165 protein-coding genes, 1 tRNA gene and 2 pseudogenes (1 of these 168 cut by a window edge) are annotated in these 211,019 nt (G+C 72.5%); 72 read left to right on the plus strand and 96 right to left on the minus strand.

Annotated features, from left to right (window positions below; translation table 11 throughout):
- The 5 genes from AB0M79_RS06190 to AB0M79_RS06210 form a co-directional block, all read right to left on the minus strand.
- Nucleotides 1-820: the 5' portion of a cysteine desulfurase family protein gene (locus AB0M79_RS06190; RefSeq protein ID WP_364208349.1), read on the minus strand. 359 nt of this gene lie to the left of the window's left edge; only the first 820 of its 1,179 coding nucleotides appear in the window; its start codon is at nucleotides 818-820; its stop codon lies off the left edge, out of view.
- Nucleotides 821-914: 94 nt separating this feature from the next.
- Complete coding sequence (locus AB0M79_RS06195; protein WP_364208352.1) at nucleotides 915-1,874, minus strand: electron transfer flavoprotein subunit alpha/FixB family protein; 960 nt, start codon at nucleotides 1,872-1,874, stop codon at nucleotides 915-917.
- Nucleotides 1,875-1,886: 12 nt separating this feature from the next.
- The gene (locus tag AB0M79_RS06200) at nucleotides 1,887-2,681 is read right to left on the minus strand and encodes an electron transfer flavoprotein subunit beta/FixA family protein (RefSeq protein WP_364208355.1); all 795 of its coding nucleotides are present in this window, start codon (nucleotides 2,679-2,681) and stop codon (nucleotides 1,887-1,889) included.
- Nucleotides 2,682-2,881: 200 nt separating this feature from the next.
- Entirely contained in the window at nucleotides 2,882-3,289 is a 408-nt protein-coding gene (locus AB0M79_RS06205) for a hypothetical protein (protein ID WP_364208358.1), read from the minus strand.
- Between the two features lie 2 nt (nucleotides 3,290-3,291).
- On the minus strand, nucleotides 3,292-4,089 hold the full coding sequence (locus AB0M79_RS06210; RefSeq protein WP_364208361.1) for a GNAT family N-acetyltransferase: 798 nt from the start codon (nucleotides 4,087-4,089) through the stop codon (nucleotides 3,292-3,294).
- Between the two features lie 41 nt (nucleotides 4,090-4,130).
- Here AB0M79_RS06210 and AB0M79_RS06215 point away from each other — a divergent pair, with 41 nt between their 5' ends.
- From AB0M79_RS06215 to AB0M79_RS06230, 4 genes are all read left to right on the plus strand, one after another.
- Nucleotides 4,131-4,523, plus strand: coding sequence for a DUF202 domain-containing protein (locus AB0M79_RS06215; RefSeq protein ID WP_357532766.1), 393 nt, complete (start codon nucleotides 4,131-4,133; stop codon nucleotides 4,521-4,523).
- A 96-nt stretch (nucleotides 4,524-4,619) separates the two neighbouring features.
- Nucleotides 4,620-4,934: a DUF202 domain-containing protein gene (locus AB0M79_RS06220; protein ID WP_364208364.1), complete on the plus strand. Its 315-nt coding sequence runs from the start codon at nucleotides 4,620-4,622 to the stop codon at nucleotides 4,932-4,934.
- Nucleotides 4,935-4,961: 27 nt separating this feature from the next.
- Entirely contained in the window at nucleotides 4,962-5,384 is a 423-nt protein-coding gene (locus AB0M79_RS06225; protein ID WP_364208367.1) for a PLD nuclease N-terminal domain-containing protein, read from the plus strand.
- A gap of 119 nt (nucleotides 5,385-5,503) precedes the next feature.
- Nucleotides 5,504-7,153 carry a DUF6020 family protein gene (locus AB0M79_RS06230; RefSeq protein WP_364208370.1) on the plus strand — a complete coding sequence of 550 codons (1,650 nt, stop codon included), beginning with the start codon at nucleotides 5,504-5,506 and terminating at the stop codon, nucleotides 7,151-7,153.
- Here AB0M79_RS06230 and AB0M79_RS06235 read toward each other — a convergent pair.
- The 3 genes from AB0M79_RS06235 to AB0M79_RS06245 form a co-directional block, all read right to left on the minus strand.
- Nucleotides 7,126-8,748, minus strand: a complete 1,623-nt coding sequence (locus AB0M79_RS06235) for an acetolactate synthase (protein WP_364208373.1) — start codon at nucleotides 8,746-8,748, stop codon at nucleotides 7,126-7,128. The two genes, AB0M79_RS06230 and AB0M79_RS06235, sit on opposite strands and share 28 nt — an antisense overlap.
- A 74-nt stretch (nucleotides 8,749-8,822) precedes the next feature.
- The gene (locus AB0M79_RS06240) at nucleotides 8,823-10,784 is read right to left on the minus strand and encodes an Hsp70 family protein (RefSeq protein ID WP_364208376.1); all 1,962 of its coding nucleotides are present in this window, start codon (nucleotides 10,782-10,784) and stop codon (nucleotides 8,823-8,825) included.
- Between the two features lie 157 nt (nucleotides 10,785-10,941).
- Nucleotides 10,942-11,715 (minus strand): enoyl-CoA hydratase-related protein, encoded by a 774-nt coding sequence (locus AB0M79_RS06245; protein WP_364208379.1) that lies wholly within the window; start codon nucleotides 11,713-11,715, stop codon nucleotides 10,942-10,944.
- A 149-nt stretch (nucleotides 11,716-11,864) separates the two neighbouring features.
- On the opposite strand from AB0M79_RS06245, the gene AB0M79_RS06250 reads away from it, so the two are divergent.
- The 4 genes from AB0M79_RS06250 (at nucleotide 11,865) to AB0M79_RS06265 (ending at nucleotide 15,210) form a co-directional block, all read left to right on the plus strand.
- Entirely contained in the window at nucleotides 11,865-12,473 is a 609-nt protein-coding gene (locus AB0M79_RS06250) for a DUF6232 family protein (RefSeq protein WP_364208841.1), read from the plus strand.
- A 62-nt stretch (nucleotides 12,474-12,535) separates the two neighbouring features.
- Complete coding sequence (locus AB0M79_RS06255) at nucleotides 12,536-13,015, plus strand: DUF6232 family protein (protein WP_364208382.1); 480 nt, start codon at nucleotides 12,536-12,538, stop codon at nucleotides 13,013-13,015.
- Between the two features lie 225 nt (nucleotides 13,016-13,240).
- Nucleotides 13,241-14,257: a LacI family DNA-binding transcriptional regulator gene (locus tag AB0M79_RS06260; protein ID WP_364208385.1), complete on the plus strand. Its 1,017-nt coding sequence runs from the start codon at nucleotides 13,241-13,243 to the stop codon at nucleotides 14,255-14,257.
- A gap of 140 nt (nucleotides 14,258-14,397) precedes the next feature.
- Nucleotides 14,398-15,210, plus strand: coding sequence for a hypothetical protein (locus AB0M79_RS06265; protein ID WP_364208388.1), 813 nt, complete (start codon nucleotides 14,398-14,400; stop codon nucleotides 15,208-15,210).
- A 42-nt stretch (nucleotides 15,211-15,252) separates the two neighbouring features.
- Here the strand turns inward: AB0M79_RS06265 and AB0M79_RS06270 are convergent, their stop codons facing one another.
- Entirely contained in the window at nucleotides 15,253-15,663 is a 411-nt protein-coding gene (locus tag AB0M79_RS06270) for a YccF domain-containing protein (protein ID WP_357532785.1), read from the minus strand.
- Nucleotides 15,664-15,725: 62 nt separating this feature from the next.
- Complete coding sequence (locus tag AB0M79_RS06275) at nucleotides 15,726-16,616, minus strand: ribokinase (RefSeq protein ID WP_364208391.1); 891 nt, start codon at nucleotides 16,614-16,616, stop codon at nucleotides 15,726-15,728.
- A 95-nt stretch (nucleotides 16,617-16,711) separates the two neighbouring features.
- Here AB0M79_RS06275 and AB0M79_RS06280 point away from each other — a divergent pair, with 95 nt between their 5' ends.
- Complete coding sequence (locus tag AB0M79_RS06280; RefSeq protein WP_364208394.1) at nucleotides 16,712-17,698, plus strand: LLM class flavin-dependent oxidoreductase; 987 nt, start codon at nucleotides 16,712-16,714, stop codon at nucleotides 17,696-17,698.
- Nucleotides 17,699-17,784: 86 nt separating this feature from the next.
- On the opposite strand, the gene AB0M79_RS06285 is transcribed toward AB0M79_RS06280, so the two are convergent.
- From AB0M79_RS06285 to AB0M79_RS06300, 4 genes are all read right to left on the minus strand, one after another.
- Entirely contained in the window at nucleotides 17,785-19,413 is a 1,629-nt protein-coding gene (locus AB0M79_RS06285) for a cellulase family glycosylhydrolase (protein ID WP_364208397.1), read from the minus strand.
- A gap of 117 nt (nucleotides 19,414-19,530) precedes the next feature.
- Nucleotides 19,531-20,331 carry an ABC transporter ATP-binding protein gene (locus AB0M79_RS06290; protein WP_364208400.1) on the minus strand — a complete coding sequence of 267 codons (801 nt, stop codon included), beginning with the start codon at nucleotides 20,329-20,331 and terminating at the stop codon, nucleotides 19,531-19,533.
- 132 nt (nucleotides 20,332-20,463) lie between these two features.
- Nucleotides 20,464-22,023: an N-acetylmuramoyl-L-alanine amidase gene (locus AB0M79_RS06295; protein ID WP_364208403.1), complete on the minus strand. Its 1,560-nt coding sequence runs from the start codon at nucleotides 22,021-22,023 to the stop codon at nucleotides 20,464-20,466.
- A 155-nt stretch (nucleotides 22,024-22,178) separates the two neighbouring features.
- Nucleotides 22,179-23,354 carry an ROK family transcriptional regulator gene (locus AB0M79_RS06300; protein ID WP_357532795.1) on the minus strand — a complete coding sequence of 392 codons (1,176 nt, stop codon included), beginning with the start codon at nucleotides 23,352-23,354 and terminating at the stop codon, nucleotides 22,179-22,181.
- Nucleotides 23,355-23,514: 160 nt separating this feature from the next.
- On the opposite strand from AB0M79_RS06300, the gene AB0M79_RS06305 reads away from it, so the two are divergent.
- The 4 genes from AB0M79_RS06305 to AB0M79_RS06320 all read left to right on the plus strand — a co-directional run bounded on the left by AB0M79_RS06305 (nucleotide 23,515) and on the right by AB0M79_RS06320 (nucleotide 26,763).
- Entirely contained in the window at nucleotides 23,515-24,969 is a 1,455-nt protein-coding gene (locus tag AB0M79_RS06305) for a glycoside hydrolase family 3 N-terminal domain-containing protein (RefSeq protein WP_364208406.1), read from the plus strand.
- Nucleotides 24,970-25,110: 141 nt separating this feature from the next.
- Entirely contained in the window at nucleotides 25,111-25,656 is a 546-nt protein-coding gene (locus AB0M79_RS06310; protein WP_364208409.1) for a hypothetical protein, read from the plus strand.
- Complete coding sequence (locus tag AB0M79_RS06315) at nucleotides 25,653-26,102, plus strand: DUF393 domain-containing protein (RefSeq protein WP_364208412.1); 450 nt, start codon at nucleotides 25,653-25,655, stop codon at nucleotides 26,100-26,102. The genes AB0M79_RS06310 and AB0M79_RS06315 overlap by 4 nt, the downstream gene beginning before the upstream one ends.
- Nucleotides 26,065-26,763, plus strand: coding sequence for a TetR family transcriptional regulator (locus tag AB0M79_RS06320; protein ID WP_364208415.1), 699 nt, complete (start codon nucleotides 26,065-26,067; stop codon nucleotides 26,761-26,763). Before AB0M79_RS06315 ends, AB0M79_RS06320 begins: the two co-directional genes overlap by 38 nt.
- On the opposite strand, the gene AB0M79_RS06325 is transcribed toward AB0M79_RS06320, so the two are convergent.
- On the minus strand, nucleotides 26,764-27,687 hold the full coding sequence (locus AB0M79_RS06325; RefSeq protein ID WP_364208418.1) for an NADP-dependent oxidoreductase: 924 nt from the start codon (nucleotides 27,685-27,687) through the stop codon (nucleotides 26,764-26,766).
- 90 nt (nucleotides 27,688-27,777) lie between these two features.
- Between AB0M79_RS06325 and AB0M79_RS06330 the strand changes: the two genes are divergently transcribed.
- The 3 genes from AB0M79_RS06330 to AB0M79_RS06340 all read left to right on the plus strand — a co-directional run bounded on the left by AB0M79_RS06330 (nucleotide 27,778) and on the right by AB0M79_RS06340 (nucleotide 30,242).
- Complete coding sequence (locus tag AB0M79_RS06330) at nucleotides 27,778-28,701, plus strand: AraC family transcriptional regulator (protein WP_364208420.1); 924 nt, start codon at nucleotides 27,778-27,780, stop codon at nucleotides 28,699-28,701.
- Nucleotides 28,702-29,053: 352 nt separating this feature from the next.
- Entirely contained in the window at nucleotides 29,054-30,091 is a 1,038-nt protein-coding gene (locus tag AB0M79_RS06335; protein WP_364208423.1) for a glycosyltransferase family 2 protein, read from the plus strand.
- 10 nt (nucleotides 30,092-30,101) lie between these two features.
- Nucleotides 30,102-30,242 (plus strand): hypothetical protein, encoded by a 141-nt coding sequence (locus tag AB0M79_RS06340; RefSeq protein WP_364208426.1) that lies wholly within the window; start codon nucleotides 30,102-30,104, stop codon nucleotides 30,240-30,242.
- Nucleotides 30,243-30,365: 123 nt separating this feature from the next.
- On the opposite strand, the gene AB0M79_RS06345 is transcribed toward AB0M79_RS06340, so the two are convergent.
- Entirely contained in the window at nucleotides 30,366-32,588 is a 2,223-nt protein-coding gene (locus AB0M79_RS06345; protein WP_364208429.1) for a heavy metal translocating P-type ATPase, read from the minus strand.
- A gap of 151 nt (nucleotides 32,589-32,739) precedes the next feature.
- Between AB0M79_RS06345 and AB0M79_RS06350 the strand changes: the two genes are divergently transcribed.
- Nucleotides 32,740-33,147, plus strand: a complete 408-nt coding sequence (locus tag AB0M79_RS06350) for a four-helix bundle copper-binding protein (protein ID WP_364208432.1) — start codon at nucleotides 32,740-32,742, stop codon at nucleotides 33,145-33,147.
- 77 nt (nucleotides 33,148-33,224) lie between these two features.
- Here AB0M79_RS06350 and AB0M79_RS06355 read toward each other — a convergent pair whose 3' ends face one another.
- Nucleotides 33,225-38,309 carry an NAD-glutamate dehydrogenase gene (locus AB0M79_RS06355; RefSeq protein WP_364208435.1) on the minus strand — a complete coding sequence of 1,695 codons (5,085 nt, stop codon included), beginning with the start codon at nucleotides 38,307-38,309 and terminating at the stop codon, nucleotides 33,225-33,227.
- Nucleotides 38,310-38,575: 266 nt separating this feature from the next.
- On the opposite strand from AB0M79_RS06355, the gene AB0M79_RS06360 reads away from it, so the two are divergent.
- Nucleotides 38,576-40,531 (plus strand): penicillin-binding transpeptidase domain-containing protein, encoded by a 1,956-nt coding sequence (locus AB0M79_RS06360; RefSeq protein ID WP_364208438.1) that lies wholly within the window; start codon nucleotides 38,576-38,578, stop codon nucleotides 40,529-40,531.
- A gap of 1,001 nt (nucleotides 40,532-41,532) precedes the next feature.
- Here AB0M79_RS06360 and AB0M79_RS06365 read toward each other — a convergent pair.
- The 8 genes and pseudogenes from AB0M79_RS06365 to AB0M79_RS06400 form a co-directional block, all read right to left on the minus strand.
- Nucleotides 41,533-42,429, minus strand: a pseudogene (locus tag AB0M79_RS06365) (arginase family protein); the annotation flags it as partial.
- A 97-nt stretch (nucleotides 42,430-42,526) separates the two neighbouring features.
- Nucleotides 42,527-43,444, minus strand: a complete 918-nt coding sequence (locus tag AB0M79_RS06370) for a tetratricopeptide repeat protein (RefSeq protein ID WP_364208441.1) — start codon at nucleotides 43,442-43,444, stop codon at nucleotides 42,527-42,529.
- Between the two features lie 82 nt (nucleotides 43,445-43,526).
- Nucleotides 43,527-45,215 (minus strand): methylmalonyl-CoA mutase family protein, encoded by a 1,689-nt coding sequence (locus AB0M79_RS06375; protein WP_364208444.1) that lies wholly within the window; start codon nucleotides 45,213-45,215, stop codon nucleotides 43,527-43,529.
- Between the two features lie 83 nt (nucleotides 45,216-45,298).
- The gene (locus AB0M79_RS06380; protein ID WP_364208447.1) at nucleotides 45,299-45,952 is read right to left on the minus strand and encodes an ATP-binding cassette domain-containing protein; all 654 of its coding nucleotides are present in this window, start codon (nucleotides 45,950-45,952) and stop codon (nucleotides 45,299-45,301) included.
- Nucleotides 45,949-46,821, minus strand: coding sequence for an ATP-binding cassette domain-containing protein (locus AB0M79_RS06385; RefSeq protein ID WP_364208450.1), 873 nt, complete (start codon nucleotides 46,819-46,821; stop codon nucleotides 45,949-45,951). Before AB0M79_RS06385 ends, AB0M79_RS06380 begins: the two co-directional genes overlap by 4 nt.
- Nucleotides 46,818-49,913 (minus strand): FtsX-like permease family protein, encoded by a 3,096-nt coding sequence (locus AB0M79_RS06390; RefSeq protein WP_364208453.1) that lies wholly within the window; start codon nucleotides 49,911-49,913, stop codon nucleotides 46,818-46,820. Before AB0M79_RS06390 ends, AB0M79_RS06385 begins: the two co-directional genes overlap by 4 nt.
- Nucleotides 49,914-49,982: 69 nt before the next feature.
- Nucleotides 49,983-50,978, minus strand: coding sequence for a methylmalonyl Co-A mutase-associated GTPase MeaB (gene meaB, locus AB0M79_RS06395; RefSeq protein WP_364208456.1), 996 nt, complete (start codon nucleotides 50,976-50,978; stop codon nucleotides 49,983-49,985).
- Nucleotides 50,979-51,048: 70 nt separating this feature from the next.
- Complete coding sequence (locus AB0M79_RS06400) at nucleotides 51,049-52,233, minus strand: acetyl-CoA C-acetyltransferase (protein WP_364208459.1); 1,185 nt, start codon at nucleotides 52,231-52,233, stop codon at nucleotides 51,049-51,051.
- 64 nt (nucleotides 52,234-52,297) lie between these two features.
- On the opposite strand from AB0M79_RS06400, the gene mce reads away from it, so the two are divergent.
- On the plus strand, nucleotides 52,298-52,771 hold the full coding sequence (gene mce / locus AB0M79_RS06405) for a methylmalonyl-CoA epimerase (protein ID WP_364208462.1): 474 nt from the start codon (nucleotides 52,298-52,300) through the stop codon (nucleotides 52,769-52,771).
- Nucleotides 52,772-52,865: 94 nt separating this feature from the next.
- Here the strand turns inward: mce and AB0M79_RS06410 are convergent, their stop codons facing one another.
- Nucleotides 52,866-53,747, minus strand: coding sequence for a hypothetical protein (locus tag AB0M79_RS06410; RefSeq protein WP_364208465.1), 882 nt, complete (start codon nucleotides 53,745-53,747; stop codon nucleotides 52,866-52,868).
- Nucleotides 53,748-53,775: 28 nt separating this feature from the next.
- On the opposite strand from AB0M79_RS06410, the gene AB0M79_RS06415 reads away from it, so the two are divergent.
- The 5 genes from AB0M79_RS06415 to AB0M79_RS06435 all read left to right on the plus strand — a co-directional run bounded on the left by AB0M79_RS06415 (nucleotide 53,776) and on the right by AB0M79_RS06435 (nucleotide 61,961).
- Nucleotides 53,776-54,879, plus strand: a complete 1,104-nt coding sequence (locus tag AB0M79_RS06415) for a TIGR03621 family F420-dependent LLM class oxidoreductase (RefSeq protein ID WP_364208468.1) — start codon at nucleotides 53,776-53,778, stop codon at nucleotides 54,877-54,879.
- 659 nt (nucleotides 54,880-55,538) lie between these two features.
- Complete coding sequence (locus tag AB0M79_RS06420) at nucleotides 55,539-56,801, plus strand: DivIVA domain-containing protein (RefSeq protein WP_364208471.1); 1,263 nt, start codon at nucleotides 55,539-55,541, stop codon at nucleotides 56,799-56,801.
- Between the two features lie 227 nt (nucleotides 56,802-57,028).
- A complete protein-coding gene (locus tag AB0M79_RS06425; RefSeq protein WP_364208474.1) occupies nucleotides 57,029-58,954 on the plus strand; it encodes a hypothetical protein in 1,926 nt (641 codons plus the stop codon).
- 325 nt (nucleotides 58,955-59,279) lie between these two features.
- Complete coding sequence (locus AB0M79_RS06430; RefSeq protein WP_364208844.1) at nucleotides 59,280-60,356, plus strand: AI-2E family transporter; 1,077 nt, start codon at nucleotides 59,280-59,282, stop codon at nucleotides 60,354-60,356.
- Nucleotides 60,357-60,584: 228 nt separating this feature from the next.
- On the plus strand, nucleotides 60,585-61,961 hold the full coding sequence (locus AB0M79_RS06435) for a right-handed parallel beta-helix repeat-containing protein (protein ID WP_364208477.1): 1,377 nt from the start codon (nucleotides 60,585-60,587) through the stop codon (nucleotides 61,959-61,961).
- Between the two features lie 675 nt (nucleotides 61,962-62,636).
- On the opposite strand, the gene AB0M79_RS06440 is transcribed toward AB0M79_RS06435, so the two are convergent.
- The 5 genes from AB0M79_RS06440 to AB0M79_RS06460 are packed head-to-tail and all read right to left on the minus strand — an operon-like array spanning nucleotide 62,637 to nucleotide 67,953.
- Complete coding sequence (locus AB0M79_RS06440; protein WP_364208480.1) at nucleotides 62,637-63,902, minus strand: Coenzyme F420 hydrogenase/dehydrogenase, beta subunit C-terminal domain; 1,266 nt, start codon at nucleotides 63,900-63,902, stop codon at nucleotides 62,637-62,639.
- A complete protein-coding gene (locus AB0M79_RS06445) occupies nucleotides 63,902-65,218 on the minus strand; it encodes a polysaccharide pyruvyl transferase family protein (RefSeq protein ID WP_364208483.1) in 1,317 nt (438 codons plus the stop codon). Before AB0M79_RS06445 ends, AB0M79_RS06440 begins: the two co-directional genes overlap by 1 nt.
- A 22-nt stretch (nucleotides 65,219-65,240) precedes the next feature.
- Complete coding sequence (locus AB0M79_RS06450; protein ID WP_364208486.1) at nucleotides 65,241-65,879, minus strand: PIG-L family deacetylase; 639 nt, start codon at nucleotides 65,877-65,879, stop codon at nucleotides 65,241-65,243.
- Nucleotides 65,879-66,724 carry a glucose-1-phosphate cytidylyltransferase gene (locus AB0M79_RS06455; RefSeq protein WP_364208489.1) on the minus strand — a complete coding sequence of 282 codons (846 nt, stop codon included), beginning with the start codon at nucleotides 66,722-66,724 and terminating at the stop codon, nucleotides 65,879-65,881. Before AB0M79_RS06455 ends, AB0M79_RS06450 begins: the two co-directional genes overlap by 1 nt.
- Complete coding sequence (locus AB0M79_RS06460) at nucleotides 66,724-67,953, minus strand: class I SAM-dependent methyltransferase (protein WP_364208492.1); 1,230 nt, start codon at nucleotides 67,951-67,953, stop codon at nucleotides 66,724-66,726. The genes AB0M79_RS06455 and AB0M79_RS06460 overlap by 1 nt, the downstream gene beginning before the upstream one ends.
- A 269-nt stretch (nucleotides 67,954-68,222) precedes the next feature.
- On the opposite strand from AB0M79_RS06460, the gene AB0M79_RS06465 reads away from it, so the two are divergent.
- Genes AB0M79_RS06465 through AB0M79_RS06480 form a run of 4 tightly spaced genes read left to right on the plus strand, consistent with a single transcriptional unit; the run spans nucleotide 68,223 to nucleotide 72,903 of the window.
- The gene (locus tag AB0M79_RS06465) at nucleotides 68,223-69,263 is read left to right on the plus strand and encodes an SDR family oxidoreductase (RefSeq protein ID WP_364208495.1); all 1,041 of its coding nucleotides are present in this window, start codon (nucleotides 68,223-68,225) and stop codon (nucleotides 69,261-69,263) included.
- Nucleotides 69,260-70,435, plus strand: coding sequence for a methyltransferase domain-containing protein (locus AB0M79_RS06470; protein WP_364208498.1), 1,176 nt, complete (start codon nucleotides 69,260-69,262; stop codon nucleotides 70,433-70,435). The genes AB0M79_RS06465 and AB0M79_RS06470 overlap by 4 nt, the downstream gene beginning before the upstream one ends.
- Nucleotides 70,436-70,450: 15 nt before the next feature.
- On the plus strand, nucleotides 70,451-71,371 hold the full coding sequence (locus tag AB0M79_RS06475) for a glycosyltransferase family 2 protein (RefSeq protein ID WP_364208501.1): 921 nt from the start codon (nucleotides 70,451-70,453) through the stop codon (nucleotides 71,369-71,371).
- On the plus strand, nucleotides 71,368-72,903 hold the full coding sequence (locus AB0M79_RS06480) for a lipopolysaccharide biosynthesis protein (RefSeq protein ID WP_364208504.1): 1,536 nt from the start codon (nucleotides 71,368-71,370) through the stop codon (nucleotides 72,901-72,903). The genes AB0M79_RS06475 and AB0M79_RS06480 overlap by 4 nt, the downstream gene beginning before the upstream one ends.
- A 216-nt stretch (nucleotides 72,904-73,119) precedes the next feature.
- Here AB0M79_RS06480 and AB0M79_RS06485 read toward each other — a convergent pair whose 3' ends face one another.
- Nucleotides 73,120-77,841: a PQQ-dependent sugar dehydrogenase gene (locus AB0M79_RS06485; RefSeq protein WP_364208507.1), complete on the minus strand. Its 4,722-nt coding sequence runs from the start codon at nucleotides 77,839-77,841 to the stop codon at nucleotides 73,120-73,122.
- A gap of 240 nt (nucleotides 77,842-78,081) precedes the next feature.
- Nucleotides 78,082-81,756, minus strand: a complete 3,675-nt coding sequence (locus tag AB0M79_RS06490; RefSeq protein WP_364208510.1) for a PQQ-dependent sugar dehydrogenase — start codon at nucleotides 81,754-81,756, stop codon at nucleotides 78,082-78,084.
- A gap of 432 nt (nucleotides 81,757-82,188) precedes the next feature.
- Between AB0M79_RS06490 and AB0M79_RS06495 the strand changes: the two genes are divergently transcribed.
- The 6 genes from AB0M79_RS06495 to AB0M79_RS06520 all read left to right on the plus strand — a co-directional run bounded on the left by AB0M79_RS06495 (nucleotide 82,189) and on the right by AB0M79_RS06520 (nucleotide 88,562).
- Entirely contained in the window at nucleotides 82,189-83,538 is a 1,350-nt protein-coding gene (locus AB0M79_RS06495; protein ID WP_364208513.1) for a glycosyltransferase family 4 protein, read from the plus strand.
- A 30-nt stretch (nucleotides 83,539-83,568) separates the two neighbouring features.
- The gene (locus AB0M79_RS06500; RefSeq protein WP_364208516.1) at nucleotides 83,569-84,429 is read left to right on the plus strand and encodes a hypothetical protein; all 861 of its coding nucleotides are present in this window, start codon (nucleotides 83,569-83,571) and stop codon (nucleotides 84,427-84,429) included.
- Nucleotides 84,430-84,462: 33 nt separating this feature from the next.
- The gene (locus AB0M79_RS06505) at nucleotides 84,463-85,815 is read left to right on the plus strand and encodes an O-antigen ligase family protein (protein WP_357532857.1); all 1,353 of its coding nucleotides are present in this window, start codon (nucleotides 84,463-84,465) and stop codon (nucleotides 85,813-85,815) included.
- 70 nt (nucleotides 85,816-85,885) lie between these two features.
- Entirely contained in the window at nucleotides 85,886-86,737 is an 852-nt protein-coding gene (locus tag AB0M79_RS06510; protein ID WP_364208520.1) for a glycosyltransferase, read from the plus strand.
- Entirely contained in the window at nucleotides 86,734-87,570 is an 837-nt protein-coding gene (locus AB0M79_RS06515) for a glycosyltransferase family 2 protein (protein WP_364208523.1), read from the plus strand. Before AB0M79_RS06510 ends, AB0M79_RS06515 begins: the two co-directional genes overlap by 4 nt.
- Complete coding sequence (locus tag AB0M79_RS06520; protein WP_364208526.1) at nucleotides 87,567-88,562, plus strand: glycosyltransferase family 2 protein; 996 nt, start codon at nucleotides 87,567-87,569, stop codon at nucleotides 88,560-88,562. Before AB0M79_RS06515 ends, AB0M79_RS06520 begins: the two co-directional genes overlap by 4 nt.
- 70 nt (nucleotides 88,563-88,632) lie before the next feature.
- On the opposite strand, the gene AB0M79_RS06525 is transcribed toward AB0M79_RS06520, so the two are convergent.
- Nucleotides 88,633-89,448 (minus strand): alpha/beta hydrolase, encoded by an 816-nt coding sequence (locus tag AB0M79_RS06525; protein WP_364208529.1) that lies wholly within the window; start codon nucleotides 89,446-89,448, stop codon nucleotides 88,633-88,635.
- A gap of 199 nt (nucleotides 89,449-89,647) precedes the next feature.
- Nucleotides 89,648-89,974 (minus strand): hypothetical protein, encoded by a 327-nt coding sequence (locus tag AB0M79_RS06530; RefSeq protein ID WP_357532864.1) that lies wholly within the window; start codon nucleotides 89,972-89,974, stop codon nucleotides 89,648-89,650.
- A gap of 39 nt (nucleotides 89,975-90,013) precedes the next feature.
- Between AB0M79_RS06530 and AB0M79_RS06535 the strand changes: the two genes are divergently transcribed.
- The 4 genes from AB0M79_RS06535 to AB0M79_RS06550 all read left to right on the plus strand — a co-directional run bounded on the left by AB0M79_RS06535 (nucleotide 90,014) and on the right by AB0M79_RS06550 (nucleotide 95,918).
- Nucleotides 90,014-91,363 (plus strand): histidine kinase, encoded by a 1,350-nt coding sequence (locus tag AB0M79_RS06535; RefSeq protein ID WP_364208532.1) that lies wholly within the window; start codon nucleotides 90,014-90,016, stop codon nucleotides 91,361-91,363.
- Between the two features lie 45 nt (nucleotides 91,364-91,408).
- Complete coding sequence (locus AB0M79_RS06540; protein WP_357532868.1) at nucleotides 91,409-92,071, plus strand: response regulator transcription factor; 663 nt, start codon at nucleotides 91,409-91,411, stop codon at nucleotides 92,069-92,071.
- Between the two features lie 117 nt (nucleotides 92,072-92,188).
- Nucleotides 92,189-93,289: an FG-GAP-like repeat-containing protein gene (locus AB0M79_RS06545; protein ID WP_364208535.1), complete on the plus strand. Its 1,101-nt coding sequence runs from the start codon at nucleotides 92,189-92,191 to the stop codon at nucleotides 93,287-93,289.
- 127 nt (nucleotides 93,290-93,416) lie between these two features.
- Nucleotides 93,417-95,918, plus strand: coding sequence for an FtsX-like permease family protein (locus tag AB0M79_RS06550; RefSeq protein WP_364208538.1), 2,502 nt, complete (start codon nucleotides 93,417-93,419; stop codon nucleotides 95,916-95,918).
- Nucleotides 95,919-95,947: 29 nt separating this feature from the next.
- Here AB0M79_RS06550 and AB0M79_RS06555 read toward each other — a convergent pair whose 3' ends face one another.
- The 4 genes from AB0M79_RS06555 to AB0M79_RS06570 all read right to left on the minus strand — a co-directional run bounded on the left by AB0M79_RS06555 (nucleotide 95,948) and on the right by AB0M79_RS06570 (nucleotide 100,252).
- Nucleotides 95,948-97,585, minus strand: coding sequence for a 3-hydroxybutyryl-CoA dehydrogenase (locus AB0M79_RS06555; protein WP_364208541.1), 1,638 nt, complete (start codon nucleotides 97,583-97,585; stop codon nucleotides 95,948-95,950).
- Between the two features lie 126 nt (nucleotides 97,586-97,711).
- Nucleotides 97,712-98,599: an alpha/beta hydrolase gene (locus tag AB0M79_RS06560; RefSeq protein WP_364208544.1), complete on the minus strand. Its 888-nt coding sequence runs from the start codon at nucleotides 98,597-98,599 to the stop codon at nucleotides 97,712-97,714.
- Nucleotides 98,596-99,648, minus strand: coding sequence for an alpha/beta fold hydrolase (locus tag AB0M79_RS06565; protein WP_364208547.1), 1,053 nt, complete (start codon nucleotides 99,646-99,648; stop codon nucleotides 98,596-98,598). Before AB0M79_RS06565 ends, AB0M79_RS06560 begins: the two co-directional genes overlap by 4 nt.
- A 103-nt stretch (nucleotides 99,649-99,751) precedes the next feature.
- Nucleotides 99,752-100,252 carry an FHA domain-containing protein gene (locus AB0M79_RS06570; RefSeq protein WP_357532877.1) on the minus strand — a complete coding sequence of 167 codons (501 nt, stop codon included), beginning with the start codon at nucleotides 100,250-100,252 and terminating at the stop codon, nucleotides 99,752-99,754.
- A gap of 348 nt (nucleotides 100,253-100,600) precedes the next feature.
- Between AB0M79_RS06570 and AB0M79_RS06575 the strand changes: the two genes are divergently transcribed.
- Entirely contained in the window at nucleotides 100,601-102,103 is a 1,503-nt protein-coding gene (locus tag AB0M79_RS06575; RefSeq protein ID WP_364208549.1) for an aldehyde dehydrogenase family protein, read from the plus strand.
- Nucleotides 102,104-102,527: 424 nt separating this feature from the next.
- On the opposite strand, the gene nucS is transcribed toward AB0M79_RS06575, so the two are convergent.
- Nucleotides 102,528-103,187: an endonuclease NucS gene (nucS, locus tag AB0M79_RS06580; RefSeq protein ID WP_212827084.1), complete on the minus strand. Its 660-nt coding sequence runs from the start codon at nucleotides 103,185-103,187 to the stop codon at nucleotides 102,528-102,530.
- Nucleotides 103,188-103,257: 70 nt separating this feature from the next.
- Here nucS and AB0M79_RS06585 point away from each other — a divergent pair, with 70 nt between their 5' ends.
- The 6 genes from AB0M79_RS06585 (at nucleotide 103,258) to AB0M79_RS06610 (ending at nucleotide 110,929) form a co-directional block, all read left to right on the plus strand.
- The gene (locus tag AB0M79_RS06585; RefSeq protein WP_357533428.1) at nucleotides 103,258-103,875 is read left to right on the plus strand and encodes a DUF4126 domain-containing protein; all 618 of its coding nucleotides are present in this window, start codon (nucleotides 103,258-103,260) and stop codon (nucleotides 103,873-103,875) included.
- A 100-nt stretch (nucleotides 103,876-103,975) separates the two neighbouring features.
- Entirely contained in the window at nucleotides 103,976-104,878 is a 903-nt protein-coding gene (locus AB0M79_RS06590) for a polysaccharide deacetylase family protein (RefSeq protein ID WP_364208551.1), read from the plus strand.
- A 147-nt stretch (nucleotides 104,879-105,025) separates the two neighbouring features.
- Nucleotides 105,026-107,824, plus strand: a complete 2,799-nt coding sequence (locus AB0M79_RS06595; RefSeq protein WP_364208554.1) for an FtsK/SpoIIIE domain-containing protein — start codon at nucleotides 105,026-105,028, stop codon at nucleotides 107,822-107,824.
- The gene (locus AB0M79_RS06600) at nucleotides 107,821-108,600 is read left to right on the plus strand and encodes a hypothetical protein (protein WP_364208557.1); all 780 of its coding nucleotides are present in this window, start codon (nucleotides 107,821-107,823) and stop codon (nucleotides 108,598-108,600) included. The genes AB0M79_RS06595 and AB0M79_RS06600 overlap by 4 nt, the downstream gene beginning before the upstream one ends.
- Nucleotides 108,601-109,265: 665 nt before the next feature.
- Nucleotides 109,266-110,114, plus strand: coding sequence for an ABC transporter ATP-binding protein (locus AB0M79_RS06605; protein WP_364208560.1), 849 nt, complete (start codon nucleotides 109,266-109,268; stop codon nucleotides 110,112-110,114).
- Nucleotides 110,111-110,929, plus strand: coding sequence for an ABC transporter permease (locus AB0M79_RS06610; protein ID WP_364208563.1), 819 nt, complete (start codon nucleotides 110,111-110,113; stop codon nucleotides 110,927-110,929). Before AB0M79_RS06605 ends, AB0M79_RS06610 begins: the two co-directional genes overlap by 4 nt.
- A 151-nt stretch (nucleotides 110,930-111,080) precedes the next feature.
- Here the strand turns inward: AB0M79_RS06610 and AB0M79_RS06615 are convergent, their stop codons facing one another.
- Together AB0M79_RS06615 and murA are read right to left on the minus strand one after the other, a co-directional pair.
- Complete coding sequence (locus tag AB0M79_RS06615) at nucleotides 111,081-111,929, minus strand: 3-hydroxyacyl-CoA dehydrogenase family protein (RefSeq protein ID WP_364208566.1); 849 nt, start codon at nucleotides 111,927-111,929, stop codon at nucleotides 111,081-111,083.
- A 114-nt stretch (nucleotides 111,930-112,043) separates the two neighbouring features.
- Nucleotides 112,044-113,474 carry a UDP-N-acetylglucosamine 1-carboxyvinyltransferase gene (gene murA / locus AB0M79_RS06620; protein WP_364208569.1) on the minus strand — a complete coding sequence of 477 codons (1,431 nt, stop codon included), beginning with the start codon at nucleotides 113,472-113,474 and terminating at the stop codon, nucleotides 112,044-112,046.
- Here murA and AB0M79_RS06625 point away from each other — a divergent pair.
- Both AB0M79_RS06625 and AB0M79_RS06630 read left to right on the plus strand, forming a co-directional pair.
- Nucleotides 113,473-114,045 carry a cob(I)yrinic acid a,c-diamide adenosyltransferase gene (locus AB0M79_RS06625; protein ID WP_364208572.1) on the plus strand — a complete coding sequence of 191 codons (573 nt, stop codon included), beginning with the start codon at nucleotides 113,473-113,475 and terminating at the stop codon, nucleotides 114,043-114,045. The genes murA and AB0M79_RS06625 overlap by 2 nt on opposite strands.
- Entirely contained in the window at nucleotides 114,042-114,437 is a 396-nt protein-coding gene (locus tag AB0M79_RS06630; protein WP_364208847.1) for a VOC family protein, read from the plus strand. The genes AB0M79_RS06625 and AB0M79_RS06630 overlap by 4 nt, the downstream gene beginning before the upstream one ends.
- A gap of 38 nt (nucleotides 114,438-114,475) precedes the next feature.
- Here AB0M79_RS06630 and AB0M79_RS06635 read toward each other — a convergent pair whose 3' ends face one another.
- The 13 genes from AB0M79_RS06635 to glyA form a co-directional block, all read right to left on the minus strand.
- Complete coding sequence (locus AB0M79_RS06635; RefSeq protein WP_357532892.1) at nucleotides 114,476-114,931, minus strand: DUF2550 domain-containing protein; 456 nt, start codon at nucleotides 114,929-114,931, stop codon at nucleotides 114,476-114,478.
- A gap of 12 nt (nucleotides 114,932-114,943) precedes the next feature.
- Entirely contained in the window at nucleotides 114,944-115,228 is a 285-nt protein-coding gene (locus AB0M79_RS06640; protein WP_357532894.1) for a F0F1 ATP synthase subunit epsilon, read from the minus strand.
- 100 nt (nucleotides 115,229-115,328) lie between these two features.
- The gene (locus tag AB0M79_RS06645) at nucleotides 115,329-116,462 is read right to left on the minus strand and encodes an LCP family protein (RefSeq protein ID WP_364208851.1); all 1,134 of its coding nucleotides are present in this window, start codon (nucleotides 116,460-116,462) and stop codon (nucleotides 115,329-115,331) included.
- Nucleotides 116,463-116,665: 203 nt separating this feature from the next.
- Complete coding sequence (atpD, locus tag AB0M79_RS06650) at nucleotides 116,666-118,102, minus strand: F0F1 ATP synthase subunit beta (protein ID WP_364208576.1); 1,437 nt, start codon at nucleotides 118,100-118,102, stop codon at nucleotides 116,666-116,668.
- The gene (locus AB0M79_RS06655; RefSeq protein WP_364208579.1) at nucleotides 118,102-119,031 is read right to left on the minus strand and encodes a F0F1 ATP synthase subunit gamma; all 930 of its coding nucleotides are present in this window, start codon (nucleotides 119,029-119,031) and stop codon (nucleotides 118,102-118,104) included. The genes atpD and AB0M79_RS06655 overlap by 1 nt, the downstream gene beginning before the upstream one ends.
- A 10-nt stretch (nucleotides 119,032-119,041) precedes the next feature.
- Complete coding sequence (atpA, locus tag AB0M79_RS06660; protein ID WP_364208582.1) at nucleotides 119,042-120,682, minus strand: F0F1 ATP synthase subunit alpha; 1,641 nt, start codon at nucleotides 120,680-120,682, stop codon at nucleotides 119,042-119,044.
- A gap of 55 nt (nucleotides 120,683-120,737) precedes the next feature.
- Nucleotides 120,738-121,559, minus strand: coding sequence for a F0F1 ATP synthase subunit delta (locus tag AB0M79_RS06665; protein WP_364208585.1), 822 nt, complete (start codon nucleotides 121,557-121,559; stop codon nucleotides 120,738-120,740).
- The gene (locus AB0M79_RS06670) at nucleotides 121,559-122,086 is read right to left on the minus strand and encodes a F0F1 ATP synthase subunit B (protein WP_357532903.1); all 528 of its coding nucleotides are present in this window, start codon (nucleotides 122,084-122,086) and stop codon (nucleotides 121,559-121,561) included. The genes AB0M79_RS06665 and AB0M79_RS06670 overlap by 1 nt, the downstream gene beginning before the upstream one ends.
- Before the next feature lie 73 nt (nucleotides 122,087-122,159).
- Nucleotides 122,160-122,390 carry an ATP synthase F0 subunit C gene (atpE, locus tag AB0M79_RS06675; protein ID WP_212827056.1) on the minus strand — a complete coding sequence of 77 codons (231 nt, stop codon included), beginning with the start codon at nucleotides 122,388-122,390 and terminating at the stop codon, nucleotides 122,160-122,162.
- Nucleotides 122,391-122,514: 124 nt separating this feature from the next.
- Nucleotides 122,515-123,315 carry a F0F1 ATP synthase subunit A gene (atpB, locus tag AB0M79_RS06680; RefSeq protein WP_364208589.1) on the minus strand — a complete coding sequence of 267 codons (801 nt, stop codon included), beginning with the start codon at nucleotides 123,313-123,315 and terminating at the stop codon, nucleotides 122,515-122,517.
- A 27-nt stretch (nucleotides 123,316-123,342) separates the two neighbouring features.
- Nucleotides 123,343-123,558: a hypothetical protein gene (locus AB0M79_RS06685; RefSeq protein ID WP_212827054.1), complete on the minus strand. Its 216-nt coding sequence runs from the start codon at nucleotides 123,556-123,558 to the stop codon at nucleotides 123,343-123,345.
- Between the two features lie 182 nt (nucleotides 123,559-123,740).
- On the minus strand, nucleotides 123,741-124,139 hold the full coding sequence (locus AB0M79_RS06690; RefSeq protein WP_364208592.1) for a hypothetical protein: 399 nt from the start codon (nucleotides 124,137-124,139) through the stop codon (nucleotides 123,741-123,743).
- On the minus strand, nucleotides 124,139-125,413 hold the full coding sequence (gene glyA, locus AB0M79_RS06695) for a serine hydroxymethyltransferase (protein ID WP_364208595.1): 1,275 nt from the start codon (nucleotides 125,411-125,413) through the stop codon (nucleotides 124,139-124,141). The genes AB0M79_RS06690 and glyA overlap by 1 nt, the downstream gene beginning before the upstream one ends.
- 73 nt (nucleotides 125,414-125,486) lie before the next feature.
- Here glyA and AB0M79_RS06700 point away from each other — a divergent pair, with 73 nt between their 5' ends.
- Nucleotides 125,487-126,815, plus strand: a complete 1,329-nt coding sequence (locus AB0M79_RS06700; protein WP_364208854.1) for an SDR family oxidoreductase — start codon at nucleotides 125,487-125,489, stop codon at nucleotides 126,813-126,815.
- A gap of 22 nt (nucleotides 126,816-126,837) precedes the next feature.
- Here AB0M79_RS06700 and AB0M79_RS06705 read toward each other — a convergent pair whose 3' ends face one another.
- From AB0M79_RS06705 to prmC, 3 genes are all read right to left on the minus strand, one after another.
- Nucleotides 126,838-127,461 carry a phosphotyrosine protein phosphatase gene (locus AB0M79_RS06705; protein ID WP_364208598.1) on the minus strand — a complete coding sequence of 208 codons (624 nt, stop codon included), beginning with the start codon at nucleotides 127,459-127,461 and terminating at the stop codon, nucleotides 126,838-126,840.
- Nucleotide 127,462: 1 nt separating this feature from the next.
- Nucleotides 127,463-128,107 (minus strand): L-threonylcarbamoyladenylate synthase, encoded by a 645-nt coding sequence (locus AB0M79_RS06710; protein ID WP_357533431.1) that lies wholly within the window; start codon nucleotides 128,105-128,107, stop codon nucleotides 127,463-127,465.
- Nucleotides 128,108-128,179: 72 nt separating this feature from the next.
- On the minus strand, nucleotides 128,180-129,079 hold the full coding sequence (gene prmC, locus AB0M79_RS06715; protein ID WP_364208601.1) for a peptide chain release factor N(5)-glutamine methyltransferase: 900 nt from the start codon (nucleotides 129,077-129,079) through the stop codon (nucleotides 128,180-128,182).
- A gap of 126 nt (nucleotides 129,080-129,205) precedes the next feature.
- Here prmC and AB0M79_RS06720 point away from each other — a divergent pair, with 126 nt between their 5' ends.
- Entirely contained in the window at nucleotides 129,206-130,762 is a 1,557-nt protein-coding gene (locus tag AB0M79_RS06720) for a GGDEF domain-containing protein (RefSeq protein WP_364208604.1), read from the plus strand.
- Between the two features lie 163 nt (nucleotides 130,763-130,925).
- On the opposite strand, the gene AB0M79_RS06725 is transcribed toward AB0M79_RS06720, so the two are convergent.
- The 3 genes from AB0M79_RS06725 to rpmE form a co-directional block, all read right to left on the minus strand.
- Nucleotides 130,926-131,189: a hypothetical protein gene (locus tag AB0M79_RS06725; RefSeq protein ID WP_357532918.1), complete on the minus strand. Its 264-nt coding sequence runs from the start codon at nucleotides 131,187-131,189 to the stop codon at nucleotides 130,926-130,928.
- 130 nt (nucleotides 131,190-131,319) lie between these two features.
- Nucleotides 131,320-132,408, minus strand: coding sequence for a peptide chain release factor 1 (gene prfA / locus AB0M79_RS06730; RefSeq protein ID WP_364208608.1), 1,089 nt, complete (start codon nucleotides 132,406-132,408; stop codon nucleotides 131,320-131,322).
- 103 nt (nucleotides 132,409-132,511) lie between these two features.
- Nucleotides 132,512-132,736, minus strand: coding sequence for a 50S ribosomal protein L31 (gene rpmE / locus AB0M79_RS06735; protein WP_364208611.1), 225 nt, complete (start codon nucleotides 132,734-132,736; stop codon nucleotides 132,512-132,514).
- Between the two features lie 330 nt (nucleotides 132,737-133,066).
- Here rpmE and AB0M79_RS06740 point away from each other — a divergent pair, with 330 nt between their 5' ends.
- From AB0M79_RS06740 to AB0M79_RS06750, 3 genes are all read left to right on the plus strand, one after another.
- Nucleotides 133,067-134,164 carry an RNA ligase gene (locus AB0M79_RS06740; RefSeq protein ID WP_364208614.1) on the plus strand — a complete coding sequence of 366 codons (1,098 nt, stop codon included), beginning with the start codon at nucleotides 133,067-133,069 and terminating at the stop codon, nucleotides 134,162-134,164.
- Nucleotides 134,161-135,057 carry an AAA family ATPase gene (locus AB0M79_RS06745; RefSeq protein WP_357532925.1) on the plus strand — a complete coding sequence of 299 codons (897 nt, stop codon included), beginning with the start codon at nucleotides 134,161-134,163 and terminating at the stop codon, nucleotides 135,055-135,057. Before AB0M79_RS06740 ends, AB0M79_RS06745 begins: the two co-directional genes overlap by 4 nt.
- Nucleotides 135,058-135,621: 564 nt before the next feature.
- Nucleotides 135,622-136,209, plus strand: coding sequence for a DUF559 domain-containing protein (locus AB0M79_RS06750; RefSeq protein ID WP_364208619.1), 588 nt, complete (start codon nucleotides 135,622-135,624; stop codon nucleotides 136,207-136,209).
- Nucleotides 136,210-136,291: 82 nt separating this feature from the next.
- Here AB0M79_RS06750 and AB0M79_RS06755 read toward each other — a convergent pair whose 3' ends face one another.
- The 11 genes from AB0M79_RS06755 to AB0M79_RS06805 form a co-directional block, all read right to left on the minus strand.
- Nucleotides 136,292-136,927 (minus strand): response regulator transcription factor, encoded by a 636-nt coding sequence (locus tag AB0M79_RS06755; RefSeq protein WP_357532928.1) that lies wholly within the window; start codon nucleotides 136,925-136,927, stop codon nucleotides 136,292-136,294.
- Nucleotides 136,899-138,980, minus strand: a complete 2,082-nt coding sequence (locus tag AB0M79_RS06760; protein WP_364208622.1) for a histidine kinase — start codon at nucleotides 138,978-138,980, stop codon at nucleotides 136,899-136,901. Before AB0M79_RS06760 ends, AB0M79_RS06755 begins: the two co-directional genes overlap by 29 nt.
- Nucleotides 138,981-139,123: 143 nt before the next feature.
- The gene (locus tag AB0M79_RS06765; RefSeq protein WP_364208625.1) at nucleotides 139,124-139,822 is read right to left on the minus strand and encodes a hypothetical protein; all 699 of its coding nucleotides are present in this window, start codon (nucleotides 139,820-139,822) and stop codon (nucleotides 139,124-139,126) included.
- A gap of 199 nt (nucleotides 139,823-140,021) precedes the next feature.
- Nucleotides 140,022-143,471 carry a phosphodiester glycosidase family protein gene (locus AB0M79_RS06770; RefSeq protein WP_364208628.1) on the minus strand — a complete coding sequence of 1,150 codons (3,450 nt, stop codon included), beginning with the start codon at nucleotides 143,469-143,471 and terminating at the stop codon, nucleotides 140,022-140,024.
- Nucleotides 143,472-143,554: 83 nt separating this feature from the next.
- Nucleotides 143,555-144,937 (minus strand): nitric oxide synthase oxygenase, encoded by a 1,383-nt coding sequence (locus AB0M79_RS06775; RefSeq protein ID WP_364208631.1) that lies wholly within the window; start codon nucleotides 144,935-144,937, stop codon nucleotides 143,555-143,557.
- Nucleotides 144,938-145,134: 197 nt separating this feature from the next.
- Complete coding sequence (rho, locus tag AB0M79_RS06780; RefSeq protein ID WP_364208634.1) at nucleotides 145,135-147,096, minus strand: transcription termination factor Rho; 1,962 nt, start codon at nucleotides 147,094-147,096, stop codon at nucleotides 145,135-145,137.
- Nucleotides 147,097-147,391: 295 nt separating this feature from the next.
- On the minus strand, nucleotides 147,392-148,339 hold the full coding sequence (thrB, locus tag AB0M79_RS06785) for a homoserine kinase (protein ID WP_364208637.1): 948 nt from the start codon (nucleotides 148,337-148,339) through the stop codon (nucleotides 147,392-147,394).
- Between the two features lie 81 nt (nucleotides 148,340-148,420).
- Nucleotides 148,421-148,639 (minus strand): hypothetical protein, encoded by a 219-nt coding sequence (locus AB0M79_RS06790; protein ID WP_364208638.1) that lies wholly within the window; start codon nucleotides 148,637-148,639, stop codon nucleotides 148,421-148,423.
- Between the two features lie 15 nt (nucleotides 148,640-148,654).
- The gene (locus AB0M79_RS06795) at nucleotides 148,655-149,521 is read right to left on the minus strand and encodes an SPFH domain-containing protein (RefSeq protein ID WP_357532940.1); all 867 of its coding nucleotides are present in this window, start codon (nucleotides 149,519-149,521) and stop codon (nucleotides 148,655-148,657) included.
- A gap of 87 nt (nucleotides 149,522-149,608) precedes the next feature.
- A complete protein-coding gene (locus tag AB0M79_RS06800; protein WP_364208641.1) occupies nucleotides 149,609-150,850 on the minus strand; it encodes an MFS transporter in 1,242 nt (413 codons plus the stop codon).
- A gap of 154 nt (nucleotides 150,851-151,004) precedes the next feature.
- A complete protein-coding gene (locus AB0M79_RS06805; RefSeq protein WP_364208644.1) occupies nucleotides 151,005-154,265 on the minus strand; it encodes an efflux RND transporter permease subunit in 3,261 nt (1,086 codons plus the stop codon).
- A gap of 122 nt (nucleotides 154,266-154,387) precedes the next feature.
- On the opposite strand from AB0M79_RS06805, the gene AB0M79_RS06810 reads away from it, so the two are divergent.
- Nucleotides 154,388-154,852, plus strand: a complete 465-nt coding sequence (locus AB0M79_RS06810) for a MarR family transcriptional regulator (protein WP_364208647.1) — start codon at nucleotides 154,388-154,390, stop codon at nucleotides 154,850-154,852.
- Between the two features lie 14 nt (nucleotides 154,853-154,866).
- Here AB0M79_RS06810 and thrC read toward each other — a convergent pair whose 3' ends face one another.
- The 4 genes from thrC to argS form a co-directional block, all read right to left on the minus strand.
- Nucleotides 154,867-155,916 carry a threonine synthase gene (gene thrC / locus AB0M79_RS06815; protein WP_357532947.1) on the minus strand — a complete coding sequence of 350 codons (1,050 nt, stop codon included), beginning with the start codon at nucleotides 155,914-155,916 and terminating at the stop codon, nucleotides 154,867-154,869.
- A 155-nt stretch (nucleotides 155,917-156,071) separates the two neighbouring features.
- Nucleotides 156,072-157,364, minus strand: a complete 1,293-nt coding sequence (locus tag AB0M79_RS06820; protein WP_364208651.1) for a homoserine dehydrogenase — start codon at nucleotides 157,362-157,364, stop codon at nucleotides 156,072-156,074.
- A gap of 14 nt (nucleotides 157,365-157,378) precedes the next feature.
- Complete coding sequence (gene lysA, locus AB0M79_RS06825; RefSeq protein ID WP_364208654.1) at nucleotides 157,379-158,764, minus strand: diaminopimelate decarboxylase; 1,386 nt, start codon at nucleotides 158,762-158,764, stop codon at nucleotides 157,379-157,381.
- Between the two features lie 77 nt (nucleotides 158,765-158,841).
- Nucleotides 158,842-160,512, minus strand: coding sequence for an arginine--tRNA ligase (gene argS / locus AB0M79_RS06830; RefSeq protein ID WP_364208657.1), 1,671 nt, complete (start codon nucleotides 160,510-160,512; stop codon nucleotides 158,842-158,844).
- A gap of 205 nt (nucleotides 160,513-160,717) precedes the next feature.
- Between argS and AB0M79_RS06835 the strand changes: the two genes are divergently transcribed.
- The 6 genes from AB0M79_RS06835 to AB0M79_RS06860 all read left to right on the plus strand — a co-directional run bounded on the left by AB0M79_RS06835 (nucleotide 160,718) and on the right by AB0M79_RS06860 (nucleotide 165,658).
- Entirely contained in the window at nucleotides 160,718-161,587 is an 870-nt protein-coding gene (locus AB0M79_RS06835) for a DUF3105 domain-containing protein (protein WP_364208660.1), read from the plus strand.
- Nucleotides 161,588-161,630: 43 nt separating this feature from the next.
- On the plus strand, nucleotides 161,631-162,311 hold the full coding sequence (locus tag AB0M79_RS06840) for a DUF305 domain-containing protein (protein WP_364208663.1): 681 nt from the start codon (nucleotides 161,631-161,633) through the stop codon (nucleotides 162,309-162,311).
- Between the two features lie 76 nt (nucleotides 162,312-162,387).
- Entirely contained in the window at nucleotides 162,388-163,128 is a 741-nt protein-coding gene (locus tag AB0M79_RS06845) for a winged helix-turn-helix domain-containing protein (RefSeq protein ID WP_364208665.1), read from the plus strand.
- 20 nt (nucleotides 163,129-163,148) lie between these two features.
- A tRNA-Arg gene (locus tag AB0M79_RS06850) sits at nucleotides 163,149-163,223 on the plus strand.
- Between the two features lie 259 nt (nucleotides 163,224-163,482).
- The gene (locus tag AB0M79_RS06855) at nucleotides 163,483-164,991 is read left to right on the plus strand and encodes an MFS transporter (RefSeq protein ID WP_364208668.1); all 1,509 of its coding nucleotides are present in this window, start codon (nucleotides 163,483-163,485) and stop codon (nucleotides 164,989-164,991) included.
- 37 nt (nucleotides 164,992-165,028) lie between these two features.
- The gene (locus tag AB0M79_RS06860) at nucleotides 165,029-165,658 is read left to right on the plus strand and encodes a GNAT family N-acetyltransferase (protein ID WP_364208671.1); all 630 of its coding nucleotides are present in this window, start codon (nucleotides 165,029-165,031) and stop codon (nucleotides 165,656-165,658) included.
- Nucleotides 165,659-165,680: 22 nt separating this feature from the next.
- On the opposite strand, the gene AB0M79_RS06865 is transcribed toward AB0M79_RS06860, so the two are convergent.
- The 4 genes from AB0M79_RS06865 to AB0M79_RS06880 all read right to left on the minus strand — a co-directional run bounded on the left by AB0M79_RS06865 (nucleotide 165,681) and on the right by AB0M79_RS06880 (nucleotide 171,729).
- The gene (locus tag AB0M79_RS06865; RefSeq protein ID WP_364208674.1) at nucleotides 165,681-166,364 is read right to left on the minus strand and encodes a DUF5825 family protein; all 684 of its coding nucleotides are present in this window, start codon (nucleotides 166,362-166,364) and stop codon (nucleotides 165,681-165,683) included.
- Between the two features lie 11 nt (nucleotides 166,365-166,375).
- Nucleotides 166,376-168,328, minus strand: a complete 1,953-nt coding sequence (locus AB0M79_RS06870; protein ID WP_364208677.1) for a RiPP maturation radical SAM C-methyltransferase — start codon at nucleotides 168,326-168,328, stop codon at nucleotides 166,376-166,378.
- Nucleotides 168,329-168,592: 264 nt separating this feature from the next.
- The gene (locus AB0M79_RS06875; RefSeq protein WP_364208680.1) at nucleotides 168,593-170,407 is read right to left on the minus strand and encodes an alpha/beta fold hydrolase; all 1,815 of its coding nucleotides are present in this window, start codon (nucleotides 170,405-170,407) and stop codon (nucleotides 168,593-168,595) included.
- Nucleotides 170,404-171,729 (minus strand): MFS transporter, encoded by a 1,326-nt coding sequence (locus AB0M79_RS06880; RefSeq protein WP_364208683.1) that lies wholly within the window; start codon nucleotides 171,727-171,729, stop codon nucleotides 170,404-170,406. The genes AB0M79_RS06875 and AB0M79_RS06880 overlap by 4 nt, the downstream gene beginning before the upstream one ends.
- A 710-nt stretch (nucleotides 171,730-172,439) precedes the next feature.
- Between AB0M79_RS06880 and AB0M79_RS06885 the strand changes: the two genes are divergently transcribed.
- Nucleotides 172,440-175,430, plus strand: coding sequence for a carbohydrate binding domain-containing protein (locus AB0M79_RS06885; RefSeq protein ID WP_364208686.1), 2,991 nt, complete (start codon nucleotides 172,440-172,442; stop codon nucleotides 175,428-175,430).
- 47 nt (nucleotides 175,431-175,477) lie between these two features.
- Here AB0M79_RS06885 and AB0M79_RS06890 read toward each other — a convergent pair whose 3' ends face one another.
- The gene (locus AB0M79_RS06890; protein ID WP_364208689.1) at nucleotides 175,478-177,139 is read right to left on the minus strand and encodes an amidase; all 1,662 of its coding nucleotides are present in this window, start codon (nucleotides 177,137-177,139) and stop codon (nucleotides 175,478-175,480) included.
- Complete coding sequence (locus AB0M79_RS06895; protein ID WP_364208692.1) at nucleotides 177,136-177,438, minus strand: hypothetical protein; 303 nt, start codon at nucleotides 177,436-177,438, stop codon at nucleotides 177,136-177,138. Before AB0M79_RS06895 ends, AB0M79_RS06890 begins: the two co-directional genes overlap by 4 nt.
- Before the next feature lie 188 nt (nucleotides 177,439-177,626).
- Here AB0M79_RS06895 and AB0M79_RS06900 point away from each other — a divergent pair, with 188 nt between their 5' ends.
- Nucleotides 177,627-178,151, plus strand: coding sequence for a hypothetical protein (locus AB0M79_RS06900; RefSeq protein WP_364208695.1), 525 nt, complete (start codon nucleotides 177,627-177,629; stop codon nucleotides 178,149-178,151).
- Nucleotides 178,152-178,175: 24 nt separating this feature from the next.
- Here the strand turns inward: AB0M79_RS06900 and AB0M79_RS06905 are convergent, their stop codons facing one another.
- From AB0M79_RS06905 to AB0M79_RS06915, 3 genes are all read right to left on the minus strand, one after another.
- Nucleotides 178,176-181,772, minus strand: coding sequence for a hypothetical protein (locus AB0M79_RS06905; protein WP_364208698.1), 3,597 nt, complete (start codon nucleotides 181,770-181,772; stop codon nucleotides 178,176-178,178).
- Between the two features lie 2 nt (nucleotides 181,773-181,774).
- Nucleotides 181,775-186,394 (minus strand): hypothetical protein, encoded by a 4,620-nt coding sequence (locus AB0M79_RS06910; RefSeq protein ID WP_364208701.1) that lies wholly within the window; start codon nucleotides 186,392-186,394, stop codon nucleotides 181,775-181,777.
- 141 nt (nucleotides 186,395-186,535) lie between these two features.
- On the minus strand, nucleotides 186,536-187,336 hold the full coding sequence (locus AB0M79_RS06915; protein WP_364208704.1) for an AraC family transcriptional regulator: 801 nt from the start codon (nucleotides 187,334-187,336) through the stop codon (nucleotides 186,536-186,538).
- A gap of 133 nt (nucleotides 187,337-187,469) precedes the next feature.
- Between AB0M79_RS06915 and AB0M79_RS06920 the strand changes: the two genes are divergently transcribed.
- From AB0M79_RS06920 to AB0M79_RS06940, 5 genes are read left to right on the plus strand one after another with little or no spacing between them, the layout of a single operon-like run.
- Nucleotides 187,470-188,471 carry an ABC transporter substrate-binding protein gene (locus AB0M79_RS06920; RefSeq protein ID WP_364208707.1) on the plus strand — a complete coding sequence of 334 codons (1,002 nt, stop codon included), beginning with the start codon at nucleotides 187,470-187,472 and terminating at the stop codon, nucleotides 188,469-188,471.
- Entirely contained in the window at nucleotides 188,468-189,286 is an 819-nt protein-coding gene (locus AB0M79_RS06925; RefSeq protein ID WP_364208710.1) for a siderophore-interacting protein, read from the plus strand. Before AB0M79_RS06920 ends, AB0M79_RS06925 begins: the two co-directional genes overlap by 4 nt.
- Nucleotides 189,273-190,265: an iron chelate uptake ABC transporter family permease subunit gene (locus tag AB0M79_RS06930; RefSeq protein ID WP_364208713.1), complete on the plus strand. Its 993-nt coding sequence runs from the start codon at nucleotides 189,273-189,275 to the stop codon at nucleotides 190,263-190,265. Before AB0M79_RS06925 ends, AB0M79_RS06930 begins: the two co-directional genes overlap by 14 nt.
- Nucleotides 190,262-191,293 carry an iron chelate uptake ABC transporter family permease subunit gene (locus AB0M79_RS06935; protein ID WP_364208716.1) on the plus strand — a complete coding sequence of 344 codons (1,032 nt, stop codon included), beginning with the start codon at nucleotides 190,262-190,264 and terminating at the stop codon, nucleotides 191,291-191,293. The genes AB0M79_RS06930 and AB0M79_RS06935 overlap by 4 nt, the downstream gene beginning before the upstream one ends.
- Nucleotides 191,290-192,066, plus strand: a complete 777-nt coding sequence (locus AB0M79_RS06940) for an ABC transporter ATP-binding protein (protein ID WP_364208719.1) — start codon at nucleotides 191,290-191,292, stop codon at nucleotides 192,064-192,066. Before AB0M79_RS06935 ends, AB0M79_RS06940 begins: the two co-directional genes overlap by 4 nt.
- 16 nt (nucleotides 192,067-192,082) lie before the next feature.
- On the opposite strand, the gene AB0M79_RS06945 is transcribed toward AB0M79_RS06940, so the two are convergent.
- The 3 genes from AB0M79_RS06945 to AB0M79_RS06955 form a co-directional block, all read right to left on the minus strand.
- Nucleotides 192,083-192,778 carry a class I SAM-dependent methyltransferase gene (locus tag AB0M79_RS06945; RefSeq protein ID WP_364208722.1) on the minus strand — a complete coding sequence of 232 codons (696 nt, stop codon included), beginning with the start codon at nucleotides 192,776-192,778 and terminating at the stop codon, nucleotides 192,083-192,085.
- Nucleotides 192,779-192,865: 87 nt separating this feature from the next.
- Nucleotides 192,866-194,401 (minus strand): MFS transporter, encoded by a 1,536-nt coding sequence (locus AB0M79_RS06950; RefSeq protein ID WP_364208724.1) that lies wholly within the window; start codon nucleotides 194,399-194,401, stop codon nucleotides 192,866-192,868.
- Between the two features lie 189 nt (nucleotides 194,402-194,590).
- On the minus strand, nucleotides 194,591-195,847 hold the full coding sequence (locus tag AB0M79_RS06955; protein WP_364208727.1) for a cytochrome P450: 1,257 nt from the start codon (nucleotides 195,845-195,847) through the stop codon (nucleotides 194,591-194,593).
- Between the two features lie 232 nt (nucleotides 195,848-196,079).
- Here AB0M79_RS06955 and AB0M79_RS06960 point away from each other — a divergent pair, with 232 nt between their 5' ends.
- Together AB0M79_RS06960 and AB0M79_RS06965 are read left to right on the plus strand one after the other, a co-directional pair.
- Nucleotides 196,080-197,291: a serine hydrolase domain-containing protein gene (locus AB0M79_RS06960; RefSeq protein WP_364208730.1), complete on the plus strand. Its 1,212-nt coding sequence runs from the start codon at nucleotides 196,080-196,082 to the stop codon at nucleotides 197,289-197,291.
- 47 nt (nucleotides 197,292-197,338) lie between these two features.
- A complete protein-coding gene (locus tag AB0M79_RS06965; RefSeq protein ID WP_364208733.1) occupies nucleotides 197,339-197,866 on the plus strand; it encodes a class I SAM-dependent methyltransferase in 528 nt (175 codons plus the stop codon).
- Between the two features lie 56 nt (nucleotides 197,867-197,922).
- Here the strand turns inward: AB0M79_RS06965 and AB0M79_RS06970 are convergent, their stop codons facing one another.
- Nucleotides 197,923-200,181 carry a hypothetical protein gene (locus tag AB0M79_RS06970; protein ID WP_364208736.1) on the minus strand — a complete coding sequence of 753 codons (2,259 nt, stop codon included), beginning with the start codon at nucleotides 200,179-200,181 and terminating at the stop codon, nucleotides 197,923-197,925.
- Between the two features lie 185 nt (nucleotides 200,182-200,366).
- On the opposite strand from AB0M79_RS06970, the gene AB0M79_RS06975 reads away from it, so the two are divergent.
- Complete coding sequence (locus AB0M79_RS06975) at nucleotides 200,367-201,287, plus strand: homocysteine S-methyltransferase family protein (protein WP_364208739.1); 921 nt, start codon at nucleotides 200,367-200,369, stop codon at nucleotides 201,285-201,287.
- Here AB0M79_RS06975 and add read toward each other — a convergent pair.
- Nucleotides 201,274-202,326: an adenosine deaminase gene (gene add, locus AB0M79_RS06980; RefSeq protein WP_364208742.1), complete on the minus strand. Its 1,053-nt coding sequence runs from the start codon at nucleotides 202,324-202,326 to the stop codon at nucleotides 201,274-201,276. The genes AB0M79_RS06975 and add overlap by 14 nt on opposite strands.
- A 121-nt stretch (nucleotides 202,327-202,447) precedes the next feature.
- On the opposite strand from add, the gene AB0M79_RS06985 reads away from it, so the two are divergent.
- The 3 genes from AB0M79_RS06985 to AB0M79_RS06995 all read left to right on the plus strand — a co-directional run bounded on the left by AB0M79_RS06985 (nucleotide 202,448) and on the right by AB0M79_RS06995 (nucleotide 204,683).
- Nucleotides 202,448-203,029: a hypothetical protein gene (locus AB0M79_RS06985; RefSeq protein WP_364208745.1), complete on the plus strand. Its 582-nt coding sequence runs from the start codon at nucleotides 202,448-202,450 to the stop codon at nucleotides 203,027-203,029.
- Entirely contained in the window at nucleotides 203,026-203,553 is a 528-nt protein-coding gene (locus AB0M79_RS06990; protein WP_364208748.1) for a copper resistance CopC family protein, read from the plus strand. Before AB0M79_RS06985 ends, AB0M79_RS06990 begins: the two co-directional genes overlap by 4 nt.
- 377 nt (nucleotides 203,554-203,930) lie before the next feature.
- On the plus strand, nucleotides 203,931-204,683 hold the full coding sequence (locus tag AB0M79_RS06995; protein ID WP_364208751.1) for a winged helix-turn-helix transcriptional regulator: 753 nt from the start codon (nucleotides 203,931-203,933) through the stop codon (nucleotides 204,681-204,683).
- A 1-nt stretch (nucleotide 204,684) separates the two neighbouring features.
- Here AB0M79_RS06995 and AB0M79_RS07000 read toward each other — a convergent pair whose 3' ends face one another.
- The 6 genes and pseudogenes from AB0M79_RS07000 to AB0M79_RS07025 all read right to left on the minus strand — a co-directional run.
- Nucleotides 204,685-205,746: an alpha-hydroxy acid oxidase gene (locus AB0M79_RS07000; protein ID WP_364208857.1), complete on the minus strand. Its 1,062-nt coding sequence runs from the start codon at nucleotides 205,744-205,746 to the stop codon at nucleotides 204,685-204,687.
- A gap of 47 nt (nucleotides 205,747-205,793) precedes the next feature.
- Nucleotides 205,794-207,512 (minus strand): alpha/beta fold hydrolase, encoded by a 1,719-nt coding sequence (locus AB0M79_RS07005; protein ID WP_364208754.1) that lies wholly within the window; start codon nucleotides 207,510-207,512, stop codon nucleotides 205,794-205,796.
- 40 nt (nucleotides 207,513-207,552) lie between these two features.
- Nucleotides 207,553-207,924, minus strand: a complete 372-nt coding sequence (locus AB0M79_RS07010) for a VOC family protein (RefSeq protein ID WP_357533011.1) — start codon at nucleotides 207,922-207,924, stop codon at nucleotides 207,553-207,555.
- A 60-nt stretch (nucleotides 207,925-207,984) separates the two neighbouring features.
- Complete coding sequence (locus tag AB0M79_RS07015) at nucleotides 207,985-209,445, minus strand: FAD-dependent oxidoreductase (protein ID WP_364208757.1); 1,461 nt, start codon at nucleotides 209,443-209,445, stop codon at nucleotides 207,985-207,987.
- A gap of 94 nt (nucleotides 209,446-209,539) precedes the next feature.
- Nucleotides 209,540-210,790, minus strand: a complete 1,251-nt coding sequence (locus tag AB0M79_RS07020; protein WP_364208760.1) for a nitric oxide synthase oxygenase — start codon at nucleotides 210,788-210,790, stop codon at nucleotides 209,540-209,542.
- A 37-nt stretch (nucleotides 210,791-210,827) separates the two neighbouring features.
- Nucleotides 210,828-211,019 (minus strand): annotated as a pseudogene (locus tag AB0M79_RS07025) (hypothetical protein); the annotation flags it as partial.

The raw sequence follows: 211,019 nt of genomic DNA on the forward strand, positions 1-211,019 counted from the left end.
CGTCGCGTAGCGCGCCGACCTGCTCGGCGTACCGGCGCTGGTCGCGGACGGCCATCTCGACGGCGACGGCGAACGCCACGATGCCGGCGGTGTCCAGGGTTCCGGAGCGTACGTCGCGTTCCTGCCCGCCGCCGTGCAGCAGCGGTGTGCAGGCCACCTCGCGGGCCAGCAGCAGCGCCCCCACCCCGGCCGGCCCGCCGAGCTTGTGGCCGGTGACGGTGAGGGCGGCGGCCCCGCTGGCGGCGAAGTCGACCGGCACCTGGCCGACGGCCTGGATCGCGTCGGTGTGGAACGGGACGTCCCGCTCGGCGGCGACCGCCGCGATCTTCTCGACCGGTTGCAGGGTGCCGACCTCGTTGTTGGCCCACATCGCGGTGACCAGGGCGACCTGCCCGTCCTGGGCGGCGAGCACGGCGCGCAGCCCGTCGGGGTCGAGCCGGCCGGCGGCGTCGACCGGCAGCCAGGTCACGCCGGCGCCCTCGTGCCGTTCCAGCCATTCGACGGTGTCGAGCACGGCGTGGTGCTCGACCGCGCTGGCGACGACGTGCGTACGGCCCGGGTCGGCGGCCCGGCGGGCCCAGAAGATGCCCTTGACCGCGAGGTTGTCGCTCTCGGTGCCGCCGCCGGTGAAGATGACCTCGGACGGGCGGGCGCCGAGGGCCGCCGCGACGCGTTCGCGCGACTCCTCGATCCGGCGGCGGGCGGACCGGCCGGCGGCATGCAGCGACGACGCGTTGCCCACCTCGCGGGCGGTGGCGACGTATGCCTCGATCACCTCGTCGAGCATCGGCGTGGTGGCGGCGTGATCCAGATAGGCCATCGCTCTCCAGCCTATCCGTCGGGGCCGGGCACACCTGCGGCCAGCGTCGACAATGCGGCGGCCCGGTGACCTGGCGGTCACCGGGCCGCTCGTTTCACTTGCGCTTGCGGATCTCCTCGATGGCCTGTGGTACGACCTCCTCGAGCTTGCCGACGACGCCGAAGTCGGCCAGTTCCCAGATGGGGGCGTCGTCGGCCTTGTTGACCGCGACGATCGTCTTCGAGGTCTGCATGCCGGCCCGGTGCTGGATCGCGCCGGAGATGCCGAGCGCGATGTAGAGCTGCGGGGTGACGGTCTTGCCGGTCTGCCCGACCTGGAACTGGTGCGGGTAGTAGCCGGCGTCGACGGCCGCGCGGGAGGCGCCGACGGCGCCACCGAGCGCGTCGGCGAGATCCTCGACGAGCTTGAAGCCGTCGGCGCTGCCGACGCCGCGACCGCCGGAGACGACCACGGACGCCTCGGTCAGCTCGGGCCGGGCACCCTTCTGCTCGGCGACCCGCTCGACCACGCGGGTGAGCTTGTCGGCGGCACCGAGCTGCACCTCGACCTGCTCGACGGCCGGGGTGGCCGGGGCGGGCGCCGGGGCGAGCGAGTTGGGTCGCAGGGTAGCCAGCGGCAGGCCGCGGGTCACCTTGGACTTGACGATCGTCGATCCGGCGAACGCGACCTGGGTGGCGGTGCCGTCGGCGGCGAGGTCGACGATGTCGGACAGGACGCCGTTGTCGAGCTTGACGGCGAGCCGGCCGGCGATCTCCTTGCCCTCCTGGCTGGCGGCGAGCAGGACGGCGGCGGGCTGGACCCGCTTGACGAGTTCGGCGACGACGGTGGCCTTGGGCGCCACCAGGTAGCCGTCGATCTCCTCGCTCTCGGCCGCGTAGATCTTCTCGGCGCCGTACTCGGCGAGCTTGTCGGACAACCGCTCCACGGCGCCCGGTCCGCCGAGTACGACGGCGGAGGGGCTGCCGAGCTGACGGGCGAGGGTGAGCAGTTCGAGCGTTACCTTCTTGACGCCGAATTCCCGGGTGGCCTCGACGACGATGAGTACCTCAGCCATGACCGCTACCTCTCACACGAACTTCTCGGAAGCGAGGAACTCGACCAGCTTGACGCCGCCCTCGCCCTCGTTGGTGATTCGGGTGCCGCCGGTGCGCGGCGGCCGCTTGGCGTGTTCGACGACCGCGCTGGTGGCTCCGTCGAAGCCGACGTCGCCGGCGGCGACCCCGAGGTCGGCCAGCGACAGGGTCTGCACCGGCTTCTTCTTGGCGGCCATGATGCCCTTGAAGGAGGGGTAGCCGGGCTCGTTGATGGTGTCCCAGACCGAGACGACCGCCGGGGTGCTGGCCGTGATGACCTCGTATCCCTCTTCGGTCTGCCGCTCGACGGTGAGGGTGCCGCCGTCGATGGTGAGCTTCCGCGCGCCGGTGAGGGCGGCGATGCCGAGCCGCTCGGCGAGCATGTGCGGGAGCACCTGGACCCGGCCGTCGGTGGACTCCGCGCCGCACAGGACCAGGTCGGCGTTGAGGGTGCCGAGTGCGGCGGCGAGCACCTTGGAGGTGGCGACGGCGCAGGACCCGTGCAGGGCGGGGTCGACGACGTGTACGGCCCGGTCGATGAAGACGCTGCCGCGGCTCATCGACAGCGCCTTACGGATGGTGTCGGTGGCCTTGTCGGGGCCCATGGTCAGGATGGTGATGTCGCCGCCGGACGCTTCCTTGATCTTCAGCGCCTCTTCGATGGCGTATTCGTCCATCTCGTTGATGACGTTGTTTGCCGACTCCCGGTCGACGGTGTTGTCGTCTGTGCGCAGGCTCCGTTCCGAGCCGGAGTCTGGCACCTGCTTGACGAGTACGACGATGTTCATCGTGTTTCGACGACCCTCCTGTAGGTGTTACAAACGCTCACCCGGTCCCGGGCGCAGCCTCTCGCCTACCTGAACGTTCGGTCAACAAGGGGCGGCTGTGGAGTTTCCCACGACCGATGTTACCCACAAGTAGCTTAGGTCGACCCGACACCTGACGTGACACAACTCACCACAGACGCCGAGGGCGTGTCGCGGAAGGATCAGCCGGTCACGCCGAGCGCGGCCCGGATCCGGTCCAGCATCTCCGCCTCGGCGGGGCTGACCCCGGACACCGCGGCGGCGGCCTGCTCGGCCGTCTTGATGACCGCCGTACGGAAGTTCGCCAACTCGTCCGGCGCCCGGTCGGCCAGCAGCGCCACCGACTCCTCCAGCGCCGGCAACACGGCCGTCGCGAGTTCGGTGGGTGACTCGCCCCGCAGATCGGGCAGGCCGCCGGTGGTCAGCGCCTCACGCACCAGCCCACCGGTCTCGACGATCACCCCGGACGCGGCGTAACTCTCCCTGACCAGGGCACGCAGCCCCGGGTCGGCGTTGGAAACCAGGAAGACCGCCCCGAACGCGGCGGTCTTCAAGGTCATCTTCTCGTCCGCGCTCAGTGCCTCACCCACGGTCAGGGAGTGTAGACGTACGGGGTGGTGGTGGTGACCGCCACGAACCCGAGCCGCTCCAGGATCGGCCGGCTGTCGTCGGAGGCGTCGACCTGCAACATCGTGTGGCCACGGACGCCCGCCAGCCGGGCCCGGTAGGTGACCAGCGCCCGGTAGATCCCCCGCCGCCGCCAACTCTCCAGCGTCGAACCGCCCCACAGCGTGGCGAACGGCGTACCGGTCACGTAGCGCACCCAGCCCGCGCTGACCACCTCACCGTCGGCCTCCGCGACCACGACCGTCACCGAGTGCGGGTCGGCGGCGATCTCCCGTTCCAGCCCGTCGGCCAGCCAGCCCCGCGAATCGTTCCAGACCTGCTCCTCCATCCGCGCGATCCGGTCCAGGTCGGCCCGGGCGGTCACCTCACGCAGCTCGACCCCCTCCGGCGGCACCGGCAGCATCGCCGCCAGCGGGGCGAGCGGGCCGATCACCACCGTCTCCTGCTCCTGCGGTTCGAAGCCCGCGGCCCGCAGCCGGTCGCCGAGGTCCGCCGGTTCGTCGTGGCCGTGCAGCTTCCACTCGACCTCCCGGCCGAGCGTCTTGAACAGGTCCCGCTGCCTGGCGATCAGGTCGTCGAGCCCGGCGTCGGTGAGCCCGCCCAGGTCGCGGTAGGTGACAAAGCCGCCCTCGCCGGCGTAGAGCATCCGGACCAGCGGGCCGTCGTGCTCGACCACCGTCCCCTCCGGCAGCGGATCGGGCACCCGGGCCCGGAGCTGGTTGTCGTACGTCCGGCGCAGCGCGTCAATGTCAAGATCGGTCACTTGACCAGCCTATGGGTCCAGTCCACCGGATAATCCGTTTCATGCTCCGACAGTGGTTCGACCCCGAGGAAACCAGACGGGTCGGCAACACGCCGGACTACCGGTTCTCGCTGGCCAACGAACGGACGTTCCTGGCCTGGATCCGCACCGGCCTCGCGCTGGTCGCCGGTGGGCTGGCCGCCGCCCAGTTCCTGCCGCCGCTGCCGCTGCCGTACCTGCGGGAGGTGATCGCCGTGGGACTGCTCGCGCTGGGCGCGGCCGTGGCGGTACGGGCGGTCGCGCACTGGACCCGTACCGAGCGGGCCATGCGGCTCGGCACCGACCTGCCGACCTCACGCTTCCCGCTCGTGCTCGCCGCCGTCATCGGTGCCGGCGCCACGCTGCTGATCGTGGCCGTCCTGATCCAGGCCGCCCGGGGCGAGCCGGCACCGTGAGCGAGCGAAGCGCGGGCACGCCGTGAGCGAGCGCAGCGAGCGAACCAGACAGCTCAGGGCCACTCACGACGGGCCGGAGCGAAGCGCAGGCCCGTCGTGAGTGATCCGGGGCTGCAGCCCGAGCGGACCACTCTCGCCTGGCGGCGTACCTCGATCGGGGCGCTCGCGGTCGCCGTGCTCGCCGCCCGGGCCGTGCTCACCGCGCCGGGGGTCGGCCCGGTCCCGGGTGCGCTGCTCGCCACGGCGGCACTGCTCGGCTGGGTCGGGCTGCTCGTCCTGGGCCGGCGCCGGGCCGCCGCGCTGCGGGCCGGTCGGCCGCCCGTTGCCGGCCGTACCCTGCCGCTGGCCGCCCTGATCATCGTGGGCTATGCCGTACTCGGGACCGTACTTGTTCTGGTCTGCCTGGGCTAAGCCGTTCCGGCGGGGCATCATTGCGGGATGGCCCGCCTGTTCCTATTCCTTTTCGTGGCACACGTCGCACTCGCGGCGGCCGCGCTGATCAGTTGCCTGACGCCGGAGAAGACCGAGATCCGCGCCCTGCCCCGCGCCGTGTGGATCCTTCTCATCCTTTTCGTTCCGCTGCTCGGCCCGGCCGCGTACTTCTGGGCCGGCCGGCCGGCCCGCCCGGATGCCCGGCCGGTCGTCGAGCGGCCGCGCCCGCTCGCGCCCGAGGACGATCCGGAGTTCCTGCGGTCGCTGGAGGCCGAGCAGGCCCGGCAGGACCGCGAGATGTTCCAACGCTGGGAGGAGGACCTGCGTCGCCGCGAGGGTGACCTGCGCCGGCAGGCCGGTGAACAGGAGAGCGACGTACGCCGGCCGGCCGGCGAGCAGCCGCGCGGGGACGCCACGCCGGAAAACTAGCGACGCCACGCCGGAACTGAACTCGGCGGGGCGGTGCCGTTTCCGACAAGCCGTAGAATCGGGCGTCCACCAAGCCCGCGACCGTCCCCGACCGGTGCGCGACCCGAGAAACGGCTTCCATGAACGACGGCACGCCACCGAACGTCGCCGGAACCGCAGTCGCCACCGGCCGCCGGCCCAGCCCCGCGGCGGGTCTCCGGGTGCCCGGTCCGGTTCTGGTCACGTACGCCCTCACCCAGCTCGTGCTGCTCTTCTGGTGGGCGGTCCATCATCCCGGGCTGTTCAGTCCCGACTCTCTGGTCTACATCACCCAGTCGACGACCGGCACCTGGAACACCCACCATCCGGTCACGTACACGGGCCTGGTCTGGTTGTCGTTGCAGGTCTTCGGCGGGCTCGGTGCGCTCACCTTCCTGCAGACCGTGGCCATGGCGGTCGGGCTGGCGTACGCCGTCGGCGGGCTGCGCCGGCTCGGCGTACCCGGCTGGTTGGCGGCCGGCGCCGCGGTCGTCGTGGTGGCCCTGCCGCCGGTCGGCGGATTCGTCATCGCCGTCTGGAAAGACGTTCCGTTCGTCATCTGCCACGTCTTCCTGCTCGGCACCCTGGCCCGGGCGGTGGCCCGGCGCCGGGACGGGTTACGGCCGGTCCTGCCGGCCGGGCTGCTCGTCGCCGCCGCCGTGGAGATGACGCTGATCTGCCTCTTCCGGCAGAACGGTTTCATCGTCGTGGGTATCGTCGCGGTCGCTGGCGTGCTGCTGCTGCGGCCCGCCGGGCGGCTGCTGCTCGCGGCGGTCGCCGCCGTGACGGCCGCACTGCTGACCAACTGGGCGCTGCTGCCGGCACTCGGGGTACGGGACAGCGAATCGATCGTCGCGTACGAGGCGATGTTCGCCGACATCTCGGTCGCGTACGCCGCCAACCCGGCCGCCTTCCCGGCCGAGCACACCGAGGTGATGGCCCGGGTCGCTCCCCTGTCGCACTGGCGCGACTCCGCCGACTGCTACCACGCCGACACCCTCACCTACGCCCGGCCGTTCGACCGGCGGGCGGCCTCGGTCCACGGTGACGCCCTCGTCGACGTCTGGGTCGCCGCGCTGCGGCGGGCGCCCGGCACGATCGTGGACGCCCGGATCTGCCGTAGCTCGATCGGTTGGAACCCGCTGCCGGCCGGCACCATCAGCCGCAATCCCTCGGCGTGGGGTCTGCCGATCTTCATCGAGCGGGACCCCGCCTTCCAGCAGAGCCCGTTCAGCCACACCGTACGGACGCGGCCGCTGAGCGAACGGGCGCACCGGATCGGCATGGAACTCACCCGGCTGGCCAACGAACCCGGCGTGGAGTGGCTGCTGTGGCGGGGAGCCACGTGGACGTACGTGGCCTACGCGGTGATCGGGTTCGCCGCCTGGCGGCGGCGGGAGCCGGCGCTGCTCGCCCTCGCCGCGCTGTCGGCCGGCAACCAGATCTCGGTGATGATCGTCAACAACGTGCAGGCGGCACGCTACATGGCGGCGCCATACGTGCTCGGCGTCCTGCTGCTGCCGTTGCTGGCGGTCCGCCGGAACACCCCGGCCACCGCCCCGGCCCAGCGCTCGGGTGTCGACGGCGCGGCGAGCCCGGTCGGGTCGACCGGCACCGACAAGGCGACCGTCCCCGCCGCCGAGCAGGCGCTGGTCGGACCCGGCGGCGACGATGCCGGCCCCGCGCTGCCGCTGCAGCGCGGGGACCACGACGGACCGACGGCTCAGGCCAGAGTGGACGAACGCGGGTAGGCGTCGGCGGGGTCGGTGAGGACGTTCACCAGGTACGGCACTCCGGCGTCGAACGCGCGGTTGAGTGCCGGGCCGAGGTCGGCGGCCTTCGCCACCGTCTCCCCGGCGCCGCCCAGCGCCCGGACCACCTCGTCGTAGCGCAGCTCCGGCTGCAGGTCGGCGGCGACGTCGTAGCCGTACATGGCGCGCATCGGGTGCTTCTCCAGCCCCCAGATGCCGTTGTTGCCGACCACGATCACGACCGGCAGCTTCTGCCGTACCAGCGACTCGACGTCCATCAGCGAGAACCCGGCGGCACCGTCGCCCATCAGGACACAGATCTGCCGGTCGGGGTACGTCACCCGGGCGCCCATCGCGTAGCCCATGCCGGTGCCGAGGCAGCCGTACGGCCCCGGGTCGAGCCAGGTGCCGGGCACCGACGGTTCGAGGTAGCGGCCGGCGTACGACACGAAGTCGCCACCGTCGCCGATGGTGACCGCGTCGGCGGCGAGGACGCGGCGCAGTTCGCCGTAGATCCGGGCGGGCCGGATCGGGTCGGTCTCGGCGGCCATCTCCTCGGCGTCGCGGGCCCGGGCGGCGTCCTCGGCGGCCCGCAGGTCGGCGACCCATCCACTGTGGTCCTCGCGGTCGCCCCGGTGGTCGGCCAGGGCGGACAGGATCAGCCGCAGGTCGCCGGCGGGCGAGACGGTCGCCTCGACATGCGTGGCCCGCTGTCCCGGCGCGTCGACGATGTGCACCACCTGGGCGCCGTCGAAGTCGCCGAAGCTGAGCCGGAAGTCCAGCGGGGTGCCGATGACCACGATCACGTCGGCGCCGCGCAGCGCCGTACGGCGGGCCTTGGCGAAGGCGAGCGGGTGCTGCGGCGGCAGTGCCCCCCGGCCCATGCCGTTGGTGAAGACCGGCACCTGCAACGCCTCGGCCGCCTCGCGCAGCGCGGCGACCGCGTCGGCGGCGTAGACGTCGGAGCCGGCGATGATGACCGGGCGGACGGCACCGGCGATCAGGGTCGCGGCCCGCGCCACCTCCTCGGGGTCGTACTCGACGACCGGGACGTCAGGGGCGGCCGGGGCGTCGGCCTCACCGGTGGAGAAGAACACCTCCAGCGGCAGGTCGAGGAAGACCGGGCCGCGGTGCGGGGTGAGGGCGGTGGTGAGCGCGTCGCGTACGGCGGCCGGGATCTCGTCGGTGGCGAAGACGGTCGCCGCCTTCTTGGTGACCGGGCTGACCAGCGGCAGGTGGTCGATCTCCTGGAGGCTGCCGGAGCCCCACCGGAAGGCCGGCGCCCGGCCGCCGATGACCAGCACCGGCGAGGCGTTGAAGTGGGCGCTCGTCAGGCCGGAGATCCCGTTGGTGACACCGGGGCCGGCGGTGAGTACGGCGAGGCCGGGGCGACGCTGGAGCTTGGCGACCGCCTCGGCGGCGAAAACCGCGGACTGCTCGTGGCGTACGTCGTAGATCGGGAATTCGGTCTTGTACGCCGCGTCGTAGAGCGGGAAGACGTGGCCGCCGGAGAGGGTGAACATCTCGTTGACCCCGGCCGCCCGCAGGGCCGCGAGGGCCAGTTCCCCGCCGTGTCCCTCGATCTGCTCCGTCATGCGCCATCCACTCCCATCGTGTCGTCGATCCACGGTGCAGGTTACCGGCCAGTTTCACAGAACATGAACAGGACTCACCTAAGGCTGATGCCGATCCTGCCGAGCAGGTCGGTCACCACCTCGCCGAAGGACTCCCCCTCGCCGACCCGGAAGGCGATCACGCCGGCCAGCACCGGGGTACCCACCAGCACCGTGAGCACGAACAGGGTGCGCAGGGTCCGGCGGACCGGTCCCGGCCGCCGGCGGGCCGGCGCCGGCGGGTACGCCGGAGGCGGCGCGGGTGGCGACACCGGCCGGGGTACGGAGACCTGGCGCGGGGGCGGCGACACCGGCCGGAGCGGGACGCCCGCCGGGCGGGGCGGCTCGGCGGCGAACCGGGGCGGGTCGGGGTCGAGGCGGGTGGGCGCGGTCCGGGATGCCGGTCGCGGAGGCGACGGGAGCGGCCCGGCGGGGGGCGGCACCGGCTCGATCCGGGTCGGGTCGATCCGGCCCGGCCCGGCCGATGGCGGGGCGACCGGCGGCTGACCGGGGACCCGGGGCAGTTGCCGGGTGGGTGCCACCGGCGGGCCGGCCGGACCGGTGGCTGGCCGGCCGGGCGGCGGTACGGCGTCGGGCACGATGACCCGCCCGACGGTGCGTGGCGGCTGGCCGGCGACCGGTGAGACCGGTACGGGCGGCCCGGAGACGGGCGCACCCGACACCGGTGACCCGGAGACGGGCGCGCCGGACGTCGGCGCCGGATGTCCGGCCGGTGGCCCGAAGACGGGTGGCGCGGGAACCGGCGACCCGGAGACCGGTGGCGCGGGAACCGGCGACCCGGAGACCGGTGGCGCGGGAACCGGCGGCCCGGAGACCGGCACCGCCGGGCCGGGGATCGGTGGTGGAGACAGCGGGCCGGGGATCGGCGGCGGGGGTGGCTCGGCGCCTGACGGGCGGCTGGCCAGCAGGGCCGTGCCGGCCAGGACGCTTCCCTCGGCCACCACCAGTTCCGGCTGTTCGATCACGACCGGGGCGGTGCCCAGCGCCCGGTGCAGCATCGTGGCCAGCAACGGGATACGGCTGGAACCGCCGACCAGGAAGACGCCGGCGACCTGACCGTCGGCCAGGTTGGCCCGGCCCATCACGCCCCGGGTCACCCGGATGGTCTGCTCCAGCAACGGCCGGGCCAGCCCCTCCAGTTCCTCCCGCGTCAGGTGCACCTCCAGGTCGAGCAGCGGGATCACCAGGTCGGCCGCCGGCCGCCTCGACAACCGCTCCTTGGCCACCCGTACGTCGTCCCACAGCTGCCGCTTGGCCCGCCGTTCCTCCACCGTGGACGGATTCGCGAGCCGCTCCCACTCCCGGCTGCCGCGGTCGGCGTAGGTGGTGCGCAGGTGGGCCAGCAGTGCGGCGTCGATGTCGAGCCCGCCGACGTCGTCGCACCCGTCGACGGCGAGCACCTCGAACCCGGTTGCCCGGCGGGCGACGACGCTGGCGTCGAACGTGCCGGCGCCGAAGTCGTGCACCACCACGACCGACCCGATCGGCACGTCCCGGCCGAGCACCTCGGCGAAGTAGGTGGCGGCGGCGACCGGCTCGGCCACCAGGCGGGCCTGCCCCAGCCCGGCGCGGCCGGCCGCGTCGGCAAGCTGGCCGCGCCGGGTGGCACCCCAGGTCGCCGGGCAGGTGAGGGTCAGTCGCGGGGTGACCTGACCGACGGTACGCCGCCATTCCTCGGCCACCCGCCCGAGCACCGCCGCCATGAGGTCGACCACCGGCACCTCGCGGTCGCCGAGCAGCACCGTGCCCTCGTCGATGCGGCGCTTCGGGTTGGGCTCGAACCGGGACGGGTCGAGCCGGGCGCTGTGCACGGCGTCGCGGCCGACCGAAATGCCCCCGCCCGGTTCGGCGTAGACCGCCGACGGCAGCAGGGGCGAGCCGTCGACCAGCAGCGGGCGGGCCCGGCCGTCCGGCCATCGGACCACCGCGACGGTGTGCGAGGTGCCGAAATCGACGCCGAGGGCGTGCCCGGATGGCGGCGCCGGGTTGGCTGGCATGACGCCGAGTGTACGGCCGGCGGGCCGCCGCGCTGTCGATCGAGGACACTGCCGTCGGACACCCGACGGGCCGGCCCGGCACCCCCGGGGCGACCGGGCCGGCGGTGGTCCGCCGGCCCGGCGCGGCTCATCTCCGGAGCCGGCCCGGCGGTCCTGGTCAGCGGCCGGTGAAGTCCGGCTTGCGCTTCTCCACGAAGGCGGCCATGCCCTCCCGCCGGTCGTCGGTGGCGAACAGCGCCGCGAAGAGCTGGCTCTCCCAGGCCAGACCGGAGGCCAGATCCATTTCCAGGCCGCCGTCGATGGCGAGCTTCGCGGCGCGTACCGCCTGGGTCGGTCCGTCGACGTACGGGGTGACCAGCGCGACCGCCTCCGCGTAGACCCGGTCGGCCGGGACCACCCGGTCGGCGAGCCCGATCCGCAGCGCCTCCTGGGCGTCGACCATCCGGCCGGAGAGGATGATGTCCTTGGCCCGGGCCGGGCCGACCAGGCGGGCCAGCCGCTGGGTGCCGCCGGCGCCGGGGATGACGCCGAGCTTGATCTCCGGCTGGCCGAGCTTCGCGTCGTCGGCGACGACCCGCCAGTCACAGGCCAGCGCCAGCTCGCAGCCGCCGCCGAGGGCGTAGCCGGTGATCGCGGCGACGACCGGCTTGGGGATGCGGGCGATGGCACCGAGCGCGCCGGACAGTTCGACGGCGCGGTCGGCCATGTCGGCGTACGACATCCCGGCCATCTCCTTGATGTCGGCGCCGGCCGCGAAGACCTTCTCGCCGCCGTACACGATCACCGCCTTGACGCCGGGATCGGCGGTGGTGGCCTGGGCCGCGGCCCGCAACTCCTCCTGTACGACGCTGTTCAGGGCGTTCATCGGCGGCCGCTCCAGCCGGATCGTGCCGATGCCGTCGTTGATCTCCACGCGTACGAATTCGCCCACGGTGCCGCCTTCCTCTTGGTTCCGGCCGTCCGGTCCGTATCAGGTCTACGTCATCCGGTTGGCCGCACGGCCGGATCACGGTCGTGCGGGCGCCACAGCCGCTCGTCCTGGGTAGGTTACGTGGAGACGGACTCGACATGGGCACTGTGATGATCACCTATTACCGCGACCGGGCCGTGCAGGTCACCTCGGAGGCCATCCGGGTGGGACCGCGCGCCTACCCGCTGGACTCGCTGACCCGGGTCTGGCACCAGCGGGGCACCCGCAACTGGCGGATGCTGGCCGGGCGGGGCGCCATCGGCGTCGCCATGGCCGGCCCGCTGGTCGCCGCCGCGTTCGGCATCGCCGTGGCGGTGCAGCTCCGTGCCTCGGTGACCGTGACGATCGCGGTCGTCGCCGCCTCGGTGCTGGTCGGGCTGGCCGTCGGCCCGCTCGCCGACCTGCTGCTCGGCCGCCTCGACCGGTCGTACGAGCGGGGCGTGCACGACCTGGAGATCTGGGCCGAGGTGCGGGGCGCGCCGGTGCTGCTGGTGCACACTCCCGACGCCGCCCGGTTCGGCCGGATCTACCGGGCGTTGCAGCGGGCGCTGGAGGCCCCGCCGGGTCCCCGGCCGAGTCCCGGCCGGGCCGGGCCACCGGTGCGGCGCGCGCCGGGTCCCGCGTCAGTGGTTCCGCCGGCGTCCGGCGCGGCACCGGCCCGGCGCCCTACCCCGGCGGGTGGGCGCATCCCGCGCCCGGCCGGTCCACGATCGACGTAACTGTCGTCGGGTGATCGACAGAAGGTCTGTCCGTCTTCCGGCCGACGCGCTTTGCTGGAAGGGTGACGCTCTTCTATCGGGACGATTCGGTGCAGGTGACCTCGACCTCGATCCACGTCGAGGGGCGCAGCTACCGGATGGCCGACCTGACGTACGTCTGGCACCAGCGCGGACGCGGGTCGGCGCGGACCTGGACCCGGGTTGCCGTACGCGGCCTGCTGATCTTTCTGCTCTCGGCCCCGCCGCTGGTCGCGGTCGTCTGCCTGCTCTCGCTCGCCTACTCCGCGGTCGACCGGGCCAACTGGAGCCTGGCCCTGATCATCGTCGCCGTCTGCGCCGTCGGGGCGTTCGCGCTCGCACCGTTCCTGGAGGTGCCGCTCGGCTGGCTCGACCGTTCGTACTCGCGGGGTGGAGCCGTGAACGAGATCTGGGTGCAGTGTGCCGGCGAGGAGGTCCTGCTGCTGCGCACCTCCGACGCGCACCGGTTCGGGCAGATCTACCGGGCCGTGCAGCGTGCCGTCGAACACGGTGAGCCGCGATGACGGCGGGTCCGGCCGGGCACCGCGTCACCGATCCGGGGTGGCCGGGTCGGCGCGTCGCGCCGACCCGATCGGCCCCTAGCTAAGAGAGCGCTCTCTCACCTACTCTGACACCCTGACCTGCCTCACAGTGTGGGGATCAGCACCTGATTCAGCATAAGTGCGACCAAGTCGCGAGAGCGCTCTCTAGATGAGTTGAACCGCACCGGCCGGAGGGAGGCCGTCGACATGCAGGACCGGAGACCGACGATCGAGGACGTCGCCCGGGTGGCCGGCGTCTCCCGCGCCACCGCCTCCCGAGTGATCAACAATGGCCGGGGCACGTCCGCCGAGGCACGCTCGCGCGTCCACCAGGCCGTCGACCGCCTCGGCTACCGGCCCAACCCGGCGGCCCGCATGCTGGCCCTCGGCCGGACCGACGTCATCGACCTCGTCGCCGTCGGCTTCGAGGCGGACTCGGCCCGGTTCGGCACCAACCCGTACCTCAGCCGGGTGGTCGCCGGCGCCCTGGCGGCGCTCGCCGGCACCGACACCCACCTGCGGGTACGCCTCCTCGCCGAGGGCGCCGCACACCGGTCGATCGACGAGATCGCGCGGACAACGACCCAGGGCGCGATCCTCGTCAACGTCCCGCCCCCGCTGGCCACCCGGTTCCACGACCGGTGCGAACGGGTCGTGTCCCTCGGCGCGACGGCGGACCGGGTGCCCGCGGTGGAGGCCCGGAACGCGCAGGGCGCCCATGCCGCGGTCACCCACCTGCACGACCTCGGCCGGCGCCGGATCGCCGCCGTCCACGGTCCGGCCGGCAACACCTGCGCGGCCAGCCGCCGGGTCGGGCACCTCGACGCGATCCGCGCCACCGGCCTGCCCGACATCACCGGCGACGGCCAGTTCCGCCGGGAGGCGGGCTACCGGGCGACCGCCCGCCTGATCGCGACCCGGCCGGACATCGACGCGGTCTTCGCGGCCAGCGACCTGATGGCGGCCGGCGCCATCCAGGCCCTCACCGCCGCCGGTCGCCGGGTGCCGGACGACGTCAGCGTGGTGGGCTTCGACGACAGCGTCATCGCGACGGCCGTCAACCCGCCGATGACGACCGTACGTCTGCCGGTCGAGGAGATGGCCGCCGCCGCGACCAGGACGTTGCTCGACGGCGGGGCCGCCGCCCGCTGGCGCCTGGTCTTCCCCGTCGACCTCGTCGTGCGGGCGAGCGCGGCCGGCGCCGCGCCGGCCGGCACCACGTGACCGGACCGACCGGGCGGGCGCGGGCGGGATCGACCGGGCCGGCTCGACCGGGCCGGCGTGGGCGGCTCGACCGGGCCGGCGTGGGCGGCTCGACCGGGCCGGCGTGGGCGACGGTGGTCCCGCCGACGCACAATGTGGGGATGCCGCTGCCGCTCCCCCGCCCCTCCGCCGTGTTCGACCTGACCAGGGCCGCCGTCGGCCAGGCGGTGGACACCGCCGGGACGCTGGCCGCCGTACCGGCCCGCGCGTTCGCCGTGCTCGACAGCGTCGAGGCGCTGGTCAACCGGATCAACCGGGTCGTCGACCGGGTCGAGACGGTCCTCGACCGGGCCGAGAGCGCGGTCGGTGCCGCCGAGCGGGCGGTCGGGCAGGTCGGCGAGATCACCGATGCCGCGAAACGGGCCGTCGGCAACGTCGACGAGATCACCACCGCCGCGAAGGCGGCCGTCGGTCAGGTCGACACGATCACCGACGCCGCGTCGGCCACGATCACCGAGGTGACCCGGATCGCCACCGCCGCCGGCACGGTGCTCGCCGACGTCGAGAAGGTCGCCGGCTCGGCCGGCGTCGTGGTCGGCGCGGCCGAGGCGGTCGCCGGCAAGGCCGCCGGGGTGGTCGGTCGGGTGGAGGGCACGGCGGGCAAGGCCGACGAGCTGCTCACGACGTACGCGCCGACGCTGCAGAAGGCCGCGCCGATGGCCGTCCGCTTCGTCGAGCAGCTGTCCCCGGAGGAGGTCGACGCGGCGATCCGGCTGGTCGACGAGCTGCCCCGGTTGACCGAACACCTCACTTCCGACGTGCTGCCGATCCTGGGCACCCTCGACCGGGTCGGCCCGGACATCCACGACCTGCTGGAGGTGACCCGCGACCTGAAGCTCGCCGTCGCCGGCATCCCCGGCCTGCGGATGCTGCGCCGGCGCGGCGAGGAGCGGCTGGCCGACGACAACGACTGACCGCGGGTCCCGCCCGGCCGGTCCGGCCGGGCGGGGCCGCCGTCACGCCGTGACGGTGCCCGGCCGGCGCAGGTCGTCGATCTCGACCACCTCGCGGCCGAGCGGCCAGAACGCCGCGGGCACCAGCTTGAAGTTCGCGATCCCGAACGGAATGCCGACGATCGACACGCACAGCCCGATCCCGGCGACGATGTGCATGAGCGCCAGCCACCAGCCGGCGAGCACCACCCACAGGATGTTGGCGATGCCCGACCCGACGCCGGCCCCCGGCTTGGGCACCAGGGTGCGGCCGAAGGGCCACAGCGAGTAGTAGGCCAGCCGCAGCGACGCCACCCCGAACGGGATGGTCACCACGAGCACGAAACAGATGAGCGCCGCGATGCCGTAGCCGATCGCGAGCACGATACCGCTGCCGAAGACGAGCCAGAGCAGGTTCAGGATGAAGCGGATCATGTACCAATGGTGCCCGATCGGGGCAACGGTGCCGGTTCGGCCCGGCACCCCCACCGGGCCGGTCAGCCGAAGAGGGCGTCGATGTCCGCGCGGTGCGGCAGCGAGACCGAGGCGCCGACCCGGCGTACGCACGCCGCCCCGGCCGCGCACGCCCAGCGGGTCGCCTCGACCAGGTCCCGTCCCTCGGCCCAGGCGACGGCGAGCGCCCCGGTGAAGGCGTCACCGGCGGCGGTCGAGTCCACCGCCCGCACCGGATACGCCGGGACGTGCGCGGCGGTGCCGTCGCGGTCGACGTACCAGGCGCCGGCGTCGCCGAGGGTCAGCACCGCGCGCGGCACGACCGACAGCAACGCCGCCGGCTCCTCGCGGCCCCGGCCGGTGAGCGCCTGCGCCTCGACCTCGTTGACCACCAGCAGGTCCACCGCGTCGAGCAACTCGGTGGGCAGGGTCCGGGCCGGCGCGGCGTTGAGCACCACCCGGGTGCCCGCCGCACGGGCGGCCAGCGCCGCCTCGGTCACCGTCTCGACCGGGATCTCCAGTTGGGCGATCATGATGTCGGCGTCCCGTACGATGTCCAACTCCGGCCCGGTCAGCGCGGTGAACGCACCGTTGGCGCCCGGGGTGACCACGATGGTGTTCTCGCCGGCGGCGTTCACCACCACCAGCGCGACACCGGACGCGCCGTAGACGACCCGCAACTGCGACACGTCGACACCGGCGCCGGCGATGCGGGCCTTCAGCGTGACGCCGAAGGAGTCGGAGCCGATCGCGCCGAGCATCACGCACGAGCCGCCGGCCCGGCTGACCGCGACCGCCTGGTTGGCCCCCTTGCCGCCGGACACCATCACGAAGTCGGTGCCGAGCACCGTCTCGCCCGGTCGGGGCAGCGACGGCGCCACCGCCACCAGGTCCATGTTGGCGCTGCCGACGACGGCGATCCGGACACGCTGCACGACCCACCTCCCGATCCGGCCGCCAGTCTATGGACCGGTGCGCCCGGCGGTGGCCGGGGCGCGGGCGGGCGTCCGGTCTGGCAGGCTTGCCAGGCATGGGACGGATGCCGATCGGGTTCTTGTACCGCTGCGAGAACGCGCCGGAGAACCTGCCGGCCTACGCGCGGCTGGTCGAACGCGCCGGATACGACGAGTTGTGGGTCGTCGAGGACTGCTTCTTCACCGGTGCGGTGTCGGCGGCGGCGGTCGCCCTCGCGTGCACCGAACGGCTTCGGGTCGGGATCGGCATCCTGCCGGCGGCGTTCCGCAACCCCGCCCTGGCCGCGATGGAACTGGCCAACCTCTGCCGGCTGTTCCCCGGCCGGGTGCTGCCCGGTTTCGGCCACGGCGTCGGCGGGTGGCTCGAACAGGTCGGGGCCGCCCACCCGTCGCCGCTTGCGGTGCTCGGCGAGACCGTCCAGGCCGTACGCGCGCTACTCGCCGGCGAGACGGTCACAGTGGATGGTCGGTACGCCCGGCTGACCGACGTGGCGCTGGAGTTCCCGCCGGCCCAGGTGCCGCCGCTGTCCCTCGGCGTACGCGCCGAACGGTCGATGCGGCTGTCCGGGCGGGTCGCCGACGGCACGATCCTGGCCGAGGGGGCGAGCCCGGCCTACATCGGCTGGGCCCGGGAGATGATCGACGAAGGCCGGCGGGAGGCGGGCCGCAGCGACGACCATCGGCTGACCGTCTACGTCGACTTCGAGTTCGACCCCGACCGGCGGACCGCCCGACGCGAGATCGCGATCCGGCTGGCCGGCGGGCGCCTGCAGCCCGGCGACGCCGAACTCGCCGACGAGCTGGCCGTCCTGACCGCCGCGACGTCCGATGTGGACGGGCTGGCGGCGGCGCTGCCGGAGGCGTGGGTGGACCGGTTCGCGATGGCCGGTACGGCCGAACAGTGCCTCGCGGCGTACGACCGGATCGGGGCGGCCGGGGCCGACGCGATCGTGCTCCGCCCGCCGACCGATCCGCAGCTCGCCGTCGCCCAGATCACCCTCGCCGCCGACGAACTGCTCCCCACCCTGCGCACCCGGTCCTGAGGGTCGTACCCCTGCCGCCGGGCGTGGGCCCGGGACAGACGGACGGGGCGGGACGGCCATGGCCGTCCCGCCCCGCCGCGGAACCGTCAGCTGGTCGGGAAGTTGTCCGGGGTACGGATGCGGTCGCGGATCCAGACACCGGCCGGCTTGAGCACCGCGGTGCCGGTGTACGAGCTGCCGTTGCAGGTGCCGGTGTTGAATACGGCGCCGCTGCGGAAGTCGTCGGAGAAGTTCCAGTTGACCCAACTGATCTTCTTCGTCGCCATCAGGTCGAGGTACTGCTGGGCACGGGTGAAGTCGTTCGCCCCGTCGCCGGAGGCGGTCTGGGTGCCGAACTCGGTGACGAAGATCGGCAGCCGGTCGGCGGCCCGGGACAGCGCGTTGAGGTACGTCGTGCCGTGCGACGCGGCGTAGAAGTGGAACGTGTACATGATGTTCGTCGCGTTGACCGGGTTGTTGATGATCTCGGTTTCCGACGAGCTCTCGGAGAGGCCGAGCGAGGACCAGGCACGGGTGCCGACCAGCACGACGCCGTCCGGGTCCTGGGCCCGGATGACCGGGATGATCTGCTCGGCGTAGCTCTTGATCGACGACCAGCTCACGCCGTTCGGCTCGTTGGCGATCTCGTACAGGATGTTGGTCTTGTCCTTGTGGCGCTGCGCGATCTCGGTGAAGAAGGTGCGGGCGCGGGCCAGGTTGTGGTTGGGGTCGCCCGGGGTGAGCATGTGCCAGTCGACGATGGCGTACATGCCGCGCGCGGTGGCCCGCTCGATGTAGTCGTGCACCCGGTCGGTGAACAGCCGCGGGTTGGTCTCGTAGCCACCCTCCTGGATGTACATGGAGATGCGCAGCACGTCGGCGTTCCAGTCGGTGGCGAGCGCGTCGAGCGAGGCGTTGTTGACGCACTGGGCGTACCACTGGATGCCGTGGGTGCTCATGCCGCGCAACTGGATCGGGCGGTTGTACCGGTTGCAGAGCTGCACGCCGCAGACCCGGAGCTGGCCGTTGATCGCGGCGGGGGTGCCCCCGGTCCCGGGACCGGACGCGGTGGTGACGTTGAGCGCGCCGGTCTGCGCGGAGGTGTTGCCGGCGGCGTCGCGGGCGCGCACCGAGAAGGCGTACGAGGTCGACGGGTTCAGGCCGCTGATCGTGGCGCTGGTGCCGGTGACGGTGGTGGCGATGGTGCCGCCGCGGTAGACGTCGTAGCCGGTCACGCCGACGTTGTCGGTCGACGCGTTCCAGGCCAGCGACACGCTCGACGAGGTGGTGCCGGTGGACCGCAGGTTGCCGGGCACGGTCGGGGCCTGGGTGTCGCCGCTCCCGCCGCCGGTGCAGGAGCCGCCGTTGACCGTGCAGTTGGCCGGGGTCCCGGTGCCGTTGACGATGAAGCCGAAGGTGGCGGTGGCACCGGCGGTCAGGGTGCCGTTCCAGGACCGGTTGGTGAAGCTGTGCCGGTTGCCGCTGCTGGTGAGCAGGGCGTCCCAGTAGCTGCCGAGGGTCGAGCCGGACGGCAGGTCGAAGTCGACCCGCCAGCTCGTGATCGTGCTGCTGGTGTCGTTACGGACGGTGAAGCGGGCCTCGTAGCCACTGCCCCAGTCCTGGACCTTGGCGAAGCTGGCGGTCGCGGCGTGTGCGCCGGGGGCGGCCACCAGGACGCCGGCGAGGGCGAGCGCGGCGGCGGAGACCCCGGCCGCAATCAAGCGCAGTCTGGACATTTCACTGCCTCTACTGTCGTGGGGGTGCTGCCGACACGCGTCGAAACAGAACTGTAAAGATGACTTACAGTCAGGTCAACCCATCGACAGTAATCCACACGGCGGTGGCAGCGGGATTCAGGCCGCCCGGGCGGTGAACCGGTCGCCGTGCCGGTCGACGGTCAGCGACACGCCGAACGTCTTGGACAACAGCTCACCGGTCAGCGTCCGGCCGATCAGCCCCTGCGCCACGATTTCGCCGTCACGCACGAGCAGGGCGTGGGTGAAGCCCGGCGGGATCTCCTCGACGTGGTGGGTGACCAGCACGATCGCCGGGGCGTCGGGGTCCATCGCCAGCTCACCCAGCCGGGCGACCAGGTCCTCCCGGCCGCCCAGGTCGAGTCCGGCCGCCGGCTCGTCGAGCAGCAGCAGCTCCGGGTCGGTCATCAGCGCCCGGGCCACCTGCACCCGCTTGCGCTCCCCCTCCGACAGGGTGCCGTAGTCCCGCTCGGCCAGCCCGGCGACCCCGAGCTGGGCGAGCAGCCCGCGGGCGCGGGCCTCGTCGGCCGGGTCGTAGCTCTCCCGGAACCGGCCCACCACCGACCACGCCGCGGTCACGACCACGTCGACGACCCGCTCCCGCGCCGGGATCCGCTCGGCGAGCGCCGCCGTCGACAGGCCGATCCGGGTACGCAGCTCGTTGACGTCGGTGCGGCCGATCCGTTCGCCGAGGATCCGGGCCGTGCCGGTGGTCGGGTGCAGCCGACCGGCGGCGAGGTTGAGCATGGTGGTCTTGCCGGCCCCGTTGGGCCCGAGCACCACCCACCGCTCGTCGAGTTCGACCTGCCACGTCACGTCGCGCAGCAGGTGGTTGCCGGATCGTTGCACGCCGACCCCGTCGAGGTCGATCACCAGGTCCTCGTCCGCCACGATGCCCATCCAACCACGCACCACCTCGACGTTCCCCGCCCCCCGCCCCCGCGATCTTGCACTCGTCGCCCGACATAAGCCGTGAAAGGGGGAGATAAGTGCAAGATCGCGGGGCGTGGGTGGGGCGCGTGGCGCGCCGGGTCAGACCCGGGTGATGCGGATCGCGTCGGCGATGACCAGACCGGTGCCGTTCGTCCAGCGGCTCACCGCGACCTTGTTGGCGTCACCGGCGGTCAGGGTGTAGGTGCCGAGCACCCGCCACTGGCCGCCGGTCAGCCGTTGGTTGACGTTGACCGTCTGGTTCCCGCCGGAGGTGACGATGACGTACGGGGTCGAGTTGTTGTATCCCGCGTCGGCCGGCCACCAGGCGTCGACCCGGTACGTCGCCGTCGCCGGGATGTTGAACTTGTACCAGGCCGAGTCGCTGGCCAGGACCGGGTCGGCGAACCGGTAGTTGGCGCCGTGCCGCTGACTGGAGTATGCCGACGAGCCCCAGTTGCCGCTGGCGGTGAACCGGCCCGCGGTGTCGTTGTCGACGGTGGACGTCCAGCTCGGCGGCGGGGTGGTGCCGCCACCGTTGACCAGCTCCATGAAGCGGGTCCAGTTCCAGTTCGGCCCCGGGTCGGTGTGCGTGGCACCCGGAACCTGGTTGTGCCCGAGGATGTACGAACGGGTCTTCGGGATGTTGTACCGGTTGGCCAGGTGCCGGGTGAGCGCGGCCGACGAGCGGTACATCGCGTCGGTGAACCACGAGGCGTTGTTGACGAAGCCCTCGTGCTCGATGCCGATCGACTGGGTGTTGTAGGTCCAGTTGCCGGCGTGCCAGGCGACGTCCTTGTCCCGTACGGACTGGGTGACCGCGCCGTCCGACGAGCGGATCGTGTAGTGGGCACTGACCCCGGCACCGGGGTTCTGGAACCAGCTCACGGTGCCGGCGTACGAGCCCTGCGCCACGTGGATGATCACGTAGCGGATGTCGTACGTCGACTCCCGGCTGGACACGGTGTAGTTGTTGCTGTGCGCGGGCGCCCAGGCGGCCGGGCCGTAGTCGGCGCTCAGCGTGCCGACGCCGGGGTCGGCGGCACCGACCGGGGCGACCGAGGCGAGCGCGCCGCGCTGCGGGGCGACCGGGCGGCCGGGGATCCGGAGCGCGCCGCCGGCGGCGAAGCCGGTGCCGAGCAGGTCGTAGACGGCGTCGGCGTAGAGGCGGGTGGTCGCCGGGGTGGAGCCGCCGCCGTAGCGGGCCACCACGCCGTACCAGCGGTCGACGTCGTCGCGCTGGGCGGCGGTCAGCCCGGCCGCGTCGGCGTACGACCGGAGCACGGCGGCGGCCCCGGTGATGTTGGCGGCGGTGTCGGTGCGCAGTTCGGTGGCGGGCAGCCTGGTGAGGGCGGCCGCCTCGTCGAGGGTACGGACGTTCGGGTTGCTGGTCAGGTGCATGACGCCGTAGCCGTTCGAGGCGCTCGGCTCACCGTTGTGCCCGTCGAGACGGGTCTCGGCGTAGCCGAGCGCCGCGAGCAGGTCGCGCGGCACGTCGTAGCGGTCGGCCGCGGCCTCGAAGGCGGCGGCGAGCGGATCGGCGGCGCCCGACCGGTCGGCCGGCGCGGCCTGGGCCGGTTGGGCGGACAGGCCGACGGCCAGGGCGAGGGCGCCGCCGCCGATCAGGCGGGCGGCTCGACGCAGGGGGTTTCGTACGGTCACCGTCACTCCTCCCGAAGTGATGGACGCCCCCGGTCGCCGGGGACGTCGGGTGACCGAACGGTATAGCCAGATATCCATCTATGTCGAGAGCTTGCAGTACTGTTTACTTTATTGAAGAATTCCTTCACATGACGGGATGTGGCGTGGGCACCGGCTCAGCCCACCGTCGACCCGAAGACCTCGTCCCGGACCGCGTCCAGCGCGGTGCGCAACGCGCCCTGGAGCACCGGCTCCTCGGTCAGCTCGGTCACCTGCACCCGGGGCGACACCAGCGTGATCGCGGCCACCTCGTGCTGCACCCGCTCGGCGAGCGCGCTCCCGCCGGCCTGACCGACCTCGCCGGTCAGCACGACCAGCGGCGGGTCGAGCACCACACAGGTGCCGGCCACGCCGAGGGCCAGCCGGCGGGCCAGCTCGTCGAGGAACGGGCCACCCTCGGTCCCGGCCGCGATCGCCGCGCGCACGGCCTCGGCGGCGGTGGCCGCCCGGAAGCCGTGCTCGCGGGCCACCGCCCGGATCGCGTCGGCGCCGGCGACCTGCTGGAAGGCGGGCTTGGCCCGGCGCGACACGTCGCGCGGGATGGGCGCGCCGGGCACCGGGAGATAGCCGATCTCGCCGGCCGCGCCGGTGCTGCCGTGGTGCATCCGCCCGTTGATCATGATGGCGAGACCGATACCGACGCCGGCCCAGACCAGCACGAAGTTGTCGACACCACGGGCCGCCCCGGTGTGCGCCTCGGCGACCGCCGCCAGGTTGACGTCGTTCTCGAACACGACCGGGATGCGCAGGTCCTCGCGCAGCGCGGCGAGCAGCCCGCGGTGCCAGCGCGGCAGGTTGAACGCGAACGTGATGTCGCCGGTGGCGGGGTCGACCAGACCGGGGGTGCCGAGCACCACCCGGCGCACGCTGGCGAGCTGGGCGTGCGCCTCGCCGGCCGCCTGGACGACCGCGTTGTGCACCACGCCGACCGGGTCGTCGGTGTCGCGGGTGGACTGCTCGACCCGGCCGATCACCCCGCCGGTGATGTCGGCGCAGGCGGCGACCACCCGGTCCGGGCCGACGTCGACGCCGACGACGTACGCGCTGCCCGGGGTGACCGCGTAGAGCTGGGCGTTGGGGCCGCGGCCGCCGGCCTGCTCGCCGACCCGGGTGACCAGGCCGCGCTCCTCCAGGCGTTCGACGAGCTGGGAGGCGGTGACCTTGGACAGGCCGGTCAGCTCGCCGAGCTGGGCGCGGGTGAGCGGGCCCCGGTCGAGCAGCAGTTCCAGGGCGGCGCGGTCGTTGAGCGCGCGGAGGAGGCGGGGTGTGCCGGGCAGACGGGTGGAAGCCATGGAGACGTCCTCTATATTTAGTAAAGTTTCTTATCGATAACTGGGCCTTACCGGTAGCCGTAGCGTAATCGCAGATCATGACAACGGCCGGCACCCACCGGCGACAGGATGACCCCTGCCGGCACGTGACGCGCACCGGCGGGGACAAGAGGGAGACCAGGTGACGATCGACCCAGGACTTCGGCGGCTCGTGCTGCGCACCCTGCTCGCGGCCTTCCCGGGGACCGCACCCCCGCGATGGGCGGTCGAACTGGTCGCCGACGGGCTCGCCGGGCACACCCTCTTCGGCCGCAACGTCGTCGACCCCGCCCAGGTCGCCGCGACCACCGCCGCGCTGCGCCAGGCCCGCCCCGACGTCGTCGTCGCCATCGACGAGGAGGGCGGCGACGTCACCCGGCTCGCGCACGCCACCGGCAGCCCGTACCCGGGCAACGCCGCCCTCGGCGCGGTCGGCGACGTCGGCCTCACCCGGCGCGTCTACCAGGCCATCGGCACCGAACTCGCGGCCGCCGGCGTCACCCTCAACCTCGCGCCGACCGTCGACGTCAACTCACACGACGACAACCCGATCATCGGCACCCGCTCGTTCGGCGCCGACCCGGTCCGGGTCGCCGCCCACGCCGCCGCCGCGGTCACCGGGCTCCAGGCCGCCGGGGTCGCCGCCTGCGCGAAGCACTTTCCCGGCCACGGCGCCACGGTCGCCGACTCGCACCACGAACTGCCGACCGTCGACGTACCGCTGTCCGTGCTGCGGGCCCGCGACCTGCCGCCCTTCGCGGCGGTCATCGCCGCCGACGCCAAGGCCGTCATGACCGCACACATCCGGGTGCCGGCCCTGACCGGTCCCGCGCCGGCCACCTTCACCAGCGCCGTACTGGTCGACCTGCTCCGCCACGAATACGGCTTCACCGGCGCGGTCGTCACCGACGCCCTGGAGATGAAGGGGGCCGCGCTCGCCGCCGGTGGCGTCGCCCCGGCGGCCGTACGCGCCCTGGCGGCCGGCGCCGACCTGCTCTGCATCGGCGCCGACATCGACGAGCCGGCCCTGGTCGAAGAGGTGGTGGCGCACGTCGTCGCGGCCCTCGGCGACGGCCGGCTCGACCTCGCCCGGGTCGAGCAGGCCGCCGGCCGCGCCGCCGAACTCGCCGCCTGGACCCGGGCCGCCGCGCCGGACGAGACCGTGGCGACCGACCTCGGGTACGCCGCCGCCCGGCGCGCGGTCCGCGTCGAGGGCACCCTCACCGACCTCGGTACGCCCCTCGTGGTGCAGCTCGTGTCGTCGTCGACGATCGCCGAGGGGCGGGTGCCGTGGGGCCTCGGCCCGCACGTCGGCGGCGCCGAGCAACTGCGCGTGGTGGCCACCGAGACCGACGTACCCGACCTGGTGGAACGGGCCGGCGGCCGGCCGATCGTGCTGGTCGGGCGGCACGTGCACCGGCTGGCCGAGGCGCCGGCGCTGGTCGAGGCGCTGGCCGCCGCCCACCCGGTGGTCCTGGTCGAGATGGGCTGGCCGTCGCCCTGGCGGCCGGCGGGCGTACGCGCCTTCGTGACGACGTACGGCGCCAGCCACGCCAACGGCCGCGCGGCGGCGGAAACCCTCGGCCTGGCCGGCTGACCGGTCACGCTCCGGCGGCGCCGCACCCGACCCCGGGTGCGGCGCCGTTCCGGGTGAGCGGCGTCTCGCTTGAACGCGTTCAAAAGCAGTCGTACGCTCAGGGCGACCAAAACTTGAACACGTTCGAGAAAGGGGTCGACGGTGGACCTGAAGGTCTGGATGTACCTGAGCTACCTCGTGATCAGCATCGGGTTGGTCGTCTGGGTGGCCGGCGTGCTGTCGCGCAACGGGCTCGTCTTCCTCGTCGAGGTCTTCGACGACAGCAAGCTGGCAAAGGCGATCAACAGCCTGCTCGTGGTCGGCTTCTACCTGCTCAACCTCGGCTTCGCCATGTTCAACCTGCGCTACGGCGGCCGGATCACCTCGATGGCCCACGCGATGGAGGAACTGTCGCTGAAGATCGGCCTGATGCTCCTGGTACTGGGCATCCTGCACTTCTTCAACGTCTTCGCCCTCAACCGCTACCGGCGCGGGCGGCTGCGGCAACAGGCCCCCCGGCCGCCGGTGCCGCCCGCCGGCCGGCTCGCCATGGCCGGCCCGTACGCCGGTGGCCCGGTCGGGTTCCCGCCGGGCCGGCCGCCCGTACCGCCGCAGCATCCCGGCGCCGCCCGCCCCGGCGCGTCGCCCGAGGCCGCTCCCCCGGCCGGGCCGCCCATGCCGCCGCACCAGCCGCCGGCGCAGCCGTGACCGGTGCCCGGCCCGGCGATCCCACCGCACACGGGGGCGGTGGGATCGCCGGGTTCACCGTCCTCTACGACGGGCAGTGCCCGGTCTGCCGTACGGCGCGCGCCTGGCTGGCGGCGCGCGACCAGCTCGTACCGCTGTCGTTCGTGCCGGCCGGGTCGCCCCAGGCCCGGCTGCTGTTCCCCGACCTCGACCACGCCGCGACGCTGCGGGACATCACCGTGATCGCCGACACCGGCGAGGTGTACGTCGGCGACGGTGCCTGGCTGGCCTGCCTGTGGGCGCTCGCCGACTACCGGGCACTGGCCGACCGGCTCGCCCGGCCGGACCTGCTGCCGGTGGCGAGGCGGGTCGTGAAGACCGCGTCGGCGCTGCGGGAACGCTACCGGGAGCCGTACTACGGTGGTGACGATGAGCGAAGCGAGTGTGCCGACGACCGCTGCGGCTGAGCCGGCGACCGCCAAGGGCGAGCAGACCCGCCGGCTCATCCTCGACACCGCGATGCGACTCTTCCGCGAGCGCGGCTACACCCAGACGACGATGCGCGCGATCGCGAAGGAGGCGGGCGTCGCGGTCGGCAACGCCTACTACTACTTCGGTTCGAAGGAACACCTGATCCAGGAGTTCTACGCCGGCACGCAGGTCGAACACCGGGCCGCGGCGACACCCGTGCTGCGCCGCGAGTCGGACTTCGCGGCCCGGCTGCGCGGGGTGCTGCACGCCGGCATCGACGCGAACGCGCCCTACCACGCGTTCGCGGCGACGTTCTTCAAGACGGCCGCCGAGCCGACCTCGCCGCTGAGCCCGTTCTCGACCGAGTCGTCGGGGGCACGGGAGGCGTCGATCGCACTGTTCCGCGAGGTGGTCGAGGGGTCGACGGCGAAGGTGGACCCGGAACTGCGCGCCGACCTGCCGGAGTTGCTGTGGCTGGCGTACATGGGGGTGGTCCTCTACTGGGTGCACGACCGGTCGCCGGAGCAGGCCAAGACCCGGCGGTTGATCGACGGGGCCACCCCGTTGATCGACCGGCTGGTCGGCCTGTCCCGGCTGCGGGTGCTGCGCCCCGTGACCCGCGAGGTCATGCAGCTGATCCGCAGCCTGCGCCAGTAGTCACGGGACGAGGACGACCTTGCCCCGGGTCAGGCCGGCCTCGGCGGCGCGGTGCACGGCGGCCAGGTCGGCCAGCGGGCGGAACGCGGCGACGTCGACCCGGACCACGCCGGCGTCGACCAGCTTCACCAACTCGGCGAGCTGGGCCGGGTCGTTGCGCGCGACGAACCGGCTCGCCGTCACCGGTACGCCCGCGGGCACCTCGACCCCGACGGTGATGCTGACCAGCACGCCGCCCGGCCGGACCAGCGGCAGCAGGGCCGCCACCTGTTCCGGACCGGCCGCGACCAGGTTGAGCACGGCGTCGACCGGCCCGGGGAGCGCGTCGTCGAGTGGCGTGGTGGTGTAGTCGACGACCCGGTCGGCGCCGAGTCGGCGTACGGCGTCGGCGCTGCGCGGGCCGGCGGTGGCGACGACCCGTGCTCCGGCGTACCGGGCGAGTTGGACGGCGAACCCGCCGACACCGCCGCCCCCGCCGTTGACGAGCACCCACTGCCCGGGCGCGACGCGGGCGTGCTCGAACACCGCCTGCCACGCGGTGAGACCGGCGACCGGGATGGCCGCGGCGTCGGCGAGCGGGACGGCGGCGGGCGCCCGGACGAGACGGTCGGCCGTGGCCGTCACGTACTCGGCCGCGGCTCCGCCGCTGTCGACCCGGCCGACGACCCGGTCACCCACGGCGAAGGTGGACCCGCCGTCGCCGACCGCGACGACCGTGCCGGCGACGTCCCAGCCGAGCGTGTACGGCAGGTCCAGCGGGAAGACGGAGCTGAGCAGGCCGGACCGCAGTCCGATCTCGGACGGGTTGGACGAGGTCCCCGCGACGCGGATCAGCACCTCGTCGTGGCCCGGCACCGGGCGGGGGACGATGTCCTGGCGGATGACCGACACGTCGCCGTACCCGTGGATTCGCATGGCTCGCATGTCTCCGAACCTATGAACGACGGCGGTACCGGACCATGCGTACGGCTCCTCGGTCCATACCCGATCGTCTCGCGTCGGATACTGGCCGGGATGGACGTGCTCAGCGACGTGCTCGCGGTGCTGCGGACCGGCCGGCCACGGGCCGCGCTGGTGACCTGGCCCGCACCGTGGGCGCAACGGTTCGCCGCCGTACCCGGTTCGGCCGGCTTCCAGATGGTCCTGGCGGGACCGTGCTGGCTGATCCGGCCGGACACCGACCCGGTGTCGCTGGCCGTCGGTGACGTGGTGTTCCGTCCGCACGGGCCGGGGCACGTGCTGGCCGACAGCCCGTCGGCCCCGGTCACCGGACCGGACTGCGATCCGGACTCCGTCGGGCGTTACACCACCGTCGACCCGCCCGCCGGAAGCGGCGTGCCGGCCACCGTCACGCTCTGCGGCGCCTACGAGCTCGAACCGGCCCGTACCCATCCCCTGCTGCACGACCTGCCCGAACTCGTCCACCTTCCGGCGCACCTCGACCGGTATCCCGTGCTGCGGGCGACCGTGGAACTGCTCACCACCGAGCTGCGACAGCCCCGGCCCGGCACCGACGCCATCGTTCCCGCCCTGCTCGACACCCTGCTGCTCCACATCCTGCGGGCGTGGTTGGAGGAGCGGTCGACATCCGGCCCCGCCACCGGCTGGCCGGTGGCCCTCGCCGACCGGGCGGTCGGCGCCGCGCTGCGGGCGATGCACCGGGACCCGGCCCGCTCCTGGACGGTCGCGACCCTGGCCGCCGAGGCGGGGCTGTCCCGGGCGGCGTTCGCCCGCCGTTTCACGGCACTCGTCGGCCAGCCGCCGCTGGGCTACCTGACGTGGTGGCGGATGACCCTCGCGGCCCGCCGGCTCCGCGGGTCCGACGCGCCGCTGAGTTCGATCGCGGCCCGGGTCGGCTACGCCTCGGAGTTCGCGTTCGCCCATGCGTTCAAGCGCCGGTTCGGCGTCGCTCCCGGCAGATATCGACACTCTGAGTAATCAAAGTAGGACCAAGCGCCGACCAGTTCCCCTCCCGATGTAAGCCGCAAATGCGAGCCAAGTTGGCCGAACGGCCAATTCGGACGCGCCACCCTTGGCGTCCTAGAGAACGCTACGTAGCGTTACCGGCAGCCGCGCCGGTGCGGCACTTCGCCACGCCCGCCACCTGCGCAAAGGCACACAAATGCTGCGGTTCTTCCTGATCTCATCCGTCATCTTCAGCGCACTGCTACTACTCTCGGTAGTCGCTGCGTTTGGCTACGGATTCGCCCGGCCAGACCGTGCCGCGCACCGGCGCCGCCCACCGGCCTACCCCCGGTACGGCCCGGTCCGCGCCGATCAGGTGGCCATCATGATCGCCTGCCGTAACGGTGCGTCAACGATCGCGTCGGCCGTCGCGGCCGCCCGGGCCACCGGCGTCCCCGTCTACGTCGTCTCCGACGCATCGACCGACGACACCGCCCGGATCGCCGGCGAGGCCGGCGCCCACGTCCTCACCCTCCCCGTCAACGTCGGCAAGCCCGCCGCACTGCACGCCGGGTACGTACGGTTCGGGCTCGGCACCAGGTTCCGCGCGGTCGCGATCCTCGACGACGACGTGCTCGTCGACGCCGGCTTCGTCAGCGCCGCCCTGGCCCACCTGGAGGACCAGACCGCCATCGTCGTCGGCCACAACGTGACCTGGTGGCCGAAGGAGCGCCGGTGGAACCCGTGGCTGGCCAAGCGGGCCTACAGCTACTGGAGCTACCAGGTGCTCACCCGCCGGATCCAGAGCCACTTCAACGTCATGAACTGCATCTCCGGCAGCAACTCGCTCTACCGCACCGAACTGCTCGACGCCGTCCTGCCGCAGCGGCCGCCGTACATCGTGGACGACACGTACTGGGTGCTGGAGACGCACCGGCGGCGCCTCGGCCGGGTCGTCTACGCTCCGCGCGCCGTGGCCCACCTGCAGGATCCGACCAGCATGCGGGACTGGTACCGGCAGAACCTGCGCTGGATGTGGGGCACCTTCCAGGGCGTCATCGGCCACCGGGTCGGCCGCCGGGCCACCCGCTTCGACTACGCGTACGTGCTGCTGATGCTGCACTGGGCGCTGTACGTCGTCGGCGCGCCGCTGACCGTGTGGGTGCTGGCCACCGCCGGCCTCGGCGTCGGCACCGGACTACTTCTCCTCCTGGCCGGCCAGTCGGTCTGGCTGCTGCTGGCCGCCTGGCGGCTGCGCCGGCCCCGGCTGGTCCTCTTCCTGCCCCTGATCACCCTGACCGACCTGCTCTACCGGGTCGTCATGGTGCACGCGCTGGTGAAGGCCATCCGCCAGCCGACCGTCGACCGCTGCGTGTGGGCGTCGCCCGCCCGTATCGGCACCCCGCAACCCACCCGAGTATGAGGAGTACGGCATGTCAGCCAACCAGGAACTGCCCCTGACCGGCGCTTCGGCGGCCGCCGTGGGCGTGCTCGGCGCGATCACGCTGGCGGTCGGCGCGCTGCTGGTGACCGTGGCCCAGTGGGGCGCGAAGGCCCGCCGCCGGATCGGCTGAGCAGGCCCGCCCCGGCGCCCGGTGCCCGGCCCCGGGGCCGGCCCCGGCCATGATCCCCGTGATCAGGGGAAATGCGGCCCGCCGCGCCGACGACACGCGGGGCGTACTCCCTGATCACGGGGATCATGAGGGGCGGGTCGGGTGGAAGCGGCGCAGGCGGAGGCTGTTGGTCACCACGAAGACCGACGACAACGCCATCGCGGCACCGGCGACCATGGGGCTGAGCACCCCGGCGGCGGCCAGCGGGATCGCCGCCACGTTGTAGGCGAACGCCCAGAACAGATTGCTCTTGATCACCCGCAGCGTGTGCCGGGACATCCGGATCGCGTCGACCGCCGCCGTCAGGTCGCCCCGGACGAGGGTCAGGTCGCTGGCCTCGATCGCCACGTCGGTGCCGCTGCCCATCGCCAGTCCGAGGTCGGCCTGGGCGAGGGCGGCCGCGTCGTTGACCCCGTCGCCGACCATCGCCACCGCCGCACCCCGCTCCTGGAGCCGGCGTACGACGTCGACCTTGCCGGCCGGCATGACCCCGGCGAACACCTCGTCGATCCCGACCTCGTCGGCGACGGCCCGGGCCGCAGCGGCGTTGTCGCCGGTGAGCAGCACCGGGGTCAGGCCGAGCCCGCGCAGCGCGGTGACCGCCTGGCGGCTGGTCGGCCGGACCGTGTCGGCGACCACCAGCAGGCCACGGACCCGCTGGTCCCAGCCGACGGTGACCACCGTGCGGCCGACCGACTCGGCCTCGGCCGCCGCGGCGGCGAGCGCTCCGAGCAGCTCGCCGGCGAAGGCGGCCCGGCCGGCGACGACCTCGTGCCCCTCGACGGTGCCGCGTACGCCGAGTCCCTCGACGGCGGCGAACCCGGTGACCGGCGGCAGCGGCCCGGGTACGGCGGCCGCCACGGCCCGGCCGATCGGGTGTTCGGAGGCGGCCTCGACCGCGGCGGCGAGCCGCCGGACGCGCTCCGGGTCCTCGCCGTCGGCGGCGACGGTGTCGACCAGGGTCATCCGCCCGGCGGTGACAGTGCCGGTCTTGTCGAGCACGACGGTGTCGACGCGGCGGGTCGACTCCAGCGCCTCCGGTCCCTTGATCAGGATGCCGAGCTGGGCGGCCCGGCCGGTGCCGACCAGCAGCGCGGTCGGGGTGGCCAGGCCGAGGGCGCACGGGCAGGCGATGATCAGCACGGCGACCGCGGCGGTGAACGCCGTGACGGTTCCGGCGCCGGTACCCAGCCAGTAGCCGAGCGTCCCGGCGGCCAGCGCGATGACCACGGGTACGAAGACTCCGCTGATCCGGTCGGCGAGCCGCTGCACCCGCGCCTTTCCGCTCTGCGCCTGCTCGACCAGCCGGGCCATCTGGGCGAGCTGGGTGTCGCCGCCGACCCGGTTGGCGGTGACCAGCAGCCGGCCGCCGGCGTTCACGGTGCCGCCGACCACCTGGTCGCCGGGGCCGACCTCGACCGGCACCGACTCGCCGGTGACCATGCTCAGGTCGACGGCGGAGGTGCCGTCGTCGACCACGCCGTCGGTGGCGATCTTCTCGCCGGGCCGTACGACGAAGGTGTCGCCGACCGCGAGTTCGGCGATCGGGACGCGGGTCTCGACGCCGCCCCGCAGCAGCGCGACGTCCTTGGCGCCGAGGTCGAGCAGGGCGCGCAGCGCGGCGCCGGCCCGACGCTTGGCGCGCGCCTCGAAATAGCGGCCGGCGAGGATGAACATGGTCACCCCGGCGGCCGTCTCCAGGTAGATGGTGCCGTCACCGGCACCGCGCGGCACGGTCCACTCGAAGCCGTGGGCCATGCCGGGATGGCCGGCGGTGCCGAGGAACAGCGCCCAGAGCGACCAGCCGAAGGCGGCGAGGGTGCCGAGCGAGACGAGGGTGTCCATGGTCGCCGCGCCGTGCCGCAGGTTGGTCCAGGCGGCCCGGTGGAACGGCAGGCCGGCCCAGAGCACGACCGGGGCGGCGAGGGTGAGCGAGAGCCACTGCCAGTTGGTGAACTGCAGCGGCGGGACCATGGCCAGGGCGATCACCGGTACGGCGAGCACGACCGAGACCAGCAGCCGGTCGCGCAGCAGGCGCGGCTCGACATCCTGGGCGGTCTCGGCGCCGTCGCCGTCGGCCGGGGCGGCGGGCGGGGCCGGCAGCGCGGCGGTGTAGCCGGTCTGCTCGACGACCGCGATGAGGTCGGCGGGGGTGACCGGCGGCGCGGCGGTGACGGTGGCCTTCTCGGTGGCGTAGTTGACGGTCGCGGTGACGCCGTCGATCCGGTTGAGCTTCCTCTCGATCCTGGACGCACAGGACGCGCAGGTCATCCCGCCGATGGTGAGCTCGATCAGGTTGGTGGCCACCCCGCTCCTCCCGCCGGCCCGGTTCTCCGCTCCACCGAGCCTACCCCTACCCCCCAGCGGTATAGGACGGGCCGTTTGGGTCACCGGGGGCGGGGTACCCCACCGGCTGCCGTGGGCACGGTTCAGCAGACGCGAACGGGGAGTGGTCCTGATGTCCTACGCCAGCTCGATACTCGGAAGCCACCCGGGGGAGTTCGGCGGGCTCGACCGGGCCCTGCTCAACACGGCCGTCGACGCCTCCGTCGCCTGCGCCCAGGCGTGCACCGCCTGCGCCGACGCCTGCCTCAGCGAGGAACAGGTCGCCGCGCTGACCGTCTGCATCCGGATCAACCTCGACTGCGCCGACCTGTGCGAGACGACCAGCCGGGTGCTGTCCCGGCACACCGGCTACGACCGCAACGTGACCCGCGCCATGCTGGTCGCCTGCGTCGCGGCGTGCCGGAGCTGCGCCGAGGAGTGCGACCGGCACGCGGCCATGCACGAACACTGCCGGGTCTGCGCCGAAGCCTGCCGCCGCTGCGAGCGGGCCTGCCAGGAACTGCTGGACGGGCTCACCTGACCCCACGGACACCTGACCCCCACGGACACCGATGCCGCCGCCCGATCCCGGGCGGCGGCATCCGTTCGGCGCCGGCGTCAGCCCTTGCCGCTCGTACGCACCAGAGTCCGGATCTGGCGCAGCAGCACCGACAGCGCCGCCAGGTCGGCCCGCGACTCGTCGAACTCACCCATCGCCTTGTAGGCACGGGTGATCGAGGTGGCGTTACCCGCCTCCCACTGGGCCACCCGCTCCGACGCGTCGTCGGCCGCCGACGTCGAGTTGAGCACCTCGACGGTCAGCGCGGCGAGGGCGGCGTAGAGGTCGTAGCGCAACGCCATCCGGGCCAGCGTCTGCCACCGGTCCTCCCGCGGCAGCAGCGAGATCTTCGACAGCAGCGCGTCGACCCGGAACCGCTCGGACAGCGCGAAGTAGACCCCGGCGACCTCGTCGACGTCCCGCCCGGTCTCGGCAGCCGTCTCGACCACGTCGAGCAGACCGAAGCTGTACATGATCCGGGTCGCCCGCTCGGCCACCTCGCGGGGCAGCCCACGGCCCATGTTGACCGCGACGTGCCCCTGGAGTGCCTCCCGCTCGGCGCCGGCGAACAGCTCGTCCAACCGGGTGAGCAACCGGGACACCCCGGCCCGCAACCGATCGATCTCGGCCGGCACGTCGAGCGGCGAGCGGCGGTTGGTCACCAGCCACCGCACCGCCCGGTCGAGCAGCCGCCGGGCCTCCAGGTGGACCGAGGTCTGCGCCTCGGTGGGCACCTGGTTGTCCAGCCGCTCGACCGCCGCCCACAACTCGTCGAGGGCGAAGACCTCACGGACCACCACGTACGCCCGGATCACGTCGGCCGCCGACGCGCCGGTCTCCTCGACCGCCCGGAAGACGAACGAGATACCGCCCCGGTTGATCACCTCGTTGACCAGCGCGGTGGAGACGATCTCCCGGCGCAGCCGGTGACCGGGCATCCGGTGGGCGAACCGGTCCCGCAGCGGCGTCGGGAAGTAGTCGGTCAGCACCCGCGCCGTCCACGGCTCGTCGACGAGGGCGTCGCCGAGGATCTCCCGCTCCAGCACGATCTTGACGTAGGCCATCAGCACGGCGAACTCGGGCAGGGTCAGGCCGGTGTCGGCCCGGGCGGCGAGTTCCTCGTCGGAGGGCAGCGCCTCCAGCGCCCGGTCGAGGTGGCCGGCGCGTTCCAGCTCGGTCAGCATCCGCCGGTGCACCGGCAGCAGCGACTGCGCGCCGGCCCGGGCGCTGCCCAGCGCCCTGGCCTGCTCGTAGTTGTCGCGCAGCACCAGCTCGGCGACCTCGTCGGTCATCTCCGCCAGCAGCTCGTCGCGCTCCGGGCGGGTCAGCTCGCCGTCGGTGATCGCACCGCCGAGCAGGATCTTGATGTTGACCTCGTGGTCGGAGCAGTCGACCCCGGCCGAGTTGTCGATGAAGTCGGTGTAGATGCGCCCACCGGTGCCACCCGGCCCGGCGGTGTTCCCGCCCCGGCCACCGGCCATCGCGTACTCGATCCGGCCGAGCTGGGTGAAGCCCAGGTTCCCGCCCTCGCCGACCACCCGGGCCCGCAGCTGGCGCCCGTTGACCCGGATCGCGTCGTTGGACTTGTCGCCCACCTCGGCGTTGGACTCGGTCGCCGCCTTCACGTACGTGCCGATGCCGCCGTTCCACACCAGGTCCACCGGTGCCTGGAGGATCGCCTTCATCAGATCCTGCGGCGACATCGAGGTGACCTGCGCGTCGAGGTCGAGCGCCGCGCGGACCTGCGGCGAGATCGGCACCGACTTGGCCGTACGGGGGAAGACGCCGCCGCCGTCGGAGATCAACTGTGTGTCGTAGTCGGTCCACGAGGAGCGCGGCAGGTCGAACAGCCGGCGGCGCTCGGCGTACGAGCGGGCCGCGTCCGGGTCGGGGTCGAGGAAGATGTGCCGGTGGTCGAACGCGGCCACCAGCCGGATGTGCTCCGACAGCAGCATGCCGTTGCCGAACACGTCACCCGACATGTCACCGACGCCGACCACCGTGAAGTCCTCGGTCTGGGTGTCCAGCCCCATGTCCCGGAAGTGCCGCTTGACCGACTCCCAGGCACCGCGCGCGGTGATGCCCATCCTCTTGTGGTCGTAGCCGGCGGAACCGCCGGACGCGAACGCGTCACCGAGCCAGAACCGGTGCGCCTTCGAGATCTCGTTGGCGATGTCGGAGAACGTCGCCGTGCCCTTGTCGGCCGCCACCACCAGGTAGGGGTCGTCGCCGTCGTGGCGTACGACCTCGGCCGGCGGGACGATCTCGCCGCTGACGATGTTGTCGGTCACGTCGAGCAGCGCCGAGATGAACAGCTTGTAGCAGGCGACCGCCTCGTCCCGGTCGCCCGGCAACTGCTTGAGCACGAAGCCGCCCTTCGCGCCGACCGGCACGATCACGGCGTTCTTCACCATCTGCGCCTTGACCAGGCCCAGCACCTCCGTACGGAAGTCCTCGCGCCGGTCGGACCAGCGCAGCCCGCCCCGGGCCACCGGCCCGAACCGCAGGTGTACGCCCTCCAGCCGGGGCGAGTAGACGAAGATCTCGTACTTCGGCCGGGGCGCCGGCAGGTCCGGGATCGCCTGCGGGTCGAGCTTGAACGCCACGTACGACTTCGGGCGCCCGTCGTCGCCACGCTGGTAGAAGCTGGTCCGCAGGGTGGCCTGGATCAGCGTCAGGTAGGAGCGCAGGATGCGGTCCTGGTCGAGGCTGGCCACGTCGTCGAGCTGCTGCCCGACCGCGGTCAGCAGCTCCTTGCTCTCCAGGTTGCGTTCCTCGGCCGACAGCCCACGCCTTGGGTCGAACCGGATCTCGAAGAGCCGCACCAGCAGCGCCGCGATCGCCGGGTAGGCGATGAACGTCGCCTCCATGTATTCCTGCGAGAAGATCGTGCCGGCCTGGCGCAGGTATTTCGCGTAGGCCCGCAGCACCACCACCTGCCGCCAGGTCAGCCCGGCCCGCAGCACCAGCTCGTTGAACCCGTCGACCTCGGCCTCGCCGCGCCAGGTCGCCGAGAACGCGTTCTCCACGTGCGGGCGTACGCCGGTCAGCTCCCGCGCGTCCGGCGGCAACTCCAGCCCGAAGTCGTAGAGGAAGATCCGCCCGTCGGAGCGGGTGATCTCGTACGGCCGCTCGTCGACGACGCTGACCCCGAGCGAGTGCAGCACCGGCAGTACGGCGGACAGCACCATCGGCTCGCCGTACCGGTAGACCTTGAACCGCACCGTCCGGTCGCCCGGCTCGATCGGTTCACCGGCCGGTTTGTGCTTGCGGAACATGTGCATCTCGAGCTGGCCCGGTTCCTCGAGCAGTTCGAGTTTCGCCAGGTCCTTCAACGCCTCGTACGGCGTCTGGTCGTCGCGGTAGCCGTCGGGGAAGGCGTCGGCGTAGCGGGCGTGCAGCACCTTGGCCTGCTCGTCGCCGAGCTTGCGCTCCAGCACCAGCCGGAAGTCGTCGCCCCACAGCCGGGTCGCGTCGGCGAGGTGCTCGGCGAGCGCGTCGGCGTCGAACTGGCCCGGCGGGTCGGCCGGGTCGGTACGCACGATGAAGTGCACCCGGGCGAGCACCGACTCGGTGACCCGGGTGGTGTAGTCGACCCCGATCCCGTTCAGCTCGGCGAGCAGGATCTCCTGCATCCGCAGCCGGTTCTGGGTGGTGAACCGGTCGCGGGGCAGGTAGATCAGGCACGAGATGAACCGGCCGTAGCCGTCCCGGCGCAGGAAGAGACGCAACTGCCGGCGGCCCGCCATCCGCAGCACGCCGATCACCGCGTGGTAGAGGTCGTCGGTCTTGATCTGGAACAGCTCGTCGCGCGGATAGGTCTCCAGGATCTGCATCAGATCCTTGCCGGAGTGGCTGCGCGGGCTCAGCCCGGACCGCTCCATCACCTCGGCGACCTTGCGGCTGACCACCGGCAGGTCACGGACGCTGGCCCGGTAGGCGGCGCTGGAGAACAGCCCCAGGAACCGCTTCTCGCCGACCACCTCGCCGTGCTCGTCGAACGTCTTGAAGCCGATGTAGTCCAGGTAGGCCGACCGGTGCACGGTCGCCCGCGAGTTGGCCTTGGTGATGATCAGCAGACGCTTCTCCAGCACCTTGTCGGCCGCCTCCGGCGTCATCGACGCCAGCGCCCGGGGCGCGTGCTGGCCGGCCCCGGCGGGCTGCCCCACCGGGTCCTGGCGCAGGATGCCCAGCCCGGTGCCGGGCACCGCCTCCAGCGTCCGGTTCTCCCCGTCCGGGCGGCCGGTGGCCCCGGCCAGCCGGTATTCGCGGTAGCCGAGGAACGTGAAGTGCTCGTGCGCCATCCAGCGCAGCAGCTCCACCGAGTCGGTGATGTCCTTCTCCGGCACCGGCAGCCGGGTCTCCGGGACCCGTACCGTGTCCAGCTCGTCGGCCAGCGCGAGAGCGCGCTCGCGCATCGACTGCCAGTCCTCGACCGCCTCGCGCACGTCGGTGAGCACCCGGGTCAGGTCGGCACGCAGCCGCTCCCGGTCCTCGGCGTCGCGGACCGGGTCGATCTCCAGCCGCATCCAGCTCTCGACCTGGTCGCCGTCGATCGCGTCGTCCGGCTCCACCTCGGCGGCGACCTCGGTCAGCCGGCCGCCGGCCTCCCGGCGTACGACCACGAGCGGGTGCACCAGCAGGTGCAGGTCCAACTGGCGGGTGTTGAGCAGCGCGGTCACCGAACTCACCAGGAACGGCATGTCGTCGGTGACGATCTGGATCACGGTGTGCTGCTGGTCACCGACCGGCTGGCTGATCTGGAGCTTCAGCTCGCCCGGCAGCCGCTGCTCGGCGAGCTGGCGGTGGGCCAGGGCGGCCTCGACCATCTCCTCCGGCGTACACCCGACCAGTTCCTCGTCGGCGGCGAACCGCCAGAAGCGGTCGGTCAGGGCTGCCGCGTCCTGGTCCCGCCCGGCGAGCGCCACCGCCTGGGCGACCAGCCGCTCGGCGCTGGGAACCTGCTCGTCAAGGTCGACATCCTCGATGTCGTCCGCGGTCGGATTGATCGCTAGACCCTCTTCGTAGAGAGTGTCCAAGCTCACCCCGATGTCCGCCTCGACCATTGAAGTGTGGAACTCGTCGATCCGGCTGTCATCCTGCCGGAGGGCGGGTTCCGGTCTGGTCACCGGCCGCCGGTCCATCCGTGCACTCCCCTCGGCCCACTACGCTGTGGGTCACTCCGCCCCAGCCTAGGCCCTGCCGTCCGGATCGCCGTCCGGTGGATCGGTGTGCCCAGCGTCTGGAACCCGACGTGGCACCGGCGAGTAGTACCCATCGGCCCGCCGTCATCACCTCGGTCGCCGCACCACCGGTGTCCGCGCCGGTCAGTGCCCGGATACCCGGACACCACGAATCGGCCAGCCGTACTACGGTCGATGGTCGACACCGGTCGGGAGGGGGAGCTGACATGCGGGGGTCGAGCAACAGGGTCGGGGCCGGGCGGCGGATCGTGGCGGCGCTGGCGGGCCTGACGATGGCCGCCGGCCTGCTCACCGGATGCGGCGCCGACGACGGGCCGGACCAGGCCGTCGACGCGCTGCTCGGCGGCTGGTCGACCGGCGAGCTCGCCGCCGTCGCGTTCGTCGACCCGGCCGGTCGCAAGCTGCCGGCGGCCGACGTCGCCGGGCAGATCAAGCACCTCAGCGGCGACCTCGCCGCCAGCCCGCCGGCCCTGAAGCGCAGCGGCCGGGCCGAGGTCACCAACGACGTGGCGGTCGCCACCGTCACCGTCGACTGGACGCTGCCCGGCGGCACCCACTGGACCTACCCGACCCAGGTACGGCTCACCCGTGGCGCCGACGACGCCTGGCAGGTGATCTGGGAGCCGAAGGTGGTGCAGGAGCAGCTCACCGACGGCGACCAGCTGAGCCTCGCCCGGCTGCCCGCCCCGCGCGGCGGCATCCTCGACGGCGCCGGCCAGCCGGTCTTCGCCGCCCGGCCGGTGGTCACCGTCGGGGTGCAGCCCAGCGAGGTCGACGACGCACCGGCCCTGGTCAAGGCACTGGACACCGCCTTCAAGGCGATCCGGCCGGCGATCCCGGCGATCGACCTCAGCGGGCTGCCGGACCGGCTCGCCCAGGCCAAACCCGACGCGTTCGTCGAGGTCGTCACCCTGCGCCGGGAGGCGTACGACCAGATCCGGGACCGGATCCGCGACCTGCCCGGCACCAAGTTCCAGGAGTCGACCCGCGACCTCGCGCCGACCCGGGACTTCGCCCGCGCCCTGCTCGGCACCGTCGACGCGGTGACCAAGGAGGACATGGAGCGCGACCCCGACGCCTACGTCCTCGGCGACCTGGTCGGCCACGGCGGCCTGCAGGGGCGCTACGAGCAGCGGCTGCGCGGCACCGGCGGGGTCGCCGTCACCATCGTGCGCAAGGGGCCGGACGGCACCGTCGCCCAGACCGGCACCGAGGTCTTCCGCGGCGAGCCGAAGCCCGGCGAGCCGGTCCGCACCACGATCGACGTACGCACCCAGAACGCCGCCGACGCCGCCCTCGCCGGCGAGACCCGCCGGGCCGCCCTGGTCGCCGTACGGGTCACCGACGGCGCGATCCTGGCCGCCGCGAACGGTCCGGGCGGTGGCCAGGAGAACCTGGCGTTCACCGCCCAGGTGCCGCCCGGCTCCGGCTTCAAGATGGTCAGCGCACTCGGCCTGCTCGACGCCGGCGCGGTCACCCTCGACCAGGTGGTCGCCTGCCCGCGCAACACCACCGTGGACGGCCGTACCTTCAAGAACTCCGACAACTTCGAACTCGGCCCGGTGCCGTTCCGGGTCGACTTCGCCCGATCCTGCAACACCGCGTTCGCCGACCTGGCCCCGAAGCTCGGCCCGGACGGGCTGGCCGCCGCCGGCCGTACCCTCGGCCTGGAGGGCGCCTGGGACCTCGGGATCGACGCGTTCAGCGGCAAGGTGTCGACCGGCGGCCCGGCGGCCGAGCGGGCGGCGGCCGCGTTCGGGCAGGGCACCACGCTGGTCAGCCCGCTGGCGATGGCGTCGGCGACCGCGGCGGTCGCCCGTGGCCAGTGGCAGCAGCCGACCCTGCTGCTCGATCCGGCGCCGGCCACGCCCGCGCCGCCCGGGCCGCAGCTCAAGCCGACCTCGGTCGAGCCGCTGCGCACGATGATGCGCGAGGTGGTCACCACCGGCACGGCCACCGCGCTGCGGGACGTACCCGGCGGTCCGGTGCACGGCAAGACCGGCACCGCCGAGTACGACGACAACCCGGCCAACACCCACGCCTGGTTCATCGGCTGGCAGGGCGACGTGGCGTTCGCGGTGTTCGTGGAGAAGGGCGGTTCGAGCACGACCAGCGCGGTTCCGCTGACCGAACGCTTCCTCCGCGAACTCGCCCGCTCCTGACCACCCCGGACGCGACCCGGCACGGCAGTAGCGCCCGGCAACGCTAGCCCCGCCTGCCACACCGTTGATCTGGGCGCCAGCGACCCTATCCGGGCTCCGTAAGGTCGCTGGCGCCCAGATCGACAAGCCCACACTGTGGCGCGCGCCCGGACCTTCATGATCGTCTGTGGTTCAGACGGTGTCCGACCGGCGGATCGGCTGCTGCGACGTCGACGCGGACGGCGTCAGGTGGGGTCGGCGTCCGCGCCCTGATCGCTGGCGGGCTGCCGCTGCCCAGGTGCCAGGCCGGGACGACCGGTCAAAATGTCGGCGGCCGAGATACGCCTGGGACGGCCGGAATCGGCCGGAGCCGGGGGTCCGTTCGGGGGTCCGGCCGGCTCTGCCGGCGCCACCTGCCTCGGTGCCGCCCGGGTCAGCACGGACCAGCCCGACGCCACCTGCTCCGGCGCCACCTCGGCCGGCCGGGACTGCTCCGGCGGCACCGTCTCCGACGCCGCCCCGTCCGACGCCGGATCGGTCAACGCCGGCCCGGCCGGCCCAGCCACCTCCGGTGTCGCCCCGGCGGCGGTCGCCGACGCCGTCGCCTCGGTCACGGCTGGTTCGGCTGCCGGCAGGCCCGGCTCGGGCGCACCCGCCGCCGCGTCGGCCGGGTCCGCGGTGCGGACGGTGAATCGCGGTTCGGGGGTACGGCCGGCCCGCCAGGCGGTGTCGCGGGCGGCGGCACCGGCGGCGGCCACCTGCTCGGCCAGCCCGATCACCGAGTCCGCCCGGTGGGCAGGGCCGGCCACCGGGTCGGGACGGTCCGGAGGCGGGATCACCACGGCCGGGGCATCCGTCGGCGGGTGCTCGACCGGCGCCACACCCGGGACACCCACCGGGGTCGCCGCACCCGGGGCACCCACCGGGGTCGGCGCACCCGGGGCCACCCCGGCCGGCCCGTCCGCACCGTCCCGGACCGGGGCGGCCGGCTCCGGCGCCGGCTCCGGCCGGCGCACCGCGGACAGTCCGGCGACGAGGGTGGAGACGATCTCGGCGGCGTACGAGCCGTCCGGGTCGTAGTCGGGGTCGAAGACGGTGATCTCGATGCCGAGGCAGTGTGGCGTGTCGACCAGGCCGGCGATCAGCAGCTCCAGCTCGGCGAAGGCGATGCCGCCCGGGTCGGGGGCGTCGACCGCCGGCATCACCGCCGGGTCGAGGACGTCGACGTCGACGTGCACCCAGTAGCCGGCGCAGTCGGCGAGCTGGTCGTGGGCCCACTGCGCGGTCCGGGCCGCGCCCTCGGTGCGCAGCAGCGGCACCGGCCGGGTGACGATCCCGGCGGCCTGGAGGTCGAGCCGGTATTCGTCCTGGGTGCGGATGCCCAGCACGACGACGTCGATGTCCCGGAAGTAGGGTCGCCGCCCCTCGATGGCGGCCAGGTCGGCCTGGCCCCGGCCGGTCACCAGGGCGAGGTCCTCGCCGGCGGCGGCGCCGACGTACGAGGCGTTGCCCGGGTGCCGGAAGTCGGAGTGCCCGTCGACGAAGACCAGCCCGATCCGCCCGCCGACCGCCTCGCCGAGGCGGTGCATGGCCAGTGCCGAGCCGAGCAGGATCGAGCAGTCACCGCCGAGGACGACCGGGAACTCGTCGGCGTCGATGATCGCGCCGATCCGTTCGGCGAGCGCGGTCGAGTAGCGGGCGATGGCCGGTGCGTGGCAGACCCCGTCGCCGGGGCGCCAGTCGGCGGGGTCGTACCGGGGTGGGGTGAGGCAGCCGGCGTCGCGGGCGCCGAGCCGTTCGACCAGGCCGTGATCGCGCAGCGCGCCGGGGGCCTTGGCGCAGCCGGGCACCGAGGTGGTGGTCGGCGGGCGCAGGCCGAGGTTGGACGGGGCGTCGAGGATCGCGATCCGGCGATTCATGGGCTCCCCGTCCTGGTCGGCGGCTCCGCGGGGGTGCGGAGACCGGTTGGCCGCCGGGTGGGTGCGGGGAGCGTGTGCTCCCCGCTCCCGCGACGGATCAGAACAACGCGTTGGCGAGCGCCCGGCGGGCGCTGCCCACGGCCGGGTCGTCGGGCCCGGCGACGGTGAACAACGACAGCAGGTGCTTGCGGATCGTCTCCCGGTCGTCGCCGGCGGTGCGCCGGACGAGGTCGACCAGCCGCTGGTAGGCCAGTTCGGCCTGGCCGCTGAGCACCTCGACGTCGGCCGCGAGCAACTGGGCGGCGACGTCGTCGGGGCCGGCCTGCGCGGCGGCGAGGGCCTGGGCCGGGTTGACGCCGGCGACCCGGCGGGCGAGCGAGACGTGGGCGAGCCCGGCCTCGGCCGAGGCGTCGGCCGGCGACTCGGCGAGGATCTTGCGGTATGCCTGCTCGGCGGCGTCGAGGTCGCCGGTGATCAGTGCCTCGTCGGCCTCGGTGAGGCGCGGGTCCTCGGGCGTCTCCACGGTGACCCCGCCGGCCTGGAGGACGGCGCCGATCCACTGGCGGATCTGCGATTCCGGCTGGAGCCCGGCGAATCCGGGTGCCATCTGGCCGCCGATGACGGCGTAGACGGTCGGGATGCTCTGGACCCGGAACATCTGGGCGAGGCGCTGGTTGGCGTCGACATCGATCTTGGCGAGGACCCAGCTTCCGCCGCCCTCGGCGGCCAGCCGTTCGAGCAGCGGGGAGAGCTGCTTGCAGGGCTGGCACCACTCGGCCCAGAAGTCGAGCACCACCGGGGTGGTCATCGAGCGTTCGAGCACCTCGGTCTGGAACGTGGCTTCGGTGACATCGATCACGGTGACCGCGCCGGGCGCGACGCCACCGGGGACGGGGTGGCCCCCGGCGGGTGTGGTGGTCGCGGGCCGGGCGGGGGTGGGTGCGGCGCTGCGCAGCGCGCCGAGGTCTACCGCGCCGCGGGTGAAGATCGACGGGGTGGTCCGTGGGTCGCTCATGGTTGTCTAGTCTCGCACGTGGTCAGCCCTCCGCGGCCGGACCACCACGCCCCGCGCACCACCGCCGTCCGTCGCCGTGACTTCAGAACCGGGCCGGTTCGCGGTAGACGCCCCACTCGTCGCGCAGGGCATCGCAGATCTCGCCGAGGGTGGCCTCGGCGCGTACCGCGTCGAGCATCGCCGGGATCATGTTCTCGCCGCCGCGGGCCGCGGTGAGCATCCGGTGCAGGGCGGCCTTGACGGCCGCGTCGTCCCGGCCGGTCTTGCGGTCGGCGAGCAGCCGCTTCTGCTCGACCTCGACCTCGTGCGAGATGCGCAGGATCTCGAGATCCTTGGCGATCGTGGCGGTGTGGCAGTTGACCCCGACGATCTTCTTGTCGCCCTTCTCGAGCGCCTGCTGGTAGGTGAAGGCGGAGTCGGCGATGTGGCTGGTGAACCAGCCGTCCTCGATGCCGCGCAGGATGCCGGCGGTCATCGGGCCGATCGGGTGCTCCCCCTTGCCGCCGAGTTCCCTGATCCGCGCGAAGATCGCCTCGGCCTCCGCCTCGATCGAGTCGGTCAGCGCCTCGACGTACCAGGAGCCGCCGAGCGGGTCGGCGACGTTGGTCACGCCGATCTCCTCCATCAGCACCTGCTGGGTACGCAGCGCGATCTCGGCGGACTCGTCGGTCGGCAGCGCGAGGGTCTCGTCGAGCGCGTTGGTGTGCAGCGAGTTGGTGCCGCCCAGGATGGCCGCGAGCGCCTCCACCGCGGTGCGTACGACGTTGTTCACCGGCTGCTGCGCGGTCAGCGACACCCCCGCGGTCTGGGTGTGGAACCGCAGCCAGAGCGCCTTCTCGCTGGTGGCGCCGTACTCGTCGCGCAGCCAGCGGGCCCAGATCCGGCGGGCGGCCCGGAACTTGGCGATCTCCTCGAAGAAGTCGACGTGGGAGTCGAAGAAGAAGCTCAGCCCGGGCGCGAAGGTGTTGACGTCGAGGCCCCGGGAAAGCCCGAGTTCGACGTACCCGAAGCCGTCGGCCAGGGTGTACGCCAGCTCCTGCGCGGCGGTCGCGCCGGCCTCGCGGATGTGGTAGCCGGAGACCGACAGCGGCTTGTAGCGCGGGATCTCGGCCGCGCAGTACTCCATCAGGTCGCCGATCAGCCGCAGGTGCGGTTCCGGGGCGAAGAGCCACTCCTTCTGGGCGATGTACTCCTTGAAGATGTCGGTCTGGAGCGTGCCGTCCAACTTGGACAGGTCGGCGCCCTGGCGCTCGGCGGCGACCAGGTACATGCAGAAGACCGGGACGGCCGGTCCGGAGATGGTCATCGAGGTGGTGACGGCGGCCAGGTCGATGCCGTCGAACAGCACCTCCATGTCGGCGGCCGAGTCGACCGCGACCCCGCAGTGGCCGACCTCGCCGAGCGACTGCGGGTCGTCGGAGTCGCGCCCCATCAGGGTCGGCATGTCGAAGGCCACCGACAGTCCGCCGCCGCCGGCGCCGAGGATCATCTTGTAGCGCTCGTTGGTCTGGCGGGCGTTGCCGAAGCCGGCGAACTGCCGGATGGTCCAGGTCCGCCCGCGGTAGCCGGTCGGGTGCAGGCCCCGGGTGTACGGGTACTCGCCCGGCCAGCCGATGCGTTCGAAGCCGGGCACGTCGGTGCCGGGCGGCGGGCCGTACACCGGCTCGACGGGCGTGCCGGACAGGGTGGTGAAGTCGGCGTCCCGCTTGCGGGCGGCGTCGTAACGGGCCTGCCAGCGGGCGCGTCCGGCGGCGATCTCGTGGGCGTCCATCCGGGGGGCTCCTCCTTGAGTCCTCGACCTGGATCGAGTGTAGGCGCTATCCCTGAACGATCGCTAAGTCTCTCCCGATGTCGTCAGCGCCGGACCGTCTCAGCCCGGCCGTCGAGCAGGTGGAGTTCGGCGTCGCAGCTCGCCGCCGCCTCCGGGTCGTGGGTCGCGAAGACCACGGCCGCGCCCCGCCGCGCCTCCTCGTGCAGCAGGTCGAGGACCCGCCGCCGGTTCGCCGCGTCGAGTTCGCTGGTCACCTCGTCGGCGAGCAGCACGTCGCCGTGCATCGCCAGCCCCCGGGCGATGGCGGTCCGCTGCTGCTGCCCGCCGGACAACTCCTCGACGAGCTGGTCCGCCTGGCCGGCAAGGCCGAGCCGGTCGAGCGCCGTCGTGGTCCGCCGGCCGGCCTCGTCGGCCGCCACACCACCGGCCAGCAGCGCGACCCGCACGTTCTCGGCGGCGGTGAGGATCGCCGCCAGGCCGTTGTCCTGCGGCACCAGCACGATCTTCTCGGCGACGGCGTGGTCCAGGTCGCGCAGCGGGTGCCCCGCGACGCTCACCTCACCCTCGACCGGCCGCAGCAGGCCGGCCAGCGTCCACAGCAGGGTCGTCTTGCCCGCCCCGGACGGACCCGTCACCGCCAGCACCCGCCCCGGTACGGCCATCGCCGACACCTCGCGTAGCACCGGCTCGCCGCCGTACCCGACCGTGACCCGGCTGGCCACCACCGTCCTGCTCACCGCTGATCCTCCCGACCCAGCCCAGCCCCGGCGTGCGGTACCGCCTCGCTCGGGGTCAGCAACACGGTCCCGTCCGGTTGGACGGTGACCCGCAGCAGGGTGCCCGGCGCCATCACGTCGAGCACCTCCGTCGGCAGGTGCACCGACCCGTCCCGGCCGATCACCGAATAGTCCACGCCGCTTCGCCCCTCGGCGCCCACCCGACCGTCCCGGATGGTCACCGTACGGTTCATCCGGGCCCCGATCTCCGGATCGTGGGTCACCACCACCACGGTCGTACCGGCGGCCCGGACCGCCTCGACGGCCGCCAGCACCTCGTCGCGCGCATCGGTGTCGAGCTGGCTGGTCGGCTCGTCGGCCAGCAGCAGCCCCGGATTGTTGGCCAGCGCGACCGCGAGCGCCGCCCGCTGGCGTTCGCCGGGGCTCAGCTCACCCGGTGTCCGCCTCAGCCGGGCCGGATCGGCCAGGCCGACCAGGGCCAGGATCTCGCGTGCCGGGGGCAGTTCGTCACGGGCGACCGCGCCGTTCCGGGCGAACCGCACGTTCTGCTCCACCGACAGGTACGGCAGCAGGTTGCGGGCGGCGCCCTGGAGCATCACCCCGACGTCGACCGCCCGCATCGCCTGCAACTCGGCGGCGGTGGCCTTGGCCAGGTCGTGCTCGCCGACGAAGAGCCGCCCCGCCGACGGGCTGAGCAGCCCGGCCATCAGCGACAGCAGCGTCGACTTGCCGGCCCCGGACGGCCCGACCAGCGCCACCGACTGACCGGCCTCGATGTCGAGGTCGACGCCGGCCAGCGCGACGACGTCGTAGCCCTCCAGCCGGTAGATGAAGACCAGCCCCCGGCAGGTCACGCCGATCGCCTTCACCGGGCCTCCTCTCGCAGCAGCCGGGGATCGGCCCGGTCCGCCGTACGCAGCACGCTCGCGGCAGCCAACAGCAGGGCGACGAGCAGCGCCGCGACCGCGCTCGGTATCCACACCGCCCCGACGCGGTAGACCGGTTCGAGCGCGGCGGCCCCGACCTCGGCCAGCGGGATCGCCGGCAGCAGCAGCGCGGCGCCGCCCAGCCCGGCGACCAGCCCGACCACCAGCGGCACGGCGACGACCACTGTGTACTCGCGGCGCAGAGCCCTGCGCAGCGCCGGCCGGGACACCCCGACGAGCCGCAGTGCGGCCATCTCCCGCAGCCGGGCGCGGGCACCGACCCGGATGTTCAGCAGCAGTACGCCGATCCCGAGCAGCGCGGCGACGACCCCGGCCAGCAGGTAGAGCCGCAGGGCGAGGGCGGGGGCCAGCCGGCCGAGTTCCTCGTGCCGCTGCTCGGCGAAGCGCGTACCGATCACCCGGACATCGGCGTCGGCGAGCGCGGCGACCAGCTCCGGGCCGGCGTCAGCGGTGGTCCACACCTGGTATTCCCAGCCTCTGAGGTCGCCCAGGCCGTCCCGTTGGGCCTGGCGCAGCACGGTCGACAGGTCGAGCATCAGCGCCGGCCGCCCGACACCCGGCAGCGCCTGCGACCGGTCGACGACCCGCATCCGGGTGATCTCGTCGCCGAAGGTCATGAAGCTGAACTCCTGCGCGGCCCCGTCCGCCGACAGCGGCGAACCGGCGACGACCGCCGGGGCGGCCACCGGATCGTCGGCGTACTCGGCGACCAGGTCGGCCGACGAACTGGTACCGGTCAGCCGCAGCCCGCCGGCCCCGGGCCGTACGGTCAGCCGCAGCCCGCTGGGCGGTTCGGCCGGGGCGCGCCAGGCTCCGTCGCCGGTCAGTCCGGCGTCGAGCGGCCGGCCGCCGTCGCGTAGCGCGGTCACGGTCAGGTCCACGGTGGACTCGGTGGAGTCGGTCGGATAGCGCCGCACCGACAGTCCGAGCAGCCGGCAGCCGTCGGAACAGCCGTCGAGTTGCCCCTGGTAGGTGTGCTGACCGGGGCGCAGCGGGCCGAGGTTGATCACCTGCGGCTCGGTGCCGCGGGCGACCAGCAGCACGAGCCTCGTCGGCTCGGTCTGGGTGAGCTGGCCGACCTCGACGTCGGCCTCGACCACCGGGCCACGTACCGGGATCGGGGCGGGACCGTCCGTCCCGGCCGGCGCCAGCAGTTCGCCGACCGCGGCCGTCTGGGCGGCGTCGCGGCCCGGCCAGTCCGCGACCGCGCCGAGCCGGGGCGCGTCGACGGTCGCGATGCGCAGGTTCTCGTCGGCGTACCGCTGGCTGCCCCACGCCACCGCCATCGCCCGCCGCCCGTCGGGGTCGGCGGCGCGTACGGCGGCCAGCAGGGCGGCCGGATCGGCGGCGGTGACGGTGTGCACGACCGGCGCACCGACCTCGACGCGGGCGGCGATCATCCGGTTGATCGCGGCGACGTCCCAGATGGTGACCGCGAAGGAGAGCAGGGCGACGGCGACGGTCATCAGCACCACGACCCGCGCCGTCGCGGGCCGGCGGGCGAGCTGGGCGGTGGCCAGCAGCAGCGGTACGTCGCCACGCTGGGCCGCCGTACGCCCGCGCAGCCGGGCCCAGCCGGTGAGCAGCCGGGCGGCGACCAGTCCGGCGACCACCGCCAGCAGCGCCGGCGCGAGATAGGCCAGCGGCGAGGTGCGGTCACCGGAGGTGAGGATCTGGAAGAGCCCGACGAGCGCGAGGGCGCCGACCGCGCTCTCCACGACGACCGCCCGCCACGGCGCCCGCGGCGGAATCCGGCGCAGCAGCGACAGCACGCTGGCCCGCACCGTACGGCGGGTGGCGAGCGCCGCGGCGACACCCGCCCCGGCGAACGCGGCCGCCGCCGCCAGCAGCACCGGTCCCCGGAGTTCGACGTGTCCACCGTCGGCGAGGAAGGCCCGCGCGCCGGCCTCGGTCAGGCCGAGGCCCAGGGCGACGCCGAGCGGGGTGGCGAACGCGATGAGCAGCATCGGTTCGGCGACGGCGAAGAGCGCGACCTGTCCGAGCCGTAGCCCGCGCAGCTTGCCGAGCGCGAGTTCCGGGCCGCGTTCCTCGGTCAACGCGGCGACCACCAGGAAGAGCACGAACCAGCAGAGCAGCACCAGCGGTACGGCGATCAGCGGCACGCTTCGTGCCAGCACGGCCTGGTGTTCGGCGGCCTCGTCGAGCGACGCCGGCAGCCCCGACGAGACGGCACCGGCGGTCACGTCGCGGCTCAGCTTGTCGAGGTCGGCCCGGACCACCGGCACCTGGTCCAGCCGCAGCCCGGCGGCGTCGCGCAGGTGGTATTCGACCGCGAACCGCGGTTCCGGCGTGCCGGGAACGCCGAGCAGGTCGGACTCGACGCCGACGAAGATCGTGTCGGCGGCGTAGTTGTCGTTTTCATCGAGTCGACCACCGTCGAGATACAGCGTGCTGCCCCAGTACGCGGCCTGCTCGTCGGCGATCTGGTAGAGGCCGGTGATGGTGAACGGGATCGTCGGCCGCGTGCCGGTGTCGCGGAAGCCGGGCAACCCGGGCGGCTGGATGTCGATCCGCTGGCCGACCTGCCAGCCGGTGTCGGCCACCGACCGGGCGCTCACCAGCACCTCGCCCCGCTGTCGCGGGCAGCCGCCGGCGGTCAGCACGAGATGGTCGCAGACGCCGGTGCGGAAGACCACGTCCGCGGTCGTCCGGTGGCGGGCCGGGGCGACCAGGGACTCCCCCTGCCACCACACCGCCCCGATCGGCGGGTCGAGAAACCCGGCGACGGTGGTGCCGGGCAGCGCCGCGTCCGTCGACGCCTGGACGGCCGCGAGGTCGGGGGCGGCAGCCCCCGTCCGGCCGCTGACGGTGACGCCGACGGTGGCCGGCCGGGTGGCGGTGACGGTGTCGGTGAGCACCGACTGCTGGGCCGCCCGGGTGTAGGCGGGGATGACGACGGCGGCCGCGGTGGCGATCGCGGCAAGCAGTACGACGATCAGCGACCGGCCCCGGCGGTGCCGGATTCCTCGTAACGTGACGGACAGGTTGTGCACGCCGCGGGCTCCATAGGTGAAGAAACTTCGGATCTTGCGGCGCACCCTAACCCGGCGACACAAGCGCCGTCAGCCCCGTTCGAGTCCAATCAGGAGTTCGTCGGCGGCCGCGTACGGATCGACGGCGCCGTCGGCCACCCGGGCCGCGAGCGCACCGAGGGTCGTACCCGAACGAAGTGACCCGATCCGGGCACGCAGCGTGCCGAGCGCGATCGCCTCGACCTCGGCGGCGGCCCGGGCCTCCCGGCGGCGGCGCAGTTCGCCGTGCTCGACCAGCCAGTTCCGGTGCTTCTCCAGGGCGGCGACGATGTCGTCGATCCCCTCGGCCCGCGAAGCCACCGCGCGGACCACCTGGGGCCGCCACTCGCCGGGCCCGCGCTCGCCGAGCGCGATCATGCCCTGGATGTCGCGGTGGGTGGCGTCGGCGCCGTCCCGGTCGGCCTTGTTGACCACGAAGACGTCGGCGATCTCCAGGATGCCGGCCTTGACCGCCTGGATCGCGTCGCCCATGCCCGGGGCGAGCAGCACCAGGGTCGTGTCGGCCAGCGAGGCCACCTCGACCTCGGCCTGCCCGACACCGACCGTCTCGACCAGGACCACGTCGCAGCCGGCCCCCTCGAGCACCCGGACCGCCTGCGGGGTGGTCGCCGCGAGCCCGCCGAGATGACCCCGGCTGGACATCGACCGGATGTAGACACCGGGATCGGTGGCGTGGTCCTGCATGCGTACCCGGTCACCGAGGATCGCGCCGCCGGTGAACGGGCTGGACGGATCGACGGCGAGCACACCGACCCGGTGCCCCTGGGAGCGCAGCGCCCGGACCAGCTCGTTGGTGGTGGTCGACTTGCCCACGCCGGGCGAGCCGGTGAGGCCGATGACCTGGGCCTGCCCGGTGTGCGGAGCGAGCGCCGCCGCGATCTCGGGCAGCAGCGGGTCGCCCGACTCGACCAGGGTGATCAGCCGGGCCACCGCCCGCGCGTCACCGTCCCGGGCCCGGTCGACCAGCAGCGGTACGTCCCGGCTACGCCGTACGGTGGGTCGGCTTCCCTCGCTCCGCTCGGTCATGCGGCACCTCGCTGCGCTCGGCGACCGCACGACTTCCGACTGAGCCGACCGATTCCCTCGCTCCGCTCGGTCATGCCTTCGGGACGCGGATGATCAGGGCGTCGCCCTGACCGCCGCCGCCGCACAGGGCCGCCGCGCCGGTGCCGCCGCCGCGCCGCCGGAGTTCCATGGCGAGGGTCAGCACCAGCCGCGCCCCGGACATGCCGATGGGGTGGCCGAGCGCGATCGCGCCGCCGTTCACGTTGACGATGTCGGGGCTGACCCCGAGGTCGCGCGTCGACTGGATGCCGACCTGCGCGAACGCCTCGTTGATCTCGATCAGGTCGAGGTCCTCGACGCCGAGGCCGGCCTTGCTGAGCGCCTGCTTGATGGCGTTCGACGGCTGGGAGTGCAGCGAGTTGTCCGGGCCGGCGACGTTACCGTGCGCGCCGATCTCGGCCAGCCAGGGCAGGCCGAGCTGCTGGGCCCGGGTCCGGCTCATCACGACCACGGCGGCGGCGCCGTCGGAGATCGGCGAGGAGCTGCCGGCGGTGATGGTGCCGTCCTTGGTGAACGCGGGACGCAGCCGGGCCAGCGACTCGACCGTGGTGTCGGGGCGGATGCCCTCGTCCTCGGTGACCTGCACCGGGTCGCCCTTGCGCTGCGGAACCTCGACCGGCGTGATCTCCTCGGCGAAGTGGCCGTTCTTCTGCGCGGCGGCCGCCCGCTGGTGGCTGGTGGCGGCGAAGGCGTCCTGCTCGGCGCGGCTGATGCCGTGGCGGTCGCCGTGCCGTTCGGTGGACTCACCCATCGCGCAGCAGTCCCACGCGTCGGTCAGCCCGTCGAGCGCCATGTGGTCCTTGATCACCACGTCGCCGTACTTGTAGCCCTGCCGCTGCCCCATGAGCAGGTGCGGGGCGTTGGTCATCGACTCCATGCCGCCGGCGACCACGATGTCGAACTCGCCGGCCCGGACCAGTTGGTCGGCCAGGGCGATCGCGTCGAGCCCGGACAGACAGACCTTGTTGATGCTCAGGGCCGGCACGGACAGCGGGATGCCCGCCTCGACGGCCGCCTGGCGGGCCGGGATCTGGCCGGCACCGGCCTGGAGGACCTGTCCCATGATGACGTATTCGACCTGGTCAGGGGCGACGCCGGAGCGTTCCAGCGCGGCCTTGATGGCGACCCCGCCAAGCTTGGTGGCCGGGAAGTCCCGAAGGTTGCCGAGCAGCCGCCCCATCGGGGTACGTGCACCACTCACGATCACCGAAGCCATGCCCATCGCCTCCAGAGGGGAACCCGCGCGCGAACCTTAACGATAGTTCGGCCAGACTAGCGCCATGGCTGACCACTCCCCCGCCGAGCCCGCTGCGGACTTTGTCACAGGCATCGGACTGCTACGTATCGATCATGTCGGGGTCGCCGTCGCCGATCTCGACGCGGCCATCGAGTTCTACGAGCGTGTCTTCGGGATGCGCTGCGCGCACCGCGAGGTCAACGAGGAACAGGGGGTGAGCGAGGCGATGATGGCCGTCGGCCCGTCGCCCGAGGGCGGCTTCGTGCAACTCCTCGCCCCCCTGTCGGAGTCGTCGACGATCGCGAAGTTCCTCGACCGCAACGGGCCGGGCGTGCAGCAGGTGGCGTACACGGTCAGCGACGTGGAGGCCGCCGGCGCGGCCCTGCGCGAGCGCGGCGTACGCCTGCTCTACGACGCCCCCCGCCGCGGTACGGCGGGATCGCGGATCAACTTCGTGCACCCGAAGGACGCCGGCGGCGTGCTGATCGAACTCGTCGAGCCGCCGACCACCCCCTGACTCCCGCGATCTTGCAGCTATCTCCCCCTTTTGTCGCGTTTGTCGGGCGACAACTGCAAGATCGCGGGGAGGTGGGGCGGAAGCGTGACGGACGTCAGGCGGGGACGGTGTCGTAGGAACTGATCAGCTCCGGTGGGAGCTGGGTCAGGTCGGTCGCCCGCAGGAAGTCGCCGAGGGTCGTACCGGTGCACCCGGAGTCGACGTTGGCCGCACCCGCCCGTTCCTCGACGTCACGCCGGTTGACGGCCCGGAAGTCGATCGAGAACCGGGTCTTGCCCGACGTGTTGGGCACCGTGGTGTGCAACTGGGCGCCGGAGAAGATCAAAATGCCGCCGGGCGGGGTGATGACCCGGATGTCCGGCTCGCGCTGGATCTCCTCCTCGGCCTCCGGCTGCTTGCGGGTCTCCGTGTCGATCTGCTGCGCCGCCGCGGTGCGCCCGTGGGCCACCCACTCGCCGTAGTTGTAGTCCCGCGAGGAGTTGCGCACCCCGTTGGCGAAGTACGGCGGGTGGAAGGCCATCACGTTGGCCTCCTCGACGTCGTACACCGGCATCCAGAAGTTGATCTGCGACATCGGGGCGGAGAACCAGGTGTCGCGGTGCGACTCGAACTGCAGCGTCAGCCCGGCGTTGAGGTATTCGCTGGTCATGGTGCGCAGGCGGGGCACGTCGAAGTAGGTCTGGGCCAGGTCGGCGCCGAGGTCGGCGAGCATCCCGGCCACCAGCTCCTTGCTGCGCGGGTGGTTGATGAAGGCGGGCTTGAGGCCGGCGAGCACGTCGACGTAGGCGCGGCCGGCCAGGTGGTGCTGGGCGTCCGGCGGGAAGTGCGGGGCGAACGCCTCTTCGGCCATCTCCCGGGCGAAGGCGACCAGCTCCAGCGAGTGCCGCGTCGGCGAGTAGACGAACAGGTCCCCGCCGAACAGCTTCCGGCGACGGTCGTCGTCGGACATCGGGGAGTCGAAGTACACCACCGTCATCGGGGCCTCCTGCCTTCTTGTGTAAACGGTGGCCACGGTATGCCGCCGTCCGGCGTCCCGGAAGGGCAGTTCGGCCCCTGACCACGGGGCCTGTCGCCAATCCGACTGCCTGCGCCCGCGCAGGCGCCGCACCGCTGGCCTAGAGTCGGCCTCTACCGCCGCCACCTGGGAGGACGCGATCGCCGCCCCGCTTCCGTTCCGTTTCACCGCCTCGATGCCCGGGCTGAACCGGCCGGCGTCCCGGTGGCGCGACGAGATCCGCCGGATCGAGGACCTGGGCTTCAGCTCGGTGTCCGTCTCCGACCACTTCACCGGCGGCTGGGCGATGGATCCGCTGGTCGCGATGACCGTCGCCGCCGAGGCCACCAGCCACCTGCGGGTGCTGGGGATGGTCTTCTGCAACGACTTCCGCCACCCGGTGCTGCTGCACAAGTCGATGGCCAACCTCGACGTCTTCTCCGGCGGCCGGGTCGAGATCGGGCTCGGTGCCGGCTGGATGCGCGACGACCACGACGCGGCCGGCCTGCCGTTCGACCCGCCCGGCGTACGTGTCGACCGGCTGGCCGAGGCGATCGAGGTGATCACCGCCCTGTTCGGCGCGGAGCCGGTCGACTTCGCCGGCAAGCACTACCGGATCACCGGTCTCGACGGGCTGCCCAAGCCGGTGCAGCGCCCGCATCCCCCGCTGCTGGTCGGCGGCGGCAGCCGCCGGGTGCTCGAACTCGCCGGGCGCACCGCCGACATCATCGGGATCAACCCCCGGCTGGCCCCCGATGTCGACCCGCTGTCGGCGGTCGCCGAGATGAGCCCGGAGCGGATGGACCGCAAGGTGGACTGGGCCCGGGCGGCGGCCGTCGCGGCCGGCCGCGACCCGGCCGGCCTGGAGTTCCAGTTGCGGATGTTCGACGTACGGGTCACCCACCGCGGGCAGGAGCACCGTTCCACGTCCAGCCATGCCGCCCTGGCCCCGCCGGAGGCGCTGGCCGCGTCGCCCTCGGTGCTGCACGGCAGTGTCGACGAGTGCGTCGACCGGCTGCTGGCGATCCGGGAGCGGTACGGCATCAACTATCTGCACCTGGGCGGCAATCTCGACGCGGCGGCGCCGATCGTCGCGCGGCTGGCCGGGCGCTGACCGGCGCCGTCCGGCCGGGCGGCGCATTGTCGGCGACCACTGGCGCCGGCCGGTGCCGGGCCGGGCGCCGCCGTACGACGGCGGCCTCGATCGATCACCCGATCGGGTAGCCGTGCGGCCGGTTCACGGGCGATTGCCCACGGCGCGCGCCACCACCACCGCGGCGACCGCCGACCGGCGACCGGCGGGCAGGTCGGCGACCTCGCACAGTAACCGATAGTAACGATCTCGGCACGAGCCGACGGGGCCGGCGCGCCGTCTTCCGCCCCCCGCCGCCGGTCCCCCCGAAGTCCTTTCCGGACAGACCGGAAGACCGTCCACACCGTCCAACCGGCGGATCCGGCGAGCCGAACAACGGCGCGCCGGAACATTCAGGCAATGACGTTCCCCACTCCGTTGAGATCAACACGCATGGTCACTGTACGTTGTCAACGTTCGTACGATTATCAATCGAGCCCGGGATTTTCCGATTCACTTCCGGCGGGTCGACAACATGATGGGGAAGGCGCTGGCCAACGCACTGATCAGGGCGAAAGCGCGACACGCCGGGCCTACCTCGGCATTGGCGCCTTTGGCATAAGTTGACCAAGCGATGGTCGCGGCGACATGGCCGGGTCCGCTCTTGCGAAGCCCCCCGGGGCGTCTGCCAGTATGTCCCAATGCCCCAGCAGCAGCCATCCTCCCTTGCGTTCTTCGAGAACGCGACCTCGCAGCACGACTTCACCGTCGTCCTGCGTGGATACGACCGTGGGCAGGTCGACGACTTCGTCGGCCGCCTAAGCGCCGCGCTCACCCAGGCTCAGCAGGCTCAGGGCGAGGCCGAGCAGCGGATGAACGACGCCCAGCGCCGGCTCCGCCAGGCCGAGCAACGGCTCAACTCGGTCGAGCAGAAGCTCACCGACACCAACAAGCAACTCGAAGAGAACAACCGTCCGACCCTGTCCGGTCTCGGCACCCGGGTCGAGCAGATCCTGCGGTTGGCCGAAGAACAGGCCAACGACCACCGCGGCGAGGCCAAGCGCGAGTCGGAGGGCATCCTCTCGGCCGCCCGCCTCGAGGCCCGCGAGATCACCGACAAGGCCCGCGCCGAGGCCGCCGCGATGAAGGCCACCGCCGAACGCGAGGCGGGCAGCGTGCGCACGGCCGCCGAGCGGGAAGCCGCCGAGGTGCGGGTGCAGGCCCGCCGGGAAGCCGACACCCTGCGCGCCGACGCCGACCGGGAGACCAAGCAGCTCCGTACGGTGACCGCCCACGAGGTCGCCGAACTGAAGTCGACGGTCGAGCGCGAGGTCGCCACCCTGCGGGCCACCGCGGAGCGGGAGATCACCCAGCAACGCGCCAAGGCGGCCCGCGAGGCCGAGGAGAAGCGCGCCGAGGCGACCAAGCTGCTCACCGACGCCCGCGACAAGCGGGACAAGGACCTGCAGGCCCTGGAGCTGCAACTCGCCGAGCGGCGGGAGAAGGCCGAGCGCGAGGAGTCGGAGCGGCACGCCGCCCAGGTCGCGCAGACCCAGAAGATGGTGGCCGAGGCCGAGGAGCGGGCCCGCGCGGCCCAGGACCGGGCCAAGGAGATCGAGCAGCGGGCGGAGGCCCGCCGGATCGAGTCCGAGCGCAGCGCCGCCGAGACCGTCGAGAAGGCGAAGGCCCTGGCCGACAAGACCCTCAGCGAGGCGCGGGCGGAGTCGACCCGCCTGCTCAACGAGGCGCGCACCGAGGCCGAGCTGACCACCCAGGCGGCCCGTCGCGAGGTCGAGGACCTCACCCGGCAGAAGGACGCGGTGACCGCGCAGCTCGGCCAGATGCTCTCCGGCCTGGCCGGCATCGTGCCGACCGTGCAGCCGCCGGGCGACGCCAAGGCGGCCGACGCCAAAGCGGACAAGGAAGACGCGACCGACCGCGTGGCGGCCAAAACGGCCGGCTGATCACCGTATGGCACCCCTCCGAGCAGGCCAACCGCCCGGGCGGGCGCCAGGCGCCAAGGGGCATGGCTGAGCGTTGACGGGCCGCGCCGGGATTCTCCGGCGCGGCCCGTCATTGCGCAAGCCGTTGGAAATACATCACATTCGGCCATTTCAGAAGGAGTTACCTGTGCCACCTCGGGACGGTGTGTATCGCCGCACGGCTGAAGCTCGCGTGTGAGGATGGGTGCATGGCGCACGGCGGAGAACTGTTCAACCTTGGCGGAGATGTGACTACGGAGCCGAGCTTCGAATCGGCCCTGCGGGGCTACGACAAACGGCAGGTCGATCGATACGTAGTCCGCGCGGAGAACGAGATCACCACCCTCGCCGCCGAACGTGAACAGGCGTATACCCAGATCCACACCCTGGCCGGGCAGGTCGAACAGCTACAGCGTGACCTGGCCACGGTCCGTAATCAGGTCGGTGTGGTCGACAAGGTGTCGTTCCGGCACCTCGGCCCGCTCGTCGAGCAGATCATGACCCTCGCCGAGCAACAGGCCGAGCAGATCCAGGTCGACGCCGCCCAGGAGATCGAGGGGCGTCGGGCCGAGGCCGAACAGGTGCTCAACGACGCCCGTACCCAGGCGGCCGACGCGATCCGCGACTTCGAGCTCGCCCTCGCCGCCCGGCGGGAGGAGGAAGAGCGGACCGACGAGGCCCGCCGCCTGGAGATCGAGGCGTCGATCGCGGCCGCCCGCGAGGAGGCGGTCCGGCTCACCACCGCCAACGAGGAGGCCCGCGCCAAGACCGAGCGCGAGGCCCGCGAGGCGGCCGAGGAGACCGCGCACTACGTCGCGCAGCAGCGCGGTGAGATCGACACGTACGTGGCGCAGCAGCGGGCCGAACTCGAGGCGCACGTCGAGCGCACCCGGGCGGAGACCCACCAGTACGTCGAGCGCACCCGCGCCGAGACCGACGCGTACGTCCAGCAGGTCCGCACCCAGACCCAGCAGGAGCTGGGCATCTGGCGGGCCAGCGTGGAGCAGGAGATCGCCCAGCGGCAGGCCGTCGGCGACCAGGAGCTGGCTGCCCGGCGGGCCACCGCCGAGCAGGAACTCACGCAGTGGCGGACGGCCACCGAGCAGGAGATCGCGGCGATGCGGGCCGACGCCGAACGGCACGTCGCGCAACTGCACCGGCAGGCCGACGAGCACGTGGCCAACGCGCGGCGACAGGCGGAGGAATACGCCACCGCCGTCCGCCGGGAGGCCGACGAGCAGGCCACCCTCGTCCGTCGCCAGTCCGAGGAGCACGCCGCGACCGCGCAGCAGCACCTGGCCACGACGCAGCAACTGCTCGCCACGACCCAGCACGAGGCGGCCGTCGCCCGACAGCACCTCGCCGATGTGTCGATGGAGGTGGCGCAGGCCCAGCAGGCGCTCGCCGACATGCGCTCCGCGACGGTGAAGACCCGCCAGGAGTCCGACCAGATGCAGCGCCGGCTGGCCGAGGTGCAGCAGCAGTTGACGGTCGAGCAGGAGCGCCTGCTCGACGCGCAGCGCTCGGCGGGCAAGGCCGAACGCGGCACCGTCGAGGCACAGGCCGAACTCGACCTGGCCCAGGCCCCGAGCGACGGTTCCGCCATCTCGGACCAGACCGTCCTGCTCAAGACGCTGGCGGCCGCCGACGGCACCGAGGCGAACGCCAACGGTGCCCGGCCCGACGGGGCGACGAGCGACGCCGGGGGCCGGGCCGACACCGCTCCGGCCGACGAGGTGACCGACGCCGAGGCGACCCAGGTCATCACGACCGCGAAGAGCCGGGCCAAGACCGACGACACGGCCACCGACCGGGCGATCGCGCAGACCGCGGCCGAGGACAACGCGGCGGCGGACCGCGCCGAGGCCGAGAAGGCGACGGGCGACCGGGCGAAGAGCAACGGGACGCCCAACGGCAGCCGGCCCACGGCCGAACCGACCGCCAACGGCGCGGGGACGCCGGCCGGCGAGGTCGAGGGGGCGGACGACACCGCCCCGCCGGCCACGGAGTCCGACGCCGAGGACACCCAGGTCATCACGGCCACCGTCGCGAGCGGCGGCGACCAGGCCAAGCCGGCGACGAAGGCGGCCGGGAGCACCGACGGCAGGTCGCGGAAGGTGGCGGCCGACAAGTAGCGCCTTGCTGGCCCAGGCCGGCCCGGCCGGTTAGTCTGCGGACCGGGGTGCCCGAAGTGTCCGACCAGCCGGTCGGCCGGGGCGCCCCGGTTCGGGCTTTCGGCATCCTGCCGGGGCGAGACGTCGGGAGGTCCCGGTGCCGGACGACAACCCGGGGCAGACGCCGCCGTCCACACCCGGCGAACCCGCCGGTCCGGCCGACGCCGGTGCCCGCGGGCCGGCCGCCGACAGCGGCCGGCCCGGCGACGCCGCCCGGCCCGGCGACGCCGGCCGCTCCGCCGAGACCGGCCAGTCGGCCGACGCCGCCCGGTCCGCCGAGGCCCGGGTGGCGGATGCCCTGGCGGGCGGGATCGAGAGCCGGTTCGGCAAGCCCGGCCCGCCGCTGCGCCGCAACGCGTTCCTCATCGGGTTCACCGGTGGCCTCGGCCTCATGCTGGCGTACGCGGCGTTCCTCGCCCTGCGCAACGCGGCGTCCATGCTGGTCCTGGTCTTCATCGCGCTGTTCCTGGCCATCGGCCTCAACCCCGCGGTCGTACGGCTGCGCAGGTGGGGACTGCCGCACGGGCTCGCGGTGACCGTGGTCGGACTGACCGTCGTACTGCTGCTCTGCGGCGGGGTCTTCGCCCTCGTGCCACCGGTCGTCACCCAGTCCAGCCAGTTCATCGAGCAGCTGCCGTCCTATGTGGAGCAGTTGCGGCGCAACGACACCGTCAACGAACTCGTCGAGCGCTACGACGTGATCGAGAAGGTCCAGGCCGCCGCGAACGCCGACACCATCGGCCGGGCCCTCGGCGGCGTCTTCGGCGGCGCCCGGTTCATCTTCGGCACCGCGTTCAACGTGCTGACCGTGCTGGTGCTGACCATCTACTTCATGGCCACCTTCGAGCGGCTGAAGCGGTTGGCGTACGCGCTGGTGCCGGCCTCCCGGCGGGAGCGGGTGCAACTCATCGGCGACGAGATCCTGACCAAGGTCGGGGCCTACCTGGTGGGCGCCCTGTCGATCGCGGTTCTCGCCGGCGTCAGCGCGTACGTCTTCGCCACCATCGTCGGTCTGGCGTACCCGTTCGCGCTGGCCGTCGTGGTCGCGGTCTGCGACCTGATCCCGCAGATCGGCGCCACCCTCGGCGCGGTCATCGTCAGCCTGGTCGGCTTCGCCATGTCGCTGCCGGTCGGCATCGCCTGCGTCGTCTTCTTCGTCGTCTACCAGCAGATCGAGAACTACCTCATCTATCCGAAGGTGATGCGCCGGTCGGTGAAGGTCAGCGACGTGGCCGCCATCGTCGCCGCCCTGCTCGGTGTCGCCCTTGTCGGCGTCATCGGTGCGCTGATCGCGATTCCGGCGGTCGCCGCGGTGCAACTCGTCCTGCGTGAAGTCGTCCTGCCCCGGCAGGAGTCCCGCTGATTTTGGCCCATAGTTCAACCGCCGCGGGGTTGTGAGCCGTCGTAGCGGACTTGTATGGTTCAGCGGGTTTGGGCAGCACAGCGTCCGTCGGGAGGCCCGGCGGCAGACCTGCCCGACCGCTCGACTGGTCGGCGCCGGGCGACCCGGTGCCACGGCAGCCCGGCGGGGCCCCGGCCCGCCCACCGAGCCACACGTCGAGCGGCGCCGATCGCGACCTCAGGGAGAATCGTGACCCACACCGCCGCGATGCCCGTCGAGGTCAGGCAGCCGGCCCCGGGCCGACGGCCACGCCGGCACCGGGCCAAACGGCCGCCGTTGCTCGTCGTCATCGGACTGTGCGTGGCCGTCGTGGCCGCGGCCGGCTACACGGCCTGGACCTTCCTCGCTCCCGAAGACCGCGGCGCACCGCTCGTCATCACCGAGCCGGGCAAGCTGGTCGCCGACCAGACCATCGAACGGCCGATCGAGGTCGCCGCCGACAACGTCACCATCCGCGCCGTCGTGCTGAACGCGGGTGGTTCGGCCGCCCTGCGCATCCGCGACGGCGTGCGGGGCACCGTGATCGAGGACACCGAGATCCGGTGCACCACCCGGGACACCGACGGCATCGTCCCCGGTGGCTACACGGCGCTGCGGGTCAGCACCTACGGCTGCCGGGAGCCGTACGCCCAGACGCCGGAGGCACCCGCGGTCATCGCCGACTCCCGGCACGACGGCCAGCCGTACGGGGCCGAGGCCGCACCGCCCACCGCCGGCCCGACCCCGAGTGGCCCCGGCGGCGCGGGATTCCTCGGCGCCGCCCCGAGCGCCTCCCCTTCCCCGTCGGCCAGCCGGTCCGCCGGCTCCGGCGCGGTCACGCTGCCGTCGTCGTGGCCGAACGAGCGCAACACCGGCGTGCCCGCCGGCACCCGGCTCACCAACTCCGGCTCGCTGGAACTGAAGAAGGACGGGCAGGTCGTCTCCGGCCTGAACATCAACGGCTGCGTCGACGTACGCGCCAAGAACGTCACCATCCGCAAGTCCAAAATCAACTGCGACCGCAGCACGTACTCGATCCGCACCTACGACACGACCGTCAACCTCGTCGTCGAGGACGTCGAGATCAACGGCGGCGGCCAGAACTCGGCCGCGGTCTGCTGCGGCAACTACACCCTGCGCCGGGTCAACATCCACAACGTGATCGACGGCCCCCGGCTCGGCTCCCGGGTGACCATCGTCGACTCCTGGATCCACGACCTGGCCCGGGCCAGCGGCTCGCACAACGATGCGTTGCAGACCACCGGCGCCAGCAACATCGTCGTCCGGCACAACCGCCTGGACACCTACCGGGCGAGCACCGGCGACCCGTTCAACGCCTGCCTTATGGTCGGCTCTACGACGGGGCCGCAGGTCAGCAACCTGACCTTCGAGGACAACTACTGCAACGGCGGCAACTACTCGATCAACATCCGCGACGACACGAACGCGTCCAACGTGGTGTTCCGCCGCAACGTCTTCGGCCGCGACTTCCGCTACGGCGTGGTCGCCCGGCACAACCATCCGGGCGTCACCTGGGAGTCCAGCAACGTCTACCTGGACAACAAGCAGCCGGTCGTCACCGACTGACCACGCCCGCGCCCGGTGACCGGCGCCCGGGCCAACGGTGGGGGCCGCCGGCCCAGGCCGCGGTTCGAACCGACGCCCGGGCCGACGGTTCGGGCCGGCGGTTCGGCGACGGTGCGGCCACGGTCGGCGGCCGGCTCGTACTCAGGGGCCGGCCGTGGTCGGGACGTGACGTGACGGTCAAGGTCGCGCTTCCCGCCGCCTGCACGGGGCGCAGCATTCCGGCCCGGCGGGACGGCCGGTGATACCCGGCGCGCTCGGTCCCTCGTTCGCGCCGCCACTCGTCGGGACCCGGCGGGTACATCACTGTTCGGCTCCACAGCGAATTCGGCGTATCCACAGCGAATTCGCTGTGGCCAGTGAAAGCAGTACCCCGACGCCGCCGAGCCCGGTGGTCAGCCGCGCCCCGGTCAGGTCCGAGCCGTCGCTCTCCGCAGGCCGACCCCGTCGACCTTGGACAAATCACGCGACAATCCAGACAGAAGACCCACGACGAGCCCTTGATCGGCCCAGTGGGGGAACCCCGCGCCCACGGCCCGCGCCCCACGGCCACGGCCCGCGCCCCACGGCCCGCGACCCGCCGGCCACGGCCCACGACCCGCCGGCCACGGCCCGCGACCCGCCGGCCACAGGCGGGCGGGCCCTGCGGACGGGGCTGTGGGTGGGGGTACGGGGCGGTCAGTCCATGGGGGTGAGGGTGGCGCGGGTGCGCAACTGCTTGCGGCGGACGCGGCGCAGCGTGCCGACCGTCGACTGCAACTTTTCCTTCGTCGACAGGTTGTGCCGCCACATGGTCGCCATCGGCAGGTGCTTCAGGCGTGGGGTCATCAGACCCGCCGCCCGCAACGTCACCAGGCGGCCCCAGACGGCTCCCCGGGCCCGCAGCAGGTTCGGCTGCGAGGCGGGCAGGATGCGCGGCTCGACCGGCTCCAGGACGAGGGCACCGGCGGCGATGGCGGCCTCGACGAGACGTACGCCCCGCTCGGTGCGGGCCAGGACCAGTGAGCGACCCGGGTCTCCGTCGGTCGGGCGGTACCAGGGGTCACCGACGGCGACGTCGGCGAACTCGCCGGTGTGGTCGGCACACAGGTAGCAGCGCCACTGCCGGTGCTTCTGCAGGATGTCGCCCCACGACTGCTCGTAGGTGAGCTTGCGCTCCTGCCCCGGCGGGTCGTCGACCAGGCGGGTCCGGGCGTGCCCGGGCCAACCGTTGCCCCGGTAGTGCACCGACTCGATCTGCCCGGGGTCGTCCACGCCGAGCGCCTTGAGCATCTCCAGGGTGCCCTGCGTCGTCGGGGTGCCCGCGCAGAAGATCGCGATGGTCAGCCCGACCTTGGCGTCCAGGGCCGGCCGGACCTGCCGGGCCATCCGTACGGCGGCGACGTCGCAGGGCTTGCCGATGAAGACGCTCGGCGCGGGGGCCGACTCGATCAGGTCGAGCCGGTCGCAGGGGCTGGCCGGGGCGTACCGGGAGCCGGCGTTGGCGAGCAGGTCGTCGCGGCCCAGCGAGTATTTGGTCTCGTTGAGGTAGGGCACGTCCTTGCGGGCGCCGATGTGCAGCGCGCCGGCCATGCCCTGCCGCTCGATGCAGAAGGCGGCCAGCGCGGTCGCCACTCCCCCGCTGGAGCCGGCGAACCTGATCTGCGGGTCGGCGGCGTACCCCTCCCAGATGGCCCGGACCGGCCCCCATGCCGCGCGCAGTTCGGCGATCTCGCCGGGCGCGGCCCGCTCGGTGTCGTGCTCCAGCCGTACGCCGGGGCAGCAGGCGACCGCGGCGGCGGCACCGGCGCCGTCGCGGGCGACCGGGGTGATCGGCAGCGGGCGGCGGCCGTACTCGAGCACGTCGACCATGCGTACCTCGTCGGGCGCGAGGTAGGCGCAGACACCGCAGCCGGTGCAGAGCTTGTGGTCGGCGACGTCGTGGACGGTCTGCGGCTGGGGCATCAACGGGCTCCGGCGGTGCTGCGGTTGGCGTGTTCGGTGCGGGCCAGGGCGACGATCTCGTCCATCTGCTCACCGGCGCGGCGGATCGCGACCGGGGTACGTTCGGCGAGTTCGGCGGCTGTCTCGGCCCGGCTCGTCCAGGATCGCCACAGGGCGTCGAGCAGGTCGTCGTCGCCGAGTTCGCGGGCGTCGGCGACGTGGCGCTGCTGACCGACGCTGGCGAAGACGCCGCGGGCCTTGAGGCTGTAGGCGAGGATCGCCGCTGGTACGGCCGACGACAGCGCGGCGATGGTCGCGTGCATCCGCATGCCGCAGAACCAGGTGGTCTGCCGGATGACCCACTTCGCCTGGTGCGGGTCGAGACCGGGCGGCGTGATCATCACCCGGTCGCCGTGCCGGGCGCTGAGGGCGGCGTGCAGGCGCTCGCTGGCGGCGGTGTCGTCGTCGGTGCCGCCGGGGGTCCGCACGTGCGGCACGATGACGATCCGGGCGTCCGACTCGTCGAGGAGGCGTTCGCAGAGGCGCTGGGCGACCAGTCCGCTGTCGGCGGCGAGCCCGAACTGGGCGGCGCCCTCGGCGCGCACCATCAGCCCGCTGACGTTGATGCCGACGACCGGCCCGGGTACGGCCGCGAACCAGGTCGCCAACTGCTCGTGGGCCGGCTCGTCGGGTTCGCGGGGTTCGAGGCCGAACGCCACGTCGACGCCCTCGCGGTGGCGGGCCGGGTCGAGGTCGGCGCCGAGCAGCTCGCCGAGCGCGGCGTAGCTCTCCGGGTCGCGGGCCCAGGCCATCGCCGCCCCGCGGACGAGGCTGACCGCCTCGGCGCGGACCCGGGTCGACTTGAACGGCCCGTACGTCTGCGGCAGGAAGACCAGCGGGCGCCGGCGCAGCAGGGTGAGCCGCTTGGGCCAGGCGACGGTCCGGAAGCGGTGCTCGCCGTAGATGTCGCTGAAGCTGTCGCCGCCGCTGACGTCGAGCACCACGTCCGCGGCGTCGATCTTGGCGATGCCGCTGTTGCCGAGCCCGCCGAGGGCGGCACTGACCCGCATGTTGAGGTAGGACTCGGGCCGGTGGTAGCGGCGCGAGTGCCGGGCGCCGGCCAGGCCGATCGGCACCGGCCGCCCGCCGACGTACGCCCGCCCGGTCCGCTGCCCCCAGCCGTCGTCGAAGACGGTGACCTCCGCGGCCGGTTCCCGGGTCAGCAGCCCGCCCAGGGTGGCGGCGCGCAGCGCGCCGACGCCGAGGTTGAGATGTGATCCGGGTACGCCGAACAGGCAGGCCGACAGCGGGCTCCCACCGTCGATTCGCTCGCTCATCCCGCCGCCACGCTCCGCTCGCTCACAGCTCGATCACCGCTTTCTCGCACCGGAACGCCTCGGCGTACCGGGATCTGCATTCGATGCCGCGCAGTCGGGCCAGTCCGAGGAAGACCTCGTCGTCCCACCAGTCCCGGTCCTTCTGCGACGGGAAACTGGAGTGCAGCAGTTCAACCTTGCGGCGGGCCCGCTCTTCGCTGAGCGGCAGGTAAAAGTTACGCCGTCCGAGGTCGCCGTCCCACTTCGGGATCTCGTAGTGCAGCACCGGCGCGGCCCGGAACGACGTCGTCACGAGTTCGGCCAGCGTGCGGTGGTCCTGGTGGGCGTCGTCGGTGCCGGGGGCGACGACGAGGTCGGCGCCGAACGTCCGCGCGGTCTCGTCGACGATCCGTTTCGCGTCGCCCCACCGGGCGGGTACCCGGCCGTCCGGCAGGTCGTGCAGGGCGAAGCTCAGCTCGGCACCGGCCAGGAAGGCGGTGGCCGCCGCCCGCGCCTCGGCCTGGCGGTCGGGGCTGCCGGTGAGCAGTACGTAGTGCACCCGCAACCGCGGATTGGCGGCGGCGAGGCCGAGCAGCAGCCCGCCGGCGCCGATCTCGATGTCGTCGGGGTGTGCGCCAAGCAGCACCACCCGGCGTATCCCGGTCAGGCGCAGGCCCGGCATCAACGGCTCAACGCGGGGGCGCCGGGCGACGAGAGCAGGGCGCTGGCGGCGCCGCCGCCACCGTTGCGGTTGCCGTCCCAGAGCATCCATGGGCAGCGGCCGGCGTGGTAGAGCTCCTCGAGTTCGGCCCGGTCCTTGAACGTGTCGGCGGCCCGCCAGAACCCGGTGAACCGCTGGGCGAGCAGCCGGCGCTCGGGCAGCAGCCGCTCGAACGCGTGCGGCACCATGTCCTCGCCCTCGCGCAGCGCGGAGAAGATCTCCGGGCGCAGGACGAAGTAGCCGCCGTTCTCCCACTGCATCAGCTCGCGGATCGGCCGTACCCGGGTGACCTGGTCGTCGTCGGTGATGTCGATGACGTGGTGGGTCGACTGCACCGGTACGGCGAGCAGGCTGGCGGTGGCCGTCGAGGCCCGGAACCGCTCGATCATCTCCGGTAGCGGCGCGTCGGTGAGGGTGTCGGCGTAGTTGGCGAGGAACATCGGCTCGTTCTCGACGTGCTTGCGGACCCGCATCAGCCGCTCGCCGATGGTGGAGTTGAGCCCGGTGTCGATGAAGGTGATGTTCCAGTCGGTGATGTCGGAGGAGAAGAGCCGTACGTCGCGACCGCCGCGGGCCAGCGTGAAGTCGTTGGAGAGGGTCTCGTCGTAGTGCAGGAAGTAGTCCTTGACGGCGGCGGCGCCGTAGCCGAGGCAGAGCACGAAGTCGGTGTGGCCGAAGTGCGCGTAGTAGCGCATGACGTGCCAGAGCAGCGGCCGGTCGCCGATCATCGCCATCGGCTTGGGCGCCGACGCGGCACCCTCCCGCATCCGCATGCCGAGGCCACCACAGAACAGGACGACCTTCATCACACCACCTCGAGGGCCGGGATCGGGAAGACCAGCCGGCCGCCCCATTCCCGTACGTACGAGAGTTGCTGGGAGATCTCGGTGCGCAGGTTCCAGGGCAGCACGAGCACGTAGTCGGGCCGGTCCTGTGCGATGCGCTCCGGCGCGTGGATCGGGATGTGTGTGCCCGGCAGGAACAGGCCCTGCTTGTAGGTGCTCCGGTCGACGGTGTATTCGAGCAGGTCGGACCGGATGCCGCAGTGGTTGAGCAGGGTGTTGCCCTTGCCCGGGGCCCCGTAGCCGACCACCCGCTTGCCCTCGGCACGGGCGTTGAGCAGGAACTCGACGAGATCGCGCTTGATGTCGAAGACCGCCTCGGCGAAACCGCGGTGCCCGTCGACGGTGTGCAGCCCCGCCTCGGCCTCGGCCTCCAGCACCGACTTGACGTTGCTGGACGGTTCACCGGCCGCCGCCGCGTGCCGGGCGTGCACCCGCAGCGACCCGCCGTGTGTCGACAGTTCCTCGACGTCGACGGCGACCAGGTCGGCGGTGGCCAGCGCCCGCTGCGCGGTGAGCAGCGAGAGGTACTGGTAGTGCTCGTGGTAGATGGTGTCGTACTGGCGGCGCTCGATGAGCCGCAGCAGGTGCGGGAACTCCAGGGTGATCAGCCCGTCCGGCTTGACCAGGGCGGCCAGCCCGGCGGTGAAGCCGACCAGGTCGGGCACGTGGGCGTAGACGTTGTTGCCGGCCACCAGGTCGGCGCGGCCGTACTCGGCGGCGAGCGCGGCGCCGGTCTCCGCCCCCAGGAAGTGCACCCGGGTCCGTACGCCCTTGGCGTTGGCGACCTCGGCGATGTTGGCGGCCGGCTCGACGCCGAGCACCGGTACGCCCCGGGCGACGAAGTGCTGGAGGAGGTAGCCGTCGTTGCTGGCGACCTCGGTCACCAGGCTGTCCGGGCCGAGGCCGAGCGTGTCGGCCATCGTGTCGGCGTAGCGCTTGGCGTGTGCCACCCACGAGTCGGAGAAGGACGAGAAGTAGGCGTAGTCGGAGAAGATGTCCTCCCCGGGCACGTATGCCGGGAGCTGAACGAGCAGGCAGCTCGGGCAGATCCGGACGTGCAGCGGGTAGAAGGTCTCCGCGGAGTCGAGCCGTTCGGCCGGCAGGTAGCTCTCGCAGAGGGGCGACATGCCCAGGTCGACGAAGGTCTCGGTCAGCGCCGTGGCGCACAGCCGACATTCGGCAACGGTCATTGAGCTTCCCCCACGCGTATGCGGATGTCGGTCGAGGCGTTCCGTGGTGTGGGCGCACCCGACGCTGCCGTCGGGTGCGGGCCCAGGGGCACCGCCGGCTCCCGGGCGCGGGACGCCGGCGCGCCGTCCCCGACGTGCGTCTGGCAAACGCTAGCCAGAGCGCCTCCCACCAGGGCACTTGAGTAAGAAGTCTGACACTCTTCGGCCCGGTCACCGCACCCCTCATAGACTCGGCCTCCCACACCCGAAGACACTGCGGGGGCTTTGCCATGCGCGTTCTCGTGACCGGTCACCACGGCTACATCGGCAGTGTGCTGACGCCGATGCTCACCGCCGCCGGCCACGAGGTCGCCGGGCTCGACATCGACCTGTTCGCCGACTGCCTGATCGGTCCCGCCCCGGCGGAGGTGCCGGCCGTACGGGTGGATCTGCGCGACGTCACGGCGGAACACCTGGCCGGTTTCGACGCGGTGCTGCACCTGGCGGCGCTGTGCAACGACCCGATCGGCAACCTCAACCCCGAGTTGACGTACGACATCAACCACCGGGCCACGGTGCGGCTGGCCGAAGCGGCGAAGGCCGCCGGGGTGACCCGCTTCCTGTTCTCCTCGTCGTGCAGCCTCTACGGCGCCGGCCTGGACGACCGGCCGCTGGACGAGAACGCCGGCTTCGCCCCGGTGACGCCGTACGGCGAGTCGAAGATCCTGTCCGAGCAGGGGCTGGCCGGCCTCGCCGACGACGACTTCTCCCCGGTGTCGCTGCGCAACGCGACCGCGTACGGCTTCTCGCCCCGGCTGCGCGGCGACCTGGTCGTCAACGACCTGGCCGCACACGCGCTGCTGACCGGCGAGGTACGCCTGCTCTCCGACGGGTCGGCGTGGCGGCCGCTGGTGCACATCGAGGACATCTCGGCGGCGTTCCTGGCGCTGCTGGAGGCGCCCCGCGAGGTGGTGCACGGCAAGGCGTACAACATCGGGCAGACCAGTGAGAACTACCTGATCCGGGACGTCGCCGAGGTGGTGGCCGAGGTGGTCCCGGGCTCGACCGTGACGTTCGCCGGCGGGGCGTCGGCCGACGCCCGCAACTACCGGGTGAGCTGCGACCTGGTCGCCGCCGAGGTGCCCGGTTTCCAGCCGGGCTGGACGGTCCGCAAGGGCGTCGAGGAACTGGTCGAGGCCTACCGGCGGCACGGGCTGACGATCGAGGACTTCCGCGGCGAGCGGCACCAGCGGCTGCGCCGGATCCAGTCGCTGCAGGGTGCCGGTCGGCTCGACGGCGAACTGCGCTGGACCGCCGGCGGGGCGGCATGACCGGCCAGGCCTGTCACGCCTGCGGGGCCGCCGAACTGGTCCCGTTCGCCGACCTGGGGACGATCCCGGTCTTCTGCGGGGTGCACTGGGCCAGCCGCGACGAGGCGCTGGCGTCGCCGCTCGGCGAGATGCGGCTGGCCTACTGCCCGTCCTGCGCGTACGTGCGCAACGTGGCGTTCGACCCAGCCGCACTGGTCTACGACACCACGATGGACACCAACCTGCACCACTCACCGGCGTTCCAGGCGTTCTCCGCCGAACTGGTCCGGCATCTCGCCGACCGCTACCCGCTCAAGGGCGCGACCGTGCTCGACGTCGGCTGCGGGCAGGGCGAGTTCCTGCGTGAGCTGTGCCACGTCTCCGGCGCCCGCGGGCACGGCTACGACGCGATGTACGCCGGCCCGGTCGGCGAGGACCCGTCGGGCGCGGTGTTCCACTCGACCCACGCCCCGCTCGACGACTCGACTCCGGCGTTCGACTTCGTCACCTCGCGGCACTGGTTCGAGCACCTCGACGACCCGTACGGCTTCCTGGTCCGGCTCCGCGAACTCGCCGGCGACCGCACCGTCCACGGCTACATCGAGGTTCCCGACGCCTGCTACGACCTGGCCACCGCCGGCTGGGAGGTGATCTACCCGCACGTGTCGTACTTCGACGCGTACGCGCTGCGGTCGATCGTCGAGCGGGCCGGCTGGCGGGTCGAGGCGACCGGGCCGCTGTTCTCCGGGATGTTCCGGTTCGTGGAGTTCTCCGTGAACGCCGACGGGCCGCCCCGGTCCGACGCGCCGCTGCCCGACACCGCCGACCGGGACCGGCAACTCACGTCCATCGCCGGCTTCGCCGACCGCCACCACGCCGAGCGCGACCACTGGCGCACCACCATCGACCGACTGATCGCCGAGGGTGACCGGCCGGTGCTGTGGGGTGCCGGCTCCCGCGGCGTACAGTTCCTGCACCTCGCCGACCCCGACCACCGGCTCGCCGCCGTCGTCGACGTCAACCCGCGCAAGTGGGGGCGCTACCTGCCGGTCACCGGGCACGAGGTCACCGATCCGGCGACGCTCGCGGAACTGGGCACCGGGTCAGTGATCATTACGAATCCGGCATACCGTAAGGAGATCACCGCCACCTTGCGCCAGCTCGGCGTGACCGCCCAACTGCTGGTCGCCTGAGACCGGAGGAAGACGATGCCCGGCACCCCTCGCGTCACCATCGGTGTCCCCGTCTACAACGCCGAGCGTTACCTCATCGGCTGCCTCGACGCGCTGCTCGCCCAGGACTACCACGACTTCGAGGTCGTGATCAGTGACAACGCCTCGACCGACCGCACCTGGGAGATCTGCCAGCGCTACGCCGCGATCGATCCGCGCATCCGGGTCTACCGCAACCCGCAGAACCTCGGCGGTCACGCCAACTTCGCCCGGGTCGCCGAACTGGCCCGTGGCGAACTGTTCAAGTGGGCGGCGTACGACGACGTGTGCCTGCCGGGACACCTCGGCGCCTGCGTCGCCGCCCTCGACGCGGCCGGGCCGGAGACGGTGCTCGCCTATCCCCGGACGCTTCTCATCGACGAAGAAGGCGAAACAATCGGCCCGTACGCTGACCTCATGGACCTGCGCCACCACCGCCCCTGGCGGCGGGTCGCCGCGGTGGCGTCGCACATCAGCCTCTGCCACGCCCACTTCGGCGTCTTCCGGCTCGAAGCGTTGCGCCGCACCGGCATGATCCGCCCCTACCTGTCGTCGGACTACACGCTGATGGCCGAGGTGGCCGCCCTGGGTGAGATCCACGAGGTCGACCAGCCGCTGTTCATGCGCCGGGTGCACGGCGCCTCGACGCGGCAGGCCAAGGACAGCAACGCGACGGACGCCAGCGCCTGGTTCGCCCCCCAGGGTGGGCGCACCTCCGGCGCGCCCCGGATGCGGATGCTGGGCGAGACCCTGCGCGTGCTCGCCACCGCCGACGCGCCGCGTTCGACCCGGCTGGCCAACGCCAGCGCGTTCCTCACCGCCTGGTCGGTGCGCCGGGTCCGGGTACGGTTCGGACGGTGGCGCCGCCAGCTGGTCCGGCACCCCGCTCCCGCGACAGCACGCGGCAGCGTCTGGTGACCAACGCGAGTCCGTCCGGCACCGTCGAGGCGGCGCCGGTCCAGTCCGGTCCACCGCCGAAGTCCAAGGTAGGGTCCGCGATCGGCTGGTCGTACGTCCTGACCGCCGGTCGGGTCGGCTCCTCGGTGGTCGTCACGTTCCTGCTGGCGATGCTGCTCGGCCCCGACGAGTTCGGCATCCTGGCGATGGCACTGGTCTTCGTGACCATCGCCCAGACGATCCTCCAGCAGGGGCTGGTGTCGGCGATCGTCCAGCGCGACAAGCTGACCGGCGCCCACCTCGACGCCGCGTTCGGGGTGCTGGCCATCGCCGGCTTCGGCGTCGCCGCCCTCGCCGCCGCCCTGAGTCCGGTCTGGTCCCTGATCAACCGGGAGCCTCGGCTCACCGTGGTCTGCGTCGCGCTCGCCCCGCTCGTCGTCATACAGGGGCTGGCCATCGTGCCGGAGGCGGTGCTCCGCCGCGAGCTGCAGTTCCGGGCCGTCGCGATCCGTACCCTGGTCGCCGCGCTCGTCAGCGGCGTGGTCGGGATCGCGCTCGCCCTCGCCGGTGCCGGCATCTGGGCGCTGGTCGCCCAGCAGTTGGTCAACGCCCTCATCGGTCTGGTCGTGCTCTGGGTCGTCTGCCCCTGGCGACCGAGCCGGCGCATCCGGTTCGGTGCCATCCGCGAGTTGTGGACGTTCTCGCTGCACTCCGCCAACGCCGGGCTGGGCGTCATGCTCAGCAACCGCGCCGACCTCATCTTCACCGGGATCTTCTTCGGCCCGATCGCCACCGGCATCTACCGGCTGGCCGCCCGGCTGCCCGACATGCTGGTCGACGTGACGGTCCGATCGCTTCAGCAGGTGGCGTTGCCGTCGCTGTCCCGGCTGCAGAACGACCGGGCCGCCTTCGCCGCCCACCTCACCCAGCTCCAGCATCTCGGCGCCATCGTCGGGCTGCCCGTACTCGGGGTCCTGGCCGCCACCGCCGGGCCGCTGGTCGGCTTCCTCGGCCCGCAGTGGGCCGGCACCGAGGTCCCGTTGCAGGTGCTCTGCCTGTTCGGCGCGGTCAACGTCTACGGGGTGCTGCTCGGTCCCGCGTTGCAGGCGATCGGCCAGCCGGGCAAGCTCGCCGCGATCTCGTGGACCCGGGGCCTGCTCGGGGTGGCCACCTTCGCCGTGCTGGGCACCCTGTTCACCAGCGGCAACCCGGCGGCGCAGGCCACCGCGATCGGCATTGCCGGGGTGGGCCTCCAGGTCGTGGTCAACGCGGTGTCGATCTGGGTCACCGTACGTCGGGCAGCCGGTGCCTCGGTGCTGCGGTTCCTGCTGCCGACGCTGCCGGCGGTGGTCGCCGCGACGGCTGCCGCGCTGGTCCCGTACGCCGTCAACCGGCTCGGTGTCGACGAGCTGCCCCCGCTGGCGGGTGTGGTGGTGATGGGCGCGGTCGGCGGCCTGACCGCCGCGGCGATCCTGTGGACCACCGACCGGCGCGTACGCGCCCTGGTCCGTAAACGCCTCCCCCGCCGCCGCCCCCTGGCCCCCGCCCAGTAGCCCTTCTTCCCTCTCCCCTTCTCCCGCCCCACCCCACCCCCCAAGATCCGCGTGATCAGGGAGTAAGCCGGGCGTGTTGTCGGCGTGGCGGACGAAATACTCCCTGATCACGCGGATCTTGCGCGGGCGGGGTGGGTGGGCGGGGGACGGGGAGAGCGAGGAAGACGGTGGCCCCCAGCCCGGAGGGCTGGGGGCCACCGTCTGGGGTGGTGCGGGTCAGGACTGGGGGCGGAAGATGATCGCGGTGTTGTCGGCGAGGGCCGGCTCGTTGAACGAGTGCTGCACCGCCTGCGTACCCGCGTGGTTCTCGATCCCGACCGTGGCACTGTCACCACGCTCACGCGTCTTGCTCGGCGCCAGACTCTCGTAGTTGAACACGATCTCACCAGACACCGACAACGACACCTGAATCGTCACCCGAGCCGACGACGAACCGTACTGACCATGGTTGAACCACTCCAACACGAACCTACGGTCCGCGCCGCTACCGACCACCGCACTACGCACCACCGTGTCCGCCCGCACCACGAGGTCGTCCCAGAACGGATAGACCCCGGTGTTCGGCGCGGTGGTGTCCGGAATCGGGCCGTTGATCGGCTGCGCCCCGCCCGGGTCCTCGAAGCTGAGGAACCCGTTGCTGGACACCCACGCCGACGTGTACGTCTGCCCGTAGAACGGGAACGCGAACGGCAGGTCGATCCGCTCCACCGAGTCGTCACCGGTCAACGGAATCGGGGTACCACCCGACACCGGCGTGTACGGCCGGGACTCCGTCGACCTGGTGTACGAACCACCGCCGCTGGCCGGCGGCGGGGTGGTGGCCGGCGGTGGCTCGCTGGTGGGTGGTGCCGTCGTCGGTGCGGTCAGCGCCAGGTTGGTGGTGTGGGCACCGGCGGCGGCAACCGTCACCGTGGCCGAGGCGGTGCGCCCGCCGTCCGCCGCGGCGGCGACGGTGTACGTCCCGGGCGGCACCGAACCGATCGTGTAGCTGCCGGTGGCCGTGGTCGTCGCGGCCCGCCCGCCGGGGTTCAGCGTCACCGCGGCCCCCGCGACCGGCGTACCGCCGCTGGTGACCACGCCGGAAACCGTGCCGGTGGTGGCCGGCGTCGGGTCGACCGGCGGCTGGTTCGTCGGCCCCTGGCCGCCGCTGGACGGGGTGAAGATGATCGCGGTGTTGTCGGCGAGGGCCGGCTCGTTGAACGAGTGCTGCACCGCCTGCGTACCCGCGTGGTTCTCGATCCCGACCGTGGCACTGTCACCACGCTCACGCGTCTTGCTCGGCGCCAGACTCTCGTAGTTGAACACGATCTCACCCGACACCGACAACGACACCTGAATCGTCACCCGAGCCGACGACGAACCGTACTGACCATGGTTGAACCACTCCAACACGAACCTACGGTCCGCGCCGCTACCGACCACCGCACTACGCACCACCGTGTCCGCCCGGACGACCAGGTCGTCCCAGAACGGGTAGACGGCGGCGTTGGGTGCCGACGCGTCGGGGATCGGCCCGTTGATCGGCTGGCCGTTGCCCGGGTCCTCGAAGCTGAGGAACCCGTTGGCGGAGATCCACGCCGAGTTGTAGCTGTGCCCGTAGAACGGGAACGCGAACGGCAGGTCGATCCGCTCCACCGAGTCGTCACCGGTCAACGGAATCGGCGTACCACCCGACACCGGCGTGTACGGCCGGGACTCCGTCGACCTGGTGTACGAACCACCACCGCTGCCCGGCGGCGGAGTGGTGGGCGGCGGAGTGGTGGGCGGCGGCGTGGTCGCCGGCGGGGTGGTGGGCGGCGGGGTCGGCGTCGGGGTCGGGTTGGTCGGCCCGGCCAACGTGAGGTTGGCCGTGTGCGTGCCGCCGGCGGTGACCGTGACCGAGCCCGAGCCGGTCAGTCCGCCCGGCCCGGTGCCGGTGACGGTGTACGACCCGGCCGGGACCGAGCCCAGGGTGTAGCTGCCACCCGCGGCCGTGGTCGCGGTGAGGTTGCCGGGGTTCAGTGTCACGGTCGCGCCGACCACCGGTGCGCCGTTGCTGGTGACCACGCCGTTGACGGTGCCGGTGACCGGCGGCGGGTCGGTCGGGCCGCCACCACCGGGCGGGGTGATGACGATCGCGGTGTTGTTGGCGAGGACCGCCTCGTTGATCGAGTACTGCAAGGCGATCGTGCCGGTGCCGTTCTCGATCCCGACGGTGGCGGAGTTGCCCAGTTCACGGGCGCCGCCGAGGTCGGCGTAGTTGAAGGTGATCCGGCCGGACTCCTCCATCAGCACCTGGAACGTCAACCGGGCCGACGAGGAGCCGTAGAGGCCGATGTTGCGCCACTCGACGTTGAAGCGGCGGTTGGGGGCGGTGCCGGTCACCGCCGTACGGACGGTCGAGTTGTCCCGGGCCCACAGGTCGTCCCAGAACGGGTAGATGGCGGCGTTGGGCGCTGACACGTCCGGGATCGGGGTGTTGACGCCCCACGAGCCGTTCGGGTCGAGGAACGACAGCTTGCCGTTGACGTCGATCCAGGCGGCGTCGTACGTCTCGCCGTAGAACGGGAAGGCGAACGGCAGGTCGACCCGGGTGATGGCGTCGTCGCCGGCCAGCGGCAGCACGGTGTCGTCGGCGGGCACGATCGCCCGCCCGGTCACCGTGTCGCAGGTGTAGCCGAAGGTGTCGGCGCACGAGCCGGAGCCGCTGTAGGTGGCCGTGTAGGTGGTGGGGACGGCCGGCGCGGTGATGACGTGGGTCTGTGCCCCGCCGTCCGACCACTCCTCGAAGGTGAACGTCGAACTGCCGGCGGTCTGCGGCGTGGGCGCGCTGATCGTGTTGGTCGAGCCGACGATGACCTCACGGACCACCGGCGTGCTGAACGGTGCGCCGTTGTGGTTCAACTCCAGCCCGCCGGGGGTGGTGGCCAGGGTCAGGTTGACCGTCTTCGGGTCGATCCGGGTGGTGGTGCTGGAGGTCAGGCCGCTGCTGTCGGTCGCGGTCAGCGTCAGTTCGAGGTGCGACGGGTATTCGTGGTCCGGCGCGACGAACGTGCCGGAGTCGACGCCCTCCGCGCTCTGCACGTGGTGGGTGTGGCAGTCGTCGGCGGAGTAGCAGTGCCGGTTGATCAGCTGCCAGGACAGCGACGACGCGGGCAGCGTGCCGTCCTGCGGGTCGGTCGCGTGGCCGGAGAAGGAGACCGTCTCGCCGACCTCCCAGCGCAGCGCGGTGGTCGGCGAGTCGATGACCGGTACCGGCGCGTCGGTGCCGACGAAGATCTGCAGGGTCTCGGTGTCGACCGCCCCGGCCATGTCGGACACCCGCAGCCGGGCGGTGTGGGTGCCGGTCGTGGTGTAGGTGTGGGTCGCGGTCGGACCGCTGGCGTCGAACGTGCCGTCGTCGGTGAAGTCCCACTGGTAGGTGAGGATGTCGCCGGCGTCGGGGTCGGTGGTGTTGCTGGCGTCGAACGAGACCGTGAGCGGCGCGTTGCCCGAGGTCGGGTTCGCGGTGAACGCGGCCTGCGGGGGCAGGTTGCCGGAGCTGTAGTGGAACCGGCGCACCGTGCCGCCGGTCAGGTCGGCGTAGTACAGGTTGTTGTCCGGGCCGATGACCAGGTCGACCGGCGCGGAGGCGGTCGAGGTGAACGGCATGATGTCGGACGGGTCCGGTACGCCGTCCGGTCCGGCCCGCATGGCCCAGATGCAGCCACGCGAGTAGTCGGCGAAGAACAGCGCGCCGGCGTACGGCGCCGGGTAGTTGCCGCCCTCGGTCGGGTAGAACGTGATGCCGGTCGGGGCCGAGCCGCCGGTCCGGCAGCCGTCGCCGGGCGCGACGACGTCGTTGTGGTGGTAGGTGTAGTGCGGCCCGGTGGCCGTGCCGGCGGGGGCGGCGTAGAGGCTGCGGCACAGGTCGAGCTGGGCCGCGCGGTAGCCGCTCTGCACGCTGTTGCCCTCGTAGCAGGGCCAGCCGTAGTTGCGTACCGGTCCGTCGGCCGGGTCGACGATCCGGTTGATCTCTTCCCAGTTGCGCCAGCCGACGTCGGCGACCCAGACCTCGTCGGTGCCCGGGCGGAACGCCCAGCGGTAGGGGTTGCGCAGGCCGTACGCGACGATGCGGCGGGTGTTGGCGTCGGCGCTGGCGGCCATCGGGTTGTCCGGCATGGCCGCCGCGGTCTGCGGGTCGACCCGGATCAGGGTGCCGGACAGGCCGGTCGGGTCGCCGCCGGTGCGCAGGTCCTGGGCGCGCAGGGCGCCACCCTCGGCGGTCGGCGGGGTCATCGCGCCGCCGACCGGCGACGGCGGGTCGCCGCACGGGTTGGTCGGGTTGCCGGCCTGGCCGTAGTCGACGAAGGTGCCGGAGGCGCCGTCGCCGCCGGTGACGTAGAGCGCGCCGTCCGGGCCGAAGCGGAGTTCGCCGATGGAGTGGCTCTCGATCTGCTGGCACCAGTCGTGCAGCAGCACCTCTTCGGGGCCGGTCATCACGTCGCCGTCGAGCCGCAGCCGGGAGACCCGGCTGCTGGCCGCGCAACTGCTCCGCTCGTGGCAGGTGTCGTTGTAGGTGGGTGCGGTGCCGCCGATCAGCCCGTCGTAGGTGTAGCTGACGTAGAGGTAGGGGTCGGCCGGGAAGCTCGGGGGGACCGCCATCCCGATCATCCCGAGGTCCTCGTAGTTGTAGACGTTGGTGCGCAGGTCGGCCACGACGGTCGCGGTGGTGTCCGACAGGCTGTCGAACACCTTGATGACGCCGTCCTTCTGGGCGACGAACACCCGGCCGTCGGGCGCGAAGACCACCTTGGTCGGCAGGTGGAGTCCGGACAGGACGATCTGCTCGGTGAAGCCGACCGGTGGACCGGCCGCCTCCGCCGGCGCGGCCGAGCCGGGCACCAGGCCCAGGCCGACGGGCACGCTCAGTGCGAGGGCCAGCGCCGAGGACAGTGCGCGCCGTATCGCTCGCGACACCCGGGTCTCCCATCTCACGGCAGGGCCGTGGCACAAACAGGTCGATGCGGCTGTTGCCGGCAGAGAGTACGCGGCCACAGCATCGCGCATGATCCAACCGAATGGCTTCGGTAGCCCGACCGGACTACCCGGCCGTACGGCTCGACTTCGGCCGGCCGATCGGTGCTGAGTGATCACTTGGTCACGGAACGGCGTTCCGGGCCCGGCGGAGACCGCCGGGCCCGGAACGCGACGTCGCCGTCAGGGTACGGGATGGAACACGATCGCCGTTCCGTTGGCCAGCACCGCCTGGTTGAACGAATGCTGTACGGCGGCGGCACCGGAGACGTCCTCGACGCCGACCGTGGCACTGTCCCCGAGCTCTCTCGGCTTCGATGTGGTCAGATCGGCATAGTTGAAGATGATTTCGCCATTTTCGGCGAGGATCGCCTCGACGGTGATCCGGGCCGAGGTCGAGCCGTAGTGGCCGATGTTGCGCCACTCGACGACGAACTGGCGGTTGGGTGCGGTGCCGACGACCTCGGTACGGATCGTCGAGTCGGCGCGTACCACCAGGTCGTCCCAGAACGGATAGACCGCGCCGTTGGGTGCCGCCGGATCGGGCAGGGCGGCGTTGGTGGGCTGCGCCGACCCCGGATCGGAGAACGACAGGAAGCCGTTGGTGGAGACCCACGCACTCGACCGCGGCTGGCCGTAGAACGGGAACGCGAACGGCAGGCTGACCTGGGTCACCCCCTCGTCGCCGGTCAACGGCAGCACCGTGCCGTTCGCGGGCACGAACGGGCGCGGCCCGGTGGTGACCGTGTAGTCGCCCTCGCCGCCGCCGGGCGCGGCGAGTGCCAGGTCGACGGTGTGCGACCCGCCGGGCGCGACGCTCACCGACCGGCTGCCGGCCAGGCCGCCGGGTGCGGTGCCGGTGACGGTGTACGCGCCGACCGGGACCGACGGCAGCGTGTAGGAGCCGTTGCCGGCCGTGGTCGTCGTGTGGTTGCCCGGCGACAGCGTCACCGTCGCCCCGGCGACGGCCAGTCCGGTCGCCGCGCTGGTGACCACACCGGACACCGCGCCGGTGGTCGGCGGTGCGCCGCCGGGCGGGGTGAACACCACCGACGTCCCGTTACGCAGGTCGGGCGTGTTCGTCGAGTAGCTCAGCGCCACCGCGCCGGTGCCGTCCTCGATCCCGACCGTCGCCGAGTCACCGCGTTCGCGGCCGGCCGTGGACAGGTCGGCATAGCTGTAGACGATCTCGCCGGACTCCGACAGGACGGCCTGGAACGTGACCCGGGCCGACGTCGAGCCGTACAGGCCGATGTTGCGCCACTCGACGACGTACCTGCGGTTCGGGGCGGTGCCGGTGGTCGCCGTACGGATGCTGGAGTCGGCCCGGACGAACAGGTCGTCCCAGAAGGGGTAGAGGGCGGCGTTCGGCAGCCCCGGGTCGGGCAGTGCGGTGTTGGTGCCCAGTGGTGAGCCCGGGTCGGTGAACGACAGGAATCCGTTCGTCGACACCCAGGCGGTGCTGTGCGACCCGCCGTAGAACGGGAACGCGAACGGCAGGCTCACCGAGGTGTACGCGTCGTCGCCGGTCAGCGGCAGGACCGTGGTCTCGGCGGGCAGGAACGGCCGGTCGGTGCTGGTGGTGCAGGTGTAGCCGTAGCTGTCGGCGCAGCCCGGGGCACTGGTGTAGGTCGCGGTCCAGGTGCCGGCGGTGGCCGGGGCGATCAGCACGTGGGTCGCCGCGCCCCCGTCCGACCAGCTGCCGAAGGTGTGCACGAGCGAGTTGCCGCTCTGCGGGCTCGGCGCGCTGACCGTGTTGGTCGAGCCGACGATCACCGTACGGGTGAACGGCGCGGTGCCGGAGAAGTTGCCGACGCTGAGTTGCAGTCCGGGCGGACTGGTCGCGAAGGTCAGGTCGACGGTTCGCGGGTCGAGCCGGCGTACGGTCGTGCTGGTCAGCCCGTCGGCGTCGGTCGCGGTGAGTTCCAGTTCGAGGTACGACGGGTATTCGTGGTCCGGCGCGATGAACGACCCGGACCCGACTCCGGCCCACTCCTGCAGATGGTGGGTGTGGCAGTTGCCGACCGACTCGCAGTGTTCCATCCGCAGCCGCCAGTGCAGCCCGGACGCCGGGATGGTGCCCTGCTGCGGGTCGGTGGCGTGGCCGCCGAAGGCGAGGGTGTCACCGACCTGCCAGGTGGTGCCGGTGGTGGGGGTGGTGATGAAGGCGGTCGGCGCGCTGTTTCCGGGCTGGATGCGGACCGTGGTGCTGTTCGACGCGCCGAGGGTGTCGGTGACGGTCAGCGTCGCGGTGAAGGTGCCGCTGGCCGGATAGGTGTGCGTGGCGGTCGGTGTGGTCGCGTCGACGGTGCCGTCGCTGGTGAAGTCCCACCGGTACGTGAGCCGCCCGGCGTCGGCGGGGTCGGGGTCGGTGGAGCCGGTGCCGTCGAAGGTGACGGTCAGCGGGGCGGTGCCGGACGTGGGGGTGGCGGAGATCGCGGCGACCGGCGGCTGGTTGCCGGGGAAGTAGCGGATCCGCCGGACCGTGCCGCCCAGGTCGGCGTAGTAGACCTCGCCGCCGGGGCCGACGGCCAGGTCGGCGGGGCTGGCGGCGGCCTGGGCGAACAGGGTGATGTTCGTCGGGCTGGGCAGCCCGCCCGGGCTGCCCGGGCGCATCGCCCAGATGCAGTTCCGGGAATAGTCGCTGAAGAACAGCGCACCGGCGTACGCCGCCGGATAGCTGCCGCCGCTGCCGGGGTAGAAGGCCAGGCCGCCGACGGCGTCACCGCCGGCGCCACAGTTCTCGCCGGGTACGACGTCGGCGTTGTGGTGGTAGGCGTAGTAGGGCGCGGTCTGGCCCGCTCCACTGTAGAGCGACTCGCAGAGGTTCAGGTTCGCGTTGTCGTAGCTGGCCATCCGGGCGTTGCCCTCGTAGCAGGGCCAGCCGAAGTTGGTGACGCCGCTGGTGGGCGCGGCGACCCGGTCGATCTCCTCCCAGAGGTTCCAGCCGACGTCGCCGAGCCAGACCTCGCTGGTCCCGGGTCGGACGGTCGCCCGGAACGGGTTGCGCAGGCCGGTGGCGACGATCCGCCGGGCGTTGGGGTCGGCGGAGGCGATCAGCGGGTTGCCGGGGGCGGCGGCGCCGGTCGCCGGGTCGATCCGGATGACGGTGCCGTCGAGGCCGGTCGGGTCGCCGAGGGTGCGTACGTCCTGCGAGCGCAGCGCACCACCCTCGGCGGTCGGCGGGGTCATGGTGCCGCCCGGCGGGTCGCCGCAGGGGTTGCGCGGGTTGCCGAGCTGCCCGTAGTCGGTGGCGCTGAAGCTCGCGCCGTCGCCGGCCGTGGCGTAGAGCATGCCGTCGGCGCCGAACGCCAGGTCGCCGACGGAGTGGCTCGGGTATTGCTGGCACCAGTCGTGGATGAGGACCTGCTCGGGGCCGCTGACGACGTTTCCGGCCGCCCGCAGCCGGGAGAGCCGGCCGGTGACGACGCACTGGCCGTTGTTGGCGTCCCCGCAGTTGTCGTTCCACACCGGAGCGGTCCGGCCCGGCGGGGCGTCGTAGGTGTAGAGCACGTAGACGTACGGGTCGGCCGGGAAGCCGGGGGCCAGTGCCAGGCCGATCAGCCCGCGGTCCCAGACGTTGTGCACGTTCGTGGACAGGTCGGCGAAAAGGGTCGGGGTGGGGTCGGCAAGGTCGTCGAAGACCTTGATCCGGCCATTCTTCTCGGCGACGAAGACCCGCCCGTCGGCAGCGAACTCGATGTTCGTCGGCTGGCTCAGCCCGCTGAAGACGACCTGCTCCTGGAAGCCGGTCGGCAGCACGACGGCGGCCGCCGGGGCACCCGGCAACGGCGCGAGGAGTCCGGCCAGCAGGGCGGACGTGAGGCCGATTCCCAACCCGCGTCGAAGGCGCGTCATCGCACCCCTCCCGGAAGACACGTGCGCGGGTGGCGCGCACCAGCCACGACCGTCGATACGAGGGATCGTGCGCACAGAGTAGCCAGGCGGTGAATGTTGAGTGGTGTCCTGTTCCTGACCGAAGAATCAGGACGAAGATCGACAAAAAGGGATCTCGGCGACGTTCCACCCCGGCGGAATCATCAGTTCAGTGCCGCAAAGCGACCAAAAGTATGATCGACATTGACCGATTCGATGACCAAGGAAGCAGGCACTTGGTCCGACTCATGTTAGAAAGACGACATCGTCCGAGAATGCGAGTCACTTGCCCGCACCGGACCGCATAGAGCAGGCTCTGCAATAGCTTCTTTCCCTTCCGGTCGCAGCCCGACGAGGCGCTGCGACCGTTCGTCGATGCCATCCTTTCCAGTTCTGGGCGGATACGAGGTAGACATGGCCGACCGGCGTCCGCACGTCGTCATCGTGGTGGTGAACCTGCCCGTTGAACGCGACCGGCGGGTCATCCGCGAGTGCCGGGCGCTGGAGGCCGCCGGCTACCGCGTGACGGTCATCTGCCCGCGCGGCCCGCAGAAGCTGCGGGTGCTGCCCGGCACCGAGACGCAGATCCGATCCTTCCCCCAGCCGCTCGCCGGCTCGGGGGTGCTCTCCTTCGCCGCCGAGTTCGCCTGGGCGCTGATCGCCGTCACCACCCGCCTGCTGGGCGTTATGGCGCGCACCCGGGTCGACGCGGTGCAGGCCTGCAACCCGCCCGACGTCTTCTGGACCATCGCCCTGCTCATGCGGCTGCTCCGCCGGCCGTTCGTCTTCGACCACCACGACCTGAGCCCGGAACTCTACGAGTGCAAGACCGACAACCCGCGTCCGGTCGTACTGCGCATCCTCAAGCTCATGGAACGGCTGTCCTGGCGCTGCGCGTCGGCGGTGGTGTCGACCAACGAGTCCTACCGGGAACTGGCGATCAGCCGCGGCGGCTGCGACCCCGACGACGTCGTGGTCGTCCGCAACGGGCCGACGCTGGCCGAGGTCGGCGCGGCCGGAATCCCGGCGCAGCGCACCGGTGAGCCGGCCACGGCGCCGGGCGACGACGACCGCCAGGTGGTCGTCTACCTCGGCGTCATCAATCCGCAGGACCACGTCGACGCCGCGGTGCTCGCGGCCGAACGGCTGGTGGACCTGCGCGGTCGCGGCGACTGGCGGCTGGTCGTGGCCGGCGACGGCGACAGCCTGCCCGGACTGCGACAACTCGTCACCGAGCGCGGCCTCGACGACGTGGTGCGGTTCACCGGCTGGCTGGAAGCCGACGAGGTCGACGCGTTGCTGCGCTCCGCTTCGATCGCCATCCAGCCGGACCCGCCGACCCGGATGGCCGACTTGTCGACAATGGCGAAGACCGTGGAGTATGTGGCACGAGGGCTGCCGGTCGTAGCCGTCGACCTACTGGAAACGCGGCGCACCGCCGAGGGGGCGGCGACCTACGTGCCGACCGGCTCCCCGGACGAACTGGCCAAAGCACTCGACCAGCTCCTCAGTGACGAGGAGGCCCGGTCGGCGATGCGGACCGTGGCCCGGCGGCGCTTCACCGAGCTGCTCGCCTGGGACCATCAGGCCAGGGCGTACATCCGGCTGTGGGACCGGCTTCTGCGCCCACGGCCAACGGGCTCGTCCCCGGCTCCACCGATGGACCCGGCCCACGCCGAACAAGGCGTGAACGACGCCGCATGGTACGAAACTGGCGGCGGCAAGGCCCCTGGCCGGGCCTCGCAGACCAACCTCACGACCTGACGACCCGCGCTACCCGAAGGGGCCGACGCTGTGGACCTTCTCGACCTCCTGAGACTGATGGTCCGGCGGTGGTACGTCGCCGCCCCGGTCGTCGTACTCACCCTCGGCGCGGCGCTGGTCGTCGGCTCGTCGATCCAGCCGGAATACAAGACCTCGGCGGCCGTACTGCTCGTGCCCCCGACCACCAACCCGCCCGCGCCGGCACCCAACGCCAGCCCGCAGCCCGGCAACCCCTGGCTGAAGGTCGGTGAGGTCGCGATGGCCCAGGCGGTGCAGATCTCCGTCTCCGCCGCCGACGCGCGGCAGAAGGTCCAGGCGGCCGGCGGCGACCCCGGCTACGAGATCGGACTGGTGAACCGCAGCTCGATCGTGACCGTCGACGTCACCGCGACCACCCACGAGGCCGCGCTGGCCACGGTGGTCGCGGTCACCAAGCTGATCAGCGACGAGGTGTCGGAGAGCCAGACGGCCTACAAGCCCAAGGCCGGCGAGGAGATCACCACCGAGATCCTCGACCCGGGCACCGAGATCACGCCGTCGCGCTCCAACGTCCTGCGCGCGCAGATCGTGGTGATCGCGATCGGCCTGCTGTTCACCGCGGTCGTCGCCGTCGTCTACGACGCCATCCAGCGCCGGCGGGCCAACGCCCGACTGGCCAGCCGGCAGTCCGGCCGCCGCCCGGTGGCCGGCGACGCGGGCCAGGCGAGCGTCGCGGGCGGCCATGGAGGCGCCCCCCACCAGCAGGGCCGGTCCGCGGAGGTCACCCAGGCGCTCGGCGGCAACGGCCGTGGCGGCCCGCAGATCTCGGCCGACTTCATCCGGGCGCCGCAGTCCGACGACACCATCCTCCTCACCGCGGTCCGCACGCCGACCGACGATTCAAGGCGATAAGTACGCCGACGACGTACTGACGGAACGAGTCCCGTGCAGACCTACCTCTCCGCCCGACGCTCAGCGACGGTGTACGACGGGCTCACCCCCCGGACCCGGCACTTCCCGGACGCGACGGCGGGTGTCGTCGCCGCGGTGATGCTGGCCTACCTGCTGCCGGCCCGGCTGATCTTCCCGCCGCTGACCACCCTCGGCCGGCCGGCCGTCATGGTCGGCCTCGGCCTGCTGGTGTGGTGGGCACTGACCCGCCTGCACCCCAACCTCGTGACCCGCGGGCAGCAGCCGATGCGCTGGGCGCTCGCCGGCTACCTGGTGACGATCGGGGTGTCCTACATCGCCGGACAGGCCCGGGGCATGCAGGTGCTGGAAGCCAACAGCGCCGATCGGACCATCCTGATGGCGCTCGCGGCCGGCGGCGTACTGCTGGCCGCCGCCGACGGGGTGCTCACCCGGGACCGCATCGACCACCTGCTGCGGTGGTTCTGCTGGGGCTCGGCCGTCATGGCGCTGTTCGCGCTGGCGCAGTTCATCCTGCGGATCGACTTCACCAACTACCTCAAGCTGCCGCCGGTCCTGATGTTCCAGAAGGACCTGGTCGGCTTCGACGCGCGCGGCGGTGGCGGGCTGGTCCGGGTGGCCGGCACCGCCGGCCACTACATCGAGTTCAGCGTCCTGATGGTGATCGGCCTCATCGTCGCCATCCACTTCGCCCGCTTCTCCACCAGCCGGCGCAACCGGCAGATCTACGCCACGCTGGCCATCATCCAGGCCGGCGTCATCCCGATCTCGCTGTCCCGCACCGGGGTGCTGGCGCTGGCCGCCGCGATCCTGCTCTTCATCCTGGTCTGGCCGCTGCGCACCACCTTCAACGTGCTGGTGATCGGCGTCTTCCTGATGGCCTTCATCCAGGTCGGCAAACCCGGGCTGCTGGCGACGCTGCGCGCCCTGCTGCTCGCCGGTGACAACGATCCGAGCGTGCAGGGCCGGCTGGAGGACTACGCGTTCGTCGCCCCGTTCATCAAGGAACGGATGTGGCTCGGGCGCGGTGTCGGCACCTGGTTGCCGGAGATGTACCAACTCCTCGACAACCAGTGGCTGGTCACCCTGGTCACGGGTGGCGTCCTCGGGGTCGTCGGGCTCGCGGGGCTCTTCGTCGTCGGCATCGTCACCGCCGGCCGGGTACGCCGGTTCGCCACCAACGAGCGGGACCGGGACCTGGCCGCCGTACTCGCGGTGGGGATCGGGGTCGCGGCGGTGACCGCGTTCACCTTCGACGCGCTGTACTTCTCGACCTACCTGATCACCGTGCACCTCTTCCTCGGGCTCGCCGGCGCGATGTGGCGGGTGACCCGGGCCGAACGCGTCAACCACATCGGAGCACAATGACCGAGCACCGCGAGGGCATCAAGCCGCACAGCCTGAAGTCATGCGACCGCCGAGCGAAGCGAGGTGTCGCATGACCGAGCACCGCGGCATCGACATCTTGATGATCACGTACGACCGGCCGGAGTACGTACGGCTCTCCCTGCCGCACCTGCTGGCCACCGCCACCGCCGACACCCGGATCTGGCTGTGGCACAACGGCACCGACCAGCCGACCCTCGAAGCGGTGGAGGAGTTCCGGCACCACCCGCGGGTGCACCGGTTCCACCACAGCCCGACCAACGCGGGTCTGCGCGAGCCGACCAACTGGCTGTGGGCAGAGTCGGACGGCGCGTACGTCAGCAAGGTCGACGACGACTGCCTGCCCGACAAGGACTGGCTGGAGACGCTGCGCCGGGCGCACGAGGACGTACCCGAGTTCGGGGTGATCGGCACCTGGCGGTTCCCCGACGAGGACGTCGACGACGCGCTCGTCGCGAAGAAGCTCGCCGACTATCCGGGTGGCCACCGGCTGATGCGCAACCACTGGGTGCAGGGCAGCGGCTATCTGCTCAAGCGGGCCGCCGTCGCGCAGACCGGGCCGATCGGGCCGACCGAGTCGTTCACCGCGTGGTGCCTCCGTTCGGCCCGGCTCGGCTGGGTCAACGGCTGGTACCACCCGTTCCTGCCCGAGGACCACATGGACGATCCGCGCAGCCCGCACACGATCTACCACACCGACGCGGACTTCATGGCCCGGCGGCCGCTGTCGGCGAAGAACACCGGGGTGACCACGGTCGCGCAGTGGACCGAGCAGATGCGGCACTCGGCCCGGGTGGTCCAGGCCGCCTCCCTCGACCTGCGCGAGTACGGCGGCTGGCGGGCCCGCCGCCGGGGCGCCGTACGCCGGATCCGGCGCGCGCTGACCGGGCGGGCGCCGTGGTGACCAGCGTGGTGATCGCCGCCCACAACGAGGCCGCGGTGATCGACCGGTGCCTGCGCCGGATGCTCGCCAACGCGACCCCGGGCGAGTTCGAGGTGATCGTGGTCGCCAACGGGTGCACCGACGCGACCGCCAAGGTGGCCCGCGCCGTGCCCGGGGTGACCGTCGTCGAGTTGGCCGAGGCGTCGAAGTCGGCGGCGCTCAACGCCGGTGACCGGGCGGCGACCGGCCTGCCCCGGATCTATCTCGACGCCGACATCGCCCTGTCGACCGCCGACCTGCGTACGCTCTCCCGCGCGGTCGACGACAGCGCGCTGGCCGCCGCGCCCCGCCGGGTCCTCGACACGAGCGGTCGGCCGCTGCTGGTCAAGGCGTACTTCGCGATCAACGGCCGGCTGCCGGCGTTCCGTAACGCGCTCTTCGGCCGGGGCGTGATCGTGCTGTCGCGGGCCGGCCGGGCCCGGTTCGAGCGGTTTCCGGACGTGATCGCCGACGACCTGTTCCTCGACTCGCTCTTCACCGACGCCGAGAAGCGCGAGGTCAAGGGGGTCGCCTCGGTGGTGGCCACGCCACGGCGCACCGCCGACCTGCTGCGCCGGCTCGGCCGGGTCCGGGCCGGCAACGCCGCGCTGCGGGCCGCCGCCACCGACACCGAGGTGCGCCCGTCCCGCAAGATGTCGTGGCTGGTCGACGTGGTGCTGCCCCGACCGTGGCTGCTGCCGGCGGGGGTCTGCTACCTGGCGCTGACCGTCATCGCCGGGATCAAAGCCCGCCGCACCGGCCCCGGCGCGGCGTGGGGCCGCGACGAGTCGAGCCGAACTCCGGTGGCCCGATGAACCCGACGGTGAGCCTGGTCATGGTCTCGTACCAGACCCGGGACCTGATCGTGCGGGCGCTGACCGCGTTGCGGGACACCGGCACCGGGGTCGACTACGAGGTGATCGTGGTCGACAACGCCTCCGCCGACGGTTCGGCCGACGCGATCGCGGCGGCCCTGCCCGAGGTACGGGTGGTGCGGCTGGCGCACAACGTCGGCTTCGGCCGGGCGGTCAACGTCGGCGCCGAGCTGGCCCGTGGCGACTACGTGCTGCTGATGAACCCGGACACCGAGCCCGTCGGCGACGTGCTCGGCGAGTTCGTCGCGTTCGCCCGGGCCAACCCCGCGCATCGCGTCTACACCGGCCGTACCCTGCGCCAGGACGGCACCGACGACGGCCGGTCGGTGTTCGCGCTGCCGAGCCTGTGGGGCTACTTCTGCTTCGCCGCCGGGCTGTCGACGGTGTTCCGCGGCTCCCGGCTGTTCAATCCGGAGGAGTTGCCGGGCCTCGACCGGAACCGGCCGACTCCGGTGCCGGCCGCGTCCGGCTGCCTGCTGCTGGTCGAGCGGGCGCTGTTCGCCGAACTTCGCGGCTTCGCGCCCGACTACTTCATGTACAGCGAGGACATCGACCTGTGCCACCGGGCGACCGGACTGGGGGCGACCCCGGTGCTGGTGCCGACGGCCCGGGTGCTGCACATCGGCGGTGCGTCGTCGACCAGTGTCGGCAAGCGGGTGATGGTGCTGCGCGGCAAGACGACGTACGTACGGCTGCGCTGGTCGGGGTCGCGGGCGGCGGTTGGCCGGGCGCTGCTGGCGGCCGGCATCGCGGTACGGGCGGCGGGTGCCCGGCTCACCGGCCGGGCCGGCTACTGGCGGGAGGTGTGGGCCCAGCGCCGCACCTGGCTCGCCGGCTGGCCACCGCTCGCCGAACTGCCGCCCGTGGTCCCGGTCCCGCCCGATCCGTCCGTTCCGCCCGCCCGTTCCGCCCGCTCCGGGCCGCCTGGCTAGGGAAGCTGCGACTCCACGAGTCCTCGATCGGCGTCCCGCGCCGCCGGGTGGCGGCGCGGGCACGGCGGGGTCACGAGGTGGGGCCGCCGCCTGGGCGGGGGCCGGCCACGGGTACGTCGGCGAAGGCGGCCACCGTGCGGTCGGCGTACGCGCTCGCGTCGCCGACCTCCATCGGCCCGTCCCATTCCCGGGGCAGCGGCACCGGCGTATCCGGGGCGACCCGGCGGACGATCTCGTCGAGCACGGTCTCCGCGTCGCCGACCCACAGGTGCTTGGCGCCGGGCACCCCGACCACCTCGGCCTGCGGGATCGCCGCGAACCGCTCGCGGGCCTCGTCCGGGCGCAGGTAGTCGTCGAACTCCGGGACCAGGGCGGTGACCGGCTTGCCCGACCGGGCCCAGGTGCGCAGGTCGTCCGGGGTCGAGAAGCGCAGCGGCGGGGAGAGCAGGACGGTGCCGGACACCTGCGGGTCGCAGCCGTGCTTGAGGGCGAGGTCGGTGCCGAACGACCAGCCGACCAGCCAGATGTCGGGCAGTTCGGCGAACTCGGCGTACTCGATCGCGGCGGCCACGTCGAACCGCTCGCTGTCGGCGGCGTCGAAGGTGCCCTCGCTGGTGCCCCGCACGCTGCTGGTCCCCCGGGTGTTGAAGCGCAGCACGGCGAGGCCGGCGAGGGCCGGCAGCCGCCAGGCGGCCTTGCGGAAGACGTGGCTGTCCATCATTCCGCCGTGGGTGGGCAGCGGGTGCAGGCAGACCAGGGTGGCGACCGGGTCACGGTCCAGCGGCCGGGCGAGTTCGCCGACCAGGCGTAGGCCGTCGGCGGTGTGCAGCTCGATGTCCTCGCGGTGGGCGGGCAGGATCGAGGTCGCGCGGATTGGTTCGCTCACCGGTCCAGTCTCGCGCGGCCGTACCGCTCCGTCAGCCCGTGCCGCCCGCCACGTGACGTATATCCCGCGCCCACGCCCGCACGCCCCGTCCGCGCCCCGCCCCCGGCCCGCGCCGACCCGCCGATCGAGGGGTTGTTGAGCGACAAAGCCAACGTATCCCCCACGGCTTCTCCTTGATCAACGCAGGGAAGTGCGCGCGTCAGCCGTAGCGGGGGGCGCTGCGGGAACGCTGGATGCCGGGCGAGCGCCGGTCGCGGGCCCGCCAGCAGCCGGAGTGCCAGTGTCGCCGGTCGGTGAGGTCGCCACGCCCGTCGGCCGGCCACACCACCAGGTGCGCCACGCCGGGCCGGATCTCCTGGTCGCAACCGGGACACCGGTACGTCTTGACCGCCGCGCCGCCGGGGATGGCGCGTACCTGCCACTCACCGTCGCTCCAGGTCTGGACCGCGTCGACACCACGGCGCACCCGGTCGTCGTCGAGCGGCGGACCGGCCTCGGGGCGCGGGCGGTTGCGACGGGGGCTCACGTCGACCAACAGTAACGGTGAGATGCGTACCCTCGACAGGTGAACCGGCTCCACCTGTGGCTCCAGCGGCACCGGGTCGTCGTCGACCTGATGATCGCCGCGCCGATCATCCTGCTGACCCTGATGTCGGCGACCGGTACCGCCCGCCATCCGGTCGCCGTCGTCTTCGACGGCCTCCTGATCCTCGCCGTCGTGGTCCGCCGGGTCTGGTTCACCGCCGCCTACCTGCTGGTGATCACCGTCGGCCTGGCCACCGTGGCGTCCGGCCAGCTGGGCATGCTGGTGCCGGCCCACCTCGCGATGCCGATCCTGCTCTACACGGCCGCCGCGATCGGCCCGGAGTGGGCCCGCCGGCTGGGCGTCTTCTGGATTCCGGTCGCCCCGGTCCTCGCCGTCCTGGCCATGGACACGTACGGCAGCATGCGCCGGGCCGGCACCCCGTGGCCGCTGACCGAGATGGTGGTGTTCACCGGCCTGCTCGCCGCCCCGCTGGTCGCCGCCTGGGTCTGGGGCAACTCGGTACGGATCCGGCGCCGCTTCTACGCCCAACTCGCCGACCGGGCCGACCGGCTGGAACGCGAACGCGACGCGCTGGACCGGGTCGCGGTGGCCGAGGAACGGGCCCGGATCGCCCGGGAGCTGCACGACGTGGTGGCGCACCACGTGTCGGTGATGGTGGTGCAGGCCGACGGCGCCGGGTACGCGCTGGCCGGCGACCCGGACCGGGCCCGCGAGGCGCTGGGCACCATCTCCCGTACGGGCCGGGAGGCGCTGACCGAGATGCGCCGGCTGCTCGGCGTGCTGCGTACGGCGGACGGCGAGGCCGCCGACCGGGCCCCGCAACCCGGCCTGGACTCGATCGCGGAGCTGGTCGGTCAACTGCGTGGCACCGGGCTGGCGGTGGAACACACGGTCGCCGGCCGCCCCCGGCCGGTCGGGGCCGGCACGGCGCTGACCGCCTACCGGGTGGTGCAGGAGTCGTTGACCAACACGCTCAAGCACGGCGGTCCGGGGGTCCGGGCCACCGTGCGGCTGGCCTGGGCACGCGACCACCTGCGGGTGGAGGTCCTCGACGACGGCAGCCGCCCCGACGGCGACGCGCCCGGCCCCGACCGCGACGGGCACCGCCAGCGGTCGGGCACCGACGACCGGCCGCCGGCCGGTGCCTGGCCGCACCCCCGGCGCGGCGACACCGGCGCCGCCGGGCCGGCCGAGACCGGCGGTGGCGGGCACGGCATCATCGGAATGCGCGAGCGGGTCCTCGCCGCCGGCGGCCGGCTCATGGTCGGGGCCCGTCCCGAGGGTGGCTTCCAGGTGGCGGCCACCCTGCCGCTCGACCGTGACGGCGGCCCGACCGATGGGACCCGACCGCGACGGCGGTCCGACTGATGGGACCCGACCGTGACGGCGGCCATACCGATGGGAGATGATCCGGTGATCCGCGTGGTGCTCGTCGACGACCAGCAACTGGTCCGCACCGGCTTCCGGATGATGCTCGACGCCCAGCCCGACATGACGGTCGTCGCCGAGGCCGGCGACGGCGCGGCCGCCATCGAGGTGTTGCGTGCCCACCAGGCCGACGTCGTGCTGATGGACGTACGGATGCCACGGATGGACGGCGTCGAGGCGACCCGGCGGATCTGTGCCGTCCCGGCCGCGCCCCGGGTGCTCGTGTTGACCACCTTCGACCTGGACGAGTACGCCTTCGTCGCGCTGCGCGCGGGGGCCGCCGGATTCCTGCTGAAGGACGTACCGCCGGAGGAGCTGCTGGCCGCGATCCGGGTGGTGCACGCCGGGGACGCGGTGGTGGCCCCGTCGACCACCCGGCGGCTGATCGACCGGTTCGCCGCCTACCTGCCCGATCCGGCGCAGGCGCCGGACGACCGGGCGACCCGGTCGCTGACCGAGCGCGAGCGCGAGGTGCTGCTGCTGGTGGCGGCCGGGCGGTCGAACGCCGAGATCGCGGCCGAGCTGTTCGTGGCCGAGACGACGGTGAAGACCCACGTCGGCCGCATCCTCACCAAGCTCGACCTGCGCGACCGGGTGCAGGCGGTGGTGTACGCGTACGAGCACGGGCTGGTCCGCGCCGGCCGCTGACGTGTCCACGGTGGACGATGTCGGATCACGGTCAGCGTCCACTGGGGATACCGCCGGTCACGTAGCGTCCGGGTTGCGGGCCGGCCACGGGGCCGGCCGCATCGGGGAGGTCCGACCATGCGTGGTGGACGTGTTCTGGGCGGCGTACTGGCGGCTGCGGTCGCCGGTGCCGTCATGGTGGCGGCACCGGCCGCCCATGCCGGTTTCCAGGGTGATCCGCTCTTCGGCGACGTCGACGGCGACCACGTCACCGACCGGGTGACCCTGGTCGGTGGCGGCCCGGACGAGTGCGGGGTCACCGTCGAACTCGGCACCGGCGGGGGCGGGTACGGCCCGGGAACGGTGCACGGCTATCCCGACCCGAGCGGTGGCACCGGCCACTGCCCGGACATGGGCGTCGTGGTCGACCTCGGCGGCGACGGCACCGTCGAACTGGTGCTGGCCTGGTTCGACGGCCGGCCGCCCGGCGTCACCCACGATCTGCTGGTGCTGCGCGACTACGCCCCGGCCGGCGGCTTCGACGCCATCTTCCAGCCGAGCTACATCGGCCTGGCCGACTTCAACGGCGACGGCCGGCAGGACGTCTACGAGTGGACCGACCAGGGCGACGGGTTCCGCACGTTCCTGAACACCGAGGCCGGCACGCTGGTGCCCGGCCCGGTCGAATACTGCGGCGGCCAGCCGGACTTCGAACTCGCCGACTTCGACGGCAACGGCGCGACCGACGTCGTCATCGCCTTTTACGAGGGCTGGTGCGGCCCGTTCAGTGGCGTCGTCGTGGTCTTCGACGACGGCAGCACCCTCTATCTCGAGCAGGACGAGTGGGGCGACGACGGGTGGGAGGTCGACCTCGTCGACCTCGACGGCAACGGCCGCCCCGACGTGCAGACCACGAACTGGTCCGGCACCGTCCGGCTGTTCGTCAACAACGGCGACGGCACCTTCACGCCGGGCATCCGGGCCGTCGAGGACCGGGTGACCGTCGGCCCGACCAACCGCAAGCGGATCAAGGTGCTGGACAACGACGTCGTCGTCCCCGGCACGGTGCTGACCTTCACCACCCCGCCGAAGTACGGCACCGCGACGGTGACCGCGCAGAACACGATCGCGTACGTCCGCACCGACACCAGCCACGACAAGCGCGACATCTTCGGCTACCGGATCACCTCCGGGGCACAGACGTCCGACGCGACGATCATCGTCCGGGTCAAGAAGTAGGGGTCGCCCGGGTACGGCGTACGACCCGGGTCGTACGCCGTACCCGGAACGGACCGTGCCTGAGACGGAGCCGGGCGCGACCCGGGGCCGACGCCGCGACGCCCGCCGCGCCATAGCGTCGACCGACATGCGCCACGTGATCCTGGCCGGGCTGCGGGCCCGGCGTACCCGCCTGCTGCTGACCTCCGCCGCCGTCGCGCTCGGGGTGGCATTCGTGGTCGCCACGGTCGCGATGACCGACACGCTCGCGGCCCAGCTCTACGACAGCACCGCCCGGCAGGCCAGGGACGTGGCGGTACGGGTCACCGCCGACGGGTCCGGGCGGCTGACCGACGCCGACCTGGCCGCCGTACGGGGTGTGCCGGGGGTGGCGGCGGCGGCCGGGCGGGCCGGGGCGACCGGTGTGCTGCTCGGTGCCGACGGGCGGGTGGTGACCAGCCTGGGCAACCCGGACTCGACGTTGCGGGCCCTCGCCGACGACCCCCGGCTCGCCGGCTTCGACCTGGCCGCCGGGGCATACCCGGCCGGGCCGGGCGAGATCGTCGTCGACCGCGACACGGCAGCCGCCCAGGGCTGGCCGCCGGGGGCGACGGTCCGGCTGGTCACGACGGCGGGTGAGACGGTCACGTTCCGGCTCGCCGGGACCGCCGACACGACCGAGTCGTGGCCGGTCGTGCACCTGTCCGCCGCCGATCTGACGGCGGTCACCGGGGAGTCGGGCTGGGGCGCCGTCGACGTCCTGGCCGGCCCGGGCGTGGCACAGAACGACCTGCGGGACGCGGTGGCCGGGGCGCTGGCCGGCCGACCGGTGGAGGTCGTCACCGGCGCCCGGTACGCCGACGCGCTGGCCTCGGCCGCGGTCGGCGACGTCGCCCAGATCCGCCTCGCGCTCGGCGCCTTCGCGCTGGTCGCCCTGCTCGTGGCGGCACTGGTCATCCACAACACGTTCGCGATCCTGGTGGCCCAGCGGCAACGGGAACTCGCCCTGCTGCGCTGCGTCGGCGCCGGTCGCGGCCAGGTGTTCGGTTCGGTGCTGGCCGAGGCGGCGGTGCTCGGCGTGCTGGCGGCGCTGATCGGCTTCGGTCTCGGGCTGGGCCTCGGCTGGCTGGGCGCAGCCGCTCTCGGCCGGACCAGCGGGGTCGGGCTCGACGTACCGCTCCAGGTCGGGGCGAACACCGTCGCCGTGGCGCTACTCGTCGGGGTCGGGATCACCGTCGGGTCGGCGGCTCTGCCGGCCCGGGGTGCCACCCGGGTCGCCCCGGTCGCGGCGCTGGCCAACCAGCCGGACCTGGCACCCACCGGTGGCGCCGGGGTGCTGCGGGTGGCCGTCGGGATCGCCGCACTGCTGCTCGGTACGGCGCTCGTGGCGGTCGGCGCGGCCACCGGCGCGATCATGCCGACCGTCGCCGGCGGGTTGCCGGTCGCCCTCGGCGTGCTGGCGCTCGGGCCGGTCGTGGTGGGTCCGCTGGCCCGGCTCGTCGGCCGGATTCCGGCGCTGTTCGGGGTCGCCGGTCGCCTCGCCGCCGCGAGCGGCGACCGGAGCCCGCGCCGGGCCGCCGCGACCGCGCTGTCGCTGACCGTCGGCATCACGCTGGTGACGGCGTTCCTGGTCAGCGCCGAGACGCTGAAACACAGCCTCGACGACCAGATGCGCAAGCGGTACCCGCTGGACTACCTGGTGACCGCGCCGGACGGACACCGGCTGCCCGGCGACCTGGCCGCCCGGCTCGCCGCGGTGCCCGAGGTCGAGCGTGCGGTGCCGCTGGCCGCCACCGGCAGCGAACTGCGGGCCGGCACCCGGACCGGGTCGGCCGAGGTCGGCGGCTTCGACCCCGATCTCCTGCGCCGCGAGTTCGCGCTGCCGGCCGGGTCCGGCAGGGTCGAGGACTTCGCCGCCGGCGGCGCGGTGCTCGACCCGGACACCGCACGGGCGCTGGCGGTCCGGGCCGGCGACCGGTTCACCGTCGAGGGGCCGGACGGCACCGTCGAGGTGGTGGTGTCGGCGGTGCTCTCCGTCCCGTCGGCGCCACTGCCGGAGGTGCTTCTCACCCCGGCCGAGGCGGCGGTGGTCGTCGGCACCCCGGCCCCGCACGGCGTGCTGGTCTGGATGGCGGACGGCGTCCCACCGCCGGCCGCCCGGATCGCCGTCGCGTCGGTGACCGACACCGAGCCGCTGGCGGTCGTGGCCGACGTGCAGAGCAGCGGCGAGCAGACCGGGGCGCTCATCGACGGGCTGCTGGCGGTGGTCGGCGCGCTGGTGGTGCTGTCGGTGGTGATCGCCGTCGCCGGGATCGCCAACACGCTGACCCTGTCGGTGCTCGAACGGACCCGGGAGTTCGGGCTGCTGCGGGCGGTCGGCCTGGCCCGCCGGCAGTTGCGGGTGATGCTGCTCGCCGAGGGCGTGGTGCTGGCCACCGTCGCCGGTGTGGTCGGGGTCGCCCTCGGTGTCGGGTTCGGGGTCGCGGCCGCCTACGCGGCGATCCCCCGCGACTGGCTGGTGCTCGCCCTGCCGTACGGCCGGATCGCCCTGGTGGTGGTCGGTGCGGCGGTGGTCGGGCTGCTGGCCGGGGTGGTACCGGCGCGGCGGGCCGCCAGGGTTCCCCCGGTGGCGGCTCTCGCGGCGGAGTGACGCCGGGCGGAACCCCCGTCCCGCCCGGCTCAGTTCCCCGGGTGGACGCGGAAGCCGCGGCCGGCGGTCACCAGTTGTTCGAGCAGCGGCGCCGGTGCCAGGCCCGGCTCCCGCGACTGCCGGTAGAGGTCACGCAGCGTCGCCAGCGCCGCGTCGAGCCCGATCCGGTCGAGCAGTTCGAACGGCCCCACCGGGTAACCGCAGCCGAGCCTCATCGCGTGGTCGATGTCGTCGGCGGTCGAGTACGACGCCTCCAGCATCCGCACCGCGTCGTTGAGGTACGGCAGCAGCAGCGCGTCGACCACGTAGCCGGCCCGGTCGGCGCAGACCACGGCGGCCCGGCCGAGCCGCGCGCAGACGGCGCGGGCGGTGGCGGTCGTCGCGGGCGCGGTCCGTACGGTGTGGACGATCTCGACCAGGGCCCGGTCCGGTGCCGGGTCGAGGAAGTGCAGCCCGAGCACGTCGGCGGGCCGTCCGGTCGCCATGGCCAGGTCGATCACCGGCAGCCGGGTGGTCGACGCGGCGAGCACGGCACCCGGTTTGCAGATCCCGTCGAGGGCGGTGAACAGCGCCCGGTCGGCGTCGGGGTCGCCGGGGCCGGCGGTGACAACGAGATCGGCGCCGGCGAGCCGGTCGAGTTCGCCGGTCACCGCGACGACGTCGTACCCGGCACCGGCGAAGAGTCCGGCGAGCCGGTCGGCCGGTTCGCCGGAGCCGACGACGCCGACCGTGCCGACCTGCGCGGCGGTGCCGGCCGGCGCCGGCGCCGGCGTCCACCCGTCGGGTACGACCACCGCCGAGCCCGGCTTCTCGTAGCTGTAGAAGCCCCGTCCGCTCTTGCGGCCGAGCCAGCCGGCGGTGACCATCTGCCGCAGCAGCGGTACGGGCGCGTGCCGCCGGTCCCGGCCGCCGCGGCGGTACATGGTCTCGAGGATCTCGTACGCGGTGTCGAGGCCGATCAGGTCCAGCAGGGCGAGCGGCCCCATCGGCAGGCCGCCGCCGAGCCGCATGGCGGTGTCGACGTCCTCACGGCCGACGTGGCCCGACTCCAGCATCCCGGCCGCCTGGTTGAGATAGGTCAGCAGCAGGGCGTTGACGATGAAGCCGGCCCGGTCGTCGACGGTGACACCGGTCTTGCCGAGCCGGGCGCACAGTGCCTCGACGTCGGCGACGACCTCGGGTGCGGTGACCACCGTACGGATCACCTCGACCAGCCGCATGACCGGCGCCGGGTTGAAGAAGTGCATCCCGACGACCTGCTCGGGCCGGCCGGTGGCGGCCGCGATCTCGGTGACCGAGAGCGAGGAGGTGTTGGTGGCCAGGATCGTCGCCGGCTTGCAGGTGCGGTCGAGGTCGGCGAAGAGCCGCCGCTTGATGTCGAGCCGCTCCGGCACCGCCTCGACGACCAGGTCGGCCTCGCGCAGCGCGTCGAGCCCGACGGCGAAGGCCACCCGGGACAGCAGCGCGTCGCGGTCGGCGGGGGCGAGTTTGCCCCGGGCCACCGCCCGGTCGGTGGAGCCGGTGAGGTTGTCCCGGCCCCGGTCCAGCGCGGCCTCGGTGATCTCGACGGCGACGACGTCGATCCCGTTGCGGGCGAAGACCTCCACGATGCCGGCGCCCATGGTGCCGAGCCCGACCACCCCGACGGTGTGGATTTCGCGTGCCACGCTGCCCTCCTCACCGGCCGGCGAACCGGCCGGCCGCGACCTGAACACCCACAGGCTACTTAACGAGAACTCAGGCCACCGGACCGCGTCCACTCCCCCGCTCCAACCGGCGGGCGCCGTGCGCGGTCAGCCGCGTGCCGCCGCGACCACCGCCGCCGCGCCGGCCGGGCCGAGCGTGATCGTGTAGTGGTTGACGCCGGGCACGGTGACCTCGGTCGTCCCGGGTAGCCAGTGCGCGGCGTGCCCCTCGGCGTAGAACGGCTGGTCGGGCTGGTCGAGCATGCCGCGCTCGGCACGCAGGAAGACCGCGGGCACCCCCACCGGCGCCGGGACGACGCCGGGCAGGGCGTAGGTGTCCCGGGCGTCGCGGACGGCCGCCTCCGGCCGGCACGCCGGGCGCAGCTCGGGCGGCTCGCCGACCAGGTCGTAGTCGACGTACGCGGTGACCGCGTCGGTCCAGTCCACGAAGGACGGATGGGCCCGCCACAGGTCCCGGTACGCCTCCCGGTCCGGAAACGTCATCGCCAGCCGGGCGAACGCCGGGCCGATGGTCTGCCGGACGGCGTCCGCGATCGTCGCCTCGTCGGCGACGGCGTCGATCCCGGCCGGTGCCGGCAGCGGCGGCCCGCCGTCGACCAGCACCAGCCGCTCGACCAGCCGCGGGTGGCGGCGGGCCAGCGCGACCGCGACGAAGCCGCCCATCGAGTGGCCGAGCACCACGACCGGCCCGCCGCCGTACGCCCCGATCACGGCCGCCAGGTCGTCGGCGTGCCGCTCCATCCCGTACGGGCCGGGCAGGTCGCGGCTGCGCCCCCGGCCACGCAGGTCGGCGGCGACCAGCCGGTGGTCGACACCGAGCCGCTCACCGACCAGGGTCCAGGCCACGTGCGACGAGGTGATGCCGTGCGCGGCGACCAGCAGCGGGCCGTGGTCGCCCCACACACCGACGGTCAGGTCACCGCCGTCGACCGGCACCGTCCCGACGGCGTACGGCACCCCGCCCGGGCCGGTCACGGCAGCAGCTCCAGCAGCGCGGCGGCGAAGTCGGCGGGCCGCTCGACGTGCGGCGAGTGGCCGCAGCCCTCGTACACCACCTCGCGGTAGCGTCCCCCGGCGGCGGCGTAGCGGTCCAGCACGGCCCGGGTCTGGCCGACCATCGGCTGCGGCGGGTAGGCGTCGGCGCCCGGCCAGCCCGGCACCAGACCGAGGGCGCCGAGCTGCCCGAACTCGAGCATCGAGGTGTCCGAGACGATGACGTCGCGGTCGCCCCGGATCCAGGTGACTGGCGGCTTGACGGCGACCGCGACCAACTCGTCGGCGATCCGGAAGTGCCGGGGCGACATCGTGTTGAGCACACCCCGGTCGCCGGGGGCGACGCCGGGCCAGGTGTCCACCACGGACGCCGTACCCGGGTAGTTGTCGTCGCCGGTGGCGGTCGACAGCACGGTGTCGAGCAGTGCTTCCTCGTCGGCGCCGAGCGCGGCGGGGTCGGCGACGTACGTCGCCCGCATGACGTTGCGCGGGCTGGCCGGCCCGTCGGCGCCCCGGTCGCCGGCGGCCAGCCGCTTGACGAAGTCGGGGTTGGCCGAGCCGCCGCCGGTGCCGGCGAAGTCGGCCGTGGTCGGCGTGCCGGCGAGGTCGCGGGTGCCGCCGAAGCCGTACGGCGACACCGGCGACTCGAGCAGCAGGCCGGCGACCCGGTCGGGATGGTCGACCAGCAGTTGCATCGCGACCCCGCCGCCCATCGAGTGACCGGCGACGGCCGGCCGGGCGCCGGAAGTGCCGAAGAGGGCCGGGTGGTCGAGCAGGGCCGCCACGTCGTCGGCGAAGTCGCGCAGCCCGCGGGTCGCGTCGACCGGGGCGGTGTCGGTCGCGCCGTAGCCGCGCAGGTCCGGCGCGACGATCCGCAGCGGGTCCGGAAGGTGGCGCAGCAGCGGATACCAGAAGGCCCCGGAGGAGCAGTTGCCGTGGATCAACAGCACCGGCGTGCCGTCGGCCGGCCCGGCGACGTGCACGTGCTGGGTGATCCCGCGTGCTTCGACGCGTACCGTCTCGGTCTCCATGCGCCGGATCATCGCACCGGGCCGGGCCGGTCACCATGTGGGGCGGACCCACATGGTCCGACCCCGACCTGTGTGGCCGGCCCCGCCCGGTGACCGGACCGGCTCAGCGGGTGACCATCAGCACCCAGGCCACCCAGCCGGCCAGCATCACCACGCCGCCGACGACCAGGACGAGCCGGCCGGACCGGCGCGCGGTCTGCATCGCCTGCGTCGGCTCGGCCAGCACCCCGACGGCGGACCGCTGCTCGGCGGACGCCCCGATCGCGCGCTGCGCCGGGATGGACCCCACCAGGCGTACGGAGCCGACCGGGTCGGTCAGCGCGGCCGACGGGTCGAAGAACCGAAGCTCGACGCCGCCGAACCGGACCCGGTCACCGTCCCGCAACTCCACCGCGACGCCTTCGATCCGCCGATCGTTGAGAAAGGTGCCGTTGGTCGAGCCCACGTCGGACAACGTCGCCCGGCCGTCCGTCAGCTCGACGGCGGCGTGCCGGCGGCTCACCCGGGAGTCCTCGACGACGATGTCGACGCCGTCCTCCCGCCCGATCGTCCGGATGCCGGGGCGTAGCCGGAAGCTCGCACCGCGCAGTGGCCCGCTCGTCACCGTCAATTGCGGAAGCAGGGGCAGATCATCGGACATGTGTGTCGACAACGCCTTTCCGGTCGGTGGGAACGACCCCCCCGGTCGCTCCCCCGGTCAGCTTTTCAAGCCCGGCCAAGGTAATCACCGCACCGGTGGACCGGATTACGCAGTCCCCCGGCCAGACCTCACTCACCGGTTCGGTCGTATCGGCCGGCCACGATCGCCGTACGTCCACCACGGACGAACGGCGTCCCTGGCCCGGTACTGTTTTCCATCGATGACCACCGAGCGGCTTCCCATCGATCACGACCGGGCTGCAATGAGTATTTCTCAGGTTTAGACTCGGCACAAACATCTCGAGGAGCGCCGATGACCACTTTCCGCGTGCCCGGCGTACCGGTGATCGCCGACGGCGAACTGATCTCCACCAACCCGGCCACCGGCGACGAGGCCGGCCGCCTGCCGGTGGCCACCGCCGACGACGTCGCCCGCGCGGTCGAGCGGGCCCGGACCGCCGGCAACTGGTGGATCGGACTCGGCGACGCCGGCCGCCGCGAACGGCTGCTCCGCTTCCGGGCGGTGCTCGCCAACCGGATCACCGAACTGGCCGAACTCGTCAACGCCGAGGGCGGCAAACCGGTCGCCGAGGCGATCGTCGAGATCGTGTCGGCGATCGAACACCTGGACTGGGCCACCCGCAACGCCCGCCGGGTCCTCGGCGCCCGCCAACTGCGGTCCCGGCTCATCCTCGCCGAGTTCGCCGCCCACCTCGAATACCAGCCGTACGGCGTGGTCGGGGTGATCGGCCCCTGGAACTACCCGGTACTCACGCCGCTCGGCTCGATCGGGTACGCCCTCGCCGCCGGCAACGCGGTCGTGTTCAAGCCGAGCGAATACACCCCCGTCGCCGGCCAGTGGTACGTCGACGCGTTCGCCGAGGTGGTGCCCGAACAGCCGGTGCTGCAGGCCGTACACGGGCTCGGCGACGTCGGGGCGGCGCTGTGCCGGTCCGGTGTCGACAAGGTGGCGTTCACCGGCTCCACCGCCACCGCCCGCAAGGTGATGGCCGCCTGCGCCGAGACACTGACCCCGGTGCTGCTGGAGTCCGGCGGCAAGGACGCCATGATCGTCGACGCGGACGCCGACCTGGACGCCGCCGCCGAGGCCGCCGTCTGGGGCGGGATGACCAACGCCGGCCAGACCTGCATCGGCATCGAACGGATCTACGCCGTCGCACCGGTCTACGACGCCTTCGTGGCCAAGGTGGTCGAGCGGGCCGGCCGGCTGACCGTGGGAGCGGCGGGCGACGCCGACCTCGGCCCGATCACCATGCCGGCGCAGATCGACATCATCCGGCGGCACATCGACGACGCGCTGGCCCGGGGCGGCCGCGCCGTGCTGGGCGGCCCCGACGCGGTCCAGCCGCCGTACGTCCGGCCGACGATCCTGGTCGACGTGCCCGAGGACTCGGCCGCCGTACGGGAGGAGACCTTCGGACCGACCCTGACGATCAAGAAGGTACGCGACGCGCAGGAGGCGCTGACCCTCGCCAACGCGCTGCCGTACGGCCTGGGCGGTTCGGTGTTCGGCCAGCGGCAGGCGATCCCGATCGCCCGGCGGCTGCGCTCCGGAATGGCCGCGATCAACTCGGTGATCACCTTCGTCGGCATGTCCACGCTGCCCTTCGGCGGCGTCGGCGACTCCGGCTTCGGCCGCATCCACGGCGACGACGGGCTGCGCGAGTTCGCCCGCGCCAAGGCGATCACCCGCCGCCGCGGCCCGTCCATGCTGCCCGCGATGACCTTCGACCGTACGCCGGCCCAGGTCGCCCGGATCGTCAAGCTGGTCAAGACCCTCTACGGGCGGAACTGACCGGCCTCGCCCCTGTTTCTTTGGCCTCGCCCCTGTTTCTTTGGCCTCGCCTTCGGCGAGGCTGGCTCGCTCCGCTTCGCGCCGCCTGAGTGCACCGTCTTCGCCCTGCGGGCCGCGACCGCTTCGCGGCGCGGTCCTCGGGCTCCAGACGGTGCGGCGGCGCTCGGTCGACTCGCGACCTTGTTGCGGTCAACCCCCGTCCGTCGTTCGCTTCGCCGAACGGTGCGGGTTCCGGGTGGCATCGGTCAGCGGGCGGGGTGGTGCTGTCGGCGGCCACAGCGAATTCGGCGTATCCACAGCGAATTCGCTGTGGGCCGCGACAGCGACCTCGCCCGGCACGGCACGCGCGACGAAGCTCCGGTCGGCACGCGACGAAGCCCCGGCCGGCACGCGCGACGAAGCCTGAGCCGCCGTGGCGAGGCGGTCAGAAGAGGGTGAGTTCGTCGCGCTTCATGCCGCGCATCGCGTTGTAGTCGAGTACGACGCAGCGGATGCCGCGGTCCTCGGCCAGCACCCGGGCCTGTGGCTTGATCTCCTGGGCCGCGAAGATGCCGGCGACCGGGGCGAGCAGCGGGTCGCGGTTGAGCAGTTCGAGGTAGCGGGTGAGCTGCTCGACGCCGTCGATCTCGCCCCGCCGCTTGATCTCGACCGCCACCGCCGCGCCGGCCGCGTCCCGGCAGAGCAGGTCGACCGGCCCGATGGCGGTCATGTACTCCCGGCGGACCAGCGTGTAGCCGTCCCCGAAGACGGTCGGCGACGCCGCGCACAACTCCTGCAGGTGCGCCTCGACACCGTCCTTGACCAGGCCCGGGTCGACGCCCAGGTCGTACGAGGTGTCCTGGAACACCTCCTCCAGGGTGATCCGCAGCTCCTCGCCGGCCTTGTTGACCACCCGCCACACGCCCGGTGCCTCTTCCAGCTTGCACGGCGGGCTCATCCAGTTGAGCGGCTTGTAGGCGCGGTCATCGGCGTGAATCGACACCGACCCGTCCGCCTTGACCATCAGCAACCGGGTGGCCGCCGGCAGGTGGGCCGAGAGCCGTCCGACATAGTTGACTTCGCATCGCGCAATCACCAACCGCACCCGACGAGGGTAGCGGAGGCGACCGCCGACGCCGCGACGGCGCTGGCGCGGCGGTGCGATGCTGGTTGACGTGCTGGAAGCGTTGACGGGGACCGGTCTTGCCGCATCGGCCGGGTTGAACGCCTACATTCCCCTGCTCACGATGGGGCTGCTCGGCAGATACACCGATGTCATCGACCTGCCGGCCGGCTGGCAGTGGCTGTCCAACGGCTGGGTGCTCGCCATCCTCGCCGTGCTGCTGGTCGTGGAGGTGGTCGCCGACAAGGTGCCGGTGGTCGACCACGTCAACGACGTGATCCAGACGGCGGTCCGGCCGACCGCGGGCGGCCTGGCGTTCGGTGCCGGGTCGAGTTCGGAGACCGTGACGGTCACCGATCCGGGGCAGTTCTTCTCGTCCAACCAGTGGGTGCCGATCGTGGCCGGGGTGCTCATCGCGCTCGGTGTGCACGGCGCCAAGTCGGCCGCCCGGCCGGTGATCAACGCGATGACGGCGGGGATCGGCGCACCGGTGGCGAGCACGGCCGAAGACGCCACGAGCGTGGTGATGTCGGTGGTCGCCATCCTGCTGCCGGTGCTGGTGATCCTGTTCCTGCTGCTCCTGGTGGTCTTCTGGTTCTGGCTGCGCCGGCGCCGGCGGGACCGGCGGGCGGAACGTGAGGCGGCCCGGGCTGCCGGGTTCCGGGTCTAGGACGCTCTCCCGCACGGGAGAACGACCGGGCCTACGCGGCACTGCCGGGATCCACGGGTACCCGCCACCGCCGCCGGCCTGGGCTGGAATGATCCGCCTCGTGCTGAAGTCGCTGTCCACCCGCCTCGTCACCGTCGCCGCCGTACTGGCCACGCTGGGCGGCGCCACCGCGCTGGTCGTCGGCCTCACCGGCGGGGACCGGGACACCGGCACGCGGCCCACGTTCGGCAGTGCGTCGACCCCGACGGCCACCGCACCCGGCCTACCGGCGCCGACGTCGGCCTCGCCGACCGTCGCGCCGCCGCTGCCCGGCGCCACCCGGCCCGGCACCCGGCCGCCGGTGGTCGACAACGGTCCGCGTACGGGCAACCGGGTCGCGCTCACCTTCGACGCCGACATGACCGACGGGATGCTCCACAGCCTGCGTACGGGCCAGGTGAAGTCGTACGCGAACCTGAAGATCCTGGACCTGCTGGAGCGCGAGGAGCTGGCGGCGACGTTCTTCCTGACCGGCAAGTGGGTGGAGCGGTATCCGGAGGTGACCCGCCGGATCGCCGGCAACGAGCGGTTCGAACTGGCCAACCACACCTACGGCCACGAGGCGTTCACCGCCGACTGCTACGGCCTGCCCCGCCTGCCGACGGCGCGGATGACCGCCGACGTGGCCAAGACCTTCGAGGTCATCGAGGCGTACGGCGGCCGGCAGACCCGCTACTTCCGGTTCCCCGGCCTCTGCCACGACGGTACGGCGCTGTCGGCGCTGGCCCCGCTCGGCCTGACGGTGGTGGACGGCGACGTGGTCAGCGGCGATCCCTTCGCGACCGCGTGGGAGCCGATCGTGTCGGCGGTGCTGTCGAAGGTCAGGCCCGGTTCGGTGATCATCATGCACGTCACGGAGGCGAACGCCGCGATGACCGACGAGGCGCTGCCACACATCCTGGCCGGGCTGCGGGAGCGCGGGCTGGAGCCGGCGGCGCTGTCGGAGGTCCTGGCGACGACCTGACGGCGGGGCAACACGCGGCGGAACGCAGAGAAACGAGACCGACAAAAGGGATAAAGTAGACGCGATTCCGATTGTCGGGGGGTCCGTTGGCGAACGTCGCCGGAACGACAGCGGCGGTCCACGTCGGCCCGCCGCACGGGTGCACCGGTGGCTAGCCGCTGGGCCGGACTGCTCGCCGCCGTCGGCCGGGACATCGCCGCCGCGCGCGGGCTCGCCCGGTCGGCAGCCGCCTCGGCCGGGTCGGCCCGGTCACGCACCGCCGCCAGGCACGCGGTCGTACGCGCCGCACACGCCGCCTGTCTGCACCAGTTGACCGAGGCGCGAGACGCCACCCGGCGCGAGATCACCCGCCACTACCTGCGCGAGTCCACCCGGCTCGCCGGCGACATCGCCCGGCTGGCGGCCGTACGGGCACCCGGCGCGGCCGGCGCGCCGTGGCGGGACTGGGCACCCGCCGAGCCGCCGCCCGGCCATGGCGGCGACCTGCTCCGGATCGGCACCATCGGCTCCGACCGGCCCGGCGAGTGCGGCCCCCCGGTGCCGGCCCTGCTGCCACTGCTCGACCGGGCCCACCTCACCTTGCACGGCGACCAGTCCGTCGTGGACGGAATCATCACCGGCCTGCTGCTGCGGGTGCTGGGCTCGACCCGGCCGGGCGACGTACGGATCACCGTCTACGACCCCGAGCACCTCGGCGGCGGCCTCGCCGGATTCGCCCCGCTGGGCGCCGCCGGGCTGCTCACCTCCGTCGGCCCGGGCGGGCTCACCGGGACCCTCGACGACCTCGTGGAGCAGATCCGCCGGATCAACGAGAGCGTGCTGGCGGGCGAGTACGCGACCCTCGCCGACGCCACCACCGCCGCGCGGCGACCCGAGCCGTGGCGGCTGCTGGTGCTGCTCGGCGACGCGGCGACCGCCGCCGAACTGACCGCCGCCCAGCGGGCCCAGCTCGACCGGATCGTACGCACCGGGATCGCCTGCGGGGTGCACGTCGTCAGCCGGGGCCTACCGGTGCGGCCCGGACCGGCGGTGGAGACGGTCACCGTCGAAGGCGGCCGGGTCCGCTGCGCGAGCCTCGCCGCGCTACCGGTACGCCCCGACCCCGCACCGCCGGCCGGCCGGATCGCCGCGTTCTGCCGGGAACTCGCCGAACGCCTGGTCGCCGGCCCGCCCCCGGTCCGGTTCACCGACCTCGCCCCGGAGAAACTGTGGACCCAGAGCTCGGCGGCCGGGCTCGGCGCCCCCGTCGGCACCGGGCCGGGCGGCGAACTCGTCGAGGTGGCGCTCGGTGACGACCCGCCGCACGCCCTGGTCGGCGGCCCGTCCGGCGCCGGCAAGACCAACCTGCTCTACGCCTGGCTGGGCGCGCTGACCACCCGCTACTCCCCCGACGAGTTGGCGCTGTACCTGCTCGACTTCAAGGAAGGGGTGTCGTTCGCCAGGTTCGCCCCGAGCCCGCGCGACCCGAGCTGGCTGCCCCAGGTCCGCCTGGTCGGCGTCAACATCAACTCCGACCGCGAGTTCGGGCTGGCGATGCTGCGCCACCTCGCCGACGAGCTGCGCCGCCGGGCCCGCGCGGCCAAGAGGTACGACGCCAGCAAGCTCGCCGAACTCCGGGCCGAGGACCCGGGCGGCCACTGGCCCCGGATCGTCGCCGTGATCGACGAGTTCCAGGTGCTGGTGACCGGGCGGGACACGGTCGCCACCGAGGCGGTGAACCTGCTGGAGGACCTGGCCCGCCGGGGCCGCTCGCAGGGCATCCACCTGGTGCTCGCCTCGCAGGACGTGTCCGGCATCGAGGCGCTGTGGGGGCGGTCGGGCCTCATCGCCCAGTTCACGCTCCGGATCGCCCTGCCCAAGGCCCGCCGGATCCTGGCCGAGACCAACCCCGCCGCCGATGTGGTCCCCCGGTTCCACGCGGTGGTGAACACCGACTCCGGGGTGCCCGACGCCAACCGGATCGTCCGACTGCCGGAGGCCGGCGACCGGGCCGGCTGGCGGGTGCTGCAGGACGAGCAGTGGCGGGCCCGGCCGGACGGCCTGCCACCGCCGCGCCTCTTCGACGGCGACGCCATACCGGTCTTCCCGGCCACCGGCCACTTCCCCGACCTGGCCGGGCCGGCGTCCGGGTCGACGGTTGGTTCGACCGTCGGCGGGGCGGCGGCCGGCGAGCCGGACGGGGCGGTGGTCGACGCGTTGACGGCCGGCGGGGCGGTGGCCGGCGGGGCGGCCGGGGGTGCCGGGCCGCCCGGCGCCGTCGTCGGCGAGACGATCGACGTACGGGGCCGGCCGGCGGTCGTACGGCTCGGCCGGGTGCCCAGCCGCAACTTCGCCGTACTCGGGTCCCGGACCGGGGAGGCGTGCGCCGTGCTCGGATCGGCGGCCCGGTCGCTCGCGGCCCAGGTGCCGGCCGCCCGGTTCAGCATCGCCTGCCTCGACGGCGACGCCGACCGGTCCGCCCGGCTCCTGCACGCCGCGCTGCCCGACGCCGCCTGGTACGACCCGGACAGCATCGACGAACTCCTCGCCGAACTGACCGACGGGCTGACCGGGGCGGTACCGGACCAGCCGCACTACGTCGTCGGTTACGCCTTCGACGCGGTCGCCGGCAGGCTGGCCAGCAAACCGGCGGGTGGCGGCCCGACCGGTCACGAGCGGTTGCGCGCGGTGCTCGCCCGGGGACCCGAGCACCGCGTGCACCTGCTCGGCTGGTGGCGTACCGTCCCCCGGTTACGCGACGACCTCGGTGGGATCGGGGCGCGGTTCGACGCGATCGGCGCCTGGGTCGCGCTCGACGTACACGGCGGCGAGTTGGCGCCGCTCTGCCCTCAGCCGGGCGGGCCGGACTGGTACCCCCGCCCGCACCGGGGCCTCTTCTTCGACCGGGCGGTGCACCGTACGCCGGAGCTCGTCATCCCGTACGAACTGCCGGAGGACCCCCGGTGACCGGGTACGGCCGGCTCGTCGCCGAACTCGGGGCGGCCGCGGCCCGGCGGGACACCGCCCTCGCCGCCGCCGACCGGGCGTACCGAGAGGGTGCGGCGACCGCCTCGGCGGAACTGGCCCGGGCCGCCGCCGACGCCGAGGCGGCCGAGCGGCGGGCCGCCGCCGACGCCGAGGCCGTCCACCTGGTCGACCGGGAAGCGGCCCGGCTGTGGGAAGAGCTACGGGCACTGCGCCGCTGGCCCGGACGGCCGGTCGGCGACCTGCCCGAGCCCGACCGGGCGGCGGATACGACCACATCCGCGGCAGCCACGGCAGGGGCAGCCACGACTCCGGCGGCGACAGTGGAGGCGGCCACCTCCGCGGCGGCCCGGGCGGCCACGGTTTGGCAGGAGTCGGGCGGGTCGGGCGTCGGGCTGTCGCCGGCGGCCCAGGCACTGGAGCGGGCCAGGCAGCGCATCGCCGCCGCCCGCCCCGACGCGCCCCGCAAACCCGTACCCCGGTTGGTCCTGCCCTTCCTGCCGCTGGTCGGGGCGGCGCTGGCCGCGCTCACCGGGCTGGTCGCGGCCGGGCTGGTCGCGATCGCACCGGACGGCGCGGCGTCGGTACCACGCGTGCTGGGCTGGCTGGTGTTCCTGGTCGCGCCGTTCACCGCGATTCCACCGGTGGCCTGGTGGCTACGGCGCACCGGGAGCCGGCTCGACGTGGGCGCGATCGGCCTGCTGCTGCTCGGCGGTATGGCCGCCGGCACCATCCTCTCCCTGACTCTCACCCACTGATCCCCCGCCGCTCCCCGCACCCGCGCTCCGCGTCCGCGCCGCGTCCGGGTCTACGCGTCGATCAAGGACAAACCGTGCCCGCTCTGCGGTGGTTCGTCGCGCAACAACTCCTTGATCAAGGCAAACACCGGGGAGTCGTCGTGATCGTCTGCGGCTCAGGCACTCGACACGCCGGGACCGGAACGCCTGAACCGCAGACGATCAAGACCACGGACGCCGGCCACCCGAGACGAGGTAATACCGCGCCGTCCACAGCGAATCCGGCGTACTCACATCGAATTCGCCGTGGACGGCAACAGCACCCTTCCCGACGTCGCCCCCGGCCACGGTGGCGGCCGACCCCGATCGGACCCCGTGGACCACGAACCACGCGGCGACCGGGAACCTACGCGTGACCAAGGATGTCGCAGGACAAGCCGGGCGCAATACCCCACGACTTCTCCTTGATCGACGCAAGCAGCCGGACGCAAGCAGTCGCCCGCACCCAAGCCCGACACGGGCAAGCCCGACGCGAGCAGAACCGGAGAGGCGGCGCGGGCTCGACGGGAACGGCGGGCGGCGGGCGGCACGAGCTGCGATCGGGACACCGACCGGGCGGGTGATCCAGGGCCCGGTCGCCGACCCCGCCTGCCAGCGGGCATCGCCGGACCCGGATAGTTGACGCCATGACTGACGGTCTCGCGATCTCCGCGCGGGGGATACGCAAGTCGTACGGCGCCAACACCGCGGTCGACGGCGTCGACCTCGACGTACGTCGCGGCGAGATCTTCGCGCTGCTCGGCCCCAACGGCGCGGGCAAGACGACCACCGTGGAGATCCTGGAGGGCTACCGGCAGCGCGACGCGGGCGACGTGACGGTGCTCGGCGTCGATCCGGCCCGCGCCGACCAGCGGTGGCGGGCCCGGGTCGGGATCGTCCTGCAGGGTACGGGCGAGTTCGACGAGCTGACCGTCGGTGAGGTCGTACGCCATTTCACCGCCTTCTATCCGGCGCCGGACGACCCGGACCGGGTGATCGAACGGGTCGGCCTGACGGCGAAGGCGAAGGCCCGTACCCACTCGCTTTCCGGCGGGCAGAAGCGCCGGCTCGACGTGGCGCTGGGCATCATCGGCCGCCCCGAACTGCTCTTCCTCGACGAGCCGACCACCGGGTTCGACCCGGAGGCGCGGCGGGAGTTCTGGGAGCTGATCCGGGATCTGTCCGCGAGCGGCACCACGATCGTGCTGACCACGCACTATCTGGACGAGGCGGAGGCGCTCGCCGACCGGGTCGGGGTGATCGCCGCCGGCCGGGTGGTCGAGGTGGCGCCGCCGGCCCGGCTCGGCAACCGGGAGCAGGCGCTGGCGACGGTGAGCTGGCGTACGGCGGACGGCGCGGTGGAGCGTGCCGAGACGGCGACGCCGACGGCGCTGGTCGGCGAGTTGGCCGCACGGTACGGCGGTGAGGTGCCCGGGCTGTCCGTCACCCGGCCGACGTTGGAAGACATCTACCTCACGATGATCGGACACCGATGACCACGGTCGACACTCCGCTCCGGGTCGGTCCGGTCCGGCTGGCCCTGCGCCAGGGCGGGCTGGAGTTGCGCCAGTTCCTGCGCAGCCGCGAGTCGGTGGTCTTCACCATGGGCTTCCCGGTGATCATGATCCTGATCTTCGCGGCGATCTTCAACGACGAGATCGCGCCCGGGGTCAGCTACACGCAGTACTTCATCACCGGGATGATCGCGACCGGTCTGATGACGGTCAGCTTCCAGAACCTGGGCATCTGGATCCCGATCGAGCGGGATCGGGGTGTGCTCAAGCGGCTGCGTGGTACGCCGATGCCGAAGTGGGTCTACTTCGCCGGCAAGGTGATCATGGTCGTGGTGATCGGACTCGCCGAGACGGCGCTGCTGCTCGCCGTGTCGGTCGCCCTCTTCGACCTGCGTCTGCCCGGCACCCTCGGCAAGTGGCTCACCTTCGGCTGGGTGTCGGTGCTCGGGATCGCGGCGTGCACCCTGTGCGGGATCGCCTTCTCGTCACTGGCCCGTACGGCCCGCAGCGGCTCGGCGGTGGTGACGCCGGTGGCGCTGGTGTTGCAGTTCATCTCCGGGGTGTTCTTCGTCTTCACCAGCCTGCCGGGCTGGATGCAGCAGGTGGCGGCGATCTTCCCGCTCAAGTGGATGTGTCAGGGGCTGCGGTCGGTCTTCCTGCCCGAGTCGTTCGGCACCCAGGAACCCGGCGGCTCCTTCGAACTGGGCCGGGTCGCCCTGGTCCTGGTCGCGTGGTGCGTGATCGGCCTGGTCCTCTGCCTGACCACCTTCCGCTGGACCACCAAACGCGACGGCTGACCCCGTCGGTGCGGCGCCCTGATGATCCGCGTGATCAGGGACCACGTACGTCGACCCGCCGACAACACGCCCGCCCCGGTCCCTGATCACGGGGATCAGGGGCGGGGCGGGCGGGCAGGCAGGCAGGCAGGGCAAGTGGGGCGTCGGGGGCTCAGTACTCGTAGAAGCCCTGGCCCGACTTGCGGCCGAGGGCGCCGGCCGTGACCATCCGCTGGAGCAGTTCCGGCGGGAAGAACTTCGGGTCGCCGGTGTCGGTGTAGATGTTCTTCGCGGCGTGCATCAGCACGTCGACGCCGGTCAGGTCGGTGGTCGCCAGCGGCCCCATCGCGTGGCCGAAGCCCAGCTTGCAGGCGGTGTCGAGGTCCTCGGCCGACACCACGCCGGACTCGACGAGCTTGACGGCCTCGACCACCAGCGCGGCGATCAGCCGGGTGGTGACGAAGCCGGCGATGTCCCGGTTGACCACCACGACGGTCTTGCCGATCTCCTCGGCGAAGGACCGCACGGTCGCCAGCGTCTCGTCGGAGGTCTGGTAGCCGCGTACGAGTTCGCAGAGCTTCATCATCGGCACCGGCGAGAAGAAGTGGGTGCCGACCACCGACTCGGGCCGGTCGGTGACCGCCGCGATCTGGGTGACCGGGATGGCCGAGGTGTTGGTGGCCAGCACCGCGTCGGCCTTGCAGATCTTGTCGAGCGCCCGGAAGACCTCGTGCTTGATCTCGATCTTCTCGAAGACCGCCTCGACGACGATGTCGGCGTCGGCCGCCGCCTCCAACTCGGTGGTCGGGCTGATCCGGGCCAGCGTCGCCTCGACGTCGTCGGTGGCGATGGTCCCCTTGCTGGCGAACTTCTCCAGCGACCGGCGGATGCCGGCGAGCCCGCGCCCGGTCGCCGCGTCGTCCAGGTCGCGCAGCGTCACCTGCCAGCCGGCCTGCGCCGCCACCTGTGCGATTCCCGAACCCATCAGACCGGCCCCGATGACCGCCAGTCGACCCGCCATCTGCATCTCCCTCGCCGTGGGCTGACCGCGGGCGGGCGCCCGCGCCGCTCTCGCGGATGCGGACACCTCCGCACCGCTATCCGAGCACCCTAACCGGCAATCCTTAACGATGCCTCAGAGGGTGAAGGTCGCCTCTTCGGGGGCGAGGGCCCGCTCGACCTCCACGCCCAGGGCGCGCAGGTCGGTGACGAAGTCGGGATAGCCGCGGTCGATGTGGTGGACGTGGGAGATCTCGGTGGTGCCGTCCGCGCAGAGCCCGGCGATCACCAGACCGGCGCCGGCGCGGATGTCGGTGGCGCGTACGGGTGCGCTGGACAGCCGCTCCCGGCCGCGTACGACGGCGTGGTGCCCGTCGGTCTTGACGTCGGCGCCCAGCCGGGCCATCTCGTTGACGAACATGAACCGCCCGTCGAAGATGTTCTCGGTGATCAGCGAGGCCCCCTCGCTGACCGCGGCCAGCCCGATCGCCATCGGCAGGAGGTCGGTCGCGAACCCGGGAAACGGCAGGGTGACCACGTCGACGGCGGTGGGCCGGCGGTCCATCTGCACCCGGAAGGCGTCGGCCCGGGTCTCGACCAGCCCACCGGCCGAAATGATCTTGTCAAGGGCGACCTCGAGGAAGGCCGGACTGGCACCGGTCACGGTGACGTCGCCACGGGTCATCGCGGCGGCGAAACCCCAGGTGCCGGCGACGATCCGGTCGCCGACCGTGGCGTGCCGGACCGGCCGCAGCTCGGTCACGCCCTCGATGCGCAGCGTCGACGTGCCGGCTCCGGAGATGTCGGCGCCCATCTGCGTCAGCATCGCGCACAGGTCGACGATCTCCGGCTCGCGGGCCGCGTTGTCGATCTCGGTGACGCCCCTGGCCAGCACCGCCGCCATGAGAAGGTTCTCGGTCGCTCCCACGCTGGGGAAGTCGAGCCAGATGTTCGCCCCGTGCAGGCCGGACGGGGCCGAGGCGATCACGAAGCCGTGCTCGCCGGAGATGTCGGCGCCCATCCGGGCCAGGCCGGCCACGTGCATGTCCAGGCCGCGGGAACCGATCGCGTCGCCGCCGGGATGTGCCACCCGTACGTAGCCACGCCGGGCGAGCAGCGGCCCGAGGACGCAGATCGAGGCGCGCAGCCGGCGTACGAGGTCGTAGTCGGCCTCGGTGCCCGGCTCGGCCGGCGCGTCGATGGTGACCGAGGCGCAGCGTGGCACCCCGCTCCCGGCGCGTGACGGCTCGTCGTCGTCGATCGACACCACGCAGCCGAGCCGGCGCAGCACCTCGGCCATGATCGCGATGTCGGTGATCCGGGGTACGTTGGTGATCACGCTCGGTCCGGGGGCGAGCAGCGCCGCGGCCATCAGCTTGAGCGCCGAGTTCTTGGCGCCGACGACGTGCACCTCCCCCGCCAGCCGGGCGCCGCCGTTCACCCTGATCACGTCCATGTCGGCCATCGTAGGGGCGTCGGGCAGGTGCGGCCCACCAGCCGTTTTCCAGCCGTCGGGCGGGGCGGGGTCGGTTCCCGGCGGGGCGGGCATCCGTAGGCTGTACGTCATGGCCGTCCACCTCACGCGCATCTATACCAAGGCCGGCGACACCGGCTCGACAAGGTTGGTCAACAACGAGAAGGTCGCGAAGACGCACCCCCGGATCGGGGGATACGCCGACGTCGACGAGTGCAACGCCGCCATCGGTGTCGCGCTGGCGCTCGGGCAGCTCGACGAAGAGGTCCGCGACGTGCTGGCCGCGGTCCAGAACGACCTCTTCGACGTGGGCGCCGACCTCGCGACCCCGGTGGAGCCGGATCCCGAATACCCGCCGCTGCGGGTCACCGAGGAGTACGTCACCCGGCTCGAGGGTTGGTGCGACGAGTTCAACGACCGGCTGACCAAGCTCGACTCCTTCATCCTGCCCGGCGGCACCCCCGGTGCCGCCCTGCTGCACGTCGCGCGCACGGTGGCGCGACGCGCCGAACGAGGCGCCTGGGCATTGGTCAGTCACGAACCGGACCGAACCAGCCCCCTCCCGGCAAAGTATCTCAATCGCCTGTCGGATCTGTTGTTCATTCTGGCGAGAATCGCGAACCCGGACGGCGATGTGCTCTGGGTTCCAGGGGGCCGACGCTGACCACGGGAAGCCTGCACCACGTCGAGCTCTGGGTGCCGGACCTGGCCGGCGCCCGGCGCTCGTGGGGCTGGCTGCTCGCGGAGCTCGGCTGGGAGCCGTTCCAGGACTGGCCGGACGGCCACTCCTGGCGGCTCGGCGGCACCTATCTGGTGCTGGAGGAGTCGCCGGCGCTCTCGTCCCGGGTCCACGACCGGCACGCGCCGGGCCTGAACCATCTCGCCTTCCACGCCGGCCCGCGCCACGCCGTGGACCGGCTGGTCACCCGGGCGCCGGAGCACGGCTGGTCACTGCTTTTCGCAGACCGGCATCCGTACGCCGGCGGGCCGGACACGTACGCCGCCTACCTGGCCGACGGCTACGGCTACGAGGTCGAACTGGTCGCCGACGGCTAGCGCCGCGCCGCGCCGCGCGTCGTACGGGCGGCTGCCGCTTACGCGGCCGGCCAGTCCTGGGCCGTCAAGCGCGGAAAGGCCGCCCCGGGCGGGGCGGCCTCAAGCCAGGAGAGGAATCCGGTCACCGTCGACTCCGCCATGGCGATCTCGATCGGTGCCTGGTAGCCGGTACACCGCAGGATCACCCAGTCGGCCGGCATGGCCAGGCACTCCTGACCCTCGGGTTGGCGACGGCGCTCGACGGCCAACCCCTCGCGGTAGAGCACCCGTTTGGGGCGCAGGGCAAAACTGAACATCCGGTACCACCGCAGCTCGTCGCCGGCGAACCGGCCGAAACCCGGTGACCAGCCCCGGCCGTCGACCATCGTCGAGACCCGGACACTGAGCCGAATCGTGCCGCCGGCACGCGCGACGAAGGCCCGGCGCACGAAGAGCACCAGGACGGCAGCGCACAGGATGAGGACGCCGATGCCGATCCATTCCAAGATCATCATCGACGTCGCCGATCAGTGCGCGTTCGCGGGAGTGGCGACCGTGGCGCTCTCGGCGAGGATCGTGACACCGCGCTCGGTCACCGAGACGAAACCGCCGTCGACGTCGTAGGCGACCTGCTCGCCGCCGGCCAGCTTGATCCGCACCTGGCCGGGCTCGGCGAGCTGGCCGAGCAGCGGCGCGTGGCCGGGGAGCACACCGAGCTCGCCTTCGGTCGTACGCGCGACGAGCATCTCGGCCTCGCCGGTCCAGATCTTTTCCTCGACGGCTACGAGCTCGACGTGCAGCAGCTTTGCCACGCTGTCTCCTTGTGCGGGACGACCCGGTGCGGGGACGGATGCGCCGAGTCTAATCCCGCCGTCCACCGCTGCCCACGGCGGGTGGCGCAGGTAACCCGGACTACTTGTTGATCAGCTCCGGATGGCCGATCACGAAGTCGTCGACCGTACCGGCCTTGAGCGCGGCGAAGAACTCGTCGGCGACCGGCTCCAACCGCTCGCCCTGGTAGTTGTCACCCGTGCCGACACCACCGCCGGGCAGCTTCATCATCGTGATCGAGTTGGAACGGAGGTTACGCAACGCGAGGCCGAAGTCGACGACGCTGTTGCCCCGGCCGTTGAAGATGACCGACTCGCCGGCCGCGCGCAGGACCGCGTCGAGCTTGACCGGGTTGGTCACCACGTCGGCGCTGAACGCCTGGTCGACCATGGCCCGGATGAACTGCTGCTGGTGGCGCTGGCGACCGTAGTCGCCGTCGGGCAGGGTGTAGCGCTGGCGTACGTAGTCCAGGGCCTGCCAGCCCTTCAGGTGCATGGTGCCCTTCTTGTACTCCGCCTGCGGCCCGATGTAGCCCTCGCCGTTCGGGTTGCCCTTGCGATGCTTGCCGTCCGGCTCGAGGTGCTCCGACTTGACGTCGGTGTCGATGTACATCTCGACACCGCCCATCGCGTCGACGATCTTCTGGAAGCCGGTGAAGTTGATGATCGCTCCGGCGTCGAAGCGGGTGATGCCGGTCCGGGCGCTGATGGTCTGGGAGAGCAGCTCGAAGCCCTGGATCGCGCTGGGCACCTCCTGGCCGGGCACCCGGCTGCCGCGTTCCATCGCCGAGTTGAGCCGGCCCTGACCACCGCGGTAGCCGGCCTTCTCGAACCGGGGGATGTCGACGATGAGGTCACGTGGCATGGAGAACAGGTAGGCGCCGTCGAGGGCCTCGTTGACGTGCAGGATCAGGATCGAGTCGGCCAGCGGTGGCCGGTTGGGATCGCTGGGGCGTGGGTCGATGCCGACCAGCAACAGGTTGAGCGGGCCCTTGATGTCGGACCGACGCTCCTGCGCGCCGGCCGCCTGGTCGCCGAAGAGATCGCCGCTGCCGACCGCGCCCTCGTAACGGGCGAGCAGGACCTCGGTGGTGACCAGCACGCCACCGCTGAGCAGCATCAGAACCGCGCCGAAGAAGGTGCAGAGCCGGGCCCACCGGGGAATCAACGACCGCGACCTGCGCGCCGTCCGGCCGCCTTCCGGATGCCTGCCCACCCTGTTCACCACGTTCCTCCGTTCGCTCCGCCCCTTATCACAGACAGACGCGCGGGTCCGGGCGTTGGGCCGACAGTAACTTTCCCCTCCCCAAGAGCGCCACCGCTGGGCCGGTGATCCCCTCGACTGCCAGGAAACACCCAGCAAAAAAAGGGGGCCGCGCCGGCGGACAGCCGGTGCGACCCCCTTCTCAGGGCCGATGCTCAGCCCTTCATCAGTTCCTTCGCCTTGCGCTCGAGGTCGTCGAGCCCGCCGCACATGAAGAAGGCCTGCTCGGGGAAGTGGTCGTACTCGCCCTCGCTGATCTTCTTGAACGCCTCGACGGTGTCCTTCACGGGGACGTACGAGCCCTTGATGCCGGTGAAGACCTCGGCCGCGTAGGTGTTCTGCGACAGGAAGCGCTCGATCCGGCGGGCCCGCGAGACGGTGATCTTGTCGTCCTCGGAGAGCTCCTCCATACCGAGGATGGCGATGATGTCCTGCAGGTCCTTGTAGCGCTGCAGGATCCGCTTCACCTCGGAGGCGACCGTGTAGTGCTCTTGGCCGACGAACTCCGGGGCGAGGATCCGCGACGAGGACGCCAGCGGGTCCACCGCCGGGTAGATGCCCTTGTCGGAGATCGACCGCTCCAGGTTGGTGGTCGCGTCCAGGTGCGCGAAGGTGGTCGCCGGCGCCGGGTCGGTGTAGTCGTCGGCCGGCACGTAGATGGCCTGCATCGAGGTGATGGCCTGGCCCCGGACCGAGGTGATCCGCTCCTGCAGTTCACCCATCTCGTCGGCGAGCGTCGGCTGGTAACCCACGGCGCTCGGCATCCGGCCGAGCAGGGTGGAGACCTCGGAACCGGCCTGCGTGAAGCGGAAGATGTTGTCGATGAAGAGCAGCACCTCCTGCTTCTGCACGTCGCGGAAGTATTCCGCCATCGTCAGCGCGGAGAGGGCGACCCGCAGCCGGGTGCCCGGCGGCTCGTCCATCTGGCCGTAGACCAGCGCCGTCTTGTCGATGACGCCGGACTCGGTCATTTCGGCGATGAGGTCGTTGCCCTCACGGGTGCGCTCACCGACACCGGCGAACACCGAGGTGCCACCGAAGTTGTTGGCGACCCGGGTGATCATCTCCTGGATGAGCACCGTCTTGCCCACGCCGGCACCACCGAACAGGCCGATCTTGCCACCCTTGACGTACGGGGCGAGCAGGTCGAGGACCTTGATGCCGGTCTCCAGCATCTCGGTCTTCGGCTCGAGGTCGGCGAACGCCGGGGCCTTGCGGTGGATCCCCCAGCGGTCCTTGATCTCGAGCCGCTCGCCCTCCTTGAGGTTGAGGCACTCGCCGATCGCGTTGAAGACGTGCCCCTTGGTCCCGTCACCGACCGGCACGGTGATGGCCGAGCCGGTGTCGCGCACCTCGGCGCCCCGGACCAGACCGTCGGTCGGCTGCATCGAGATCGCCCGGATCAGGTTGCCGCCCAGGTGCTGGGCGACCTCCAGGGTCAGCGTCTTCTCACCCCCGGAGAGGGAGACGTCCACATGCAGGGCGTTGAAGATGTCCGGCATCGCGTCGCGCGGGAACTCGGCGTCGACGACCGGGCCGATGACCCGGACGACGCGGCCCGTCGCCGTCTTGGTTTCCACAGCAGCAGTCATCACACTTCACTTCCCGCCGCGGCCAGCGCGTTGGCGCCGCCGACGATCTCACTGATCTCCTGGGTGATCCCGGCCTGGCGGGCCGAGTTCATCTCACGCGTGTACTTCTCGATCGCTTCCCCGGCGTTGTCGGTCGCGCTCTTCATGGCGCGCCGCCGGGCCGCCGACTCGCTCGCCGCCGACTCGATCAACGCCGCGTAGATCCGGGTGTTGATGTACTTCGGCAGCAGGGCGTCGAGCAACGCCTCGGCGTTGGGCTCGAACTCGTACGCCGGCAGGATGCCCTCCGACCGCGGCCGGTCCTCGACCTCCATCGGACCGATGATCCGCGGCACCGGGGTCTGGGTCATCAGCGACTTGAACTCGGTGTAGACGATGTGCAACTCGTCCACGCCCAGCACGCCGTCCGGCCCCGGGTCGTCACCCTCGTCGTCGGCGCCGTGGGTGAACGCCTGGATGAGGGTCTCGCCGACCAGACGGGCGTCGGCGAACGACGGCTGCTCGGAGAAGCCGGTCCAGTTGGCCGCGATCGGCCGGTTGCGGAACCGGTAGTACGCCACGCCCTTGCGGCCGATGACGTACAGCACCGGGTCCTTGCCGTCGGCCTTGAGCCGCTCGATCAGCGACTCGGCCGTCTTGATCGCGTTGGAGCTGTAACCACCGGCCAGACCGCGGTCGCTGGTGACGAGCAGTACGCCGGCCCGCCGCACCTTCGGGCGCGGGGTGAGCAGCGGATGGTCGACCGTCGCGTTCGAGGCCAGCGCCGACAGCACCCCGGTGATGGCCTGGGAGTACGGCAGGGACGCCGCCACCCGGGCCTGGGCCTTGGCGATCCGGCTCGTCGCCACGAGCTCCATCGCCTTGGTGATCTTCTTCATGCCCTTCGCCGAACGGATCCGTTGGCGAAGAACGCGAACCTGGGCCGCCATACGCTGCGCCCTACTGCTTCTTGGCCGGCTGGTCGGTGTAGCGGGTCACCGACTCACGGTCCTGCTCGCCCGCGAGCGGCTCGGCCGGCGCCTCGTTGATCGGCGCCCCCTCCCCGGCGAGGAACGACGGCTTGAACTTGTTGATCGCCTCGTCGAGGCTGGCGACGATGTCGTCGTTCCACTCGTTGTTCGCGATCGAGGACAGCGTCGAGGCGTAGCGGTGCCGCAGGAACTCCAGGAACTCCGACTCGAAGCGGGACACGTCGCCGACGGCGACGTCGTCGAGCTTGCCCTCGGTGCCGGCCCACACCGACACCACCTGCTCCTCGACCGGGAACGGGGTGTAGTTCGACTGCTTGAGCAGCTCGACCAGGCGGGCACCGCGGTCCAGCTGGTTACGCGACGCCTTGTCCAGGTCGGAGGCGAAGGCGGCGAACGCCTCCAGCTCGCGGTACTGGGCCAGGTCGAGGCGGAGCCGGCCGGCGACCTTCTTCATCGGCTTGGCCTGGGCGGCACCACCGACCCGGGACACCGAGGTACCCACGTTGATCGCCGGGCGGACACCCTGGTTGAACAGGTCGGTCTCGAGGAAGACCTGGCCGTCGGTGATCGAGATGACGTTGGTCGGGATGAAGGCGGAGATGTCGCCACCGCGGGTCTCGATGATCGGCAGACCGGTCATCGAGCCGCCGCCCATCTCGTCGGAGAGCTTGGCGCAGCGCTCCAGGAGGCGGGAGTGCAGGTAGAAGACGTCACCCGGGTAGGCCTCACGACCCGGCGGGCGGCGCAGCAGCAGCGACACGGCCCGGTACGCCTCGGCCTGCTTGCTCAGGTCGTCGAAGACGATCAGGACGTGCTTGCCGCCGTACATCCAGTGCTGGCCGATCGACGAGCCGGCGTACGGGGCGATGTACTTGAAGCCGGCCGGGTCGGAGGCGGGCGACGCCACGATGGTGGTGTATTCCATCGCGCCGTGCGCCTCGAGGGTGCCCTTGACCGAGGCGATGGTCGACGCCTTCTGCCCGATGGCCACGTAGATGCAGCGCACCTGCTTGGTCGGGTCGCCGGACTCCCAGTTGGCCCGCTGGTTGAGGATCGTGTCGATCGCGACCGTGGTCTTACCGGTCTTGCGGTCGCCGATGATGAGCTGGCGCTGGCCCCGGCCGATGGCGGTCATCGCGTCGATGGCCTTGATGCCGGTCTGCAGGGCCTCGTGGACACCCTGCCGGGCCATCACGTTCGGCGCCTGGAGCTCGAGCTCCCGGTAGCCCTCGGCCTCGATCTCGCCCAGGCCGTCGATCGGCTGGCCGAGCGCGTTGACCACGCGACCCAGGAACTTGTCGCCGACCGGCACGGAGAGCACCCGGCCGGTGCGCTTGACCCGCTGGCCTTCCTCGATGCCGGAGTAGTCGCCGAGGATCACGGCGCCGATCTCGCGGACGTCGAGGTTCAGGGCCACGCCGAGCGTGCCGTCCTCGAACTCCAGCAGTTCGTTGGCCATCGTCGAGGGCAGACCCTCGACGTGGGCGATGCCGTCACCGGCGTCGGAGACGGTACCGACCTCCTCGCGGGAGATGTCGGGAGTGTAGGAGGAGACGTAGCGCTCCAGGGCGCCGCGGATCTCCTCCGACGAGATGGTCAGCTCGGCCATCCTCTGCTTCCTCTATTCAGGGCCCGGGTTTGCCGGAGCGGCGTCGATTTGGGTTCTAGCGCTTCGCGAGCGCGTTACGGGTGTCGGTGAGCCGGCGCAGGACGGTGCCGTCGTAGAGATCGGAACCGACCTGGACGCTCATGCCGCCCAGGACCGCCGGGTCGACCGTCTGCTTCACGGTGACCACTCGACCGTACAGTTCGCCCAGCTTTGCACCCAACCGACGCTCTTCTTCGTCGGAAAGGGGCGCGGCGACCGTGACGTAGGCGACCTGGCGGTCGCGGCGGTCCGCGGTCAGCTCGACGAGCCGGGTCAGCGCCCCGGCGAACGACCGCCCGCCGAAGCCGTCGAGCGCGACCTCGACGAGGCGCAGGGTCACCGGCTTGACCTTGCCCTTGAGCAGGGTGGCGGCCAACTCGGCCCGCTGCGCCGCCGAGGCGCTCGTGTCGCCGAGCAGGCTGGCGAGCGCCGGGTCACCGGTCACGACCTGCCCGAAACGGAACAGCTCGTCCTCGACCTCGCTGAGGTCGCCGGCCCGGTCGGCGCTGGCCAGCAGCGCCTCCACACCGAGCCGCTCGGCGCCGTCCAGCAGCTCGGACGGGACCGACCAGCGGCCCGACACCAGGGTGCCGAGCAGCCCGACCGCGTCGTCGCCGAGCTTGCCGCCGAGCAGGTTGGTCAGCAGCGCGGCCCGGTCCTCGCCGCTGCGGGCCGGGTCGGACAGCGCCCGGCGCAGCCGCAGTTCGCGGCGCAGCAGCGCCGCGAAGGCGAGCAGGTCGTCGCCGGTCGCGGCGACCGCGGGCGGCGGCGCCGCCTGGGCGTACGCCTCGAGGCGCTCCGCCGCGACGGCGTACGACTCCCGGCTGGCGGCCTGCATCAGCGGGCTCCCGTGCTCTCGAGGTTGCTCAGGAACCGGTCGACGGTGCCCTTGCGGCGGGCCTCGTCGGCCAGCGACTCGCCAACGATCTTGCTGGCCAGGTCGACGGCGATGGTGCCGACCTCGGCACGCAGCTCCCGGACGATGGTCTGGCGCTCGGCGGCGAGCTGCTCCTTGCCGGCCGCGATGATGCGGTCGGACTCTTCGCGCGCCTTGGCCAGGACGTCCTGCCGGATGCCCTCGGCGTCGGCACGCGCGTCGTCGCGGATCTTCGCGGCGTCGGTACGGGCCTCGGCGAGCTGAGCCTTGTACTGCTCGAGGAGCTGGTTGGCCTCGGCCTGGGCAGCCTCGGCGCGCTTGATCCCGCCCTCGATCGCGTCGACCCGAGCCTGGTACATCGCCTCCATACGGGGGAAGACGAACTTGACCAGGATGAACAGGACGACACCGAAGGCGACGAGACCGACGATGATCTCAGACAGCGGTGGGAGCAGGATGTTCCCGCCCTCTTCCGCGGCTATGTACATGGACACTCCCCTCCAGCGGTGACCGGCCGTCGAGGGCCGGGCACCAAGTCAGCTCCGAGTGGGTCCGAGCCCGTCAGGACCCACCCTGCAGCGCGAACGCGAGCACCAGACCGAGCAGGGCGAGCGCCTCGACCACGGCGAAGCCCATGAACATGTAGACGCGGGTCAGACCGGCGCTCTCCGGCTGGCGGGCGGTCGCCTGGATGTAGGCGGCGAACACCAGGCCCACGCCGATGCCCGGGCCGAGGGCGGCGATGCCGTAGCCGATGACGTTGACGTTGCCCGAGATCTCGGCCAGCAACATGGTTGGATTCCTCCTGCGTTGAACGCGTGACCATCACGCGCACGTTTAGGGTGAGATTTTCAGTTGTCGATCGGTGGAGCGCAGGCGCGTACGGTGCCCGGAGGCACGGGTGCGTGTCGGTGGATCAGTGCGCCTCGGCGAGCGAGCTCTGCAGGTAGGTGGCGGTCAGCAGGGTGAAGACGTATGCCTGCAGCGCCAGGATGCCGAGCTCGAAGAGCGTCATGACGATGGCCATGCCCCAGCTCAGGAACGCGATCGGCTTGATGAGCAGCGTCTCGGCCTGGAAGAGCGCCACGCCGCCGAGCGTGAAGACCAGCAGGATCATGTGGCCGGCGAACATGTTGGCGAAAAGACGGACGGAGAGCGTGACCGGCCGCAGGATCAGGTTGGAGACGAACTCGATCGGCACCAGGATCGGCTGCACCCAAAGCGGGGCGCCGGACACCCAACAGCTCGCCTTGATGTATCCGAAGAAGCCGTGCTTCTGGATACCTACGGCGACGTAGACCAGCCAGCTCATGACCGCCAGCACGATCGGGAAGGCGATGTGCGAGTTCGGCGAGATCTGCGCGAACGGGACGATGCCCCAGAGGTTGTTCAGCAGGATGAAGACGAACAGCGTGGTCAGGTAGGGGGCGAAGCGCACGCCCTGCTGTCCGATGATGTCGCGGGCGATGTTGTCCCGGACCAGGCCGTAGACCGACTCGGCGAGCCACTGGCCCTTGGTCGGGACCAGCTTGGGGTTGCGGTAGGTCACCAGGAAGAAGACCAGGATGATCGCGACACTGATCCAGATCAGCAGTGCGATCTTGGTGAAGGCCCCCGCCCACATCGTGTCTTCGAACGAGGGGATCAGGCTTTTGTAGTTGAAGCTGTCAACGCCGGGGGGAAACTCCGCAGCGAGGTAGGTCGGCAGCTCAGCCAATTCGAACCCTCCGTCGGTCGGGCGGTGTCAGACGCCCAGCCTCTTCATGGTCAGATAGACCCCGGCGGCCGTGCCCCCGATCAACCCGATCAGCAGCCCGACGTTTGGCAGGTCCAGCCAACGGTCGACGAGCCATCCGATGCCGCCCCAGATGCCCATGCCGCTGAGGAGGTAACCGACGGCTGCCCAACCCGCATCGGCGCCGGAAGGACCGGTGCCGTTGGTGGGTTGGTCGTCAGCCATGACGCGGCGAACGCTATCAGCCGGAAACATGAGGCTGTGAGTCACCCCCCGCACAACCGAGTTGTGTGGGCGCAGAGGGGCGTGTCGCGGCTTCCGGACACGCTACTCCCGTCACGCCAGTACGGAAGACCGGCCACCCTGACTCGTCCCCGATTGACGGAAACGCGACAGTTGGCCGGTGGTTACTTCGAGGGAATCTCGACGTACGGGATCTTGGCCTTGAAGGTCCACCAGACCTGTGCCGTGACCCACGCGACGGTGGCGCAGATCATGGCCACGGCCATCATCCGCAGGCCGTCCCAGCCCGTCGCCGCCACCGCGAACATGACCATGCCGAAGATGCTGAACTTCAGCACGTAGGTGGCCAGTCCGACGGTCAGCACGAGTTTGGGCAGCACGGAGTCGGCCCAGGCCACCGCCAGGCTCGACAGCAGGTAGCTGAACGTGACCACGGCCACCCCGGCCGCCGCGCCGGCCGCGCCCGCGGCACCGTCGACCAGCCAGCCGACCGGCACCGCGACGACCAGGAGCACGGCCGAGACGATCAGCGGCACCCGCAGGTGCCGGAGCCGGGGCGCCATCACCGCGGGTACGCCGGAAAGAGGCGGGCCAGCTCCGCGACCTCGGCGGCGACCTCGGCAAGGGTCTCCACCCCGCCCGGCAGCCCCGGATCGGTACTTATCGCGCGGGCGATGAGAGTGGCGATCTGGCGCATCTCGGCCTCCCGCATGCCCTGGGTGGTGACGCTCGGCGTGCCGACCCGGATGCCGGAGGCGACCATCGGCGGCTGCGGGTCGTACGGGATCGCGTTCTTGTTCAGGGTGATCGTCGCGAGGTCACAGCGCGCCTCGGCATCGCGCCCGGTCACCCCGACATCGCGCAGGTCGACCAGGGCGAGGTGGGTGTCGGTGCCACCGGACACCGGGCGCATCCCCTCGGCGGCGAGCCCCGCCGCGAGGGCCCTGGCGTTCTCGACCACCTGGCTCGCGTACGACTGGAACTCCGGCAGCGCCGCCTCGCGCAGCGCGACCGCCTTCGCCGCCACGGCGTGCATCAGCGGCCCGCCCTGGGTGAACGGGAAGACCGCCTTGTCGATCCGGGCGGCCAGTTCGGCCCGGCACAGGATCATGCCGCCCCGGGGGCCGCGCAGCACCTTGTGGGTGGTGGCGCAGACCACGTCGGCGTACGGCACCGGCGACGGTACGGCCCGGCCGGCGACCAGGCCGATGAAGTGTGCCGCGTCGACCATCAGGTAGGCGCCGACCTCGTCGGCGATCTCCCGGAAGACGGCGAAGTCGATCAGTCGCGGGTAGGCGGTGGCACCACAGATGATCATCTTGGGCCGGTGTTCGAGGGCGAGTTCGCGTACCTCGTCGTAGTCGATCAGCTCGGTGTCCTCCCGGACCCGGTAGCCGACCGTACGGAACCACCGCCCGGAGAAGTTGACCCGGCTGCCGTGCGTCAGGTGGCCGCCGTGCGGCAGTTCCATCGCCAGCACCGGGTCGCCCGGTTCGAGCAGCGCCGCGTACGCCGCCAGGTTGGCGCTCGCCCCGGAGTGCGGCTGCAGGTTGGCGTGCTCGGCGCCGAACAGCTCCCGCGCCCGGGCGACGCCGATCTCCTCGGCCCGGTCGACCTGCGCGCAGCCGCCGTAGTAGCGCCGGCCCGGGTAGCCCTCGGCGTACTTGTTGGTCAGCGTCGAACCGAGGGCGGCGAGCACCGCCGGCGAGGTCAGGTTTTCGCTCGCGATGAGTTGCAGGCCCTGGCGCAGCCGGTCGAGTTCGCCCACGACGACCGACGCGATCTCCGGATCGGTCGCCTCCAGCTGGGCGAAATCGGGCCCCCAGAATGTCTCCACCCGCAGCAGTCTAGGCGGGCGGGCCCGCGCGCCCGGCGGGCGGTGCGGCCGGGCCGGACACATGATGGAGATCATGCGATGCCTGGTCACCGGCGCCACCGGCTACATCGGCGGCCGGCTCGTGCCCCGGCTGCTCGCCGAGGGTCACCGGGTGCGCTGCCTGACCCGGCGGGCGGCACGGCTGCGCGACGTGCCCTGGGCCGCCGACGTCGAGATCGCCGAGGGCGACCTGGCCGACCCGGAATCGCTCACCGCCGCCCTCGCCGGGGTCGACGTCGCCTACTACCTCGTGCACTCCCTCGGCCGGCGCGGCTTCGCGGCCATCGACCGGCGGGCGGCCGAGAACTTCGCGGCCGCGGCGAAGGCCGCCGGCGTACGACGGATCGTCTACCTCGGCGGCCCGCGCCCCGCCCCCGGCGACCCCGCCTCGGCCCACCTGCGTTCGCGTGAGGAGGTCGGCAACCGGATCCAGCCCATCGCCGTCCGCGACGTGCTCCGCCACCTGGTCGGTGCCGCCACCCTGCCCGCCGACGTGAACCGGGGCTTCGACGTCGCCGGGCCGGACGTGCTGACGTACCTGGACATGATGCGCCGGTACGCGGCCGTCGCCGGGCTGCGCCGCCGGATCGTCCTGCCGGCACGGGCCCTGAGCCCTGGCCTGTCGTCGTACTGGGTCGGCCTGGTCACCCCGGTCCCCGGCTCGATCGCCCGGCCACTGGTCGACAGCCTGGTCCACGAGGCGGTCGCCCACGAGCACGACATCGCCCGGTACGTGCCGGACCCGCCGGGCGGCCCGATCGGCTTCGACGAGGCGGTCCGGCTGGCCCTGGCGAAGATCCGTGACGCCGAGGTGGAGACCCGCTGGTCCACCGCCACCTGGCCGACCGCGCCCGCCGAGCCGCTGCCGACCGACCCGGGCTGGTCCGGCGGCTCGCTCTACACCGACGTACGCGAACGCGAGGTGGCCGCCGCACCCGCCACGCTGTGGCGGGTCATCGAGGGGGTCGGTGGTGAGCACGGCTGGTACTCGTTCCCGCTCGCCTGGTCGGTCCGCGGCTGGCTGGACCGGCTGGTGGGCGGGGTGGGCCTGCGGCGCGGCCGGCGGCACCCGGACCGGTTGTACGTCGGCGAGGCGCTCGACTTCTGGCGGGTCGAGGAGATCGTGCCGGGCGAACTGCTGCGGCTGCGGGCCGAGATGCGGCTGCCGGGGCTGGCCTGGCTGGAGTTGCGGGCCGAGCCGGCCGGGACCGGCCGCAGCCGGTACCGCCAGCGGGCCGGCTTCGCCCCGCGCGGGCTGGCCGGGCACGCCTACTGGGCGGCGGTCAGCCCGTTCCACGCGATCGTCTTCGGCGGGATGGCCCGCAACATCGCGCGCGGCGCGGAGACGACGGTCTCCCGCTGAGACCGCTGCCGGCGGCCGCCGGTCAGGGCAGCAGGACCCCGGCCAGCGGGACCACGGTCTCCTCGATCTCGTCGGCGACCCGGCCGAACGACTGGTCGCCGCGCCCCCACGGGTCGTCGAGATCGTCGCCGGGCAGCGGCTGGGCGTCGCGCCGGGCCGCGTCGACCGCGGCGACCAGCGCCACCCCACGGGCGAGGACGCCGGCCGGCGTCGCCTCGGCCGGCGGCAGCGCGGCGGCGTCGACCTGGGCGAGCAGCCGGCCGAACTCGCCCAGCACGAACGTGCGGCCGCTCGCGTCGGGACGCAGCGCGGTGACGTACTCCTGCTGGTCGGCGGTCGCGGTGAGCACCAGGTCGGCGGCGTCGATGTGCTCCGAAAGCAGCTTGCGGGACTGGAAACCATCGACGTCGCCGCCCCGGGCCCGGACCTGGCGGGCGGCCGGCGGGTTCATCTCCTCGCCCGCGTGCCAGCCGCCGGTGCCGGCGCTGTGGCTGTGCACCAACTCGTCGGCGAAGCCGGTCGGCAACGGCGCGGCGACCGCCAGCCGGGCCAGCCGCTCCCGTACGGCCAGCGCCAGCAACCGCTCGGCCATCGGCGACCGGCAGATGTTGCCGAGGCAGACGTGCAGGACGGTGAACGGCGGCACCTCAGCCCTCCCGACCCACGAGGTCGGGCAGCACTTCGCGCAGCTTCGCCAGCGGCACCGCGCCCTCCCGCAGCAGCCGGGGCACCTCGCCGGTGACGTCGACGATCGTGCTCGGCACCGGGTCGGGGCACTGCCCCGCCTCCAGGTAGGCGCGCACCGCGTAGCCGAGCTGGTCCCGGGCCTGCTCGGCGGTCTCGGCGGGCGGCTGGCCGGACTTGTTCGCCGACGAGACCGCCATCGGCCCGGTCTCGCGCAGCACCTCCAGCGCCACCGGGTGCAGCGGCATCCGCACCGCGACCGTGCCGCCGGTCTCGCCGAGGTCCCACTGCAGGCTCGGCGAGTGCTCGACCACGATGGTCAGCGCACCCGGCCAGAACGCGTCGGCCAGGTCCCGGGCCGCCTGGGGCAGCAGGTAGACCAGGCCGTCGAGGGTGTGCCGGGAGCCGACCAGGACCGGGGGCGGCACGTCGCGCCCGCGCCCCTTCGCGTCCAGCAGGGCCTTCACCGCGTACGGCGTGAACGCGTCGGCCCCGACGCCGTAGACGGTGTCGGTGGGCAGTACGACCAGTTCGCCGTTCTTGACCGCCTCGATCGCCGCGGCGATGCCTCGGTCGCGGTCGGCGAGCGACCGGCAGTCATAGAGCATCACGGGGACAAAGTCTGCCACGCGCCCGCGCCCGTGGGACGTCGGCGGTGCCGGTCGGGTTCCGGGTCGGGCTCAGGCCACCCGTCGCGCGGTGCTGAACCGGGGCCGGCCAGCCAGATCGGGATGGCAGGTCACGTCGGCGTACCGGCCGTCGGCGGTGAACACGGCGGGCACCGCCACCGGGTGTGTGTCGTCGTGTTCGATCCCGACGACCCCGCCGGGCGCCAGCAGTTCGGCGGCCCGGCGGACCACCGGCCGGATCACCCCGAGGCCGTCCGCCCCGGCGAAGACCGCCTCCGCCGGGTCGTGGTCGGCCACCTCCGGCGGTACGTCGGTGCCGGCCGGCACGTACGGCGGGTTGCACAGCAGCACGTCGACCCGGCCGGTCAGTTCGGCCAGCAGGTCGGGGTCGGTGACGTCGGCGGCGACCACCCGCACCGGTGGGTCACCGGCGGCGACCCGGCTGGCGGCGTTGCGCCGCAACCACTCCAGCGCCCCCGCCGAGCGTTCGACGGCGTACACGGTCGCGGCCGGCACCTCGTGCGCGACCGACAGCGCGATCGCCCCGGAGCCGCTGCACAGGTCGACGACGAGCGGGGCGGCCAGCTTGCGGGCCCGCGCGATCCCCCACTCGGCGAGCAGTTCGGTCTCCGGCCGGGGCACGAAGACGCCCGGACCGACCGCCAGCTCCAGATAGCGGAACGCCGCCGAGCCCAGCAGGTGCTGCAACGGCTCCCGGCCGGCCCGCCGCGCCACCAGCCGCCGGTAGCGGGCCAGCTCGTCCGGGGTGAACCCGGCCACGAGCGGCAGCCGGCTCCGGTCGACCCCGAGCACGTACGTCGCCAGCCACTCCGCGTCGGCCCGCGGCGACCCGACACCCGCGGCCGACAGCGCGGCGGTGGCCGTGGCCAGCACCGGACCGGGTCGCGTCCGTTCGGTCCCTTCGGGGGGGTGTTCACGAGACGATGTCACGCCATAATCATGAATCGTCGGCCGCGCTGATCCGTCACGCGGTAACCCGTGGCCGTGTCCTGCGCGGGCTCGACGCCGCGTCCGCACGGCAGCGCGCTGCCACCACGTTCCGCAAGGGGGTCCGGCGTGGGTTGGCTCGACCAGGTCACCGACCAGGTTGAGGAACTGACGCGCGCGCGGGAGCTGATGGAGCGCGACCGGTCCGCCGAGGCGGTTGGTCAGCTCGACCTGGTGCTCGCCCGCACCACCGACCCGTACGCGCGGGCCGACGCCCTGGTGCAGCGGCTGTCGGCGCTGATCAACCTGGGCCGTACCGCCGAATACGCCCGGGCGGCCGAGGTGGCGCTGGCCGCGGCCGAGGACCTCGCCGAGCCCTACCTCAAGGGGCACCTGCACGCGCTGGCGGCGCTGGCCGCGCAGGACCTGGGCGCCCTGGACCGGTGCGTGACCCATCTGGTGCGCAGCGTCCGGGCGCTGGAGTCGGTCACCGACCCCGACCAGGAGACCGCGTGGGCCTGGCACGACCTCGCGATGGCCTACTCCTACCTGGGTTTCCACGGCTACGCCCTCGGCGCCATCGAGCAGGCCCGGGTCCTGGGCACCCGGGCCGGCATCGCCGAGGAGATGTTCGCCGCGCCCGGCATCCGGCTGCGCAACGCGGTGGCGCTGGACCACAACGGCGACAGCGACGGCTGTCTCCGGGTGCTGCGCGACATCGGGGCCGACCTCGACCGGATCCTGGCCGGCGGCGACCCGTCCCGGCTGCGGCCGAGCAGCCTGGCCGCATACGGCTACGCGCTGGCCCGCCGGGGTGCCCTCGGCGAGCAGGTGGGCCCGCGGGCCCGCGGCCACGACGCGGCCGCCCTGCTGGCCCGGGGCGGCTACGGTGCGCGCAGCCACGACCTGCGCCGGCTCGGCGACGTCTGCCTGGCGATCACCGCCGGCCGGCTGATCGAGGCGGCGGCGCGGCTCGACACGGCGGCGGTCGCGACCGAGACCCTGGGGGCGGCCGAGCCGGCCCGGCTGCGCAGCCTCATGTACGCGCACAGCGGTGACCACGCGGCGGCGCACCGGGCCGACCGGCACGCGTTCCGGCTGGCCGTCCAGCGCACCGACCGGCTGCGGGACATGTACGTCGACGGCATCGCGACCCGCATCGACCACGAGGAGTTGCGCCGCACCGCCGAGCAGTACGCGGGCGAGGCGATGACCGACCCGCTGACCGGTCTGGCCAACCGCCGCCAGCTCGACAAGTACGTCGAGACGATGATCTCACTGGGTCGTCCGGCGGTGATCGGCATCTGTGATCTCGACGGGTTCAAGGCGGTCAACACCGCGCACGGCCACCACGCGGGTGACCTGGTGCTGCAACGGGTGGCCGGGGTGATCAACCGGGTGATGCGGCGGGGCGACTTCGTGGCCCGCTACGGCGGTGACGAGTTCGTGGTCGTGCTGACCGGGGCGGGCCTGGCCGAGGCGGGCGAGGTCGCCCGGCGGATCGGCCAGGCGGTGGCCGCCGAGGACTGGGAGTCGCTGGTGCCGGGCACGCCGGTCGAGGTGAGCATCGGCTTCGCCGAGGTGACCGGTTCGGGCGCCGCCCTGCGGGAGGCGCTGGCCAGCGCCTTCGACGTCGCCGACCGGGAGATGATGCGGGCCCGGTCCCGGGCCCGCGCCGCGACCTGACCGGCGGGACCGCCGCTACGACCTGTATCGCCGCGGCGGGACCGCTACGACGTGTATTGCTGCGGCGGGACCGCTACGACGTGTATTGCTGCGGCGGGACCGCTACGACGTGTATTGCTGCGGCGGGACCGCCGCTACGACCTGTATTGGCGCGGCGGGACCGCTACGACATGTACAGGTACCAGTACGACTGCTGGTCGTACGGGTGCCACTGGTAGACGCAGTTGTACGAGCCCCACGCCCCGCCCTGTACGAGACTCTCGCCGAAGTAGCGGCACGCGTCGAGCGTGTAGTAGTAGCCGAACAGGTAGGTGGCGGTCACCGCCGAACGTTGGGCCGGCGCCGCCGCGTGGGCCGGGGCGGCGGCGCCGATCAGCAGCGCTCCACCGACGCAGGCGAGCGCGACGAACCTCCGGACTCCACGCATGACGTCTCCTCGGGCCGGACTCCGGTTCCACCGACAAGATAGTCAAGCATCGATCAATGGGACCTGTTGCCGCGCAAGGTTCTCGTCATCCGCGCAACCCGTCGAACCCGCCGCCGGGCGATGGCGCGGGTCAGCGCCGGGCGAGGTCCGTGTCGCCGGCCAATCGGGCGGCACGGTCGGCCTCGGCGAGCGCGTCCAGCACGCCGTCCATGTCTCCGCCGAGCACCAGGTCCAGGTTGTACGCCGTGTAGCCGATCCGGTGATCGGTGATCCGGTTCTGCGGGAAGTTGTAGGTGCGGATCCGCTCCGAGCGGTCCACCGTACGGACCTGGGCCTTGCGGGCGTCGGACGCCGCCGCGTCGGCCTGCTCCTGGGCGACGGCGAGCAGCCGGGCCCGCAGGATCCGCATCGCCTGCTCGCGGTTCTGCAGCTGGCTCTTCTCGTTCTGGCAGGAGACCACGATGCCGGTCGGCACGTGGGTGATCCGGACCGCCGAATCGGTCGTGTTGACCGACTGACCACCCGGGCCGGACGAGCGAAAGACGTCGATGCGCAGGTCGTTCGGGTCGATCGAGACGTCGACGTCCTCGGCCTCGGGCAGCACCAGGACACCGGCGGCGCTGGTGTGGATGCGGCCCTGCGACTCGGTCACCGGCACCCGCTGCACCCGGTGCACGCCGCCCTCCCACTTCAGCCGCGACCAGACGCCGTTGCCGCCGTCGGGCACCCCCTTGGTCTTGACCGCGAGCGAGACGTCCTTGACCCCGCCGAGGTCGGAGTCCTGCGCGTCGATGACCTCGGTGACCCAGCCGTGCCGCTCGGCGTACCGGGTGAACATCCGCAGCAGGTCGCCCGCGAACAGCGCCGACTCCTCGCCGCCCTCGCCCGCCTTGATCTCCAGGATCACGTCCTTGGCGTCGTGCGGATCACGCGGGATCAGCAGCTCGGCCAGCCGCTCCTCCAGCCCGGGCAGGGTGGCGGAGATCGCGTCCACCTCGGTGGCGAACGACGGGTCCTCGGCGGCGAGTTCGCGGGCCGCCGACAGGTCGGCGCGGGCCTGCTCCAGCTCGCCGGCCGCCTTGTGCAGCGGGGCGAGTTCGGCGAACCGGCGGCCGACCCGCCGCGCCGTGTTCTGGTCGGCGTGGATCGCCGGGTCGGCCAGCCGCTTCTCCAGCTCCGCGTATTCGTCGAGAAGCCCGGCGAGACGCTCGTTGCTCATGCTCGTACCTCAATCAGACGACACGGAATGGGATCGGCCGACACGGACATGCGAACGGCGCCCGCCACCCGGACTGGCCGGGTGGCGGGCGCCGTTTTCGTCGCTACTTGGCCTTCTTGGCCTGGACCTTGGCGTACTTCTGCTGGAACTTGGCGACGCGGCCGGCGGTGTCGAGCACGCGCTGCTTGCCGGTGTAGAACGGGTGGCAGGCGCTGCAGGTCTCGACGTGGATCGAACCGCCCTTGGCGGTGCTGCGCGTCGTGAACTTCTCACCGCAGGAGCAGGTGACCTCGGTCACGCCGTACTCGGGGTGGATGTTGGGCTTCATGCTGCCTCGGTCCTTTCTTCGTGGGTCGCCGGGTCGCCGTCTGCGTCTTCCGCGGCGGGCGCGGTTGACTCGGGCGTGAACCGGAACCGTGGCCGGTTGACCAGTTTGCCATGCCGCTCCCGATGGCTCGATATCGGGACCGGCCTTCGTTCCGCGCTGCGGGGCTCCGCTTCGCTTCACTCCTCGCACGAAACCGAACCAACCTTCGTTCCGTGCTGCGGGGCTCCGCTTCGCTTCACTCCTCGCACGAAACCGGGATGCTCGGCACTGGCCACCCTCGATAACGTGAGCCCTCCTCGATCCATTCCCGTTATCCCGGAAGGCATTCCCGTGACCAGCACCCTCGGGCATCCGGCGATCCCGCTCGCCGACGTCGTCGACACCGCCGCCCTCGCCGCCGCGGTCGCCGAGGGATTCGTCCGGATCCAGCGACACCCCGAACTCGCCCTGTCGATCTACAACTACACGGAGGCGTGCCAGTACACCGGCAACTGGACACCGGTGACGCTCGCCTGCCGGGGGCTGATCGTGGACGACGCGACCGGCAACGTGCTGGCGCGGCCGTACCGGAAGTTCTTCAACCACGACCAGCCCGGGGCACCCGTCGTCGCACTCGACGCGGAGGTGACGGTGACCGACAAAGCGGACGGCTCGCTCGGCATCGTCTACCCCGACGGCACCGGCTGGGCGGTCGCCACCCGCGGCTCGTTCGCCTCCGACCAGGCCCGGCACGCGACCGCACTGCTGCGGACCCGGTACGCCGGCTTCACCCCGCCGCCCGGACTCACCGTGCTCGTCGAGATCATCTACCCGGCCAACCGGATCGTGCTCGACTACGCCGGCCTCGACGACCTCGTGCTGCTCGGCGCGGTCGACATCGCCACCGGGCGCAGCCACGGCCCGCAGGCGGTCCCGGACTGGCCGGGCCCGGTCGTCGAGACGTTCGCCTACGACACCCTCGGCGCCGCCCTCGCCGCCGCTCCCCGCCCCGACCGGGAGGGGCTGGTCGTGCACGTACCGGCGACCGACGAGCGGGTGAAGATCAAGTACGCCGACTACGTACGGCTGCACAAGCTCGTCACCGGCCTCAACGCCCGCGTCGTCTGGGAGGTCCTGGCCACCGGCGGCGACCTGGCGGCCGTCATCGCGCCGCTGCCCGACGAGTTCCACGCCTGGGCGCGGGCGGTCGCCACCGCACTGACCGGTACGGTCGACGCCCGCGCCGCCGCCGTCGAGTCCGCGTACGGTGAGATCGTGGCCGGCCTGCCCGACGGCTGGGGCCGGCGCGAGTTCGCCGCGCACGCGGTGCGGCACCCCGACCGTGGTTCCCTTTTCCTCCGCCTCGACGGCAGGGACTACCGTCCGCTGCTGTGGCAGCAGGTCCGGCCCGCCGCGGACTGGACCCCGCACAACCGGAGCGCCGAATGACCCGACTGATCGTCACCCGTGGGCTGCCCGCCTCCGGCAAGACCACCTTCGCCCGCAAGCTCCAGCCGTCCGTGGTCCGGGTCAACCGCGACGACCTGCGCCGGATGCTGCACGGCACCCGGCTGTTCACCCAGTGGGCCGAGGCCCAGGTGACCACCGCCCAGCGGGCCCAGGTCGAGGCACTGCTGCGGGCCCGCGCCGACGTCTGCGTCGACGACACCAACCTGCGGTCGAAGACCGTACGGGAGTGGGCCGAACTCGCCGCCCGCTTCGGCGCCACCTTCGAGGTGCACGACTTCACCGACGTGCCACTCGACGAGTGCCTGCGGCGCGACGCCGAACGGCCCGAGGAGGACCGGGTCGGCGAGGACGCCATCCGGCGGATGCACGAGCGCTACCTCGCCGGCCGCAACCTGCCGCTGCCCGTCCCGTACGTCGAGACCGGTGGCCCGGCGGTGGTCTACACCCCGCCGACCGGGGCACCGGAGGTGGTCCTCGTCGACATCGACGGCACCGTGGCGCTGATGGCCGGCCGCAGCCCGTACGACATGACCCGGGTCGGTGAGGACCTGCCGAACCGGGCGGTCATCTCGGCCGTACGCGCCATGCACGCCGCCGGGTACGGCGTCGTCTACTGCTCCGGGCGCGACGAGTCGGCCCGGCCCGACACGGAGGCGTGGCTCGACCTGCACGTGGAGGTGCCGTACCTGGGGCTGTACATGCGCCCTGTCGGCGACTCCCGCAAGGACTCGGTGGTCAAGAAGGAGATCTTCGAACGGGAGATCAAGGACCGGTACGCCGTCGTCGGCGTCTTCGACGACCGGATGCAGGTCGTCCGGATGTGGCGCGAACTGGGCCTGACCGTCTTCCAGGTGGCCGAGGGCGACTTCTGATCCGCCCCACCCGATCGCCATGATCGTCTGCAGTTGAGGTTCTCGACACGCCGAGTCGGCAACGCCTGAACTGCAGATGATCACCCATAGCACCTCCAGCGCAAGATCGTCACGTCGTCCACAGGTCTCCTCGTCGTCCACAGACTTCCATGGCCGGGCGGCGGCCGGGACGCGATGGTGGCACCTTCGACGGCATGAATCCGACGCTTAGGTCTCTTGTGGACGCCAGTGGCGGGGTGGTGACCCGTGGCCAGACCTGCGAGGTGGTACCACGGTGGGTGCTGGCCGCAGCCCGACGTAACGGTCAGTTGTGCCGGGTGCTACCCGAGGTCTACGTTGACCGCCGCCGCATGCGGCCCGGCGGCGAGGAAGCGCCCCCGTGCCCCCCATTGGCCGCCCTCGACCGAACCCTGACACCGTGCCGCACTGGCCTACCTCGCCGGGAACGGCGGCCTCAGTCACACGACCGCCCTCGACGTCTGGGGTCTACGTCCGCAGCCGCCCGGCGAGCCGATCCACGCCAGCGTTCCGGTCGGCTCCGGTCTGCGCACCCAGCCCGGCCTGGTGATCCACCACCGGCGTGCATCCGTAGTCCGGACCTGGCGCGGGACATGCGTCACCAGGGTCGAGAACTCGCTGGTCGACGCCTGGCCGGTGCTGCCGGTGGCCGAGCGGCCGGGGCCGGTCATCAAAGCCGTCAACGGCCGGCGGACCACCCCGCAGCGCGTCTGCACCGCTCTGTCCACCGCGCCGAGACTCGGCGGCCGGGCCGAGTTGCGCGTCCTTCTGGACCGGCTCGCCGACGGCTGCCTGAGTGCGCTGGAGATCTGGGGACACGACCACGTCTTCACCGGCCCAGGAATGCCGTCGTTCGCGCGGCAGGTCCGCATCGTGGTCGGCCAGCGCACCACCTATCTCGACGTCTACGCGGAACGGGAGCGGGTCGACATCGAACTCGATGGTGCCGCTTCGCACGGCGACGCCCGGCAGCGCGAGACAGATCTCCGCCGCGACGCCCTCCTGGCCACCGTGGGGATACTCGTCGTGCGGTTCTCACACGCTCGACTGACAGGGCAGCCCGATGAGGTCCGAAAGGAGGTCCTGACGATTCTGGCCGACCGTCGCGGCGTAAGTAGACGTGTCAGCGGGTGATCGTCTGCGGCTCAGGCGTTGGCCGAACGGCGTGTCGAGCGCCTGAAGCGCAGACGATCATGAAGGGCGAGAGGAGTCGGAGTTAGAGGCCCTGTTCGCGGGCCATGATGATGGCCTGGGCGCGGTCGGCGACCTGGAGCTTGGTGAAGATGTTGGAGACGTGGTTGCGGACCGTCTTCTGGCTCAGGCCGAGGCGCAGCGCGATCTGCGGGTTCGTCAGGTGCTGGGCGATCAGCGCCAGGATCTCCCGCTCCCGCGAGGTCAGTTCCGGAAATGCCGGTTCGGCCCGGTTGAGCCCGGCGAAGTAGCCCATCAGCCGGGTGGCGATGGCCGGGCCGAAGATCGCTTCGCCGTCGGCGACCACCCGTACCGATCGGATGATCTCCAGCCGGCGGGCGCCCTTGAGGACGTAGCCGCGGGCGCCGGCGCGCAGCGCGGCGAAGATCGAGTCGTCGTCGTCGGCCATGCTGAGGATCAGCACCCGGACGTGCGGGCTCATCCGCACCATCCGCTCGGTGGCCGCGATGCCGCCCATGCCGGGCATTGTCAGGTCGAGCAGCACCACGTCGGGCTGGAGCCGGTCCAGGGCGACCAGTGCCTCCTCGCCGCTGGCGGCCTCGCCGCAGACGTCGATCTCGGGACTGGTGGCGAGCAGGGCGCGCAGCCCGGCCCGAAACGGGGCGTGGTCGTCAACCAGCAGCACCCGGATCTGGTCCATCGGTCTCCTCTGTGGTGGTGGGCAGGATCGCGGTCACCCGGGTGCCCGTACCCGGGGCCGAGGTGACGGTGCACTCGCCGCCGAGTTCGTCGGCGCGCTCGCGCATCGAGTGCATGCCGACGCCGTCCGGCTGGCCGGGCTGGCGGCCCCGGCCGTCGTCGTGGACGTCGAGGCGCAGTTGCTGCCCGGTGATGGTCAGCCGTACCTCGACGGTGTCCGCTCGGGCGTGCTTGCGCGCGTTGTTCAGCGCTTCGACGGCGATCCGGTAGGCGGCGACCTCGGTGGCGGCGGGCAGTGCGGGCAGTGCCTCGGGAGCTTCGAAGACGACCCGGGGGCCGGCGGCCGGCCAGGCGGCGATGTGCGACCGGAGCGCCCCGGCCAGCCCCATCGTGTCCAGCGCCGGTGGCCGCAGCCCGTCGACGAGCCGCCGTACGTCGGCGACGGCGGTACGCGCGTCGACGACGATCTCCTCCAGCATGCGGTTGGCCTGCTCCCCCGGCCCGATCTCCTGGGCCACCTCGGCCCGCATGGTCAGCCCGGCCAGCGTCGGCCCGAGACCGTCGTGCAGGTCGCGGCGCAGCCGCCGGCGCTCCTCCTCTCGGGCCACGACCAGGTGTTCGCGGGAGCGTTGCAGGTCGGCGGCGAGCGACTGGGCCCGGTCGAGGGCCCGGACCGCCTGTACGGCGACGCCGATGTGCCGGGCGAGGTCGGCGAGCAGGCGCAGTTCGCGGTCACCGAGCGACACCTCCCCGCTGCGGGGGCCGAGCAGCAGGTCGCCGACCGGCTCGCCGGCGACCAGCGGGATCCGGACCGGGTCGGCGGGCGGGCTGCCCAGCCGGTACGACCGCCCGTCGACGGTCTGTATTTCCACGTAGGACAGTTGCAGCGCCTCGCGTACGGTCGCCGTGCTGGTGGACAGGACGGCGCTGGAGTCCTGGGTCTGCTCCAGCCGCTGCCCGAGCCGGGCCAGCACGGCGTACGGGTCGTCGCGTTCGCCGTACACCAGGATGTTGACCCGGCGTTGCAGCCAGTGCCGCAGCGGGGCGAAGATCAGCGCGGCGACGGCCGCCCCGGCGAACGAGACCGGCAGGCTGGCCGAGGTGTCGAATCCAGCCCCGAGCAGGCCGACGACCAGCACGTACGCGCCGCCGACGCAGGCTGACAGGGTGACGAACACCGCGGTACGGCTGATCAGCAGGTCGATGTCGAAGAGCTGGTGTTTCAGGATGGCGATGCCGAGCGCGACCAGGACCAGCGACACGCTGGCACCGCCGGCGAAGTCCCAGACGGCGTTCTCGTACGGGAAGAGGCCCGGGTGGCCGTCGGTCAGGCCGACGACGAGTCGACCGGCCACCACGAGTACGGATAGGCCGACCGCGTACCCGAGCCACTTGACCTGCTGGCGGCGGGCGCCGCGGGCCTTGCGGGCCTGCCAGACGACGGTGCCGCCGGCGGCGAAGAGGAACACCGCGCTGGCCAGGATGGCGAGGGTGCCGGTGGTGTCGGCGAGCGGCTGCCAGCCGGTGACGCCCAACGGGTTGGGCGCGCTGACCGGGTAGATCTGCTCGTTGTCGCCGGGCCGCACCGCGTTGGTGACCACGGCGAGCGCGGTGAGGGCCACGACCGTCCAGATCACCGGCCGCCACCGGGGGGAGAGCAGCCGGCCGTCGGGGAAGAACGCCGGGATCAGTGCGATGGCGGCGTTGCCGGGAATCCAGAGCCAGTTCTGCGGCCAGGCCAGCGCGGCGGCGAACGGCAGCGATCCGGGGTCGACGACGACGCCGTGGGCGGCGTACTGGCCGCAGGCCTCCTGGAGGGCGAAGCACAGGCCGCTGGTGAGGGCGAGCCAGCCGACCGGGTTGCCCGGCCGGTGTGCGGCGATCAGCCCGCCGACGACCGCGCTGGCGACCACCAGGAGGTGGTGGCTCAGGTCGCTGGCCGGCGCCCCGTTCAGCACCGCCAGCCAGATGGCGGCGGCGGTCAGCAGCAGCGTCAGTCCGCACAGCGGCCAGGCGGCCTGCCGCGCCCACCTGGCCGTACGGTCGGTCGTCATCTCGTCGCCGACACTAGTGATCGTCGTGTCCCGTTGTCATGGGACAACCGTCCCGGCGCGCCGGGCGCCAGGGGTGGTGCCCGGCGCCCGGACGGTCGGCCCGGCCCAGTGCGAACCGGTCGGTCCCGGTCGGGGACGCATCGTCACCGCCGCTCGGCGACCGGGCGCGGGCCGGCGAACGCCAGGACGAGACCGGCGACGATCACCCAGAGCCCGGCCGGGACCAGCGAGATGTACTGCACCGGCGCGAGCTGGGTCGCGGCGACCAGCAGGGCCATGACCGCGCTGAAGACGGCGAACCAGCGGCTGACCGAGCCGTGCCGGAACCCGCCGACCGCGACCGCGCCGGCGGTCAGGCCGATGCCGCCCCAGAGCCAGGACATCGTGGCGAAGATCGTCGTTCCGGCGGCGATGGTGTCGGGGTCGACCTCGCCGGCCGCGCCGAGGTCGAAGAACAGCTGGGTCGAGATGCCGCCGCCGATGAGCAGGCCGACCAGCACCAGGCCGACACCGGTCGCGGCGAGGGTCGGCACGAGGCTGCCGGCCGGCTCCTGCGCGCCGAGGTGCCGGCGCAGCCCCGCCGCGAAGATCGCCAGGCAGACGATGGCGAGCGAGCACACCACCTGGTGCGCCCAGACGTAGGCGGCGCCGTCGGCGATGGCGGCGACGTAGCCCGCGTTGTCGGCCCGCTGCTCCTCACCGCCGAGGCTTGCGGTGGCGAAGATGCCGACGAGACCGATCAGGCCGCCGGCCGTACCGGCCAGGGCCCAGCCCCGCCGGGGGCGCGCGGGGGCCGGGGTCGTGGCGGCGTTCGTGGTCTCGCGGAACATGGTGGGGTGCATCGGATCCTCCCTGGTGTCGGCGTTCACCAGGAAGGATGGCGGGGGACTGACTCGGGCCGCATGAGGCGGCTGTCCCGACCGGCCCGGGAAATCCACCGGGACAACCGCCCGCCGACGGTGCCCGGCCCCAGGGGCCAGGGGGGTCGGGCAGGCGTGTCCCGGCCCGGGGGACCACCGGGCCGGGGCACGCGATCGGGGCTCAGGCCGCCCGGCGGGCCGCCGGGCGCAGGGTCAGCGTCGTCTCGGCCCGGACCCCGTTCACGGTCACCGCGAGCACGACCGACCCGCTGGCGCGCAGCGCCCTGAGCTGTCCGCTGTCCGGGTCGAACCAGGCCACGTGCCAGGGCCGCAGACCCGGCACGCCCCCGATGTGGACGTTCGGGGAGGCACTCCAGTCGGCGCTGAGCGGCGCGGCCACCGGCACCTGCCGCCCGCCGGCCTGGCCGACCGTGGCGGTCACCGGCACCGGGGTGCCGGGTGCGACGGTGGCCGGCGCGGTCACGGTGAGCGAGTCGACGTGCGCCCGGGTCTGCGCGCTGATCCACCGCGGCCCCTCGGCCAGCGGGTTGCGGCGGGCCCGTTCGGCGTCGCGTTCGCTGACCCGGTCGACACCGAACATCGTCCAGCCGGTGAAGCCGCCCAGGTGCGGCGGGGTCGACGGGCTCTTGCCGGCGTTGCCGTTGATGACGTACGGGACCCCGTCGACCCGGTCGGCGTGGAACGTGCCGACGTGGCCGCCGACGAACGCCGCGCCCTTGCCGGTGCGGTGCTGGAACTCGGCCAGCCACTGCTCCAGCAGCGCCGCCTCCTTGCGGTCGCCGAGCTGGCTCGCCTTCGCCGGCAGCGGGTCGCGCGGCGGGTGGTGGTGTAGCACCACCACCGATCCGACCGCCGGGTCGGTGGCCGCGCCGTCAAGGGCGGCCCGCAGGGCGCGGATCTGGTCGAAGCCGCCGCCGCGCAGCGTGCCGGTCGCCGAGTTCAGCGTCACGAAGCGGGTGCCCTTGTGGTCGAAGACCCGCGACGGGGCGCCGAAGACCGCCTGGAAGTTGGCGATCGGGGCACCCATGATCTCGTGGTTGCCCGGTACGTAGAAGTACGGCAACTCGCCGCCCAACTCCTCGTCGAGGATCCGCTTGGCGAGCGCGAAGTCGGCCGGGTAGGCGGTGTCGACGAAGTCGCCGTTGATGACCAGGAAGTCCGGCCGGGCCGCCTTCACCTCGCGCAGCGTACGGCGGGCCTGGGCGACCAGGTCGCTGTCCGGGGCGGCGGCGACGAACTGGACGTCGGACAGGACCGCGAACCGCCAGTCGGCGCCGTCGACGGTGCCGTCGCGGACCACCACCCGGTCGGTACGGGCCGGCTCGGCCGGCGCCTCCACCGTCGGCGGCACCTTCGCCACGATGTCGTCGATGACGATCTCGTTGGTGTACGCCGCCGCCCCGTCGGTCTCCGCGACGTAGAAGCGCCGGATCCGGACCGGGTACTGCACGCCGGCCGGGACCGCCATCTCGACGTACCGCCAGCCGGTCCAGTCCAGGTAGGGGCCGCGCAGCACGTGCTGCTGGTCGAGCGCGTCGTGCAGGTGCAGGCTGGGCCACTCCCCCTTGCCGGTGCTGTGGATCCACATCCCGAACGCCTGCGGCTGGCCGTCGACCTCGATCCAGGCCGGCGGGTCGGCGTACGCGGCCCGGGTGCCGGTCGAGGTGCTGAAGTCGTACGTCAGCTTGAGCCCGGTGCCGGTGTGCCCGGGTGCCGGGGCGGCCGAGCCGGTGGCCCGGGCGGCGCTGAACCGCCAGTTGGCGGCGTCGTCGAAGGTGGCGACCGGCACCTCTTCGAGCCCGACGGTGACCGGTACGGCGGTGGTCGCCGTGCCGACCCGGGCGGTCAGCAGCCCGCCGCCGGTGCCGGCCTTCGCGGTCACCCGCAGGAAGCCGTCGTCGGTCGGGGTGACCGCGAGCAGGTCGCGGTCGTAGTCCAGGCGTACGTCGGCGGGCTCGATCGGCGCCGTGTTGCCCTCGGCGTCGTAGCCGACGATGCCGACCAGGGCCGACGCGTCGGCGCCGGCCAGCCCGACCTTGTCGGCGGTGGCGTCGATGCGGGCCAGCGGTCCGAGCACGGTCAGCTTCAGCTCGCCCTTCGCCGCGCCCCGGAACGCGGTGACCGTGGTCGGGCCGGGTACCAGGGCGCGGAAGACACCGTCCCGGGACACCACGCCGTGTACGGCCGGGTTGGCCCGCCAGTTCGGGGCGCCGGCCGCCGGGCCGTACGTCTCGTCGTGGCCGGCGGCGGTCAGCCGGCGGGTCAGGCCGGGGAAGACCCGGTCCGGCCGGCCGCCACGGACCGGGCCGAGGCCGGGCGCGGCGGACGGGTCGGTCGCCGTCTCCACCCAGTACGCCGTCAGCCGGCCGCTGCCGCGCGGCGCGAAGATGGCCAGCCCGTTCGGTACGGCCCGCTCGGAGCCGTCGGACGGGCTGTTCTCGACCTGTACGGCGGCCGCCCCGGGTTCGCGGGCCAGCAGCGTGGACGAGCCGCCGCCGTCGAGGTTGAGCGCGTGGTGGGCGCCGAGTTCGGTCATCATCCGGCCGAGTTCGGTCAGCGTCACGCCCCGGCTGTCGGCCTGCCGGCCGTCGACGGTCAGCAGGATCATCCGGCGGCCGTCGGCGGAGAAGCCGACCGCCGTACGCGGTTCGGGGTTGACGTCGCCGATGTCCTGGGCGACGCCGTCGCGGACCAGGACGTGGTTGCCGCCGACGGCGGCGTGCAGTTCGCTGCCGTCGGACGGCTTCGGCCGGTAGGCGACGGTGACCGGGTCGCCGGGGCGCAGCGCGGCGAGCGCGTCGGCGCCGGCGTCGCGGCCGAGCAGGATCGTCGTACCGGCCGGGATGGCGCCCTCACCGGCGGCGCCGACCGTGGCGACCCGCCCGTCGACGACCATGACCTCGGTCACCCGGGTCGCGCCGGACACCGCCCGGGCGCGCGGGTACGTCCCCCACAGCGCGGTGAAGACGCCGATGCCGCCCGTCTGGACCAGGTTGTTGAACTGGGTGAGTGCCACCGGGCCGGTGGGCAGGGTGGCGGTGCCGTCGAAGTGCACCTGGATCACCCGGCCGAGCCCGCCGGTGGTGATCGCGGCGGCGTTGTGGTGCCCGGCGATCGGTGACTGGACCAGCTCGCCGTCGCGGATGCCGATGCCCTGGGCGGCACCGGAGTTGTTGATGTCGAAGAAGTCGCCGTTGACGGCGGCGACCGCGCCGGCCGCGTCGACGGCCCTACGCAGCGGCTCGGCCCGGGCGACCGCGCCGGAGTTCACGTAGTCGACGGTCAGGCCGCCGGACAGGTCGGCGGTGAGCGCGTCGGCGCGCAGCCAGCCCGCCGGGTCGAAGCGGTCGAACGAGGTCAGGGTGAGGCCGGGGGCGACCGGGCGGGTCCGGGTCGCGGTCTCGATGCCGCCGGCCGGCTCGACCGACAGCGGCGACGTGCCGGCCGCCGGGTAGGACGAGGCGGCGGGCGCGTCCTCGACGGCCGTGCCGGCCGGGCCGGTGAGGCCCGGCCGGGGTTCGGCGTACGCCGGCAGCGGGCCGGCGAGCGTCAGCAGCGGCGCCAGGACGAGGACGCCGACGAGGCGGAGTGATCGGCTGCGGGTACGCATGTCCGGTAGTCAACCCGAGCCCGAATAGAACTTTCAATAGCTACCGGGTTACTTGAAGAAAAACTCCAAAGAGTCGATCCTCCTCAGTGGGCCACCGGGCAGGCCGGCCGGATCACCGGTGCCGACTGCCGGGGCGCCCCGCCGGCCGGCAGCGGGGTCCGGGCGCCGGGCACGGCACGGGAGGCGGGGGCGGCGGTGTGGCCGGCGGACTCCCCGGCAACCGGGGCACGCTCCCCCGCGACCGGGGCGCCCTCCGGGGTGTCCTCGGGGGCGGCGTGCCGGGGCGACGGACCGAGGTGCCCGTACCGGCCCAGGTCGCGGGCCGCACTGTCGAGATAGAAGTTCGGCCGCTGGTCGGCCTCGTGGTAGTAGCGGTGGAAGACCCGGGTCGCCCCGCCCGAGATCGGCGGCACGATCCAGGTCCAGTCCGCCGGCACCTCCCGGCCGGCCCGCCGCTCGTTGCCCAGGTGGGTGACGAACCGGTCCGATTCGGTGTGGTGGTCGCTGATCCGCACGCCGGCCCGCTCGAACGACCAGAGCACCGCCCGGTTCAACTCCACCAGCGCCCGGTCCCGCCACAGCGTGCTGGCCCGCGACGTGTCCAGTTCCATCGCCCGGGCCACGACCGGGACGAGGTCGTAGCGGTCGGGGTCGGCGAGGTTGCGGGCCCCGATCTCGGTGCCCATGTACCAGCCGTTGAACGGCGCGAGTGGATAGTCCACGCCGCCGATGCTGAGCCGCATGTTCGCGATCGCCGGTACGGCGTGCCAGCGCAGGTCGAGGCCGGCGAACCAGTCGTACTCGGGGTGTTCGAGCGGCACCTCCAGCACCGCGTCGGCCGGCAGGTCGAAGAGGCGTACGCCGTCCTGCGGCGTCTGGATCACCAGCGGCAGTACGTCGAACGCCCCGCCCGCGCCCTTCCAGCCCAGGTCCTGTACGGCCCGGGTGAAGTCGACGTACCGGGGATCACCGACCACCTCGCCGGCCGGGGTGCGGTAGCCGGCGTACCGGATCAGTTGCTCGTTCCACACCCGGGGGTGCGGGCGGCCGGGCTCGGCCGGCGCGAACACCGTGATGACCGGCCGGATCGCCCCCGCAGCCCGGTCGGCGCGGCCGGTGCCGCCGGCAAGGTTGAGGTGGCGGACCATCCGGGTGAAGATCTCGTCCGCGCCGCGGGCCTTCCGCTCGTCGAGCACCACCAGGCTGCGCCAGTAGAGCCGGCCGATGCACCGGCTCGCGTTGCGCCACGCCACCTTCGCCCCGTACGTCAGCTCCTCGGTGCTGTGCGTGTAGGTGCCGGTGGCGTCGATCTGGGCGCGTACCTCGTCGAGCCGGGGTCCGAGATCGCCGAAGCGGGGGTTCTCCGCGTAGCACATCCGCAGGAAGTCCTCGGCCTCCGCGACGTCGACCGGTGCCGACGGGTCCCGGTCCGGCGACGGCTCGTCTCGATAACCCGGTATCGCCATCTGTGTCTCCTCGCGACGGATTTCCGCGGGATCGCCGTACCGGAGCCGGTCTCGCCGAGGCACTACCGGGCGATCTCACCGCGCAGTGTGAGGACGGTTTCACGTGCCGTCATCCGAACGGCGGACACGATGTGCGACACCGGACACAGAGAGGGGCCCGGCCGATACCCGGCCGGGCCCCTCCTCGTTTGCGCGGGTTACTCGCCCGGCGCCGACTTCGCGATCTGCATCAGGAACTCGATGTTGGTACGGCTCTGCTTGAGCCGGTCCAGCAGCAGGTCCAGCGCGGCCGGCGAGTCCAGCGAGTGCAGCACCTTGCGCAGCTTGTGCGTGATCGCCAGCTCCTCCGGCGCGAGCAGGATCTCCTCCTTACGCGTGCCGGACGGGTGGATGTCGATCGCCGGGAAGACCCGCTTGTCGGCGATCTTCCGGTCGAGCTTCAGCTCGGCGTTACCCGTGCCCTTGAACTCCTCGAAGATGACCGTGTCCATCATGGAGCCGGTCTCCACCAGTGCGGTGGCGAGGATGGTCAGCGACCCACCGTTCTCGATGTTGCGGGCCGCGCCCAGGAAGCGCTTGGGCGGGTAGAGCGCGGTCGAGTCGATACCACCGGACATGATCCGGCCGCTGGCCGGCGCGGCCAGGTTGTACGACCGGCCGAGCCGGGTCACCGAGTCGAGCAGCACGACCACGTCGTGGCCCAGCTCGACGAGGCGCTTGGCCCGCTCGATCGCCAGCTCCGCGACCGTGGTGTGGTCCTGCGGCGGACGGTCGAACGTGGCCGCGATGACCTCGCCCTTGACCGACCGCTGCATGTCGGTGACCTCTTCGGGCCGCTCGTCGACCAGCACCACCATCAGGTGGCACTCCGGGTTGTTGTGGGTGATCGCGTTGGCGATCGCCTGGAGCACCATGGTCTTACCGGCCTTCGGCGGCGAGACGATGAGCGCCCGCTGCCCCTTGCCGATCGGCATGACCAGGTCGATGACCCGGGTGGTGAGGATGTGCGGCTCGGTCTCCAGCCGCAACCGCTCCTGTGGATAGAGCGGGGTGAGCTTGTAGAACTCGGGGCGCCGCTTGGCCTCGTCCGGGTCCATCCCGTTGATGGTGTCCAGGCGGACCATCGGGTTGTACTTGTCGCGCCGCTGCTCGCCCTCACGCGCCGCGCGCACCGCGCCGGTCACCGCGTCGCCACGCCGCAGGCCGTACTTCTTGACCTGGGACATCGAGACGTAGACGTCGTTCGGACCGGAGAGGTAGCCGGTCGTGCGGACGAAGGCGTAGTTGTCGAGCACGTCGATGATGCCGGCGACCGGGACGAGCACGTCGTCCTCGGCGACCTGCGGCTCGCGGCCGCCGGTGTCGCCCTCGCCACGCTCACCACGACCCCGGCGACGGTCCCGGAAGCGGCTGCGCCGACTGCGCCGGCCACCGCTCTCGTCGTCATCGTCGTTGTCCCGGTTGTCGCGGTTGTCGCGCTCGTTGTTGCGGCTGTCGCGCTCGGCGCCCCGGTCCCGGTCACTGTTGCGCGGGCCCCGGTCCGACCGCTCGGTGCGCTCGCCGCGCTCCGACCGCTCGGAACGCTCGGTGCGCTCGGACCGCTCACCACGGTCGGTGCGCTCACCGCGCTCGGAACGCTCGCGTCCGCCGCGCGGCTCGGCACGCTCGACCCGCTCGGCCGGCGCCGGCTCCTCGGTGCGGGGCTCGGCGGTGGCCGGCGGGGCCGCGGCGGCCGTCGCGGCCGTCGTCGCCCGGGTACGGCGCGGGGCGCGCTGGCGCCCCTCGGTGGCGGGCGGCGCCGAAGTCTCGACCACCGCCGCGTCGGCGCCACGACGCTCGCCGTCGGCCTCGCGGACCTCGGCGCGCACCTCCTCACGGGCCGGTGCGGTGGCGGCCGCGACCTCGGCCCTGGGCCGGGGCGGGTTCGCCGGCGCGGCGGCGGCCGCACCGCCGCCCTGCCGCTCGGTGATCGCCGAGATCAGCTCGCCCTTACGCATCCGGGCGGTGCCGGAGATGCCGAGTGACGCGGCCAGGCTCTGGAGCTCCGGCAACAGCATCGCCGACAGACCGGTGCCGGACCGACGGCGGCGGACCGGACCGGTGGTGGCGTCAGCAGCGACGTTGGAAACGTCCGACGTCACGTCGGTGGTGTCGCTCAATGGATTCCTTCCCTCGATAAGGCCGGGGCTGCCCGGATCGGAGAAACTGGTGGCCGGGCGGCCTCGGTGCACCCGCCTCGCGTGACGCGTCGCGGGAGTCTGTGGCACAACAGCACGGCGGATTCCGGCTCACCATGGCTCGGTGTGCGCGTCTCGCCGTCTGCGGCGATCTGTGGAAACTGCGGTGCGGCGTATGCCTAGGCAGAGGTAAGACGGCTGACCGCCGAAAGCTTTCGGGGTGCGCCGTTCCGCAGGAGATCGCGTGCTTCGCGGCTGTGCTTGGCCTAGAGCGTAATCAACTCTTCCGACCTGCGGCAACAGGGTCCCGCTCGGCGTGTCCCAGTGTACCCCTGTCAACCTGGGCACCGGCTACATCCACCAGCAACCGTAGAACGGCCCAGCCCATTCCCGGGTCGAAACCCTCCGGCGGTTCGGAAAGTGCCAGCACGGTCGGTCCGGCCCCACTGACCACGGCAGCCACACCCGCCGCACGCAGCGCGGCGACCAGGGCGGCGGTGGCCGGCATGCCGGGCGCCCGGTAGTCCTGGTGCAGCCGGTCCTCGGTGGCCGGCAGCAGCAGGGCGGGATCGTGGGTCAGCGCGTGGACCAGCAGCGCCGCCCGGCCGGCGGCGAACGCGGCGTCGCCGTGCGGGACGGTCGCCGGCAGCGCCGCCCGGGCCTGCGCGGTCAGCCCGCGCTCCTCGGGTACGAAGACGACCGGCCGGATCTGGTCGGCGGGGGCCAGCGTCACCGCCCGCGCCCCGGGGGCGGCCCCGGACCAGGCGATGGTGAACCCGCCGAGCAGGCAGGGCGCGACGTTGTCCGGGTGGCCTTCGAGCGCGGCGGCCAGGTCGAGGGCGGCGGCGGCGTCGAGCCGGTCCGGGCCGTCCACGACCAGCGCCCGGGCGAGCTGTACGCCGGCGACGATCGCCGCCGACGAGGATCCCAGCCCGCGGGCCTGCGGAATCCGGTTCAGACACTCGACGGCGAGCCCGGGCGGGCGCCCGCCGAGGGCGTCGAAGGCGGCGAACATGGCGCGTACGACCAGGTGGGTCTCGTCGGTGGGAAGCTCGCCGGCCCCCTGCCCGGTCACCGTCACCCGGCAGCCGCCCGCGGTCACCTCGGCGCTGACGTCGTCGTACAGCGCGAGGGCGAGGCCCAGCGAGTCGAAGCCCGGCCCCAGGTTGGCGCTGGTGGCCGGTACCCGCACGCGGACCGGCCCGGAAACGAATTCGACGCCCATCGGCTCATGCTATTTGAGCCCGGCCGGACCCCGATCAGCGGCGGGCGACCGGCCGGCGCGGTGCCGACCGGTCGCCCGGTTTCAGTCGTCGTCCGGCTCGGCCTGCTCGGACCCTCGTGGCGGTGGAGCCGGATCCGCGGGCCGAGGGGGTTTCGGGGAACGGCCGGCGGTCCGCAGCGCCATCCGTAGGGCATATTCGATCTGCGCGTTCACGCTACGCAGGTCGTCGGCCGCCCACTTGGCGATCGCGTCGTAAACCTGCTGGTCGAGGCGGAGCAACAGCTTCTTGCGTTCGACCATGAGCCCAGCGCCGTCCTAGCTGTAGAGGGAGCCGGCGTTCACCACCGGCTGGGCCGCCCGGTCGCCGCAGAGCACGACGAGCAGGTTGGACACCATCTGGGCCTTGCGCTCCTCGTCCAGTTCGACGACGTGCTCCTCGCGGAGGCGGTCGAGGGCGTTGGAGACCATACCCACCGCGCCTTCGACAATCTTGAAGCGGGCGCCGACGATGGCGCTGGCCTGCTGCCGGGCCAGCATCGCGTGCGCGATCTCCGGCGCGTACGCGAGGTGGGTGGTGCGGGACTCCAGCACCTCGACGCCGGCCAGCTCGACCCGTTCGCGCAGTTCGTTGGTCAGCTCCTCGTTGACCACGGCCCCGTCCCGCAGGCTGGCCCGACCGCTGTCGTGCGCCTCGTACGGGTAGCTCGCGGCCAGGTGCCGGACGGCGGACTCGGCCTGGACGGAGACGTACTCGACGTGGTCGTCGACGGAGAAGACGGCCCGGGCCGAGTCGATCACCCGCCACACGACGACGGCCGCGATCTCGACCGGGTTGCCGTCGGCGTCGGAGACCTTGAGCCGGGCCGTCTCGAAGTTGCGTACCCGCAGGGTGACCCGGCTGCGGGCGGACAGCGGCCAGGTCCAGTGCAGGCCGGGCTCACGGATGGTGCCGACGTAGCGGCCGAAGAACTGCACCACCTGGGCGTCGTTGGGGTTGACGACGATGAATCCGGTCGCCGCCAGCACGGCGATCAGGGCCCAGACCACCACGACGACGGGGATCAGTGGGTGGACTCCGGGCTCGCCGAGCAGCGGAACGACCACCAGGAGCGCGGCCGCGGTCAGCACCAGCAGGCCGGCGATGGCAAGGAACCCGGAAAACCGGAAGGCGCGTCTCTCCATGACATCCCCTTGGTATTGAAGTGATATCACCATGCTAGCCCAAAGGGCGGCCCGAAGGGAAGTGGGATACCGGCGGGGCCGGTGCGGCTAGGCCGGCGGCTCGGAGCCGGCCGGGACCGGGTCGGCCAGCGACAGCTTGCGGGTCGCCAGCCGCCAGACGATCGCGTAGAGGACCGTGACGAGGCCGCAGCCGGCGAGCACCACCCGCTCGTCGACGTGGTCGATCACCGCGGCGACGCCGAGCTGGCTGATCGAGATCGCCAGGGTGGCCACCATCAGGTCGACGGCGAAAACCCGGCCGCGCAGCCGGTCGGGCACCACCCGCTGCAGGGCGTAGTTGGACATCACCCAGTTGCCGCCACCGGCGAAATGGGCCAGGAAGACGAGGACCAGCACCAGCGGGAACCAGGTCGTCACCGCCACGCCCACGTAGGACAGGCCGTACACGACCATCGACAGCGCCACGCCCGGCAGCAGCCAGGACCGCCGGGTCAGCACCGGGCGCATCAGCATCGGACCGAGCAGGGCACCCACACCGCGCACCGCGAACAGCAGGCCGGCACCCAGCGCCCCCACCCCGTAGACCCCGGCCAGCAGCGGAAACACGGTCAGCACCCCGTTGCCGAGACCGACCCCCGACTTCACCGTCACCAGGGCACGCAGCCTCGGTCGTCGTACGACGTACTGCACCGCCTCGCGCAGCGCCGCCACCGGGTGCTGGACGTGCTGCGCACCGTCGCGCGGCGCCTGCAACGGGCGGCGGATCAGGCCGGCCAGCACGATCGCCACGGCCAGGGCGCCGGCCGCGATCCAGAAGCAGGCGTACGGGCCGACGGCGCTGCTCAGCACCCCGCCGAGCGAGGCGCCGACGATCGCCATCGTTCCCCAGGCCGCGCCGGCGACGGCGGTGGCACCGGCCAGTTCGGCCGGCTCGACCACGTTCGGCAGTGCCGCCTGGGCGGCCGGGGAGTAGAACGCCTTGCCCGCCGCGACACCGACGATCGCCAGCACCGCCAGCCAGGCCGTACCCGCGCTGCGTACACCGAGCAGTAGCAGGAGCGCGACCAGGGCGACCGCGTTCGCGATCATCATGACCTTGCGGCGGTCGAACCGGTCGGCGACGGTCCCGGTGTACGGCAGCAGCAGCGCGACGATGCCGGTGTCGACGGCCAGCACCAGCGCGCCCCACACACCGCTGCCGGTCAGCTCGGGAAGCAGCACCAGCAGCGGCACCATGACGAACCAGTCGGCACCGAAGACCACGAGTTGCGCGCCGAACAGGTTGCGGAAGTCGCGGTTTCCGGTAAGGAGCGACAGAGGGGATGCCACGTACCGGCACCCTACCCGCCGGCCGCCCGGCGTCGCCCCAGCGGAGGGTGTGAACCGACGCGAGGCGCCCGCACGCGGCCGACGCGAGGCGCCCGCACGCGGTCGACACCGGGTGCGGACGCCTCGGTCACGGACAGCGGACCGTCGGGTCCGGCTACTCCTTGGGCGGCAGCGGGGACCGGTTGGAGCGGGGCAGGCGCAGCACCTCGAACTGGTCGGTGCCGTCGACCAGCGCGCCCGACGGGGCCGGCCCCGGCTCCGGCTCGGTGACCCGGTGCTGGGCCGGCGCGGCGTGCCGGCCCTCGGCGGCCGCACCCGCACCGACCAGGGCCGGTTCCGGAGCCTCCGCGACCGGCTCGTCGTCGGCCGGCGGTTCGGCCGGCGCACCTGCCCGCCGGGCCCGGAACCGCTCCCTGGTGTTCTCCACCATCGTGTAGAGCGTCGGCACCAGCACCAGGGTGAGCAGGGTCGAGCTGAGCAGGCCGCCGATGACGACGATGGCCAGCGGTTGCGAGATGAAACCGCCCTCGCCGGTGAGGCCGAGCGCCATCGGGGTCAGCGCGAAGATGGTCGCGATTGCGGTCATCAGGATCGGCCGCAGCCGGCGCCGGCCACCCTCCACCACCGCCTCCTGCACGCCCATGCCCTGGTCCCGGTACTGGTTGATCAGGTCCATCAGCACGATCGCGTTGGTGACCACGATGCCGACCAGCATCAGTACGCCGATCAGGGCGGGTACGCCGAGCGGGGTGCCGGTGACCAGCAGCAGCCCGATCGCGCCGGTGGCGGCGAACGGCACCGAGACGAGCAGGATCAGCGGCTGGATCAGGCTGCGGAACGTCGCCACCATGATCACGAAGACGATGGCGATGGCGGCGAGCACGGCCAGCCCGAGGTCGGCGAACGCCTCGGCCTGGTCGGCGCTGACCCCGCCGACGGTGACGCTGGCGCCTGGCGGCAGGTCGAGCGCGTCCAGCCGCTCGTTGAGCGCGCTGGTGATCGCGCCGAGGTTGGAGCCGGTACCGGTGCCGGTGACGGTGACGCTGCGCTCGCCGTCGATCCGGGTGACCGACAGCGGCCCCTCGACCTGCTCGACCCGGGCGAGGTCGCCGAGGGTCACCGGCCCGATCGGCAGGGAACGCAGTTGCTCGATGGTGGCCGGGGCCGTACCGCCGCCGATGACGACGCTCTGCCGGCCGCCGTCAAGGGTGACCTGGCCGACCGGGCTGCCCCGGAACGCCTGCCCGACGATCTGGCCGATCGCCGCCTCGGAGAGCCCGGCCTGGGCGGCGACCGCCCGGTTGACGGTGATGTCGATACGCGGGGCCCGCTCGCCGAGGCTGCTGGAGACGTCGGTCACGTTCGGCGTCCCGGCCATCGCCTGGCGCACCTGCTCGGCGGCGGTGGTCAGCGCGTCGGCGTCGGCGGCCTGCACGATCACCGCGAGCTGGTTGGCCGAGGCACCGCCCGGGCCGCCCGCGGCGCTGAACGACAGCTCGCCGACGCCGGTCAGCGCGTCGAACCGCTCGCGCAGTGCCTCGCGGACCTGCTCCGGCTCGGTCTCGCCGTCGAGGGCCACCGAGTACGACGCGGTCGCCGCACCGCCGCCCCCGCCGAACAGCCCTCCGCTGTCACCGGCACTGACCTGGTAGGACTCGACGCCGTCGGTGTCGGCGAGGACCGCCTCGACCTGCCGGGCGGCGGCGTCGGTGGCGGCCAGGCTGGTGCCGACCGGCATCTCCTGCGAGATACTCAGGGTGTCCTGGCCGGAGTCGTCGAGGAAGTTCGTCTCCAGCCGGGTGGACAGCGCGAACGTACCCAGCAGGACCACCAGGCCGAGGGCGAGCGTGGTCCAGCGACGGTGGGTGGCGAAACGGATCACCGGCAGGTAGCTGCGCTGCAGGCGGCTGCGCAGCTCCTTCTCCTCGGCGGCCAGCCGCGCCTTCTCGCCGCCGGCGTCCGGCTTCAGGAACCAGTAGGCGAGCACCGGGATGATGGTCAGCGAGACCAGCAGCGAGGCGAGCAGGGCCACCGTGACGGTGATCGCGAACGGGGCGAAGATCTGGCCGACGAAGCCGCCGACGAGGGCGATCGGCGCGAAGACCGCGACGGTGGTCAGGGTCGACGCGGTCACCGCGCCGGCGACCTCGCGTACGCCGGTGAGGATCGCCCGGCGCTTGTCCTCGCCGTAGCTCATGTGTCTCTTGATGTTCTCCAGGACCACGATCGAGTCGTCGACGACCCGGCCGACCGCGATCGTCAGCGCGCCGAGGGTGAGCAGGTTGAGCGAGTAGTCGCCGATCCACAGGGCGATCAGCGCGACCAGCACCGACAGCGGGATGGAGACCGCGGTGACCACGGTCGAGCGCACCGACATCAGGAAGACCAGGATCACGAGTACGGCCATCACGAGGCCGAGCAGGCCCTCGGTGGTCAGCGTCTCGATCGACTTCTCGACGTACGGCGCCTGGTCGAAGATGATCGTCAGTTCGCCGCCGATGCCGGCGCCGAGCGATTCGAGCTGGTCGCGGATCTCGTGGGAGATCTGCACGGCGTTGCCGTCCGGCGTGGCCGTGACCATGATGCCGAGGCTGTCCGCGCCGTTGGTACGGGTGAACGAGGTCGGCGGGGCGGCCTGCGACTCCACGGTCGCGATGTCGCCGAGCCGGACGGCCGAGCCGGCCGGGCCGAGCCAGATGCCGCGCAGGTCCTCGATGGTGGCGATCCTGGTGCCGACCTGGACGGACAGCGTCCGGTCGCCCTCGGTCAGCGCGCCGGCCGGCATGGCGATGCCGTTGGCCTGCAGTGCGCCGGCGATCGCGGTGGGCTGGACGCCGGCGGCGGCGAACTTCGCCGGGTCCGGGGTGATCAGCACGACCTGGTCGCGGGCGCCGCTGACCTCGACGGCGCGAACACCGTCGATGGCCTCGATCTCGGGTACGACGTTGTCGGCGAGCTTCCGGGCGAGTTCCTGCTGGTCCCCGGTGCCGGTCGCGGCGAGCACCACGGCGGGCAGGTCGGCGGTGCTGCCGGCGATGACGGTCGGCTCGACGTCGGCGGGCAGCGGGGCCCGGTTGATCGCGGTCTGCATCTTGTTGACCGCGTCGGCGAGGTCGGTGCCGAACTCGTACTCGACCTGGACGGTCGCCATGCCCTCGCTGGAGGTCGAGGTGACCTTGCTCAGTCCGGCGATGCCCTGGACGCTGTTCTCGATCGGCTCGGCGACCTGCGCCTCGACGATCTCGGGCGAGGCACCCGGGTAGGCGGCGATGATGAAGGCCGCCGGGAACTCCATCGACGGCAGGAGCTGCTGCTTGAGGTTGGGGATGCTGAACGCACCGAAGGCGGTGATCACCACCGCGACGAGTGCGACGAGCCCCCGGTTGGCAAGACTGAGTCTGGCGAGCAACGACATGAGCGGGCTGACTCCTGACGGCTTAGGTTAGCTCGACCCAAACAGTTTGCCCGAGGCGTACGATTCGCTTCCCGGCAGGGTCGCTGATAGCGTCCGATCAGGGAACGGCCAGCGGAGGTGCGATGATCGACAAGGCGCGGATCATCGCCCGGATCATCGATTCCCAGCGGCAGCTACAGCACCAGCTCGCCTACGACCGGTCGCACCCGCTCTTCGACTCCAACCTCACCGTGCCGCAGTTGAAGGTGCTGCTCGTGCTCTCGCTCGAGGGCAGTGCCTCCGGCCAGGACCTGGGCCGGATCATGGGGGTCAGCCTGGCGACCGTGACCGGGATCGTCGACCGGCTGGTCGGCCACGACCTGGTCGCCCGCCGCGAGGACCCGAACGACCGGCGGGTCCGGCGGATCGAGCTGACCGCGGCCGGCACCAGGCTGATCGACGGCATCATCACCGCCGGGATCGAACGGCTGCAACGGATGCTCGAACAGCTCACCGTCGACGAACTGGACACCATCGACCGGGCCGCGACCCTGCTGGCCCGGGCGGCCATCGCCGACGCCGGCGAGCACGGCGTGCTGCCGGCCTGACGCCGGGGCCGGAGTCAGGCCAGGTCGAGCGCCGCGGCGGCGGCCAGCACGTCGTTCGCGATGGTGATCGGGGCCGGCGCGGTGGAGATCGCCCACTCCGGGTCCTTGAGGCCGTGCCCGGTCACCGTGCACACCACCGTCGACCCCGCCGGCACCCGCCCGGCCGCCGCCTGCTGGAGCAGCCCGGCCACGCTGGCGGCGCTGCCCAACTCGACGAACACGCCCACCTCGCGGGCGAGCAGCCGGTAGGCGGCGAGGATCTCGCGGTCGGTGACCGCCTCGATCAGTCCCTCGGACGCGTCGCGCGCGTCGAGCGCCTTGGTCCAGCTCGCCGGGTTTCCGATCCGGATCGCGGTCGCGATCGTCGACGGCTCACGGACCGCCTGGCCGGTCACGATCGGGGCGGCGCCGGCCGCCTGGAAGCCGTACATCCTCGGCCGGACCTTGGTGTTGCCGGCGTCGGCGTCCTCCTGGTAACCCATCCAGTACGCGGTGATGTTGCCGGCGTTGCCGACCGGCAGGCAGTGGATGTCGGGGGCGGTGCCGAGCGCCTCGACGATCTCGAAGGCGGCGGTCTTCTGGCCGTGCAGCCGGTCCGGGTTGACCGAGTTGACCAGCGCCACCGGGAAGTCCTGGGACAGCTTCGACGCCAGCGAGAGGCAGTCGTCGAAGTTGCCGCTGACCTGGAGCAGGGTGGCGCCGTGCACCAGCGCCTGGGCCAGCTTGCCGAGCGCGATCTTGCCCTGCGGCACCAGCACCGCGCAGGTGATCCCGGCCCGGGCGGCGTACGCGGCCGCGGAGGCGCTGGTGTTGCCGGTGGAGGCGCAGATGATCGCCTTGTTGCCGGCCTCGACCGCCTTGGACACGGCCATGGTCATGCCGCGGTCCTTGAAGGAACCGGTCGGGTTGGCACCCTCGATCTTGAGATAGACGTCACAGTCGAGCCGGCGGGACAGCACCGGGGCCGGCAGCAGCGGCGTGTTGCCCTCGTGCAGCGTGACGACCGGCGTGGAGTCGGTGACCGGCAGCCGGTCCCGGTAGGTCTCGATCAAACCCCGCCACATGTCGCTCTCCTCGCGCAACTCGACCCGTCCGTCCCACCCGGGCCGTGGTCAGCCCAGGGTCCCCCAGTCCACCCGGTGCCGGAAAGTCGCACCGCCGGTTACCCACCTGGCGGGACGGCGGCCCGGCGCGGCCCGCCGGCCGCCGGCCGGCACCGTCAGGCGCCGCCCTCGACCCGCAGCACGCTCGCGATCGACCGGACGATGTCGAGCCCGCGCAACTCCTCGACCGTCGCGGCCAGCGCCGCCTCCGGCGCGCCGTGGGTGACCACGACCAGGCTGGCGTCGTCGGCGCGGCCGGACTGCCGGACCGTCGCGATCGACACGTCCCGCTTGGCGAAGACACCGGCCACCGTGGCCAGCACACCCGCGCGGTCGGCCACGTCGAGACTGATGTGGTAGCGGGTGACCGCCTCCCCCATCGGCCGCACCGGCAGGTCGGCGTAGACCGACTCGCTCGGTGCCCGTACGCCGGCGAGCCGGTTGCGGGCCACCGCCACGATGTCGCCGAGCACCGCGCTCGCGGTCGGCGAGCCGCCGGCGCCCCGGCCGTAGAACATCAACTGGCCGGCCGCCTCCGCCTCGACGAAGACCGCGTTGAAGGCGTCGCCGACGCTGGCCAGCGGATGCGTACGCGGGATCATCGCCGGGTGCACGCGCACGCTGACCGAGTCGGCGCCGGTCGAGTCCGGTCCCCGGGACGCGATGCAGAGCAGCTTGATCGTGCAGCCCATCGCCTTGGCGCTGGCCACGTCCGCCGCGGTGACCCCGGTGATCCCCTCGCGGTGCACGTCGGCCGCGGTGACCCGGCTGTGGAAGGCCAGCGAGGCCAGGATCGCCGCCTTCGCCGCCGCGTCGAAACCCTCGACGTCGGCGGTCGGGTCGGCTTCGGCGTACCCGAGTTCGGTCGCCTCCTCCAGCGCCTCGGTGAAGCCGGCGCCGGTGGCGTCCATGGCGGACAGGATGAAGTTGGTGGTGCCGTTGACGATGCCGGTGACCCGGGTGATCCGGTCGCCGTGCAGCGACTCGCGCAGCGGGCGCAGCAGCGGGATCGCCCCGGCGACCGCCGCCTCGTAGTAGAGGTCGGCCTGGCCCTCGGCGGCGGCGTCGTGCAGTGAGCCGCCGTCCTCGGCCAGCAGCGCCTTGTTCGCGGTCACCGCGCTCTTGCCGGACCGCAGCGCCTCGACCAGCCAGGTGCGGGCCGGTTCGATGCCGCCGACGACCTCGACGACCACGTCGACGTCGTCGCGCTTGACCAGGCCGAGCGCGTCGGTGGTGAACAGCGCCGGGTCGACCGGCAGCGGACCCCGGTCGCGGCCCATCCGGCGTACGGCGATGCCGGCGATCTCGATCGGTGCCCCGACCCGTGCCGTCAGGTCGGCGGCCTGCTCGTGCAGCAGGCGCACCACCTCGGCGCCGACGGTTCCGCACCCCAGCAGCGCCAGGCGCACCGGCTTAACCATGATCACCCCACATCGAGTGCCAGCAGATCGTCCTCGGTCTCCCGGCGAACGATCACACGTGCCTTACCGTCACGGACAGCGACGACCGGGGGCCTCGGGACATGGTTGTAGTTGCTGGCCATGCTCCGGCAGTAGGCACCCGTGCCGGGCACGGCGAGAAGATCTCCGGGCTGCACGTCGGCGGGCAGGAATTCATCCTTCACCACGATGTCCCCGGACTCACAATGCTTTCCCACCACGCGGGCGAGGATCGGCGTCGCGTCTGACGATCGTGACGCGATCGTCGCCGAATATGACGCATCGTAAAGGGCCGTGCGGATGTTGTCGCTCATCCCGCCGTCGACGCTGACATAGGTGCGGATGCCGTCGACGTCCTTGACCGTGCCCACCTCGTAGAGGGTGAACACCGCCGGCCCGATGATCGCCCGGCCCGGCTCGACCGACAGGTGCGGCACCGCCAGCGAGAGCGCGGCGCACTCGCTGTCGACGATCTTGTTGAGCCGCTTGCTGAGGTCCTGCGGCGTCGCCGGGTCGTCCTGGGTCGTGTACGCGATGCCGAACCCGCCACCGAGGTCGAGTTCGGGCAGCTCCACCCCGCGCGCGTCACGGATCTGGGCCTGGAGGCCGAGCACCCGGCGGGCCGACACCTCGAAGCCGCTGGCGTCGAAGATCTGCGAACCGATGTGCGAGTGCAGGCCGCGCAGGTCCAGCACGTCCTCGTCGATGATCCGGAACGCCGCCTCCGCCGCCGCCCCGCCGGCCAGCGAGAAGCCGAACTTCTGGTCCTCGTGGGCGGTGGCGATGAACTCGTGCGTGTGCGCCTCGACCCCGACCGTCACCCGGACCAGCACCTTGGGGCGTACGCCCCGCTCGCGGGCGATCCCGGTCAGCCGGTCGATCTCGTCGAACGAGTCGACGATGATCCGGCCCACCCCGGCGTCGACCGCCCGGGTCAGCTCGGCGACCGACTTGTTGTTGCCGTGGAAACCGATCCGCTCGGCCGGCATCCCGGCCGCGAGCGCCGTCCGCAGTTCGCCGCCGGTGCAGACGTCGAGGTGCAGCCCCTCCTCGGCGATGACCCGGACCACCGCCCGGCACAGGAACGCCTTGCCGGCGTAGTAGACGTCCTGGTCGGGGAAGGCCGCCCGGAAGTCCCGGCAGCGCGACCGCAGGTCGCCCTCGTCCAGCACGTACGCCGGGGTGCCGAACTCCTCGGCGAGCGCCCCGGCGGTGAGCCCGCCGACGGCGAGCGTGCCGGTCGCGTCGCGCGCCACGTTGCGCGGCCAGAGTTGCGGCACCAGGTGGTTGACGTCGTCCGGGGTACGCAGCCAGGCCGGCCCCCGGCTGCCGAGGTCGCCGTGCAGCGCCCCCGCTTCGTGTGCGCGCATGTGTTCCTACTCTCCTACGGCTCGCGGCCGGCGGGTCACGGCACGACGCCGGGCCGTGACGCGCCGCCGCGCTCGCACTACATCCGTTCCGGCGCGGATACGCCCAACAGGCCCAGGCCGGCGGCGATCACGGTCCGGGTGGCGTCGTTGAGCCACAGCCGGGCGCGGTGCCGGTCGGTGATCTCCTCGTCGCCGCGCGGCAGGATCCGGCACTTCGGCTCGTCGTAGAACCGGTGGTAGGTGCCGGCCAGCTCCTCCAGGTAGCGGGCCACCCGGTGCGGTTCACGCAACTCGGCCGAGGCCGCCACCACCGCCGGGTATTCGCCCAGCGCCTTGAGCAGTTCGTGCTCCTTGTCGTGGTCCAGCAGTTCGGGGTGGAAGTCCGCGGCGTCGCCCCGGCTCAGCCCCGCGTCGGCGGCGTTGCGGGACACGCTCGCCGTCCGCGCCGCGACGTACTGCACGTAGTAGACCGGGTTGTCCCGGCTCGCCCGGGTCCACAGCTCCACGTCGATGTCGATCGGCGAGTCGCTGGAGTAGCGGGCCAGGGCGTACCGGGAGGCGTCGACGCCGATCGCGTCGACCAGGTCCTCGAGCGTGACGACCGTGCCGGCCCGCTTGCTCATCCGCATCGGCTGGCCGTCGCGGACCAGGTTGACCAGCTGCCCGATCAGGACCTCCAGCGCCCGGTCGGGGTCGTCGCCGAAGCAGGCCGACATCGCCCGCAGCCGGCCGACGTAGCCGTGGTGGTCGGCGCCCAGCATCATCACGACCCGGTCGAAGCCGCGTTCGCGCTTGTCGAGGTAGTAGGCGCAGTCGGCGGCGAAGTAGGTCCAGTCGCCGTCGGACTTGCGCAGCACCCGGTCCTTGTCGTCGCCGAAGTCGGTGGTGCGCAGCCAGGTCGCCCCGTCGGCCTCGAAGACCCGGCCCTGGTCGCGCAGCCGGGCCAGGGCGAGGTCCAGCTCACCCCGGTCGTGCAGGTCCTTCTCGTTGAAGTACGTGTCGAAGTGCACCCCGAACTGGGTCAGCGACGACTTGATCTCGTCGAACATCAGCGCGACACCCTCGGCCCGGAAGATTTCCTGGGCGGCGTCGTCGTCGAGGTCGAGCACGTCGGGGCGGCGGGCCCGGACCTCGGTGGCGATCTCGGCGATGTACGCCCCGCCGTAGCCGTCCTCGGGCGTCGGCTCGCCCCGGGCCGCGGCGAGCAGCGAGCGGGCGAACCGGTCGATCTGGGCGCCGGCGTCGTTGAAGTAGTACTCGGTGCCGACCTCGGCGCCGGTGGCGCGCAGCAGCCGGCCGAGCGCGTCGCCGACCGCCGCCCACCGCACGCCGCCGATGTGCACCGGGCCGGTCGGGTTGGCGGAGACGAACTCAAGATTGATCTTCTGGCCGGCGAGCCGGTCGCTGTGCCCGTACGTCGGGCCGGCCTCGACCACCTCGCGGGCCAACTGGCCGGCGGCGGCCGCTTCGAGACGCAGGTTGAGGAAGCCGGGGCCGGCGATCTCGACCGACTTGATACCGGGCGTCCGGTTCAACTGCTCGGCGAGGCTGGCGGCCAGATCGCGTGGCGGCACACCGACCCGCTTGGCGAGTTGCATCGCCAGCGTCGACGCGTAGTCGCCGTGCTCGGGATTACGCGGTCGCTCCACCGTCGTTACGTCCGGCAGCACGGACGGGTCGAGCCCGCGCTGGTCGAAGACGGCGTGGGCAGCGGCGAGCACGACCTCGGCGAGTTTGGCGGGAGTCACCGATGCATGTTACCGGGGGTAGACTCGGTCACTCGGCGGCGACCCTGCGCGTTCTCGGGAGCCGCCGGCCCCGTGCAACAGACCGTGCCGCGGACGCGGTACGGATCTCAGCACGGATCGCAACACGCGCAGTGACGAGCACCACAGCACCAAGATCCGCGTACGACACGTCCCCCCGTGACCGATCCCGATATGGCGAGGCCCCATGAGCATCAGCACCCCGGGTGGCAACCAACGCCGTCCCTCCGTGGTCAGCACCGGTAAGAAGGCCCCGGCCAGCAAGGCCACCGCCGACGGCAAGCCGGACACGGACGACAAGAACGCCACGACCGGCGGCAAGGCCGGCACCGCCACGAAGAGCGGACCGAAGACAGGCTCCGGCCGCCCCGGCGGGCGCCCGGCCGGCGGCGGCAAGGGCGGCGGCAAGGGCCGCAAGCCCATCGCGCCGGTCAAGGTGAGCCAGGGCCGGGCCTGGGGCCCGATCGCCATGTTCGTCGCGGTCGGCGTGCTGGCCGCCGGCATCATCGGCTACGGCGCCTTCGCCGCCTTCCAGGGCTCGAAGCCGTGGGAGGACCGGGCCGCCGACATCTCCGGCATCACCAACTTCCGGGAGACCGACCCCGAACTCGTCGCGGGCAGCCAGCACACCCCCGACCCGGTGCAATACACGATCACCCCGCCGGTCGCCGGCCCGCACAACGCCGCCTGGCAGAACTGCTCCGGTGACGTCTACGACGCGCCGATCGCCAACGAGCACGCGGTGCACAGCCTCGAGCACGGCGCGATCTGGATCACCTACCGCCCCGACCTGCCGCAGGACCAGGTCGCCCGGCTGGCCGAGCGGGTGCAGGGCACCGACAAGACGCTGATGAGCCCCTACGAGGGCCTCGACTCCGCGATCTCGCTCCAGGCCTGGGGCTACCAGCTCAAGGTCGACGACGCCGACGACAGCCGGATCGACGACTTCATCCGCGCGCTGCGGATCAACGCGTCGATCGAGGGTCCGAACGCGCTCTGCGCCCAGGGCATCACCGCCACCGGCACCACCCCGCGCAACATCGGTGGCGGCCAGTAACCAGCCGTCCGGCAGCCCGCACCCCAACCGGTAAGGAACGCAGATGGCCACATCCGTGGAAGCCGAGGTGCCGACGAACACCGGCACCTCGGCTCCCGGCGACTCGACCGAGCGCCGGCCCGCCCCGCGCTACGGCCTGGCGGTGGTGGCGATCGCCCTCGTCGTCGGCCTGCTCGCCGGCTACGCGGGCGGTTGGCTCACGCCGACCCTGACCCGTCCCGGCGAGAGTTCGCCCGAGGTCGGGTTCGCCCGGGACATGTCCGCGCACCACGCGCAGGCGGTCGAGATGGGCCTCATCGCCTTCCGTAACGCCACCGACCCGGACACCCAGCAGATCGGCATCGACATCGCCGCCGCCCAGCAGGGCGAGATCGGCACGATGCAGACCTGGCTGCGGCTCTGGGGCGTCGACCCGTCCGGCAGCCAGGCGCCGATGGCGTGGATGCCGGACGGGGTCGAGGCGATGCGTGACCGGGGCAACCTGATGCCCGGGATGGCCACCCCCGAGCAGATGGCCGCGCTCCGTGCCGCCACCGGGCCACAGGTCGACCTGCTCTTCATCCAACTGATGCGCGACCACCACCTGGGCGGCATCCACATGGCCGACGCGATCATCGAGATGACCGACGACTCCGAGGTCATCAAGGTCGCGACCACGATGAAGAACACCCAGCAGACCGAGCTCGCCAACTTCGACATCCTCGAGAAGCGACTTACCTCCTGAAATGTCCGACCATGCTGTTTGCGTAGTTTCCCTGCGCCAACGGCCACCCCGCCCGTCCCGGGCTCGTTGTCCGGACGTGCGGGCTGTATTGAGAGACACCAGGCGGTCGGTCGCCAGCTGGTGCCGGCGGCACACGATCGGCGGTGACGGCGCGGTCGTCACCCGCCGCACGGACGGGCCGGAGCAGGCGGACCCGCTCACCCGTGAGCAGGAACTCGACCTCATCGACGTGCTCCGCGGCCGGCTGCCCGACCAGGTCGGCTTCGACGAGGAACTGTGGACCCGGCAGAGCGTCGCCGAACTCGTCGAGCACCTCTACGACATCCCGATGACCCCGCGGATCATCGGCCGCTACCTGCGCGGCTGGGGCCTCGGCCCGCGCGAGCCCGTGGAACGCGCCTGTGGCCTGTGCGCCGGCGCGGTCGCCCACTGGGTCGACACCGAATACCCCGCCATCGTCCGCAGCGCGCTGGACCACCACGCCGAGCTGTACTGGGTCGGCCGTACCCGGCTGCACGGCGTGGCACCGACCGCCGACGTACTGTCGGCCGTCTCCGCCCGGGGCCGGATCCGTTTCATGATCACCACACCGTGGGCAGACCGGTCGGTACCCCGCGACTTCCTGCTCCGGCTCAGCGGCGCCGACCACCGTACGGTCCACGTCGTCGTCGACGGATCGTGGGCCTCGGTCGACAGTCCCCGCCGTACGCCGGCCCGGATCGTGCTGCACCCGCTGCCGAGCTGCGGACGCGGCACCGCGACCCGGCCGGGCGCCAACACGGGCGATACCGGTTGGGCGGGACAGCAGGGCTCCTGATACTCTTCCGTGGTCGCTGAGCCCCCGTAGCTCAGGGGATAGAGCACCGCCCTCCGGAGGCGGGGGCGCAGGTTCGAATCCTGCCGGGGGCACCACGGATGATCTTCACCTAGGCCGCTGATCGGGGCAACCCGTCGGCGGCCTTCATCGCATCCAGCCGCCTTTGCCGGCGCCCATCGGGTCCGCCTCGTCGCGCAACCGAATCCTGAGCCCGGAACACGGTTCCCGCTCGCACTCTCTCCGCCGCAACGCGTTCACCGTCGGAATTCCGTCGCGTTCCGCCACGGCTCGCTCGTATCGTGGGTCCGTAAGTTAACGTTGGTAAGTTAGATGATCGATGTTCAGGAGACTTCGATGACGACCTCCGCCCGGCACTGGTGGGTGCTCGCGACAGCGGGATCGGCGCAGTTGATGGTGGTGCTGGATTCGACGGTCGTCACCATCGCGCTGCCCTCGGTCCAGCAGGACTTGGCGATGAGCGACGCCTCCCGGGGCTGGGTGGTCGCCGCCTACGCCCTGGCGTTCGGGGGGTTGCTGCTGCCGGGCGGGCGTCTCAGCGACACCCTCGGAGCCCGGCGAACCTTCGTGGTCGGGCTGGTCGGGTTCGCGCTGGCGTCCGCGCTCGCCGGCCTGACCCCCACCGCGGGGCTGTTGTTCGCCGGGCGGGCCGCGCAGGGCGTGTTCGCCGCCCTGCTCGCTCCCGCCGCGTTGGCGATCATCTCGGCGGCGTTCACCGATCACCGGGCGCGGGGCATCGCGTTCGGTGTCTACGGGGCGCTCACCGGGGCGGGCGCGGTCATCGGACTGCTTCTGGGTGGTGCGCTCACGCAGTATCTCGACTGGCGCTGGTGCCTTCTGATCAACATTCCGATCGCGGGCATCGCACTGGTCGGGGCCCTTACGGTGACCGCTGACCGGCCCACCCGCCGGATGCGACCCGATCTCGTGGGCGCCGGCAGCAGCGCGGCCGGCATGGCCGCCCTGGTGTTCGCACTCGCCGAGGTCGCGAACCGGGGCTGGGCCGACCCGCTCGTCGTCGTCCCGTTGGTGACCGGGGTGCTGCTGCTGGTCGTGTTCGTCATCGCGCAGCGGACGGCCGCCCACCCCCTCCTGCCGCTCGGCGTGCTCCTGGACCGGACCCGGGGCGGCGCGCTGCTCGCAATCGGGCTGCCGCAACTCGCACTGTTCGGGTTCTTCCTCGTGCTCACCTACTGGTTCCAGCAACTGCTCGGCTATCCACCGATCCGTGCCGGGTTGGCGTTCCTTCCGCTCGCGCTGGCGATCGCCGTCGGATCGACGCTGATCGCCGGCCTGCTCGCGCCGCGCCTGGCGGCCCGGCGCCTGATCGTCCCCGCGCTCGTCGTGATGGCCGCCGGGATGGCGCTGCTGGTCGGGCTCACGCCCGACGCACAGGGGCTCTACCTGACCCGGTTCCTGCCCGCCGAGATCCTGATCGGGCTGGGGCTCGGTTGCGCGATCAATCCCGCGGTCGCCGCCGCGACCAGCGGCGTGGACGGCGCCGACACGGGCGCGGCGTCGGCCGCCGTGAACGCGGTGACCCAGCTCGGCGGCTCGATCGGCACCGCGCTGCTCAACACCGTCGCGGCCACCGCCGCCGCGGCGGCGCTGCGGACGGCACCGGGCCCGGACGCGATCGTGGCGGGGTTCGACGCCGCCCTGCTGACCGCCACGGCGATCCTCCTGCTGGCGGCCCTCATCGTGGCACTCGTCATGCCCCGTGGTCGCCCACGCCGGCCGGCACCGGCGGCTGGACGGGAAGGCCCGGGAAGCACCCCGGACAGCGACGCGTGTGGTACGACCGGCACGTCGGGAGGGGCGAAGGGCGCATCACCGGTAGCGTGACGGGTCGGGCACGCTGCGCCGGTGGAGGTTGTTCGAGATGGCAGACGCGACCAGGACGGACGCGGGCGGCAAGATCTCCGTCGTACCGGCCAACGAGGCGAGTGGCGACGACCTGCGGGCCGTCTTCGGGACCCGCGGCGAGGCCGCCAACTGCCAGTGCCAGCACTTCCGGCACGCCGACTCGTCGTGGCGGTCGGCTCCGGTCGAGGAACGGGCCCGCCGGCTGCGCGAGCAGACCAACTGCGGTGATCCCGACGCGAAGACGACGACCGGCCTCGTCGCCTACCTGGACGGCGAACCGGCCGGCTGGTGCGCGGTCGAGCCGCGCACCGAGTACGTACGCCTGCTGCGGGCCCGGGTCCCGTGGAGCGGGCGCACCGAGGACCCGGGCGACCCCGGCGTCTGGGCCGTGACCTGCTTCGTCACCCGGGTGGGGTTCCGTCGCCGAGGGGTGAGCCGGGCGCTCGCCCGGGCCGCCGTCGACTTCGCCCGCGAGCGCGGCGCCCGGGCCGTCGAGGGCTATCCGATGATCACGGAGGCGGGACAGGACCTGGTCTGGGGCGAGCTGTACGTCGGCAGCCGCAGCATCTTCGCCACCGCCGGCTACACCGAGGTCAGCCGGCCCACCCGGCGGCGGGTCGTGATGCGGGTCGACTTCCAGCCCTGACCCGGGCGGTGGCCCACCCGGGTCAGACCACCATGGACGGCAGCGGCCAGCGGCGCAGCCGGTACGGCAGCCACACCAGGAGGTCGCCGACCTTGGTGACCAGCCACTCCTCGCCGAAGTCGCGGGCGATGTCGAGGTCGACGTCGGTCAGCTCGGCACCGTCCATCAGTTGGTCGAGCACCGCCAGGTAGGCCGGGTCGTCGATGGTGATCAGGTTGAGCCGGCCGGACCGGCGGTCCCTGACCTGGACGAAGCCGGGGCCGCGCCGGTACGTACACCTGTCGAAGTAGAACATTTCCCGCCACTCGGCGAGCTGGCCCGCCGGGTCCCCGCCCTCCGTCCCGGGCGGGGGCAGCAGTTCCAGCGGTGGCCGCAGGTGGCCGTACGGCAGCCACTCCTGCTCCTCCTCGCCCGGCAGCCGCAGCCGCCAGTCGACCGCGATGCCGTGGCTGGTCAGTTCACGGACCAGGACCAGGCGCCGTACGGTGTCGACGGCATCCTCGCCGCCGGCCACGGTCAGGTCGACGGGGTCCGGCAGAACCACCTTGCGTACGCCGTCGCGGACCCATCGCACGACGGCGTCGGCGGCCGGGCCGCGCAGCTCGGCGGGGCCGATGTCGATGCCGGGGACGGTGATGACCTCGGGGTCGTGGTCGCGGGCGAGCCCCACCGGGATGGGCCGCGGTTCGGTGTCGGTGCTGGGCACGTTCGGTCCCCTCAGACGGCGGTCAGTACGGCGGGCTCCTGCGCGGCGGCGGCCTGCCGGGCCGCCTCCCGTTCCTGGTGCAGGTGGTCGATCCGGAGCAGGTCCTGGTTCATCGCCTTGGGCGCGATCTGGATGAACTGGCCGGCGTCCTCGAAGACGATGCCCAGTTCGCGCCACCGTCGCAGCAGCGCCGCCACGGCCGGCTCGGGGCGGGACAGCCGGCGGGCGAGTGCGCCGACGGTGTGCGGCTGGTCGAGTTGCCGGAAGGCGGCGACCTCGACCGGGTCGGTCAGCCGCAGGACGTGCCAGTCGAAGTGGCGCCGACGGCTGACCAGCACGATCTGGTCGCCGAGGTCGTGGTGGGAGAGCCGGCTGCGGGCGTACTCGTGCTGCCATTCGGTGACCGCCCGTTCCAGCCGGCCGGCCGTCTCCTCGCCGATGCCCCGCGGCGGTACGTCGAAGAGGTAGGCCAGGTCCATCAGCTCGGACTCGGGCAGGTCGTAGATCAGCCGGTACTGGGCGGCCGGGCGCAGGTCGGTGAAGCCGAGTTCGGGCTTGACGAAGAACGGGCTGAACCGTTCGATGGCGATGCGGGTGCTGCCGTCGGCCGGGCACAGGTGGTGCAGGGCCGGCATCTGCTCGATGACGGACAGGTAGTCGTCGTCGGTCTCGCCCGGGAAGCCGTAGAGGTAGTTCCAGGCGATGGTGATCCCGCTCGTCTCGGCGTCGCGGAGCATCCGGATGTTGAGGCAGCCGGTGACGCCCTTGTCCATGAGCTTCAGCACCCGGCTGTTCAGGTTCTCGATCCCGGGTTGCACGCTGACCAGGCCGGCGTCGGCGAGGGCCTGCACCTGGGCACTCTTCATGTTGGACTTGATCTCGTATTGCAGCCGCAGGTCGTAGCCGGACTCGGCGAGCCGGGGCAGCAGCGAGGTCACGTACGACATGTCGAGGATGTTGTCGACCACGAACATGTCCAGGACCTGGTGCCGCTCGGCCAGGCCGATGATCTCGTCGTAAAAGCGGCCCGGGTGCTTGCTGCGGAACTGCATGAACGACCCGTTCAGGCCGCAGAACGTGCAGTGGTGCTTCTCGCCCCACCAGCAGCCCCGGGCGCCTTCGACGACGAGCCGGGGCTCGACCCAGTGCCGGGCCCGGGAGGCGGCCAGCCGCTCGAAGTATCCCGAGTAGTCGGGGCTGACGATCTCGGCCGGCGGCAGCGGTGTGGTGCTCATCTTGTTGGCGACGGACCGGCCGCCGGAATCGGCCCAGCACAGACCCTCGATGCCGGCGAGCGCGTCCGCCAGGCCGGCGGCACCGGGCCGGTCCGTGGCACCGGCCGCGCGGTCGGCACCGAGGGCGGCGAGCAGCCGGGGAAACGCCGTCTCGCCCTCGCCGCGGACCACGTAGTCCATGAAGGCGAAGTTGCGGTGGATGGCCGCGCCCTGCTCGCCGTCGCAGTTGGCGCCGCCCATCACCGTCCGGATGCCCGGCGCCAGGCGCTTGATCGCCTTGGCGGTGGCCAGGGCGGCGGTGTTCTGCTGGAAGGTCGAGGTGAAGCCGACCACGTCCGGGGCCTGCCCGACGATCCGGGCGGCGAGTTCGGCGACGAATTCGGGGGCGATCCGGTGCAGTTCGAGGTTGAGTGCCAGCTCCCGCTCGGTCATCTGGTCCCGGACCCGGCTGGTGAACTCCTCCACCCGCCACTGCGGATCGTCGTAGAGCGCCGACGAGAAGACCCAGTCGCCGCATCCGGCGAAATAGGTGAACAGCGAATAGTAGTAGTAGTCGCTCAATCCGAACTCGGTCCGGTCGACCACCCAGTCGACGAAATCAAGGTTGGCGTGGATGACCTCGACCTCAGCATCCGGCAGCTTTTGACAGACACTGTTGGTGAGGATTCCAAGCGCTAGCGAAGGGACGTCGATAGAAGTCCATGGCATGTTGACCAGCAGAATCCGCACGTAACCTCTCCTCTCGTTTTCTGTCAAAGCCGGACGACTGGACACGGGGTGGGGCCGCCGCGCCGCGTCGGATGCCCGCCGGCCCGGCGACCCGCACCCCGCACGGGGGGACCTAGAACTTGACCCCGACCGTGACCGTGACCGTGACGTTCGAGGCCCGCAACTGGTCGCGGTTGCCGTTGATCGGGTCGTTCTCGACGACGTTCTTCCGCATGTCGTTCACCTCCTTTCCGCATCGTGGGGACGGGTCGCGTGTCGACGAGGTCAGCCCGCCGGTCGCGCCATCGCGAGCGCGACCGGCGTGCCTTCCTCCCGCACGCCGTCGAAGTGGCGCTGCATGAACAGCAGAACCGTCTGCATCAGGGCCAGGTGGCTCTGCGCGTCGAAGTCCTCGTGCCCGGCCTGCCGGCGGACCACCTGGTGGGGAACCCGGCGGGCGGCCAGCAGCCGCGCGTACGCCTCGACCGGCGCCGGCGGGCAGCGCACGTCACCGGCGGAGATCGCGAGCAGGACCGGGGCCCGGACCTGTTCGACGTAGGTGACCGGCGAGGCGCGGGCGTACCGCTGCGGCACCTCGTCGGGGGTGCCGCCGAACAGCAGGACGTCCAGTTCCCGTAGGGCCGGGGTGGCCGCCTCGAACGCCGCGACGTAGTCGGCGACCGGGCTGATCGCCACCCCGAGCCGCCACAGGTCGGGCTGCCGGCCGAGCGCGAGCAGGGTCAGGTAGCCGCCCCACGACGTGCCCCACAGGGCGACCCGGCGCTCCTCGACGGCGCCCTGGGCGACCAGGTGGGCGCGGACCGCGGCGAGGTCTTCCAGTTGGGTGACACCGACCCCGGCGCTGAAGTCGTTGCGCCAGGCCGAGCCGTAGCCGCTGGAGCCCCGGTAGTTGACCCGGACCACCGTGCAGCCGGTGCTGACCAGGATCTCGACCAGCGGGTCGTAGGCGTCGCGGGCGTGCTGGAAGGGGCCGCCGTGGACCAGGAAGACGGCCGGCCGCGGCAGTTCCCGGTCGGTGGGGGTGGCGACCAGTGCGTGGACCGGGCCGCCCGGTCCGGGCACCCAGATCTCGTCGCGGCGGCAGTCGGTCGTCGCCGTTTCGTCCGGTGCGCTCGGACCCTCCGGCCCGGTCGGCCCGTACGGCAGCTCCACGCCACGCAGGGAGCGCAGTTGTGGCGGGGTGACCGAGTCGCTCCAGATGTAGGCGATGTCGCCGTCCGGCCAGACCGCCGCGTCGAGGATGCTGCCGGGAGGGGTGTCGACGACCGTCCGGGTGCGCCCGTCGAGGTCCACCTCGTACAGCAGGCTGCGGGCGTGCCGGTCCTGCCGGACCAGGATCCGCCGCCCGTCCGCGAACCAGCCGGCGGTGACCTCGGTGTCGAACCGGCACCAGTCGTGGCGGGTCAGCCCGTCCGTCTCGGTCCAGGTCGCCGGCAGGTAGCCGCCGCCGTCCTCGACGACCAGCAGCAGCCGGGCCGGGCCCGGTCCGGGGGCGAAGCCGAGGGCCCACACCCGCCGCTCGGGCCGGCCGGCGATCCCGGCCACCCGCTCGCCGTCGGCGGTCAGCACGGTGACCGCCGTGCCGGCGGAGGCGTCGGCGCCGACCGCGACCAGCCGGCCGGCGGGGTCCAGGTCGACCAGGTACGCGTATCCGGGGATCCGGGCGGCCTCGGTGACCCGCCCGTCGGCGGTGCGCAGGTGCAGGACGAGCCCGTCGTCGCCGGAGAGCCCGACCAGGGTGGTGCCGTCGGTCGCCGTCGCGATGCCGCCGTGCCGGGCTGGGGCGCGCCCGGGCAGCGCCTCGACGGACCGGTCGGGCTGGTCGAAGTCGCAGATCCGCCACCGGCCGACGCCGGCAAGGTCGTCGTCGAACCACCACACGGTGCTCCCGGTGGGGTCGAGAGCCGCGCGGATGGTGCCGGTGGCCCGGTCGGTGACCTGCCGGGCGGTTGCGTCGCGCCGGTCCCAGGCCAGGATCTCGCACCGGCCGTCGACGTCGCCGACGTAGACGGCCCGGTGCGGGGCGTGCTCGGCCAGCACCGGTAGTGCCGGGTAGAAGAGCCGGTAGCCGCGACTCATCCGCGGACCTCCTCGGTCGCCTGGTTTTCCCGGCCGGCCCCGCCGGCATCCTGCTCGGTTCCACGGCCGGCCTGGTCGGTTCCGGGGCCGGTCCCGGTGTCGACGTGGGCGGCGAGCCGGCGCAGGTTGGCGGTGGTGTACGCGGCCAGCACCGCCAGCGCGGCGGCGAAGACCAGGGCGACCACGGCCGGGCTCTGCCAGGCCACCAGTACGCCGGCCAGCAGCGGTGCCGGCGTCTGGAGCACCTCGCCCACGGTTCCCATGACGGTGGCCACGCGGCCCTGCATCCCGTCGGGGGTCAGCTCGATCGCCCGGGACTGGAAGATGACCCCCAGCAGCGGGCTGAGTAGGAAGACCAGCCCGAACAGCAGCCCGTAGTTCCAGGTCTGGCGGGCCTGGGACATCACGACGACCAGGGCGACCATGGCCCACGAGGCGAACACGACGACCGTCATCGGGCGGACCCGGCCGAAGACAAGGGGGGCGGCCAGCGCGCCGACCAGCCCGCCCACGCTGGCGATGGTGAGCAGCAGACCGATCGAGGCGGCGGGGGCGCCCTGCCGGCCGGCGGTGAGGATGGCGTGGTAGATGAGCGCGCCGAAGACGAAGTTGATCCCGGCCGCCCAGATGGTCACGAAGCGCAGGACCGGCTGTCGCCAGACGAACCGCAGCCCGGCCCGCATATCGGTCAGGAACGAGGTGCGCTCCTGCCGGTCGGGCGTGAGGTCGGTGCGGATGGCGGCGACCAGACCGGCGGCGACCACATAGGACACGACGTCGACCAGGAACGGCACCCAGCGCCCGATCTGGTAGAGGGCGCCGCCGAGAACCGGACCGGCGATCTGCGCCGCGTGGTTGCGCGCCTCCAGCCGGGCCAGGGCCTTCTTGTCGTCGGCCGGAAGTACGCGGCGGATGGCGCCGGCGCCGGCCGACTGGTAGCCGCTCTGCGCGATCCCCTCGACGAACGCGGCACCGGCCAGCAGGGCGAGCGACGGCACCCCGGCCGCGACCGCGACGAAGACCACGCCCATCGCGGCGGCGGCGAGCAGCAGCGCGCCGATCATCATCCGCTTCCGCGGCAGCCGGTCGGCGAGCACACCGGCCACCGGTGCGGCGACGAGACGACCGGCCAGCGCCAGCGCGCCGACCAGTCCGGCCGCCGCCGGCGAGCCCGTCACCGCGAGAGTCACCAGAGGAAAGACGATTCCGGATGCCTGCGACCCGATCTGGTCGATGGCACCGGCCATCCAATAGAGCCGGAAATCGCGGCTCCGGCGAGCGTTTTCCTCCGTTTTCACGGCAGGGGGCGGATGAGCCACCATTACCAGGACCGCATTGATCGCATAAGTGTCCAAATCAATGAACGAAAGCGTCCGACCGGTGATTCCGAAAACCAGAACTGCGAGCAGCGAAATTGAATGCCGACCCCGTAGCGGAAGGTCGTGGCCAGAAGGCTAACAGCCTTCACTTCCGAAGGCAAGGATGTGAATACATCGAGTTATCCCGGGGGCAATGATTGAGCAACTTGCGACCGGTGTGCCGGAATTCGCCACACCCATCCGGATGCCGTACGCCAACACCCCGTTATCGAAATTCACGATCTGCCGACCATTTCAAGGGACAACACGGCTTTAGGGCGAATACTTCATATTGCCCTAGATCACTGTCCGACGCGCCCCCACCCCGCCGGTGGCCGCGGCCGCGCCCCCCGGTGGACGCCTCCACCGCCCGACCACCCCTCGCGGCACGCCTGAAACTTCTTGCAGGCACCCATGGCTGCCGGGAGCGCAGCTCAACAACGTAGCAACATTGACCGTCATTGTGAACCTCTAGTGTCGTGCACGTTGGGCTGGTAACTTTCTGGAAACTCTGCAAGGTCTTGCAACACCAGTCGCAGCCTGACTGGCTTCTGTCTAAACAAGGCACCGCTGATGCGCAGCACCGGTCCATGGTGTGCCCGTTGTTTGCAGCATCTGCAAGACATTCCACCGATCGTGCCGGCCGGGCCGGTGCGCGTGGTCAGGAGTTCCACATGAGACCAGGCACAGCAAGGGTTCGCAGACGGTGGGGCGGGCTCGCCCTCGCCGCCGCGCTGGCGGCGGGCCTGCTCCCCCTCGACGTCGCCGCGGCGGCGAACAGCGTCACCGTCTACTACCAGCCACCGTCCGCGTGGAACGCGACGGTCAACGTCCACTACGCACCGGACGGCGGCTCCTGGACCGCCGTGCCGGGCATCGCGATGGAGGCCGCCTGCACGGGCTGGCGGAAGAAGACCATCGACCTCGGCACCGCGAGCGGGCTCCAGGTGGTGTTCAACAACGGTTCCGGCGTCTGGGACAACAACAACGGCCGCAACTACCGGCTCGGCACCGGCACCGTCCGGGTCTCCGGCGGCACGGTCGGCGCGGGCGACCCCTGCGCGCCGACGCCGGAGCCGACCGGCGCCACGGCCGAGGTCTACTACCACACCGCCACGCGGGGCTGGTCCGGCGCGAACATCCACTACCAGCCGACCGGCGGGAGCTGGACGAGCGTGCCGGGGGTGGCGATGGAGGCCGCCTGCGCCGGTTGGGTGCGCAAGGTCGTCGCCCTCGGCACCGCCGGGGGCCTCCGGGCGGCGTTCAACAACGCTGGCCAGTGGGACAACAACAACGGCGCGGACTACACCCTCGGCACCGGCCGCAGCACCGTACGGGCCGGTGTGGTGACCCCGAACGCGACCGACCCGTGCGGCCCGCCGCCCCCGCCGGACACCGAGGCACCGTCGGTGCCGGGCGGGGTCACCGCGACCGCGAGCGGGCTGAGCATCACGCTGGCCTGGTCGGCGTCGACCGACAACCGGGGCGTGACCGGCTACGAGATCACCCGTACCGGCGGGCCGCAGGGCACCGCCAGCTTCACCGCGACCACGACCAGCCACGTCGACAACCGGCTGACCCCGAACACGCGGTACACGTACACGGTCCGGGCCCGCGACGCCGCCGGCAACCGGTCGGCGGCCAGCGCGGCGGCGGCGGCGACCACCGGCGACGCTCCCCCGGCACCGACCAACGGCTCGCCGCTCGGCGGCGACCCGCGCGAGGACACCATCTACTTCGTGATGACCGCCCGGTTCTTCGACGGCGACGAGTCCAACAACCGGGGCGGCAGCCAGCACGTCCGGTCCGGCAACGCCGCGAACGACGACCCGATGTTCCGGGGCGACTTCCAGGGTCTGATCGACAAGCTCGACTACATCAAGGGGCTCGGGTTCTCCGCGATCTGGATCACCCCGGTGGTACTGAACCGCTCGGACTACGACTTCCACGGCTACCACGGCTGGGACTTCTACCGGGTCGACCCGCGCCTGGAGACGCCCGGTGCCACCTACCAGGACCTGATCAACAAGGCGCACGCCAAGGGCATCAAGATCTTCCAGGACGTCGTCTACAACCACAGCTCACGCTGGGGCACCAAGGACCTCTTCACCCCCACCGTCTACGGCGTACGCGACGAGCAGTGGAAGTGGATGTACAGCGAAAAGCAGGCCGGCCGCCAGTACGACCCGATGGTCGAGCACCAGGGCAACGACCCGACGCTGACCCCGGCGCAGAACGCGCTGGCCAAGGGCCGGCCGTACAACGGCGACGTCTGGTCGACCACCGCCCCGGCCGGCAACCAGTGCCTCAACTGGGGGGTCCGCAACGGCACCAGCCCGGAGGGCTACGCGCTCTACAACTGCCAGTGGCCGTCGCCCACCAACAAGCTCTTCCCCGCCGACCTCTACCACCAGTGCTGGATCGGCAACTGGGAGGGCGAGGACTCGCGCAGCTGCTGGCTGCACGAGGACCTGGCCGACTTCAACACCGAGAACGCGACCGTCCAGCAGTACCTGATCGACGCCTACAACCGCTACATCGACATGGGCGTCGACGGCTTCCGGATCGACACCGCCGTACACATCCCCCGGGTCACCTGGAACCGACGCTTCCTGCCCGCCATCCAGCAGCACGCGGTGGCGAAGCACGGCGAGAAGGGCAAGGACTTCTACGTCTTCGGTGAGGTCGCCGCGTTCGTCAACGACAAGTGGAACCGGGGCTCGGTCAACCACTCCGCCCAGTTCTTCACCTGGAAGGAGCGCAAGGAGTACAGCCCGGACGACGTACGCGCCGCCATCGAGCAGTACGACCACGAGCAACTGCTCGGCACCGGCGGCCAGCCGACCAGCGACAACGCCTTCCTGCGCGGCAACAGCTACCACACCCCCGACCACTCGAAGTTCTCCGGCATGAACGTCATCGACATGCGGATGCACATGAACTTCGGCGACGCCGGGAACGCGTTCTGGAACGGCAAGGACTCCGACGACAGCTACAACGACGCCACCTACAACGTCGTGTACGTCGACAGCCACGACTACGGCCCGAACAAGTCGTCGGTCCGCTACACCGGCGGCACCGCCGCCTGGGCGGAGAACATGAGTCTGATGTGGACGTTCCGGGGCATCCCGACGCTCTACTACGGCTCGGAGATCGAGTTCCAGAAGGGTGCCCGGATCGACTGCGGCCCCACCTGCCCGCTGGCCACCACCGGCCGGGCGTACTTCGGCGACCACATCGAGGGCACCGTCACCGCCCCCGACTTCGGGGTGGTCACCGGCGCCACCGGCCCGGTCGCGGCGACGCTGGACAAGCCGCTGGTCAAGCACGTCCAGCGGCTCAACCAGATCCGCCGGGCGATCCCGGCCCTGCAGAAGGGCCAGTACTCCACGGAGGGGATCAGCGGCGGCATGGCGTTCAAGCGCCGCTACACCGGCGGCGGGGTGGACAGCTTCGTGCTGGTCACCGTCTCCGGCACCGCCACCTTCACCGGCATCCCCAACGGCACCTACACCGACGCGGTCACCGGTGACCGCCGTACCGTCACCAACGGCACCCTGACCGCGAACGTCAGCGGCCAGGGCAACCTGCGGGCGTACGTGCTCGACCTGCCCGGCAACCCGGCCCCCGGCAAGGTCGGCGACACCGGACCGTACCTGAGGTAGACCGGCGCCCGGCCGGTGCGACGCCGCGTCGCACCGGCCGGACCGGTTCACTGGCTGAGTTCGGCGACCTCTTCGGCGGTCAGGCGGCCACGGGAGCCGGGGGCCGTACGCGCCTGCGCGCCCGCCACCGGCGGGTCCACCGGCCGGCGCCAGTGCCAGTCGGTGACCGCCTGGTAGGCGGCGACGACCGACAGCAGCCGGTCCTCGGCGTACGGCAGGCCGCCGAGGATGGTGCCGATCGGCAGCCCGGCGGCGGTGAACCCGATCGGGAAGCCGATCTCCGGCAGGCCGATCGCGTCGAACGGGTTCGGGCTGGTCTGCACCACCACGTCGCACTTGCTGAAGATCTGGTCGAAGACCCGCTCCAGCAGCACCAGCTTGGCCCGCTGTCCGGTGACGAAGGCGTTCGCGCCGAGCATCGCGCCCTGGAGCCAGCCGGTCAGCGAGACGCCGAAGCCCTTCAGGTCGGTCCGCAGGTACGGCATGAACGGTTCGCTGCGCTCGGGCAGCCGTACGTTGTTGAACGCGGTGCCGGTGAGCAGGTCCCAGTCGTCGGGGTACGGCACGTCGACCAGGGTGGCGTCGGGGATGGCGGCCAGCGCGGCGAGGAACGCCTGCCGGGCCAGCGCGGTCGCCGAGGTGCCGTCGGCGTATCCGGGCAGCACGCCGATCCGGGTCTTCCAGCGCATCCGCAGCCGGCCGCCGTCGTACCGCGGGGTGGCCGCGTTGATCAGGTTCGGCACCGGCGGAAGGCCCTGGCTGCGCGGGTCGGCGGGGTCCTCGCCGGCCATCGCCATCAGCATGATGGCGGCGTCCTTGGCGTCGCGGGCCAGCGGTCCGGGGTGGTCGCGGGTGTAGCTGAGCGGGATGATGCCGGCCAGCGACACCCGGCCCATGGTCGGCTTGAGGCCGGTCAGGTTCTGCGCGTTCGACGGCGCGGTGATCGAGCCGCCGGTCTGGGTGCCGGTGCCGGAGGTGGCGAGCCGGCCGGCGACCGCGGTGGCGGTGCCGGTCGACGAGCCGCCGGGGTTGGTGCCCGGGTTCGTGGGCGTCCAGGCGTTGACCGTGGTGATCTGGCCGTTGGGGGTGGTGGCCCGGGTGGTGGCCAGCGGCCCCATCTGGGTCTTGCCGAGCACGATCCCGCCCTGGGCGACGAGCTTGGCGACCGACGTCGCGTCGTACGGCGGCACGAAGTCCTTGAACAGGTAGGAGTTCGCGGTGGTCGGCACGCCCTCGGTGAAGTAGTTGTCCTTGATCGCCAGCGGGATGCCGTGCAGCGGGCCGCGGTGCGGCCGGTTGGCGAGTTGCCTGGCGGCCTTGACCGCCTGTTCGGCGAGGACCAGGTTGAACGCCTGGTACGTCGGCTCGTACGCGGCGATCCGGTCGAGGTAGGCCTTGACCAGCTCTTCCGGGGTGATCTTCTTCTGCCGGATCATCCAGGCCGCCTCGGAGACCGTCCACTCCGTAGGGTCGGCCATGGTGTCCGCGCGCGGCTTGTTGTACGCGGCCGGCTTGTCCAGTTCGGGGTTGAACTTCGCGGCCGGGGCGCTGTTCGGGCCGGGAGCGGCGGCGGCGACCCCGGCCAGGCCGGGCAGCACCACGGTGCCGGCGGCGGAGGCGGCGGCCAGCGCGGCGGTGCGGGCCAGGAAGGCGCGGCGGTCGATCGTGCGGTCGAGGGGCTGCTGGTCCGGTGTCGTCAAGGTCGTCACGACTGCCGCCACTCTGTGCTGATCGACGGGTAGAGCATCGGCGCGGGCTGCTGGGACAGGGCCATCGCGAGGGCCGGGTCGGTGGTGCCGGGGGTGGGCAGTTGGTAGGCGGCGAGGACCGGGACCGTGCCGCGCACGAAGGAGCGCAGCGAGGCGAGGACGGAGTCCCGGCCGGGGGTTCCGGTGACCGGGTCGGCGGCGGTGCCGGCGGGGAGTTGGTCGAGGTCGATGCCGAGCGAGGCGAGGTGGGCGCGGATGAACGTGTTCAGTTCGTCGTCGGTCGGAGGAGTCGGGGGCATGGAACCTCCTGGTTGCGAAGGGATGGCCACAATCTCTGGCCGGATCGTGTCCGGCGTGTGTCCCGATGATCACGTGATCATGAAACTGTAAGGCTCTGACCTGCTGATCTGAAGACCCCGGCGGACGTCGGCCGGTTCGCCCCGCCCCGGCGTACGGGTGTGGCGGACCGGCTGGTTGACTGCGGCCCATGAGCGAAGCGGGAGCCCCGGTCGACGCCACCCCGGCGGCCGGCATGTGGATCACCACGGTGCCGATGGAGGACGCCGACGGCCTCAACCTCGTGCTCGGTGTCGACATCCAGGGTGGACCGGGCGAGCGGATCGTCTCCGCGCTGCTCAGCTACGGGCACGAGGGCGAGGAGGGCGTGTTCTACCTGCTCCCCGACGATCTGTTGGCGCGCTGCGAGCGGGTCGGCGACCGGGTCTCGGTCCGGCTGCTGGCCTGGCCCACGGTGATCGAGAGGACCCTCCGGTCGCGCGACGACGAATTGGCCGCCACGGCGGCCGGGCTGCCGCCCGACGAGATCGGGGACGGCCGGGTCACGCTGCTGCACCGCGAGATCCGGACCGACACCGACTTCATTGTCGGCGTCGGTCCGGACGACATGCCGCCGGTCCTGATCATCGACCACGTCGGACCGGCGGCCCTGCCCGAACTGTTCGCCTCCTTCGAGGACGGCGAGGCCGGGATCGCGGTGGTCAACGCCCGCTGACCCGCGCTCCCGACAACCGGCCGGCTACGGCGCGCAGCAGTCGCGATCCACCCCGGCCAGCGGCGAGGTACGCAGGATGCGTACCTGACCGAGGTCCCCGCCGAGCGGGTCGGCGAAGTCGCCGTTCGGCTCGGGCAGCAACTCGACCGCGAGCGCGCTGACCGGCGCTCCGGGCGGCAGTCCGGCCAGTTGCAGGGCCGCCCGCACCTCGGCACCGGTCCAGCGGGTCTCCCCCTCGACGACCAGCGGGACGGTGTCGGTCCGCCGCCTCCGGGGCGGACGCATCCGGCGCAGGTCGATCTGGACGTTGCGGCTCGTGCTGCCGTCGGCCTGCACCACCCGGGCGTACAGCACGGTCCACAGTTCGGTGTTGGGCGGGTGTGGCAGCACCCGCCGCAGTCCGAGGTACGGGGCGGCGTACGGGGCCCGGGTCCGCACGGCCCCGTCCGGTTCGGCGACGACCGAGCACACCAGTTCGGGCGCGGGGTGCTGGACGCCGTCGAGGACGAGCGGCTCACCGAAGCGGCCCTGCGCGGTCGACCAGAGCGGGTCGGCCGCCGGGCCCCGGTCGTGGCCGACCCGGATCTCGTACGTGTAGAAGGCGAACAGTTCCGGTGAGTTCGGGTCGGTGTTCGGCGGCAGCGGCACCAGGAAGTGCCGGTCGCTGTCGGCGCCTGGTTCGAGCCGTTGCATGGTGGCCAGGCCGGCAAGGTCCTGCACCTGGCCGGGGGTGATCACCCGGACGGGTTCGGGGTCGAGTGGGACGCCTTCGACGACGACGGGATCGGCGACCGGCTCGACGCCGGGCAGCAGCATCGGGTCGGGGGTGCCGGTCAGCGGCCGGACGAAGTACGCGTCCCGGGGGTCGGCGAGCGGCTCGGCGAACTCCAGCCAGAGCCGCCGTACGCGCGGGGTGGTGCTGGCGTATCCGGGGTCGTGGCCGTAGGGGGTGAGCGCGATGCCCGCGGCGACGACCCGCGGCGCCTGCCGGGGCGGGGTGACGACCGGCAGCAGGGTCTCGACCGTCTGGTCGACGGCGGCACCGTCCTCGAAGAGCAGCCGGGCCCGGTAGGTGACCGCCATCTCGTACGGCAGCCCGTCGGGGCCGGACCGGGGCGGCAGCGCGTCGAGGAACAGCAGCCGGACCGACGAGCGGTCGGGCCGGTTCGCCGCCTGCACGCCGACGGTGTGCATCAGTTCGATGGCGCCGACGTCGGTCGTCTCGGTGGCCGCGCCGGGCGCGTCGGGCAGGTCGACGGCCCTGGTCACGACCAGCGTCGGCGATCCGCTGCCACGCCACGTCCAGTCCCGGTCGACCACGACCTGGACGGCGTTGATCCACTGGTCGGCGAGTTCGGTGGGTTCGCCGAACTCGAGGCTGGAGGCGTCGGGGGCGGCGTGGTGGGTCAGCCCGGCGCAGCCGAAGGCGATCCGGTCACCGGGCGGCCCGGTGAGCAGTGGGCCGTCGGCGACCAGGTCGAGCGCGCCGGCGAGCCGGCCGAGCAGGGCGGGGGTCGGCTGATTCTGGGCGACCACCGGCCGGGACGGGGCCCGGTCACCGACCGGGTCGGGGCGCAGGAACACCGACCGCAGCCGGTCCGCCGGTGGCAGCGGGCGCAGCGGGTCGGTCTCGGTGGCGGTCGCGTGGAGGTCGATGGTTTCCGGCGGCCCGGTCCGGGCCCGCTGGCTGCCGAAGTAGGCGGGGTCGTCCGGGCCGAGGGCACGTACCCGCAGGCGGACGTCGCGGGCGGTCACCAGGGTGACCGGTCCGCTGGCGGTGCCGTGCTGCGCGGTGACGTCGACGGCGTGGTAGTCGGCGGCGTCGGTCCAGGACAGGGCCAGGTCGAGCGGCTCGGCCGGGTCGTCCGGGAAGGCACGGGTGGTGGTGTACCACTCGACGAAGCCCTCGTCGTCGGCGAGCGGGTCGAAGGTGGGCACCCGGAGCAGCACCTGGATCCGGAGGAGGGTGGCGTCCGGGTCGGGGATCGTCGGCGCCTTCGCGGTGCCGGGTGGCGCGGCGTCGTTGGCGGCGATCTGGGCGAGGAGGTCGGCGCGGGCGGCGGGGCCGGCGGCGAAGACGGCCTCCGGATGGCCGAGCCGTGGTCGCCGGATCCGGACGGTGGGCAGGGCGCCGTCCGGCGGCGCGGTCACCTGGTCGACCTCGACCATGCCGGGCGCCCGGTGGCGTCTCACGTGGATGGTCGTGGTCGGCGCCTCACCGCTGCGCCCCGGGGCGCTGTCGACGTCCGGTCCACCGCCGGTGGTGTCGGCGAGCCGGACCCGGAACTCGTACCGGTTGCCGTACCGGAGTTCGACGGCGTCGGCGCCGACCGGGGTGGCGGGTTCCGGACGGCCCGGTGGCACCTCCATCAGCCGCTGCTCGTCGACGGTGTCGACGACGAGCGAACCACCGCGCCAGTTGGCGAACCAGGCCGGCAGCCAGGTCTGGCCGCTGTGCTCGGCCGGCGCCACCTCGGTCCAGCGTTCCTCGACGGCGGCACCCAGGTCGACACCGATGTCGAGCGGGGCCTTGACCACGGACAGCGAGGTCCAGGTGGTGCCGCCGGCGGGGCGTACGTCGACGCGGTAGCCGAGGACGCCGCGCGGGGCGAGGACCGGGTCCTCGCCGTCGGGCGGCGCGCCGAGTGCCCGGTTCTGGCCCTCGAGGATGTCCTCGTCGTCCCAGGCGAGTTGGATGCCCTCGTCGCGGGCGATGGGCGCGCCGGTGCCGTCCTCGTCGAGCGGGTCGGCGCTGACCGGCTGGCGGGCGTGCACGACCTTCGCGTGCCCGTCGTCGAACCGGACCGCCTCGACGAACACCTTGTCGAAGTTGCCGAGGGCGGCGGCGGCCGTCGCGTCGTCGGAGACCGGGAAGACGACCGGGGTGAAGACCGGCCGTTCGGTGTCGGACAGTTCCGGGACCCGGGTCGCGAACGGGCGCGGGACGACGTGGCCGAAGTAGTCGCCGGCCGGGGCGAGTTCGGCCCACAGCCAGCCGCCGCCGGCCAGCCGGGGCGCGGCGTCGAGCGGCACGTCCAGGTCGACGACGAGGCCGAGCGCCTCGGCGAGCCGGGGTAGGCGCAGGGCGTACGCGAGGGCCTCGCCCCAGCCGACGACCATCGGCGGCGGGGCCGGTTCGGGCTCCGGCGGGCAGTTCATCAGGCAGTGGTAGGAGTCGTCGACCACGGCGAGCGAGGTGCGGGGCCGGACGAACGGGAAGGACCGCCGGTAGCTCGCCGGGAGGTACTTGCGTACCTGCCGGGTCAGGTCGCGGCCCTGGGGGGCGAACGTGTCGGCGGCGGGCGAGTCGGGGATGTCGAGGGCGTCCTTGATCGCGGTGAAGACGGCCCGGGAGTGCGGGTGCCCGATCGTCCCGGTGGCCGGCAGCGACACCGTCTGGTCGACCAGGGTGCGCTGCGGCAGCGTGCCGACGGTGTCGCTGATGTGGACGGTAAAGGCCCACTTCGCGTCGGCGAACGCGGGAACCGCGGGCGGTGCGGTGGGCAGCGGCGCGAGCGGGTTGCCGGTCGGTGCGACGAGAAGCCGGATCGAGAGGGTACGGGAGCCGGGGTTCCACCGCTGGAGGTACGGCACGAGGGTGAGTCTGGGTGGGGTGGCCATCGCTAGCTCCCTAGCTCCGCTGTCTCGGTGACCTGGTAGGTGGCGCTGATCGACAGGAACAGGAAGATGTCGACCTGGATCTTCACCGATCCGCTGTAGTCGCACTTGGTGACGCCGTCGGCCTTGTAGACCAGGCCCTTCAGCTCGGCCCTGATCTTGACCTTGACAACGACGAGGTCGACGCCGGCCTCCATCGCGACGAGGCCGCCGTACTTCGTCGTGTCCGCGATCGCGTCGTAGACCAGGACGAACCCGATGCCGAGGAAGGCGTACGCCTTGAACGGGCCGATGGTGCCCTCGACGCCGATGCCGACGAACGCGGTCAGTTCGAGCTGTTCGCTGTCGATCACGCCGTTCACCGACGAGAGGCTGAAACTGACCTTGCCGCTGACGACGAGGAACGCGGCGGCGGCCCCGACGGTGAACAGCGGGACCTTGCCCTCCAGTTCGGCGCCGAACGCCGCCGACGCCTTGGCCCCACCGGTCGCCAGGTCGACGCCGGCGCTCTGGGTTATCGACAGGGTCAGTTTGACGCCGCTGCCGGCCGGGAAGACGGCGGTGGTCGGCGGGATGGTCTTTCCGACCCGGACGCTGATCTTGATCTCGTGCTTGGCGTTGCTGGCCCCCAGGTCGACCGGCCCCTGGCTGCCCCGGGCCCCGAAGGTCGGGATGTAGCGCAGGATCTCCTCGATCTCCGGCAGGAGCAGGGAGGTCAGTTCGGCGATCTGCGGCCGGCGGCCGGAGCCGCCGACGACGTGCCACTGCGAGCCGGTGAGGCCGGCCAGGCCGGCGATGTCGCTCCAGATCCGCAGCCCGGTGAAGTCGACGTCCCACCGGTCGAAGCGCAGGTCCAGCCGCAGCGTCGCGCTGTCGTAGAAGAGGCTCGACCCGTGGCCGGGGGTGCCGGACAGCCGCAGCGGGGTCGGATGGTTGACGACCTCGATCGGCGCGGAGAGGGCGAGTTCACCGCCCGGCCCGACGTCGAGGTGCGGCCCTCCGGTCAGCTCGATGGTGTTGGCCGGCGGCGGGAACGCCCCCTTCGACGTCGACCGGGCCAGGATGTCGGCGAGCGCCGGCCGTACGCCGGCCTCGATCCGGGCGGTGCCGGCGGCCGGCACCGAGGGCCGGGGAAACAGGAAGGCGTGCGTCGGGGTGCTCTGGAGCAGGGCGTAGTCGTTGGCCGGGGCCGCCGGGGTGAGCAGGTCGGCGGCGTCGGCGAACCGGTACGGGCCGGGCACGCCGGCCAGCGGCGGTTCGGCGTGGAGCGAGTCGTCGGCCGGGTAGGCGATCGGGTAGCGGCGGACGACCGGGACGCCCCGGCTGTCGGCGACCGGGACCGCCTCGCCACCGCCGGGCGGCACGGCCGCCACCGGCCGGGTGACCACCGACCATGCCCCGGTCGTCGGCAGTTTCGGTACGCCGCGCACGGTCGCGACGAAGAGCGGGTCGGTGCCGGCCATGGCCACGCCGACCTCGACCCGCTGGGCCCGGAACGGCAACCCGCTGCCGCCGAGGTCGAGCCAGGCGTCGACCGGCCCGCCGATCGGGCCCTGCGCCTCGATCAGCGCCCGCAGCGCGTCGGCGCCGGCGGGTACGCCGTTCGGCGCGGTCTGGAGGTAGCCGAGGACACCCCGGGCCGGGGTACGGCCGGCGCGCCCGTCGAGGACCACGTCGGCGTCGAAGTAGTACGGGACGAACCGGGCGCCGCCGTGCGCGAACTCCGCGCCGGGCGCGGGCCGGATCGTGCGTACGTCGAACAGGCCCCGGAACAACCCGGCGTCGAACCCGTACGGCGCCACCACGATGTCGCCGGCGGCGGTGTCGAAGTAGCGGTAGTCGAACAGGCCGGGGGTGAACGCCTGCCAGCCGCTGTCCCGCCGGATCACGCCACCGCCGGGGCGCCGTTCGATCGTCACCGACCGGGTGACCCGGATGCCCCACGGGTGCAGCACGCTGTTGACCTTGACCACCTCGAGGGCGGTCCGGCCGAGCAGGACCCGGAACTGCACCTTGGCCGCCTCGCTGAACGCGGCGAACGGGTTGTTCCAGTCGCTGAAGTTGGAACCGCCGTAGCCGGACAGGTCGATCCGGGTGACCGGCACCCGGGGCCGGGCGGCCATGTCGTTGTTGAAGACCGTCTCGACGCTGCCGCCCGATCCGGCGGTGGCGCCCAGCACGGACAGACCGAGCGGCCCGCCGGAGGCGAGGTCGACACCGTTGAGCAACTGCCGCATCCGGCCGGCGAACGTCGGCGAGACGCCACCGTCGTCCGGCCGGCCCCCCTCGGCTTGCGCGGTGATCTGGATGCCGCCCCGCGACGCCACCTCCGGGAACTCCGGCCGGGTCAGCCCGTAGAGGTCGGCCCGCCGGTCCGGCGTCTCCTGCGGCTGCAACCGGATCGCGGCGATCAGGCCGAACGGGAAGGTGGTGCGGACCGCGACCGTCTCGCCGTCACGGTGGGCCTCGACCGTGCCGTGCAGGGCGTCCTCGGGGATGATCGGCGTCAGCCGCTGCGAGCGGGCGCCGACCTGGGTGGCACCGCCGTCACCGGCCGCGGCCAGCGGCGTCGGGAACCAGCCCAGCGTCACGAGGTCCTGGTCCTCGTCCAGGGTGCGGACCGGCTCCCACTGGTGCTGGGGCAGCGCGACCACCCGCATCCGGGCGACCTCGGACCGCACGGCGAGGCCGTCCACCGGGAAGGCGCCGGCCGGGGCGGGGCCGTCGGACCGGTCACCGACCGCCACGCCGAGCAGGTCCTGGTTCGTCGACACGTCGAGCAGCGTCAGGCCCGGGGCGGGGCCGAGGAACTCGGTCAGGTAGTTGTCGACGATCGCGAGGCTCCGCTCGTCCTCCCGCCGCGCCACCTCGACCCGCTGCCCACGGCCGCGTTCCTCGGCCGTCCGCGCCGTCTTCCAGGCGGCGGCGCTCGCGCGGTCGAAGGTGAGCGTGCCCTGTTCGACCTGGGTCAGGCCGACCTCCGGGGCACCGTCGGGAGCCGGCACCGGCCGCGACCCGCCCGGCGACGCGGTCTGCCCGCCGACGGCGAGGTTCCCGGCGAGCAGGCCGGCGAACGACACCGCCACGGCCTCCGGCGCCGTCCAGGTGACCCGGCACAGCAACGGGGTACGGGGCTCCCGCCCGATCCGCGGCCGGCGCACGGACACGTTCGACACGTACGGGTCGGGCAGGATCGGCGCCCACGCGTACGCCTGGAGGAGAAGTTGCGCGGTGCCGGCGTCGATCCGGCGGGCGTCGACCAGGGTGCCGTCGACGATGACGAGCGTGGGTGCGGTGGTCCACACCAGCGCGTTGCGCAGCGCGAACTGGTGGACGGCCGGACCGCCGGCGACGGTGGCACCGAGCCGGGCGGTGACCGTGCCGGCCGTGTGGCGCAGCAGCAGCACGGAACCGCCGGTCGGCGTGACGACCGGACGGCCGTCGCTGGTGACCGGACGGTCGACGGCCAGGTCGGCGCGCCCGGTCACCATGAGCTGTTCACCGTCGGCGACGTGGCACCGGTGGTGGAACAGGAACGTGTCGTCGTACCGCTGCCGCCAGGGCAGCCGCTGCCCGCCGCCGTCGCTGATCGCCCACAGGTCGAATTCGTGGGTGACGGGTACGGACAGCGGGGCGACCTGCCCGGCGAAGACGGTGACGCCGGTGCCGGCGACGGTGAGCCACGCGTCGCCGAGTTCGTGCGGTCGGGAGTCGGGCCCGTACCAGCGGGCGGTCAGGCCGCTCACCCGCAGGCACCAGTGCAGCGTGACGGCGGCCGCGCCGAGGATCGCCGGGTCGGGCGCGACCACGACCGGCAGCCCCAGGCCGGCGCCGGTGACCCGGCCTTTGCCGGCGTACCGGACCAGTTCGGTGTCGGCCGCCGCCGGGTCGAGGGTGCGCGGATCGACGTCGTACTCCAGCACGAGCGTCCACAGTGGCTCAAGGAAGGTCCGGGCGCCGGTCGGGCCCGGCAGGTCGAACACCCGGCCCCAGACCTCGGCCCGGCCACCGGCTCCCTCGACCCGGCTGCCGCCGGAACGGAACCACAGCGTCAACGCCTCCGGGAGCACGGAGCCGCGGGCCGTCGGGTCGTCGGGTTCCGGTTCGAGCCGTACGGAGCCCTCCAGCGGCGCGCCGAACTCGACGACGTCGCCGGTGACCGTCGCGGGGCCGGCGAGCCGCAGTGCCCCGGCGCGCACCCGCACCCCGACGTACGCGTCGGCGGGCAGCGCGGCGTCGAGCAGGTCGCCCCGGACCCAGACGGTGCCCGGACCGACGTCGACGGTCGTGGTGCGCGGCGTGACCACCGGCGGTCGGGCCGCCGTCAGTACCAGGGCCGGTGCGGTGACCCCGCCGGCCCGGACCTCCAGCCGGCGCGTCGCGGCGAACACGTCGAACCAGATGTCGATGCCGGCCCGGTTCCGGTACGGCCCGAGCCGCCGGGCGGGCGCCAGCCCGGACAGGGCGTCCGCCGGCCGGCCGGCGAGGAGCATCTGGTGTTCGTCGCGCCGGTGCGCCACCAGCGCGTCCGCGGGGATGCCCGCGAACCTGTCGTCGTCGATGTCTGCGGTGAGCTGGGTGAAGGCGTCGCTGGCTACGCGGCGTCCACGCTGCGGATCGGACACGCGGGCCTCCTCGGGCCGGGCGGCCGAGGCGGCGGACCTGGAACGGAATCGTCTACGACGGCCTACACCCCATCGTCGGCACCGCCACGCCTGGCGTCAGTCCGATCGTGGACAGTCACGGGGAGTAGGCATGATCCCCGTTCAGGTCGTCTCCCGGGGCGTGTGCCGGCCCGGGGTGTAGCCGTACTCCCGGGCGAAGGCGGTGATGAAGGACGACGGGCTGGCGTACCCGACCCGGTGCGCGACCTCGGTCACCGGATGTGTCTCCAGCAGCACGCGCGAGGCGAGCAGGCGCAGCCGGGTCCGCCACCGTGAGTACGGCATCCCGAACTCACGTTCGAAGTCGCGTTGCAGGGTCTTGACGCTGATGTGCAGCCGGTCGGCCCACTCGTCGAGACGGGTCGGGTCGCCGGGATCGTGTGAGATCGCCCGGGCGACGGTCATCGCGAATCCGGGGCCGCCGGCCGGACCGGCGGACGACTCGGCGACCGGGGCGCCGAGTCCGGCCATGATGCGGGCCCGGGCGGTGAGTGCGGTGTCCTCGGCGCAGCCCTTGCGGGCGATGACCGGCAGCAGCCGGGCCGCCTCGTCGTCGATGGCGGCGGCGCCGGCCCGCAGGTCGGCCAGCGCCGGCGGCACCTGGCGCAGGCAGACCCGGTAGACGGTCTGCTGGTCGGCCGCCCGCACCTCGTGGGTGACGGCCCGGTGCACCCAGAACACCTCCCCGCCGCCGACGAACCGGGTCCGCGTCCCGTGCCGGGTGGCGAGCACGCCGGTGGGTGACCAGTAGAACTGGTGCAGGAAGTCCTGCCGGCTCTCCCCGAAGTCGAGCAGGGCCGCCGAGCGGTACTTGAGGATCAGGATCCCGTCGGGTCGGCCCAGGCCGTACCCGTACTCCTCGCAACTGTGCGGGTCGGCGCCGACCGGCTCCTGCACGGTCACCGACTGACCTCCGCTCGACATTGCGTGACCTCCCGTCGACATCGCACGACCGGAGCTAAGGCTAGCCTTAGTTACGCTCCGGCGTGAAGCCGGTCCACCGCTCTGACCTGCGACGGTTCAAAGGAACAAGGCAATGTCAACTCGACCCTCCTGGCGCCTGGTCGGTGCCACGGTCCTGGCGCTCGGCCTGCTCGCCGGCTGCGGCGCCACCGACTCCGGCACCGACGACACCGGCGGCGACGTGGCGACCCGCGTCTTCCAGGCCGACAACGGCGACATCACGATCCCGGCCGACCCCGAGCGGGTGGTGGCCACCGGCTACGCCGTCCCGGTCCTGATCGAGGCCGACGCCGCCCTGGTGGGCATCTCGACCTGGAAGCGCGGGCTGGCGATGATGACCGAGGAGGACCTCGCCACCTACGAGGGCCTCGACAAGATCGCCGGGGAGACGGCCGCCGAGACCAACTACGAGGCCATCGCCAACGCGAAGCCCGACCTCATCGTCATCGGCGTACCGGCACCGGTCCTCGCCGACATCGACCTGGACCGGCTGGAGTCGATCGCGCCCGTCGTGGCCATCGGCCCCACCGTCCCCTCGGCGTGGCGCGACCTGTCGCGGCGCCAGTCCGACGCCGCCGGCCGGCTCGACAACTTCGAGGCCGCCAAGACCGCGTACGAGACGAAGGCCGCCGCACTCAAGACGAAGTACGCCGACGCCCTCGCCGGCCTCGAGTTCGGCCACCTCGGCGCGTACGGCGCTGTCGCCGCCGGCACGTTCCACCGCGAGTTCGCCGGCTCGTGGGGCACCAACATCGCCCAGGACGTCGGCGTGACGTACTACGGCGAGGTCAAGAAGAAGGGCGGCGGCGGGCTCGACGTCACCGAGTATCCGTCGATCGAGGAGGTGCCGGCGAGCTTCGGCGCGGCCGACGCGATCACGTACACGCTCCAGGCCGACGGCACGGTGAGCGAGGCGGTGCAGCGGGTGCTCGACACCGACCTGTGGAAGAACCTGCCGGCGGTCAAGGCCGGCCTGGTCTTCCCGGTGCGCTACACCGAGGCGGCGACGTTCGCGTCGGCACTGAAGACCCTCGACTCGCTCGACCAGGCGCTCGCGCCGCTGCTCCCCCGATGAGCGAGGCCCGCCCCGACCCGCGTGCGGCGATGGCCGCCCACCAGCGGACGGGCACCGGCACGACCCGCGTGCCGTACCCGATCGGGGTCCGCACCGTGCCGGTCCTGGCCCGGCAACAGGTCACCCCGCGCATGGTGCGGCTCACGGTCGGCGGACCGGATCTCGCCGGATTCCACACCTACCAGGCCGACGACCACGTCAAGATCGTCTTCCCGGATCCGGACGGCACCCGGCGGGTGCCGGTCCCCAACGACCGACAGCTGCTCGACTGGCCGGACCCGCTGCCCACCACCCGCCGCTACACGGTACGGCGGTACGACGCGGCGGCCGGCGAACTCGACATCGACTTCGTGCTCCACGCGGGCGGGATCGCGTCGACCTGGGCGGCCGGCGTACGGGTCGGCGACGAGGTGACCATCGCCGGCCCGCCCGGCTCGAAGGCGTTCGCCCTCAACTACGACCACTACGTCTTCGCGGTCGACGCCACCGCGCTGCCGGCCGCCGCCCGTTGGCTGGAGGAGTCGCCGGCCGACGTCTCGGCCCACCTCGTGATCGAGCCCGGGCACGCCGACGAGCAGGCGTACCCGCTGGCGGAGCGGGCCGGCGTCGAGGTGACCTGGCTGCCGCGCGCCGACGGCCGCTCCCGGCTGGCCGCCACGGTCGAGGCGCTGCCGCTGCCCGACGGGCGCAACTTCCTCTTCGCGGCCGGCGAGGCCGGTGACATCAGGCCGCTGCGGGCGTGGAGCCGGGGCCGGCTCGACGCCCTGTTCACCGGGTACTGGAAGCGCGGAGTTGCCGGGTTTGACGACGACTGAGCTGTCGCGGCAGGTCGCCATCCTGGCCGGCGCCGTCGCGCTGCTCGTCGTCGCGGCGGGTGCCAGCGTGAGCGTCGGGGCGCACGCGATCCCTCCGGCCGAGGTGTGGCGGGCCCTGACCGACTACGCCGGCACCGACGAGCACCTCATCGTCCGCGACATCCGGATCCCCCGTACGGTGATCGGCATCTGCGTCGGCGCCGCCCTCGGCACCGCCGGCGCGCTGATCCAGGCCCTGACCCGCAACCCGCTGGCCGAACCCGGCATCCTCGGGGTGACCGCCGGTGCCGGGTTCGCGATCAACCTGGGTGTCCTGTTCGGCCTCGCCGGCACGCAGTCCGCCCGGCTGGGGCTCGCGGTCGCCGGCTGCGCCCTCGCCGCCCTCGTGGTGTACGCCGTCGGCCGTACCTCACCGCTGCGGCTGGTCCTCGCCGGCGTCGCGCTCACCTCGGTCCTGATGGGCGTCTCGCTGGGGCTACGGCTGCTCTTCCCCGACGTCTTCGACCGCTACCGCTTCTGGTCGGTCGGGACGCTGGCCGGCACCGAGCAGACACCGCTGGCCGTACCGGTGCTGCTGATCGTGGCCGCCCTGGTCGGCGCCATGGTGGTGAGCGGGCCGCTGCGCGCCGTCGCCCTGGGCGAGCAGGTCGCCCACGCGCTCGGCGCCCACGTCGCGCGGACCCGCACCGCCGTGCTGGTGCTCGTCACCCTGCTCGCCGGGGCGGCCACCGCGGTGGCCGGGCCGATCGCCTTCGTCGGGCTGATCGTCCCGCACCTGGCCCGCCGGCTGGCCGCCGGCTCGATCCCCTGGCTGACCGGGTACGCGATCGTGCTCGGGCCGGTCCTGCTGCTGATCGCCGACATCGGCGCCCGCGTCCTGCTGCCCACCGGCGAGGTGCCGGTGGCCGTGGTGACCGCGTTCATCGGCGGCGTCGTGCTGATCTGGGCCGTCCGCCGCTACGGGGCGGCAACGCTGTGACCGGCGACGCACCCCCGGTCGCGATCCGGGCCGGGCGGTTCTCGGCCCTGGTCGAGCGGCGTACGGTCGCCGTGTCGCTGGCCCTGCTCGGCGTCGCCCTGCTGCTGGCCTTCGTCGGCCTCAGCCACGGCAGCACCTGGTCGACACCGCCGGAGGTGTTCGCGGCGCTGACCGGGCGCGGCGACTCGGCGGTGGTGATCCTCCAGTGGCGGCTGCCCCGGGTGGCCGCGGCACTCGTCTTCGGTGCCGCCCTCGGCCTCGCCGGGGCGATCTTCCAGAACCTGACCCGCAACGCGCTCGGCAGCCCGGACGTCATCGGCCTGGACGCCGGCGCGTACACCGGGGCGCTGGTCGCGATCGCGGTCCTGAACGGGACGTCGGCACAGCTCGCCACCGGCTCGGTGCTCGGCGGCCTGCTGGCCGCGGCGGCGATCTACCTGCTGTCGCTCGACTCCGGGCTCAGCGGCCTGCGGCTGGTCGTCACCGGGATCGCGGTCAACGCCATCCTGACCGCGCTCAACTCGTGGATCGTGCTGCGTGCCGAACTCGACGTCGCGATCGCCGCGACCGGCTGGAACGCGGGCTCGCTGAACGGCGTCGACTGGGACGAGCTTCACCTGCCGTTCGCCGTGATCGGCATGCTCGCCCTCGCACTCGTCGCGCTGTCGAACGCGATGCACCAGGCGGCCCTCGGCGACCAGCTCGCGGTCACCTCCGGGGTCGGCCTGAACCGGCTCCGCCTGCTGCTGGTCCTGGTCGGGGTCGGCTGCACCGCGACGGTGACCGCGGTCGCCGGTCCGATCGTGTTCATCGCGCTGGCCGCGCCGCAGATCGGCCGCCGGCTGGCCCGGGCCGCCGGCGTCACCCTGCTGCCGGCCGCGCTGACCGGGGCGGTGCTGCTGCTCTGCGCCGACCTCGTCGCGCAGATGCTGCTGGCCCCGGTCGCGCTGCCGGTCGGCGTGGTGACGACGGCGATCGGCGGCTGCTATCTCATCTGGCTGCTCATCAGGGAGGTGAAGCGACGGTGAAGGCGCGGCTGACCGCCCGGGACCTGACCCTCGCGTACGGCGACCGGGTGGTGTCGACGCAGATCGACCTCGACATCCCCGACGGCGCGTTCACCGCGATCGTCGGGCCGAACGCGTGCGGGAAGTCGACGCTGCTGAAGGCCCTCGTCAGGTTGCTCACCCCGGCGACCGGAGCTGTCCGCCTCGACGGCCGTGACCTGGCCGCCCACCGGCCGAAGGCCTTCGCGCGGGAGGTCGGTTTCCTGCCCCAGGGACTCGTCGCGCCGGAGAACATCACGGTCCGGCGGCTGGTCGCCCGGGGCCGCTACCCGCACCAGTCGCTGCTGTCGACCTGGTCGCCCGACGACGAGCGGGCCGTCGACGAGGCGATGGCGGCGGCCGGGGTCACCGAACTGGCCGGGCGGCAGGTCGAGGAGCTGTCCGGCGGCCAGCGGCAACGGGTGTGGATCGCGATGGTGCTGGCCCAGCGGACGCCGTACCTGCTGCTCGACGAGCCCACCACGTTCCTCGACATCACCCACCAGTACGGGCTCCTCGCCCTGTTCGCCCGGCTGCGGGACGAGGGCCGTACGGTCGTCGCGGTGCTGCACGACATCAACCAGGCGTGCCGGTTCGCCGACCACCTGGTGGCGATGAAGGACGGCCGGGTGGTCGCCGAGGGGACACCGGCCGACATCGTGGACGCGGCGCTGATGCGGCGGGTCTTCGACCTGCCGAGCATCGTGATGCCCAACCCGGCGATCGGTGCGCCGATGGTGGTGCCGACGGCCTGAACGGGCCGCCGCCCGGTCAGTCGCGCTCGGCCTCGCAGATCCAGGCCGGCAGCTTCGGGCGGCCCAGCTCGTCCTTGTCGACCGGGATGCCGGCCCGGCTGAAGAACTCGCCCGCGACGGTGTTGACCAGGTAGGTGCCGATCCGCAGGTCGGTGATCCGCCAGCCGGCGCCGCCGAGGGTGCCGTGCAGTTCGTCGGCCGAGATCCGGTAGACGCCGGGCAGGTCGAACGGCATCGTGTCGGCGAAGCAGAAGAGGTTGAGCCGGGAGCCGGGACGGCCGGCCCGGTGGAGGGCGGCGGCGTAGGCGCGGCGCTGTTCGGCGTCGAGTACGTCGTACAGGGCGCTGTCGAGCAGGGTGTCGAAGCGGCCCTCGTACGCGGCGAGGCTGGTCGCGTCGGCGACCTCGAAGACGGCGTCGGCACCGGCGGCGTCGGCCCGCTTACGGGCCCACTCGACGGCGGTCGGGGCGACGTCGACCGCGACCACCTGGTAGCCGAGCTTGGCGAGGTGGATGGCGTTGTCGCCGAGCCCGCAGCCGGCGTCGAGCACGCTGCCGGAGATCCGGCCGGCCCGCTCGCAGTCGACCACGACCGGCTGCACCGCACCGATGTCCCACGGGACGGCGGCGAAGGTCATCCCCTCGACCGGTGACTCACCCTGGTAGAACGCCTCGAAGTCCATCGTGGAACTGTCGGTGGGGTTGGTGCTCATCGGTCCTCCTCAGCGCGGGCCGGACAGCCGTCCAGGAGCTTTCTACACCCGGCCGTACGGGCCGGGCCGAAACCTGAAAGGGACTTGTCAGTCGGTCTTGACCGGCGCGGTCCGTACGGTGCGCAGCGCGACGACGGCGACCGCGCACATCACCACGGTCAGCACCACGCTGATGACGGCGGTGACCTCCAGCGCCCGGGCGAAGGCCTCGCGGGCGGCGTCGAGCAGTTCGGCGCCGAGCGGGCCGGGCAGTTCCTCCGCGACCGCGACCGCGCCGCCGAGGGTGTCCCGGGCCGAGCCGGCGGCGTCGGAGGCGACCCCGACGGGCGTGGTGTCGGCCATGATGCCGCGGTATACGGCGGTGCTGACGCTGCCCAGGATGGCGATGCCGAGGGCGGTGCCGAACTCGGAGCCGGCCTCGGAGATCGCCGACGCGGCACCGGCCTCCTCCTCCGGCGCGGTCGACACCATCAGGTCGGTGGCCAGGATGTAGACCGGGGCGAGGCCGACGCAGAACACGACCGAGGCGACGACCGGCACGACGACTCCCCCACCCGCCTCGACCTGGGTGAGGACGGCGAACCCGATCGCGGCGCAGGCGAGTCCGGCGCCCATGACGTACCCGGGCCGTAGCCGGGTGGCCAGCGCCGGTCCGGCCATGGCGCCGGCGATGAACCCGATCGACGACGGTACGGTCCACAGGCCCGCCTGAAGCGGCGAGAGCCCGACCACCAGTTGCAGGTACTGGGCGATGAGGAACAGGGTGCCGAAGGCGACCAGGAACGCCAGCGTCTGCGCGGCGAGCGAGGCGCTGAACGCCACGCGGTGGAACAGCCGCAGGTCGAGCAGCGGGTCGGCGAGGCGGCGCTGCCGTACGCCGAACAGGACGGCCACCACGACGCCGGCCACGATGGAGACCACGGCGGTCCAGGCCGCGGCGCCCTCGGCGATCTGCTTGATGCCGTAGATGACCGCCAGCACGGCGACCACCGACATGGCCGCGCTGAGCAGGTCGAACCGTCCGGCGGCCGGGTTGCGGTATTCGGGCAGCAGGGCCGGGCCGAGGGCCAGCAGGAGCACCATGACCGGTACGCCGACCAGGAACACCGAACCCCACCAGAACCGTTCGAGCAGGACGCCGCCGACCAGTGGGCCGATCACCGCGCCGAGCGAGAAGCTGATCGTCCAGATGCCGATGGCCAGGGTCCGCTGGGCCGGGTCGTGGAACATGGTGCGGATCAGCGAGAGGGTCGACGGCATCAGGGTCGCACCGGCGACGCCGAGGAGGGCCCGGGCCAGGATGAGCATCTCGGCGCTGGTGGAGAAGGCCGCCAGCAGGGACGCCGCCCCGAAGGCCGCGCCGCCGATCAGCAGCAGCCGGCGCCGGCCGACGCGGTCGCCGAGGGTGCCCATCGCGATGAGCGAGCCGGCGATGAGGAAGCCGTAGATGTCGACGATCCACAGCAGTTGGGCGCCGCTGGGCCGCAGGTCGGCGCTGAGGTGCGGCACCGCCAGGTTGAGCACGGTGAGGTCCATGGAGACCAGCAGGCAGGGCAGGGCGAGGACGGCGAGCCCGAGCCACTCGCGGTGTCCGGCGCGGGGGCTGGCGACTTCGGTGGTCATCGGCGCGGATCTCCCTGGGGGTCGGCGGACGGCGGCGGCGCACCAGTGAGCACGATGGCCGCCCCTCCCGCGTGGCGGGAGGGGCGGCCGTGCGGGCGTATCTTATGTCATCGGATCATCACTCAGGGCGAAAACCAAGATCCGGCGACCGATTCCCCGATCGACCGCGGTTGATCGGAATCGGTCCGCTCATCGCGGGTAGTCGCGCACCGGGTCGAAGGTGATCGGCAGGTCGACCAGGCTGCGGAACATCGAGCTGCGCTGGTAGGAAAGGTCTTCCTCGGCGCACGCCAACCGCATGTTCTCCAGGTTGACCAGGCGGTCGAGCGCCGACCGCAATTCGATCCGGGCGAGCACCGCGCCGAGGCAGAAGCGCATTCCGGCGCCGAACGACATCGGCTGGACGTTGGTGCGGGTGATGTCGAAGCGGTCCGGGTCGTCGAACTGGAGCGGGTCGCGGTTGGCCGCCCCCATCAGCGCGACGACGAAGTCGCCCTTCTTGAGGAGCTTGCCGCCCAGTTCCACGTCCTCGCCGAGCCGGCGGCTGTTCGACTGCACCGCGGAGTCGTAGCGCAGCCCCTCCTCGACCGCTCCCGGGATCAGGCCGCGGTCGCGGCGCAGCAGCTCGAGCTGCTCGGGATGCCGTAGCAGGGCGAGGATGGTGTTGGTGATCTGGTTGGTCACCGTGTCGTGGCCGGCGAACACGACCGAGATGATGGTGCTGATGATCTCGTTGATACTCACCGGACGCTCGCCGGCGCGGGTGCTCGTCTCGACCTCGGCGAGCATGATGCTGATCAGGTCGTCGCGCGGCTGGGCCTTGCGGATCTCGATGAGTTCGCGCAGGTAGTCGGCGAAGGCCCCCATCGCGATGTTGCCCTTCCTGATCTCCTCCTCGTTGGGCACGAGGTCGAGGGTCGGGGCGATGTCCAGCGACCAGGTGCGCACGCCCTGGTAGCCCTCCGGCGGGATGCCGAGCAGGTCGCAGACGAAGACCAGGGCGACCGGCGCGGCGAAGTCGCTGACCAGGTCCATCTCACCGCGTACGGCCTGCGGGGCGAGCAGGTCGTCGACGGTCCGGTCGATGTCGGGGCCGAGGGCCCGCATCCGCTTGGGGGCGAACACCGGGGCGACCAGGGACCGCAGCCGGGCGTGGTTCGGGTCGTCCTCGAAGAAGAGCGTGTAGGCCATGATGTCCTTCAGCGGCCCGGGGCCGATCATGACCTCCCAGAAGTCACGCACGCTGGCGCAGCCGAACCGCTTGTCACTCATCGCCAGCCGTACGTCGGCGTAGCGGGTGACGTACCAGGTGCCCTCGGCGCCCTGGTGGACCGGGTCGTTGCGCAGCAGCCAGTTGTAGTAGGGGTAGGGGTCGTTCTGGAAGCTCGGCTCCAGCGGGTCGAGGCCGGTCGCGGGAACCGGAGTACCGATGAGCGGGATCGTCATTTGCCTTCCTCCATCACAGACCCGGGTGCTCAGTCACTTGAAAATCATAGAGTTGATGAAAGACCATGTATACCCGTGAACCTGTCCGCCTACTGCCGTAATCCTTATCTGTCAACGCTTTGAAAGATCTTTGCTGGACGGAAGCCGTCGACGGATTGCAAGATTCATATAGCTGGCCGGTCGATCCTGTTAGGATCTGGCGGCGACGCGACCCCGACCCGGGAGGCCCGCTGTGTCCGACGCCGCGCCCATCACGCCCCACGCTCCGGCCCACGCCGCCGATCCGGCCGCGCCCGATCCCGGGGTGGCCAAGCACTTCGACCCGGTCGTCGACGACGCGGTCGACAGCGGGCGGGTGGTCGGCGCGGCCGTCCTGGTCGCCCGGCGCGGCGTCGTCGTCTACGAGCGCTACGCCGGCTGGGCCGACCGGGAGCACCAGGTCCGCCCCTCGGCCGGCACCCAGTTCCGGCTGGCCAGCATGACCAAGCCGCTCGTCTCGGTGGCCGCGCTGGCCCTGGTCGAGCAGGGCCGGCTCACCCTGGACACCCCGGCACACGAGGTGCTGCCGTACTTCCGCCCCGCGCTCGCCGACGGTCGCACGCCGGACGTCACCCTGCGCCACCTGCTCACCCACACCGCCGGGCTCGGCTACGGCTTCCTGCAACCGGACAACCAGCCGTACGCCGACGCCGGAGTCTCCGACGGCGCCGACGTCAGCGCGTCGACGCTGACCGACAACCTGCGCCGGCTGGCCGGCGTGCCGCTGTCGTTCGAGCCGGGCACGGCCTGGTCCTACTCGCTGGCGACCGACGTGGTCGGCGCGATGGTCGAGGCGCTGACCGGCGAGCCGCTGCCCGCCGTCGTGGAGCGCCTGGTGACCGGCCCGCTGGGGATGCGCGACACCGTCTTCCACGCCGCCGACCCGGCCCGCCTGCCGGCCGCGTACGCCGACGCCGACGAGCCGGGCCGGCCGGCCCGCCGGATGGGCGCCGCCGACGAGGTGCCGCTGCCCGGGGCGGGCGTGATCCGCTACGCGCCGGACCGGGTCACCGACCCGGACGCCTATCCGTCCGCGGGGATGGGCATGGTCGGCACCGCCCGCGACTACCTGCGGTTCCTGGAGGCGGTTCGGCTGGGCGGCGCACCGGTCCTCTCCCCCGCCACGACGGATCTGATGACGACCGACGCGGTCGAGGGTCACCCGCTGGACATCGCGCCCGGCTACGGCTTCGGGCTCGGCTTCTCGGTCGTACGCGACCGCGCGGAGGCGGGCGACGCCCGGCCGGTCGGCAGCTACGGCTGGAGCGGGGTCTACGGCACGCACTGCTACGTCGACCCGGCGGCCGAGGTCAGCGTGGTGTCGCTGACCAACACGGCGCTGGAGGGGATGATCGGCGGGTTCGCCAACGAGGTCGAGCAGGCGCTGTACCGCGTCGACTGGTAAGCCCGCCACGGGCCGCTTTCCGCCGGTTCACCCGCTAACATGGTGAAATGGGCACACAGTCCGTTCCTGAGCGTCTGCAATGGACCGTCGACCGGCTCGGGCTGAAGCCCGGCGACGACGTACTCGAGATCGGCTGCGGCCGCGGCGTCGCCGTGGCCCTCGTCGCCGACCTGCTCGACGGCGGAACGATCACCGCCATCGACCGCTCCGACAAGGCCATCGACGGCGCCCGGCAGCGCAACCGGAAGCACATCGACGCCGGCCGCGTCGTCCTGCACACGGCCGCGCTGGAAGACGTCGACCTCGGTGCCGCCACCTTCGACGTGATCTTCGCGGTCAACGTGAACCTCTTCTGGGTGCGTCGCGCCGACGCCGAGGCCGGCCTGCTCAAGCGGCTGCTACGCCCCGGAGGCCGGCTGCATCTGGTGTGGGAGCCGCCCGGCGGTGGCAAGGCCACCCAGATCGCCGACACGGTCGGCGGGCTGCTCTCCGACAACGGGTTCGAGGTCACCGTCGAAACCGGCACGACCGGCACCGGAGCGGCCCTGGTCGACGTACGGGGCACGGTGCGCTGATCCGGCACACGAACCGGGGCCGGCCCGACGGGCCGACCCCGGTTCGCGGTTCTGCGTCAGCGGCGCACCTGGTAGGCCCGGGTGATCGTCTGCTCGACCCGGTTGCCGGCCTTGTCGAGGTGGGTGGCCCGCAGCGACACGTGGTCCACACCCCGCGGGTGCGGCACCAGCGCCGTACGGGAGTCACCCGACCCGAGCAGCGGCACGGGGAACCAGAACCAGCCGTCGTACGACGCCTCGACGGTCAACCGCTTCGTCGCGGCACCGGCCGATCCGTCCTGGCGCTGCACCGAGACCGGTACGGAGAACACCGTGCCGCCCGGTGCCCGGTTGTGGTCGTCGAGGTTCGGCGCGAACCGGACCACCGCCAGCGGCAGCCGCTGGGGTGCCGTAACCGTCGCCGACTTGAACGTCCACTGCACCGACACCGAGGTCGACAGGCTGGCCACCCCGCTGCTGCGGGTCGCCTTCGCCTCCAGCCGGTACGTCGCCTGCCCGGCCGGCACGCCGAACGACCCGGTCGCCACCTGCGCGTTCTGGCCGACCAGCGAGCCGTTGCGGAAGAGCTTCGTCGACGCGCCCGTCACGTTGGAGCGCGCCTCACGGTTCGCGCCGTGGTCGGTGAAGAGCGGGATCTCGACGTCGATCTGGTTGCCGGTGCGGGTCGCCTTCGTCCACGACCACGGCCAGCTCGCCGGGAACGACGGGCCGAACACCCCGGTGTTCCAGCGCTCGCTGCCCTGGTTGCCGACGCCGAACATGCGCGCCCCGCTGTAGAGCATCGTCTCCGGGTTGTCGTTCGGCGCCCCGGTGAACGTGCCCACCGACGACAGCCACGGGGTGTCCGGCACGTAGTACTCGGTGATGGTGAACGGCAGCGTGCCGTGGACCAGGTAGTCCTTGCGGCCGGTCTTGCCCGGCGCGGCGGCGGACAGCCGGGCCTGCACCTTGCCCAGCTCGGCGTCGCCCATGTGCCGGATCAGGTCGGTCGGCACCCGGTCCGGTTCGAGCCACTGCACGTGGTAGAGGTACGGGCTGCCGCCGAATCCGCCCTGGCCGTCCGGCCGGGCCAGCCGGGCGGCGACGTAGAAGACGAACTGGTCGGCCGGTGCCGCACTGTCCGACGGCCGGACCAGCATGCCGTCGAAGTTCACCCCGTGCGTGCTGCCGCCGATCATCCGGCCGTCGACCGTCATCCGGGAGAAGATCGCGGCGACCTCGCCCGGCTCGGCGTCGGCCCGGTCGACGGTCAGCCCGATCGGGCGGCCCTCGGTGGCGGTCAGCGCGATCGTCCGGGCCCGGTCGTGCACCACCAGCGGCTCGGCGATGTAGGTGCTCAGCGCACCGGTGCCGATCTGGGCCTCCATGAAGTAGTTGCCGGCCGGCAGCGAGACCACGGCGGTGCCGGACGGGTCCGTCGCCGTCACGACGTTCTCCCGCTCCACGTCGTTGAAGGTGACGGTCCAGTTCGTGGCCGGGTTGCCGTTGTGGTCGGTGGCGACCAGGGTCAGCTGGTGGCTCGCCTGGGTCACGGCCGGCGTACGCGCCGCCGCGCCGGACCGGACGAACCGGGTGCCGTCGGCCCCCCCGGCGGTCACGGCGAGGTCGATCGGACCGGCCCCGGTGGCCGGGAACCGCTCGACGACCGCGAGGTCGACGACGGCCTCCCGGCGCTCGGTGGCCGCCCGCATCCCGGCGATCAGCCGCGACTCCGAGTCGGCACCGAGGTCCGGCGCGCCGCTGCCACCGGCCGTGGCGGAGAGCGGGGCGTCGAGCCAGAGCCCGGCGGCTCCGCCGCCGAGCACGGGTACGTCGTTCTTCGGCGCCAGCCGGGACCAGAACTGTCCGGCCCGGTCGCGCGCCACCCGTACCCCCGCCGCGTCGATCAGCGGCAGCCGGGTGACGGCCTGGCCGCCGGCGGCCGCCGCGGCCCGGGCCTCGTCGGCGGCGGTCACGATCAGTGGCAGCTCACGGGCGTCGGCGTCGGCGTAGCCGAGTTCGAGCAGGCGGCTGACGTTGAACAGGCGCGCGTCGACGGTGCCGGCGGCGATCAGGGTGGCCGCGTCGGAGGGTACGACGTGCACGTCGCCGCCCCGGACGGACCGCTGGAACCGGACCGACTCGCGGCCCGGCGCCGGCTTCACGACCAGTTCCTGTCCGGCCGGTGCGTCCGGGCGGGACAGCACCCGGTCACCGGTGACGAGAGTCAGCCACGGCTCGGCGTACGGGGCACCGGTGGTCGACGGGGCCGCCTGCGCGCCACCGGCCAGCACCGCGGTAGTGACCGGCAGCACGACCGCGAGGGCCAGTGCCATGGTGGGGAATCTGCTGCGCCGTCGTGACATGGACACTCCTCACGGCTGGGACGGCTCGGACGAGCAAAACCATAGGTGCCGTAGATCGACCGGCCGCGAAATATGGCAACCGACGGCAAGACCCGTGGACTACGCGGAAACGGCGGCGGAGCATCGATTCGAGCCGACTTCCCCGGGAGGTGCCGGTGCCCACGGCGCGACCGACGCTCCTCGACGGTGCGATGGCCACCGAACTCCAGCGGCACGGCCGGTCGATGTGCGCTCCACTGTGGAGCAGCGAGGCGCTCGGCGACGCCGCCGGGCGGACCCTGGTCCGCGACGTGCACGAGCGCTACCTCGCCGCCGGCGCCGACGTGGTCACCGCCAACACGTTGCGGTGCAACCGCCGGACGCTGGACCGCGCCGGACTCGACGAACCAGCCGCCCGCCACCTGGTCGAAATCGCCGTCCGGCTGGCGGTCACGGCCCGCGACACGGTCCGGCCGGCGGCGCTGGTCGCCGGTTCGATCGGGCCGGCCGAGGACTGCTACCAGCCGCACCTGGTGCCGCCGGACACGCAGATCCGGGCCGAGGCGCGCTGGCTCGCCGGGCTGCTCGTCGCCAACGGGGCGGACCTGCTGCTGGTCGAGACGGTCAACACCGCGCGCGAAGCGCTGGCGGCACTGACCGAGGCGCGGGCGTACGACGTGCCGGTCTGGGTCAGCCTGGTGTGCGCCCCCGGCGCCCGGCTGCTGTCCGGCGAGCCGCTGGCACCGGTGGCGGCCCGGCTGGTGCGGGCCGGGGCGACGGCGGTGCTGGTCAACTGCACCGGGCCGGCCGACACCGGCACCGCGCTGACCGCCCTGGCGGCGGCGCTGGCCGGCACCGGTACGCCGTTCGGCGCGTACCCGAACGTGGAGGACCGGACGGGGATCGCGCCGAACACCGCGGTCGACCGGTACGTCGCACCGCACACGGGGCCGGCGGAGTTCGGTTTACTGGCCGCCGACTGGTCCGACCGCTTCGGACTGTCCATCATGGGCGGCTGCTGCGGCACCACGCCCGCCCACGTCGAGGCGGTGGCGGCACGGTTCGCCGGGGCGGGAGCGTGGTTCAGTGCGCGCTGACCCGGAACTCCGCCAGTTCGGCCCGCAGCCGCCGACCCAGGTCGTGCCGGTCCGGCTCCGGCAGCAGCGCCGAGTCGGCCCCGGCCAGCGTCATCTCGGCCAGCTCGGCAACACTGAACCCGAAGTGCGCCACCGCGAGCCGGTGCTCGTCGGTCAGGTCGGTGTGGAACATCGACGGGTCGTCGGTGTTGACGGTCACCGGCACCCCGGCCTCCCACAGCCGACGCAGCGGGTGCTCGCGCAGGTCGCGCACGGTGCCGGTGCACAGGTTGCTGGTCGGGCAGACCTCCAGCGGGATCCGGCGGTCGCGCAGCACGGCGAGCAGGTCCGGGTCCTCGGCGGCCCGGATGCCGTGCCCGATGCGGGCCGGCCCGAACTCCAGGCAGTCCCAGATCCCCTCCGGTCCGACCGCCTCGCCGGCGTGCGGCACGAAGGCGACCCCGTTGGCGGTGGCGTACCGGATCGCCTCGGCGAACAGCGAGGCCGGCCGGCCGGGTTCGAAGCCGCCGAGCCCCAGGCCGACGACGGCACCGGTGCGAGCGCCGGCCACGCACATGGCCGCCACCTCGAAGCACTCGTCGAGCGGCTCGCCCCGGACGTGGTCGAGCACGAAGCGCATCCGTACGCCGGTGTCGGCGAGCACCCGGTCGGCCGCCCGGGACAGCGCGTCGAGCTGCTCGTCGTACGGGATGCCCCGGCCGCGGTAGCGGGGGCCGGGGCTGTACGTCGCCTCGAGGTAGCGGACGTTCTGACCGTGTGCGCGCAGCCCCAGCTCGTACGTGATCAAAGAGATGTCGTCCGGTTCGCGGATCGCCGCCGTGCACCTCTCGTAGAGGTCGAGGAAGTGCGCGAAGTCGCGGAACCGGAACAGTTCACGCACCTCCGCCTCGGTGTGCACGCCGAGGTCGAGGTGGTGCTTGCGGACCAGCCGCAGAAACGTCTCGGGGCGCATCGACCCCTCGACGTGAACGTGCAGCTCGACCTTCGGCATCGCCGCCACGACGGCCGAGAGGTCCGCATGACACAGAGAGGATGACATCGATCGATCGTAGGTTGACGGTGTCGTCAAGTACACCACCGGTCGAGCGCCCTCGACCGGCCGAGCTGTCCACCAGGACGGGGGCGACCGCCCTCGTCACCACCCCGGACGGAGTGCGTCAATGACCGCCACCCAGTCATCCGGCAGTCGGGCCAAGAGCCTGATCGCCACCCTCAACGGCCCGCTGCACCAGCGGGCCCTCGCCATCTACATGATCATCGTGGTCGCCCACTGGGCCGAGCACATCGTCCAGGCGGTGCAGATCTGGGGCCTCGGCTGGCCGACGCCGGAGGCGCGCGGCGTGCTCGGCATGCCGTTCCCCTGGCTGGTGCAGCAGGAGTGGCTGCACTACGGATACGCGCTGGTGATGCTGATCGGGCTGGCCATCCTGCTGCCGGGCTTCCACGGCCGGTCGCGGACCTGGTGGCGGATCTCGCTGATCATCCAGGTGTGGCACCACTTCGAGCACCTGCTGCTGCTCATCCAGTCGCTCACCGGCGCGCACCTGCTCGGCAGCGCCACCCCGGTCAGCATCGCCCAGCTGGTGGTGCCCCGGGTGGAGCTGCACCTCTTCTACAACGCGATCGTGTTCCTGCCGATGATCATCGCGATGTACCTGCACGTGCGCCCGACCAAGGTCGAGGCCGCGAAGATGACCTGCCGCTGCGCACCGGCCCGTACGGCGGCCGCACTGGCCCGATGACCGCGGCGACCCTGCGCCGCGCGGTCGCCATCGGGATCTTCGCCGTCTCGCTGCTCGGGCTGCTGCCGCTGGTGCTGGACGAACCCGTCGGGCTCGCGGCGGCGGCACCGGCCGACCAGTCGGTCGTCGAGACGGCACCGCAGACGGTCTCGCTCACCTTCGCCGGCGAGATCGACCGTGACTCGGCGCACGTCACGGTCCTGGACGCGGACGGCCGGGCGGTCATCGCCGGCCGTCCGGTCGTGGACCGCGACGAGATCCGCCAGCCCGTCTCGATCAGCGGCTCCGGTGGCTACTCGGCCACGTACCACGTCAGGTTCGCCAACGGCGCGGTCGCGACCGGCACGGTGTCGTTCGGGGTCGGCGACGGCGCACCGCCCCGCGTGGCGGGCGGGCACGCCGGCCACGGGGGGCAGATCGACCCGGTGACGCTCACCGTGCTGGCCGCCAACGTCGTCGCCCTCGTGGTGATCGGCTGGAAGCTCGCCCGGCGACGGCCGGCCCGGACGGATCCACCCACCTGAGACCGATTACTATCCTCCGGACATACCAACCGCGCCGCCACGCTCACCTCACCACCCCCTCGACACTGCCGGTAGCGAGCCGATCGCAGATCGTCTAGCACGGCAAACGGGATCATGTAACGACCACACCGGCACCCACCGAACGGGTACCCCGCACTACGTGATTTTGAAGGTAAGCTGGGAGGGCGGCCCCGCTGCGGTGCCGCCCGGCCCGGGTGGGGTCGGGTGGTGCTTCAGCCAGGTGGTGTTCTGGCCAAGTAGCGGTTGGACCAGGTGATGGTGGGGCCGGGTGGTGGTGGGGCCGCGGGCGCGCGGCCCCGGGTAGGCGCCGCCGCGGCCGGAACTCGGCCCGCGGGACGGCCCGGTGAGGAGCGACGGTGAAGGAGCAGCGCGAACGGCGCACGTACGGGCAGCAGTGCGGTCTGGCGTACGCATTGGACATCGTCGGCGAGCGCTGGACCCTGCTCATCGTCCGGGAGATGCTGCTGCGCCCCCGCCGCTACCGCGAACTGCTCGACGCGCTGCCCGGCATCGGCACGAACCTGCTCGCCGAACGGCTCAACTTCCTCACCCAGGCCGGGGTGATCGAGCCGACCGACCCCGACCGGCGCACCGGCGGCTACGCGCTCACCGAACTCGGCGAGAAGCTGCGCGAACCCGTGCTCGCCATGGCCCGCTTCGGCCTCGCCGTCATGTCCGGGCAGTCCGATCCCAGCCCGGCCACGGTCACCCGCGCCTCCTGGGCGGTGCTCGCGATCGAGGCGATGTGCCAGGCCGAACGGGCCACCGCCGACGAGACGTACGAGTTCGACGTCGCCGGCGAGGTCTTCCACGTCATCGCCGGCGACGGCAAGGTCACGACCAGGTCGGGGCCGGCGACGGACCCGGTGCTGCGGATCGGCACCGACACGCAGACGTTCTTCGACCTCGGCTCGGGGCTGATCGAGCCGGTCGAGGCGGTGCTCAGCGGATCGGTCACCATCGAGGGTCCGCCGGCCGCCGTGCCGCGCTGCCTCTACCTGCTGGGCCTGGGCTCGGAGCCCGCCGAGCGCAGCCTGCTGGGGCCGGCCCGCCGCACGCCCCGCCGGCCGGCGACCGGCGCCGACCCGGCACTGACCTCCGCGCGGTAGCTCAGCACCCGCCGCCGGCGACCGACGTACGCAGCCGGCGCGCGCTGTCCACGTCGGGGCAGCCGGCCAGCGCCATCGCCTCGTGCAGCTCCTCGCTGATCAGGTCGAACACCCGGGTCACGCCGGGCGCTCCGCCGGCCGCCAGTCCCCACAGCAACGGCCGGCCGACCAGCACCCCGGCCGCGCCGAGCGCCAGGGCCTTGAGCACGTCGACGCCGCCGCGGATGCCGCTGTCGACCAGCACCTCGCAGCGGCCGGCGATCGCGTCGACCACCGCCGGCAGCGCGGTCGCCGTCGCGACCGCCCCGTCGAGCTGCCGCCCGCCGTGGTTGGAGACCACCACGGCGTCGGCGCCGGCGTCGACCGCCAGCGCGGCGTCGTCCGGGTCGAGGATTCCCTTGAGCACCAGCGGCAGCCGGGTCACCGAGCGCACCCAGGCCACGTCCGCCCAGCTCAACGAGGGGTCGAACAGGACTTTGGTGTGGAGGGCCACCTCCGACCTGCCGGCCCGGCCGGCACCCGCGCCGCCGCCCGCGCCGCCGAGGTTGGCCGCCACCACCGTCGCCGGCCGGACCAGGCCGCCGCGCATGTCGCGCAGCCGGCGGCCGAGCAGCGGTACGTCGACGGTCAGCATCAGGGCCGCGCAGCCGGCCGCCTCGGCCCGGCCGATCAGTTCCCGGAACAGCCCGCGGTCGCGCAGCCAGTAGAGCTGCATGACGGTGGCGGCACCGGTCGCGGCGATGTCCTCGACCGTACGGCTGGCCATCATGCTCACGACGAACGGCACCCCGGCCGCAGCGGCCGCCGCCGCGGTGGCGACCTCCCCGTCCGGGTGCAGCCACGTCTGGTAGGCCATCGGCGCCACCGCCAGCGGGACCGGCACCGGCAGGCCGAGCAGCCGGGTCCGGGCCGTACGGCCGGCGACGTCGACCGCGACCCGGGGCAGCAGGCGTACCCGGTCGAACGCCAGCCCGTTCTCCCGCATGGTGTGCTCGCCACCGCTGCCGCCCTCGACGAAGTTCCACGCGTCGGCGGTGGTCGTCGCGCCGGCGGCGGCCCGCAGGTCGTCGAGGCAGACCGCGGCCTCGACCGGACCGGTCAGGGTGTCGCTCACCAGACCACCGGCGAGAGCGTCGCCAGCAGCCAACCCAGCGCGAGCGCCTGCACCGGGGCGGTGAGTCGCGGGTCCCGGCTGGCGACGTAGACCCCGGCGACGACCAGTTCGAGCAGGATCAGGAACGGCGCCAGCACCATCAGGTAGAGCCCGAGCATGCCGGGCAGCACCGCGTTGCCGACCCCGACCATCACGGCGCCCAGGATCAGTACGCGGGCGGCCAGTGACCAGCCGCTGGCGGCGAGCGGCGGGCCGGCCCGCAGCAGGTCGTCGACGACGTGGAAGAACGGCAGCATGATCAGCGCCATCAGCAGGGCGATCACGATCCGGGCCGGGGTCGGGACCAGCGTGTGTCCGGTCGGCCCGACCGGCAGCAGGACCAGCAGGAGGCCGCCCACGGCCAGCGCCACCGGCAGCAGCAGCCGGCGTACCCCGGCCGTCGGGGCTTCGGGGCGCGGCCCGGCCGGGGCCGCCACCGCTTCCGGTGCCGGCTCCGGCGGCGCGACCCGCTCCGGTGCCGCGCCGGGTGGTGCGACGGATGCCGTCGCGGCGTACGCCGGAACCGGCCCGGTCGGGGTCAGCCAGCGCCGCACCGGGTCGAGGCGCCGTACGGCCAGCAGCAGGACGCCGGCCACCCCGAGCAGCAGCGCCAGCGCACCACCGGCCTCCACGCCGATCAGCAGGCCGGCGTCGCCCCAGGCCAGGAACGGGATCGGGAGCACCACGGCGACCAGCACCAGCGGTAGGGCGCGCCAGCCGGCGCCCCGGCGGTCCGGCCGGCGCCCGGCGACGGTGCCGGCCAGCAACCCCAGCCCGAACAGCACGCCGACGGCGGCGGCCAGGTAGAACACGGCGAGCAGCCGGGTGTCGTCGTCGGTGGTACGCGGTGCCGCGCCCGGCCCCGCCGCCCGGTCCATCCAGTCGGCCATCAGGTCGGCGGTCTGCCCGGCGTACAGCATCGACAGGTGGTTGGAGTTGGCGATCTCGCGCAACCCGACCGCCGACCCGGCCGCGATGTCGCCGTACTCGCTGCCGAAGTCGATGTCGCCGCCGAAAACCTCCTCGGCGGTCCGTACCGCCTCGTCCCGGACCAGGACCGGATCACCCTGGGCGACCAGGAACAGCATGTTGCGGGCGGTGACGCCGCCCTCCACCGAGGCGACCGACCCGCCGAGCGCCATCGTGGCCACCGGCCGTGTGTCGTGGGTGGCGAAGTCGACCACGGCGGCGGCACCCATGCTGTGCCCGGCGACGGCGATCCGCCGCTCGTCCACGTACGACTGCCGGGCCGCCCATTCGAAGACCGCGGCGAGGTCGGCGCGGCGCCCCTCGAAGCCGTGGATCTCGTGCCGGTCGGTGTTGCCGCCGTGCCCGCGGAAGTCGAAGGTGACCACCACGAAGCCGGCGTCGGCCAGCCGGCGGGCGAGCCAGTTCATCATCGAACGGTCCGCGGAGTGGCCGTGCGCCAGGACGACGGCCGGCAGGCCGCCGGGCGGCGACGGCGGCAGGTCGACCGTGCTGCTGTTGCCCGGCACCGCACCCGGCACGTACATCGTGGCGGGGATGCGGCCGTCGATGACGACGTCGCGGTGCGGGACGCCGCCGAGGTTACGGGCGCCGAGCTGGACGGCCAGCACGGCCGTGACGACGGTCAGCAGGCCGACCAGGCCGAGCCCCACCAGCCGCCGGCGCCGCCGTACAGGTTTGTCCGTCATCTCCCCCACCTCGTTTCGCCCGCCCGTTGATCCGGCGGTGTTACAGGGTCATGCTCCACACGCCGATCGGTACGCCGGTGGGGTCGGCCAGCTCGGCGAACGCGCCCGACTCGGCATCCATCATGGACGGTTCGGAGCGGACCGTGCCGCCGAGCTTCACCGCCTGCTCGACGGTGCCGCGCAGGTCGTCGGTGTAGACGAACAGCACGGTGCTGGCGGTGCCGACGATCGCCCCGTCGGCTTGGGTGATCATTCCGATCTCCTTGCCGTCGTGCCAGATGGTGGCCCCGATGACCTCCCCCAGCGGCGCGAACGGCTGGTACGTCCAGGCGAACAGCTCGGCGTAGAACGCCTTCGCGGCCTCGGGGTCCGGGGTACGGATGTCGAACCATTCGACGCTGCCGGTCGGCACAGCACTCACCTTCCCAGTCGGGATCGGTGGGCCGGGTCCGCCGGACCCGGCCCGGGGAACCTACGCGTAACGGGCGTGGACGGCGTTGAGGTAGCGGGTGATCCGGTGGTCGGCGTGGTCGGGGTCGAAGACGATGCTGAGCAGCACCTCCGGCGACAGCCCGATCGGGTGCTCCACGGCGTCGTAGTAGCGCTGGGCCGCCTGCTGGTAGAACACGTCGAGCACCGTGGTGTCGGTGTGCGAGGGCAGCCGCAGGCCGGCCTCGATCGAGGCGGAGACGCCGTGGAAGGCGAACTCCTTGACCGCCTCCTCGACCGTCATCGACTCGATCGGCCGCCGCTCCGGCTTGAAGTGCGGCACCGCCTCGGCGAGGCTGCCCTCGCCGAGGATGTCGTCCACGACGAGCTTGGCCAGCACCGGCGAGCAGTGGAAGCCGTCCCGGTAGGTGCCGGTGGCGACCAGCAGCCCGTCGATCGACGTACGGCCGATCAGCGGGAAACCGTCGATCGCGACGGGGCGGTTGCCGACCAGCCAGCTCACCACGTCGGAGTAGAACAGCCGGTGGTCGAGCTGCTCGCGGGCCACCTGCACGAGGAACTCGCTCATGCCGATGTCGGGGGTGTGTGCCGGCTCGGAGAACAGCAGGTTGGTGGCGCCGAGGTATTCGACCCCGTCACCGAGCGGGATCGCGTGCAGGCCGCAGGAGCCGGAGCGGTTCGGCGTACGCACCACGTGCTGGAAGCCGACGCCGACCCGCCGCTGGGTCTGGACCGCGATGCCCTTGCCGGCGAACATCGCCGGGACGCTGCCCTCCTCGAAGACGCTGGTGAGCGGGCCGCTGAACGAACCGGCGGCGAGGAGGACGGTGCCGGCGCTCAGCGTGCTGCCGTCGGCCAGGCTCACCCCGCGTACGGTGCCGTTTTCCACCTCGAAGCCGGCGGCCTCGCCGTCGACGAACCGTACGCCGTGCCGGGTCGCGGCGGTCTCCAGCGCCGACAGGACGGCGCGGGCGTCGATCGCGCCCTCGCGCGGCAGGTGCAGGGCGCGCAGCGGCCGGGCCTCGGCCAGCGGGTCCAGGCCGGGGATGTCGGCGGGCGCGATCTCCTCGTGCGGTTCGTCGAACTTGGCCAGCGCCGCCAGGAGGGCCGCGAAGTTCTCGTCGTCCAGGTGGCCGGACTTGGCGTTGAGCAGCACGGTCGTGCCGTGGCTCAGCGACTTGTCGACGTCGGCGACGCCGGACTCCTGCTTGAGCTGCTCCAGCCAGGCGGGCCAGGCGTCCAGCGCGTCGCGGCAGAGCTGGAACTTGGCCTGGCTGGCCGGCGACATCAGGGTGTACTTGGTGATCTCGCCGAAGGTGTTGAGCATGGCGCCGGCGGCCATCGAGGCGGCGCCCGAGCGGTGCCGCGGTCCGAGCACGACGATGCTCGTCCCCGGGGAACGCCGGGCCAACTCGTAGGCGATGGAGGTGCCGATGACGCCGTTTCCGACCACGACTACGTCAATTGAATCCTGCTCAGGCATTTGTTCGCTCCCTGGCTGGCGGCGCGTGACGCTGCTGACTGTTGCCAATTTCCATGCAAGCTATACGCCGGTACGTACCGGCTGGAAAATTCTGTTAGATGTCTGATGCCATTAATTCGGCCGCCGAAGACGGCGGCGAGTCGCCGGTGGTGGCCGTACCGGAACTGAACGGACAGCCGGTGGCCGGGGTGGCCGCCGGGGCGAGGAAATTCGGCAGCAGTTCGGCGGTGTCGTAGTACCGGTGGAATACCGGGGTCTGCGAACTGGACATCGGTGGCACGATCCAACTCCAGTCCGCCGGGCATATCCGGCCGGCCCGTTCCTCACTGCGCAGATGCGTGATGAATCGGGCGGACTCCGTATGGTGGTCGGTGATGGTGACGTTGGCCTTACGGAACGAGTAGAGGACCGACCGGTTGAGTTCGACCAGGGCCCGGTCCCGCCACAGGGTGTGCTCGGCCGAGGTGTCCAGGTCGAGAAGTTTGGCGACCGCCGGCAGCATGTCGTAGCGGTCGATGTCGCCGAAGTTGCGCGCGCCGATCTCGGTGCCCATGTACCAGCCGTTGAACGGTGCCGCCTGGTAGGTGATGCCACCGATCCGCAGCGCCATGTTGCTGATCGCCGGTACGGCGTGCCAGCGCAGCCCCAGGCCGGCGATCGTGTCCAGTTCCGGGTGCTCGATGTCGACTTCCAGTACGGCGTCGGCCGGTAGCTCGGCGAGCATCGGCCGGCCACCGGCGGGTTCGACGATGAGCGGCAGGACGTCGAACCGGCCGGGCGGGCTTGGCGGCTGCCAGCCGAGCGAGCGGGCCAGCTCGGTCAGCTCGACGTTGCGCGGGTCGCCGCGGACCGACCCGTCCGGCTCGCGGTAGCCGGCGTAGCGGATGAGCTGGTCGTTGACGATCCGGGGCCCCGGCCGGCCGGGCCGGTCCGGCGGAAGCACGGTGATGACCGGACGGATCCGGCCCTTATTGGTGGCCGCCCGCAGGTGGTCGACGCAGGCGAGCATCACGTCCCGCCCGGTCGTGGCGGTGCGGAGGTCGCGTACCTGCAGGCTGCGCCAGTAGAGCCGGCCGATGCAGGCGTCGCTGTTGCGCCAGGCGACCCGGGCACCGAACCGCAGCTCGTCGGCGGTCTGCTCGTACGTTCCGGTCTCGGCGATCTGCCGGCGGACCTCGGCGACGCGTTCCGTCGGCGGGCCGAGGGCCGGCGTCTCGGCGTGGTACTGCCGGATGAAGGCTTCCGCCTCCTCGACGGCCGCCGGTGCGGGCAGTTCCGCCAGTGGCGCCGACCGGCTCGGCCGGCGCGACGGCGGCGGCGACCAGATGCGGCTGGGGACGGTCATGGTCACTCCTGATCGCTCGCGGAGGTCGGTGGCGTCCCTAGCCCGGCTCGCCCGGGGTGCTGGCGGCGGTGGGTACGGTCTCCACCGGCTGGTCGGTGCCGCGCATCACGAGTTGGGCGCCGTCGAGATCGTCGGGGTCGCCTTCGCAGTCGATGACGACGATCTGGCCCGGCTTCAACTCGTTGAACAGGATCCGCTCGGACAGGTTGTCCTCGATGTCACGCTGGAT

It is taken from the genome of Polymorphospora sp. NPDC051019 (genome assembly GCF_040683055.1).
Lineage (GTDB): Bacteria > Actinomycetota > Actinomycetes > Mycobacteriales > Micromonosporaceae > Polymorphospora > Polymorphospora lycopeni.

Coding starts and splice junctions, on each gene's coding strand:
- AB0M79_RS06195 (WP_364208352.1), bottom strand. CDS start 1,874: ATGGCTGAGGTACTCATCGTCGTCGAGGCCACCCGGGAATTCGGCGTC.
- AB0M79_RS06200 (WP_364208355.1), bottom strand. CDS start 2,681: ATGAACATCGTCGTACTCGTCAAGCAGGTGCCAGACTCCGGCTCGGAA.
- AB0M79_RS06215 (WP_357532766.1), top strand. CDS start 4,131: ATGCTCCGACAGTGGTTCGACCCCGAGGAAACCAGACGGGTCGGCAAC.
- AB0M79_RS06225 (WP_364208367.1), top strand. CDS start 4,962: ATGGCCCGCCTGTTCCTATTCCTTTTCGTGGCACACGTCGCACTCGCG.
- AB0M79_RS06230 (WP_364208370.1), top strand. CDS start 5,504: ATGAACGACGGCACGCCACCGAACGTCGCCGGAACCGCAGTCGCCACC.
- AB0M79_RS06235 (WP_364208373.1), bottom strand. CDS start 8,748: ATGACGGAGCAGATCGAGGGACACGGCGGGGAACTGGCCCTCGCGGCC.
- AB0M79_RS06240 (WP_364208376.1), bottom strand. CDS start 10,784: ATGCCAGCCAACCCGGCGCCGCCATCCGGGCACGCCCTCGGCGTCGAT.
- AB0M79_RS06250 (WP_364208841.1), top strand. CDS start 11,865: ATGATCACCTATTACCGCGACCGGGCCGTGCAGGTCACCTCGGAGGCC.
- AB0M79_RS06260 (WP_364208385.1), top strand. CDS start 13,241: ATGCAGGACCGGAGACCGACGATCGAGGACGTCGCCCGGGTGGCCGGC.
- AB0M79_RS06265 (WP_364208388.1), top strand. CDS start 14,398: ATGCCGCTGCCGCTCCCCCGCCCCTCCGCCGTGTTCGACCTGACCAGG.
- AB0M79_RS06270 (WP_357532785.1), bottom strand. CDS start 15,663: ATGATCCGCTTCATCCTGAACCTGCTCTGGCTCGTCTTCGGCAGCGGT.
- AB0M79_RS06280 (WP_364208394.1), top strand. CDS start 16,712: ATGGGACGGATGCCGATCGGGTTCTTGTACCGCTGCGAGAACGCGCCG.
- AB0M79_RS06285 (WP_364208397.1), bottom strand. CDS start 19,413: ATGTCCAGACTGCGCTTGATTGCGGCCGGGGTCTCCGCCGCCGCGCTC.
- AB0M79_RS06290 (WP_364208400.1), bottom strand. CDS start 20,331: ATGGGCATCGTGGCGGACGAGGACCTGGTGATCGACCTCGACGGGGTC.
- AB0M79_RS06300 (WP_357532795.1), bottom strand. CDS start 23,354: ATGGCTTCCACCCGTCTGCCCGGCACACCCCGCCTCCTCCGCGCGCTC.
- AB0M79_RS06320 (WP_364208415.1), top strand. CDS start 26,065: ATGAGCGAAGCGAGTGTGCCGACGACCGCTGCGGCTGAGCCGGCGACC.
- AB0M79_RS06325 (WP_364208418.1), bottom strand. CDS start 27,687: ATGCGAGCCATGCGAATCCACGGGTACGGCGACGTGTCGGTCATCCGC.
- AB0M79_RS06330 (WP_364208420.1), top strand. CDS start 27,778: ATGGACGTGCTCAGCGACGTGCTCGCGGTGCTGCGGACCGGCCGGCCA.
- AB0M79_RS06335 (WP_364208423.1), top strand. CDS start 29,054: ATGATCGCCTGCCGTAACGGTGCGTCAACGATCGCGTCGGCCGTCGCG.
- AB0M79_RS06340 (WP_364208426.1), top strand. CDS start 30,102: ATGTCAGCCAACCAGGAACTGCCCCTGACCGGCGCTTCGGCGGCCGCC.
- AB0M79_RS06350 (WP_364208432.1), top strand. CDS start 32,740: ATGTCCTACGCCAGCTCGATACTCGGAAGCCACCCGGGGGAGTTCGGC.
- AB0M79_RS06355 (WP_364208435.1), bottom strand. CDS start 38,309: ATGGACCGGCGGCCGGTGACCAGACCGGAACCCGCCCTCCGGCAGGAT.
- AB0M79_RS06360 (WP_364208438.1), top strand. CDS start 38,576: ATGCGGGGGTCGAGCAACAGGGTCGGGGCCGGGCGGCGGATCGTGGCG.
- AB0M79_RS06370 (WP_364208441.1), bottom strand. CDS start 43,444: ATGAGCGACCCACGGACCACCCCGTCGATCTTCACCCGCGGCGCGGTA.
- AB0M79_RS06375 (WP_364208444.1), bottom strand. CDS start 45,215: ATGGACGCCCACGAGATCGCCGCCGGACGCGCCCGCTGGCAGGCCCGT.
- meaB (WP_364208456.1), bottom strand. CDS start 50,978: ATGACCGAGCGGAGCGAGGGAAGCCGACCCACCGTACGGCGTAGCCGG.
- AB0M79_RS06400 (WP_364208459.1), bottom strand. CDS start 52,233: ATGGCTTCGGTGATCGTGAGTGGTGCACGTACCCCGATGGGGCGGCTG.
- mce (WP_364208462.1), top strand. CDS start 52,298: ATGGCTGACCACTCCCCCGCCGAGCCCGCTGCGGACTTTGTCACAGGC.
- AB0M79_RS06410 (WP_364208465.1), bottom strand. CDS start 53,747: ATGACGGTGGTGTACTTCGACTCCCCGATGTCCGACGACGACCGTCGC.
- AB0M79_RS06420 (WP_364208471.1), top strand. CDS start 55,539: ATGCCCCAGCAGCAGCCATCCTCCCTTGCGTTCTTCGAGAACGCGACC.
- AB0M79_RS06425 (WP_364208474.1), top strand. CDS start 57,029: ATGGCGCACGGCGGAGAACTGTTCAACCTTGGCGGAGATGTGACTACG.
- AB0M79_RS06440 (WP_364208480.1), bottom strand. CDS start 63,902: ATGCCCCAGCCGCAGACCGTCCACGACGTCGCCGACCACAAGCTCTGC.
- AB0M79_RS06445 (WP_364208483.1), bottom strand. CDS start 65,218: ATGAGCGAGCGAATCGACGGTGGGAGCCCGCTGTCGGCCTGCCTGTTC.
- AB0M79_RS06450 (WP_364208486.1), bottom strand. CDS start 65,879: ATGCCGGGCCTGCGCCTGACCGGGATACGCCGGGTGGTGCTGCTTGGC.
- AB0M79_RS06455 (WP_364208489.1), bottom strand. CDS start 66,724: ATGAAGGTCGTCCTGTTCTGTGGTGGCCTCGGCATGCGGATGCGGGAG.
- AB0M79_RS06460 (WP_364208492.1), bottom strand. CDS start 67,953: ATGACCGTTGCCGAATGTCGGCTGTGCGCCACGGCGCTGACCGAGACC.
- AB0M79_RS06465 (WP_364208495.1), top strand. CDS start 68,223: ATGCGCGTTCTCGTGACCGGTCACCACGGCTACATCGGCAGTGTGCTG.
- AB0M79_RS06470 (WP_364208498.1), top strand. CDS start 69,260: ATGACCGGCCAGGCCTGTCACGCCTGCGGGGCCGCCGAACTGGTCCCG.
- AB0M79_RS06475 (WP_364208501.1), top strand. CDS start 70,451: ATGCCCGGCACCCCTCGCGTCACCATCGGTGTCCCCGTCTACAACGCC.
- AB0M79_RS06490 (WP_364208510.1), bottom strand. CDS start 81,756: ATGACGCGCCTTCGACGCGGGTTGGGAATCGGCCTCACGTCCGCCCTG.
- AB0M79_RS06495 (WP_364208513.1), top strand. CDS start 82,189: ATGGCCGACCGGCGTCCGCACGTCGTCATCGTGGTGGTGAACCTGCCC.
- AB0M79_RS06510 (WP_364208520.1), top strand. CDS start 85,886: ATGACCGAGCACCGCGGCATCGACATCTTGATGATCACGTACGACCGG.
- AB0M79_RS06520 (WP_364208526.1), top strand. CDS start 87,567: ATGAACCCGACGGTGAGCCTGGTCATGGTCTCGTACCAGACCCGGGAC.
- AB0M79_RS06545 (WP_364208535.1), top strand. CDS start 92,189: ATGCGTGGTGGACGTGTTCTGGGCGGCGTACTGGCGGCTGCGGTCGCC.
- AB0M79_RS06550 (WP_364208538.1), top strand. CDS start 93,417: ATGCGCCACGTGATCCTGGCCGGGCTGCGGGCCCGGCGTACCCGCCTG.
- AB0M79_RS06565 (WP_364208547.1), bottom strand. CDS start 99,648: ATGGAGACCGAGACGGTACGCGTCGAAGCACGCGGGATCACCCAGCAC.
- AB0M79_RS06575 (WP_364208549.1), top strand. CDS start 100,601: ATGACCACTTTCCGCGTGCCCGGCGTACCGGTGATCGCCGACGGCGAA.
- AB0M79_RS06605 (WP_364208560.1), top strand. CDS start 109,266: ATGACTGACGGTCTCGCGATCTCCGCGCGGGGGATACGCAAGTCGTAC.
- AB0M79_RS06610 (WP_364208563.1), top strand. CDS start 110,111: ATGACCACGGTCGACACTCCGCTCCGGGTCGGTCCGGTCCGGCTGGCC.
- AB0M79_RS06615 (WP_364208566.1), bottom strand. CDS start 111,929: ATGGCGGGTCGACTGGCGGTCATCGGGGCCGGTCTGATGGGTTCGGGA.
- AB0M79_RS06625 (WP_364208572.1), top strand. CDS start 113,473: ATGGCCGTCCACCTCACGCGCATCTATACCAAGGCCGGCGACACCGGC.
- murA (WP_364208569.1), bottom strand. CDS start 113,474: ATGACGTACAGCCTACGGATGCCCGCCCCGCCGGGAACCGACCCCGCC.
- AB0M79_RS06635 (WP_357532892.1), bottom strand. CDS start 114,931: ATGATGATCTTGGAATGGATCGGCATCGGCGTCCTCATCCTGTGCGCT.
- atpD (WP_364208576.1), bottom strand. CDS start 118,102: ATGACTGCTGCTGTGGAAACCAAGACGGCGACGGGCCGCGTCGTCCGG.
- AB0M79_RS06655 (WP_364208579.1), bottom strand. CDS start 119,031: ATGGCGGCCCAGGTTCGCGTTCTTCGCCAACGGATCCGTTCGGCGAAG.
- atpA (WP_364208582.1), bottom strand. CDS start 120,682: ATGGCCGAGCTGACCATCTCGTCGGAGGAGATCCGCGGCGCCCTGGAG.
- AB0M79_RS06665 (WP_364208585.1), bottom strand. CDS start 121,559: ATGCAGGCCGCCAGCCGGGAGTCGTACGCCGTCGCGGCGGAGCGCCTC.
- AB0M79_RS06670 (WP_357532903.1), bottom strand. CDS start 122,086: ATGTACATAGCCGCGGAAGAGGGCGGGAACATCCTGCTCCCACCGCTG.
- atpE (WP_212827056.1), bottom strand. CDS start 122,390: ATGTTGCTGGCCGAGATCTCGGGCAACGTCAACGTCATCGGCTACGGC.
- AB0M79_RS06685 (WP_212827054.1), bottom strand. CDS start 123,558: ATGGCTGACGACCAACCCACCAACGGCACCGGTCCTTCCGGCGCCGAT.
- AB0M79_RS06690 (WP_364208592.1), bottom strand. CDS start 124,139: ATGGCGCCCCGGCTCCGGCACCTGCGGGTGCCGCTGATCGTCTCGGCC.
- AB0M79_RS06700 (WP_364208854.1), top strand. CDS start 125,487: ATGCGATGCCTGGTCACCGGCGCCACCGGCTACATCGGCGGCCGGCTC.
- AB0M79_RS06710 (WP_357533431.1), bottom strand. CDS start 128,107: ATGCTCTATGACTGCCGGTCGCTCGCCGACCGCGACCGAGGCATCGCC.
- AB0M79_RS06725 (WP_357532918.1), bottom strand. CDS start 131,189: ATGCGTGGAGTCCGGAGGTTCGTCGCGCTCGCCTGCGTCGGTGGAGCG.
- prfA (WP_364208608.1), bottom strand. CDS start 132,408: ATGAGCAACGAGCGTCTCGCCGGGCTTCTCGACGAATACGCGGAGCTG.
- rpmE (WP_364208611.1), bottom strand. CDS start 132,736: ATGAAGCCCAACATCCACCCCGAGTACGGCGTGACCGAGGTCACCTGC.
- AB0M79_RS06745 (WP_357532925.1), top strand. CDS start 134,161: ATGACCCGACTGATCGTCACCCGTGGGCTGCCCGCCTCCGGCAAGACC.
- AB0M79_RS06755 (WP_357532928.1), bottom strand. CDS start 136,927: ATGGACCAGATCCGGGTGCTGCTGGTTGACGACCACGCCCCGTTTCGG.
- AB0M79_RS06760 (WP_364208622.1), bottom strand. CDS start 138,980: ATGACGACCGACCGTACGGCCAGGTGGGCGCGGCAGGCCGCCTGGCCG.
- AB0M79_RS06765 (WP_364208625.1), bottom strand. CDS start 139,822: ATGCACCCCACCATGTTCCGCGAGACCACGAACGCCGCCACGACCCCG.
- AB0M79_RS06770 (WP_364208628.1), bottom strand. CDS start 143,471: ATGCGTACCCGCAGCCGATCACTCCGCCTCGTCGGCGTCCTCGTCCTG.
- AB0M79_RS06775 (WP_364208631.1), bottom strand. CDS start 144,937: ATGGCGATACCGGGTTATCGAGACGAGCCGTCGCCGGACCGGGACCCG.
- thrB (WP_364208637.1), bottom strand. CDS start 148,339: ATGGGCGTCGAATTCGTTTCCGGGCCGGTCCGCGTGCGGGTACCGGCC.
- AB0M79_RS06790 (WP_364208638.1), bottom strand. CDS start 148,639: ATGGTCGAACGCAAGAAGCTGTTGCTCCGCCTCGACCAGCAGGTTTAC.
- AB0M79_RS06795 (WP_357532940.1), bottom strand. CDS start 149,521: ATGGAGAGACGCGCCTTCCGGTTTTCCGGGTTCCTTGCCATCGCCGGC.
- AB0M79_RS06805 (WP_364208644.1), bottom strand. CDS start 154,265: ATGTCGTTGCTCGCCAGACTCAGTCTTGCCAACCGGGGGCTCGTCGCA.
- AB0M79_RS06810 (WP_364208647.1), top strand. CDS start 154,388: ATGATCGACAAGGCGCGGATCATCGCCCGGATCATCGATTCCCAGCGG.
- thrC (WP_357532947.1), bottom strand. CDS start 155,916: ATGTGGCGGGGTTTGATCGAGACCTACCGGGACCGGCTGCCGGTCACC.
- lysA (WP_364208654.1), bottom strand. CDS start 158,764: ATGCGCGCACACGAAGCGGGGGCGCTGCACGGCGACCTCGGCAGCCGG.
- AB0M79_RS06835 (WP_364208660.1), top strand. CDS start 160,718: ATGAGCATCAGCACCCCGGGTGGCAACCAACGCCGTCCCTCCGTGGTC.
- AB0M79_RS06840 (WP_364208663.1), top strand. CDS start 161,631: ATGGCCACATCCGTGGAAGCCGAGGTGCCGACGAACACCGGCACCTCG.
- AB0M79_RS06855 (WP_364208668.1), top strand. CDS start 163,483: ATGACGACCTCCGCCCGGCACTGGTGGGTGCTCGCGACAGCGGGATCG.
- AB0M79_RS06860 (WP_364208671.1), top strand. CDS start 165,029: ATGGCAGACGCGACCAGGACGGACGCGGGCGGCAAGATCTCCGTCGTA.
- AB0M79_RS06875 (WP_364208680.1), bottom strand. CDS start 170,407: ATGAGTCGCGGCTACCGGCTCTTCTACCCGGCACTACCGGTGCTGGCC.
- AB0M79_RS06880 (WP_364208683.1), bottom strand. CDS start 171,729: ATGGTGGCTCATCCGCCCCCTGCCGTGAAAACGGAGGAAAACGCTCGC.
- AB0M79_RS06885 (WP_364208686.1), top strand. CDS start 172,440: ATGAGACCAGGCACAGCAAGGGTTCGCAGACGGTGGGGCGGGCTCGCC.
- AB0M79_RS06895 (WP_364208692.1), bottom strand. CDS start 177,438: ATGCCCCCGACTCCTCCGACCGACGACGAACTGAACACGTTCATCCGC.
- AB0M79_RS06900 (WP_364208695.1), top strand. CDS start 177,627: ATGAGCGAAGCGGGAGCCCCGGTCGACGCCACCCCGGCGGCCGGCATG.
- AB0M79_RS06905 (WP_364208698.1), bottom strand. CDS start 181,772: ATGGCCACCCCACCCAGACTCACCCTCGTGCCGTACCTCCAGCGGTGG.
- AB0M79_RS06920 (WP_364208707.1), top strand. CDS start 187,470: ATGTCAACTCGACCCTCCTGGCGCCTGGTCGGTGCCACGGTCCTGGCG.
- AB0M79_RS06925 (WP_364208710.1), top strand. CDS start 188,468: ATGAGCGAGGCCCGCCCCGACCCGCGTGCGGCGATGGCCGCCCACCAG.
- AB0M79_RS06945 (WP_364208722.1), bottom strand. CDS start 192,778: ATGAGCACCAACCCCACCGACAGTTCCACGATGGACTTCGAGGCGTTC.
- AB0M79_RS06950 (WP_364208724.1), bottom strand. CDS start 194,401: ATGACCACCGAAGTCGCCAGCCCCCGCGCCGGACACCGCGAGTGGCTC.
- AB0M79_RS06955 (WP_364208727.1), bottom strand. CDS start 195,847: ATGACGATCCCGCTCATCGGTACTCCGGTTCCCGCGACCGGCCTCGAC.
- AB0M79_RS06965 (WP_364208733.1), top strand. CDS start 197,339: ATGGGCACACAGTCCGTTCCTGAGCGTCTGCAATGGACCGTCGACCGG.
- AB0M79_RS06970 (WP_364208736.1), bottom strand. CDS start 200,181: ATGGCACTGGCCCTCGCGGTCGTGCTGCCGGTCACTACCGCGGTGCTG.
- add (WP_364208742.1), bottom strand. CDS start 202,326: ATGTCATCCTCTCTGTGTCATGCGGACCTCTCGGCCGTCGTGGCGGCG.
- AB0M79_RS06985 (WP_364208745.1), top strand. CDS start 202,448: ATGACCGCCACCCAGTCATCCGGCAGTCGGGCCAAGAGCCTGATCGCC.
- AB0M79_RS06990 (WP_364208748.1), top strand. CDS start 203,026: ATGACCGCGGCGACCCTGCGCCGCGCGGTCGCCATCGGGATCTTCGCC.
- AB0M79_RS07005 (WP_364208754.1), bottom strand. CDS start 207,512: ATGACGGACAAACCTGTACGGCGGCGCCGGCGGCTGGTGGGGCTCGGC.
- AB0M79_RS07015 (WP_364208757.1), bottom strand. CDS start 209,445: ATGCCTGAGCAGGATTCAATTGACGTAGTCGTGGTCGGAAACGGCGTC.
- AB0M79_RS07020 (WP_364208760.1), bottom strand. CDS start 210,790: ATGACCGTCCCCAGCCGCATCTGGTCGCCGCCGCCGTCGCGCCGGCCG.